Origin of the sequence: Flavobacterium antarcticum DSM 19726 (assembly GCF_000419685.1) — a bacterium.
GTDB lineage: Bacteria > Bacteroidota > Bacteroidia > Flavobacteriales > Flavobacteriaceae > Flavobacterium > Flavobacterium antarcticum.
Window position 1 is genome coordinate 1 of sequence record NZ_ATTM01000007.1, and the last position, 198,768, is coordinate 198,768.

Consider the following 198,768-nt stretch of genomic DNA (forward strand, 5'->3'; position numbering starts at 1 on the left):
GGTAATGTCTTAAATGTTTTTACAACAGACCATGGTGAATCTGCTGGTGCACTACATTCTACACGTACATATACATCGTAAGAAGTATCGGGTATTAATGTATTGGGTACTGGTATATTGAAAGAAAATGGTGCTGCAGTTCCGTTTGTTCCTGAGAAAGTAGGTGTGCTATTTTCATCCGGTGCTCCTTGTCCTGTTGGTACAATATAAATATCAAATCCTACTCCTTCTGTCCCTGGTGCTTCCCAGTTAATGGTTCCGCCGGTAGTGGTAATAGAAGTGACTGTTACGTTGATTGGTGCAATGTTACATAATGGAGCGGTACAATTCACTACATTATTATAAATTGAGGTCCCTACTGTTTCATCTGCTCCAATTACTTTTGCAATAGTTTGTCCAAATTTATTGATAACTGTTACAATACATTGTTGGGGTTGTGTTCCTGGTACACTCCAGAAAATATCAAACGGAACGTTGGTACAAAGTGGCACTATTACATCCACTGGTCCTGCTCCTTGTTGAAACGTGTACGTACTTCCTATTGTTGCTACAATAATGCCGTTTTGACGCACTTGCATAAGTGCTCCATTCCATCCATTATTGGCACTGTCGGTCATTCTAAAGGTGTAGTCACATTTATCGGCTGGGGCACAAATTTGGGTGTTGAATAAGATCGGTCCTGACCAAGCACTAAATACCCCTGGAGAACATTCTGAACGTACCCAATATTGGTATGGAGTAGCTGGATCTAAATCGGTTGGTGTAAAAGTAGTTCCGGTAATTCCTATATACTGTCCAGCTCCTGATGGTACTGTACTTCCTTGAGATTGTACTGCTACTTGGTAAGAAGTTACAGTTCCTGTAGGTGCGGTCCATGAAAAATCAGCGCCATTTAAAGTGGTATTTGCTACCAATAAATCCGTTGGTTTTGAAGGACAGTTTTCACATTGAATTAACAAGTTATAGCCTACTGTTGGCGATTGTACGTTTGAAGATATTACGATGATGTACGTAACGCCTTCGGTAACTGCAAGGTTGATTACTCGAGTAGCATTGGTTGCATCTCCAGCGGCTCCTAAACAAGGGCCTGTAAGTCCTGCACAACTTGCGTAAATGAACATCGAAGAGCGTGTTTGTGCCGAGTTTAATGTAAAACTTACCGGGCAACTCGCTGTAGCGGTATAGCTATAGAAAACATCGTTACCCGATTGGTAGTTTACACTTCCTGAAATACAAGAAGCTACTTGAGGTCCTGCTAATAAGTTTCCGAAATTTCCCGTATTATCAACAGTTTGATAAGGCAAACTCGAAATAAGTATAGGATCTGAACAGGCTGTTCCAATGGCTAGGGTCGTAAAGTTAAAAGGCCCTACCCATTCACTGAAGTTTCCGCCTCCACAATTGGTTCGTACGTAATATTTATAATTGGTGTTTGGTGACAAGTTTTCCGCTGGAAACGTAGGTCCTACGCTTGAATTGGTTGGAGTACCTGTGGCTGGGGTACTAGAAGTTAAGATTTCCAAGTCATATCCTGTGGCTCCAGTGACTGCAGGCCAAAATAAATTAGCCGTTGTAGCGGCAATCGTATTGGCACTTAAGTTAGAAGGCGTCAAACATTTTTGAACCACGTTGATATCATCCACTAACCAGCGGTCTCCATCTACACCTGCCGTTGGTTGGGTATACACTCTTACAAATGCGATAAAGGTATTGGTTCCTATTGAGGCTGTAGGAAAATCTACGACTTTCTCCTCTACCACATTATGTACTGCGTTTAATTCAAATTCGGTCCATTGCTTCAAAACAGTGTACGAAGACAAAGCCGATTGAGACGCTCCAGAGTAAATCCGAATCTGATACAAGGTTTGTTGATTCCCTGGCAATGTTTGCTGGGTCAGAAATCGCAACTGACCGTTTGTAGGTATCAATGTCGCTGGACTGATCAACCAGTCCTCCGAAGTATTGCCCATACCAATATTTTGTCTATTGATATAAGCCGACTTCGTGCCATTGATAACAACACTTGGAACGTCCGTTATAGCCCAGCTTACACTGGTGCCTACTCCATTGTCCGTAACAAGCCAACCTGTGGGGAAACCACCGGCAACTGTCGTACTCTCAAAGTTCTCAGGGAACTGTGAATACCCGACGAAAGAGTATAAAATCGCGAGTAATAATAAGGTAATTTTCTTCATGAAATGAAAAATTTATAGGTTTTTAATAGTAATTCCAATTAAATATGGAAAGTCAAATTTAACAAATTTTAAGACTATTTCACGCAAATACTTATATTTAACTAATTAGTTCGCAAATGTTATATTCAATAACGAGACATAGTAAACTTAAGTAGTTGTTCAAAATTCAATCGGTATCTCATCAATTATTTATTTAGGGAGTTTTAGTATCTTTGACTTTTTAAAATAAAAAATGATTCAACAAAGTCTAAAAAAAATATATTTTGCCTCTGATCAACATTTTGGCGCACCAACTTCCGAATTAAGTTTTCCAAGAGAACAAAAATTCGTTCGATGGCTCGACGAAATAAAGCACGATGCAGAAGCGATCTTCCTATTAGGCGATTTATTTGATTTTTGGTTTGAATACAAAACGGTTGTTCCCAAAGGTTTTGTCAGAGTTTTAGGAAAATTAGCAGAAATCAGAGACAGCGGAATTCCCATCTACTTTTTTGTAGGAAACCACGATTTATGGATGGCCGATTATTTTGAAAAAGAACTCAACATACCCACGTACCACGACAATAAAGAATTTACATTTGGAAATAAAACCTTTTTAATTGGCCACGGAGACGGAAAAGGTCCTGGCGATAAAGGGTATAAAAGAATGAAAAAAGTATTTACTGCTCCATTTTCAAAGTGGCTTTACAGATGGGTACACCCCGATATTGGAATGAAATTAGCCCAATATTTATCAGTAAAAAACAAACTGATTTCAGGAGACGAAGATGTAGTTTATTTAGGCGAAGACAAAGAATGGTTAGTTTTATACGCTAAGAAAAAACTCGAAACCAAACATTACAACTACTTCATTTTTGGCCACCGCCATCTTCCGATGCAAATCGAAGTGGGACCTAATTCGTACTATGTAAATCTGGGCGATTGGATTGGATATTTTACGTACGGTGTTTTTGATGGTGAAAAATTCGAACTGAAAGAATTCAAAAATTAATTTCTACCCCTACCGAGAATGTAATTTTGTAATTTCATCTTGAAAATAGTGCCATTTACCAAATCGTGAATGCCTTCTAACTCATCAATAGACACAGCTAAATCAATCTGTTTTGCAGGCGTTTGAAGTAAAAACCTGCTGCATGTTGCTTTCGCTTTACAATCGGAACAACAACTTGTTCGTGATTTACTTTCAACTATTAATGCCGAAAATTGTTCCAGTTCCGATAATGTTAAATGAAAACCAGATTCTTTAAATACCAACTGCACTTTCTCAGAAGTTACCTCTTCTTTTTGATTCCAATAAAAGGCCATACCAAAATCGTTGCCGTAAATCTGCCTCATTATTCCCATAAATAAATCTTTGAGAACAAATATAACTTTATTATTTATAATAATTCTAAATAATAAAGTTAAACTTACTTTTATTGCAGGTCTTTTAAATTCAACTGCAACGAAGTTTTACCATTCCATTCATTTTCACTCAGCGAATACACAATGTCAATAGGTTTTCGGTTCTTAACTAAGTCGAATTTAGTGCCTAAACCAAATCCAATTGCGGCAAATCCCTCTGAATTATTTTGTTTCAAAAACAATTTCAAATGTTCGTCATTTCCACCCATCGGTTTTGCGTAACCTGTATCAAAAACACTTTTAGAAACGAAAACCGGCGTCATATTTTCAGGACCAAAAGGCTCAAATTGCTTTAAAATCCGAATCATTTTTTCATCGATAGCAGCCAAATCTAACTCCATGTCAATTAAAATTTGGGGTTCGCGTTGTTCTTCTGAAATGGTATTTTTGACTTGATTTTCAAAGGCAATTTTAAACATTTCATAATTTTCTTCTTGCAAAGTCATTCCTGCTGCATACATGTGTCCACCAAATTGCTCCAAATGTTCAGCACAGGCTTCCAACGCATTGTAAACATCAAAACCAAGTACCGATCGAGCGGAGGCCGCTAATTTATTACCACTTTTCGTAAACACTAAAGTGGGTCTATAATAATGCTCTATCAACCGAGAAGCCACAATACCAATAACACCTTTGTGCCAATCTTCCTGATAAACAACAGTTGAAAAACGGTCTGTTTCCTGATTTGAAATAATTTGGTTTAACGCTTCTACAGTAATCTGTTTATCCAATTCTTTTCGTTCTGAATTGTACATTTCAATTTCTCGTGCAAATTCTATTGCTTGTTCAAAATCAAATTCCGACAATAATTGTACGGCATAATTTCCATGTTTTATTCTTCCTGCGGCATTAATTCTTGGCGCAATAATGAATACCACATCGGTAATCGTCAATTCTTCTTTTTTAACTTGATGAATTAACGCTTTAATTCCAGGTCGTGGATTTGAATTTATTACTTCCAATCCAAATTTCGCCAAAATCCTGTTTTCACCAGTCATTGGAACTATATCAGCTGCAATTGCAGTTGCAACTAAATCTAAATATTTTACCAGATCCTCTGTGCTTTGTCCTCGACTCAGTCCCAGCGCTTGAATTAATTTAAATCCAATTCCGCAACCGCATAATTCATCGTAAGGATAATCACAATCTACCCGTTTAGGATCAAGAACTGCAACCGCATCTGGAATTAAATCGCCTGGACGGTGGTGGTCACAAATAATAAAGTCGATATTTTTTTCTTTGGCATAAGCCACATGATCCACTGATTTAATTCCGCAATCAAGTGCAATGATTAGTGAAATCTCATTGTCGTCTGCATAATCAATTCCCATAAAGGAAATACCGTAACCTTCTGCATATCGGTCCGGAATATAAGTAGTAACATTGGGATAAATTGTTTTCAAATAAGATGCAACTAACGAAACGGCGGTCGTGCCATCCACATCATAATCGCCGAAAACCATGATGTTTTCACCAGAAAGAATCGCTTTCTCAATTCTAGCCGTAGCTTTGTCCATATCTTTCATTAGATACGGATCATGTAAATCGGTTAGTGAAGGACGAAAAAAAAGTCGGGCATCTTCAAAAGTAGTAATGCCGCGAGAAACAAGTAATTCAGCAATTAAAGGCGAAATACTTAAGGATTCAACAAGAGTCGAAATTTTCTCAGGAGTCGGTTTTGGTTTATAGTTCCAGCGCATTTTGGCAGATAATTTAATGAATCGAATAATATTCTAAATGTACTTAAAATACAAAAGCAAAAATAGAAAAGAAATATAATTTAGAGAAATCAGATTGAACACGTGAAAAAATGGCTCTTAAATATTTTGACTAGCAATAAAACGCAACAATTAGTCCACACGAAGGATTATAATTTTGTCCAAAAAAGAAATAGTACACCGATTACACGAATATTCACAGATTAAAAAATTCGTCTAAGTTGTGTAAAACCTCTAATTCAATAACAATTTCTTCAATTTCAAAAACAAAAAAACCGCTAATCTTTCGAAAAGCGGTTTTGAGGTACTGACCTAAATTCAGCATTAATCTATTGTAAGTTCATTTCCTTTTTTATCAAAGAAATGGTATTCTAAAAACGTGTAAGCGTCTCTTGGTATTATTTTGATCCATTTTTTGTGTTCAAAAAACCATTTTGAACGCATCGAAGGGAATCCTTTTGCAAGATATGCAGCAACAAACGGGTGAACGTTTAAGACTACTTTCTTGTGCTTTTTCAACATTAGTTCTAAATCAGAAGCGATCTTGTCGATAATCAAAATTGGTGCTTCAATCTCGCCCGAATCACGATCTGGACTTTCTTCACTTGTTTTAATGTTCACTTCTGGACGAACACGCTGTCTTGTAATTTGCACCAAGCCAAATTTACTTGGAGGCAAAATTTTGTGTTTCGCCTTATCATCGCTCATTTCTTCACGTAGAAAATCGTATAAAACTTTACGGTTTTCAGGATCAGACATGTCGATAAAATCGATTACGATAATTCCGCCCATATCACGCAAACGCAATTGACGCGCAACTTCTGCTGCTGCAATCATGTTTACTTCAAGTGCCGTATCTTCCTGGTTGGTTGCTTTATTCGAACGGTTTCCGCTATTCACGTCTATAACGTGCAAAGCTTCAGTGTGTTCGATAATTAAATAAGCCCCTTTACTCATGGAAACGGTCTTGCCGAATGAGGTTTTGATCTGTCTTTCTATATTGTACTTTTCAAAAATCGGAGTATCCTTCGATTGATAATGCTTAACGATAGATTGTTTTGAAGGAGCAATTTCCTGCAAATAATCCTTTGTTTGGTAAAACAACTCTTCGTCATCTATGTGTATTCCACTAAAAGTGTCATTGAATACGTCTCTTAATATTGAGGAAGCTCGGTTGAGTTCACCTAATACTTTTGAGGGATGATGAGCAGTTGGTAATTTTTTACACATTCCCGACCATCTGTCGAGTAATGTTGTCAAGTCCTTTTCTATTTCTGTGACTTTTTTGCCTTCGGCTACTGTTCGCACAATAACGCCGAAACCTTTAGGCTTGATGGATTGTAATAATCGCTTAAGACGCTCTTTCTCTTCTTTTGATTCTATTTTTTGCGAAATAGAAACGCGGTCAGAAAAAGGAACGAGAACAATAAATCGTCCGGCCAACGAAAGTTCTGAACTGATTCGTGGACCTTTTGTCGATATAGGTTCTTTTACGATTTGTACTAAGATGGATTGATTGGCACTTATTACATCCGTAACAACGCCGTTTTTATCAATCTCTTTCTCAAACTGAAAATTTTTCAGAGAGAACTCTTTTAATTTACCTGTAGTAACAAGTTTAATGAATTTCAGTTGGGAAGCTAAATTCGGACCTAAATCGTGGTAATGTAAAAAGGCATCTTTTTCGAAGCCAACATTTACAAAAGCCGCGTTCAATCCAGCAACTGGTTTTCTGATTTTAGCGATAAAAATATCGCCTACCTGAAAGTTGCTTTTTTCTTCTTCCTTGTGTAATTCAATTAGTTTTCCATCTTTTAATAAGGCAAAATCTACAGCGTCAGAACTTGATCGAATGATTAATTCTTTATTCACCTTGTAAATTTTTATCCAAACGTAATAGGTGAAAGGTCAGAAGGCTTACGGTTCAAAGTTAAACCTTGAAACCAAAACCCTGCAACCTGAACTTTTCGTAAGGATGGATTAAACAATAATTAACAGGTTTGTGTACCCGGGGAAAAGAGTATTCAGTGTTAAGTTAGGAAGTGTTCAGTTGCTGACCACTAAAAAACTGATTACTGATTACTGAATTCAATTTCAATGAACGTTAAAAAGAAAAAAGTAGTTTAAAACTACTTTTTCTTCTTGTGACGGTTAGCTCTCGCTCGTTTTTTACGTTTGTGAGTTGCTACCTTATGTCTTTTTCTTTTTTTACCACTTGGCATAATGGGTTGATTTTTTGATTAATAAATTATTTATTTTGCTTCGTTATTCAATTTTACACCTTCTACAAACACTTTTGCAGGTTTGAAAGCGGGAATATTATGGGCAGGAATTTTAATAGTAGTGTTTTTAGAAATATTACGTCCTGTTTTTTCTGCTCTAGTTTTGATGATAAAACTACCAAAACCTCTTAAATAAACGTTGTCACCTGTTTCCAATGAATTTTTTACTTCATCCATAAACGTTTCAACAGTTGCTTGAACATCTCCTTTTTCCAGACCTAATCTTTCTGAAATTTTCGCTACGATATCTGCTTTCGTCATTTTCTTTTCAATTTATATTGATGTACTATTTTTTTGAGAGTGCAAATATATGAATTAATTAAACAATATATCATCCTAATTCATTAAAATTTAATCACATAAACGACTATTTTTGTACTCTCAAATTTTATAATGATTTTTTCTAAACAATTAATTAAGTGGTATTTACAACACAAACGCAATTTGCCTTGGCGCGAAACTCAAAACCCATACCTGATTTGGCTCTCTGAAATTATGCTGCAGCAAACGCGAGTTGCACAAGGTTTGCCCTTTTATGAAGCATTTGTTTCCGCTTTTCCAACGGTGTTTGATTTAGCAAATGCTTCGGAAGAACAAGTGCTAAAACTATGGCAAGGATTGGGGTATTATTCCAGAGCTCGAAATTTACATTACACGGCAAAATTTGTTGCGAATGATTTAAAAGGCAAGTTCCCAAACAATTACAAACAATTGCTAGAACTAAAAGGCGTTGGTGATTATACCGCTGCCGCAATTGCTTCTTTTTCGTTTGACGAAGTCGTTCCTGTTGTTGATGGAAACGTTTTTCGGGTTTTGTCACGCGTTTTCCAAGTTGAAACCGACATTTCAAATGCTTCCGCGAAAAAAGAATTTCAAGAATTAGCGCTAGAACTAATGCCAAAAAATAATCCTGCGGTATTCAACCAAGCGATTATGGAATTTGGCGCTTTGCAATGTGTTCCAAAAAATCCCAATTGCGAAATCTGCATTTTTAACGACAGTTGTTTGGCATTAAGAAACAATAAAATCACGGCACTTCCTGTAAAAACAAAGAAAACAAAAGTGACCAATCGGTATCTAAACTACTTGATTTTTGAAGACGAAGTGAAAAATACCCTGATTCAGAAGCGTTCTGCAAAAGGGATTTGGCACAATTTATATGAATTTCCGTTGATTGAAACAGCCAATGATGTGGGTTTAGAGGAAATAATCCAACTTTCATCAGAAGAATTTTCTGACAAATATGCAGTAATTAGCATCGAAAATTTGTCGTCAGTACCTGTAAAACATAAATTATCACATCAAAATTTATCCATTCAGTTTTGGAAAATTTCCATAAAAGACCTTTTAGACAGCGGATTGCCGTTTTCAGAAGTTAAAAAACGCCCATTCCCAATTGTTATTTACAATTTTATTGAAAAGGAATTATTGGACTAATCCAAAATTTACTATATTTGGATATACAAACAGGAACAATAAGATGAACGGAACAGTAAATAAAGTAATTTTAGTAGGCCACTTAGGCGATGAAATAAAAATGCACTATTTTGATGGAGGAAATTGTATCGGTCGCTTTCCTTTAGCAACAAACGAAACTTACATTAATAAAAGTACAGGAGAGAAAATAAATTCTACGGAATGGCACAATCTTGTTGTCCGAAATAAAGCGGCTGAAATTTGCGAAAAATACCTTTCAAAAGGAGACAAAGTATATATTGAGGGAAGAATCAAGTCACGCCAATGGCAAGACGACAGTGGTTCTCAAAAATATACAACTGAAATTCAGGTAACAGAATTTACATTTTTAACTTTGAAAAAAGATTCTGACGACAGTCGATCTCAGTTGAACAAACCGAAATTTGAAGACGATGATTTGCCTAAAAACGACTTGCCGTACTAATGTTTAACCAATTTTAACGCTTTTGGACCCAGAACCCCCCAGTTTACAATTTATAGAAACGCTAGACCTTACAGTAATAATTGGATTCGCCCTAATTATTGTATTATTATTTTTTGCCGCATTAATTTCAGGAGCCGAAGTAGCGTTCTTTTCGCTTTCAGCAGAGGACTTGGATGAATCTGCATCAAAAAGTCCTCGAAAAACAAGAATTATTTCGCATTTATTGGAACGTCCTAAAAAATTGTTAGCGACTTTGTTAGTCGCCAATAATGTGATCAACATTGCAATCGTAGTTCTGTTTGTCACGATAAGTCGCAACTTTTTTCTTTCTATACCTTATTATGGATTGCGGTTGTTGACAAAAATTGTTTTGATAACTTTTGTCATCTTGTTCTTTGGCGAAGTTTTGCCTAAAATTTTTGCAAGTCGGAACAATATTAAATTTGCAAAAATCACCGTTTACTTTATCGCTTTTTTGGAAAAAATACTTTCGCCCATCAGCATTCCGATGCGATCATTGACGATTTATTTGCAGGAAAAACTTGGTAAAGAAAAATCGAATTTCTCTGTTGACCAACTTTCTCAAGCCTTAGAACTGACTGCTTCGGATGAAAACTCGTCGGATGAACAGAAGATTTTAGAGGGAATTGTCTCTTTTGGAAATACGGAAACCAAACAAGTAATGAGTCCGCGAATTGATATTTTTGCTATAGAAAATGATGAGTCTTTCTCGGAAGTTTTGAAAAAAGTATTGGAAAAAGGGTATTCTCGAATTCCAGTTTACAAAGATAATATTGACCATATTGAAGGCGTTTTGTTTGTCAAGGATTTAATTCCGCACATTGACGCGGAGGATTTCGATTGGTTGACACTTTTACGCGAACCCTTCTTTGTTCCTGAAAATAAAAAATTAGACAATTTACTGAAAGATTTTCAACGCATGAAAAGCCATCTTGCCGTTGTAGTTGACGAATACGGTGGTACTTCAGGACTGGTTTCTCTGGAAGACATTATCGAAGAAATTGTAGGCGATATCAGCGACGAATTTGACGATGAAGACATTAATTATTCGCAAATTGACGAACGCAACTTTCTTTTTGAAGGGAAAATTTATCTAAAGGATTTCTACCGAATTATTGACGTAGACGAAGCTGTTTTTGAAGAACGAAAGGGAGAAGCGGAAACGTTAGCCGGACTTTTGCTTGAAATTTTAGGCAATTTCCCAAAAAAGGGCCAACAAGTTCAATTCGAGAAATGTACTTTTACGGTTGAATTGGTCGACAAGAAAAGGATTAAGCAAATAAAAGTTACTTTAAACTCCTAATTATAGGATCTCTTTAGATGCATATTCTCGTATTATTTACTGTAAATTTGTGTCGGAATTCGCTTTGCGGCAACCTCATATAAAACGAAACAGCATGAATAAGAAAAATTGGTTTGTATATTTTTTGGCAATTGGATTATTTATAGTTTCAAGCTGTAAAGACGATGTTTTACCTAAACCAACTTCTAGTTTGCGACTGGATTATCCCGAAGCAACTTACAAAACGTTTGAAGACGCTTCGTGTCCGTTTACATTTGAAGTGAACAGTGATGGGAAAGTGATTCAAGAAAAAAACTGCAACTTGACCATTCAATACCCAAAAATGAAAGCGACGATTTATCTCACATTTCAACCCATAAACAACAACATCAATTTGCTTTTAAGAGACGCTCAAACGCTGACTTACAAACATGTAGTAAAAGCAGATGACATTGTAGAACAACCTTTTATAAATAAAAAAGATGGTGTTTACGGAATGTACTATGCGGTTAATGGTAATGCAGCTACGAATGCTCAATTTTATTTGACTGACAGTACAAGTTACTTTGTAGATTGTTCCGTTTACTTCTATGCAAAACCTAACTTTGATTCGATCATGCCTGCTGCAAGTTATTTAAGAAATGATTTACAGAATATGATGGAAAGCTTCCGTTGGAAGAAATAATTCTTCCTCTTTATTCTTAAAACCTCTTTATTGTAAAATTCATGATACAAAAACTTCTATTTTTTTAGTTCTATCATTAAGTATTTATGCTCAAACCAATTCTGCTAAAGTAAATTATTCATTAAAAATTGGTTAAGACGAAGGTTTTCCAAATGCGGAAGCTGTAAAAGATTATTATGCAATGGCTCAAAAAGGTGCTGAATTTGTGCATTTTGATTTAGAAGCTAACAAAGTGGTTTCCTATTCTGAGATGAAAGAACAATTAGCAATAAATGATTCAAGTGGATTACGCAAAGAAGCTAAAGTCACAGGAATGAGTGATAAAGATGCGAATAAAGCAGGTTTAAAAATGTATTTTTGGTGTAAAGGTGAAAATGTTAAAAACATGACATTTGATTTACAAAAATCTAATTAACTCAAAAAAATAGAGAGGCTGCCTCAAATTTATTTTTGAAACAGCCCCATTTAAAAATCATATTATGAAAAGAAAAGTAATCTTTATTTTTACGCTCTTAATCGTATGTTTATCATTTGCTCAACAGAAAAATGTAAATGTTCAATATGTTGTAAAAATAGATAATGAAAAGGAATTATTTAATAGTAATCCTAGTCTAAGACAAATGTTTGATAATGCTCGAATGGGGTCTAATAATTTGCAATTTAATTTAATTATTAATAATTCAGGCTCAAAATTCTACGAAAATTCTATATTGTCAATTTCTGAAAACAATATAAAGAATGCAACTCTTTTTACTGGGTATTCGGGTATAACGTATCAATTTGAAAATAATATTTTTCAAGAAATGAACTACATAGAAAAGGGTACTTTGATAAAAGAGCCGCTAAAAGATAATTGGGAATTACAAAATGAAACGAAGATGATTGATAATTATTTATGTTATAAAGCAACTAATGTAAATCGAATAGACAATGGGTCTGGAAAGATATTTAATCATCCTGTTATTGCATGGTATTGTCCAGAACTTCCATACAGATATGGACCAAATGGGTATAGTAACTTGCCGGGTTTAATATTAGAACTACAAGTTAGAAATGTGATTTTTGGTGCAAAAAAAATAGATTTGAATTCAAATATTAATTTTGATTTATCATTTCTACAAAATGTAAAAACCATTTCCTTAGAAGCTTACAATAAACAACTTGAGCAAAACGCAGAAAATTTTAAAGGTTGATTTATCCTAAAGTTTATTGTCTAAATGATTAATTTTATTGTTCATTAAAATTTCATGCCCAAATCCCGACTACTTTTCCTCCTACTTTCCATCTCCGTCTTTTCCCAAAAAACCATAACAGGAGTAGTTTCTGATTCCTTAAATCAACCTTTAGAATCCGCTAATTTAATTGCAAAACCTTTGCAAGAAAAAGCAGGAATTAAGTTTGCCATGGCTGATACTAAAGGACGTTTTCGATCAGAACTCGATAATAATGTAAAATATGGAATCGTCGTTTCCTATATTGGTTATACCGAAGAAGTTTTGATTTAATTAAACAAGAATTAAGAAAATGTATAGTTTTTCTATACCAATTAGTACAGAAAAATGATACATTTTCATAAATAACAATTTTAAATTTTGCTAACAGAAATTAATGCTACAATTTTATAAAAGGTTTAATGCATTAACCAAAAATAATTTATAAATTTAATAGTTAAACAAAACGAAAAAAGTTATTTTTAGTGCTATCGCAATGATAGCATTTGTAGGAAGTAGTATGGCGAATAACGCCGCGGTTAAAGAAGAAAAAATTAAATTGGAAGAAATTGCAACGGATTGTAAAAAGTATGCAGCAGCAGCTGTTAAAGTTGAAACAATAGCGGCTGAGCAACCGATGACACAATCAGAATTTGCAGCAGCTTACGCTTCATACTATAATTTTTGCGTTGATGCTAATTACTCAGGCTCTGTTCCATTGCTTCCTGTTTTAATAAAAAAATAGTACTATTCTAGCCTAAAATTCTTTTTTAGGCTTTTTTCTTTAAAATTTTCAAATATGAAAAAGTTGTTTTGCTTGGTTTTATTTCTGGGTTGGATTACATTTATAAATGCACAAAAAAAAGTTGGAATAGAATGTTATTATAAGATAATAGTTCAAGAATTCACAGTCGATGAGTTGAATAAAATAACCAACGACCAGAATATAAAAGATAATATTATAAATCGTATAGCAGATGCAAAAAAAAGAGAATTTGTATTAAAGGGAAACTTAGACAATGCTTTTTTCTATGAAAAAGAGCGGATGAAAAGCGATGAGATTAATTATAAGCGTCAATCAGCTGTTACTGATAATTATTATTATCGTTTGGCTGGAAAGGACGTTGTTATGGCGACATTTTTGGGTCAACAATTATATGTTAAACTGGATGTAAATAAGTACAATTGGAAAATTAGTGCTGAGACCAAATTAATAGATGGTTACTTGTGTTACAAAGCTACTGGAATTCATGTAGTTGACGATTTTAGGGGAAAAAAGAATTATAACTTAGTAGCGTGGTTCTGTCCAGAATTACCTTATAACTACGGTCCAGCTGGATTTTTCGGTTTACCAGGTTTAATTTTTGAGACACTTTATGAAAATGCAAAAGAGAAGTATGTTTTACAGTCCATAAAGTTTTACGATGATTTGACAATAGAATCGGTGGGAAGTAATAAACTTATTGACGAAAAGGAGTTTACAAATATATTTAATAAGATGATGGAAGATATGGGCAATTAAATAATTTTCGAGATTAAATTAAATTGAGGTGTTCAAATAAATTCTTAACTTATAAAAAAAAATGGAGATATTTACTGGACAAAATATATTTAAATTTGCTAAAAAATTTAAAACAGAAAAAGATTGTTTATCCTATTTAGTCGACAAAAAATGGTCAAATGGATTTAGTTGTAAAAAGCGTAATCATTCTAAATTTACAATAGGAAAGAAAATTACGCACGAGATTGTAATCGCTTTCATCACGTTGAAAGTCCAACAGCAAACACTTTGTTTCATAGAGTTCGTTTTGGTTTAAAAATGCTTTTTTTATTGCTTTTGACATGAGTACATCTACCAAAGGTCTATCAGCAAGCTAGATGGCGAAACGACTTAAAATAAGCAGAACTACTTCTTGGACTTTTATGCATAAAATCCGCATTGCAAGGAAAAGTTCTGAATCGCAACCACTTGTAAATCCGTTTCAAGTTAATGAATTTGTTTTGGGTGGTAAAGAAGATTTGAAACAAGTCTTGATATACAAGACTTGTTTAATTTAAAAGCATATGAAAAATACAATTATTATTTTACTGCTACTTACTAATTGTATTAGCTACTGCCAGATTTTAGACGGAAGCATTCAATACGGCATAATTATTACTGATGATCCCGATTTTGATAAAGGACCTGGAGAGGAGTTTTTAAAAGTAGCAAAAGAATCAACACATTATTTGTCATGTACTTTGATATTCAATGAGCAACAATCCGTCTTTTTTATTGATGAAATGATGGATATAAATCAAAGTAATATTTCTATGGCTATTGCTTTTAGTGGAGTTTCAGGAAAGTATTATAATATTAAAAAGACATCTTTACTTTTAAGGGAGTTTGAAGAGGAAGGATTTGGGAAAATCATTCTTCAATCTCAATATAATTATAATTGGGAGCTACTAAACGAAAGTAAAAAAATTGATGGATTAACTTGTTTCAAAGCATCAAGAATAATGACAATTGATAATGGGGATGCAGGTGTTTTTAATAGAACAATAACCGCTTGGTATTGTCCTTCAATACCAGTGCCTTATGGACCTGCAGGAGAAGGAGGCTTGCCAGGATTGATATTGGAATTACATAATAGAAACGTGATTTTAGGTGTTAGAAAAATAGATCTAAATCCAAATAAAAAAAATGTAATTACTTTGCCTACTAAAGGCAAATGGCTGTCAGAAAAAGAATATTCTAAAATGCTTGACGACATCATTAATGAAGATTAAATGTGAAATTGATAATCTAAAGATATTTTTTATTAAAAAATTTGCTAAATGCCCAAATCCCTACTATTTTTCCTCCTCATTTCCTTCTCCGTCTTTTCCCAAAAAACCATAACAGGAGTAGTTTCTGATTCCTTAAACCAACCCTTAGAATCCGCAAATTTAATTGCAAAACCGCTTCAAGAAAAAGCAGGAATTAAGTTTGCCATGGCTGATAATAAAGGCCGTTTTCGTTTAGAATTAGACAGTCATGTAAAGTACGAAATTGTAGTTTCTTACATCGGTTATACCCAAGAAGTGCTAATCGTTGAGCCAAATTCAACAATAACTACACACAACTTTAAACTAAAAGCTACTGGTGAAAACCTAAAAGAAATCATCATCAAGCACGAATTCAAACCCATCATTATCAAGAAAGATACGATGACATTTGACGTCGCCAGTTTTGCCAACGGAAACGAACGTAAAATGAAGGAAATCCTCGAAAAACTTCCCGGAGTCGAAGTCGATAAAAATGGCGGTGTTACCGTTCAAGGAAAAAAAGTAACCAAACTTTTAGTAGAAGGAAAGTCATTTTTTGGAGGCGGAACAAAACTTGCCGTGGAAAATATTCCAGCCAATGCTTTAGATAAAATTGAAGTGATAGACCACTTTAATGAAGTTGGTTTTATGAAAGAGGTTTCGGATTCTGAAGATTTGGCAATGAATGTAAAACTCAAGGAAGATAAAAAGAAATTTGTTTTTGGCGATGTAGAAGCCGGTGCCGAAGTAGGAAACGGCGATAATAGTTTTTATTTGGCTCATGCAGCCTTGTTTTATTACAGTCCAAAAGGAAATGTGAGTTTCATTGGCGATAGCAATAATGTAGGGCGAAGTACTTTTACCTATCAAGATTTGATGCGTTTTGATGGTGGTGCAAGTAGCTTTTTAACCGGCAGAAAATCACTTACAAATCTGTATTCGTTTACCAATGATAACACTGATGTGGTAGAAAATAAGTCGCATTTTGGCGCACTAAATTTTAGTTATACGGCTTCGCCAAAGTTGGAAATTTCGGGTTTTGCCATATTCAGTAAAGTGATTATGAATCAAAAACTGGAAAGCAACATCCAATATTTGCAAAATGAATCATTGACTTTTGAAAAAAGAAAACAATCCGATGAAAATAAAACCTTTTTAGGAATTGGAAATGTAAAGTTGGATTATTCGCCTAATAAAAAAGAAAAAATCTATTACAACGGACAATTTCAGTCGAGTAATAACGATGGAATTAATTTGCTGAAATCAGCAACTAATTTAAATTCCAGCACTTTTGAGACTTTGCAAAAGGCCGATAATACCTCAGTGAAGCAATATGTAGAATGGCATAAAAGCATCAATCAAAACCACACGACCACTTTAGTAATCAATCAAGCTTTTGAAGAAACCACACCACAAAATACGTGGTTTACAGACCAATCTTTTTTACCGGGATTGATTCCGCTACAAGACGATTCGACTTATACGATTAACCAAATTAATAAAACCAAAAACAACAGCATCGATGCTTTGTTCAAGCATTATTGGATTATCAATAACTTCAATCATTTGTATACCAATGTGGGAAATAATTATGGGAAATCGCAATACATCACGTCCGAAAAGCAACTTTTAACCAACGGAACGGTGAATGATTTTGCTTCTGCAGGTTTTGGAAACGACGTCAATTATCAACTAAACGACGCTTATATTGGGTTGGAATATAAATTCAAAATAGGCATTTGGACCAATAAACCCGGAATTTATTTTCATTGGTATGATTTAAAAACGCAACAATTTGATTCAGATTATCAGTTGTCTAAAACTTTATTTCAACCCCAATTTACGAGCGAACTGGAATTTAATAAATCAGAAAGTTTAGAATTTAATTACAAGTTAGAAAACGATTTTCCCGATGTCAATTTGTTAGCCAATAATTTCCGATTGCAGAGTTACAATTCGGTTTACAAAGGAAATGCGTTGTTGCGAAACGAACGATTTCACAATGCTTCCTTGAATTACAGAAAAATGAATATGTACCGCGGCATCACTTGGTATACAAGAGCAAGTTTCAATAAAAAAGCAAGAACAATACGAAACGATGTTGTTTTGCAAGGCATCAATCAATTCAGCACGCCTATAATTACAGATAATCCAGAAACAAATTGGAATTTTTATGGGTCTTTTGAAAAGAAAATTTACCACTTTAAAGCAGGAATTAATACCTCCTTCGGCTGGTTTACGTATACACAAACGGTAAACGACATCAGTACCCAAAACGACCGTAACCGCCAAAACATCGGCGTTACTTTAAGAACCGCAAATAGAAAGTGGCCTGATTTAGAAGTAGGTTACACGAAGGGATTTAGTGCTTTTAATGGCTTAACTTCTTCCCATTATAAAACAGATGCTTTTAATGCAAGTGGTTCGGTTGAGTTTTTGAAGAACTTTGTATATAAATTCAGTTATGAAAATTTAAAAAACACGGACGATCGCAACCAAACTAATTTCTACGAAATTGCCAATACTTCGCTTCGCTATCAAGAAAAAAACAATCCTTTTGGTTTTGAAATTTCGGCAAATAATTTATTTGACAATCGAACTAAAAATAGTTTCTCCTTCTCTGATTATTCCATTTCAAATTACTCAAGATTTGTAATGCCTCGAGTAATTTTGCTTTCTGTGAGTTATAAACTTTAAGAAGTTTCTTAAAAACAATGCTGTTTAAATTGTAAAATGGAATTATTTTGCGTTTACGAGGTTTGTAAATTGGTCCGACTATTATAGGATCAATTGGTTTATTTCGAATTATTTTTATCTAAATCTATCTAGCAATTATTGATTTAAAAATAATCCTACAATTCTAGATGCAAATTAGAAATTCATTTAAAACCGTATGTTTTACTTTACCGCACGAATTACTTTGTAGATTGTTCCGTTCCCTTCTATGCAAAACCTAACTTTGATTCGATCATGCCTGCTGCAAGTTATTTAAGAAATGATTTACAGAATATGATGGAAAGTTTTCGTTGGAAGAAATAATCAACTCGGGAATTTTCTCAAGTCACCACTAAAACTAATCTTTCTTCATCGCATGATAAAAAGCGGCACGACTCAACGGTTCATATTCTTCCGTTTCACCAAGCATAACTAATTTATCGCTGTCGTTTTTTCGGAAACTGTAGTTGGCCAGATTTCCCGTTCGTGTACAAACGGCATGGACTTTCGTCACATATTCAGCAGTTGCCATCAAAGCCGGCATTGGACCAAACGGATTTCCTTTAAAATCCATGTCTAAACCAGCAACAATCACACGAATTCCAGAATTAGCAAGATCGTTACAAATGGCGACAATTTCATCATCAAAAAATTGGGCTTCATCAATTCCAACTACATCGCATCCTTGTGCCAGAATACGAATATTTGCCGCAGCAGGAACGGGTGTGGAACGAATTTCATTGCTGTCGTGCGAAACTACCATTTCATCGTGGTATCTCGTATCGACGGCAGGTTTGAAAATTTCTACTTTTTGCTTGGCAAATTGAGCACGACGAAGTCGACGGATCAGTTCCTCGGTTTTGCCCGAAAACATCGAACCGCAGATTACTTCAATCCAGCCAAATTGTTCTTTATGATTTACTGTATTTTCGAGAAACATTTTGTATTTTTCTAACTTAAAAGGGATTCGTTTTTTTTCTTCGCAGGGAAGTTAAACCGACATATATTTTTTACTTTTACATCGACGTTGTCAAAAGTAGAAAAATTTTCTTTAATCCAAGTTTAAGAACCTTGATTTGGGAAAATAAAACTTTTTACTGTAGAAAAAAATTAACTTGAAGTTGCCTTATCCACTATAATTTTACCACTATGAAAAGAAAGTTAGAAGCAGAACTGATCAGTATTGCACATCGGATTTTGAAATTGAAAAACAAATCGGAATTGGCACAACTGCAACAAGAAACGTTGAAGTTGTACGAGAAGATTTCGGTATTGCGTTTTGTGGAAGAGAATTTTAGTGAAGTAAAACCAACAATTGGTTACGCAAGTGCTGAAAAAGAGGTAGAAGCAATTTTTGATGCAGAAGAAAATGCGGAAGTAACGGAGAAAGAAGTGGTCGCTGAAATTAATACTGCTACAAAACCTTGGACTAAAGTTGAATCAGAAGAAGATGAAGCTGAAGCAAAAGAGTATCAAGAGGGACAACAGGAAGCTGAAGTTCAAGAAGAAGCCGAAGTAGATGATTTTCCGGCGGAAGATAATGTGGAAGAAGCGACTTCAGAAAAGGAGCACGAAACGGAAGTTGAAAATCCGGATGAAGAAGAATCTGTTGTGGACGAAGAAGAATTCGTAGACGAAGAGCCGGAATTGATTGAAGATGTTCACGACGAAGAAGTTGAAGATGCAGAAGTTGCAGCAGAAGCAGAAATTGAATTTGCACCTCTTTTTGAAATTTCAAAAGAAGAGCAACCTGAACTAATTTTGCCAAAGCAAATCACGTTAGAAGATTTTTTAAGTGAAGGACATGTGGAGCCTATTTTTGTCAGAGCGGAACAATCGTACTCAAACGAAACGACTACAACACAAACGAATCCCGAAGACCATAAAGATACCGTGACTAAAGTGGAAGTGGTGGAAACCAAGAAAACGCAATTTGTTATTGATCACCACGAACCCAAAAGCGTTTCATTGAACGATAGTTTGTCAAAAACAATCAACATTGGTTTGAACGACCGAATTGGTTTTGAAAAACACCTTTTTGGCGGAAGTAGCGAAGATTTGAATCGGGTACTTTCTCAGTTGAGTACGTTTGCCAACTTTTCAGAAGCGGAAGAATTCATTCAAGATATGGTCAAACCGGATTATAACAATTGGGCAGGAAAAGACGAATATGCATTACGTTTTATGGAATTAATTGAAAAAAAGTTTTCGTAAATGGGTAAATTATTCATCGTTCCCACGCCAATAGGAAATTTAGAAGACATGACGTTCAGAGCGATTCGTGTCCTCAAAGAAGCCGATTTAATTTTGGCGGAAGACACAAGAACCAGTGGAAAATTGCTCAAGCATTATGAGATTGGCACACACATGTACAGCCATCACATGCACAACGAACACAAAACCATTGACGGTTTAATCACGCGATTGAAAGCGGGAGAAACGATCGCGCTAATTTCTGATGCAGGAACGCCTGCGATTTCTGATCCTGGATTTTTATTGACCCGAGCTTGTGTAGAACAAGGAGTTGAAGTGGAATGTTTGCCTGGTGCGACCGCATTTGTTCCCGCTTTAGTAAACAGCGGATTGCCAAATGACCGTTTTACATTTGAAGGATTTCTGCCGGAAAAGAAAGGACGCCAAACCCGATATTTGATTTTAGCAGAAGAAGTTCGGACAATGATTATTTATGTTTCGCCTCACAAATTATTGAAAACATTAGCGGAATTCATTACTTATTTTGGCGAAGACCGAACAATTTGTGTTTCTAGAGAATTATCAAAACTCCATGAAGAAAATGTTCGCGGAACGGTTCGCGAAGTGTTGACTCATTTTGAAGCAAAAGCTCCGAAAGGGGAAATTGTGGTTGTGGTTGGCGGGAAAATGGGGAAATAGATTGTTTTAAATTCAATTTTTCGTAAAAAATATAACGATATGAATGCAGATGTGAGATGGAAACAACGCTTTGAAAACTTTCAAAAAGCATTTCAAAAACTTGTTGAAGCAGTTGCTTATATAAAGAATAACGATTCAAAAACAGAAATTGTTTTAGACGAAATTATCAAAGAAGGACTAATTCAGCGTTTTGAATATACACACGAATTAGCGTGGAACGTGATGAAAGATTACGCTACATATCAGGGAAACACAACAGTTGGTGGCAGTCGTGATGCGACGAGAGAAGCATTTCAATTGCAATTAATGTCAGATGGAGCGGTTTGGATGGACATGATTGGAAGTCGAAACAAAACTTCACATACGTACAACGAAGCAACGGCAGACGAAATTTACTTAAAAATCCTCAATGATTATTTTCCTGCATTTTTAGAATTTAAAAAAAATATGGAGCAAAAAATGAGCATTGATTAAGAAAATATTATTTAATGAAAAATTCAGGTCTTTCTAAAGACATATTTGAAAAGATGAACGCCGTTTTTAGAAATTATAAAGAGATTAATTCTGTTATACTTTATGGTTCAAGAGCCATGGGAAATTTTAAGCCTGCCTCGGATATTGATATCTCAATAGTTGGCAAAAGAATTGATTTGACGTTGCAAAATAAAATTGAATTTGCTTTAGATGATTTGATGTTGCCTTATAAATTTGACATTTCGATTTATAATGATATAACCAATCAAGAATTTATTGAACATATTGACAGAGTAGGAATTGAAATATATAAAATGGAAGCTATCACAAATGAGCATTTACGCTAAACACTATTCCAGAAATTGAATTCGACAAAATATTTATTTGTACTACTAACTCTTGTGTTGTTTTCCTGTAGTTCAGACGATTATATTCCAGCCGAAACTCCCATAAAATTAGAAGCAGGAATTGTCATTACTTTTGACGATGACTATGTAGACGAATGGTTTGCCGTAAATTCGATTTTAGATCCTTACGATTGGAAAGCCACTTTCTTTGTGACGAAATTTAATCAGTTGTCACAACTGAAAATCCAGAAGTTGAAAGAGTTGAAGAATTTTGGACACGAAATTGGTGGACACGGATTGAATCACCTTAAAGCGACGACTTTCATTGCTGAAAATGGAACCGATCCCTATCTTTCGCAAGAGATTTATCCGATGGTAAGCTTGATGAGTGAAAATAATTTAGAACCCACTTCTTTTGCTTATCCTTTTGGTGCACGAACTGTTGAAACAGACGCGCTTTTGCTGAATGAATTTCAGATATTAAGAGGTACCTGTTACGGAAATCAAAATCCAACAGCTCAAAATTGTTACTACACTAACAACCGCGTAGTTTTGGGTTTAGGGATTGATAAAAATTATGCACATTTTAGTATTTCGTATTTTTTGTCGATTTTAGAGTATGCAAAAAAGAATAACAAAATTGTAGTATTTTACGCACACAAACCCGTGCTTCATTTTCAAAATAATTACGAAACAGAATATGAAACGCTGATTGAAATTTGCAAATATGTTCAGAATAACAACATGAAGTTTTATAGAATATCAGATTTGAAAAATATAGAGGATGCTATTTAGTTTGTCCTTAATTAAAAAATAAAAATTATGAGCACAACAAAATCACACACAAAATGGTTAGGTGGATTGGCTTTTGCAAGTACAAATCCAGGAGGCGTAGTAAGAATTGACGCTTCAGTTGAACAAGGTGGTTCTGATTCAGGATTGCGTCCAAAATCAATGATGCTGAATTCGCTTGCAGGTTGTTCTGCAATGGATATTGCAAATTTAGTTGGAAAAATGCGTGCTGAAATCGATACGTTTACAATTGACGTGGAAGGCGATTTGACGGATGAGGAGGTGCAAACTTTTCACACGTTCAGAGTAACTTATAATTTTTTTGGTGCCAATTTGGACGAAGCTAAATTAGAGAAAATCGTTCACATGTCAACCGATAAATATTGTGGCGTGATGGCTATGTTTCGACACTTTGCTAAAATTGAAATTAAGATAAATTACTTGGCTTCTTAAACGAATATCTATTCGTTTACAAACAAGATAAAAGTTGTATTCTTTACAAATACTAAAAACAGAAAAAGGAGTGAAAACCAAATGGCCTTCACTCCTTTTTTATGTTGCACTTCGTTTTAAACCGAGTTGCATTTTCTCAGCTACGTTCTATGATCGTTTTCACATCGTTCGTACACGCTTGCGAGAATTTGTGATCAACTGTAGCTTTCTTAAAAATAAAACAACCTTCAAGCTAAAATTCATGTAACAGAATCATGCCGACAGTTTCAGCAGTTACAGGAGATTTAGCAAAAGCAAAGAGCATTAAACCGTCAACGCTTCAATGCTCTATTTTTAAATCTAGTCTAAAAAATTTTATAATTTAAGGAACTTTTCAACTTGAATATTCTGTCCGTTATCAACTTTAAGAAAGTACATTCCTTTTGATAAAGTACTCACATCAATTGCAGTCCCTTCTGCTTCTCTAACTATTCTACCATTTTGATCAAGAACACTTAAACCTTGAATTTCATCTGAAGACGAAATATATAAGATATTTTCAACAGGATTTGGATATAACTTCACTAAAGCGGACTTACTATTATTATTGGATCCTAAATAAGTAGTCATTTCTTGTGGTTTAAAAGGACGTCGAGTTCCATAACTCAATCCCAACCATTGATTATTAGACAAGGTTACTTGAGAAAGTGTCGTTTTATTCGCCCAATCTGATAAATTTGTCCCTTGAAAAATATTCCACGTACCTGTTTCTGTGTTAGCACCAAATGTAATTGCGGAAATCTCTGAGTTACTCATTGAAAATGAAAATGTACTGATATAGGATTGTACTGCAGTCAAAATAGCTTCACCTGACAAGGTACCATCGTATTGCAAGCCAACTGCAAACGAATTTGCAACTCCGTTTGTATCTGTTCCAAAGTCTACAACAACGACACTTTTGTTCACTCCAGTTCCTTGCCAAGAAGTGACATTTGCATTTGTAAACCATTGCGAACTGTATGCTGCAATGGGATTTACTGGCGCTTGCGTTGATGGATTACCAAATCCGTACGAAGCTCCGTACCATTGGCCATTTTCTAAATCAGACGACATCCATCCTGCTGGATCAAATTCGCCAGGACCGAAAGACGAGGTCCACAAACTCCACCAATCATCACCCGATTCTTCTAAGTGTGAATTAAAAGAAATCAAATCTAAAAACCCACCTCCTAATTCAAAGTTAAAAGCGGGTTCTGCATCAGCGACCATCTGCAGCATTTCTCCCCCACTAATCTCGTCTGTTGGATTAAAGCGTATTCCCCAAGCATAGGATCTATCTGCAGTACCGTCTTTGAAATCAACAACTAAGTAAGCTGTTTCCGTTCCTTCGCCAATAAAATATTTAACGTCCGACGCTGAAAATTGCGCAAAAAGAACTTGCGTAAATAAAAACAAGAATAATAAAGTAATTCTCTTCATGGTATAAAAAATTAAAAAGTTTCAAAATGGACTACTTTCTAAAAATTAGCAATACGAAGACAAGACTCATGCAAACAAATCAGTTGCATCAGAAGATTTCCGTAAACCTTTTTTCCCGAAAGTTTCGTTATTAATTTGATATGGTAGGTCTCCTGGCTCACATCTTATAATCGCTCCTTCCCATTCGCTGTTCCGAACAGTGGTTGTGCAGTTGATTACAAGTTTTGTAGTTTACAGTTGCGGGTACAGCTCAAGTTTAAATTAAAAATCGCACTTGATTCCCTGTTATTGAACATAGTTCAACCATAACGCGGCAAAAGTACAGTTATTAAACAATAAATTCCTCATTTAACCGCTAGAAATTGGGTAAGTCGAACATTTTAATTACAATAGAAGCTTCTGCTTGTTGTTAATTTCCAATTTAGTAAACAGTTCAAAAGCTTGTAAAACCAACACTATTAAAAAATAAACACACTGTTTCTTAAAGTTTTTAACATAACGTGTTGGTTGTATGATATTAAAGATTACATTTGTGGCATTATTAATTATTTTTATTATTACAATGCGTACAGGTACAGTTAAATTTTTCAATGAGTCTAAAGGTTACGGATTCATTACAGACGAAGAAACAGGAAAAGACATTTTCGTTCATGCATCAGGAATTAGAGCGGAAGAACTTCGCGAAGGTGACAGAGTATCTTACGAAGAAGAAGAAGGAAGAAAAGGTAAAGTAGCTGCTCAAGTAGTAGCTCTTGAAGACTAAAAATATATAGATTATTTTTATTACCTCGAAGGAGTAAAAAGCGTTTCAGAAATGAAACGCTTTTTTTTTGTGTTTATAGAAAGGAACTTCTTTTTAAAATTCTTTATTACTTTCTTAAATTGCTATCTTAAGACTTGAAATTTCAAATCCTAGTTAAAAGCAAACATATTAAACTACAGGACATTTTATTCTTTGTTTAATACTCTTTTATCTTGATATTCATTCAGTTTTCTCTTTCTACGCAATACTTCTCTTAGCGAAAAGCACAAAAAAAAAGCACCAGTATTGAAACTGATGCTTTTGAAATGATAATACGTTTATTATTATTTTTTCTTTCCTTTTGCAGGAGTTGCTTTTGCTGCTTTTGCTGCTTCTTGAGCTGCTTTCATCGCTGCACGAGAAATTCTTACTTGCGCAACAACAGTGTTGTCTGGGTGTAATAGTTTGTAATTATCAGCAACTAATTTAGTAACGTATAATTTATTACCCATTTGCATTTCAGAAATGTTCGCTTCAATAAAATCTGGAAGATCTTTTGGCAAAGCTTTTACTTTTAAACGACGTTGGTTCAAACGTAAAACACCACCTAAAAGTACTCCTGGAGAAACACCTGTAATTTTCACAGGAACTTCCATAGTTACTTCTTTGTCATCGTGTAATTCGAAGAAATCTAAGTGTAAGATTTTATCTGATACTGGGTGAACTTGAATGTCTTGTAAGATTGCATTAAATTTCTTTGTTCCCAATTCAATCGCTACAGTATGTGCGTTTGGAGTGTAAACCAAGTTTTTAAATGCTTTCTCTTCTGCTGAAAAGTGCACTGGTTGATTTCCTCCGTATAAAACGCAAGGAACCATTCCAGCATTACGTAAGGCTTTAGTAGCTACTTTGCCCACGCTTTCTCTTTCTGATCCGTTGATTGTAATCGACTTCATTGTAAATATATATAATTAATTAAAAAATTCTATTTTGAGCTTTTAGCAGTTGATTTACATCAAAAACTTTCCGCTGATGGAGTTATTGTGTTGCACCATCAACATTACTTCTGCAAATAATGGTGCACAACTTACTACTCTAATTTTATTCGACGCTTTCTTTAAAGGAATAGAATCGGTAACAATTAACTCTTTTAATTGTGAGTTTTCAATTTTTTCGTAAGCATCTCCTGATAAAATCGCATGGGTACAAATCGCGCGAACGCTCAAAGCTCCTTTTTCCATCATCAGGTCAGCGGCTTTCGCCAAAGTGCCTCCCGTATCAATCATGTCGTCTACTAAGACTACATTTCTACCTTTTACCTCACCAATCAATTCCATGGTTCCAATAACATTTGCCGCCTTGCGTTGTTTGTAGCAAATTACCACATCTGATTCTAAGAACTTAGAATACGCATACGCTCTTTTAGAACCTCCCATATCCGGTGATGCAATAGTCAAATTTTCTAAATTTAAACTTTTCACATACGGCAAGAAAATGGTAGAAGCAAACAAGTGATCTACTGGTTTTTCAAAAAATCCTTGAATCTGATCTGCATGTAAATCCATGGTCATAATTCGAGTCGCACCTGCAGATTCTAATAGTTTTGCAACTAATTTTGCTCCAATCGGAACTCTCGGTTTGTCCTTACGGTCTTGGCGAGCCCATCCAAAATAAGGAATTACAGCGGTAATATGTCTAGCCGAAGCTCTTTTAGCAGCATCAATCATCAGCAAAAGCTCCATTAAATTGTCGCTACTTGGAAAAGTAGAACAAACTAGAAAGACCCTTAAGCCACGGATTGATTCTTCAAAAGACGGCTGAAACTCACCATCACTGTATTTTGAAACCGTTACTTTACCTAGCGCGACACCGTATTTCTCGGCAATTTGTTCGGCTAAGTGTACGCTTTGTGAACAAGCAAATATCTTTGCATCTGGTTCTTGGTACAGCATTTTAATTAGTTGTTTTGTAGTTAGTTAGTGTTGTGTCGTTTTAACGAGGTGCAAATTTAGGAATAAAAATGAACTTGTACCCGAAATTTTTCTAGTATTTTTTTAGAATATGTAAATTTATTATTTACATTTGCACCGTGCGAAACAAACGAATACTTTTATTTGTTTCATTGCATAGAAGCTGTAGCTTCTTCGACTACTAAGCCCGGTTGGCGGAATTGGTAGACGCGCTAGACTCAAACTCTAGTATCTTTGATGTGCCGGTTCGATTCCGGCACCGGGTACAAAAACCGTAATTATTGATTTTCAATATATTACGGTTTTTTTTATTGCCAAATTTCAAAAAGTTCGGATTCTTTAGACCATTATCCGCTTCGAAAATTTGAAATTCATTTCTCTGTTTTCATCCTCATTGAGTTCTTTTACTTTTCCTCTACTCCATCTTTTTTCGCTACAGTTTTTTCAACAGTTTATGATTCTCATCGCTATTTTCTTTTTTAGTAAATTTACCGCATGAAGTTTCCTCCAAAATTAACGGACAAATTAACCCGAAGAACGGAACATAATGCATTGCGGCAATTGGGAACTAGCAATAATCTTGTTGATTTCGCTTCGAATGATTATTTGGGTTTCGCCCAATCAAAAGCGTTATTCACCGAAGTACATAACTATTTATTAGACCAAAATCTATTTCAAAATGGAGCTACAGGTTCGCGACTATTGACAGGAAACCACGCTTTGTACACCTCAACTGAAAATCAAATCGCTGCATTTCATGATAGTGAAGCTGCTTTATTATTCAATTCCGGTTACGATGCGAATATTGGTTTTTTTAGTGCAGTTCCACAAAAAGGTGATTTTATTTTGTACGATGAATTAATTCATGCTTCTATTCGAGATGGCGTCCAACTTTCAAATGCTACTGCTTACAAGTTCAAACACAACGACGACGAGGACTTAGAACGTTTGATTTTAAAAACTAAAACCGACTCAAATACTATCATTTATGTAGTCACCGAATCTGTTTTTTCAATGGATGGAGACACACCACCGTTAACCGAAATAGCAAACATTTGTCAAAAATACGCTGCTTATCTTATTGTTGATGAAGCCCACGCTTTAGGTGTTTTTGGAAATCAAGGTAAAGGAATGATACAAATGCAAGCTTTACAACAACAGGTTTTTGCTAGAATTATAACTTTCGGAAAAGGACTCGGCTGTCATGGCGCTGTAATTCTTGGAAGTACTATTTTAAAGTCGTACTTAGTTAATTTTGCAAGAAGTCTTATTTATACCACAGGACTTCCTCCTCACTCTGTTGCAACGATTCAAATAGCCTACCGTCATTTGGCACAAAATAATGAAGCCAGACAACAACTGCGGCAAAACATCAATACATTCAACCAGCAAAAACAATTGATGGGATTAAAACCTCTTTTCGTGAGAAGCAAATCCGCCATTCAATGTGCCGTAATTCCTGGAAATGAGAAAGTGAAAAATATTGCCAATCAATTGCAGCAAAAAGGTTTTAATGTAAAAGCCATTTTATCTCCCACAGTTCCCGAAGGTCAAGAACGATTGCGAATTTGTTTGCACAGTTTTAATTCCGAAGCAGAAATTGTAGCAGTACTGAATGCCTTATCACATCTTTTATTTTGATACATTTGTTTCCTTTTTCATTCTGATAAGGATAATTCTGCACTCTATTTATGATTTCCACAGCAATGTAATGCGTTAAAATCACAAATTAAAAACACGAAGCATCAGTTTATGAAAACTTTCCGAACTTTGTTCTAAATCAATTTCAATAAAAGTTGATAGTGAATCGCGTCCCTACGTATATCAATATACTTTCAGGAACAGGCAATTAACAAGTTGCAACAATTAGAAAATAAACTAAAAATGAAAATATTCGTAACCGGAATTTCTACTGATGTAGGTAAAACCGTCGTTTCAGCAATTATTACACAAGCTTTGGAAGCCGACTATTGGAAACCGATTCAAGCGGGTGATTTAGAACATTCGGATACACATAAAATTAAGGCTTACATTTCTAATTCAAAAACCCACTTCTTCGAAAACAGTTACGCTTTGCATACTCCGGCAAGTCCAAATTTAGCTGCGAAATTAGATGGAATAACTATTGATTTAAATCAAATTGTTGAGCCGAAAACTACGAATCATTTGGTTATTGAAGGCGCTGGTGGCTTATTTGTTCCGCTTAACGATGTGGATACAATTGCAGATTTAATTCGCTCAGATTACAAAGTTATTGTCGTTTCTCGGCATTATTTAGGAAGCATCAATCATACCTTATTGACTATTGAAGCCTTGAAAAACAGAAATATTGCGGTTGCGGGAATTATTTTCAACGGAGAAAAAAACGAAGCCACAGAATCTATTATTCTACATAAAACAGGTGTAAAATTCGTAGGTCGTTTAGGACCAGAACCGTATATTGACACGAATGTAATCAATGAATATGCCGATTTGTGGCGCGAAAAACTACAAAACTTGTAACACATTCGCATTAATTATTTTAAAAAGCACAAAATGAATCTTATCGAAAAAGACCGTAAATATCTTTGGCATCCTTATACCCAACATAAAACGGCTGCAACCCCAATCGCAATTGTCAAAGGAAAAGACGCTTTATTGTGGGATGAAAACGGCAAAGAATACATTGATGCAATCGCATCGTGGTGGGTCAATCCATTTGGTCATTCCAATACCTTTGTTGCCGATGCGATTTATAAGCAATTAACGACTTTAGAGCACGTTTTATTTGGAGGATTTACGCACGAACCCGCCGTTCAGGTAGCTGAAAAGTTACTACCGATGTTACCTTCGAATCAACAAAAACTATTTTTCTCTGACAATGGTTCGACTTCAGTAGAAGTTGCGATAAAAGTGGCCTTACAATATTTCTATAATAAAGGTGAAAAACGTACCACGATTATTGCTTTTGAAGATGCGTTTCACGGCGACACATTTGCCGCAATGGCTGCTAGTGGGATTTCATTTTACACCCAAGCTTTTCAGGGAATGTTTATTGACGTTGTCCGAATTCCCGTTCCAACACCCGGAAACGAACAAGCCAGTTTTGATGCATTGGAAGACGTAATTCAAATTAATTCTTGTGCAGGATTCATCTTCGAACCGCTCGTTCAAGGTGCTGCCGGAATGGTGATGTACAATCCTGAAGCACTTGACGAACTAATTGAAATTTGCAAAAAACACAAAGTTCTCACCATTGCTGATGAAGTAATGACGGGTTTTGGCAAGACCGGAAAAAACTTTGCTTGTGATTATTTGAAGCAACAACCGGACATGATGTGTTTGTCAAAAGCTTTAACTGCCGGAACAATCCCCATGGCTTTGACAACCTTCACACAGGAATTATTTGACGCTTTTTACGACGATGATATAAATAAAGCGTTGTTTCACGGACATACATTTACAGCAAATCCAACGGGTTGTGCGGCCGCTTTGGCAAGCATGAGTTTACTTGAAAAACCAGAAATGCAGGCGAATATCAAACGGATTACTACAGAGCATTTGGCTTTTCAAAAACGAGTGCAGAACCACCCGAAAGTAAAAACAACTCGCGTTTTAGGAGTAATTTTCGCATTGGAAATTAAAAGCGATTCGACCGAAAGTTATTACGGAAGCATGCGAAACAAACTCTATAATTTCTTCATTGACAAAGGCGTTATTTTAAGACCCGTGGGAAATATTGTCTACATTTTACCTCCGTACATCATAACGGACGAACAATTGCAAAAAGTCTACACGATTATTGAGGAAGCCATAGAAATAGTTTAATTTTGGAGCTATTTCCGGCTATCCGCTTCAATCTTTTGTTTTTTAAAGAAAAAAACAAAAGGATTTTCACTGCTATCCGGGCTATTAGTTTCAGAATCACCACACCATTTATATTTTGCAAGAACCCATTGCTATAACAGCACTTTCAACGCTTTCTCCTTTAGGTACAAATCCTGAAGAAATTTGGCAGAATTATTTGCGACCTGATCATTTTTTAGAACTAAAGTTATTTGGAACTGAACTAGAATTCATCGCACCGTTATCACTAGAATCAAAGAAATTAGTAAGTCAAATTGCCAAAAGTGATTCCAAATATAAATCTTTAGATCCTTCTGTCTTGATGGCTATTTGGACTTCACGAAAAGCAGTTGAGCAAGCAAATTGGAATGAAAAATCTGATTTTGGAATCAATATTGGTTCGTCACGTGGAGCAACGACTTTATTTGAGCAACATTTTGAACAATTTTTGCAAACAGGAAAAGCACACACTTTAGCTTCACCATCTACAACTTTAGGAAATATTTCCTCTTGGGTTGCACATGATCTGCAGTCCGATGGACCAGAATTATCGCATTCCATAACTTGTTCTACGGGTTTGCATGCCGTACTAAATGGCGTTGCTTGGTTAAGAGCCGGAATGGCAGATGCTTTTTTGGTTGGAGGAAGTGAAGCACCTTTGACTCCATTTACAATTGCCCAAATGAAGGCAATGAAAATCTATGCTGCAAATACGGAATTGGATTTTCCTTGTCGTTCGATGGATCTAGCCAAAACACGGAACACGATGGTGCTTGGTGAAGGGGCTGCATCCATTTGTTTAGAATTGGGTGAACGATCGAATGCATTGGCCTACATCACAGGAATTGGTTATGCCACTGAAATCTTAAAACACAGTGTATCGGTTTCTGCTGAAGCAGAATGTTTTAAAAAGTCGATGAAAATGGCCTTGCAAAATATTTCACTTGATGAGGTAGATGTAATTGTGATGCATGCTCCAGGAACTATAAAAGGCGACTCGTCAGAATACAAAGCAATCCAGCATGTCTTTGGCGAAAGCCTTCCACTTTTAACAACAAATAAGTGGAAAACGGGTCATACTTTTGCCACTTCAGGACTTTTGAGTATGGAGTTAGCCGTGTTGATGTTGCAACATAATTATTTTATTGATGTTCCTTTTTGTACACCTCAACTACAATCGAAAGATATAAAAAAGATTTTAATCAATTCGGTTGGTTTTGGTGGAAATGCCGTCAGTATTTTGTTGCAGTTATAGTAGTTGAGAAATTCTCTGGCTCTAAACCAATTAATCGGATTTCGAAAAAGCGTTCTGAGCTATTTATTTCATAAAAATAACATAACGAAATTCTTTTCTATTTCGTAAAGCTAATAGACCTTTTGTGTGACTACTCCTCCGTTATTCAATTTTACTTTTACAATTAAAGTCTGATCTGCATAAACGAGGTGACTGGCGTCAAAAGTATTTGTGTTGCAATTTGTTTTCTCAAAAACAAGTCGGCCGGTGATGTCGTAAACCGATACGGTGTTGATGATTTCAAAAGGCGAATTTACATGCAAGACTACTTGGTTCTTACGAATAACTACTCCTTTTATTTGCTCGTTGAATGTTGGATTATCTAAGGTTTCTTGCGGCATGTACCTCAACACAAATCGGGTGTTGAATGTTCCCGGTATAGTCGCAAAAGTATAATCAGACGCTTTCAAATCGTGAATCACATTCAGCACATTGTCTTGCAAATAAATGTCTTGGCCGTTAAGCAATCCGTCTACTTGGTCGATACTGATGATTAAGTTTCCTGTTAGGGATGTACTATAACCTAGGGGAACGGTATCTGTATTTACAAATGGCAAGCTACGTCCTTGAATGACAAGATTTTTGTTATCTAAAATAGAATAGAACGTTACGAAGTTACCTCCAAAAGTTTCTCCGTCGTAACGGATGTCAAAATCATTTGTGGCATTTTCAATATAACCAACTAAGATTTGATTAAAGCCTTTTTCTTGACCCTTGAGATTTAACCAGATTCTGTGTTTGCCAATCATTTCCCAGTTATCAACTGGTTGTGTAGCGACTGGCCGGAAAAACTGATTGTTATTGTTAGTACTTCCTGTCAACGCATCAACTCGCATAGCGTTGTTGAATAGAACTGTTTTAGTATCGTCGTCGTTAGTTCCTCGTACAAAAAAAGCTTGACCTGCTGCAATGTATCCTGAAGGTTGCACATAATTATTTCCGAGTTCAGGAACTGAAGTAGCGGGATTTGATGTAGCTGTAGCAACACCACCTGAACTATTCCAAGAGGCATAATCATTGGGAGTATAACTTAAAGTACTTCCACCAACAGCGGTATTGTGTGTCCAAAAATATAAAGTTCCTGCTACCACATTATTTCCACCTGGATTTGTATTCATATTCTCGTCTAAAAACTTATGAGCACTAATGGCTGAAGGATATGGATTCCCTATTAAGTTCCATTTATAATGTGCTTCGGTAAGACTACTTGATCCTTTCAGTTTCATTCGTACAATTCCATTATTATTTTTGCCGAGAAAATTTGCAGCGTAAATTCCCTCAGTTCCTGTGATATCGTAGTTTTGTGGAGCCCTAACAATATAACCACGGCCGGGAATCATTGCAGCAGTACCTTGATGATTTATCTGCCATTGTTGTAAGTCTTCATTCCATCGGTAATATTTATCTGCGAGCGTTAAGGGCGATAAGTTGTTTAAAGTAAATTCTCCCGGTTGTGCAACGCCATCACCGTCTTCAAATACAGGCGAACTCCAATAACTAAAATCGTAGCGTAACATGGGTTTAGCTAGTCGTTCCATTTTAACTTTACCCACATTTAAATTACCCGTTTTATTATCAACATCCATAATCTGAATTAAGCTACCGCAGTCTTTTATATAGATTCCATTTAAAGCATCCGTATCTACAGTGCTTACTTTATTTGCAACTCTAAGTGTTTTGTTGCTTCCAATTTCTAATAAACTTGAAATTACCTCTAAATTATTTGCCACTTTAATGACATCAGCTCCTAGAAGTTTAGTTCCAGTTCCAGAAATTTTTAGATTTCCATATTCGTTAGTTGATGTGAGAGGAGTTATTGTTTGGTTCCCTAAACGCGAATATTCAACAGTACTGTTGTTTTCAAGAATTATTGTTTCAATATTGTCTCTTACTGAAGTATTTGAAGCTCCACTGAATCCATCGGTATCGCTTGTTCTGAAGGTACCGCCATTTTCCACCCTTATCATTTGCGTTCCTAATGGTCCAATGATTGAATCATCATTAATTGTGAAAATACCATTATTTTTTATTACGAAGCTTCCATTATTATTTAAAGTAATATTTCCCCCTGAATTTGCAATATTACTTCCTGTTACTTCAATGTTTTGATATACTTTCGATCTGATTGTTTGTTTTGTTATGGAAGAATTTGAATACTCAACTATCCCACTTCCATTCAAAGTATAAATACCACGCATGTTTGGCTGAGTTCCTGTTGTCCTTAAAATTAATCGGCCACTATCCATGAGAAAACCAGTACTGTTTCCCGTTGTTGATGCAAGGTTTCCACCCGCGTCAACGGTTGTGTTTTCAATTATTTGAACTAAACCATAAGTATCAACATTTACAGTCCCAGTATTTTTTATCCCTCCTCCACTGAATGTAATATTTTTGTAATCGAAATTTGTAACCACTTGATTGCCATTTCGACCAAATACTACTGTAGAATTATTACCGAGCGTTGGTAATATGTTTGGTATAGCAGTATTCCCACCTGTAAAACCTTCTGCGTCTTGAGTAATAAAATTGCCATTTATTATAATAGACCCACCTCCAGTAATGCTGTTTTCACCATTATTATCAAACGTTGCCGCATCATCAATAGTCATGATTCCTCCTAATGAAAGATTATTTGAAGTAGGATTCAATGCGTATCTAGAATTTCCGTTAATATTAATGTTGCCAGAAACCGTCATGCTTTCTTGACGATTGGAAACTATTACAGAATTGTTGAAAGTTAAACCAGCAGGGCTTCCAAATGTACTCATTGGAAATGGCGTCATTGTACTTGCATTGAATGTGTAATTTACGCCGGATTCATAAGTTTTTGTTCCCGTAACTGTAATAGCGGAAACTAAACCACCTGTATTTGCAGTAATTAAATTAGATCCTGTTCTTGTTGCAAAAAGTGCAGTTCCCGAAATTGAAAAAGTGCTTAATTCTAAAGTTCCAATGTTTTCAAATGTCCCGCCATTTAAAGTTATATTACTCGTTAATGTTGCTGTACATAAAGTTGAAATTATAGTTCCACTAGGATTTGTCAATGTTAAAATCCCAGTCGACCCGCCAAGCTCTGCAAGTCCAGCAAATGTTCCGTTACCTATTTGCCATAAACCAACGTCCGCTGTCTGCCTGATCATTGATCCATTTCCAATTGCGACTATTCCGTTCCTAAACGTTTTTTTACTTACTCCTCCCCAATTTACAGTTGTGCCGTTGAGTTCGAGTTTGCCATTTATTACAGTTGGGTTTGAGCCACCAAAATTTCCACTACCAATTTTGGTGATTTTAAAAACAGGAATTACTGAAGCTGAAACTCCGGGAAAGTAGGTCTTCCCATCTCCTTCAGGGATTGGTCCTGTTGTATTCCATTCGAAAACGGCTTTGTCATTCCAAATAATTTGAGCCGAATTTGCATAGCCAAAAGCTCCGTAACCACTTCCAATAGTCGCTGATCCATCACCAATAATAATTTTTCCTAGTACATTAAGTGACGCAGAGCCTAAAAATTTTATTCGATCTGAATAGGAGAAACTTAACCCACTATTTATTACTTGTAAAACAGCGCCAGATTGGATATCGACATCTATTCCTAATCCGTTATTAATATTGAGAATTCCTGCATTAGTATCTACGATTAATTTTCCGCCATTTTTAATGATCAATTGATCCACTGTTATATCTGAACTTAACGTTATTGTATGTCCATTTATAATTTCAATCGTACTTGCCAGTTCTGATGGAGTAACTGTGGCATTTATCCACGTACTTCCATCATCAGATGATTCCCAACTAGATGTTGCAGACCAATTTCCTGAAGTTTTACTTCTAAAATATGCGTAAGCAGGACTTGGCAAAAATGCATTGTCTTTTCCTGCCGCAAAATATTGTGTTCCATTTAATGAAGCTGTTGTAGTGCTTGTACTAGAAGTAAAAAGTATGGGATTAGTTCCTGAGGCGATAGCAGAAACTTCTGTCCAAGATGTCCCGTTGTAAAATCCTATTTTTGGATTTGTAGCGCCATTGAAATCATTATTTTCGTCACCTACATTATATTGTACAGCAACTTTTAAATTACTGCCGCCAGTTTCATTTTCAGAAACAAACCATTTTCTTTTCACCGTTTTTAAATTAAAAAAACCGTTCGAAATTGATTCATCAACAATACGAACACCATAAACATCTGGAATTCCTGCACTTTCAAATAGTATTGGATTATACGACGAATTTCCTACAGGGAAAGTTACAGACGTAATATTATTGACGGGGCGTTTTAGTTGTCCCGTTCCGTTTGTAACTATAAAATTGATATTAGTAAAATTAGAAAACAAGCCAGAGACGGTCAAATTACTGTTTCCTAGAATAATTTTTCCAGCATTTAAATCTAAAGTTTTATTGACGATAACCGTACTTGCTGGTTGCAATGACAAACCAGATATATTGTTAAGTGTTAAGTAGTCAAACGTTGTGGGACCAGTTATAGTTTGAGGAATAGTACTGGTGAAAAATACAGCACGATCGTTTGGATAAAAACTTCCTGAACTATTCCAATTTCCACCGATTTCTAGGTCACTACCTTCCATATTACCAAGTGAAAAATTTCCGTTATTTATGAGATTTCCACCAATGCTAAGTTTGCTCGATTTGTTGCCATAATCTCCATAGCCCATGTACAGGGAACAACCAAGATCAATTATAAGATTTTTTTCAATTTGTAATGGTGCAGCAAATGCGCTAGAACCTGTATTTGGATAATCTAATGTAGTATTATTTGATAGCTGGATGGAACTTGGATAGCCAGCACCTGAAGTAGAACTCCACTCTAAACCTCTTCCGTAATAACCTCCTACGGAATAAACTAGTATAGAATTGGGACCATAATTAGGTGCGTTATAAAAGAAACCATTTGCATTTATTTGACATCGTCCATTAATAGTCAATGTTGCACTGCTAAGTTTTATTCCTGAAACAGTTTGAAATGTACCATCAACGATTTTTGAAACGCCGATGTCAATTCCACCTGGACCTGCAACGTCTACATTTAAGGGGCGTCGACCGATATCCATCGGCCAATAAGAATGGCCGCTATCTATTGGACCATAAACACTAGTAGAATTATTAAAGATAAGTGTCCCGTCATCATAGGTCCATAAACCACTTCCACTACCGAAACCTCCTTGGTTAATTTGGAAAGATCCCTTTATTGTCGTAGTACCATTATTAATATAGTTAACTTTAGTTGCTAAAGTTCCTCCAAAATTAACCGTTGTGGTTGTGCCTGAGTATCTTGTTGCATAGAAATCATTATCCATCAAAACGACATTTCCATCTGCAATTATCACATTATCACTAGAAGTTGGAACTACTCCTCCACCCCAAATTGTAGCGTTGGACCAATCTCCAGAACTTATAGATGTAATAGTAGTAAAAGTGACTTTGTCACTATTTTTAGTAAAAATACCGCATGTATTTATAGTAGGAATTCTAGAATCTAAAGTAACACTCCAACCGTTAAATCTCAATAGTAAAGCAAAAAGAAGACATAATATAGTTTTATTTTTTTTTATCAAGAGTAACGTAGAATTTACAGTTACTGAATTTAAAAGAGTCCTGCAATAGAGCAAATTACCTGATAGAATGGATACAATTGAAATACACAAAAAAAGCCTTTGAAATAAATTGTCAAAGAATATATTTATTGTCGGAACTGCAAGAAAATAGTAGGTATTTTTGTTCATGGCTTTTATAGTAAGTTTGAAATAAACTAATTAGAGATAACAAATTTAGCAGAAAACCAATATACTTTAACATTATTATAAATTTTTATTTTAAAACTTATAAATACCGATGAAATACACTAAACTCTATTTAAAATACATATTTTTAACTATAATTCAACATAAAATAACCTAGTTTCCGATAAATTACTTTAGTATTAATCCTAGTGCTCAAGAATTTTTACAGTAATAATAAAGTAATTTAAAGCTGGTTATAGAAAGTTTCTAAATTTTAAAACGTCGGAACGAAGTAATGAAATCATCGCTTTTGGGATTAACCCATTTGACCCAAAACAATCAAAATTACCGAACCTAAAGCCAGAATTAAACCAAGGTAATTCACTCTAGAAAGAGTTTCTTTAAATGCGATTACACCAATTAAACTTCCCAAAATAATCACTCCCATATTCATTCCCGCAAATACTGTTGAAGGACTTTCAGCAAACGATTTATGTGCTTTTAGATAAAACAAGATATTCCCAAAATTAAATAAACCCACTAAAAAACCAAAGAGTAAATTTTTAAGTTGAAACGATTTTTTTTTATGATACCAGTTGTATCCAATAACAAATGCCATTACAAGAAAAGCAATTGCGAAAATAAAAAAGAGGGAAGTTGTATAGGGAATTTGCGTGTAAACAGCGATTTCTTTGAATAAAATATCTATAATTCCAAAACCTAAAAAGACTAGGGCGGGATATTTCCAACTTGAATTAGAAGTCGTACTTGGTTTGGAAAGGATAAAAAAAAGTGATAGAAATCCAACACCAATTCCAATTATTTTATAGGTGGTGAACACTTCTCCAAAAATAAGCCAGGCAGCTAAAATGGGAATTATAAGTGACAATCGTTGAGCTGCATCTGTTTTTACAATTCCAATATTTGCAATAGATGCAATCAAAAACAAGAACACAACGGGAAGTAAGATTCCTAGACTACCGTATACTAAAAATGGCGCTGAAGAATCAATCGTACTTAAATTTGGCTTGAAAAAAACTGCAGAAAGAAGTAACGCAACTAAGTAATTCGTCCCTACAACTTGAATGCTATTGATTTCATACCGACGGCTTATTTTGAAAATAACTCCAACGGAAACGCTACAAATAATACTGAATAGTAAATACCACATTGATTTTAATTTGCTAGCAAAATTAAGCTTTAAAGCGGAAACAGTTGACTAATTACAGTATAAAGTAATGGTTTTTCAGTACTAGATAATTTTAAAAAAATTATACTATAAAATCAAATGACGTTAATAAAAGTAATATGCCAGATAATCTTACATTTCTCCAAGAAATTCAATTTAAAAAAAGAAAAGTATAAATCTATAAAGATTAATAGCTACACCTTCGTACGCTACCCTCTTTTTTCTAAAAAAAATCGTTGCATCAACGCTCTGGATTCCTCCGCTAAAATGCCGGAAACCACTGTCGTTTTTGGATGCAGTTGAGTTCCCATCGTTCGATAACCTCGTTTTTCGTCAGAAGCACCAAAAACGATTTTGGTTATTTGGCTCCAGTATAAAGCACCAGCACACATTTGACAAGGTTCAAGTGTAACATATAAAGTACAGTTTTTTAGGTATTTTCCTCCTAAAGCGTTTGCAGCGGAAGTAATGGCTTGCATTTCGGCATGAGCGGTCACATCGTTCAGCAATTCAGTTAAATTATGCGTTCGGGCAATAATCGTATTATCGACAACAATTAGGGCTCCAACGGGAATTTCGCCACGGTCAAAAGCTATTTCAGCTTCTTGCAAAGCCCGTTTCATAAAATATTCGTCGTTGAAGATGTTTTCCATAAAGGCAAAAATAGAAAACAATATTGTAAATTTGGTTTTTATTCCAACTATGAAATCTACGTTACTTTCACAAATCAATTCTCCGGCCGATTTACGCCAAATTCCAGAAAAGGATTTACCCCAACTTGCCCAAGAATTACGCGACTTTATTATTGATATCGTCTCTGTAAAAGAAGGTCATTTAGGAGCGAGTTTAGGAGTCGTGGAATTGACAATTGCCTTGCATTATGTGTTTAACACGCCTGAAGATTTACTTGTTTGGGACGTGGGACACCAAGCCTACGGACACAAAATTTTAACAGGAAGAAAAGATAATTTTGAAACGAATCGTCAGCTTGGAGGAATTTCTGGTTTTCCAAAAAGAAGTGAAAGTGATTTTGATACCTTTGGCGTAGGCCATTCTTCTACTGCAATTTCAGCCGCTTTGGGAATGGCAATTGCTTCTCATTTGAAAGGAGAAACACACAAAAACCACATTGCCGTAATTGGCGACGCTTCAATTGCATCCGGAATGGCGTTCGAGGGACTGAATCACGCTGGAGTTACAGATGCCAATTTACTGGTAATCTTAAACGACAACGCCATCGGAATTGATCCAAGTGTTGGTGCTTTAAAAAATTACTTAACCGCCGTCAAATCGGGAAAGAATCCAAAGCAAAACAACATGATCAAGTCGTTAAACTTTGATTATTCTGGACCTATTGATGGACACGATATTTTTGCCGTAATCAAAGAACTCAAAAGACTTAAAACCACATCAGGACCAAAATTCCTGCACCTCATTACAACCAAAGGGAAAGGTTTAAAGCAAGCCGAAGCCGACCAAGTAAAATATCATGCCCCAGGAAAATTCGACAAAATAACGGGAGAAGTTATCCTAAAATCGGAAGCACATTTACCGCCAAAATTTCAAGATGTTTTTGGATTAACGCTTTTAGATTTAGCTCGAAAGAATGAAAAAATCATCGGAATCACTCCGGCAATGCCTTCGGGAAGTTCGCTGAAATTCATGATGGATGCATTCCCAAAAAGAGCCTTTGACGTTGGAATTGCCGAACAACATGCGGTAACACTTTCTGCAGGAATGGCTACTCAAGGAATGGTTGTTTATTGCAACATTTATTCGTCGTTTATGCAACGAGCTTACGATCAGATCATTCACGATGTGGCCTTGCAAAACTTACCCGTTATTTTCTGCCTCGATCGAGCAGGATTAGTTGGTGAAGATGGCGCCACTCATCACGGCGTTTTTGATTTAGCTTACCTTCGTTGCATTCCTAATATGCTGATTTATGCACCACGAACAGAATTAGAATTACAAAACATCCTGTATACAGCTCAACTTGGATTGCCACATCCTATTGCCATTCGGTATCCAAGAGGTCGTGGAATTACTGTGGATTGGCAAAAAAATCATTTAGGAAGTTACGAAGAAATCCAAATTGGAAAAGGCTTTCAATTGCAAAAAGGAACTTCATTTGCTGTAATTTCAACAGGAACGATAGGCAATAATGTTAGTGATGCCTTGAATTTGCGTGCCAAAGACATTTTCATTTCACACTATCATTTTCCTTGGGTCAAGCCTATGGATGAAGAATTACTACATCACATATTCAAACAATATTCCACCATTCTTTCCGTTGAAGATGGTACTGTAAAAGGAGGTTTTGGAAGCGGTATTGCAGAATTTGCTTCAAAACACAACTACAAAAATGATCTACAGATTTTAGGAATTCCGGATACATTTATTGAACACGGAACTGTGCACGAGCTACAAGAGATTTGTAAAATCGATGCTAAAAGTTTGCAAATTGTTTTTGAAAGCCTTTGAAATTGCCGACTTTTGCAAATTGTTGTCCCGAATTAAACTATTTTCTATGCGATTAGTAAGCTTAACCTTTGGGTTATTTCTTTTGTTTTCAGTTCCCACATTTTCACAAACAGGTGATACCATTACTACTAAAAAAGTGGACTCCATTAAAGTAGTTCCGTCAAATTGGAAAAAGGAAAACATCGTAGGATTTGATTTAAACGAAATTGCTTTCGTCAACTGGAATGCCGGAGGAAACAGTTCAATTTCAGGGTTATTAAAAGGAACATTCACAAGAAATTATGCGGTAAGTAACCAGAAATGGTTGAATGAGTTGGTGATTCGCTACGGAATCAGCAAGCAAGACGGAATAGAACTTCGTAAAACCGATGACGCGTTGCAATTTAACTCGACTTTTGGTTACAGAAAAGACACAACATCCAACTGGTATCACAGTGCGAAATTTAATTTCCGAACACAATTTACAGATGGATATTCCTACCCAAACAAAGACATTTCAATATCGCAAGCGTTTGCACCCGCATACACTTTTCTAGGAGTTGGAGCGGAATACAACGATAAGAAAAAGACACTTCAACTGTATCTTTCTCCGATGACGATGAAAAACACACTTGTCTTAAATCAACGATTGGCTAACCAAGGTGCTTTTGGGGTTACAAAAGCGATTTATGATCCCGTTACGAAAGAATTGATTCGGAAAGGAGAACAGTCCCGAACAGAACTAGGAGTTCTAGTCACTGCAGGATTTAAACAAGAAGTATTTAAAAATGTAAAACTCGACAACCGATTGAGTTTGTACAGCGACTACATTAATAAATTTGGAAATATTGATGTCGACTGGCAAATGCAGTGGGATTTTATTGTGAATAAATACGTTAGAGCCAACATCAACACGCACTTAATCTACGACGACGACATCAAAGCTAAAGAAGAAGTGGATGGGAAACAAGTGACTTTAGGTCCAAAAATTCAGTTGAAACAGATGTTAGGAGTTGGAGTGACTTATAGTTTTTAGATTAGAATTATTCTTTTATTTTATACAGATTGCACAAATTTTCACAGATTAAATTTATTAAAGAAGCAGTTAACGTTTGTTCAAAATCTGCGTTCCTGATAATTTTTATAAAAGCAAAGGAACTAAAACTCCTTCTTTAGCTACACCTTTTTACGTCCATTGATCATTTCAAACAATTCCAAAGCATTTCCGTCAGTTAATAGTGAAACATAATGGCAAATATGAAGCAAGCGTCCGTACAATGTTTCTTTTTCCTGCTGAAATTTTTCAGGTAACATTTTTAAAATCAACTGATCATAATTAGACAGCGTTCCTTCGTATTGGTTATTAACCGCCGTAATAAATTTGTCTAGCAAGGTTTGTAGAATTTCATAGCCCACAATTTCCTTTTCAATCACTTCCCGACTTTGGTAAATATTTTGCACACTCAAGTTGATAATGTCTTTCATCTGAGCTTGGTATTTACTTTTGTCCGTCAATGCATGGTGGAATTCGCCTTTCAGAATGGCTTCTTCATTTTCAATAAAAATTGCAACCACATCTTCAATTAAAGTCCCAATCGCAACGGCTCTTAAATAACTGATTCGGTCTTCTTTACTCGTTAACTGATTGAATTTGGGAGTGTCAATTCGGTCTTTTACTAATTTTATCAAGTATTCTAACGCATAATCTTCAGAAACCAAACCGAGGTTGATGCCGTCTTCAAAATCAATGATCGTGTAGCAAATATCATCGGCAGCTTCCACTAAAAAAGCAAGTGGATGACGGTGGTAATGTACTTCATTTGCATCTGATTTTTGGATTAATCCCAAATCAGTAGCGACTTCTTGAAAGAACAATTTGTCTTGCTGAAAATAGCCGTATTTCTTATCTGAGATTTGTTTGGTTGGCTTTTTTGGCAAAGATTCCTTCGGGTATTTCATAAAAGCCCCTAAAGTGGCATACGCCAAACGAATTCCGCCTTCAATACCTTCTCTTGATGTACTTAGTACCGAAAAACCGTTTGCATTTCCCTCAAAATCAATTAAATCCTGCCATTCTTTTGGCGAAAGCTGCTTTTGAAAACAAGCACCTTTTCCTATTTTGAAATATTCGCCGATTGCCTTTTCACCAGAATGTCCAAAGGGTGGATTTCCGATATCGTGTGCCAATGAAGCAGCGGCGACAATTGCCCCAAAATCATTCGCTTGATAACCGTGAATTTCTTGTAAATACGGATATTTTTCGAGTATTTTCTTTCCAACTAATCGGCCAATAGAACGTCCAACTACTGAAACTTCTAAACTATGCGTCAGGCGAGTATGCACAAAATCAGTCTTTGACAAGGGAATTACCTGGGTTTTATCTTGTAAACTGCGAAATGCTGCCGAGAAAATAATCCGATCAAAATCGACTTCAAAAACAAGTCGGGTTTCGTCTTGTTCTTTGCGCAAGCGTTTATTTTTATCGCCTTGGCGTTTAAGCGATAACAGTTGTTCCCAGTGCATCATTTTGATATAGTATTGATTTGATCTGTTTTATGATTTTAAAAGTACTGATTCTCCAATTTTTATCGTTCGTTTATGAAACGTTATTTTGAATTTCAGCGTTTTTCAAAGATACATAAATAGGAAGGAGTCGGAAATTAATTTCGATAGAACTAACTGATTTTTTTCAAGTAAAAACTGATTTATCGCACTAATTTGAATACGAAAGTATTTAAAATTCTTTTTTTTGACCCAAATTTTACAATATCAACTTTAAATCTTGTGATGAATTATACAGTTAAAACGAATAAGTTTACAAAAATATAATTCACCGAATGGGCACAAAAAAACTAGTTAGTTTGATTTCTATCGTATTCGTAGCAATTGGTGTTGCTTACATTTCGTACGGAATATACCAAAAGCCAAAAGAAACAGGCACTGAATTTGTATCTGAAATTCCCGAATTGATTGTACAAACTTATGCAGTAAATGATAGTTTACAGGATCGTATTGTAAGCTACGGAATGGAATATTTGGGAACTCCGTATGTCGAAAGTGGCTGCAGTAAAGACGGATTTGATTGTTCGGGATTTGTCTATTTTGTATTTCAACACTTTAAAATCAATGTTCCTCGAAGTTCCGCATCCTTCGCTAATTTTGGCACGGAAATTCCACTCAACGAAGTCCAAAAAGGAGATTTGCTGCTGTTTTTAAGTCCAACCCGCGATGTCATTGGCCACATTGGAATCGTATCAAAAGCGAACGGAATTAAAAGCGATTTTATTCATGCATCTTCCGGTCGTGAAATGAAAGTAATCGTAACCAGTATGAAAAATAAGGGCTATACAAAACGATTTGTGAAAGCCGTTCGCGTTATAGGAAAATAAAAAATATTGCTTTTTGTCAAAATCCTATAGTATATTGCTTTTGTTCCAATTATTCCTTTTCATTGGCCAAGAAGAATAATCTTGATTTCTGGTTGTACTTATTGTAGCTTCTGTCGCTTGGATTTGTAATCACCGTTTTGATGTTTACTTCATCACCTAATTTAAAATTGGCGACGGTATAGTTATAGTCTAATAAATACGGCCCACAGAAAAAATTTCCATCTGCATCTTGCTCAATAATTCCTGTGTAAACGCCTTTTTCTTTCGTCATAATTTCTTTTTTTTTCAAATGTAAGAAGAATTTGGTTTGCCAATAGAATGATTGACAAAAATATGTTCCAAAAAAAATTTCCACTGCTTTCGTGATGGAAATTTTAAGTAAAGCAAAATCTAATCTTAGTTCAAAATAATCTTTTTAACCAATTCAGCTTTGGTATCGGTAATCACTTTTACAATCACAACTTGGTTGTTTACCGAAAGTGATTGAGTGGTAAATTCTTGTGCATTAACATTCTTTTTAGTAAAAATCTCGCGTCCTTGAAGGTCATAAATAATTACATTATCAATGGTTACATCTGTTGATTTTATATTGATTTGGTTATTCTTGTTGAATACTAGGATTGAATTTGCAGTAATTGTTGGCGTTTCTGTTCCTAGTGTATCGTCAGGATTTTGATACAAAATTTCGAATCGTTCGTTGAAAGTTCCCGTAGCCGTTGTAAAGCTGTAATCCATTTCTTTAAGATTAACGATCGCTCCGTTACTTTTATCTTTTAAGAAGATATCTTGTGCCACAAAAAATCCGTCAAAATCAGTCAGATTAATTTTAAATTGTCCACCAACGTTTGTCGTATATCCAAGTTGAATCACATCTGTATTTTCAAAATTCAAACTTTTACCTTGAATGGCTAAAGTAGATTGTCCTAGAATGGAATACATAGAAATTACATTTCCTCCAAAAGTTGCTCCATCGTAGCCATTGTCAAATCCATCCGTGGCACCCGAAACATATCCTACTAATAATTCAGAAAAAGCATTATTCTCGTTTGACACATTAATCCAAAATCTATTTCTATAAAGTGCTTGATCCACTTGTGTTGGCGTTGTTTTATAAAACTGTTTATTTTTTCCAATTACTCGCATTTTATTATTAAAAACTAAAGTATTAGATGAATTGGTTTTATTACGTTCTATAAAAAACCCTTGGCCTGAAGCAATATTTCCCGATGGTTTACTACCTCCCACTGCTGCAGGTTGAGTAGCCACACCACCTACAAAATTGTATGCAGCATAATCAGCAGGGCTGTATTGATAATTAGTGTTTGCGGTATTGTGTGTCCAAAAATATAATGTTCCTGTAATAATATCTTTATTGTCTTTAATAAATTCGTCAGCCGAAAGAGCACTTGCATAAGGATTTCCAACTAAATTATATGATCCTTCGTTTCCTGTATTAAAAGTAATGTTTCCATTATTGGGCTTTCCAATAAATCTTGTATTGATATCAACTGCCACTGAATTAATTTCAAAGTTTTGAGGTGCACGAACACAGTATCCGCGACCTATTTCCATAGGCACGTTTCCACCATATAAAATAGCCCAACTACTATTTGGGTTATATTGATAATATTTATCCGATAAAGTGTTTGGAGACAATTCGTTCAACTTCCAGTCCGCAACAGGCGAAGACCAATATGTAAAATCGTAACGACGAACGGGTTGTGTATGTCTTTTAACTTCGAAAGAATTTTCAGTCCCCGTATAAGAAGCATTTTCTTTTACTTGAACAAATGAACCGTTGTTTTCAATAATAATTTTGCCTGAACCTTCAACACTTACGTCACCAATTACCGTTAATGTTAAATCGCTCGGTACCATTATCGTTATACCATCTTTAACTATACACGTACAAATAGTCAAATCCTGCGTTAAAGTCAAATTGCTTTTTACAATGGCATCTGAATTTTCTGGAGCAGAATTGTTCTGCCACGTATTTCCAGCAAAATTATTTTCGGATTTTACAATATCAATTCTGAAATTCGCATCGCCAGAATCTTCAATTGTTCTAACTTCAATCTTAGTATTAGCATCAAAACAAAAAAGACCTAACTCATCTTTGTACGTATCGCTTCCTCCGTACCAGTTAGTATAATTACGCACTAAAACACCATCAATTATAACTTGTGTTTTATCATCATAATTCCTAACGGTCAATTTATAACTCCCAGATGGAAACCCTTGCCGTTTGTGTATTATTGTAAAATTATCATTAAGAACTGAACATCCTAACCAACCTTGTGAAGTACTTGGAGATAGATTTTTATCCCAGCCATTATTAGCTAAATCCTGCGTGTCCGCTCCAAGTGTGTTTTGTTTGTAATATCCTTTGTAGGAGGTTAAAGCAGGTGTCATACTTTTATCTGCAAAAGCATAAACATTCCAAATATTATTTCCAAAAACATTTGGATCTCCAGGCGTCCCAATGGAAATGGTTTTCGTAACAGCTGTTGAGAATCCGCCACATTGAATAACTTGAACCCAATATGTTGTAGTAACAGTTGGACTTACAATTATTGTAGCGTTATTTTCAGATCCTATAATGTTTGAACCAGGAACTCCAGTTCCCCAGCGGTAATTACCGTTAACTCCATTAGAACCTACAGCCGTCAAAGTTATCGCTTCTCCCGCAGCACAATTACTGTTAAGTCCTGAAATTGAAGTTGGCGCCGTAAGATCTGCAACTTTTGTATATTTAAAACTAACGCGTGAATTACCTGTATTTTCAATATATTCAAGTATAAATTTTTTATCATTTCCATCTATACAAATTGTTGACGAATTCGTTGTTGTGTATGATTGATCTGTCCAATTATTAATAATCCACGTTAATCCGCCATCAATACTTAAACGGTATCCATCGTCTCCGCCAACTGTAAAAATATAATTACCCGAATCTAATTTTACATTTCTGCGGTATCTAATTGCAAAATTATTAATTTGTGGGTTACACAAATTGACGGTATTACCGCCCGGTGTTGAAGCTGCATTGTCACGATCAAAATTTAGATTATTTTCAGTGACATAACCTTTGTAACTAGTCGTAGGGAACGTATTTGCTGAATAAGAAAAGCTACTTGGCAAATCATAAGTATAACCTAACCATTTATCTGTTAAGTAAGAATTTTGGTCTCCTTGAGGGGTACAAACAGTTACGACTTTTCCACTAAAAGTTGGCCCTGATATATTATCAACAGCAAAATTATCATTTGTTCCATGCTTTATATGAAATGTACCGCCTGACCAAGAAACATTTTCGCGATTAAATGGATAAATCCGTATGTAAAAAGTTTGATTGGCTTGGACATTTAAACCAGTGAGATTGAGTTTTTTTTGTTTTGGGCTAGATGTAACATTACTTATCGTTTCAATAAAAGTACCATTGGAAGTGTCTGTAGAATATCTCACTTCAAAATTTCTTGGACCACCTGGCTGATTAGCATAAATAAATTTGAATTCACTCAAATCTATTTTAAAGCCATTTTTTGCTTTAATTGAAAACTCGATAAAATTATTGTAATCTGGTGTAGTTGCAGATGTATTATAATTTGTACCTCTAAATCCTGAAAATGGATTTGAACCATAGTTATCAGTCACAAAAAGACCCCCAACAGGATTAGAAGAAATTGAGCCGTCAGTCAGTATTAGTGTTGGATCAGGTTTTTTGTCAAATCCATTCCATCTTACTAAATCAACCTGTCCCATCACAATAACCGGCAACAAAACAACAAACAACACTAATAATCTTTTCATAATAAAGTAGTTTTGGGGTAAACGAGAAATAAAGAAAATAAAATTTCCTTATTACTAATTTTCAAAATTACAATCACTTACGAAGAACGAGCAAGAATGGTTGTAGGAATTTTACTATATTCGATGAACGGTTCGATTATCAGTTGAACGGCACTAATTGCGAAAACGTTGTAGTAGATTTAATGTGATTTTATGAAATAAAAGCGTACAGAAGTTGTTAAAAACAACTTCTTGCAACTTTAAATTATTTATTTTTATGACAAGAGGTGATTACGATAACGAACTTTCTTTTGGTAAAAAAGTACGGTTTTAAGTTTTCCTTATTTCATTTCCAACTCCTTAACCTTGGCATAAACCAAATCACTTTCAAAACCCTTACGCAACATAAAATCGCAGAATTTTTTCCGCTTAATGAGTTTGACTCGTTCCGTCATGTGTTCCCAGTGACGATCTGATAAAGTATCGAAATTAGTTAAGTATTCATCATAATCCAATTCCTTTAAGCCTTGTTTGATATTGAATTCCGAGATTTTTCGCATTTTGAGTTCGCGAACAATTCTGATTCTTCCCCAATATTTAATACGGTGTTTGCCACGTGCAAAACTACACGCAAAACGCGTTTCATTCAGAAAATCATGTTCAATGAGGTGAACCAATATTACATCAATTGCTTCGGGAATCATTCGCAAGGATTGTAATTTCGAAATTACCTCTTGATGGCAACGCTCTTGGTAAACACAGTAATTTTCTGCTTTTCGAGTGGCTTCGATTAACGTATGGGAAGAAGTACCGTGCATAAAAATTCACTTTTAAAGGAACTACAAAAGAAACAATTTAAATTGGAAACAGTTGTAAATTTCACTTAAAATTAAAGTGGCAAAACTCCTGTAAGCAATTCAAAACTTATTAAAACTTCTAAAAACGCTCTTTTATTATTTCTAATTCTTTTTCTTTTCAATTAAAATTTTTAAATCTTACTATGAAAACAGTGGCTTCGGTACTAAAAAAAATATCCCCAAAAAAGTTTTTAGCTCTTTTGAGGATAATTACATATTTTTTTAAAGTTTTCGAAAAAACTTATTGCCTTATTTTTTTATTATTTTTTTTGTGATAATTTCGTCACCGATAGCAATTTTAGCAACGTAAGTTCCTGCTGGAATAGCACTTAAGTTTGCAGCAGATTGATTACTATTTATAAATTTTTCGGATTGAATCAGTTTTCCTTCTAGACTATAAATATCAATCTTACCATTATGTTCTTTATCAAAAACAAAATTAACAGTGTCGCTCGTTGGATTTGGATACATCTTTAGCAAACTCATTTCACTTACAGTACTGCTTACAAAATCCGGTTTTTTACAATCTATCACTCTGAAGAATTGTGGCGGAGAAGAGGTCCAAACTGGCCCTGTTGAGATCGCGACAAAGTATATTTTCCCCGGAACAAAATTCATACTATTGACTAAATTATTTAACGTTACACTAGACGGAACTGTGCCAGAGGCGCTCACCCAATTGTTATATAAATCCTGAACAAAAGTCCAATTCACTAAATTAAATTCTGCAATTCGCAGATGATAACCACTCTCATTCATACTGCAACTTCCGTCGATAACTATTTTACTACGTAAGCAAAATTCATTAATTTGCATCGGACCATAAAATGACGACGCTCTTGCTAGAGAATGCACATCGTTAAACTTAAAGCATGCGGTTTGTTTGCCATCATCTTTGCAACTAATCAAAATGCTATCTGACACTTCTGGACAACCTGGTTTTGTTACATTCACTGTTAGTTTTCCATTTCCATAAACTGTAGTATTTAATATTTCTCCGCCATTTTGAATAACTTGTCCATCCAAAAACCATGTAATAACAGTTCCTTGCTGATCAAAGCCTTGGTCTAAAACATGAAATATTGGTTCTTCACCTTTACAAAGTATCATACCTATATTTACTTCAGTAGGACAACATTTTTTTGTAATAATTGAAATTTGGTCGCTTTGAGGTTTGCAACCAGGTAGCGAAACTTCAACCGAAATTACACCACTTATTGGATTCATTAGCAAAACAGTACCTCCATTTTGAACCACGTTTCCATTGTGATACCAAGTTATTATGAAATTACTGTTATCAAAACCTTGATTTGAAATTGTAATACTAGGAATTGCAGTATATTCTCCTTCACAGATAATTATATCCGGCCCAAGATTTACAGTTGGGATTTGATCAGTTACAGTAAATAAGTGGGTAAAGGTGCAGCCAGCGCTATTTGTAATGATAAGCGAATAATTACCAGGTTGCGAAGGGGTAAAACACTTTGCAGTGCTTAAACTTAAATTAGAAGTAGTGGAGCCCCAATTATACTGATAGCTATCGCACATTACTGGACTTGGAGCACATAACTCTTCCATTTTACTACATGAATAAATGATACTTGGCAAATTAAAATCGATAGTATCGCACAGCTTTCTCAAATCGAAACCATCCACTAAAATCCCCTGCGTATTTTGATTTGTAAACGGTTTAAATTTGATTAGTATTTTATTATACAAATTTGATTCGGCTGGCGTTATAGTAAAGCTAGTAGTTAGCTGGTTCCACGTTTTCAGTGTGTTGTTTGGTGAAGTATATACCAATTTACCATCACAATCATTATTATTAACCAAATAAACTTGCAGTATTTGCTTATCAACATTTATCGGGATAAACTGTATTTTTTGAGTAAGCGCGACCCAAAAACTTAAATCGTACTGACCTGAAATCAAAGGACTGCATAAAGAGCCTTTTATAATTTCAGGAGCAATATCTTGACCCATCGCACCACCTTGACCTGACCCAAAATAAACATATCGGTTGTTTCCATTTCGTTCGTCTAAATTTCCAAACCAATTAACAGGAACACCAACTAAACTGTTTGAAGATGCACGATCCATTAAATCGGCACGATTAGTTGGATAATATGAACAATCATCAGTCCAACCCGTTGCGCGATTCAACTGCGATCGATCAGTAGGAATCGTTCCAAGTTCAAAATCTCCATTTATTATTAAATTTTGCCCTGTTACTATGTTTAGCATGAGCAGTCCTATTATTAAGATAAAATTTTTCATAATACTTACTTTTTCTATTTCCCTTACTCTATAAGCTTTTCAGGTTCCGCTCTAATTAACTACTGTTTTCAAATTAAAATTCGAGGCAAAAAGGTTTCTTCATATTTTGATTATTAAGGTTTATACTTTTAAATCAATTTATATTTGAAATTGTTACCTATTAATTTTGATTTTTTTTAGAAAAGTAATTAGAGAAGAAAATATTTTTAATTAGAAAATAGTTTGGATGAAATTCTAATAATAAGCAAACTAACACGGCTTAAAAAGATTGAGTAGTAATATAATTTTGAAAAAAATTTAAATTCAGCAATATCGAAACAAAAAAAACAGCCACCTTTCGGCAGCTGTTTTCTCAATTAACTATATGTAACAAATTATAATCTTCTATTTACGAACCACACATTTCACAATCATCTGGAGCGGCACTTTTGGCCATTTCAATCATTGCTTTGTATTCGTCTGCAGTCATTTCAACTTGTGCTGCAACTACAGGAGCCACTTTCGCTTGCACTTGTGGAATCTCAATTGGTTGTACTTTCTTGTCGTTATTCAAAGTGAACTGAATAGCATCTACCGCCGATTTTGTTCGCAAATAATACATTCCGGTTTTCAATCCTGATTTCCAAGCATAGAAATGCATGGATGTCAATTTTGAATAGTTTGCATCTTGCATGAATAAATTCAACGACTGCGATTGGTCAATAAAGTAACCACGATGTCTTGACATATCAATAATGTCTTTCATCGAAAGTTCCCAAACGGTTTTGTACAATTCCTTCAAATCTTGAGGAATAACGTCAATATTCTGAACCGAACCGTTGTGACGCATGATTTCTTGTTTCAAATTATCATTCCACAAACCTAAATCCACTAAATCGTGTAATAAGTGTTTGTTTACCACAATAAATTCGCCTGAAAGTACTCGTCTTGTGTAAATATTAGAAGTGTAAGGTTCAAAAGCTTCGTTGTTTCCAAGAATTTGTGAAGTTGAAGCCGTTGGCATTGGCGCTACTAAAAGTGAATTTCTCACACCATGTTCCATTACTTCTTTTCTCAACGAACTCCAGTCCCAACGTCCTGATAAATCTTCGTCTTTCAATCCCCAAAGGTTGTATTGAAATTCTCCTTGTGAAATTGGCGAACCTTTAAAAGTAGAATACGGTCCTTCTTCTTTTGCCATTTCCATTGAAGCAGTTACTGCCGCAAAGTATAATGTTTCAAAAATTTCTTCGTTTAATTTCTTCGCTTCGTCACTTGTAAAAGGCAAACGCAACAAGATAAAAGCATCTGCTAAACCTTGCACACCTAATCCTACCGGACGGTGACGCATGTTAGAGTTCTCTGCTTCTTTTACTGGATAGTAATTTCTATCAATAACTTTATTCAAGTTACGCGTTACTCTTTTGGTTACGTCATGCAATAATTGGTGGTCAAACTTTCCGTTTTCCACAAACATTGGTAACGAAATCGAAGCCAAGTTACAAACAGCAACCTCATCAGCAGAAGTATATTCCATAATTTCAGTACACAAATTCGAGGAACGAATGGTACCTAAATTCTTCTGATTCGATTTACGGTTGGCGGCATCTTTATACAACATATAAGGCGTTCCCGTTTCAATTTGCGATTCTAGGATTTTCTCCCAAAGTTCACGCGCCTTGATTGTTTTTCTACCTTTTTTACGTTCTTCATAATCAACGTACATTTTCTCGAATTCTTCGCCATAAACGTCGTATAAACCTGGACATTCATTTGGACACATCAACGTCCAATAACTGTCTTCTTCTACTCGTTTCATGAACAAATCTGAAGTCCACATTGCGAAAAATAAATCTCTCGCACGCATTTCTTCTTTACCTGTATTTTTCTTTAAATCCAAGAAGTCAAAGATATCTGCATGCCAAGTTTCGATGTAAATCGCAAAACTTCCCTTACGTTTTCCACCACCTTGGTCTACATAACGAGCTGTATCGTTAAAAACACGTAGCATCGGAACAATTCCGTTTGAAGTTCCGTTAGTTCCACGAATGTACGATCCCGTTGCACGAACGTTGTGAATAGACAAACCAACACCTCCCGCAGATTGCGAAATTTTAGCTGTTTGCTTCAACGTATCGTAAATTCCATCAATACTGTCGTCTTGCATTGCCAAAAGGAAACAAGAAGACATTTGAGGTTTTGGAGTTCCCGCATTAAACAACGTTGGCGTTGCATGCGTGAAGAATTTTTTCGACATCAAGTCGTACGTTTCTAATACAGAATCCAAATCATCTAAGTGAATCCCTACCGAAACACGCATCAACATATGTTGAGGACGTTCTACAATTTTGCCGTTTATCTTTAGTAAATACGAACGTTCCAGTGTTTTAAAACCGAAGTAATCGTAGTTAAAATCTCTGTTGTAAATAATATGCGAATCTAAAAATTCCGCATTATCCATAATCACTTTGTGCACTTCTTCAGACAACAATGGTGCCTCTTGATTGGTCCTAGGATTGATGTAATGAAACATTTCATTCATCGTTTCCGAAAAGGATTTAGTGGTGTTTTTGTGCAAATTAGAAATCGCAATTCTTGCTGCTAATTGTGCATAATCTGGATGAGCAATCGTCATCGAAGCCGCAGTTTCTGCCGCTAAATTGTCCAATTCCGAAGTCGTAACCCCGTCGTAAAGCCCTTCAATAACACGCATGGCTACTTTTACGGCATCTACTAAATCATTTAAACCATAGCATAGTTTTTTAATTCTATCCGTGATTTTGTCAAACATAACCGGCTCTTTTCGCCCGTCTCTTTTTACTACGTACATAGTTTTTTTGTTTTTCAAATTAGAAAATCCCTTTCCTAATTTGGGTTATTTGTAATCATTGTTTTGCCACTAAGGCACAAAGTCGCAAAGTTTTTTTGGACTTATTTTTTGAAGCTATTTCCAGCTATCCGCTTCCATCTTTGTATTTATAAAGAAAAAACACAAAGGATTTCACTGCTATCTGGGTTAATCTAATTTTATGGCTTTGGCTTTTTTAGAATCTAACGTAATTTCAATTTTTAAAATCCGCGTAAATCAGTTAAATCCGCATCATCTGCGTTCAATTTACAATCACGCTCAGACATACAACTTACAACCTAGAACCTACAACTTCTTAAAAATCCGCGTCAAAACTAATTTTCTGTGCATCAGATGTTCCAGTTCCGCTGTTCATTACTCCAGCTTTCTGATATTCCGCTACTTTTTTCTCAAAGAAGTTTGTTTTCCCCTGTAAAGAAATCATGTCCATAAAGTCGAATGGATTTGGCGTGTTGTATTCACGGTCACAACCTAATTCAACTAAAAGTCTATCCGTTACAAACTCTAAATATTGCGTCATCAAATTAGCATTCATACCAATCAAACTTACAGGAAGCGATTCAGTAATAAATTCTCTTTCGATGTTTAAAGCATCAATAATAATCGTTCTAATTCTATCTTTTGGAACTTTGTTAATCAAATGATGTTGGTGCAAATGCACTGCAAAATCACAGTGCACACCTTCGTCGCGCGAAATCAATTCGTTTGAGAACGTCAATCCTGGCATCAATCCACGTTTCTTCAACCAGAAAATGGAGCAGAACGCACCTGAGAAGAAAATCCCTTCTACGGCTGCAAAAGCAATCAATCGTTCAGCAAAAGAATCCGAATCAATCCATTGAATAGCCCAATCTGCTTTCTTCTTGATTGCAGGAAAAACTTCTAATGCATTAAATAAATCTGCTTTCTCAGCTTCGTCTTTCACGTAAGTATCAATCAACAACGAATAGGTTTCGCTGTGAATGTTTTCCATCATGATTTGGAAACCATAAAAGAATTTAGCTTCCGCATATTGCACTTCGTTTACGAAGTTTTCAGCAAGGTTTTCGTTTACAATTCCGTCTGAAGCTGCAAAAAATGCTAAAATGTGTTTGATGAAATATCTTTCGTCGTTATTCAACTTATTATTCCAGTCGTTTAAATCTTGCGATAAATCAATTTCTTCTGCCGTCCAGAAACTCGCCTCCATTTTCTTATACCATTCCCAAATATCATGGTGTTTGATAGGGAAAATGACAAATCGATTTTTATTTTCTTGCAAAATTGGTTCTACTACTGACATATCCAACTGACTTTTATAAGGTTAAAAAATAACACCGTTTGCGATTGGTGTTCTACAAAGATTGCGATTTATTCGGGGAATAAAAAGCCAAACTTATCCACAATTTCTGATAGTTTTAAACAATGCAGGAACGACAAGGCTTAACGGGTTTTTAATTTTTAAACAATTGAATAGCAATATGTTAAAAACAAACTCAGCAAAGCAGTCGTCTTAAAATATAAGACAATTTAAGGTAATAAAAAAGTTAAAAATAAATTTATTTTGGAGATTTCTCTTTCTTTAAATCAGCAGCTACCTTTTCTAATTCAGCGTACCAATCTTCGCCAAATTTCCGAATCAAAGCTTCCTTAACGAATTTGTAAACCGGAACTACTAGTTCAGCTCCTAAACTACAAGCTGGATCACAAATATCCCACTTGTCGTAATTTACAGCGGCAAATTCTGAAAAATCTTTCACCCGAATTGGGTATAAATGACAGGAAACCGGTTTTTTCCAGTCTACTTCTCCCTGATTGTAAGCTTGCTCAATTCCACAAAGCGCGGTTTTGCCGTCAAAAATAACGTAAGCACAATCTTTACCGTCAATCAACGGCGTTTCTAAAGTTCCATCCGTACCCACAACCCAAGTTCCTTGCGCTTCAATTGCAGCAATTCCCTCCTTGCGTAAAAAAGGTTTTACTTTTGGATAAATCGATTCCATGATTTTTGTTTCCTCTTCGGTCAAAGGAGCTCCCGCATCGCCATCGACACAACAAGCACCTTTACACGCTGAAAGGTTGCACACAAAATCTTTCTCTAAAATGTCTTCCGACACGATGGTTTTTCCTAGTTGAAACATTTGGCAAAGATACACTTTGGATTTAAGATTGAAAGACAAAAAGATTGAAAGATTGAAAGAGGGAAGGACGAACTTTTAAGCAACATATAACCACAGCTAAATTACGAATAGAATTTGGCTTCTAAAAAAATTCGCAAATCACTGATTTTCAGCACTAAAAATTAACGCAAAATTAGCGTTCAACAGAAATATTTAAAATACTTTTGCACCCACAAAAATGAGCTGTTATGAATTTAGATTTTAGAGAGATTATCACTGTTGCAATGGTCCTTTTCGCCGTAATTGATATCATCGGAAGTATTCCTATTATTATAGATTTGCGCACTAAATTTGGACATGTAGAATCTGGAAAAGCGTCTATTGTTGCCGGAGCTATTATGATTACATTTCTATTTGTGGGAGAACAAATTTTGAGTCTTATAGGAATTGACGTCAATTCATTTGCCGTTGCCGGTGCTTTTGTACTGTTTTTCTTAGCATTAGAAATGATTCTAGGAATTAGACTCTACAAAGACGAAGAAGCCAATTCAGCTTCTATTGTACCACTCGCTTTTCCATTAATTGCAGGTGCAGGAACAATGACAACACTGCTTTCTTTGCGAGCTCAATACCAAGCTATTAATATTATCATTGCAATTGTTCTTAATATTATTTTGGTATATTTAGTACTAAAAGCATCTAAAAAGATTGAGAAGAAATTAGGTGCCAATGGCCTGAGTGTGATCCGAAAAATATTTGGTGTAATTTTACTTGCCATCGCTGTTAAATTATTTGCAAGTAATGTTAAAGCCTTGTTTATATAGGTTTATTTTTTTTACTTTCACACCCGTAAACTACTTCACATGAAAATTTTTACTACTATATTAATTGTTTGTGCCTTCGCTTTAATTATTTTTAATATTACTTTACTTGATTTTAATAATATTTTTAAAGGCGATAGTCTTGTAGGATTAATCGGAATTACAGCTTCTATTTGTGCAGTTTTGATTTTGCTAATCTTCAGAATGTCAAAAGCAATTCAAGACAAAACTCAAAACTAAAATTCCATGTTTGATGTTCTAATTATTGGAGGTGGCGTTTCCGGTATTTCGTGTGCTTTAATATTAGGTTCCGCGAAAAAGAAGCCTTTTGTTGCAGATAAAAAAATTGGCATCTTCACGCATCAGAAATCATCTAATCTCCAAGAAGCTTTATTCAATAACGCTTACGGAATTCCTGCAGGAACTTTAGGGTCGGATTTATTACCACAAAGCACCCAACAATTACAAGATCAATATCCGCATATTTCTCAAATTGAAAATGAAAAAGTTATTCGGATTGAAGGCTTCGCTGGTAATTTTACGGTTGTAACCAATAAAAATTCCTATTTGACCAAAGCCATCGTTGTCGCTGTTAATTCTTCTCAAACTTTTGCCATCGAAGGATTAATGCATTACGTTATTCCACATAAAAAATCGATTCCGGAGAAAAACAGATTTCAATTAGAAAACACCGATCACTTGGTTGCCGAAGGAATTTATGTTGCAGGAACATTAGCGGGATGGAGAAGCCAACTTGCCATTGCAGCGGGAAGTGGCGCTTCTGTGGCAACGGATATCCTCACACTTTGGAATGATGGAAATCAAACACACGCTCATGATAGCATTCGCTAAGTTGTAGTTTTACAAAACGGTTTCAAATTACAAAATCATTTTACTTTAGCAAAAGTTCCTTTCCTAAAGAGATTCGATTCAAAATTTTCATTAGATAAGGATCTAAAATCATTTACTTTTCTTCTTTCAAAACCTCCTTAACCATCGCATCGTAAGGCAAAAGTACTTCAAAGTAGTATTTTGAACCGTACAATTGTTGCGCAAATTCTGCTGCAATGTAACGTTGAATAAGTTGTTTATTCTGGTTAAATTTTTCAGACAATCCTAAATCGCCAAAATCGCTTTGAGAAAAATGTTTTTTGAATGCATTGAAATTGGTTTCAGAATATAAATTTTTTGCGGTAAATTCTTTAAAAGTCATACCGCTGTACTGTTTTCTGTTTTTATCCAATTGTTCAAAAACAAAATTCCCCACATAAGGTGACTGCATAAAATAAGCAATACCTTCGTCGCCATGTTCTACCTGCAAGGGTATAAATACATCAGGAACAATTCCACCACCGCCGTAAACAATTTTGCCTTTTGGCGTTTTAAACTGAATCGTATCCGCGATTTTAATGCTGTCTTTTGAATACAATTCGCCGTTTTCAAAGCGATGTCCAAATTCTTTATTGTAATCTTCACTTCCATTTTTATACGACTTTTGAATGGAGCGACCCGTTGGCGTATAATACCGAGCAATCGTCAAGCGAACTGCAGAACCATCGCCAAAATTCATCTCTCGTTGCACCAAGCCTTTTCCAAAAGAACGACGTCCCATAATAATTCCACGGTCGTTGTCTTGAATCGCACCGGCTAAAATTTCACTCGCAGAAGCTGAATTCTCATTAATCAACACAATTAATTTCCCTTTTTCAAAATCACCTTTGGCAGTTGCAAATGTTTTATCAACACGGCCTTTTCTGTTTTTAGTGAAGACAATTAGTTCGCCTTTGGGCAAAAATTCGTCGGCAATTTCAACTGCTTTTTCTAAATAGCCACCACCATTGTTGCGTAAATCCACGATGATCGTTTGTGCATTTTGCTTTTTCAACAATTGCAATTCCTTGTGAAATTCGTCGTACGTGGTTTCAGAAAAACGGTTGATTTTTATGTATCCCACTTTTTTGTCGACCATTAAACCAACGTCAACACTTTTTATAGGCACGACATCGCGAGTCACGGTAACATTAAGTTTTTTATTTGAAATTTTCCTAAAAATTGTCAATTCTACTTCCGATCCAATATCTCCTTTTAGTTTTGCAAACAAACTGTCTGTTGGTAATTTTCGGCCGAATAATTTGGTTTTATCGGCAAATAAAATCTTATCACCTGACTTTAATCCGGCTCGTTCCGAAGGACCATTTTCAACAACATTCACAACCGACAAGGTGTCTTTGTGCATGTAAAAATTAATTCCTATTCCTACGAAATCGCCTTTCATACTTTGCGTTACGCCTTCTAACTCCTCTTTTGCAATGTAAACAGAATGGGGATCAAGTTGTTCTAAAATATCATTAACCGCTAAATCCACGATCGAATCCGTATTGACAGCATCAACATATTCTGTGTCGATTAAGTTGATCAGTTGGTTCAGTTTGTTCGTTGGATTTTTAGCTGATGAAAAATTGGTAACAGGAAAATTTAGCATTGTTCCAAGTACAACACCAAAAGCCAAAGCGGCAAATAAATAAATAGGAACGTATTTTTGTTGTTTTTTCATTTGGATTTAATCCTCTAATTCGGGAATGTGAATCACTTCTACTCCGGCTTTGGCCAAAAATGCTAACCCTGAATCGTCGCGGTATCCTTTTAAATAAACAACGCGTTTGATTCCGGATTGATGAATTAATTTGCTGCAATCTTTACAGGGCGAAAGTGTAATGTATAAAGTAGCACCTTGACAAGACTGTGTGGAACCGGCCACTTTTAAAATTGCATTTGCTTCTGCATGCAAAACGTCCCATCGAGTGACGCCATTTTCATCTTCACAACAATTGTCAAATCCAGATGGCGTTCCGTTGTAACCGTCCGAAATGATCATTCGGTCTTTTACAATTATCGCACCCACTTTTCGACGTTCACAATAAGACAGCGAACCCCATTCTTTTGCAATCTTAAGGTAGGCTTTATCGTAACGCGTTAATTTCTCGGGATTCATCAATGGATTTTTAAAGTAAAATAGCTGTAAAAATAAGGAACAAATTTTCTATAATAATTATTTTTTCCAAATTTCACTTTCAATTAACATCGGTATAATCACACCTATAATAATTGAAGAAGCAATTAAAACCCAATTTCGTTTAGAATTTCTTACAAAAAACTGAATTAAGAATGATAAAATCAGTACTGTTCCGACCACTGCTAATTGTGCAAATTCAATTCCTAAGGCAAATTCTAATAAAGGCAAAAGCTTGTCACTTGGCGAACCTGCTAAGATGGAATTGAAATAATTAGAAAAGCCAAGCCCGTGAATAATCCCAAAAAATAAGGTGATGAAAGCGGGAACGGTTATGGTTGATTTTCCACTTCCTTTTCCGGCATTGAATAAATTGTAAACAGCGGTACATAAAATGGTTACTGGAATTAAAAATTCTACTAAATTGACATTAATTTTGACCATTTCAAAAACGGCTAATACTAACGCTAAAGTATGTCCTAATGTAAAAACCGAAACCAAAGTAAGAATCTTTTTCCAATCTTTAAAATGATACGGAATGACTAATGCGGCTAAAAAAAGAATGTGATCATAGGCTCTGAGATCTAAAACGTGCTTCCAACCTATTTGCACATACAGCATAAATTCTGACATAAAAGGAACTATTTAAAATGAAATTTGGGCAATTCAAACTTACAATTAATTTTTAAACAAGACGAAAAGGTACAGCATAAAAATAAAGAAGTTGCTTTTGTATAAAACTTTCAAAATTGAAGTCTATAAATTTCAAAATAGATATATATTTGCACAATAAATAAAAACCACCATTATGTCATTTGCAGAATTATTTGATAGCGGATTTAAGAACAGAAATAAGGGTCATTTTGCTTCTATTGTTAGAGTTGCAATGGAAAATGGACACTTGAGCGAAGAAGAGCGTTTGTTTTTAGACAAATTAGCTACGGAATTGGAAATTTCACAAGAAGAATATGCTGAAATTTTAGAAAATCCAATGAAATATCCGGTCAATCCTCCGTATTTGCACATTCACCGTTTAGAGCGTTTGTACGATTTATCGCGAATGGTTTATGCAGACCATATTTTAGGACCACGCCAAAAAGAAATTTTAGCACGTTTTGCTTTAGCACTTGGATTTACGCCAGGAAACGTGGACTATATCGTTGACAAATCATTGTCTTTATTGGTATTAAACGTCGACTTAGATACGTTTTTATTCGAAATGCAAAACATGAATAGATAAGAACATCTGTTTTAGATCATAAAAAAACCCATTTAAAATTAAATTTAAATGGGTTTTTTGCATCTATTTTCTATGCTCTTTGTACTCTACTTTTTACGCTTTCTCTAATATTTGCTCAACGTCGCTTTGTGCATAAATTCTTCCGCTTTTTCTACCATATTATAGCTTCCGCAGAAAAACGGCACACGTTGATGTAATTCTGTTGGCACAATTTCCATAATTCTATTTAAACCATCTGATGCTTTCCCTCCGGCTTGTTCCGCAATAAAAGCCATTGGATTACATTCATAAAGCAATCTTAACTTTCCTTTTGGTGCTTTTGAACTTGTTGGATAAATATAAATTCCACCTTTAATCATATTTCTGTGAATATCGGAAACTAAACTTCCAATGTAACGCGAAGTATAAGGTCGGTCTTCTTCTTCCGTCTGGCAATATTTGATGTAATCTTTTACTCCTTGTGGAAAATGCGTGTAATTTCCTTCATTTACACTGTAAATATTTCCATCTCTTTTGAATGTCATGTTTGGATGTGAAAGGTAAAAAGTTCCAATCGCAGGATTCAAAGTAAAACCATTAACGCCATGACCCGTTGTATAAACAATCATCGTAGACGTTCCGTAAATTACGTAACCAGCGGCAACTTGATTGATTCCAGGTTGTAAGAAATCTTCAAGCGTAACCGGCGACCCAATTGGCGTTACCCTTCTATAAACCGAAAAAATAGTTCCTACAGAAACATTCACATCAATATTTGAAGACCCATCTAACGGATCCATCAAAACCACATATTTGTTATTATGACTGTTGTCGCTTCCTTGAACGGTGATAAAATCATCGTTTTCTTCAGAAGCAATTCCGCATACAATTTCTCTGTTGATTAAATTTTGAATAAAAACCTCATTGGCGTATACATCCAGTTTTTGCTGGTCTTCACCTTGAATATTTTGTTCACCAGCGGCTCCAATAATGTCTACAAGTCCGGCTTTATTTACTTTATAATTTACGACTTTTGCCGCTAATCGAATCGAGTTGATGATTCGAGATAATTCTCCAGAAGAGTATTTAAAATCAGTTTGTTTTTCAATAATAAATTCCCCTAAAGTCTGGTTGCGTTTTTCCATGTCGAAATCGTTGTAGTTATATCTTGCAAATATCGTTTATTTTGTGAAAATTGAAGACTTTTTATTGGATAGTTTATCCGATTCGTATATTTGTGAAAACTTTAAAAAATGAACATCAGAAAAGGAAGAATTGAAGATATGCCTCGCGTTTTAGAATTAATTCAGGAATTAGCCGTTTTTGAAAAACAACCTGATGCCGTTCAAGTTACGGTTTCGGATTTAGAACGTGATGGATTTGGTTTACATCCTTTGTTCCAAATTTTAGTAGCAGAAGTAGACGGCGAAATCCCAGGAATTGCTTTATTTTACAATCGGTTTTCAACGTGGAAAGGGAAAACGATTCACTTGGAAGATTTGATCGTTTCTGAACAATCTCGAGGTTCTGGAATCGGAATGCAATTGTACCAAGCCGTGATGGAAGAAGCCAAAAAGCAAAATGTCCGTCGTGTAGAATGGAACGTTTTAGACTGGAACACGCCCGCCATTTCTTTTTACGAAAAAACTGGCGCTGTTGTCTTTAAAGATTGGCTTGTCGCACAAATGGACGAAAAAGGATTGAGTGCATTTTTAGAAAGAAAATAATTTAGAGGATTTTACACAGATTTTACCAATTATCGCAGATTTTCAATAAATTATTTGTTTTAATTCAGGTCAAAAAACAGTACTAATAATGAGGGTATTTAAGTTTGGTGGTGCTTCAATAAAAGATGCAAATGGCGTTCGAAATGTATACGACGTATTACAGAAAGTAGGTTACGACGACGTTTTGATCATCGTTTCCGCTATGGGAAAAACGACGAACGCGATTGAAGTTGTCATAAAAGATTACTTTGATCAAGCAAAATCGCTTCAAGCTTCCGTTCAAGAAGTCAAAAAATACCATTATGAAATCATTATGGATTTATTTGACACAGAAAACCATCCCGTTTTCAAACAGGTCAACCATTTATTTGGAGAATTAGATCATTTTTTGAATCACAATAAATCGCCCAATTATAGTTTTGTCTACGACCAAATGGTAAGTTATGGCGAATTGCTTTCGAGCACTATTTTGAGTCATTATTTCACAAGTCAAAACATTCAAAACAATTGGATTGACGTCCGAAATTTCATTAAAACCGACAGCAATTACCGTGATGCTAGTGTAAATTGGGAAGTAACTCAAAAAAACATCTCAAATGGCATTCAGAAAAAGGTGTTGAATATCACACAAGGATTTATTGGATCGGACGAAAATAATTTTACCACCACTTTAGGACGAGAAGGTTCAGATTATTCGGCAGCGATTTTTGCCTATTGTTTGAATGCAGAAAGCGTGACGATTTGGAAAGATGTTCCAGGAGTAATGAATGCCGATCCGAGGTATTTTGAAAATGCAACTTTACTGAATCATATTTCATACAGAGAAGCAATTGAGTTGGCTTTTTATGGCGCGACTGTTATTCACCCAAAAACTTTGCAACCTTTGCAAAGAAAGGAAATTCCACTTTTGGTAAAATCGTTTATCAATCCTGTTTTACCTGGTACGACCGTTTCAAAAGGAGCCGATTTAGAACCGCTACTTCCCTGTTTTATTGTAAAAAGAGATCAATTATTATTATCTCTTTCGTCCATCGATTTTTCTTTTATCATGGAAGAAAACATCAGCGAGATTTTTAAATTACTGCATGAATTTAAAATGAAAGTCAGTTTGATTCAAAATTCGGCCATCAGTTTTTCAGTTTGTATTGAAGATAAATACGGGAATTTTGATGCTTTGAAAGCAATTTTGTCTAAGAAATTTAAAGTTTCTTACAATGAGAATGTATCGTTATATACGATTCGGCATTTTGATGAAAAAGCAAAAACTGAAATTGAAAAAAACAAATCGGTTTTGTTGAAACAAATAAGTAGGGAAACACTTCAATTGGTTACGAAAGAAATGAATTCATAAATGCAACTTTCGTCCAATGCGGTAATCTAATCAAAACACACTACTTTTGAAGTCTTGGCGTTATACATTCTATGATCAAAAAAGTTTTTATTTGTTTGCTACTGATTTGTTTTTCAGGACTTCGTGCCCAAGAAATTCAGTCGCTGTATAAAACAAAGAAAACAACCGTTTCGCGCGACACCATTTATATCGATTCTGTCAGCATAAACCCTACTTTTTTTAAAATTTTGGACAGAAACAAGCAAGTTATTGATACCAGTTTCTACAAAATTAATTTTCAAAAATCCACATTAGTTTTCAATTCAAATTACATTTCAACAGATACTTTGACGATTCGTTATTTTGAATTGCCTAAATTTTTAACCCAAGAATACAGTATTTACGATAAAAAGCGAGTCGTTTCTAATGAAAATGGATCACTTTTTAAAGTGGATCAGGAAGACAAAAATAAGTTTGTTCCTTTTGACGGTTTGTCCACTTCTGGAAGTATCACACGTGGAATAACCGTTGGAAATAATCAAAACGCGGTTGTCAATTCAAGTTTAGATTTGCAAATTACAGGAAAGATTTCCGACAAAGTCAGTCTTCGGGCTTCCATTCAAGACACTAATATTCCGTTGCAAGAAGGAGGTTATTCGCAAAAATTAGATGAATTTGACCAAATATTTATTGAGCTTTTCGCCAAAAACTGGAGTGTTCGAGCTGGCGATTTATTCCTAGAAAACCGAACCTCTAAATTTTTAAATTTCAATAAGAAAGTTCAGGGAATTTCGACAAATTTTCAATTTGGAACTGAAGACTCTAAAACCAATATTTTTGCCGCAGCTGCTTTGGTTCGTGGTCAATATACCAAAAGTGTTTTTGTGGGTCAAGAAGGAAATCAAGGTCCTTACAAACTTCGAGGACCGAATAACGAATTGTATGTTTTAGTGATTTCAGGTTCTGAAAATGTTTACGTGAACGGTGTTTTGCTCAAACGAGGCGAAAGCAATGATTATACCATCGATTACAATGCGGGAGAAGTGACTTTTACTTCGCTTTTTCCGATTACTTCTGAAATGAGAATTAACATTGAATACCAATATTCAGATCGAAATTACACCCGATTCGTTACGTATGCAGGTGCAAACCATGAAACGGAGAAATGGAGTATTGGCGGTTATTTGTATTCTGAAAATGATGTGAAAAACCAACCGTTACAACAAAACCTTTCGGCGGAACAAGCACAAATTTTAGTCGGTGCTGGTGACAATCCGGATTTGATGACTGCTCCTTCGGCTTACATAGATTCCTATTCTGAAAATAAAATTTTGTATAAAAAATCAATTTTAAATGGCGTTGAAATTTTTGTGTTTTCAAACAACAAGGAAGACGAGTTGTACAATGTCAAATTCAGTTTGCTACCCGAAAATGAAGGAAATTACATTTTAACGAATGCTTCTGCTGTTGGAAAAATTTACGAATATGTCGCACCCATAAATGGAATTAAGCAAGGAAATTACGAACCGATTATTCGTTTAGTTTCGCCAACAAAAATTCAAATTGCAACTGTGATGGGAAAATTTAATCCTTCTGAAAAAACGAATGTCGACTTTGAAATAGGTTTAAGCAATAATGATTTAAATTTATTTTCTGGAAAAGATGATGGCGACAATCAAGGACTTGCAGGAAAAATCAACTTCAAACAACGCTTATTTTCAAAAAAGTGGAATGTAGATTTCTTCTCGAATTATCAATTTATACAGAAAGAATTTAGAACGATTGAACGCCTTTTTACAATTGAATTTGACCGAGATTGGAACTTAACGAATCCGATTGGGAATCAAAGTTTGCTGATTTCTGGACTTACTTTTCAATTGCCTGAAAAAGGAATTTTCACGTACCAATTTGAAAATCTAAATTTCAGCGAATCATTTTCTGGAAACCGACATGTTGTGGATGCTTTTTTCAATCTTAAAAATTGGAGCATTCAAAACAATGGAAGCTATCTCAAAAGTGATGGAACACTTTCTTCCTCTGAATTTTTAAGAAACAGCACCAAGGTAAAATACAATTGGGACAAAAACTGGATTGGAAGCTCGCTTCGGATCGAAAACAATCAGGAAAAATTAAAATCAACGAATTTACTTTCGGCTTTAAGCCAAAGATTTACAGAATATGGAGCATTTATAGGTCGAGGCGATTCGACGAAAGTCTATGCTGAAATTGGATACCGAAACCGCGTGAACGATAGTCTGCAAAATGGTCTTTTACAAAAGGTAAATACGTCTCATTCCTATTATTTAAAATCCAAATTAATTCAGAACGAAAAAACAGATTTAGCTGTTTACGTCAATTATAGAACTTTGTTTTTTGAAGATAAATCTAGAGAAACAGAACCTTCTCTAAATTCACGTGTTCTGTATAATACCCGTTTCTTTGATCAACTTATCCAACTTTCCACAGCTTATGAAAACACGTCGGGAACGATCGCGCAACAAGAATTTACGTATCTCGAAGTTGAACCGGGACAAGGTGTTTATACTTGGAACGACTATAATCAGAATGGAATTCAGGAATTAGAAGAGTTTGAAGTAGCTCCTTTTCCGGACCAAGCGAAATATCTTCGGGTATTTTTACCGAATCAAGTTTTCGCTCGAACGCATCAAAACAAATTTTCGCAATCCGTGACTTTAAATCCGATCCAGTGGCAAAATGAATCCGGTTTTAAAAAATTATTATCTTATTTCTATAATCAAACTTCGTACTTAACGGAACGAAAAATTGCACGAAACGGAAGTAATTTTGACTTAAATCCATTTTCCAATAGTGACCAAGATCTATTGGGACTGAATACTAATTTTAGAAACAGTTTGTTTTACAATCGCGGAAAGCAAAAGCATTCCTTTACTTATACTTATTTAAACAGTCGAACAAAAAACCTATTATCTGTTGGTTCTCAAGAGAATAAAAACAATTCACATCAGTTGCAGTATTTACATTTATATGCTAAAAGTTGGCTTTTAAGTGTATCAGGAAAAACCATATCTACTTCTTTAGAATCTGAAAATTATGCTTCGAAGAATTATAAAATTGATGGGTTCCAAATTGCTCCTAAATTGACCTATTTATTTTCTAAAAGCACGAGTTGGGATATTTTCTATGAATACCAAAAGAAAGACAATACCATTGGAACAGCCGCGTTTCTGCAACAAAACCGTTTTGGAAGTTCATTTACTTATTCTGGAAAAAAGCAATTTACGATGAATGGTGAAGTTTCTTTATTTCAAAATAAATTTAAAGGCAGTGAATTATCCCCAGTTGCTTATCAAATGCTAGAAGGTTTGCAAGTGGGAGAGAATTTGACGTGGCGATTGCTCGTTCAAAAGAATTTGACGCAGTTTCTAGACATAAATTTGAATTATCAAGGAAGAAAGAGCGAAACAAGTAAGGTGATTCATACTGGAAGTGTTCAATTGAGAGCTTATTTTTGATGTGTTGTCCGATGAAGTGAACTTAAAGTCCGTTGAAGTACCTTAACTGTTACAAAATCAACAATAAAGAGATATAATTTTTTTCTGATGAAAATTTTATATATTTTTACCAACTATGAAATTGAATTTTAAACGACTTATTTTTTTAATAGCGATTGCTACTTTTAATTTAAACGCTGCATTCGCCGTTGACTCAACTATAAATCCTCCGCCACCTAATGGACCAGGTGCTCCTGGTGGTGGCCCAGATACTCCACCTGGCTTGCCATTGGACTCAAATGTTCTTATATTCTTAAGCTTAGCAATCATTCTAGGATTCTATCTTATTTCAAAACGAAAAAAAACCATTAAGACATAAAAAAAGACTTACCCAAATGGATAAGTCTTTTTAATTTTATAGAAATTTCAAATTTTACAAGTCAAATTTTATTCCTTGTGCCAAAGGCAATTCATCTGAGTAGTTAACTGTATTTGTTTGTCTTCTCATATATACTTTCCAAGCATCAGAGCCAGATTCACGTCCACCACCTGTTTCTTTTTCACCACCAAAAGCACCACCAATTTCAGCACCAGAAGTTCCGATATTTACGTTAGCGATTCCACAATCTGAACCTGAGAAAGACAAGAATTTTTCTGCTTCTTTCAAGTTATTGGTCATAATTGCAGAGGATAAACCTTGTGCAACGCCATTTTGCAAATCAATTGCGTTCTCCACTTCACCACTGTATTTCATTAAATATAAAATAGGTGCAAAAGTTTCGTGTTGCACAATTGCGAAATGATTTTCAGCTTCAATAATTGCTGGTTTTACGTAACAACCACTTTCGAAACCTTCGCCAGAAAGTACGCCACCTTGCACTAACATTTTTCCGCCTTCCGCTTTTGCTTTTTCAATAGCAGCTAAATAAGTGTTTACAGAATCTTTGTCAATTAATGGTCCAATGTGATTTTTCTGATCTAAAGGATTTCCAATAGTCAATTGTCCGTAAGCGCCAACGATTGCATCTCTCACTTTATCGTAAACGGATTCGTGAATGATCAAACGTCTTGTAGAAGTACATCTTTGTCCAGCCGTTCCAACAGCACCAAAAACAGCACCTGGAACAACTACTTTTAAATCTGCAGTTGGCGTAATGATAATTGCGTTGTTTCCACCTAACTCTAATAATGATTTTCCGAAACGCTCTGCTACTGTAACTCCTACAATTCTACCCATTCTAGTAGAACCTGTAGCAGAAATTAAAGGAATTCGAGTGTCTTTAGTCATCATTTCTCCTACTTTATAATCACCGTTGATGATTGAAGAAATTCCTTCTGGTAAGTTATTTTCTTTTAAGATTCCCGCAATAATATTTTGACAAGCTACTGAACACAACGGTGCTTTTTCTGAAGCTTTCCAAACACAAACATCACCGCAAATCCATGCTAGTGTAGTATTCCAAGCCCAAACTGCCACTGGAAAGTTGAATGCAGAGATAATTCCTACCACTCCAAGCGAATGCCATTGTTCACGCATTACGTGACCTGGACGTTCTGATGGAATTGTTTGCCCGTTCAATTGACGAGATAATCCCACTGCGAAATCACAGATGTCAATCATTTCCTGTACTTCTCCGTAACCTTCTTGCAAAGATTTACCCATTTCATAAGAAACTAATTTTCCTAATGGTTCCTTTAATTCTCTTAATTTGTTTCCAAACTGACGTACAATTTCCCCTCTTTGTGGAGCTGGCATTGTTCTAAATGTTTTGAACGCTGATGTTGCCGCTTGCATTACTTTTTCGTAATCTGCAGCCGTAGTTGTTTTTACTTTTCCAATTAATTGACCGTCAACTGGAGAATAACTTTCAATCATTTCTCCGTTTGAAAACCATTCGTTTCCTGTTGATGTTCCTTGATTTTCAGCATTAATGCCTAATTTTTCTAAGGCTTCTTTCATGCCAAATTGATTTGCAATTGTTGTCATTTATAACGTATTTTCTGAAATTTGTACTATTTTATGCGAAGTTAGCGATTCTGATAGATATTCGCCAACATAAATATGTTTTTGGCAAAAGAGTTAACTGTAATTTATTTGATCTATTACAAAAGAAAAAGAAAGCTAAGGATTTTGGAACTGAATGACTTTCAAATCTATAAAAGTATCTGCTAGCGCTTTAAATAGTTTTAATAACTCCTTTAATCTCTCAATGTCTCTAATTTCGCCATCATCGTAAAAAGAGAGCTCATAATGATTTATGGGCAAATCCGCTTCCCATATTCCCTTTTTGATCGAAACTAAAATATGCAATTTTTTCTCTTTTTCAATCAAGCTTCTAATTGTTGAATTTTGAAGTATAGTTATCGCTTTTTGCCCATCGTTACTTTTGACAACAAACTTTTTATCAAAATCAGCTGTACCAATTTTAATATCTTGACTGCCAAAAAGTTTTTTTAATTTGTCGGCAAGATTGTTTTGAGTAATATCGAATGTGAAATTTTGAGTTGAATAATAAGGAAGTACTATTCTCGTCATATTCTTACTAAACTTTCCTGACCATAATCGATAATTATCAAAAATGATCTTTACCCCTTTATAATCTACTTCTGTTTTTGCAGAATGCCATGTGAACGCTTTTACAAACGTACCTTCTACTTCTTTTGAAAAGTTTTCCCACATACGACCTTACAAATTACCATTCACAAAAAAATTTATTTCTTATCTGAAAACTTAGGATCAGCTTCCATCACCGTTCCACAATTATCGCAAGTTCGTAATTCTTCTGAATTATAGAAATGTTTAAAGTGAGGCAAGAAATCTTCTTCAATGTCTTTCAATTCAAAATAGACTTCATATAATTTATGGTTGCAATTTTCGCAGAACCAAAGTAAGCCGTCTTTTAAGTTTTGACCTTCGCGTTTCTTTTCAATTACCAAACCAATTGAATTTTCAGTTCGTGCAGGAGAATGAGGCGTTTTTGCGGGATGCAAATACATATCACCGGCATTTAATTGCATAGCGACTTTCTTGCCTTCGTCTTGAACGTAAATAGTTATGGAACCTTCTATTTGATAAAACAATTCTTCGGTTTCATTGAAATGATAATCTTTTCGTGCATTTGGACCGGCAACAATCATTACAATGTAATCCTCAGAATCAATGTAGATGTTTTTATTTCCTACAGGAGGTTTTAATAGATGACGGTTTTCGTCGATCCATTTGGTCAAGTTGAAGGGTTTTGCAATAGCCATCTTTATTTTTTTTAGCTAATTTACGAAAATAAAAAAGGTTGGCATAAACCAACCTTTTAAATCTTATCTTATTTCATTTCCTTAATCAAGTAGATATACACTGGAAAGTGATCACTAAATCCCGGTTCACTTGGAGAATTCCGCAACGGATATCCTTTATACTGTCCTGAAGTCTGAATTAGAAATTGCTTGTTATAAATTCCTGCCTTCCAATATTGCCATCCTGAAAAATCATTTCTGATGTAGGGTTCGCTAACCATCATTTGGTCAAAAATATCACCCGAGTCTCTATAAAATAAAGTAGCGTTACCATCTTTGGCCATTTGCTCAAATGGGTTATAAATTCCACCCTTTTTAACTTCTGATTTTTTTAATTTGGCCCCAATTCCTTCCTTCACACTTTTATTATATGTTCCGTCGTTTAAATCTCCCATAGTAATGATCTTCGCATTTGGGTTGATTTTGAACAACGAGTCCATAATTTTTCTGTTCAATCTTCCTGCCGCTTCACGGTACGGACTGCTTCTTTTTTCACCGCCAGAACGAGACGGCCAGTGATTTACAATGAAATGAACTTCTTCACCATCTAATAAACCAGTCACTAATAATTGATCTCGTGTATACACTCTTTTACTAGTTGCGTCGTAATTTACATTTGGTTTATCAGCATCTTCCGCATCCTTTTCCTCTTTCTTTGCAGTATCTACTTCATTACGATATATATATAAAGGTACATTTATATAACTGGTTGGTTTAAAGAATTTTTTCTGATACAAAAAACCTACATCAATTCCACGCTTGTCTGGCGACTCAAAATGTACAATTCCGTAGTCTTTTGATGCAATTTGTGGATCTTTTACTAAATCTTCTAACACTCCTTTGTTTTCAACCTCACATACTCCTAATATGGTAGGCGATTCTTTTTGTTGGTCGTTTGTCCCGATACCAACGATTACTCGTGCTAGATTATGAATTTTTTGCTTATACTTTCTTGAAGTCCATCCGTTCTGTGGCAAATATTCCTCATCATAGTTTGCTTGATTTATGGTGTCAAACAAATTTTCAACGTTATAAAACGCTACCGTATGTATCTTAAATTTTTTCTCCTGAGCTTGAGAATTTAAAATTCCCGCTGCTAGAAATAAAAATAAAAAGACTGATTTTTTAAAATTCATAGATTTGTAATATTAATTTAATGTCAACTTTAACAGAAAGTTGGCTACAAAAGTAGTTATATTTAATTTAAAATGTAACTTTGTAGCCGTTAAGAAAACATTATTTTAACAAAACAGGATTAATTTAAATTTATTTATGAAAAAACTTGTAATTAGTATGTTTTTTGTGCTGCAAGTTGTTTTTGCTTGGTCACAAGACAAAACTTCGGGCGTCACTGGGACAGTTGTTGATTCAAAGACGCAAAGACCATTGGAAAATGTAGTGGCAACGATTCAAAACACAACATTTACCGCTTTGACGAATCAAAATGGTGTTTTTGTTTTTGAAAAAGTAGCAGTTGGCGAACAACTATTAGAAATTAGCAGTGCAGGCTATGCGAGACAATTGCTTTCGATTGCAGTAACTGAAGGAAGTGTACTGGACTTGGGTACCATTATGTTTGAAGAAGATATTACTTCTGAACAACAAATGAGCCTTATTACGATTACTGAGAACGATTTAGGCGATGACAACAGTGGTTCAGAAAGTACGGCTGGTTTGCTTCAAGCAACTCGTGACGTATTTCAGCAAGCAGCTGCTTTTAATTGGGGTCAAGCCCGATTCAGAATCAGAGGTTTAGATAATGAATACGGTAAAACGATGATTAATGGTATTTCTATGGACAAAGTTTCTGACGGTCGTCCACAATACGCAAACTGGGGAGGTCTTAACGACGCGACTAGAAATCAAGAATTTACAATGGGTTCTACTCCATCTGCCTACACTTTTGGTGGTGCTTTAGGAACGCAAGAAATCAACACTAGAGCTTCTATTTACCGTCCAGGTTCAAGAATATCTTTTTCTGGAACAAACACAAATTACAATTGGAGAACGATGGCTACTCATGCTTCTGGTATGGATAAAAATGGTTGGGCTTACGTAATTTCAGCTTCAAGACGTTGGGCAAAAGAAGGTTATTTTGAAGGAACAGATTATGCTGCAAATTCATTTTTTGCTTCCGTTGAAAAAAGAATCAACGACAACCACAGTTTAAATATTACTGCGATTTATGCACAAAACAGTCGAGGAAAAAATTCACCAAACAGTGATGAAATTAACGACTTAGCAGGTGTTAAATACAACTCATACTGGGGATGGCAAGATGGTAAAAAAAGAAACTCTAGAGACAAAGATGTTGAAGAGCCTTTATTCATCTTAAGTCACTACTGGAAAATTTCTGAGAAAACAAACTTAAATACAAACGTTGCTTACCAGTTTGGTTCCATCGGAAATAGTCGTTTTGATTATAATGGTGCTAGAAACCCGGATCCAACTTACTACAGAAATTTACCAAGTTACTTCTCTACATTCCATGATAATGCAAGTGGTGAATATTTAGGAAATACGCCCGAAAACATTCTTGCAGCAGAGAAAAACCGAACTGAGTTTTTAGCTAACAAACAAATTGACTGGGATGACATCTACCGATATAATTCAGAACAATTAGACGGACAGAGTTTGACTATTCTTTATGAAGACAGAACAGACGACAAACAATGGACTGCTAATACATTATTAGCTTCTCAATTGTCTGATAATATCGTTTTTAACGCTGGTGCAAACTACCGTAAATTACAGTCAGAAAATTACCAGCACGTTTTAGATTTATTAGGTGGTCAGTCTTATTTAGACATTGATACTTTTTTATTGCAAAAAGGTGGCGGAAGAGAACAATCTGATTTAGCTAATCCAGACCGTCAAGTTGGTGTTGGAGATAAATTTGGATACCGTTACATTCTTCATGCTGATGTTGTAGATGCATTTACACAATTTAAATTCAGTTACAACAAAGTTGATTTCTATTTAGCGCAATCTTTTTCAAGAAGTCAGTATCAAAGAGAAGGTTTGTACCAAAATGGAAACTATGCGGCAACTTCTAAAGGAAAAAGTGCTAAAGCTATTTTTGAAAACTTCGGTTTCAAAGGAGGTTTGACGTACAAAATCACAGGACGTCATTACTTAGATTTCAACGGAGCTTACATGACAAAAGCACCAACGATGAGAAACACATTTCCAAATGTCCGTTTAAACAGTAACATCGTTCCTGATTTAAAAAGCGAATCAATTGTAAGTGCTGACGCAAGTTATATCTTGAGAACACCAAAATTAAAAGCAAAAATTACCGGTTATTTTTCAAGAATTAGTGATTTAACTGATATCGCATTCTATTTTGCGGAAGGAATTGGAATCATTGACGAAACAACTAATGAATTAGTTAGTGGAAACGGAAATGCTTTCGTAGCAGAAATCGTAACTGGTTTAACCAAGCAAAATATGGGTGGAGAATTTGGAATTGAATACCAATTTACTTCAACTATCAAAGGTACCGCTTCTGCAGCTTACGGACAATATACGTATGCAAGCGACCCAAATGTAAAATTAAACGTAGATACTAATAGATCTGTAGTTAATTACGGTCGTGCTACGATGAAAGATTACAAACAACCAGGAATGCCTCAACAAGCATATGCAGTTGGAATAGAATACAGAGATCCTAAATACTGGTGGATTGGTGCTAACGCAAATTATCTTGCTGATAACTATTTAGATATTTCTCCCTTATTGAGAACAGACAACTTCTTTAAAAATTCAAATGACCCAGATGGTTTCCCATTTGCTGGAGCATCAGAAGAAGCAGGAAGAGAATTGTTGAAACAAGAGAAATTCGACCCCGTTACTTTGCTTAACTTAGTAGGTGGTAAATCTTGGAGAACAAGTAATAAAAACAGAAATACAATCGGATTCTTTGCAAGTATTAATAATGTATTAGATAAAACGTATAAAACAGGTGGTTTTGAACAAGCAAGAAATGCAAACTTCGAACAACTTGCGCAAGATATGGTAGGACCAGCTCGTTCATTTGGACCTAAATATTTCTACGGTTATGGAAGAACTTATTTCTTAAACCTGTACTATAACTTCTAATAAAATAAAAATTATCATATGAAAACAAATTTTTTAAAATCAATCTTTTTCGTAGCATTATCAGCAGCTCTTTTTACAAGTTGTGTAAATGACGACGATTATTCAGTTCCAAATTTGGAATGCAATGAGCCCGTAATAACTTCAACAATGAAGACGGTTCAACAAATCGTTACTCTAGCAACTCCAGTTGCAACCTTATATGAAGCAGATGACGCTATTGAAGGACATGTAGTTTCTAGTGATAAAGGCGGAAACTTTTACAAAGTAGTTTACATGAATTCTCTTGACGGAGAAATTGGATTTAGTGTAGCAATCAACCAAGCAAAAACTTTTACTGATTACGCAGTAGGAAGAAAAGTTTTTGTAAAATTGAAAGGTTTATACATTCAAAAGAGAAATGGTATTTTACAAATTGGAGCACTTTATAACGGTAACGTTGGACAAATTGCAACAACAGATTACAAAAAAGCAGTCGTAAGAGCATGTGAAATAGTATCTGAAGAGAATTTAGTAAAAGAAATTACTTTAGCTCAAATCAACGACACCAATCTTGGTAAATTAGTGGAATTAACGGACGTTCAGTTTGCAGATAGCGAATTAGGTCAAAACTATTACAACGCAACAAATGTGATAGGTGGAGAAACAAACCACATCATTACAAATGCAAGTGGAGCTACTTTAATTTTCAGAACAGGTCAATATGCAGAATATGCTGCAAAACCAGTTTCACCAAACAGCGGAAGAATCAGAGGTATCTTAACTAAATTTAATTCTGATTACCAGTTTGTAGCTCGTTATGCTTCTGACATTAGATTAACAGAGCCACGTATTGGTGGTGATCCAACTGATCCTACAGATCCAACTGACCCGACTGACCCTACAGATCCAACCGACCCTACAGATCCATCAAATGGTTCATTATTATTTGCAGGTGGAGATTTTGAAGATTATGCTGCATTCTTAGCTGGCGTAAACAGTTTTGGAGTTAAAGAATATGCAACTCAAAGTACAGGAACTGGAATTGAAGGTGGAAATTCACTAAAAATCAGCGGAACTCCAGCAGGTAATGATTACGTATTTACAGTTTCTGCTCCAGCAGGAATTCCTGCAAACGCTACAAAAATTACATTCTACGTTAGAGGTACTGGAGCGAAATCGTTATCTTTAAATGTGTACCGTTCTACAACTGGATACGATGTATTTAACCTTGGTGATTTAGCAACTACTGCAGTAACTTTACAAAAATCAACAGAAATACAAGCTTCTGGAAATGGTACAAATCAATACTTAGGAATTATTAATACCAATAACAACTGGGTTAAAGTGACTTTGAATATTGCTGATGTAGCAATCAACACTACAGCTGGAAATGATATTTTTGCTTTGAAAGTTGGAAAATCTGCAGCATATGAAATGCATTTAGATAATTTCTTCATCGAGTAATCATTCTCGAAAATATTAAGTAAAGAAAAGGCTATCATTAATTTGATAGCCTTTTTTTATGTTCATAAATAGTTATGTTTAATTTCACTCTTTCTCTGTTAACAGAGTGGCCAATTGTGAATCTCTCTTGTAAACATCATGATAGAAATTAACTTTACCATCTCTGTCTGTCCAAGCCGTAAAATAGCCAATGTAAACTGGAATTTCGTTCTTAATCGTATACCAAGTTTCTTCTCCTTTATTCATGGCTAAATCAATCTTTTCTGAATTCCATTTCGAATCATTTTCTAAAATTACTTGTGCCAATTCTTTCGGCTTCTCCACACGAATGCAACCGTGACTAAAAGCCCGACTGTCTCGCTGAAATAAACTTTTAGAAGGCGTATCGTGCAGGTAAATATTATTGCTATTTGGAAATAAAAACTTTACCAATCCCAGTGAATTACGAGCTCCTGGCTTTTGCCGTACCAAACCATTGTTCCACTCCATATTGTGATTTTCTAAATAATTGCTATTTTTCTCAATTCCAGGTAAAACTTCATTCTTAATGATACTTTGCGGAATATTCCAATACGGACTAAAAACAATGTACTTTATCTTACCACTAAAAATAACCGTCTGATGCATTGTAGTTCCTACAACTACGTTTGATTCTAAAGCCACTTTATCGTCTTTAATATAAATCAACTTATAAGCCGGAATATTCACCACCACATATTCTTTGTCTTTTGAAATATTGGGCGAAATCCATCGACAACGCTCCATATTGATCATAATCGTTTTAATCCGGTCTTCTACCGATACGTTCATCGCTCCAAGTGTTAATTTTCCAATCGCTTTGTCCACAACAAAACCATGTCTTTTCTGAAAATTTGAAATACCTTCAATAAGACTTTCGTCAAAAATGGCACTTCCTGAATCTTCTTTCAAATCGCCCGTAATAACCAATCTTTTCCGAATTTTCAAAATCAGTTCCGAACTATCTTTTACTTTCAATGTTTTAAATTTCTCCGGAATTTGAATCGAATCCCAACCGCCATTTTTAGCTAATTCCCGGTATTCTTCTAAAGCATTTTTTAGCAAGTAATATTGCTTGTTAAGCTGCGTTTCCTTGTTAACCAAACCAGGATTTGCCAATAAAGTGTCGAGGTACGAAACATAAGAAGTTCGTTCCCGCTTTAAAAACCAACCCATATCTTCTCTTTTTTTCTGATCGATTCCTGCTAAAACTTTGTCAGTGTAGAAAAAATAGTAAGAAGTCAATAGTAATTCACTACTTAAATTTGTCGCTGCACTTTCTTGAAGCTTTAGGTCAAACTCTTTTTTATAAGGAATAGCCTGCATGATTCCCTCTTCGGCAATAGAGTTAACACGGTTATAAAGCACATCAGCCGTTTCTTTTCTGCCTTTGCTGTCGTGCCAGAGATAGTTAAACGTATGATTTCTATAAACAGCTAAAACCTCTTCTTTATAAATTGCCAATTCAGGATACTTCTTGAAGAAAGGTTCAATTAAAGTACTGTCAAAAGGTTTTAATTCAGGATCAGGTTGGTCTAATTTCAACTCAAGTTCTGCTAAAACTTTTGGCTGCTTATTTTTACAATTCGTCAAAAACAGACAACTGCATAAAAGCGCACTAATAATGAATATGAAATGTATTTTGTTTCTCATTTTATCTTATTTTTCAGTTTATAAATTTACTACTTTTACAGAAGCACTTCTGAATATAAGTAAAATTATGAAACTTTCCTTCTTGTTATTTCCTGTATTATTTTTTACGAGTTTTGGTCAAGCCCAAAGTAATGCTGCTGAAAAAGAAATCATTTCAACCGTCGTTGATGCTTGGCACAAAGCCGCTGCAGAAGCTAACTTTGATGCGTACTTCGGATTGATGTCGGACGATGCCATTTTCATCGGAACAGATGCTACAGAAAATTGGAACAAAACAGAATTTAAAAAATATGCAAAACCTCATTTCGATAAAGGAAAAGCATGGAATTTTAATCCTTTACAACGAAACATCTATTTTTCTGCCGATAAAAAAACAGCGTGGTTTGATGAACTTCTAGATACACAAATGAAAATTTGCCGCGGTTCAGGTGTTTTAATTAAAGTAAAAAAGAAGTGGAAAATCGCACATTATGTTCTTTCTATCAGCATTCCCAATGAATTTTCTAATGAAGTCATCAAGTTGAAAGCTAATTCAGACAATCTCTTAATTAAAAAATTAAAAAAATAAATAGCATAATTACCTCTTTAATTTGTGTAATAGCTAGCTTCCCTATAAACTAGTTTACTAATAATCATTTCATAATTTTCGAACTATTTCGATACCATCTTGATATCCTTTCAAGATGGTTTCCGGCGTTGAACTTATTTAAATTTAATATAAATAGTTCAAAAATAACATTAATGCAAAATATTATAAATCCAAGGCTTTAATCACAACGTACATTAGTCTATAAAACAAAAAGTAACCTCGATAATATATAGATTATGAAAATCAATAAAAAAATCAAAATAGCAGTTGGAAGTGTTCTCGGAATTGTACTTCTATTGTCTATTGTTTTAGTGGTGCATATCGCAACGGTAAAGCCAACGGTATATGACAACGCAACCCTACAAATTAGTCGGATTAACTTCGAAGAGCCTATAGATAGCTTGATGGCAAAAGAAATCAACCGCGATTTAAAATCAATTACAGGTGTGAAAAATCCTTCCGTATTTGCTGATAAAAAAGTAGTGGTCTTTTACCACGACATGAATGTGGTAAATTCTGAGCAAGTCTACAACCAGTTTATGGCAAAAGGCAAATACAAAGCAGCACGTTTTGTAGTACCAAAAGAAATTGCTTCAAACGAAGTTTGTCCCGTGATGGACAAAAACAGTTTTAGCTACAAGTTTTCAAGAGGAATCCAACGAATTTTTAATTAACTATAAATACTTTTATTATGACTAAGTTTTCAAAAATCGCACTTTGTGCATTGATCATTGGTTCTAGTGCATTCTTCACTTCTTGTGACGATACCGAAGAAACCAAAGCGCCAGTAGAATTAACGCTTTACCAGAAATTAGGTGGAACTAAAATGGTAACTGACCCTAACGACTCCTCTAAAAAAATTGAGCAAGGACGTTTGAGCTTCCGTTCAGTAGTGGATACAACTATTGTTCTTATTGTTGCTGATATTGTTCAGGACAAACCAGGTAACTTTGGAGCGCATTTCGCACCATTGGCTAGCGAGGTTTTTGGACCTGACATGAATGCTACAAATGTGGCTCGATTGAGCAAAAACTTAACTGACATCTTTTCTGTTGCAACAGGTGGTGCTGCAACCAATACTTATTCGGGATTGGATATGGTTACAACGCACGATCCAGCGAAAAATCCAAGAATGGGTAAAAAAGTAAACGATGCAGAAATGACAAAATTCATTGGCTACGTTGGAATGGCTGCTGCTAAAAATGGCGTTACTGACCAAAAAATTATTGGTGAAGTAGTTGCAGTTTTAGAATCTTTAAGAGCTCCAATCGTTCAAGAATAACAAATACTACAAAATTAAAATGCCATTCAAATTTATTTCTGAATGGCATTTTTTTTATTCTTATTTTTTCGAAAGATGATTGAGCATATCCGTTGTCATTTTTTCTAAATCAAATTCATGACTCCAACCCCAATCTGCTCTTGCGGCAGAATCATCTATACTCGCTGGCCAACTATCCGCGATTTTCTGTCTGAAATCTGGAGCATACGTAATTTCAAATTCAGGAATATGTTTCTTGATTTCAGCAGCAATTACTTTAGGAGTAAAACTCATCGCAGCTAAATTATAAGACGAACGAATTTTGACATTTTCACTTGGCGCTTGCATGATCCCGATTGTGGCTTTAATTGCATCGTCCATATACATCATCGGCATTTTCGTTTCTTCCGATAAAAAACACTCGTATTTTTTGTCTTCCAAAGCTTTGTAATAAATATCAACAGCATAATCCGTTGTTCCACCACCTGGAGGCGAGGACCAACTAATCAAACCTGGATAACGAATACTTCTCACGTCAACACCATAAATATTATGGTAATATTCACACCATCTTTCACCAGACTGTTTACTGATTCCGTAAACGGTAGATGGTTCCATAATGGTGTATTGTGGCGTTTGCTCTTTTGGTGTCGTGGGTCCAAAAACAGCTATTGATGAAGGCCAAAATATCTTTTTTATTTTTCCAGCTTTTGCCAAATTTAAAACGTGAAATAAGCTGTTCATATTCAAATCCCAAGCAAATGCAGGATTTTTTTCAGCAGTTGCCGAAAGTAAAGCAGCCATTAAATACACCTCATCAATCTGGTGCTTTTCAATTAAACTTTCAATTTGGTTATAATCCAACGCGTTGACTACTTCAAAAGGACCTGAAGTGACAACATCCGTATTTAACTTTCTAATGTCTGAAGCGATTACATTTTCAGTACCGTAAGCTTGACGAAGTTTTTGCGTAAGCTCCGTCCCAATTTGACCACAAGCTCCAATAATTAATATTTTAGTTGACATAGTAGGTGTGTTAATTTTCTACGGCAAATATAACGTTTTCGCAAACAAAAATCTAAACCACAAATAGTTAATAATTCACAATATATAACCACTATTTGAGATAACCTCTTTAACTTTGTATTCTAAATTTTCCCGAATGAATTTCAAATTTATTGCCTTTTTATTATCCTCGTTTGTACTCTTTTCATGTCAAGATGAGGATGTTATTCGTGAAAAAGAACGACTGAAAAATATAGAGAAGTCAGAAGTGATTTTTGAAAAAATCGACAAAGCTTGGAGTTTTAATGTGAATTCTTCTACAACCGAAGTAGAATCTATTTTGAAAATTTGGCCCCAATGGAATGATTTTTCTAGAGAAATTGAAGAGAAACCGAAATCTTCGATCAACGCATTCCGTAAAAAAGCAATTGCACTTTCAAAGAAAGCCGAAAATTTGAATAATAATATTCCAGAACAATTCAATAATCCGCAGGTAAAAAGTAGGATTTCGATTATTGTTACGCAGTTGCATCAGTTGGATTTATACATAAATCTAGATAAAATTCCAGCGGATAAAGTCATTGCTATTATTCCAAATGTAAACAAAGGATTGCAATCTTTAGAAGCACAATTTCAAGAAATATTGCGCAAAGAAAAAATACCGATGGAACAAGGCGAAGCTGATATGATTAAAATGTTAGACACAACTCGCGCCATTCCTTCGTCCAAAATTATACTTCCAAAAAATTGAGTACCAAAATAACTTCCATACAAAACCGTTACGAGAAGTCGGCAAAAATCAATCAGATTGCTGAAAGTTTGACTGTTCCTGAACAAAAAATACATCTGAAAGGATTAATTGGTTCGTCGTTGTCTTTTGTCACGCAAGCCATTTTTTCGAAAACAGAAAATCCAATGTTGTTAATTTTAGACGACAAGGAAGCGTCGGCTTATTATCTGAATGATTTGGAACAGTTGATTAATGATCAAGATGTGCTTTTTTATCCCGGTTCGTATCGAAATCCGTATCAAATTGAAGATACAGATAATGCGAATATCTTACTTCGTGCGGAAGTATTGAACCGAATTAATTCACGTAAAAAACCTGCATTAATTGTTACTTATCCTGAAGCGCTTTTTGAAAAAGTTGTTACCAAAAAGGAATTGGATAAAAACACGTTGAAAGTTTCAGTTGGCGACCAAATTTCAATAGATTTCATCAACGAAGTTTTATTTGAATACGAATTCAAACGCGTTGATTTTATCACAGAACCTGGAGAATTTTCGGTTCGAGGTGGAATTATCGATGTTTTTTCTTTTTCAAATGATTATCCGTACCGAATAGAATTTTTTGGAAATGAAGTGGAAAGCATCCGAAGTTTTGATGTCGAAACCCAACTTTCCGTTGAAAAACAGAAGAAAATAAATATCATTCCAAACGTTGAAAATAAATTTTTTGCCGAAAACAGAGAAAGCTTTTTAGATTATATTAATCCAAAGACGAACATTTTCATTCACAATACCGATGGTTTATTTAGCAAATTAGACAAGATGTTTGAAAAAGCAGAAGTTGCTTTTGAAAAACTGAATAAAGAAATCAAGCATTCTGAACCAGAAATGCTTTATTTGAATCAAGCTTCTTTTATCAAAAAAGCGCTCGATTTCTCCATTGTAGAATTGGGCAGTAAAGCGATTTTCAGAACTAAAAAAACGTTTGAATTTCACATTCAACCGCAACCGTCGTTCAATAAACAGTTTGATTTACTATATCACAACCTCAACGAAAATCATTCAAACGGAATTAAAAATTATCTTTTAAGTTCAAATTTGCAACAGGCGAATCGCTTTCAGGATATTTTTGAAGCATTAAATGAAGACGAATTTAAAGATGCAACTAAAAGTTACGACAACATTGTTTTCCCTTTATATGAAGGATTTGTCGATGAAGAATTGCAAATTGCTTGTTATACCGATCATCAAATTTTTGAGCGTTATCATAAATTTCACATCAAAAATGGATATGCGAAAAAACAGACGATTACTTTAAAAGAACTCAATACGTTGTCCGTTGGTGATTATGTAACGCATATTGACCACGGAATTGGGAAGTTTGGTGGACTGCAAAAAATTCAAGTCGAAGGGAAAACGCAAGAAGCCATCAAATTGGTTTATGCCGATAACGATATTGTTTATGTGAGTATTCACTCATTGCACAAAATTTCAAAATTCAACGGAAAAGATGGAACGCCACCAAAAATATATAAATTAGGTTCGAATGCTTGGAAAGTTTTAAAGCAAAAAACCAAAGCTCGGGTAAAACATATTGCATTCAATTTAATTCAATTGTACGCGAAACGTCGATTGGAAAAAGGTTTTCAATACAGTCCCGACAGTTATTTGCAGAAGGAATTGGAAAGTTCGTTCATGTATGAGGACACTCCGGACCAAGGAAAAGCAACGCAAGATGTAAAAAACGACATGGAAAGCGACCGTCCAATGGACCGATTGGTATGTGGTGACGTAGGTTTTGGAAAAACAGAAGTCGCGATTCGTGCAGCTTTTAAAGCGGTTGATAATGGAAAACAAGTGGCAATTCTGGTTCCAACAACTATTTTAGCTTACCAACATTCACGCACATTTTCAGAACGATTGAAAGATATGCCGGTTACGGTTGGCTATTTAAATCGATTTAGAACGGCAAAAGAAAAAGCAGAAACGCTTAAAGATTTAGCCGAAGGAAGATTAGATATTGTAATTGGAACACATCAACTAGTCAATAAAAATGTAGTTTTCAAAAATCTAGGTTTGTTGATTGTAGATGAAGAACAGAAATTTGGTGTCAACGTAAAAGACAAATTAAAAACCATTTCGGCTAATATTGATACGTTGACTTTAACAGCAACTCCGATTCCGAGAACGCTGCAGTTTTCATTGATGGCGGCTCGAGATTTATCCGTAATCACTACTCCTCCACCGAATCGTTATCCGATTGAAACGCATGTGGTGGGATTTTCGGAAGAGATGATTCGAGATGCGGTTTCGTATGAAATTCAGCGAAATGGACAAGTTTATTTTGTCAATAACCGAATTGAAAATATTAAGGAAGTTGCTGGAATGATTCAACGATTGGTTCCTGGCGCTCGTGTGGGAATTGGTCACGGACAAATGGACGGAAAGAAATTAGAAGAATTGATGTTAGCTTTTATGAACGGCGATTTTGACGTTTTAGTTGCGACAACAATTATTGAAAGCGGATTGGATGTTCCGAATGCGAATACGATTTTTATCAACAACGCGAATAATTTTGGACTTTCTGATTTGCATCAAATGCGAGGTCGCGTCGGTCGAAGTAATAAAAAAGCGTTTTGTTATTTTATTTGTCCGCCGTATTCCGCAATGACGGATGAAGCGCGAAAACGAATTCAAGCTTTGGAACAATTCAGCGAGTTGGGAAGTGGTTTTAATATTGCCATGAAAGATTTGGAAATTCGCGGTGCTGGAGATTTATTGGGTGGTGAACAAAGCGGTTTCATTAACGAAATTGGTTTTGAAACCTACCAGAAAATCATGAACGAAGCCATTGAAGAATTAAAGGAAAACGAGTTTAAAGAACTTTATCCTATAGATGAAAATGCTCCTGCAAAACCATTTGTAAAAGACATTCAAATTGACACTGACTTTGAATTATTGTTTCCAGATGAATACATCAATAATATTTCAGAACGGTTGAATTTGTACAATGAATTGAGTTTGATTAAAGATGAAGAAGCCTTATTAGCTTTTGAAATTAAATTAGTCGACCGTTTTGGACCTTTACCTAAACAAGCGCTTTCTTTAATGAGTAGTCTTAAAATTAAGTGGATTGCAACGAAATTTGGAATTGAAAAACTCGTGATGAAACAGGGCAAAATGATTGCTTATTTTGTTTCTGATCAACAATCAGCATATTACCAGTCGGCTCAATTTACGAAGGTGTTGCAGTTTGTGCAAACCAACTCAAAATTAGCACGAATGAAAGAAAAAGAAACTCCAAAAGGATTGAAATTATTATTGACTTTTGATAATGTGAAGTCTGTGAGAAGAGCTTTGGAGTTGATGCAGATGTTATAAAAAAACGCCTCTTCTTAGAGGCGCTTTTCATTAACTATTATAGTTGTTTTAAATCCTTAATAACTTTAAAAGCAACATCCACTTTATCTTCACTGACAAAAATAGTGAACTCATACGAAGTAGAAATTACTTCATTAACGGTAATTCCTTCCCAAGCCAAGCGTTGGAAAATAAAATAATAAACGCCCGGAGTCGAAATATTATCTTTTGGAAGTTTAATGGTAATTGAAGCTAAATTACCGGTAGTATCAATTAATTTTTCACCGGCAAAATGCTTGTCGACCAAATGTGACATGCTTTCACTGATGACAATATTTGTCTCATTTACGCCGCGAGACGAAGTATAAAAAATATCCGAATGTTGGTTAATTTCCGTGATCAATTCAGCTTGACTGTCTAAAATTGTATCCGAAACCGCAAAATTATAATCTACTAAAGAAGAACGAACCGTGATTTCGCCAATGTTTTTCAACACCTTTGTAATCTTGTGATTTACTCTAAAATCTAAATCGTCCGATAGACGTTTAAGCGCCATTACTACGGCTCCTTGTTTTACGTCTTTGCCTAAATCAGTTTCAAGCTCAAGCATGATATTCCGTGCCAAAGAAGTTAGATTTATTATGCCTTGTGAAAGCGCACTCAGCAAAAACGGCTTGGTTTTAATGTAGTTTTCTACTACGGATGATACTGTTTTCATAAAAAGTTAGTTGTGTTCTGCAAATATAACAATAATCTACTTTTTGTTACAAATGTAACGGTAGAAAAATTATTTTAAAAGTGATAAAAAGCATCCTCAATATGCTCAATTATAAATTTTTGTGCACTATTCTTATGAATCGCGATAATATCAAAACGAATTGTCACGTCCAAATCCCTACTTATTACGTATTCATTAACGGCTTTCACTAACAACTGGATTTTCTTTGGCTTCACAAAATCTTGTGGCAAACCAAAGTCGACGCTACTTCGCGTTTTCACTTCAACTACGGCAAGTGTTTGGTCTTTCTGTGCAATTATATCTATTTCTGCTTTTTGAAAAGTAAAATTTCTATCTAGAATTTCATAACCGTTTTTCTGTAAAAATTCAGTTGCTAAATCCTCTCCTAACTTTCCTAATTCATTGTGTTCTGCCATAAATTAAATTTTCGAAAAGTGAGATTTAGTAAATATTCTATTCGAAAATAACTTTAGTTTCCTTTTCAGTAACTTCAAAAGTAATCGTTCCTCCTAAGATTAAAGCACGATTGTCTTTAATATGTCCTGCAGGAAAATTATAAGCGACAGGAATATGCAGCTCTTTTACCGTTTCTTGAATAATTTCCAATGCGTTTTTACCCCATGGAATGTCATTGTCGTTCATCGAAGTCATTCCGCCAACAATAATTCCCTTCAAATTTTTGAGTGAACCATTTCGTTTTAAATTCGTCATCATTCGGTCAATATGATACAAATATTCATCTAAATCTTCCAAAAAAAGAATTTTATCTTTTAAATCAACTTCGGAAACCGAACCTTGAATGCTGTATAAAACCGAAAGATTCCCACCCACTAATTCGCCTTTGGCTTGACCCAATTTATTAAATTCATGATGTGGAACGGAATAGGATAATTTTTCACCAAAAAGCACTTTGCGCAAGCTTTCCTTTGCAGCTGTTGTCGCCGATGGAGCAGAAATCGCCATCATGGCATGTAACGTTTGGAAACCCAACCGATTCATATGGCTGTGCAAAACCGTAACATCGCTAAAACCAATAATCCATTTTGGGTTTTTCTTAAAATTTGAAAAATCAAAGCGATCCACAATTTTTACGGTTCCATAACCGCCTTTTGCTGCCCAAATTGCTTTAACCGAAGGGTTGTCTAACATTTCTTGAAAATCTGTCGCTCTTTGCCAATCGGCTCCAGCTAATTGATTTTGATCCATACCAATTGTTTTCCCTAAAATGACTTTCAAACCCCAACTTTCGAGTAATTTAATTCCAGGTTGCAACGTGGAAGCATCAATCTTTCGAGCTGTCGCTAAAATGGCAACCGTATCGCCTTTTTTAAGATGTTGTGGCATAATTTTTTTAGTTTGAGAATATACAATCGAATTAAAAGAGAAGAACAAAAAAAGAAAAGAGAGTGTTTTTATAAACATGCTGTTTTTATTAAAATCAATCGTACGGTTTTTATAATACGAACGTAAATTTACTAAACGCTTTAATATTGAATTAGAAAAATAAGCTAAAAATTAGTCTCTTTTTATTTCATGACCTACGAAGTCTTCTAAAACCGCAAAGATTTCATCTATCGGAAGCGCTTCAAAATCAGGGTGTGTTTTTAAGAAATTGGCATTGAGATCAATTAAATTTTCTTCTAATTCAAAGAACGCCTCATTGTTTAGAGAATCTCTAACCGGATTTACGCCGTCAAATTTTCCTTTTAGAAATTTAGTCAATTTCACACTGCTCATTAATTTGACCTTTTTAGATTGCTGTTGAAAATATTCCAAATGTTTCTCGGCACCAATTAGCGCCAAACCTTCTTCAATCAATTCGTTCAGTTCTTTGTCCCAACCCGATTGGTGCACAAATTGCGCAAAACCACCTTGAGAATTATGGGTCCAGTAATAATCCAAATAGTAGCTCATAATCGCATCTTCATGAATCAACTCGTCAGCGATACCTTCCTCACGCATTAAATTAACAATCGAAATATTCGAGTGAATTACGTCTTGTAAATTTTCACTCTTCATCGCCGTTTCTGAAACTAATATTCTACCGAATTCCATCTGTTTTTAATTTTATGTGTTTGCAAATTTCACTAAAATAGTTCAGCATTCAATTGTTTATTTCGCATTACTTGTTTAAAAACAAAAAAGCTGCACCACGAATAGTACAGCTTTTTGCCAATTTATAAAAAATTTTAAAGTTTTAAAATTTTAAAGTTTTTCTCAAAATCATTAAACTTTACTTTGAAGAAATAGGTTCCAGAAGCAAATGCAGACATGTCCACACTTGATTCCAGCGTATCTACTTTTTGCGCAAAGAGTTTTCTGCCTTGAATATTAAACACTTCAATTTCTGTAATATTGGTATTTGCTTTCAACATAACACTACTGCTGGTTGGGTTCGGGTAATAACTAAAATCAAGGTAATCTTCTGTTTGAATCCCTAAACTTTGCTGACAACTTATTGTCGCTTTCCAACCCGCTGCTGTTACACCTTGATCCGAAATGAATTTAAACGTAAGTGATCCATCAGTCGCGGTAGAAGTTACTGTTCCAGGCGAACTTGTTCCTGTAAATCCAACTCCACCATTCAATTCGGGGAAAGAATCATCAGCTCCATTGTAAATGTATAAATAATCATAACCCGCCTCCAATGAAAACTGCGTAAAAGTTACCACCAATTTTTGATCAGGCACATTTGGCGTAATTGTTCTTGTAAACGATTCCCGATTCGCATAATTACCAACCGCTCCTCCTGTATCGTAAAAATTTAAACCTCCACAATAATTTCCAGAAGTGACAAAGATAAATTCTCTAATTTTTGGAGTTGTAGTGGTGCAAATAGGTCTAATCCGAACTTTGTAATAGGTATTAGGCAACAGTCCTGAAGCTTGATATGTAGTTTGTGTAACGGTGTTCCAAATTGGCAATGCTGAATAAGGCCTAACCGAAATTTCCCACGAATCAGCATTGTCAAAATCTTCCCAAGAAAGCGTTGCTGCTGTATCCGAAATGGCGTTCGCTTCAATATCAGTCACGGTATTGTTACAATTGGTACAATCAGTACTCAAACAAGTTTTAGAATTTACAGTGTTTGCAATTAAATTGGCAGGTTGCACTCCAAAACCATTGGCAAAACTGATACCTACTCCTTGAATCAAATGGCAATAACTCATAATCGTTCCCTTAACCGAAGTAGAAGGAATTGGTCCTATGGTGGTACAACCTGATTCTGGGTATCCTGCTTCCGCACCGCATCCATCAATAGGTGAATTATTGCCATTCCAGGCACAAGCATGTGTATGTGGTGAACCCATTAAATGTCCCAACTCATGCGTCATCACCTCAGTTGTCCAAGAATACGTCGGAACTGTAACTATCGAAATGCCATCCACATCAGAATAACCGTAATTGTAATTAGAACAAAGTCCGTTTAAGTAAGCAACACCGCCTAAACCTCCTGGATCAATTCCGATTAGCATACCAACATCGCTGCTAATAAATGGTCTGTTATTTGCAAAAGACTGCAAATAATCAAGAGAACTCGTTCCAACTCCTTCATAAACATCAGGGTTCGTCCAAATATAAACTGAATTTAACGATGTTGTAATTCCATCATTAGCATATAAAGTCTGTACATTATTAAAGATGGAAGTTGCCCAATTAGCAGTAGTTGCAGTACTACTGCTGTTACTTACAAAAAGATTATAATCAATTTCAAAGTAAAAGGTCACACATTTTACCGAAGTTGCGTCTCTATTTAATGTAGAAGTTGGTATTGGCGTATTGTCTTCTTTTAAATGGCATTGAAAATTATTTTGTTTTAAGAAATTAGCATCTGAATATACAATGTAATCGCTTTGGTTATTTGGTTTGTCAATTTTACCCACAACTACATTCCCCAATTCTTGGGAAGAAAATATTCCGTTGAATTCTCCGTTAAAAAAATTAAAAGCTGCAATTGAGGTCGGATTTCCTTTGATGATTCCGCGGTAATAAATACCCTTTTGAAAGGAAATATTAGTTGCTCTATCGGTATGGATTGAAAATCCATTGGAAAAAGGATTGACACGGTAAAGCAAAATTTTAAAATGCTGATTTTGGTACGGAATATCTAATTCTACAAAATCCGAAGGATTAGTGGTAATCTGACTCAAAGTGTTGAGATTGACTCTAGCCACTGTAGCATCCGTTACCGCTTGATCAATATCTCTTTTAGAAATAGAACTATCAGTCGTTAAAAGGTTTATCGCCGTGAATGCCGTGTGTTCCTGTTGCAGTTTTTGTACTTCTTGACCAATCTTATTTTGTGCAATTCCGTTCCCGAAACAAAATAAAGCGGTCATTATAAAAAGACTAATTTTAATGAATTTGTTAATATGTTGCATCTTACTTACTAAATTTGATTACAAATTAAGTGAAATCTAACGGGAATTAATAATTTTTAAACTTCATCAATTCATAAAATTTCAAACAAAACATATTATCAACCTAAAATTGGCTCATTTTTCAGCTAGTGCAACTAAATCAAAACAGCTGGTTTAGTCTTAGAATACTAAATTACATTAAAAAAAAGCCGCACTTCTAAAAATGCAGCTTTCTGTATAAAATTTGAAATTTTATTATTTTGCTTTCATTGGTGGCAAATCAAATGCTTTTGCATCGTGCTCAAAACCATTTCGGTGCGAACCGTCGCAGAATGGTTTATTCGCCGATAATCCACAACGACAAAGGCCTAAAGAAGTTCTTCCTTGCACGTTGTACGGCATTCCTTCTGCATCTACAATTTCGAAATCGCCTTCAATTTTAATAAAACCGTTTTTACTAATTATTAATTTTGTCTTACTCATAGTAGTTTTTTTTTGAACTCAAAGATTGCAAAATATATCTGAAATTCTAAATTGTAGCACTAGTTTAAATCAATTCTAATTTAATTCACAATTCTCGCGAAAAAGTTATTTTTTTATTCTTTTGAATAAGAAAGAAAGTGATTGCACTTCCAAAATATAGCATTACATCAATCCAATCAGCGGTATAGCGTGAGTTTACTTTTGGTAAATAATATTCAAAATAAACTGAATAATACGTCGCTAATAAAAGCACAAAAGGAAGTGGGAATTTAAAATATTTGTCTTTATTCAAACCACGAATCAAGAATGTCAGTGCTCCAAGTACAAGCGGCAAACAAAGCAAATCGTTAGCGTGATTATTTACAAATTTTGGCAACGGTAAATTCAGTCTTTGCATACTGTAAATAGACAAAGCGATTAACGCCATACCCATGTAAATTACTCTTTTAATCATTTAAAATTAAAGTTTGACATGCACTTTGGGAAATTAAATCTAACCTGCAACAGTCGATATTACGGCTGCGATAAGTCCGCCGATTACGATAGCAAAGAAAAACCAGATGTAGTAAAATAGTTTAAAAATCAAGCGAATTATGATGTTGGAATGTTTGGAACCTTTTCGTAAAAATGCTTCAATTGTACTTGGCTTTTCCGTCAATCGTTCTAGTTCTAATTTCTCTTCAGCGCGTTTTTCTCTTTCTAGTTTTCGCTTAAGAACTATGTTTAAAATTGCACCACAATTACTGCAATAATCAAGATTCAGATTAACAGTATTGCATTTTAAACATTTTATATACGTCTTACTCATGTGAACTTATTTTCGATTTACAACCAAATTCCTTTACGAATCTGATGATGAAATCAATATGGTGAAATGCGTAAAAAACTAAACAGCATTTGAATCGTCCTTGTTTTTTTGCTGGTTCATTTTTGTAACCAAAGCTTTTAATCGAGCTGCTTTTTCTTTCTTTTCTTGCGAAATCTTAGCATTCTTCCGATTGAGTAATTTGGTATGTAACGCTTTGTTCTTTGTGTTTTTTTCTGGACCTTTTGCCATAATTTATGTTGTATTAAACAAATATAGTTAAAGAGAACTGAAATAATATTTTAAATTAGCCATTCAATTAAAAATGAAAAAAATGAAAAAAAATTTACTTCTAATTCTTCTTTGTATCATTCCAAGTATTAGCGTCGCACAAACTTTTTCTTACGGAATTATGTTAGGAATAAATACTTCTGCAAGCGCTAGTAAAGATGGAGGGTCATTTCTAAATGACCGTAGTTCAACGTTTACTAATAGTGGAAATTACGCTAAACCTAGCTTTGGTGCTTATGCGGAATATAACTTTACCGAAAAATGGGGCGTAAAGACTGAAATCCTGTTCCACAATACTGTACTTCAGCCTACCGAAACAAGTGTTGGTCAACTGAAAATTAATATGATGGAATTAAGCCCTAATGTTAAGTTTGATTTTGGCAATGAATATAGAAAAGGCGCTTATCTAATTTTTGGTCCTAAAATAACTTTACTTAATAGTATTTCTTATGAAGGAAATGATATTGAAGACAATTTCAACAAAACACTAATAGGAATTCAGACTGGAATTGGCGGAAGAATGTTTCAATATGTTGACCTTCAATTCAAACTTAATTATGATTTCACACCTTTTTATGAAAATCCGATTACCAATAATAATGACTTTTTTCTTGGTGCCAATTTACATGCAGGAATAGATGTAGAACGATTATTAAATAAAAAATAATTACAATTACAATCCTAAAACTTATGAACTCTGACGGAGTTTGAAACTCCGTCAGAGTTGTAATTCCATTCATTTTTAAAAGCCAAAAAATTAAAAGAAGCCGAAAGATTTTAAAATATCCCGAAGCTTCAGGACGGATTAGAGCGAAAATCCTCCTGATTATTCATCAGGAGATGTGGAAGGAAGGCGGGAAAACGGATTAAAAAACGCCGAAAGACGTGCTCCAAAACCTTCACAATAAATATCTAACAATGTAGGTACTTCAACGGCAAAAGCGTATTTTTGCATTCTTTAAAAAACCGTTTTCGATGCTACAAAATCCTAAAAGATATACCATTACGGCAGCTTTGCCTTATACGAACGGACCGATTCACATTGGTCATTTAGCCGGCGTTTACGTTCCTGCCGACATTTATTCGCGCTATTTGCGTTTGCAACAAAAAGACGTTGCTTTTATTTGCGGAAGCGATGAACACGGTGTTGCGATTTCGATGAAAGCTAAAAAAGAAGGAATTACGCCACAGGAAGTGATTGATAAATACGATGCAATTATCCGAAAATCATTCGTTGATTTTGGAATTTCGTTTGATAATTATTCTCGAACTTCTGCAAAAATTCACCACGATACGGCTCAAGAATTTTTTAGAAAATTGTACGATAACGGCGATTTTATTGAAGAAGTTACCGAACAATTGTACGATGCAAAAGCCGACCAGTTTTTGGCTGACCGATTTGTTACGGGAACTTGTCCGAAATGTGGCAACGAAGAAGCGTATGGCGACCAATGCGAAAAATGTGGCTCGACATTAAATGCTACGGATTTAATTAATCCAAAATCGACTATAACTGGTGAAAAACCTATTATGAAGGAAACGAAACACTGGTTTTTACCTTTGAATCGTTACCAGGATTTCTTGACAAAATGGATTTTAGAAGGACATAAAAGCGACTGGAAACCTAATGTTTATGGACAAGTAAAATCATGGATTGACGGCGGCTTAGAACCTCGTGCGGTAACTCGCGATTTAGATTGGGGAATTGATGTTCCTGTTGACGGGGCCGAAGGAAAGAAATTATACGTTTGGTTCGACGCACCAATTGGCTACATTTCTTCGACAAAAGAATGGGCTTTGAGAGAAGGAATTGATTGGGAACCGTACTGGAAATCCGACGATACGAAGTTGGTTCATTTCATCGGAAAAGACAATATTGTGTTTCACTGTATTATTTTCCCAGCAATGTTGAAAGCAGAAGGAACTTACATTTTACCAGACAATGTTCCGGCGAATGAGTTTTTGAATTTGGAAGGAAATAAACTTTCGACCTCTAAAAACTGGGCAGTTTGGTTACACGAATATTTGGAAGATTTTCCAGACAAGCAAGATGTTTTGCGTTATTCATTGACTTCAAATGCACCAGAAACAAAAGATAACGACTTTACTTGGAAAGATTTTCAAGCAAGAAATAATAATGAATTAGTTGCGATTTTTGGAAATTTCATCAATCGCGTGACCGTTTTGACACATAAATATTACGAAGGTTATGTGCCAACTCCGAATGAATTTTCAGAAGTAGACCAAGCGACTTTAACTGAATTGAAAGCTTATCCAGCAGTTATTGCCAGTTCAATCGAACGTTACCGTTTTAGAGAAGCTTTGGGCGAAATGATGAATGCAGCTCGTTTAGGAAATAAATACTTGGCTGACGAAGAGCCGTGGAAAATGGTGAAAACCGATCCAGAACGTGTAAAAACGCAAATGTATGTTGCCTTGCAAATTGCAGCAGCATTAAGTGTTTTATCAGAACCGTTCTTGCCGTTTACTTCTTTCAAGTTGAAAAAGATGCTGAATAATACAGGCAAATTAGCTTGGAATAACGTGGCTGAATGGGATAATTTAATTCCTGACGGACATCAAATCAACGAGGCAGAACTGCTTTTTGCAAAAATAGAAGACGAAGAAATTCAAAAACAAATAGATAAATTGGAAGCTACAAAAACAGCCAACATTGCCGAAAATAAAAAAGCGGAACCACAAAAAGAGTTGATTCAGTTTGACGATTTTGCAAAAATGGATTTGCGTGTAGGAACGATTATTGAAGCAGAGAAGATGCCGAAAGCTAATAAACTTTTGGTTTTGAAAGTGGACACAGGAATTGACGTTCGCACCATCGTTTCTGGAATTGCCGAAAGTTTCAAACCCGAAGATATCATCGGAAAAAGAGTAATTGTTTTAGTGAATCTTGCTCCACGTGCTTTGCGAGGCGTTGAAAGTCAAGGAATGATTTTGATGACGAACAACGCAGAAGGTAAATTGGTTTTTGTAAATCCAGATACAGAAGGTGTTGGAAATGGGGAAACCATTAATTAAAAAAATAAAATATTTGCCACAGATTACTGGATTAAAAAGATTTAAAATCTGTCATAATCATTTTAATCTGTGGCAAAATTCAATCAATAACTTTCGCAGGTTTGATATATTAAAAGCAGCATGCAAAACGCAAGACCAAGGTTAGCCTTAGCGATTGGAATATTATGTATTTCTATTTTTCCAATTTTAGTAAAATTGGAATTGACGCCTGGACTTATCTCTGCTTTTTATCGAATGGCTTTTGCATTTGCAATTTTAGTTCCATTTGCGATTTTCTCTAGAAAATTTAAAATTCCTCCGACAAAATATCTACTATTGGCTTTGTTGTGCGGCGTTTTGTTTGGTTCAGATGTAGCAGTTTGGAACATCGCCATTCAAGAATCAAGTGCGACACAAGCCACACTATTAACCAACTTATCGCCGGTTTGGGTTGGCATTGGCTCTTTTCTTTTTTTAAATCCAAAACCTAAAACCAATTTCTGGATTGGAACATTAGTAGCTGTTTTTGGAATGGTTACATTTGTGGGATTTCACTTTATTGCTGCGTTAGACTTTGACCGCGCTTTTGTTTTCGCCATTTTATCCGGCGTTCTCTATGCGGGATATATGTTGACAAGCAAGAATATTTTAGAAAAAGTAGACGTTTTTTCATTCATGTTGCTGAGCTTATTTGCGTCTTCTGTTTATCTCGGAATTATTTGCTTTTGGGCAGGCGAACCGTTCACAGGATTCAGTTCAGAAGGTTGGGGAGTTTTGGTTATTCAAGCAGTAGTTTGTCAATTAGCCGCTTGGTTCCTGATAAGTTTTGCAACTAAACACATGAGAGCGACACGCGTTTCCTTAAGTTTATTAGGTCAAGCAGTTTTAACTTCTATTATTGCGTTTATATTCTTAGACGAATTGATGACGTTGCAAATGGTAATTGGAGGAATTATATTACTATTCGGAATTCGAATCACATTTATTGACAAGAGCTTATTGCTCAATAAAATTTTTAAATCACAACATAATTAGTACCATACAAAATGACTAAGAAAATAATTGCATTTGATGCAGACGACACACTTTGGCACAATGAACCTTATTTTGACGAAGCACAAGAACGTTTTTGTGCGCTATTTCAAGATTTCGCTTCAAGCCAAGAAATTTTAGGAATGATTTTAAATCATCAAGTGAAAAACTTACCACTTTATGGTTTTGGAATCAAAGCTTTCACGCTGTCAATGATTGAAACAGCTTTGAAGATTACGCAAAATAATATTACCGGAACTGGTATCGAAAAAATCATCGCTATCGGAAAAGACTTATTAGAAAAACCTGTCGAATTGTTGCCAAACGTAGAGGAAGTTTTGCAAGAATTACACGGAAAATATAAATTAGTAGTTGCCACGAAAGGTGATTTAAAAGACCAACACAGAAAGTTGCACGATTCAAAAATAGGTGGATATTTCCATCATATTGAAGTGCTGAGCGACAAGACGGAGTTGGATTATACAAAAATGCTAAACCGTTTGGAATGTGAGCCTGAAAATCTTGTAATGATTGGAAACTCATTAAAATCAGATGTTTTGCCTATTTTAAATCTTGGTGGTGTTGGAATTCACATCCCCTATCACACGACTTGGGAATACGAAAAAATCGATTTTGAAATTGAACACGAAAACTTTATAGCTTTGACCAATATCAAGGAAGTAATTGGAATTTTGTAACCCATTATTTTGTTGCATTTTAGGTATCATTTTTGAGCGATTCAGTATTATAAAAATTTAGCTATGAAAAAATTTCTATTTTTAATGCTTATTATTTCTGTTGTCGGAAACACATTCGCACAGACAATATTGAATCGCTTTCCCATTGAACTTAAAAAATCAAGTAGTTATTATCAGATTTTGAATGGCGAAAATCAGCAGAATGACTATTTTGCTTTTATCGCTGAAAAGCAAAAAATCACGGTTATAAAATACAATTCAGCGTTATTTTTTAGCGATAGTCTTTCTGTTCCAAGAACGGACAAAGACTTGGATTTCATGGCAGGAGTGACTTTTTCTGCAGATGGAAGTCCAAATTTATATTTATCCTCAAAAGATTACAAAACAATTAAATCAATTCATTTTGATTTTAGAAGTCACACTGTTTCTGATTTGAATTATAAAAACGAATTCAAGAACGAACGAGTAGTCGATTTGTTTTCTGCCAATAATTCACTGCAAATTATTTCGGCGTCTGATGATAATCAGCTGAAATTTACAGTTTTTTCAACAGAAGGAAAGAAAGAACAATTAGTATCGTTTACGCCAAATTCTATTTCTGATGAAAAATCCCGAGAAACTTCGTTTACTTCTCTCATCTTCGAAAATGGAATAGTTGCAGTTGACTCAAAATTGTTTACTCCACTGTATGTTGGCGTTTCAAAAGTAAAGCGTTATTTGAGCGAAAAGAAAGTGGCTCTATCTTTCGACGATAAACTGCAAACTACGGTTTTTGAAATTAATTTAGATGATTTTTCTGTGGTGAAAAATCAATTTCCGTACGAGAAATTTGAAAGTGATTCTAAATCCAATTCGTTTTTAAATCAAGGTGTTTTGTACCAATTAACGGCAAATTCAAAAGCACTTTCGTTAGCAGGATTTGATTTCGAAACTAAAGAGAAAATTGCTTCCTATCAAGCTGATTCAAAAAACGAGATTTATTTTAAAAATAGTCCGCTTTTGATTCAGTCTGACAATGGTAAATCGCGCGAACTGAAAAAGACTTCAAAGCTATTATCAAAAATTGACTTTGGAAATGTAGGTTTAAGCGTTTATTCAACTCCAAATTACAACTTATTCACTATTGGTGGCATTCGCGAAGTTGCTTCTGGAGGTCAAGTTGCTTTAGGAATTGGCGTCGTACTTGGCGGAATAATTGGTGGCGTAGTAGTTGATCCGAATATAATAATCGACAATAGAAATGCGCAATCCATCTTTTTTGAAAGTTATTTTGACAGCAATTTCAAGCATTCTAAAGCTCCATTTCGACCTTTGTATATTGATGCTTTGAGTGAATTTCTTAACAAAACGCAGCCTGCTGTTCAGAACATTTATCCTTTTAAAAACTATGTGATATTAAATTACTACGATAGCAATAAAACGGAATTTGTGATGCGGAAATTTGAAGATATTACTGAATAAATCTTGACTTGATGTTGCCAATCGCTTTCCACCCTATTTACAAACATCCACTTCCTGAAGGTCATCGTTTTCCAATGTTGAAATACGAGTTGTTACCTCAACAATTATTACACGAGGGAATTGTCACTGAAAAGGATTTTTTCGCACCTGACATTATCGATTTACAGTACGTTTTAGCGGTTCACGACAAAGCATACGTTGAAGATTTGCTCAATTTAACTTTAGACCCAAAAGCAGCACGTAAAATCGGTTTTCCTCTTTCGGCAGAATTAGTGGAACGCGAACTTCGCATCGCAAATGGAACTATTTTAGGTTGTGAAAAAGCATTTGAAACAGGAGTTGCTTTCAACATTGCTGGCGGAACGCATCATGCTTTTTCGAATCGTGGCGAAGCTTTTTGTATGCTAAACGACCAAGCGATTGCTGCGAAATATTTATTAAATAAAAAGTTAGCTTCTAAAATTCTCATTATTGATTTAGATGTGCATCAAGGAAATGGAACTGCAGAAATATTTCAAAATAATTCAAATGTTTTTACTTTTTCAGTCCACGGAAAAACTAATTATCCTTTTAAGAAAGAAATTTCCGATTTAGATATTGCACTTCCGGACGGAACTGCTGATGACGCATATTTGAAAATAATTAGTGCATTTGTTCCCAAATTAATAGAACAAGAAAAACCTGATTTTATCTTCTATTTGAGTGGTGTCGACATTTTAGAAACAGACAAATTAGGGAAATTAAGTTGTTCCGTGGATGGTTGTAAAAAACGAGATGAAATTGTTTTCTCGAATTGCAAGAAATTTGAAATTCCGTTTCAAGTAAGTATGGGCGGTGGGTATTCGCCAGAAATTAAAACAATTATTGACGCGCATGCAAATACGTATCGTGCGGCTTCTGAGTTGTATTTTTGATTTATGATTTAAGTTGTGTTCTGTTATCAAAACAGTAGATATTGGCATTTCAGAAAAAAGCTATTACGAGTCCCGACGTCTCGGGATTGATACGAATAGCTCGAATAGCTCCAAAAAAATTTAAGATTATTTTCCTAAACCTTGTCTCAAAATTTCCTTTATTCCTTCAATATGATCAGTGAATTCAGTGATCTGAGATAAAACTTGCGCCATATTATTCGCATCACCAAAAGCTTTGAGTTTATTGTTTTTGACGAAAGTAACCTTGATGCTTTCCCATCTGTCACGTTCCTCTTTCGTCAGTATTTTAGTCATTTCTTTATATTTCAAAAGATTGGCTTCGGCAGAACTTGTCAATGTTTGCGTTTCGTTTTGATAATGCGAAAGGAGAATAGTTTCAATCTCCGCATCGTTCATCACGGGAACAATTTTAGAAACCAACTTATTCATGTCACGATACGAACCTTGCAATCGAAACGGTGGCTCGACACGATAGGAATCCTCCATTGCAGCCGAGGAAATATAAGCACTGTTTGCTTTTAAAACTACATCGCGAACCTTAATTACTTTATCTAAAATCGCTAAATAAGCTTCAATATCTTGCTTGGAATGATTGCCTTTTAGTTCAAAACCTTCCTTCTTTCCTGACTTCGCCATTTCAATCAGCGGATATAAATCATCCGGCATTTTTGAAGCCAATTGCGTCAAAAGCGGATTTGAAGTCATTGAATTTTCAATCAAACTCAATTCAAAAAGTTCAGACGTATTTCCAATTACATCACCTAAATTATAGATATCAGCTCTGTTTGCTAACATATCTGGTATCTGGAATTTCTCCCCAGTTTCGGTATATGGATTTCCTGCCATAACCACACAAAATTTCTTTGATTTCATGTCGTACGTCTTTGGATTTCCGTTGTAAACGCCTTCTATCTTTCGCGTTCCATCAGCAAGAGAAATAAATTTCTGTAGAAATTCAGGATTACAATGTTGAATATCATCAATATAAAGCATTACATTATTTCCCATTTCCAAAGCTAGATTTAGCTTTTTCAACTCTTCTCTTGCAGCAGAATTTGTTGCTGATTCTGGGTCAACGGAAGTAATATCGTTACCAATTGCCGGTCCATTTATTTTCATAAAAACCAATCCCAATCGGTTGGCTAAATATTCCATCAACGTTGTTTTTCCGTAACCTGGAGGCGAGACCAAGAGTAACATTCCTGAACGGTCGGTTCGTCTGTCTTCTCCAGCACTTCCTAATTGCTTTGCCAAATTCTCTCCAAATAAAGGCAAATAAACTTGGTCAATCAATTTATTTCGAACGAAAGAAGTCAACACTTTTGGTTCAAATTCGTGTAGTCTCAAACTATCTTTTAATTGAATTGTCAATTGATGTCTTTCCGTTCTGAAATGCTCGAAAGCAGGAACGTCAATATTGAAGTAATTTTCTAAAGTTTCAACAAAATGGTGGTAATTAAATTGCATAACACCATCAGAAATTGTTGGATGCGATCCCGATAATCCCGTAATAATTGCATCTGCTTGAATGCTGATAATATTTTCTTTACTTTCATGTGGAAATAGCAACATCGCAACGACTTCAAACGCGTATTCAAAATCATTTGTATTTTTTGAATCCGACAAATAAGAAGAAACCCACTGCATTGCCAGCTGTAATTTGGCTTCAAACCCAGCTGCCTTTTCTATTCCTTGTTTGAATTTCAGATAAGTTTCTTTCGACTCAAGTGCTTTTTGAAATTCTTCAGCAAGTTGTTTTGCTTTTAAACTTGTGACAAAAGTATCGTCTTGTACTAATTCTTGGAACAAATATTTAGTTATTTTATGAGCGTCAAATTTCCACTTCTTAGTAAATTCTGACTTTTCTAAAAATGAAATAGCTTCTTTTTCAAGTTCTACTAAAATGTAATCGAACTCAGTGCTGTTTGGAAAAATATCTAAAACTTCGCCAGCTGATTTTATCTTTTGATTTAAGTGCTCGCGCTTTCCTTCTTCTAAATGATGCCAGAAAAATTGTGCGAACGCTCTACTTTTCGAATCAAAACGCAACATATCAAGTGCATTGTGTTTTTCTAATAACGTTTTTAAAATTAATAAAGCATCCGCATCATGAACTCCTTTAATATATCCTTCCGAATAATTCTTAGAAGTTTCGTCCGCAACTAAAGCTTGTAAATCCTCATAAGTCATTGCAGATAATTCCTCCGTAGAATGCGTTTTGAAGATTTTATATGATAAAAATGAACCACGATAAATAGCATCAGTTTCGGATACTAAATCTTGGTCCCAATATTTCTTGCCCGAATCTAAAACTTCGTTCTTCAACGGTTGATAGAAATCGGTTCCTGTTAAGTGGTAATTTAATTTTCCTTCTTTGAAAACGATTGTTAAGTCAAGTGCTTGGCGGTTTACGGCAAATTTATGTTTACCTAAACGAATTATGTTTTCGCCGTCTTCATACAATTCGTGTTTGTCTTTCAACTTTCGCAAAGCATCCTCTTTTGCCGATTTCAATTCGGTTTCGATCGATTCTGCTTTCCCAACATCTTCTAAATCTACAAGCTGTTTGACTAAATCGCGTAGTTTTGAAATCATTAAATCGGAAGCAAAATACCCGTTGATTTCTTCCATCGAATTAAAAGTCATCGCTTTATTTGCCACACTTTTCAAAATTCGTTTAGAAGCAGTTTCAACCGCAATCGCTTTCTTATTCCTGCTTTCAATCAAGCTGTTTTTCTTGGCTTCGAAAGCCGTATAAATCTCTTCTCGTTTTTCAATAATCAAAACGGTGAAATCCTCGTAATCGGCAAAACGCGCTTCTAGATCTTCGAGTTGCACTGACATTTTATTCAGCGATTCTGCAATTTTATCTGGCGTATTTGCACGGTCAATTGCATTGACAATACTTTGGTCAATCAACTTCATTTGCGCAGCAAAATCGGCTTTCGCCTCTTTTCCACCCAACGTATTCATCTTGTTTTTAATTTCTGCTTTCACTTTATTTAGTGTCGCAAAAATCAAAGAAATGTTGTTTATAATTTGTGTCGCATGCGAAGTATCTTCAATATTAAGATTTGAAACTATGTCAATCAACATTTCTAAATCAGTAGTAATCTGATTCACTTCCGCTTCTAACTTTTTACCTTCTGCAACTTTTGAAATGGCTTCAATTTCGCCTTGTTTTTCTTGAACTCGAACATGGTAAGGCTCGAGCGCTTTTTCGTCTAAAAGAAACGTTACGCAATACTGCGAAATACGTTCCGTTTGCTCAACGATTTCCTTTTCTAAATTTTCAATAAAAGTTTCATCGACATATCGAATTTCTTTCAAACTAATTACTTCTCCACGAAGCGTTCGCAGATTAGCAAGATTGCTTACAAAAACATCAATATTATCTAGCGGCGATGATTTAATTGTGCTGAAAAGTTTATAAGCTTTTTCCTGAGTTTGCGCAATAATTTCTTTCGCATGCAAACGCAATTGAACTACTTTTTCAAATTCATCAATCGCAGCATTGGCCGTATTTTTAATTTCTAAAAGCGGAATTTTCAACTCAAAGGTTTCCGTTCCGCCAATCCAATAATAACCGTCTAAAATATTTTGTGAAAGCTTTGACAAGTCGGCATATAAACCATCATAATCATCACTCTTGTTAAGAAGTGTAATTATTGAATTAGAATCAGCCATTGCTTTTACAATGTCTTTATTCCCAATTTTGTAAATAAAACTATCTTTAAATTCCGTTGGAATAATATCACCTTTAACAAATGGTGTTTGCCAAATCTGGATTACGTGATTTTTTGTTTGCTCGTTTTCCGATTTAAAATAGCACAATTCCCCATTTTTCAATATGGTAAAACCGTTGCAAATAATTGGTGTTTTGACTTCATGCGAAATCAAATTGTAAGAAATCAGAACGTACTGTCCATATTTACTTTCATAAAAAACATAGATAAAATCTTCTCCGTTTGGAGATGCAATGCGTTCTTGAAACAGTAGATTTTCTAAACTATTTTCGAAGATTTTATATTCTCCAGTTTGCAAATAGTAGCCATTAGAAAACATCAATCCATGATTATCCGGCAACAAAATCGCAGCATTTTTCACACTGTCAATTTTCTGAACTTCTTGTAATTTATGGTTGTAAATAAAATACCGCGCTTCTTCTTGAAATGGTTTTATTTGCAAAGCAATCAAGTTTCCAAGATCGGCGAATTTGTAAGTTCCATCATCTAAAGTTTGATCTGGAAACTCCACTTCTTCTTCGTAAATTCCTTTTCCAGAAGCAGTATTGTCTTCAATTTTGATGGTTAATGTACCACCCACGGTTTCTACGAAAACTTTATCTTGAATTGAAATATGTGGATGCTTTCCGTATTTCTGCATTTCTCTAGTGGTTTCTTGCCACAGGAAATCATGTTGTTTTGGAAATTTATATTCGTGGTCGCTTCTGTTGTCAATATATTCCAATTGACCTTCACGAATCAACCATTTAAAAGTTTTAATATCTGTTAGTCGGTCGCTTAACTGGAAAACCATGTGCAGGTAATTCCCAGAAATAAAGAATTTCTTGAACTCGGTGTCGCGGTAATATTTGTACAGATTTAAAAAGTCGAATAGAAAGGTTTCGTCGTTTATTAAATCTAAACTTTGAATTTGAAATTCACCATTTTCATACTTATAAATACTGAAAACGTCTTCGATTTTGATATCAGTTCGCAATCCGAAATAAACGTTATAACCTAAAATACATAAATCACCTATACTAACAATGTCGTTAGAAATACAATTGTTATCCGTAATGATGCGATTGTTTGCAATCAGTTTGGTTTCGATACTCCCGAAAACTGCTTTTCGCGCCTCATTAAGTAAATTTAATCGTTCAATTAAATCCTTTTTTTGAGCTTCTAAACGGCTTTGTATAATTTCGTAAGTTCCGCCTTCAAGTGCATTCATACTGTAAAGTGTAGGTGGTTATTTAAAAAAAGTCTGAATTTTCAAAATCAGACTTAAAAATTTCCTGCAAGAATTTATTCGACTCTTGCAGGATAAATTGAGAAGTGGTTATCCTAATTTTTTATTGGTTAAACCAAGATTCTTAGCCATCGACATTAAATTTGAAAACAATCCTTGCTCTTCATCGTCGCTACTTCTTCTTTGCAGTTCAAGTAGCAATCCTGAAACGGTTAGATTTTTTATGTCTTCAGAAGAGATTCCGTATTTATCAGCAAATCCTTTGATTTTTTCTAGCAAATTTCCGCCGTCTAAATTTCCGTCGCCAAGAATTGCTTCTTTAATTTCAGTGATATTTTCAGAACTATTTACCAATCTGTCGAATCCTTTGGCTCTTGTAATTTGACCCACGATTTGTTCAAAGAACATTGTTTCGCCACCGACGATATCAATTTTCGCAGCTTTCAATGCTTCGCCAATAACGCTTGCTTGTGCGTCTGCGATATCTTTTTGGATATTGATGTGTGCCAAATCAACTTGCAGTTCTTTATTCAAACGCAATTTGAACTCTTCGTGTTCTTTTCCTACACCGTCTAATTTCTTCATTGCATTTGCTTTTTCTTCGATTCCTTTTGCTTCTGCTAACGCTTTCTCCCGAATCACTTCAGCTTCTGCAAAGCCTAAATCTCTTGAAGATGTTGCTTTCGCTGTCATTCCTGATGCTTCAGCAATAGCCATTTTTTCAACAATCACAGCGTCTACAATTCCTTGACGCTCGTTTGCATCCGCTTTCGCATGCATTACTTGTGCTTCAGAAAGTCCAACAGTTGCATCTTCTTTTGCTTTGGCTTCTGCCAAAATTTTCCGCGCTTGTGCTTCTTTTTCGCTTGCCACTAAATGTGCTTCTGCATCAATATTGATTTCCTCTGCTTTTTGTTTTGCAGCATCTTTTTCAGATTCGGCCGCTCTTATTTTCTTAATATAAAGTTCCTCACTATCTCTTTCAGCCAAAGTAATCGCCACTTTTTTAGCTCTATCGGCTGTTTTGAAAGCTTCAATATCCTTCATGTTTTCCTGTTCTTGCACTACGCCTTTTTCAAGTACTACTCGATCACGGATGACATCTTGAATGTTTTTACGTTCAATTTCAACTGCTTTTTCTTTTTCAATTTGTGCCAAAGTCACTACTCTTTCGCGTTCTGTTTGCTCCAAAGCTCGGTCTTTTTCCACACGTTCTGTTTCCACAGCTTCCGTACGTTCTTTATTTTTTAACGCAACAATTACCAATCGGTCTTTGTTTTCTTCCGCAACAGCCACTTTTTCAGTTGTATTGATTCGAGCAGTTTCAGATTTCAAACGCTCTTCTTCAGAAACCTTCATGATTTCTGCTTCTTCACGCGACTTGATATTAGCGATTTCTCTTTTTTGTTGTTCTTCTTTTTCCGACAATTGACGGTCTAAAGCTAAAATTGCTTCTCTCGCTTCCACATCTTGCTTGCGAATCGTTTTTTCTTCGTCTCTGCGAATCAAATTCGATTTGATATTTTGAGCAGCAGTTAACTCTATAATTTTCTTGATCCCTTCAGAATCCAAGATATTATCTGCTTTTAAAAAGCTTAAAGGTGTTTGCTCTAAATCATCAATCGCACAATCGTCTAGAATATATCCGTTTAAATCAGTTCCAATAATTGAAATAATTTCAGCACGAAATTCACTTCGTGCTTCGTATAATTCGATGAAATCAAATTTCTTTCCAACGGTTTTCAACGCTTCAGAAAATTTAGCATCAAATAACGTTCGAAGTACTTCCATATCGGAAGCTCTTTCGCAACCAATAGTTTGTGCTACATTTATAATATCAGCGGTAGATTTATTGATTTTTATGAAAAAAGTAACTTTGATATCTGCTCGAATATTGTCTTTACAAATCAATCCATTTGCACCAGTTCGTTCTACATCTAATTTTTTTACGGAAATATCCATAATTTCCATTTTGTGCAAAACCGGTACTACAAGTCCTGCATTGTAAAAAACTTTTGTCCCTCCGGCACCGGTTCTTACAATTACTTTTCCTTGAATAATTTTTTTGTACATTGAAATTATCCAGACTAAAAGGCCGATAATGACAATAATGATCGCAATCATTGTAATAAGTAAAGAATCTCCTAACATGTTTTTGGTTTTTTAATTAAGTTGGAATAGGTTATAGAATATATGCTAAAATCAGTGCTAATAAAGGCATCAGCAAATCCATTATTTGAATTATTATTGCAATCATTATAAAATAATTTTAGAATTAGTAATCAAATTTTTCGACGAGATAGTATCTTTTGTCTTCACTTTCGGCTACAATTACTGCCTCTTGTCCAGCAATTAATTTTTCTTCTGTGTTGCTTCGTGCTGATAATCGAATTGGGTCTCCATTTACTGAAAGTTGAATTTGCCCTGTTCTTACATCATCTAATGAAGAGAAAATAACACATCTTCTTCCTAGAAAATCAATTTCTGGTTCACCTTTGTGGTTGACTTGTTTGTACAAATACGCAAGCGGTCTGCTGAATATTTTCACAATAAAAAGACTTAAGATTAAATTTGGAATCATTAATAAAACGCCAACCCAAGTACTTTCTATTCCCAGATAATACGTCACATTAATTCCTAAAAACCACATCGTAAAGAAAATGATAGTCAGAATAAACATCAGCGGCAGTTCATCAAAATTGAAGAATTCAAGAATTTTCATGAAACCATTTCCTTCTGCATGTACGTCCGTTCGGTCTGGCAAATCATGCGAATGACTGTCCAAATCCGTATCGATATCGGCTGAATCAAAGTCGATGCTGAATAAATCTGGGTCAAGTCCTGCAACGATTACCATAATCCAATACAACAACATGACGATTGACATAATGCTGAAAAAAGCATTAACAGGCGAAAACGATATTTCTATCAGCTCTTTCATTGTTGGTTTTTATTCGTTTGAGTTGTTGATTCCCATTTGCTCTTTCAATTTCTCTAATTCGCTAAGCGCTTTTGTTTGCTTAACGTTGATTGCTTTATCAATTTCATCATCAACCGATTTTGAGCTATTTGCAATTTCACCATAGGCTTCCGCCAAAGCTTCTTCTTGAGCCACTTTTTCTTTCATTCTTTCCAAAAGTGCAACTGTTCCATTACTGTCTAATTGCGCCATTTGTTTGTTGAGCGTTTTTGTCGCATCGGCAACTTTGACTCTTGAACGCAAGATTTTCAATTCATTTTCCCACTTTGAAATGTTCTGTTTAATAGTTTGCACATTGCTTTCCATCTGAGAAACATTGTGGTCAAACTTTTCTTTATCAGCAATCGCTCGAGTTTGTCCTGCGAAAGCTTCCTCTTTTTTGATTAAAGATTCAGTTGCTAAACGGTCAGCTTCTGAGGAATCTAAACCGCCTGATTGGGCTTTTTTCAAAATCAGCATTGCTTTTTCGTTATAGTCTTCTGCTTTATTAGCGTATTGTTCCACTTCGTTTTTTGAACGAATACTCATCGCTTTTACTTGTGCCAAAGCTTCGAGGCTTTTGTCCAAATCCTCTTTCATGTCTCGAATTCCCTGTTCGGTCATTTTGATTGGATCTTCCATTCCATCAATTGCAGAATGTACTTCCGCTTCACCTATCTTAAATAATCTCTTTAAAAATTTCATAATTATCTGTTTTTTGAAAAATTAATAATTTGCTCAGAATATTCACTAAGTAAAACACTCAACGAATTTAAAGTAGCACCAAATTCATTTTGACTCAAGCTTTCTACTTGCAAAGAATCTCGAAAAATCACTTTCCGACCTGTATCATCCAAAACAAATGCGCCGTGAATAATATCTCTGTTTTTCTGCAAAAGTGATTTATAGACTTGAAGTCCTTCTTCCTTAATTTCAAAAATGTACTGCTCAAAAATTACAATGGGTGGAGCAACACATATTATTAGGTGAAAAATTCCTTCCGACTCATTACTCACAATGAAGATTCCTTCTTTTTGGCTTTCATGTTTAATTTCCAATTGCAAATTTTGCAAGAAACCTCTAATAGTGCTGTAATAGTCTTTCATCTGATGTAGAATTATGAATTGCTAAAAATCGTCTTTTTTAAAAATACTAACAAGCTTTATTAAATTTATTTTCAATGCATTGTAAAAATAAATAAACCTATAAACTCAAATCGTTAGCATTAATTTGCTACTTTTACTAAATATATTAGTCAAATATACAATAATATTTTATAAATGCAAATAAAATTAGCAAATGCAACTGATTTTTGGAAAAAATATTAAAAAGATAAGAAGCGTTCATAGTCTGAGTCAGCAAGATTTTGCCGATATCTTTGATTTAAAACGTGGAACTCTAGGCGCTTACGAAGAAGGAAGAAGTAATCCTAAACTAGAAACAGTAATTAAAATTGCTAACCATTTTAGCATCGGCATTGAAGAGCTTCTAATTGGCGAATTGACTGTAAATAAACTTTTAAAGTTTAATGAACGACTAACTGTCGAAAATGACCCGTTTAAAACGATAGATTTTGAGGGAATTCCTTGCGTTTTGGCTGCAGCCAAATTGGATTTCATAAAGAGGTATTCAGTTGATCTTGATTTAAGTTCGTATCCACTGATCAAACTTCCGTTTATAAATGTGGAAAATCGTATTGCATTTTTGGTTGATGATTTAGCTATGACAGGTGGTGCTGTTGAATTATTTCCAAAAGATATTGTTATTGGAAAAAAAGTTGACATCAGTAAAATCGAAAATGGTAGTTTAGTTATTCTATTGACGAAAGATGAACTTTTACTGCGAAATTTTCAAAAAGAAGATGAAACTTGTACTTTAAAAGCAGACCATTATGGAGTTGCTGATATGTCACTTTCCACAAAAGATATTGTCAAAGTTTGGGAAGCTGAACATCTATTTCATTACACAATTCATTCTAAGGAAATTCCACTTGAAAACCGATTAACTTCAATCGAGCAGACTATAGCTTCTCTGAAAAACAAAAAAACCACCTAATTAAAAGGTGGTTTTAATACTGAACAAAAATCTATTTGGCATTTATAATGGAAAGTATTTCATCTCCATATTTCTCTACTTTCAATTCACCAAACCCTTTGATAAGCCTTAGATCTGTTGTTGTTTTTGCTTCGTTAATAATCGCATTCAGTAATTCTGAATTGTGGCAAATCGTATAACTTGGAATTTTAGAGTTTTGGGCTTTCGAAGCTCTCCATGCTTTTAAATGTGCATAAACTGCTTTTTGATTGGCATTCAAATCCACTTCGACAGTTTCATTTTTCTCCACAGCACTTTTATCTACAGTATTGTGTTTTGCTTTGTGATTATAATGAATCAAAACCGACCAATAACTGGCTTTCGATTCTACAAAATGAGTATCAGATTTTACAAAACCCACATTTTCAAGAAAATCATTTAAATGACTTTCGTCTTCGGTTAGCTGATTCACAGCCAACCGAATGATAAAATGACGCACTTTCATGATGCTACTTAGTGCCTAATAATTGGACATCGTTTGCAACTACTTCGGTCATGAAGCGTTTGGTTCCGTCTTTGTCGTCATAACTTCTGTGGGTTAATTTCCCGTCAATAGCTATTTCCCGTCCTTTAGTGACAAACTGCTCAATGATTTCTGCAATTTTTCCCCAGGCAACTACTCGATGCCATTCGGTTTGTTCCACACGTTCTCCTTTTTCATTTTTATAGGATTCACTTGTAGCAATGCTTACGGTTGCTAATTTTTTCCCTCCTTCGAAAGATTTCACTTCTGGGTCATTCCCTACTCTTCCGATCAACTGCACTCTGTTTCTTAATGTACTCATGGCTTATAAATTTAAATGTTTAAAAAAAATATTTTGTTGTTTCAAATCAACGGTACAAAGTTGCAACACGGCTCAAAAGTTATTCGGTTGTAAAACGTTTACTAGCGGTTGTAAATGCTTGTAAACGTTTGTAAGTGGAATTATTATATGTAAAATACTGTATGTCAACAAATAAGTCGACAGTTGATTTTTTTAAATTTTAGAAAGGGAATTGGTTACGAATACAACAGCGGTAATAAAACACTCGCCAAAATCAATAAAATTAATGACAATATTCCACCAATAATGAAGAAGTGTTTGAATTTATAAATTCCCATTCCGTAAATAATGGCATTTGTTTGATAACCCATTGGAGTGTAAAAACTAAAATTTGCACCAAACATTACCGCATATAAAAGTGGTTTAGGATTCAAATTCATTTTTACAGCAACAGCAATCACAATTGGAGCAATCACAATTGCAGTCGCGTTGTTACTAATAAAACCGCTCATCAGCATCGTGAATGCAAATACTATGGAAATCACAACGGGCGTTGGAACCGATTTTAAAACATCAAATAAGTAACCGGCAATATAATCGTCAGTTCCTGTATTTTTCATCGCAATTCCAAGCGGAATCATTCCCGCTAAAAGAAAAATTACTTGCCAATTGATTCCTGCATAAGCGTCTTTCAACTGAATACATCCCGTAAACAAACACAATCCAACACCAATTAAAGCACTTTTTAGAATTGAAAACGTATTCGAAGCAGATAAGACAATAACCAACAAAATAGCTCCAAATGAAATCAATTTCTTCCACAAAGGAATATTTGGCATCGTAATTACCGTGTTTGAAAACAGTAATTCGTTGTTTTTTGCCAGCTTCTGTATTTCCGTTAAATTTCCTGTCAGTAAAACCCGATTTCCCGGCGTCAGAAACTTTTTGCTGAAAAATTGCGAAAAGAAACTAGGCAATCTATTGAAACTCTTTTCGCTATTTATGCCTTTTACAAAAACATTTTCCGGCAATTGTTCGTCAAATTCACGAATAGACATATTGATAAAACGGGAATTAGGCAGGACAATTACTTCGTGAAATTCGTTTGAATACACGTCCTCCATCGCATTTTGATCCACTCCTAAAATATTGACTCCGAGACTTTCAGTTTTTGCAGTCAAATCTTCAATGGTCAAATCAAGCCATAAAATATCATTTTCTTGCAACACTTCTGTTTTCAAAGCAGACTTCAAATATTTTCGTCCTCTTTGAATTTTAATCAATTCAATATCGTTTTCACCCCAAATTTCAGTTTCATTAACTGCTTTTCCTATTAAAACAGAACCTTCATTTACCCGAACCGAAGTAATGTAACCGTATTTATGAGCCATTTCTTCTCCATCTTCCACTGCTTTTTTAGGTAAAATCTTTTTACTTAGAACATAAATAATGGGAATGGAAATCAATAAAAAAATAATTCCAGCTCCTGAGAATTCAAAAAATGAAAATTTTCCTACACCACTTTTCTCCGAAATTCCCGAAACAATTAAATTTGTACTTGTTCCCATTAATGTGCAACTTCCGCCTAAAATTCCCGCAAAAGAAACCGGTAATAAAACTTTAGATTTATCAATTTTCCCTAATTTATCTAACTCATTAAACAGTTTTATGAATATAATTACAACAGCGGTTGTTGCAATAAAAGAGGAAAAAAGTCCGACAAATAACATTAACAAAGGAAGAAAAACCCAAAATGGCCAACCTGCCATCGGAACAATTTTAGTCGCCATCCAAGATACGACACCGTTTTTCTCCAAACCGATTGCAATAATCATCAAACATAAAATCGTCAAAACGGAATTGTCAGAAAACCCAGAAACGGCTTGTTCAGGAGTTACAATCCCGAAAATGAGTAGACTGATAAGAATAAAAAAGGAAGTTTTATCCACCGTAAACTTCTCGCTTACAAATAAGCCAAAAGCAACAATTAAAATTCCGACTACAATTCCAATTTCTAGTGTCATTTTTGGCTTTTTAGGAACGCTAAAATTAGATAAAAGCTTTGGCAATGCCTTATATTATTTTAAAATTAAATTGTAGATAAAAATACAGTTCAAAAACCGTTTTTATTTTTTTGGAATGAAAATTAAAGCTTCTAAATTCTATTCAAAGAAATGCTACATTACTTATATTTGCAACAACAGCAGTCTGATCACTTTTTATCACAAGATTGTATCATTCATAAATAACAATAAATTTGGCACTTTCTCTCCAAGATATAATTCCACACTTAAACGCTGAAATTCACGGTAACATTTCAAGTAAAGAAATTGACTTAGTTTCTATTGACAGTCGTTCGATGCAAAATAATGAACACACCTTGTTTTTTGCACTAAGTGGTCCAAATTATGACGCTCATTCCTATATTTATGAACTAATTGAACGAGGTGTACGGAATTTTGTAGTGCACTATATTCCTGCTAATGTAGAGTTGAAAGCTAATTTTTTTGTCGTTTCAGATACAAAATTAGCTTTACAGAAATTCGCTGAATATTATAGAAATTTATTTAGTTTTCCCGTCATTGGAATTACAGGAAGTAACGGGAAAACGATCGTCAAAGAATGGCTGAATTTTCTTTTAAGTCCCGACTTTAACATTATCCGAAGTCCTAAAAGTTACAATTCGCAAATTGGCGTTCCGCTTTCCGTGATCGCTACGAATGAAATGCATAATTTAGGTATTTTCGAAGCCGGAATCTCAACCGTTGGAGAGATGAATGCGTTACAGAAAATCATCAAACCTACAATTGGCTTACTGACAAATATCGGTTCAGCTCACGACGAAGGCTTTGATAATATTGGTGAAAAAATAAAAGAAAAACTCCAACTTTTTAAAGATGTGGATGTTTTAATTTACCACAAAAACAGAACTATTGAGCAATTTTTGCCAAGTATTGGGATTCAAATTACTTCGTTAGGAACTAAAAGACGCACCTTCAACTGGAGTTTTAAAGACAAAGAGGCCGACGTTTTCATTTCTAAAAACAGTGTTTTAGACAAAACGCTTTTAAAAATTGATTACAAAAAGCAATCTTTTGAAGTCAAAGTTCCTTTTTTAGATGATGCTTCTGTAGAAAATGCCATTCAATGTTTGATGGTTTTACTTCATTTTGGTTACAACTTTGAAACGATAGAAAACCGAATGAATTTGCTTTATCCCGTTGAAATGCGTTTGAAAGTCAAAAACGGAATCAACAATACCACGATTATTGACGACAGTTACAGTTCTGATTTTCAATCCTTAAAAATAGCGTTGGACTTTTTAGAAAGTCAAAACCAACACAAGAAAAAAACACTCATTCTGTCTGATATTTTTCAAAGTGGTTTGAGCAACGAGGAATTGTATGCGAGAGTTTCCCAACTTGTCATTTCCAATAAAATCAATCGCGTGATTGGTATTGGTGAAACCATTTCGCAGTATAAAAGTAAATTTGTCAATTGCACGACCTTCAACAGTACCGCTGATTTTATTAGTGCTTTTGAAGATTTGACTTTTGAAAATGAAACTTTACTCGTGAAAGGTGCTCGTTCCTTTGAATTCGAAAAAATCGTGGTTTTACTAGAGGAGAAAACCCATGAAACCGTATTAGAAATCAACCTCAACGCGATCAGTCACAACTTAAGTTTTTACAAATCTAAACTGAAACCATCTACAAAATTAATGGTAATGGTCAAAGCGTTTGGTTATGGAAGTGGTGGTTTTGAAATCGCCAAATTACTTGAACATTTGCAAGTCGATTATTTAGGAGTTGCTTTCGCCGATGAAGGAATTTCCTTGAAAATTAGCGGAATTAAAACGCCAATTATGGTTTTAAATCCTGAAAACACGAGTTTTCGCGCCATTATTCAATTTCAGTTGGAACCTGAAATTTATTGCATGAAGGGATTGAATGCTTTTTTGAAAATCACCGAAGAAAAGAAATTAAAAAACTATCCGGTTCATATCAAAATTGACACAGGAATGCACCGATTGGGTTTTGAAGAAGAAGATTTGCCACTTCTTATTGAAACCTTAAAAAACACACCTTCCATTGAGGTGAAAAGTGTTTTGTCCCATTTGGCCACAAGTGATGATTTAGAAAATCACGATTTTGCAACGCAACAAATTGCACTATTCGAAAGACTATCGCGTCAAATCATGGATGAATTACAGATAAATCCAATTCGGCATATTTTAAATACGTCTGGGATTTCTAATTTTGGCGAAAGCCAATACGACATGGTTCGATTGGGAATTGGTCTTTATGGAATTTCGAACGACGAAAAAGAGCAGAAATATTTGGAAAATGTGGGGACTTTAAAATCGGTTATTTCACAAATTAGAACAATTGAGAAAAATGAAAGTGTCGGTTATGGTCGGAAATTTGTAGCGATTCAATCTATGAAAATTGCCACTATTCCGATAGGTTATGCAGATGGGATTTCACGACTTTGGGGAAATGAAATTGGGTATGTGATGATCAATAATCAAAAAGCGCCCATTTTGGGAAGCATTTGCATGGACATGTTGATGGTAGATTGCAGTGGAATTAATTGTACAGAAGGCGATAAAGTAATCGTTTTTGGAGAAAATCCATCTGTTAAAGAAATTGCCAAAAAAACACATACTATTCCGTATGAAATCCTTACAAGTATTTCGCAACGCGTCAAACGAATTTTTTATAGAGAATAATTAATTTAACAAATATTTATGTAAATTAGCATTTCATCTAAGTACAAAATTAACCAAAAAACAAAAAAATTATGGGATTCATCAGTGATTTTAAAGCCTTCTTAATGAAAGGCGAAATTGTAACTCTAGCGACTGCGGTAATTATCGGTGGAGCTTTTGGGAAAATTGTAACTTCGTTTACGAACGACGTTTTGATGCCGCCCATTGGTGTGCTTTTAGGAGGTGTAGACTTCAGCGATTTGAAAATTGTAATGCAAGAAGGAATTCCGGCGGTAATGAATGGTGAAACTGAAGTAGCTCCAGCAGTTGCTGAAGTGGCTATTTTATACGGTTCATTTATTCAAACTATCCTTGATTTTGTAATCATTGGATTCTGTATTTTCATGGTATTGAAAGCCTATGAAAGAACGAAAAAGAAAGAAGCAGAAGCTCCTGCAGCTCCAGTTGGACCAACTACTCAAGAGCAATTGCTAATGGAAATTCGCGACGAATTGAAAAGAAGACCATAAGTCACTCCGCTGCATTATATATTCTAACTAAACCGTTCTTGAAAAAGGACGGTTTTTCTTTTTTAAAATCTTTTGATTCTACTTTCACATCTGAATATTAATTACTTTTGCACTACATTTTAATAAACGCTATAATATGAAAATTGCAGTTGTTGGAGCAACCGGAATGGTTGGCGAAGTTATGCTTGAAGTCTTGGCAAAGAGAAATTTTCCGATTACGGAATTAATTCCTGTCGCTTCAGAAAAATCAGTTGGTAAAGAAATTGACTATAAAGGAACAAAATATAAAGTGGTGAGTTTACAAACTGCCGTAGATTTGAAACCACAAATTGCTTTATTTTCAGCAGGTGGTGAAACTTCATTAGAATGGGCTCCGAAATTTGCAGCCGCAGGAACAACCGTTATCGACAATTCTTCCGCTTGGCGAATGGATCCAAATACAAAATTAATCGTTCCTGAAATCAATGCCAATCAATTAACTAAACAGGACAAAATCATTGCGAACCCAAACTGTTCAACGATTCAAATGGTGTTAACTTTAGCTCCATTGCACAAAAAATACAAAATAAAACGTGTGGTGGTTTCCACGTATCAATCCATTACTGGAACTGGTGTAAAAGCAGTTCAGCAATTGGAAAATGAATATGCAGGAGTTAGTGGAGAAATGGCGTACAAATACCCAATTCACCGAAATGCAATTCCGCAATGCGACGTTTTTGAAGAAAATGATTACACGAAAGAAGAAATGAAATTGGTCAACGAACCAAAGAAAATCTTAAGCGACGATTCGATTAGAATTACAGCAACAGCCGTTCGTGTTCCAATCGTAGGTGGACATTCTGAAGCGGTAAATATTGAGTTTGAAAATGATTTTGATGTGAATGACATTCGTCGAATTTTACACGAAACTCCTGGAATTGTTGTGCAAGATAATACCGATACTTACACTTATCCGATGCCAAAATTCGCACAAGGAAAAGATGAAGTTTTTGTGGGAAGAATTCGACGCGACGAAAGCCAACCAAACACAGTAAACATGTGGATTGTAGCCGATAATTTAAGAAAAGGTGCTGCGACAAATACCGTTCAAATTGCAGAATATTTGGTAGAACATAATTTAGTTTAAAGGGTTTTTACACAGATTACACGAATTTTCACAGATTATAAATATCAGATTTATTTACTATTGAAATATAGCCCGCGGTTTCAACCGTGGGTTTTTTGTTGCTATTAAATCAACCATGGTTAAAACCATGGCCCATGTTGAGCAATTTTAATAAATAGATCCAAATATTGATTCGTACTAATTTGTGCAATTCGTGTAAAATTTCTAAATAAATCTATTTTAATCCTAAATTTCTTTTTGTCACAATGGTTAAAACCATGGCCCATGTTGAGCAATTTTATAGAATATAATTAAAAATTTAATTCGTGATAATTTGTGCAATCTGTGTGAAAATTCTAATTCCCATTTAGAACAACAATCTAATAAATTGTTAAACTCAACCCGATTTTTACTTTAAATACTACCTTTGCGGTTGATGAAGAAAAAATTTGCCATAGTAAACTTGTCGCTGATGATTTCAGTATTGTTCGCAATACTGTTTCAATCCTTGCACTCGTATGAGCATTTTTTAGGCGACGAAATTACAATTGTTCAGAAGGATTCTCAACAGCACGATTTACATCAAAACGACCACAACCACGAAAAATGCTTCGTTTGTGAATTCACTTTTAGTTCGTTTTTAAATAGTGAAAAACCAACTTTTACTTTCAATTTTGAAGTTGTAAAAGTTCCTTATCAATTCCCAACTCCCGAAAGCGCTCCCTATTTTTCAGGAAGTTCTTTTTCGCTTCGGGGTCCGCCAACTTGTATTGCATAAACCAGAAATTATTTAAATGTCTTTGAATTTTCAAAGGCAACTTTCTATTTATCAATACATCATCATCCATGAAAAAATATATTCTTATCCTAATTCTAGGGTTCTCGGCTATGGTTCAAGCCCAAAATAAAATCTCAGGAATCGTTACAGGCGCTCAAAATTCACCGCTACAAAACGTTTCCGTTTACGCTCCTGAAATTCACAAAAGCACCATTACGGACGCGAAAGGTTATTATGAAATCAACGCGATTCCTAATGGAAATTTAAAAATCAGTTTTTCATTTTTAGGTTTTATTGCGCAAAATAAATCGGTGGTGATCAACCAAGAATTAACCGACTTAAACATCGTTTTACAAGAAACCCATTTTGAAATGGACGAAGTAATTGTTTCTACGGGTTTCAGCAAATTGCAATCGCAAAACGTAATGAAAGTCGAACGTGAAACCGTTGCCTCTTTAAAACAAAAAGGAACCACAACACTTGTAGAAGGATTGGCGACGATTCCAGGTGTTTCGCAAGTTTCTACAGGAACTTCCATTGGCAAACCGGTTATTCGTGGTTTGACAGGAAATCGCGTTTTGGTTTATTCGCAAGGCGTAAGAATCGAAAACCAACAATTTGGTGACGAACATGGTTTGGGTTTAAACAGTTCCGGTGTGGAAAGTGTGGAAGTCATCAAAGGTCCTGCTTCACTCCTTTATGGTTCAGATGCAATGGGGGGCGTTTTATATTTTAATCCGGAAAAATTTGCCAATTCTAACACATTTAAAGGCGATTTTAGTCAGCGGTTATTTTCAAATACATTAGGAAGTAGTTCGTCGTTAGGATTGAAAACTTCAACAGAAAACTGGAAATTCTTAGTTCGCGGAACTTACGACACACATTCGGATTACAAAACTGGAGAAAATGAACGCGTAACCAACACCCGTTTCAACGAAAAAGATTTTAAAACCGCCGTAGGTTACAGCAATTCAGAATTTTCGAGTGTGCTTCGCTACAATTATAACGAACTTGATTTGGGAATTCCAGAAGAGGGCGTTGCTGAACAATCAGAAAGCAAAACTACTTTATTTCCAAGACAAGGTGTCTCTAATCATTTGTTGAGTTTAAATAATAATTTCTTCTTTAAAAATTCGAAATTAGAAGCGAATTTGGGTTATATCGCGAACGACAGAAGCGAATTTGAAGATTCAAACGACGCCGCTTTGCGAATGAAACTGAAAACATTCAACTATGATGTGAAATACCATTTGCCGGTTTATGGAAATTTAGAAACCATTATTGGAATGCAAGGAATGCACCAAACCAATGCGAATTTAGGTGAAGAATATTTGATTCCGGATGCGACTACAAATGATATTGGTTTTTTTGGAACTACAAATTATCAGTGGAAATCGAATGTCATTCAAGCGGGATTGCGTTATGATAATCGGAAAATAAATTCAGATGCTCAAGGGACTTTAGGCGAAGAAGGTTCGTTTGTGGCTCTAGACAAATCGTTCGACAGTTTTAATGCTTCGTTGGGTTATAAAACCGATTTGGCACAGAATCTAACAACCAGAATTAATTTAGCTTCCGGATTTAGAGCACCAAATTTAGCAGAATTGACTTCAAACGGCGTTCACGAAGGAACCAATCGGTATGAAATAGGAAATGCAGATTTAAGTACGGAACAAAACATTCAAGCTGATGTAAATTTGGAATACAGCAACAGCCATTTTGAATTTTTCGTGAATGGATTTTACAATCACATCAACAATTACATTTATACTTCACCAACAGGAGAAGTCCGCGATAGCAACGACGTTTTTGAATACATTCAAGACAATGCTAAATTGTACGGTGGTGAAATTGGCTTGCATTTTCATCCACATCCCTTGGATTGGTTGCATTTGGAATCCTCTTTTGAAACCGTTACTGGTAAGAAAGAAAACGGCGATTACTTGCCTTTAATTCCTGCAAAAAGTTGGAACAACACGATTCGAACGGAATTTAAAATTAAAAATTGGTTGAAAGATGGATTTGCTACTTTCAATGTTTCTAAAACCTTTGACCAAGAAAATGTAAGTGGATTTGAAACAAATTCAGACGGATACACGTTAGTAAATTTAGCTTTTGGAGGAACAATTCCATTTGGTAAAAATGCACTTGATGTAAATTTGAACGCGAATAACTTGTTTAACGAAACCTATATTTCCCATTTATCCCGATTAAAAACAGACGGAATTAGTAACATCGGACGAAATATCAGTTTAGGAATTGAATTTAAATTTTAAAAAAATAGTAGTAAAAAGGTCTGTTGCCACAAGAAAAGCAACAGATCTTTTTGTTTTGAATTACATAAATAGCAAATTTTAATACAAAGTATTAAAAATATTGTTAATTTTATGCTATTACTAATTCTTTAAACTATTTACTATGAACTCTAAATTTACTCTGATTACCCGAATTCTTCTCGGAATAATTTTGTTACTATCTGGACTCAACAAAATTTTAAAGATTATTCCAACACCTGCCGATAATCTCATTGAATCCTTTGGTGAGGTTGATTATATTTTTCCAATCGTTGCAGCATTAGAAATTAGTATTGCCATTCTTTTACTTTCAAAGAAATGGGTAGCATTTGCATTAATAGTATTAGTTCCGCTTTCATTGAACATTTTACTTTTTCATATTTACCTTAATTTTGAAGGAATTATTCCTGCCATTTTAGTCGCAGCCTTAAACGGCATTTTATTATACAAGCACCGACGACAATATGCACCACTTTTTGAGTGAAAAGATCTTTTGATTCGATATATTTGTAGGAATCAAAAAACTTTTTTCAATGAAAAAAACATTCATCACCATGGTTGTTTTAACCACAATTCTTTCGTGCAAAACCGAAGAGAAGAAGACCGCTATTACGGTAAACTATCCTAAAACTAAAATGGTAGATTCGGTAACCACTTATTTTGGCACCGAAATCAAAGATCCTTATCGATGGCTCGAAGACGACAAATCTGCTGAAACGGCCGCTTGGGTAAAAGCAGAAAATGAAGTTACATTCGATTATTTAGAAAAAATTCCATTTCGCAAAGCGTTGAAAGAGCGAATGGAAAAATTGTGGAATTACGAAAAAATTTCTGCTCCATTCAAAGAAGGTGATTTTACGTATTACTACAAAAATGATGGTTTGCAGAATCAATCTGTGATGTACCGAAAAGACAAAGACGGTAAAGAAGAAGTGTTTTTAGATCCCAACGGATTTTCATCAGATGCAACAACTTCATTAGCGAATGTTTCGTTCTCAAAGGACGGTTCGTTAGTTGCTTATTCTACATCAGCTGCAGGAAGCGACTGGAATACCATTACGATTTTAAATGCAGTTACCAAGGAGAAATTAGAAACAGAAATTTTAGATGTAAAGTTCAGCGGCATTTCTTGGTATAAAAATGAAGGTTTTTATTATTCAAGTTACGACAAGCCAAAAGGAAGTCAACTTTCTGCAAAAACGGACCAACATAAATTGTATTTCCACAAGTTAGGAACGGCTCAAAAAGACGATAAAGTTATTTTTGGATTGAACGAAAAACGCAGGTATGTAGGTGGTGGTGTTACAGATGATAATAAATATTTAGTGATTTCGGCTTCCACTTCTACTTCAGGAAATGAATTATACATTAAAGATTTAGAACAACCAAACAGCAAAATTGTAACGGTTGTAAATAATTTTGACAGCGACAACTCCATTATTGATAACGTAGGCTCAAAATTGTTCATCTCCACAAATAGGGGAGCTCCAAATCAGAAAGTAGTGACGGTTGACGCTTCAAATCCAACTCCAGCCAACTGGAAACCTTTTATTAATGAGACTAAAGATGTACTTTCTACCTCAACAGGTGGTGGTTCTATTTTTGCAAATTACATGAAAGATGCCGTTTCTTTTGTACAACAATACGATTATGATGGAAAGTTAATTCGTGAAATCAAGTTGCCAGGTGTAGGAACTGCAGGAGGTTTTAGTGGAAAGAAAGACGAAACTACATTGTATTATTCGTTTACCAATTACATCACGCCAGGAACGATTTATTCTTATGACTCAAAAACGGGAGTTTCAAAAGAATACCAGAAACCAAAAGTTGATTTTGCTTCTACAGAGTACGAAAGCAAACAAGTTTTTTACCCTTCAAAAGATGGAACGAAAATTCCGATGATCATTACCTATAAAAAAGGAACGGAATTGAACGGTAAAAACCCAACTGTTTTATATGGTTACGGTGGATTCAACATTAGTTTAACGCCGTCATTTAGCATTGCAAATGCAGTGTGGTTAGAACAAGGTGGTATTTATGCTGTTGCTAATTTAAGAGGTGGTGGCGAATATGGAAAAGAATGGCATGATGCGGGAACACAGTTGAAAAAGCAAAATGTTTTTGATGATTTTATTGCTGCTGCAGAATATTTAATTGCACAAAAATATACTTCGTCTGACTTCTTAGCGATTCGTGGTGGTTCAAACGGCGGACTTTTAGTAGGAGCTGTAATGACCCAACGACCAGAATTGATGAAAGTGGCGCTTCCGGCTGTTGGCGTTTTAGACATGCTGCGTTACCATACCTTTACAGCTGGGGCAGGTTGGGCTTACGATTACGGAACTGCGGAAGACAATAAGGAAATGTTTGATTATTTATTAAAATATTCGCCAGTTCACAACGTAAAAGCGGGTGTTAGTTATCCTGCAACTTTAGTGACTACAGGAGATCACGATGATCGAGTGGTTCCAGCACATAGTTTTAAATTTGCTGCTGAATTACAGGCGAAACAAACAGGAACTAATCCAGTTTTAATCCGAATTGAAACCAATGCAGGTCACGGAGCTGGAAAACCAGTTTCTAAAACCATTGAAGAAGCCGCTGACATTCAAGCGTTCAGTTTATACAATATGGGTTATACTGAGTTGCCAAATAAGAAATAGCTTTAACCACGAATTGCACTAATTTTCAGAAATGAATTGGCGTAATTGTTTACAAAAAAGCCTTTTAAAATATTTTATAGAAAAGCATTCGTTTCGGCGGATGCTTTTTTTTTGTTTTAGGACTACTTCAAATTTTCTATTATTCTAGCAATTTAAAACTTGCTGATCGAGACGCTTCTTATCATAATTAGAAGTTCCTTTTTCCCGGAACTGCTTTCTCAATTACTCTTTATCTCTTTTTCCTGATTCTCTTTGGAAACCTCTTTTTAACATTATTTACTAAAAAGCCGTAAACCTCAACATCCCTTTCAAAGTAGATTTACAAAGTAATAGTACAACGAATTCACATTTCAAAAATTTATGTTTTGACTAGTAATGCATTTACAGCAATACACTTATACATAAAATTAATGTCTAATTTTAATAATTACTCAAATGAAAAAGCTACTTTATTTTCTTCTTTCCGTTGTTTTATTAATTTCCATTTCTTCTTGTACGGCAGAAGAACTTCCCGAAACGACTAAAACTTTACAAGGTGATGCAGGTGATTCGAATAATTCAGGAGCAGGAGAGACTGATCCGCCAACAGTTATTCCACCAAAAAAATAGTTATAAAACCAAAAATAAAAATAAACTTTTTTCTTCTGGGTTTTATAACTTAGCTACTTTTATACTATAGCTATATTCGTGAAAAATTATATCAAAATATTTATCTTCTTAATCTTCTTTATTTTTAGTTGTTCTAGAAATAATTCAGATGACAAGCGGAATTATATGCCATCAAATTCTACTTTAAACGAAGAGTTACAAGTTTTAAAATCAAAACCTTATGATTCATTAGTTAGAAATGAATTTATTACACTTTCTGAAAAATATTTTTACTCCAATAACGATGACTATTATGTTATTTCTAAAATGTACGAAGAAAGAGCATTGACCGCAAACGACACTTTAGGTCTAGTCAATTCAAAAGCTAATTTAGGAGTTTACTATTTGAATAAGTTTGAAATTGACAGCTCTTACTTATTTTTCTCAAAGGCAGAAAAACTTTCATTGAAATTGAAAGAAAAACCATTTATGGTCTCCATTCTTTTAAATAAATCCAATCTTCTGTGGCTTAAAAAAAATTATTCGGAAGCAGAAGTAACAGCTTTCGAGGCACTAGATATAGCTCAAAACAAACAGTATTACGATTATGAATATACTTGCTATATTATTATTGCAAATACTCTTTTAGAACGCAATAAATATGAAAAAGCAATCGAATATTATAAAAAGGCTCTAGTTATTGCTCTAAACCAAGGACAGAATTTTGATCAATCGGCTCTTCCGCTATCATATAGTTACATTGCTAAAGTTTACCAAAAACAAAACAATCATCAACAAGCCATAGAATTCGCTAATAAAGGATTAGCATATAAGAACCTTCGAAGTGATAATATAAAAGTATATTGCTATTTAAAGAATGTTCTAGGAAAGGCTATTTACAAATCTCAAAAAAAAGAAGCCTTGTCGATTTATATCGAAACTTTAAAAATTGGCGACAGTCTTAATTTTGGTCCTATTCAAGTCGCGAGTCAGTTGCAATTGGGCGAATATTATCTTTATTACAAAGACACCTTGAACGCAAATACCTACTTACAGAAAGCTAAGGAGTTAGCTCATCAAAACAAACTTTTCGACGATGAACTTATTATTTTAAAACTTCTAGTAAAATCAAATCCACTACAAGGCAATTATTATTCAGACCGATATATTCATCTTAATGACAGTTTACAAAATGTAGAACGAGCTACTAGAGATAAATTTGCTCGAATAGAATTTGAAACCGATGAGATATCCAATCAAAGAAATCAAATTCAGATAGAATATAAAAAATTAAACACACAACTATTTTTAGTAATTGGATTTACACTTTTAACGTTTCTTTCCTTGTATTTTTGGTTTAAAAATAAAGCCAATAAGGCTAAAATTAAAGAACTTAAGTTAATTCAAGAAAAGCAAGAGCTGCAAAACAATGAACTGTTATTGATTCAAGAACAACAATCTAATGACGAAAAAATTTACCAATTATTGTTAAGTCAACAAGAAAAAATTGAAGAAGCAAAACAGATAGAGAAAAAAAGAATTTCCCGCGAACTTCATGACGGAATTATGGGTAAACTTTCTGGAATACGATTGAACCTTTACATACTCAAGAAAAAAACGGATCCTGAGACCATTGCAAAATGTTTAGAATTCGTAAAAGAGATGCAAGTCATTGAAAATGATTTGAGATTATTATCACACGATTTAAACAAAGAAACCATTTCAACGGCTAACGGAATTGAAAGCGAGATTGTAAATATATTCCATGAAATTAACAACCATCAAAGCATTAAATTTGATTTGCAAATAGACAAAGGAATTATTTGGGAAAATATAAATTACATGCTTAAACTTAATTTATACCGAATCATCCAAGAAGCTTTGCACAATATTGACAAGTATGCACAAGCCAAAAAAGTACAGATTTCCATTTCTCAAAAAAAAGATGCTCTATTGATTAGTATTAAAGATGATGGAATAGGTTTTGATTCGAAAATACAAAAAAAGGGTATTGGATTAAAAAATATGAGAGAACGTACAGAGGAATTAGGTGGAGAATTTATAGTTGAAACAGCACTAGAGGAAGGCACAATAATAAATTTGGTACTTCCCTGTTAGTAACCTACTTTTATGGAAATTTAAACCAACCAAAATGTCTAAATCTATTTTAATCGTTGACGACCACAAGGTTACAACACTTGGCTACAAGTCCATCTTAGAAAACAATGACCGAGATTTAACATTTATATTTACTACGATCACCTCACTCCAGCAAGCGTACGAGCTTATAACGGCTTCTACTAATCACAACACTTTTGATATTGTTTTTCTCGACAGAAGTATGCCTCCATTTGAAGAGAAAAAAATTGTACTCGGCGAAGATTTAATTCCCTTCATTCGTAAAAGCAATGAAAACGCTAAAGTGATAATACTAACTTCACTTACTGAGAAATTCAGTATCTATGATGTTATCTATAAAAACCGCCCAGACGGGATGATGATAAAAAGCGAAATTGACGACGAAAACTTGATAGAATGTGTCCAATCCATATTAAACAATCAAAGTTACCACAGTATTCTTGTACGAGAAGCTTTGAAAGAAGAGATCATTACTAAAGGCCACTTTGACACAATTGATCGGCAAATTATCACTTTACTTTCTCAAGGATTTCGCAACGCTACTATCGCTGACAAGCTCGGATTATCAGCCAGTGCTGTAGAAAAAAGAAAATCTAGAATAAAGGATTACCTCAATGTAACAGGAAATGACGAAGAAATAATTAAAGAAAGCCGAAGACTCGGATATATTTAAACATTTAACATCTTTTACGGCAAAGCCGTAACCAAGCCTTTTTTCATGATAGTATTTTTACAACATCAAATTACTCGAGAATTTTTTGATGTGAACAATTAAAAATATTTTAAACAAATTAAATTTTATTATCATGAAAAAATTATTATTTAGCCTAATGGCAATTGCATTTTTGAGTTTTACGGTTAATGCTCAAAAAGTTTCAAAGGAAGAGGCAAGAGTTTATGCTGCAAAAGTATTGCTAAATTTTAAAAGCACTTTGCACACTTCCTATAAAAACTCAGTAGATTTTGAAGATTTTGTGAAAATTGTTACTTATCCTAACAATTCCACAACTATGCCGAATGAAGGAAAAGAACTTCTAAAAGTAGCTTATGTACTTCTGTCAAACAATACATCTGATAAGGAAATAATCTCCACTTATTCAGGTAAGGAAGTTGCCAATGCATATAAATTTTTAAAAGCGCATCCCTCATTTGACGAAACTCAACTCTTTGGATTCAAAATTAAAGATGCAGCAATGACAGGAGGCAAAGGAGGCCCAAGTATACATAATGATGCTCACGTTTCTGATCGTGAAATAAATAGAGAGTATCCTTGTAAATGGTATCAAATTAAATGTCACCTAAATGAAATTGTAGGTGAAGCAGCAGCAGATATCATAATGACGGCATTAATAGCTCTTTTATTATAAACATAATTAACAGGGCTGTAAATTAAATTAATCAGCCCTGTTTCATAATCATTTATTGATTTTAAATTATTAGACATGAAAAATAAATTACTACTTTTAACAATTATTACAGTTCTACTAATTGGCTGTAAATCATCTTTAATTAATTACGCTCTAGAAAAAAAAGGAATTTATGACGACCATATAACAACAAAAACCTTTTCAGTAGCGAACAAACAAATCATTTTTTTACCGATGCAGCATGTCGGCAGAAAAGAATATTATGATGATGTAAAAAGAAAAATCGACTCTTTAAAAAGCAAAGATTATGTCTTCTTTTATGAAAAAATAATAGACGATACGAAAGATACTTTGGACTTATACAAATTCCGAAAAATCATTCATTTTGGAATTCCAAAAAACGGTTATGTCAACTTGTTAGATTCTCTATACAAAAGCGGTACAAAATTTAAGTACACATTAATAAATCAACCATCAATAGAAACGTTTGGTTTAACCAGTCAGAATAGCTTTAACATTGATATGACTATTGAAACAATCATAAACAATGTTGAAAAATCAAAAGATATAACATTAGAACAATGCGACTTTATTAACTCATATACCCAGAATTATAAGTGTACAAATAAGCTTTTAAATAAAGAGGAGTGGAAAAAATATTTAATTGATGATAGAAACGACTTCTTAGTCAACGAAGTCAAAAAAAGCAAGTTTAAAAAAATAGTAGTTATCTATGGCAAAGCACATCTAAATGGGTTTGAAAATCAAATTGCAAAATAATTATACCCATCTATAAAAAACGCAATTTACCAGTAAAACATTTATTCCCTTACTTATTTCCTCCTATGTTGCTAGTAATCGCTTTTACTGTAATGAAAATTAATAACACCTATAAATATTCGAATTATATTCTAGTTTTTTGAGTGACCTTAGAATAAACTGCCGTATTTGGAATCATAAGGGAACTAAGAAAACTAGTGAAAATCTAGAGTTTTTAATTCAGAATCCGTTTCAAAAAATTTAAAATGGATTCTGAATTAATTTATATTTGAGTAGGTTTCTTAATATGAATATTAGTTTAATATTACTGCCTACATAAAGTAATTTAATCCATACCTGCTATGAGAATATTTTCTGTTCTATTGTGTTTTTCTCTTTATAGTTGCAAATTAATGCTATTAACAAGTAAGACTAACTTTATCTCAGTATCGAACTAAATGAAACTAGAAATGGATTTGGCTTTAACTGTAAAAGATAGAATTGATGGCAAAGAAGAAAGTTTTTTATTTGATATTGGAGCTATTAATATGCTCTGGTGATCGATTGTATCGAGCCCCCACCTACATTAAAAAATAAAAGTAGCATTTTCAACGCGATTTATTAAAGCAAGGTACTTGTGAAGTGGTTGTTTGACTCAAAAAAACCAATTTCAGAGTCACATTGCAAACGCTCTATTGCGTTTTTTAAAAGGATAAAGGTAATAGATGCAATCGAGCATCAGAATAGAACATCAATATAATCGGATTCTCATTTATATTTAAAAAGATTCTCCTAAGGGTTTTTTGCTTTCAACTTATGCAAAACGACAACCCTTAAAGTTGTCGTTTTTTCATTCCTACAAATCCATTCTATTAACATTTTTTACGGCTAAACCGTAAATCCATACTCGAGTAGTACGGTAATTTTACCTCATAAAGCTAAACAGAAAAATCATGTTACGAATCATCCTTTATACTTCGCTTTTGCTTGTTACATCAATGGGTTTTGCGCAACCACGGCTTGAGATTGCATTAGACGTTCGTGGGACATTCTGTAAAGGTGGTTCAGGTCTTTGTAATCAGGATAGGAACCCAACAAAAGATTCAACGATGAAAATATACACTGCAACAAAATTAGATTACAACAGGATTAGTTTTGAAATCGAGCCAAATAAACTTTCCATTGAAGAACAAGTTATCTTTTTTGGTAAAGAATACCGAGAATTAAAACCCACGGACGAAATCATGTTTATACAAGAAAACGATTTCATCTTTGACTTAGACACCCTCATTTACCTCGACCTTGATTTAGCTTATGGACTCTTAAAAAAAGGAACTTACCCGATAAAAGTTGACAAAGACAAAGTGAAAGTAACCTTCACGCTTTCTTTTCACAGATAATACTGATAAAATAATCTCAAACCATAATGCTATGAAAACCTATCTCTACCTCAGTATAAGTTTGCTGTTTTTTACAAATACAACAGCTTTCCCAAGTAAAGAATTGAGTGACCCTAATGTGATTATGGAACAATTGATCTCTGAAATTAAAGATGTCCAGTTGAAGTATGACAAACTTATCAGCGACAAGGCGCTCCAAATACAAACACTCAATAAAGCGCTTCAAATAGCGATAAGTACCGAGCAAAAAGTAGATATATTAGTTCAAAAGGACCTCGTTAATAGAGAAATTTCAATTCTAAAAATGGATGTAACAAGTGAAATATCTAAGATAAGATATTTAAAAGGATTGCAGATCATAAAGATTCTCTATGAAAAAGTCCTCAGTTTAGACCATCATTTTGCGTCAGTACGAACGTTAAGTGAAATTAACAAAATGTCCAACCCAAATCAATATCCAGAATATGAGAAACTAAAAGAAATTGTCTCTGCTAAAAAAGACAAGAAAAGTGGTTTTGAGTTGACCTCGATTCTTGGAACAAACACAGTGGTGTCTCTAGTGCAGACATTTACTTCAATGCTTTCATCAAGCATGACAAAAGATGAAAAAGAAAAAGAACTGGCTAACGTAGAATGTATTTTAGATTTCACATTACGTATGCAAAATGACTTAAATACCATCTATTTTGAAACGGCCTTTTTACAAAAGAGTAATGCTAAAATGAAAGAAGATATTGAAACCTTGTTTAGGGATTATACAAAACCTATTGGATATATGGCAACACTCGAAAATTGCCGCTCCAATGATGACTGGGAAACCGTTACGCAAAAAATGGAAGAGTATTTAACGAAATTAAAAGCAGCCACAGGAAGTCCTCAATATAAAATGCAAGTTAATCTAGAATTTCCTATCGATCGATTGCTGCAGTTCATCACCCAATATAACAATTTTATAGATCAAGGTGGAAAGTTTTATGAGAAATTCAAAATCATCCTGAACAGCTATGAAAACGAAAAGAAATGTGAAACCAAATTACCTTTAGAATACAAAAAATTAAAAAGCGACATTGACGTTGCAATTGATAAATTTAACATCGCTTACAAACCAGTTGAGGTTAACGGAACCAAGATGAAGGAAATACTATACGGCTTAAATGAGTTTGATTAAATAATAAATAGTTTTTGTTAGTAGTTAAAAACGACCACCTAAGAAGTGGTCGTTTTTTTAATCAAAAATTTCTTTCCTTAACATTTTTTACGGCAAAGCCGTAATGCACCACTTTTGCAAAGTACTATTTTTACAACATCAAATAGAAAGTTTTTCTATTTAAAGAATTAAAACATGTTAAACATTTAGATCATGAAAAAAACTATAATTATCCTTTCCTTGATCACGTTACCTTTGTTAGGAATGGCACAATCAAAAATCTCAGCTGAAACCTCCTTTGGAAACTTCAACATTGGAAAAGATTACGGAGCAAATGTCGAAGTCGGCGTCACATATCATTTTTCAGAACAAACTGCATTAAAATTGTCTGGCTTAGGTGGACAATTAGAAAATCGTCCAACAAATATTGACTATCAAGTTCTAAAATTCGCGCTACACAGTGAACAGAAAATCATCTCTTCTAAACAGATCGAATTTTGCTTGTTATTTGGTATTAGTTATCTGTCGGTAGAAAACAATCTCCCTTTAGAGAAAAATGACTTTACAGGTATAGATCTAGGAACTACAATCAATATTTTTCCAAAAAGCAAATGGGGATTAGGTGTAAAAATTGTAAGCACATACGCTTACGACGCTCCTGGTGGAATTTTGCAAGCTAATGGATTTGTATCCTACCGTTTTTAAAAACCGATATCCACTTTAAATAAATAGTTTTTGTTAGTAGTGAAAAACGACAACTGTAAAAAGTTGTCGTTTTTTTATCGCTCTACTAACTACATTTAACGTTTTTTACGGCTTTGTCGTAATCTCCCTATCTACTTATCTGATAATTTTACAGCGCAACAAAAAAACCGACAACACATGTTCACTATTATTTTTTACCTAATCATTACGCTCCGATCAATTATTTGTTCCATCGAAGTAAAAATTGTAGAATGGCTGTTTAACTAGCAAAAAAAATAAGATATTTCCTCTAACAAGTGCAATTTATTTAAAGTTTAATTGAGTAAATACCCCACTCCAATCGACCCATAATAATAGCCTTTATTCACAATATTATCCGCTTCTTGAGTCGTATAATTAAAAGTGTAATGAAAATTCCAATTGTTTTTTCGGTATTTCAAGCCTGCTTCTCCTTCAAACCGAAAAGGAATTAAAGGAAATATTACCGGACTTTTATCTTGAAACAAACTTCCTTGAATCGTTGCATCGTAAATCTGATAATTCACTTTTGGACTGATGAAAAAATAAAATTCAGAAGATTCTCGGTACTTTTTATCATACCGAAGCGAAGCATCATATAAATTAGATTCAGAACTAGACAGCAGTTTCTTAAAGCCAATTCTTAATACAGGTCCAACAGTAATTTCATTCCAAATGGTTCCTACTTTCACTTCAGCTTGCGCCAAAATATCAATCGTGTTTTTAGGATTTAAAGTGATTACTTTTTTTCCGTAGAACGCTTCTGTTTGAACCAATAGTGCGTTGTGAATTTGGTATTGCCAACCTTCCACAGCATCGTATCCAAAAGTTTTGTGAAATTGCCATTGCAGTTGTTTTCCAAAGGCATTTGGACCCATAAAACCAACTTGCGCATTAAGTTTGAATACAGTTTCGTTCGTAAAAAACCGGTGCATTCCCGCTTCCGCAAATAAAACGCCAGCAAATGGTCGGTCGTTTACATAAAAGTCTTCCGCTCGAATCGTTTGTGGATTGTAGATGTATTGAGCAATTCGAAATTCAGTTATTTTCTTAACGACTTTTTCGCTCTTGGGAGCATTCAAATAGCGGTAATAAAGTTCGAATCCGTTCGTGTAATATTTATCATTGACCGTAGAAGTGTACAAATCATTGTCTAAAATCAGTCCAAATTCCGCCGCGTGATTTTGCGCAACAGTACTTAAACTGAATAGTAATAAAAGTACAAATACGCATTTTTTAACCATACATCAATAGTCTAATTTTCCCACGTAACGCATGTGCTTGACAATTCTCCCTTTTCTTCGTTCAATATAACTTGAAGAATTGCTGGCCTTAAATTTCCTTGGATTTGGTAAAATTGCGGCAATTCCAGCAGCTTCTCTTTTAGATAAATCTGCTGCGGATTTTCCGTACCAATGTTTTGATGCGGCTTCAACTCCGTAAACGCCAGTTCCCATTTCGATACTATTGAGGTAGACTTCCATAATGCGTTCCTTACCCCAAATAAATTCGATTAGTACTGTGAAATAAGCTTCGAGCCCTTTTCGCAAGTAACTTCTTCCTTGCCATAAGAACACATTTTTAGCGGTTTGTTGCGAAATGGTGCTTCCTCCTTTTAGTTTTTTTCCTTTTTCATTATTTTCCATCGCCTTTTGAATGGCGTTGAAATCAAATCCACTGTGGGTTAAAAAATTTCCGTCTTCGCTGGCAATAACTGCTTTTTGCATATTCACAGAAATCTCTTCAATAGGTACCCACTTGTGACTTGAAGTCATTTCTTGACCGTCCAACTTTTGGTCAATCGCTCGCGTAATCATTAAAGGCGTGAACGGAACGGGAACAAATTTGAAAATAATAACCGATAAAATAGACAATCCAAAAAACCAAAGCATTGCTTTCCAAAGGAAACGAAGTATTTTTTTAACCATGAAATTTTTATTTTTTATTTACCATTCAGATGAAACTCTTATATTTCGAAAACATAGCAAGAAGTTCACCTGCCTAATTCGTGTTTGTAAACATTATGAATACCAAAATTCGTGTTATTGGTGTAATTCGTGGCAAGAAAACTTGATACTCAAACCAAATCTGCTAATTCTTTTCCTACTAAACTACCAATGGCAATTCCCATTCCTCCCAATCGCACACCACAATAAATGTGATTGGACAATTGTTTTACAATTGGATTCTTGGTCTGCCCCATTCCCATTATTCCGCTCCAGCGGTGTTCAATTTCAAATTTGTGGTTTGGCAAAATTACTTCTTTTAACAATCGCTCCAACTCGTTTTGAATTAAATTTGTATTTCCAAAATCAGTTGTAGTTTCCCCTTTGAAATCCAAGTTTCGGCCTCCGCCAAATAAAATACGGTTATCAATATTTCTGAAATAATAATACCCTTTATCTAAATGAAAGGTTCCTTTTATTTTCAAATCAGAAATTGGTTTCGTAATTAAAACTTGAGCTCTCGCAGGTTGAACGTCTTCTATAAAAAGTGTTTTTGAAAATCCATTTGTAGCAAAAAGCAGTTTTTTCGTTGAAAATGAAAAATCTGCTAAATTTACTTTTACATCCAAATCATTCTCTTGATAATCCGTTACCGATTGATTATTTAAAATTAATATTCCTTCTGAATAGGCAATTTTTAATAACTGCTGCATCATTTTTCCCGTATCAATTTGCGCTTCAAACGGATTAAAAATAATTCGTTGATGAATCTTTTGAAAACCAAAAACATCTTTTTGCATTTTGAAAACTGGACTCTTAAACAATGGAAAAAGCAACTCATTGACGAAATCTAATTGCTCTAAACATTCATCAAACGTTTCCTTATCATTTTCTGTGAAAAGTTCGTAACCGCCATTTTGCTGGAAATCCATTGCTTCGTCGCCAATTCGGTTCCGCAACAATTGTAGACCTTCCCAACGTTTTGCAATCAATTTATAAACTTCGTCGGGAGCTTGTATTTTCAAATCGTCTACAATTTCTGACAAACTACCAAAACAAGCGAATCCGGCATTTTTAGTACTTGCTCCTTCGGGCAAACTTCCTATCTCAATGATCAGAATTTTACTTTCGGGAAAACGTGCTCGTAAATTTAGGGCGGCATGCAAGCCTACAATTCCACTTCCTACGATGGTAAAATCGACGTTTTGAAACCAACTTTTATATTCCCAATAGCTTAAATGCATTTGTGTTTTTATTTTGAATTAAAAGTAATCATTTTGAATCAGAATAATTTTATGTCTTTCGATTTTGATGAATAGCTTCTTGATTTATTGCCAAATTTTCTACGTGAGGAAGGTTTTTGCGTGAGGGATTGAGCAATTGTCTGAGCTCTTTATGGTCTCGTTTTTTGGGACGAGACCATAAAAGCGAGTGCGAAAGCCCGACCCTGATTTTTCATCAGGGTCACGCCCAAATTAAAATTTATGGAAAGTTGAAAGTTATAATTTCGCGTTAAACTTATACAATTTCAAGTAAACTACATCTGGTGACAAGACAAATTTGCAATATTATTAGTATTTTTGGGATTGCTAAAAATGTTCAAGAAATTGAACGCAACACACGTATTATGTATAAAAAAATCGTTCCATTATTAGTTTTAATGATGAGTTTAAATGCTTTTTCGCAACAAGTCATGACGCCCGAATTGCTTTTTAAATTAGGCCGCGTTTCTGCTTTGGGAATTACTAAAGACCAGAAAAGCATTATTTATAAAGTTACCCAAGTTTCAGTTGACGACAATAAATCGAGCAGTAAAGTTTATTTAATGCCTGTAGATGGTGGTAATGCAACTGAAATTACGGACTATTCAACTCTATTGAGCGATAAAAATAGTTCTAAAGACGGAAAGCTATTGTACAGCGAAGAAGTAAAAATTGCCAAAGTTTTAGGGAAAGATTTTTATCCAGAATTAGAAAAATCGGATGTTCAAATTTACGATGGTTTGGATTACAGACATTGGGACACTTGGAACGAAGGCAAACACAACCACGTTTTTTATAAAGAAAATGCTGCTGCAAAAGAAGGAATTGACATTATGGGAACGGAGCCGTTTGATAGTCCACAAAAACCTTTTGGTGGTGATGAAGATTACATTTGGTCGCCTGATGGAAGTAAAATCATTTACGTTTCTAAGAAAAAAGTGGGAACTGAATATGCTATTTCTACCAATACGGATTTGTACGAATATGATTTAGCTACGAAAAAAACTGCAAATTTAACTCCTGAAAATTTAGGCTACGATACCGCTCCACAATTTTCGCCAAACGGAGAGTTGACTTGGTTGCAAATGAAACGCGACGGTTATGAAGCCGATAAAAATGACATTGTTGTTTCTTTTAAAGGAATAAAAATGAACTTGACTGCGAATTGGGACGGAACAGTGGATAGTTTTTCCTGGAGTGCTGATGGAAAAAAAGTATATTTTTTAGCGCCTGTGGATGGAACAAAACAATTGTTTGAAGTAAATTTTCCGGGGATGACACGAATTGCGGTCCGAGTTGAGCAAATTACGAAAGGTGATTGGGACGTGAATCAATTGGTTGGAATTGTAAATAATGCAGCAATTGTTGCAAGAACGGACATGAATCACGCTTCTGAGCTTTTTTCGTACGATTTGAAGAAAAAGTCGTGGAAACAATTGACTAAAGTAAACGATGCAGCTTATGCTTCTATTTCTTTAAGCAAAACTGAACGACGCTATGTAACAACTACCGATGGTAAAAAAATGTTGGTTTGGGTAATTTTACCTCCAAATTTTGATGCTACTAAAAAATACCCAACGTTATTATATTGTCAAGGTGGACCACAATCTGCGTTGTCTCAATTTTATTCGTTCCGATGGAATTTCCAAGTAATGGCGGCTCAAGGTTATATTATTGTGGCACCAAACAGACGCGGAATGCCAGGTCACGGTGTCGAATGGAACGAGGCAATCAGTAAAGATTGGGGTGGTCAAGTGATGGACGATTATTTAAGTGCCATTGACGATGTTGCTAAAGAAAAATATGTAGATAAAGATCGTTTGGGTGCTGTTGGCGCGAGTTATGGTGGTTATTCTGTATTCTATTTAGCGGGAAATCATAACAATCGTTTCAAAACTTTTATCGCTCACGACGGCGTTTTCAATACGCAAAGTATGTTTGGAACTACCGAAGAAGTATTCTTTAACCGCTGGGATTTTGGTGGCGCTTATTGGGAAAAAGATAATAAAATTGCTCAAAAAGCATTCAACGAATTCAACCCTATTAATTACGTGGATAAATGGAATACACCGATCTTAATCATTCAAGGTGGAAAAGATTTCCGTGTGCCAATTGGTCAAAGTTTAGAAGCTTTTCAAGCAGCTCAACTTCGTGGAATTAAAAGTAAATTAATTTACTTTCCAGAAGAAAATCATTGGGTTTTGAAACCACAAAACGCGATTGTTTGGCAAAGAGAATTTTTTAAATGGTTGAAAGAAACGTTATAGAGGAAGTTTAAAAGGTTAGGCGGTTAAAAGTTTAAAAGTTCAGAGCTAAAACGTAATTAAACAGCAATCTTGTAAGAATATTTTACAAGTTCAAAGAGAAATAAAATTTGAAAACAGTTCACATATTTCCATTTCCGAAACAACAGATGACAATGTTACATCAGATAAGAAAAGTGCAGATAATAAGATGCTGTAATTCTAAATAATGAATAGAATTTGGCGGAAGCCTTAAAAAATTTAAAAAATAAAATACTATGTATACATTTTCAATTCGTCCGTATGTTTTAGCAGCGACTTTGTTTGCCGGAACCATTAGCGGATTTGCACAAGATAATTTAGTAAACGCTTTAAAAGTAAACGCTAGCGACAACAGTAAAGCGTCTTTTCAGTTTACAGAAGTGATCAACCTTCAAAATACTTCGGTTAAAAATCAAGGTTCATCAGGAACGTGTTGGAGTTATTCAGCAAATTCCTTTTTAGAATCAGAAATGGCTCGAATGGGAAAACAACCTGTTGAGATTTCGCAGATATTTTCAGCAAGAAATACGTACATCGAAAAAGGAAAAATGTATGTGAGAATGCATGGTGCTGTCACGTTAGGCGATGGTGGCGGATTGTACGACGTGATTAATATGTACAAAAAATACGGTGCGGTTCCACAATCGGTTTATACGGGATTGAATTATGGAACTCAAAAAAATAAATTTGCTGAAATGGGTCAGATTACCGAAAGCATTTTGCAAGCGGTAGTAAAAAATCCAAATGGTGAATTGACGCCAAATTGGGAAACCGCTTATGCCGCAGTGATTGATTCTTATTTAGGTCAAGTACCCGAATCATTTGATTATAACGGAAAAAAGTATACGCCACAAACTTTTGCAAAAGAAGTAATCGGAATTAATGCCGACGATTATATTCAGATTTCTTCATTTGACACGACTCCGTTTTATACAAGAGGAACGCTTTTAGTTCCGGATAACTGGTCGTTTGAGCAGGTTTATAATGTAAAGGCAAACGATTTGACTTCAATTGTGGACAATGCTTTGAAAAAAGGATATACGGTAGCTTGGGCTGGTGATGTGAGTGAAAAAACATTCAGTTGGAAAAATGGGGTAGCGTTTGTAAGCGATAAAAAGTTTGACGACATGACGGCTGACGAAAAAGCAGCTATTTTCAACGGACCAAAAAAAGAACCAGTTACAACCGATGAAATCCGTCAGAAAGCATTTGACAATTATACGACAACAGACGACCACGGAATGCACATTGTAGGACTTGCGAAAGACCAAAATGGAAAAGAGTATTATATTGTGAAAAATTCTTGGGGAGTAACGAATGATTACAAAGGATATTTGTTCATGACGAAAGAATACATCAAACTAAAATCAACGGCGATTATGGTTCATAAAGCTGCGGTTCCTAGTGAACTTGCTAAAAAAATGAGCATTTAATACTTCCGCTATTTATCACTAAATCCCGACCTAATCATCGGGATTTTTTTATGAAGCGTTTTTAACAATATATACGTACTTTACTTTTCAATACTTTTTATCTTTACGAAATGGCCGATAAAAAAAGTTACATTCCTGTAAAAGTTCTCCTCAGTTATCTTGCACTAATTGCATTGGTAGTAACGGTTGGCTGGATTTTATACACGGAGAATATTGTGTTTTCAAAAACGGGTGCAAACATTTCAACGGAAAATGACAAGGTATTAAAAGTGAGTAATTTGCTTTCAAATATTTACAAAAACGAAGGTTATGCCCGAATGACTTTACAATCGAATGACGAACTAGATTTAAGCAATTATACATTTCACACGGATTCTCTAAAATCTGAAATTGATGCTTTTAAAATGTACATTCAGAATCCAAAACAAATCACCTTACTGGACACGGTGAAATTACTTTTGAATAAAAAAGTCACCACGATAAAGGACTTAAAAAAAGTCAAAGAACAGGCTAATAATGAGGCGTCTGTTCAAAAAGCAATTGACAAAATCACACAAATGGAAGGTTCGCTGCGAAAACTCCGCCTGAATGATTTGGTTAAAAACCCCAATAATTTAGAAGAATACCAGCGAAGTGTTTTGCAAAAAATGGTGACGGTTCTAAATCAAAATATTCCAAATGACAGCACCAACACGCTTTCGCAAAAATCCCTTGATTCGATGTTGGTTGTTTCAAAAACAGCACTAAGCGACGTGGTTCGCACCAACGCCATTAAGAATAAATCACTTGAAATTCAAGAGCAAAAATTGCAGCAAAATGAAGTTTCTATTTCGGAACAACTCCGGAAAATATTGAATATTATTGAGCGAGAAATCATTCAAAGTACTACTGAAACGAATATTAAAAAGGAAGTCTCCTTACAAAAAACCAATAAAATAGTAACTTACGCCGCGATTGTAGGTTTTATTTTGACTGTCTTCTTCTCTGTATTGATCTTGAATGATTTCTCTAAAACCCAGTCGTATAAAAAGCAGTTAGAAGCGGCCAATCTAAAAGCACAAAAATTGCTGAAAGACCGTGAACAACTTATTTCAACGGTAAGTCACGATTTAAAAACGCCTTTAAGTACAATTGTTGGCTATTCTGAACTTTTAGGAAATTCTGAATTGACGGCAAAACAAAAACATTACAATAAAAACATCAAAGGTTCTTCAGAATACATTTCGAAATTAGTACAGGATTTGCTTGACTTCACGAAGATTGAAGCTGGGAAAATTGTAGTTGAAAACATCCCTTTTTCATTGCAAAACAGTATTGAAGAAGTGGCAAAAAGCATTCAAGCAGTTTATGTTCAAAAAGACATTTCACTGCAATTAGAAATTGAAACTGCATTGCAGAAAAACATTGTCACCGACCCTTTTCGTCTGCGTCAAATATTGAGTAATTTGATTGGAAACGCTTATAAATTTACTGAAAAAGGTACAATTACAGTTGAAGCAAAAATTGTTGAAAATCATATTTTAATTCATGTTTCCGACACGGGAATAGGAATCAAAGAAAGTAGCCAGGATTTGGTTTTTGAAGAATTTACGCAGGCAAATGATGGAATTGAAAAAGTGTTTGGCGGAACAGGATTAGGTCTGACAATTGCTAAAAAAATGGCAGAAGCCTTGAACGGAACTATTTCACTGAAAAGCAGTTATGGTCGTGGAAGTACGTTTACGATTCAGCTTACGTTAATTTGGGGCGCTTCCGAATTTGAATCCGAATTAAATATGAAATCGACTCCTTCCAATCAAACGTATCAAATAATTATTATTGACGACGATCCGAATTTATTAGCCCTGACAACAGAAGTGCTGAAGCAGAAAAATCATATTATTTATCCTTTCAATTCAGCAATTGATGCTTTAAAAGCAATTCCTACCCTTGATTTTGATTGCGTAATTACGGATATTCAAATGCCTGTTTTGGATGGATTTGGTTTTATAGAAGAACTTCAAAAAATGGAAGGTTTTAAGCAGCAACCCATTTTAGCAGTAACTGGTCGAGCTGATTTAGATTTAGAAATTTATGAAAAAGCAGGATTTTCATCTGTAGTCCAAAAACCATATTCGCCGATAAAATTGTTAGAACAGTTGAATCAATTATTTGTCAAAAATAGTGAGAACACGTTTAGTTATAGTGAAAATAATCCTTCTCAAAACGCATATTCATTGGTAAAATTAAAAGCTTTTTTGCCGGACGATGCGTTAGCAGTACAAGAGATTCTGAATTCATTTGTAAAAAATACGCACGAAAGTTTACTCGTATTGCGTCAAGGCATCAATGAGAAAAATTTAGAAGGCATTAAGGAAATTTCGCACCGCATGTATCCCATGTTTCAGCAACTAGAGGCGACCGAAATTGCTGCTTTGTTGCATAAATTGAGTAATGAAATACTAGCATTAGATGAAATTGAAACGATTAACGCAAAGTTGAACCAAAAAATAAATGCTCTTTTTGAGTTATTCAAAAAAGATTCAATACTCTAAATTGTAAAGTTTAAGCTTGTTATACAATGTTTTTCTGTTGATTTTTAGCAATTTAGCCGCTTCTGACTTATTATTTTGTGTTTGTTCCAAAGCTTGAATAATAGCTTCTTTCTCATTTTGCGAAAGCGAAAAAACAACTTCGTCTTTTTCAGGATGTACCAAAAAAAGTTCTGAAGGCAAAACAGCTCGTTCAATAAAATCACCTGATGTCAATAATGTGGAACGCTTGACTATGTTTTGCATTTCACGTAAATTTCCGGGCCAAGAATAATTTTGGAAAATTTGAATTACTTCGTCTGAAAAACCAATTACTTCGCGGTTTAATTGTTGATTGGCTTTCTCCAAAAAGAATTCGGCAAAAATCAACAAATCTCCTTTTCGTTCCTTTAAAGATGGTGAGGTAATTGAGAATTCGTTAATTCTATGGTATAAATCCTCCCTGAAATCGCCGTTTTTGACTGCTTCACGCAAATCTTCATTCGTCGCCGTAATAATCCTTATATCAACTGAAATTTCCTTGTTACTTCCAACGGGTTTAATTTTTCGTTCTTGAAGCGCTCTTAACAATTGCACTTGGTTTTCGTACGATAAATTTCCAATTTCATCTAGAAAAATAGTACCGCCATTTGCCGCTTCAAAATAACCGACTTTATCATTTAAAGCTCCTGTAAACGAACCTTTGATATGTCCGAAAAATTCGCTTGCCGCCAAATCTTTAGGAATTGTTCCGCAATCTACAGCGATAAACGGTTTTTTACTTCGCGTACTGTTTTTATGAATTTTTTGTGCAATCACTTCTTTTCCTGTGCCACTTTCACCAATAATTAAAACCGAAATATCCGTAGGACTAACTAATTTAATGTATTCTGCTAATTTTAAAGAAGCGGGTGAAATGCCTAAAACAAATTCGGAATTGGATTCTGCTGTAACTTTAGTCGTAATTTTAGCCTGCGTTTGTTTTGGTTCAGAAACAATTTCTGCATTTATCAAAGCATTTGCAACTACAATTAAAACCTCATCTGGATTAAACGGTTTTGAAATATAATCGGCAGCGCCATTTTTAATTGCTTTTACAGCCGTGTTTATGTCGCTATAACCCGTCATTAACACTACAGGAGTTACAGGAATTTCTTTTGTGAATTCTGACAACAAAGTCATTCCATCGGAATCAGGCAGTCGTAAATCGGTTAGAATTAAATCAAATGTAGTATTCGCAATTTTACCTTTGGCTTCAGCCGCAGAAAATGCGGTAGAAACTTCATAGTTGTTTTTAGTCAAAAACTTTTCGACTAATTTACAGAACGCAACATCATCTTCAATTACTAAAATCTTGGGCATGGCTAAAATCTTTCGTGCTAATATAAAGTTTAAAAAAAATGAATCGTCTTAAAAATATGCAAAAAAAAGAGGTTTGAACGAACAAACCTCTTTCTAACAAAAACAAAATATAAGTTACCCTAACTTATTTCTTAATCCAGTTGCCATCAGCATCTGCAAAAACAGCCGCTTTCTGGTCTCCCACTGAAATTTCTATTTTATATTCTTTCTTTTCGTTCACATACGCTTTTTCAATTGTTGCGTCTGGATACGATGTTTTTAGTGCGGTTTGTACAGCTTCTGGAAGTTGGTCCGCTGTAATTTCGGTATATTCTTCTTGAACGATTTTAACTGTTTCAAAATTTATTGGAGGTGCTGTGTTCGCGAATGAAGTTAAACTTCCCAATACGATTGCTGCTGATAGAATTAATTTTTTCATGATTCGGTAATTTTAATTAGTAATAGATTACCAACACATAAGAAATTACCGTACCAACAAATAATATTGAGTTAACTTATTGGAATACATGTTTTTACCTGTTGAACAAAAAATTACAACTGTGTATCCAATGTTGCATCACCTCAAAAATTGTATAATTAGTACACAGGCTTAAACAAAAAAAATGCCTTACACGACTGCAAGGCATTTTTTATAAATAAGTATATAATTAGTCTTTCTTCTCTTTCATTTTGAAAGTATCCATAAAGGCTGTGGTATAATTTCCTTCTACATAAGCCGGTTCCTCCATCAACTGACGGTGAAACGGAATTGTAGTTTTAATTCCTTCAATAACAAATTCATCTAAAGCACGTTTCATTTTGTTGATTGCTTCTTGTCTCGTTTGAGCAGTAGTAATCAACTTAGCAATCATTGAATCGTAATTTGGCGGAATTGAATATCCTGAATAAACGTGTGTATCTAAACGAACACCGTGACCTCCGGGAGTATGCAAATTCGTGATTTTTCCTGGAGATGGACGAAAATCGTTATAAGGATCTTCTGCATTGATACGACATTCAATCGCGTGTAATTGCGGAAAATAATTTTTTCCTGAAATTGGCACACCTGCTGCAACTAGAATTTGCTCACGAATTAAATCGTAATCAATTACTTGCTCTGTAATCGGGTGTTCCACCTGAATACGCGTGTTCATTTCCATAAAATAGAAATTTCTATGCTTATCCACCAAGAATTCAACAGTTCCAGCACCTTCATATTTAATATATTCGGCTGCTTTAACGGCTGCATCACCCATTTTTTGACGTAATTCATCCGTCATGAATGGTGAAGGTGTTTCTTCTGTTAATTTTTGGTGACGACGTTGAACTGAACAATCTCTTTCTGATAGGTGACAGGCTTTTCCGTAAGAATCACCTACTACTTGGATTTCAATATGACGTGGTTCTTCAATCAGCTTTTCCATGTACATTCCGTCGTTTCCAAAAGCAGCAGCTGCTTCTTGACGTGCACTTTCCCAAGCTTTGAATAAATCTTCTTCTTTCCAAACGGCACGCATTCCTTTTCCACCACCACCTGCGGTAGCTTTCATCATCACAGGGTATCCAACTTCTTTCGCCACTTTCACAGCATCTTCGTAAGAAGCTAAAATTCCTTCTGAACCTGGAACACAAGGTACTCCCGCTTCAATCATCGTTGCTTTTGCGGAAGCTTTATCACCCATACGGTTAATCATTTCAGGAGAAGCTCCAATGAATTTGATTCCGTGTTCTTGACAAATTTTAGAAAATTTAGCATTTTCAGACAAGAATCCGTATCCGGGATGAATGGCATCTGCGTTTGTAATTTCAGCAGCAGCAATGATATTGGACATTTTCAAGTAGGATAAATTACTTGGTGGTGGTCCGATACAAACCGCTTCATCTGCAAATTTTACGTGCAAACTTTCAGCATCTGCCGTAGAGTAAACCGCAACGGTTTTGATTCCCATTTCGCGACATGTTCTAATGATGCGAAGGGCAATCTCACCTCTATTGGCAATTAATATTTTTTTAAACATCTTGTTTTAATTATGAGTTATGAATTATGAGTTATGAATTATGAATTATTATTGGCAATAATTCATAATTCAAAATCTAAAATTCTTTAAGATGGGTCTACTAAAAATAAGGGTTGGTCAAATTCTACTGGTGACATATCGTCTACCAATATTTTCACGATTTTACCTGAAACTTCTGATTCGATTTCGTTGAATAATTTCATCGCTTCGATTACACAAAGTACGTCGCCTTTTCCGATAGAAGTTCCAACCTCAACAAACATAGGTTTGTCTGGAGATGGTTTTCTGTAAAAAGTTCCGATAATTGGAGATTTTACTGTGATGTATTTTGAAGATTCGTCTTCTTGAGCTGGAGCTGCTGGAGCTTGTGCAAGTGCTTGAACTGGAGCAGCAGCTTGTTGCATTGGCTGTGCCATTGGCGCTTGCTGAAGATAAGTGATTTCTGGTGAAGACTCTCCAAGTGTCGTTTTGATAGTAATTTTCACATTGTCAATTTCTAACTTTACTTCCGCAACACCCGTAGCTGCTACAAATTTAATTAGGTTTTGAATTTCTTTTAACTCCATAATTAGTATCTTTTAGTTATAGTTTGTTTGTTTTGTTAGTAAGCCCATTTTAAGTAAATGGAACCCCACGTAAATCCGCCGCCAAAAGCTGCAAAGATTAAATTATCTCCTTTTTTAAATTTTTTCTCGAAATCAAATAGCAATAAAGGTAAAGTTGCCGAAGTCGTATTACCGTATTTGTGAATATTAATCAATACTTTCTCTTCTTCTAATCCAATTCTATTTGCTGTTGCGTCAATGATTCTTTTATTCGCTTGATGCGCAATTAACCAATCTACGTCACTATTCGTAAGATTGTTTCTTTGCAAAATTTTCTCGCTTACATCAGCCATTCCTGTAACGGCATATTTGTAAACGTTTTTTCCATCTTGAAAAACGTAATGTTGGCGGTTTGCAACTGTTTCAGCCGAAGCAGGAAGTAAAGAACCTCCAGCATCAATTTTCAAAAAGTCACGTCCAATTCCATCGCTTCGCAAAAATTCATCTTGCATTCCTAACCCTTCATAATTAGGTTCAAATAGAACGGCACCTGCTCCATCTCCAAAGATGATACAAGTGGCACGGTCTGTATAATCAATAATTGACGACATTTTATCGGCACCAATTATTAAAACTTTTTTATATTTTCCTGATTTTATATATGCATCAGCGGTTGACATTGCATAAAGAAAACCTGAACAAGCGGCTTGCAAATCGTAAGCGAATGCATTCGTAGCGCCAATTTGCGTAGCAACGTAAACGGCAGTTGCGGCAACGGGCATATCAGGCGTTGTAGAAGCGACAATTACTAAATCGATTTCCAACGGATTGATATTTCCTTTTGCAATCAAGTCTTCAGCAGCTCTAATCGCAAGATAAGAAGTGCCTAAATTGTCGTCTTTTAAAATTCTTCTTTCCTTGATTCCTGTTCTTGAGGTAATCCACTCATCATTGGTATCTACCATAGTTTCCAATAATTTATTGGTCAACACGAAATCAGGAACATAGCCTCCGACAGCAGTAATTGCGGCTGTAATTGTACTCATAGGGTTGTAAGTTTATTNCCTGCCAAATTGAAACAGAAAAGTTGTTGAAATTACAAAAAAATTTCTAAACCTTAATATTTAACCAACAGTAATTAACACTAAATTTTAAACAACAAAAAAAACTCTCACATTGGAGAGTTTAGATTTTGCCTGCAAATGGGTATTATGCAAGTGCAACAGACTTGTCAATAACAACTTGTCCTCTGTAGTACATTTTACCTTCGTGCCAGTAAGCTCTGTGGTATAAATGCGCTTCTCCAGTGATTGGACATGTCGCAATTTGAGCTACTGTAGCTTTATAATGCGTTCTTCTCTTATCTCTTCTTGTTTTCGAGATTTTTCTTTTAGGATGTGCCATTTTACTATATTATTTATCCGTTAATAGTTGTTTTAATTTGTCCCAACGTGGGTCTATTTCATTTTCTTCTTCAACTTCTTCTTTTACTTCTGAAACTTTCAACTCGTTCAGCTTGTCTAAAGCGTCAGATTTTAAAGTTCCGTCCTTTACTCCAGGATGCACGCGTCTTAATGGAACCGACAATACAATCATTTCATAAATATACTGTGAAGTATCTATTTGATGTTCGCCATGAGGCAAAATCAACAATTCTTCGTTCTCATTATTAAACTCATCACCAAATTGAACTACGACTTTCAAATTTCCTTTGATGGGTAAGTCAAACATTTCGCCTGTTAAATCACAAGGAACATTTACAGTTCCTTTATGCTTAAAATGCAATTCCAGCATCAAACTTTTCTTTTCAAGAACTAATTCAACCTTAACATCAGCACTTTCAAACTCGTCGTATTCAAAGTGATCAAAGAACGTTTTATTAATTTGATACTCAAACTGGTGTTTTCCTAATTTTAATCCCACAAAAGGAATTAAATATTCATTTAACTTTTTCATCGTAACAACAATTTGTCCTTTTCCAGAATCCTAGAATCGGAGTGCAAAGATATAAATTTATCGCAAATTCAAAAGGGTTATAAACATTTTTTTGTTTATAAGTGTTTTTCCTTCGTTTTCAGTGGTCTTTTACTAATTTCAGCGTACTCATTTCGGGATTTGTATACGTCAATTGCCAGATAAACAGCTTCTTTAAACGAATTATAATTCGCCAAATCTTTTCCGGCGATATCATAAGCCGTTCCATGATCGGGTGAAGTTCTGATTTTATTTAAACCTGCCGTGTAATTTACGCCATTTCCGAACGACAACGTCTTGAACGGAATCAATCCTTGGTCGTGATAAGTGGCAATTACCGCATCGAATTTTTCATATTGATTATTGCCAAAAAAACCATCCGCAGGATACGGTCCAAAAACCATAATTCCTTCTTCGAACATTTTTTTAATAACCGGTCGAATTAATTTGTCGTCTTCTGAACCTATCACGCCGCCGTCTCCAGCATGCGGATTTAATCCTAAAACTGCAATTCTCGGTTTGTGAATGCTGAAATCTTGTGTCAAACATTCGTCAATCGTTTGGATTTTTTTTCGAATTAGAGCTTCTGTTAAATGAGTCGCAATTTCGTTTACCGGAATATGGTCCGTCAGTAATCCGACACGAAGCGAACCGCTTACCATTAACATCAATGCATTTCCTTCTAATTCTTGGTCTAAATAATCCGTATGTCCGGGAAATTTAAAATCTTCCGATTGAATGTTGTATTTATTTATGGGTGCTGTAACTAAAACATCAATTAAATCGTCTTTCAAGGCTTGTGTTGCCGCTGTAAATGATTTTATGGCATACTCGCCTACTATTTCGTTGTTTACACCGTATTCTAATTGTATTGGCTCCCGCCAAAGATTCAAAACGTTTATTTTTCCAATAACGATTTGGTCTAGTTTGTCAATTCCATGTAAAGGTGCGGTCGACTCAAAACTCTTACGCAAAAAGGAAAGTGTTTTTACATTTGCAAAAATAACAGGCGTACACATTTCAAGCATTCGAGCGTCTTCAAATGTTTTTAAAACTATTTCGCTTCCAATACCGTTTAGATCTCCAATTGAAATTCCAACGATTATATTTTCTGCTTTTTTCATTTACTTCAAGTTATTTATTGCTAATTTTGAGGTTACAAATTTAGTAAAATAAAACCACAAATGTTTACCGGAATTATAGAATCCCTTGGAACAGTAAAAGAAGTTCGACAAGATCAAGACAACCTTCACTTGACCATTTCTTCCACCATTACTCCTGAATTAAAAATCGACCAAAGTGTAGCTCATAACGGCGTTTGCTTAACCGTCGTGGCGATTGACAGCGACTCCTATACGGTTACTGCGATTCGTGAAACGATCGAAAAAACAAATCTTGGCGATTGGAAAATTGGTGATTCTGTCAATTTAGAACGCGCGATGAAATTAGGCGACCGACTTGACGGACATATTGTACAAGGTCACGTTGACCAAATTGGTTTTTGCGTAAGCGTAGAAAATGCGAACGGAAGTTGGTATTATACGTTTGAATACGATGAAAATTTAAATAATTTGACTATTGAAAAAGGTTCGATTACCGTAAATGGCGTGAGTTTGACTGTTGTCAATTCAAAGCAAAATCAATTTAGTGTGGCGATAATTCCTTATACTTACGAACATACCAATTTCAAGAATTTTGAAGTCGGAACGAAGATTAATTTGGAATTTGATGTAATTGGAAAATATGTTTCGAGGTTGCATGGTTTGAGAAAATAAAACACCTCCCAAAAAAAATTTAAATAAAGTAATTCACATCCTAAAAAGAAGTATTTTTACGAAAAATAAGTGTCAATACCATGAAAGAAAAAACAAGTTCAGAGAAAGAATCAAAGTTAAAAGCCTTACAGTTAACGCTTGACAAACTTGACAAAACCTACGGGAAAGGAACGGTGATGAAAATGGGCGACAAAGCCATTGAGGAAGTAGAAACTATTTCGTCAGGGTCTTTGGGAATCGATTTAGCATTAGGAGTGGGTGGTTATCCAAAAGGAAGAATCATCGAAATATACGGACCAGAATCTTCTGGAAAAACAACTTTGACGCTTCACGCTATTGCTGAAGCTCAAAAAGCAGGTGGAATTGCAGCATTTATCGATGCGGAACACGCTTTTGATAGAAATTATGCTGAAAAATTAGGCGTTGATATTGAAAACCTAATCATTTCACAACCGGATAATGGAGAACAAGCGTTGGAAATTGCAGAAAACTTGATTCGTTCAGGAGCGATTGACATTGTAGTTATTGACTCGGTTGCTGCATTGACACCAAAAAGTGAAATTGAAGGTGAAATGGGAGATTCTAAAATGGGTCTTCACGCAAGATTAATGTCGCAAGCTTTGAGAAAATTGACAGGAACAATTAGCAAAACAAATTGTACTGTTTTCTTCATCAATCAGTTGAGAGAGAAAATTGGAGTGATGTTTGGAAATCCTGAAACTACTACGGGAGGAAATGCATTGAAGTTTTACGCTTCGATTCGTCTAGACATTCGTCGTTCTTCGCAAATTAAAGATGGTGATAACGTTATTGGAAACAGAACCAAAGTAAAAGTGGTTAAAAATAAAGTGGCTCCACCATTTAAAGTAGCGGAATTTGACATCATGTATGGCGAAGGAGTTTCTAAAACCGGTGAGATTCTTGATTTAGCGGTTGAATTTGAAATCGTTAAAAAAGCAGGTTCATGGTTCAGTTACGGTGAAACAAAATTAGGGCAAGGCCGTGATGCTGTAAAAGCGTTAATTAAAGACAATCCTGAATTGGCAGACGAACTTGAGGTTAAAATCAAGGATAGAATCAAGGAAAACAATAAGTAATTTCGCAACAGCGAGAACTATTTCTTAAAAAAGACTGCTTCAATAATTTTGAAGCGGTCTTTTTTGTTTTTAAACGCAACCCATCCCCATTTTACTCATCTTACCACTAAATCAATATATTTTAAAAATGAAAAAATTAGCACTTTTACTTTTTGTATCTTTCATTGGAATTTCATGCTCAACAGACGACAACCTCAATGATTTCTATTACGACATTTTACCGGTCGAAAGTTATGAATTGCCTGCAATATTGGAATACCGCCAAGTATACACCTTTAAACTAACTTACAAAAGACCAACTGACTGCTATACAAATCCATCTTTGTATTTTGAAAGAAATGGAAAAACGAGAACCGTTGCAATTCAGTCTTTGGTAGCCAATAGAACAGATTGCGTAGCGGTTCCTGATGAACTTGCAAAAGAATTAAAATTTCAATTTGAAGTGACAAGTACTACTCCTTATGTATTCAAATTTTACAAAGGAAAAGATGCAAACGGAATGGAAATCTACGAAGAAGTAACCGTTCCTGTTAATAATTAAAAAACTAAAAACCTGTGGGTTTAGACCAACTCATCAATGCTTGTAAAAATAACGACGCCAAAGCTCAGGAACAAATATATCATTTATTTGCTCCAAAGTTTTTTGGCGTCTGCTTGAAGTATTCGGCTAATTATGCCGAAGCGGAAGACAACTTGCAGGATGGTTTTATAATTATATTTCAAAAAATAGAACAATTTCAGTTCAAAGGTTCGTTTGAAGGTTGGGCAAAACGGATCATGATTAATAATGCTTTGCAAAAATACCGAACGCAAGTTCGCTTTTTAGAAGTGGTATCAGACAACATTGCAGAAGACGAAATTCCTGAACTTGATGATGAAAGCGTTTCTTTAGACTATTTAATGCAAATTATCCAAGAGTTACCGGACCGTTACCGAATGGTTTTCAACTTGTACGTACTTGATGGTTATTCGCACAAGGAAGTTGCAGAAATGCTTAATATTACTACTGGAACAACCAAATCAAATTTGGCTCGAGCCCGAATGATTCTGAAAGAAAAAATTGACCTGCATACCGGAAAAAACACAATCCCTTCGACAAAATGAACGAGAAAAAAAACATAGACCGCTTATTTCAAGAACGTTTCAAGGATTTTGAATCCGTTCCAAATGACAAAATTTGGAACAACATTCACAAAGCTTTACACGAAAAGAAAAAGAAACGAATTATTCCACTTTGGTGGAAACTTTCGGGAATTGCCACGGGATTTATACTTGCGTTTTTAGCTTTCAATTCGATGAAAACGAGTTTAATTGATGAACCAGCAGTTGTAATCGCCCCAACAGAATTTGAAAATTTAGACGAAAATAATTCCAATAATGCTGTTGTAAATGAAACTAGAGTTGAAGTAGAAAAAAGTTCTTCAGTTGTAAAAGATGAAAATAACAGCAAGTCTAACGTTGTTATTTCAAATCGGAATTCACAAAGTAGAAGTAGTGTTGGGTACGCGCTTTCAACGAAAAAATACAAAAAAGAAATTGTTCAAAATACCACTGTTGCAAATAATCAGAGTTTAGCTCGAAATCAGAGTTTAGCTAAAAGCGAACTGGTTTCACAGGAAACTATGGTATTAAACGGTTCTTCTGAAAAGTCGGATCAAAAAAATGAATTAAATTCAAAAGTAGATAATTCAACTACCGGAAAAGTTGTTGCGTCAAATGGATTCAAATCTACTGCAACAAATCTGAATAAAAATAGTCTTTCATCACAAAAGGATTCCACTCAAATAGTGCTTGCAACTGAACCCAATCCGTTAGAAGAAATTTTCAAAAAGAAAAATGAAAAAGAAAATGCGGTTGCTTCTTCGAAATTAAACCGTTGGCAAGTCAGCACAAATTTAGCTCCCGTTTACTTAAACTCGGCTTCAAATGGTTCGCCAATTGAAAGTCAATTTGCGGAAAATAGTAAAACGTACGAAAATAATTTAAGCGTTGGCGTTGGCGTCCAATATGCCTTAAATAAAAAATTAGCGTTTCGAACTGGTGTAAATAAAGTTACTTTAGGCTATGCAACTAATGACATTGTGTTTTTTGGAGGACTAAATGCATCTGGATTTGGCACGCTAAGTGCTGACAATGCAACCGCAAATATTTCAGTACTTAGTGCAAATAATACGGCAGGTTTACGTCCTTATGACGAAAATTTAGAGAATTTAGAACGTGGTGTTTTGAATCAAACCATGGGTTATTATGAAGTCCCTTTAGAATTATCGTATGCCGTTTTAGATAGAAAATTTGGCATACAAGTCATTGGCGGTTTGAGTACTTTGTTTTTAAATGAAAACTCCGTTTCGGTAGCCTCTTCAAAAACTACAATGAGTTTAGGGAAAGCTACCAATTTGAGTGACATTCACTTTAGCAGTAATATTGGATTGGGTTTTAAATACGAATTTCTGAAAAATTTTGAGGCGCATTTTGAACCTACACTCAAGTATCAGTTCAATACTTTTAGTCGTGCTTCTGGAAATTTCAAGCCGTATTTTATTGGTTTATATACCGGAATTAATTTTAAATTTTAAAAAAAATTAAGCGTTAAATTTCAACAACTGATGATAAATCACAGTTCTTGTTTCGTCTCTTATTTCCTTTTTATCATTCATTCCTTTGCCTTCGGTTGGAATAGGTTTGTGAATTTTCACGCGCATGATTCCAGGTCCACCACTAAAAAAAGTGTAGGAGAATCGTTTTTTATTATCAGCAAATGTCAAAGGCACGATAGCAATTTGATGTTCAATTGCTAAACGAAACGCACCATCTTTAAATTCATCTAGAACAATTGTTTCGTCATTTGGAACACCACCTTCGGGAAAAATACAAATACTCAAACCGCTGTTTAATCTTTTCTGAGCTCTTTCAAAAACGGCCATTCTGCTTTTAGAATTAGCACGGTCCACTAAAATGCACGTTCTTTTGTAGAAATATCCGAACAAGGGAATTTTTGCCAATTCCACTTTTCCTACAAAGACAAACGGCTTTTTATTGACAGCCAACATCAACATAATATCGGTCATTGAAGTATGATTCGCGACAAACATATAACTTTTCTGTTTCTCTAATTTTGTTTCTTTTTCTACGGTATAATAAAAACCCGACGTAAATAAGGTAGATTTTGCCCAAATTCGTGCTAAAACAAAAAAGTACGGATACCATTTTTCTTTTAAACTCGCGACAAAAAGCAACGGAAACATTACAATAATGGGAAGTCCCATCATTAGGTAAAACCAAATCCGCCAAATAGTCCAAAAAATGATTTTAAGAAAACGCATTGTCCTGATGATTAATGAAAACTTTAAATACAAAAATTTTAAGTGGCTCAAATGTAAGAATTCAATCTTTACTTTTTACGAAAATCGGTACCTTTGCTAAAATTAAGTGGATTATGGCAAAAATTTTAACCGGGGTTCAAAGTACAGGAACGCCTCATTTAGGAAATCTTTTAGGTGCGATCATTCCTGCAATCGAATTATCGAACAAACCTGAGAACGAAACTTTTCTTTTTATTGCTGATTTACATTCCATCACGCAAATAAAAGAGGGACAAATATTAAGAGAAAACACATACAGTACTGCAGCAACTTGGCTTGCCTGTGGTGTTGATATTAATAAAGTAACTTTTTACCGTCAATCGGATGTTCCGCAAACGGCTGAGTTATCGTGGTATTTGTGTTGTTTTTTTCCGTTTCAACGTTTGACATTGGCACACTCTTTTAAAGATAAATCAGACAGATTAAGCGATGTAAACGCAGGATTATTTACCTATCCAATGCTGATGGCGGCTGATATTTTATTGTATGATGCTGAATTTGTTCCTGTTGGAAAAGACCAATTGCAGCATATTGAAATTACCCGCGATGTGGCTTCTCGTTTCAACAATCAAATGGGCGAAACTTTTGTTTTACCTGAATCTTATTTGCAAGAAGACACGAAATATGTTCCCGGAACTAACGGTGGGAAAATGAGTAAGTCAGCGAATAATATCATCAACATTTTCTTGGATGATAAAAAATTGCGCAAACAAGTAATGTCTATTGAAACCGACAGCACGCCTTTGGAAGAACCTAAAAACACGGAAACATGTAAGGTGTTTGCGATCTATAGATTATTGGCAACTGAAACACAAATCGCAGAATTAACGGAGAAATACAAGAATGTAAATAAAGATTTTGGTTGGGGTCATGCAAAACAAGCCTTGTTTGAACTGATTACAGAACGTTTTAAAACCGAACGCGAAAAATACAATTACTACATGTCACATACTTCGGAAATTGACGAAGCATTGGCTTTAGGTGCAGAAAAAGCAAAGGTTGTAGCAAATGGCGTTTTGAAAAGAGTTCGTGAAAAATTGGGTTACGAATAAATGCATTTTCATCTATAACACTAAGAATGTGGTTATTAAAATTTATTTAAGAAAATTTTAATAACCACATTCTGTTTAAGCCAAATCTATTGTATAATTTTATGGAACTTAATGCAAACAAATTCATATTATGAAAAAAATACACTTGTCCTCATTGGGACTTTTTACTTTAGCTCTTGCCACAATGACTTCTTGTAAAGATGAAAAAAAAATCGATACAACAGTTGAAACCACAATTGAAACGCCTGCAAAATCTGAAATTGCAGTGACTCCAATTGAAGATTCTAAAATGTTTCCAGGTGCCAAGTTAACGATTAGCTCACAAGTTGCTACTTCAGCTGACGCCGATTCTGTGAGTTTTAAAACAATGTACAAAGTGGCTAATTTTGAATTAACGATGCATACCGAAGGTCATAATGGTGAACACATGGCAAATTCCGGCCAAGGTCAACACATTCATTATATTTTGGACAACACGCCTTATGCAGCTTTGTACAAACCTGAAAACGAAGTGAAGTTGAAAAAAGGAAGCGAACATTATTTACTGTCTTTTTTATCGCGTTCTTATCATGAATCTTTGAAGGAAAAAGATGCATTCGTGTTGGAGCATTTCAAAATTAACGACAAAGGAGCTTATGAAAAATTAGCAACGCCAACTGCACCAATGTTGTTTTACAGCCGTCCAAAAGGCGAATATAAAGGTGCAGATACAAAAGCGATTTTATTGGACTTTTTTGTAGTCAACACCACATTAGCAAAAGACGGATATAAAGTACAAGCAAACGTAAACGGTCAGGATTTCATGTTAGACGAATGGAGACCTTACCAAATCACTGGACTTCCAATGGGTGAAAACGTAATTAAATTGACCCTTATGGATGCAAGTGGAAATGTCGTTTCTGGAGAAAATACTTCTGTAGAACGCAAAATTACGTTAATGGAATAAGTTTAATTTTTGGTTTAAATATTGAAAGCGATGCTATTAAGTTAGTGTCGCTTTTTTTGTCTAAATCGCCTCAAATAATTTCCCCGGCAAAGGTCTAATTACTCCTTTCAGTTCCATGTTTAATAACATTCCTGATAAAACGTAAATAGGAAAACCGCAATCTAAAGCAATCGTATCCATTAATTCTTTTCCTTTTTGCAAAAGATAATCGTAGACTATTTGTTCGTCAGGTTGTAAATCGACAAATAGTTGCTTTTGAACTCCTTTTGTCGATTCTTTAATGTCCCAATTTAGCATGTAAATTAAATCGGCGGCACTGGTTAACAAATTTGCCTTTTGGGTTTTAATCAGATTATTGCACCCCAAACTATACTTGTCTGTAATTCTTCCCGGAACTGCAAAAACATCGCGATTGTAATCATTTGCCAACATTGCAGTAATTAAGGAACCGCCTCTTTCGGCAGATTCAATGACGATTGTTGCTTCAGACATTCCCGCTACAATCCGATTTCTTTTGACGAAATTTTCTTTATCGGGATTGCTGTTGCTCCAAAACTCCGTCATAAAACCACCATTTTCTTCCATTTTTTTGCAATACTTTTTATGAGAAGCAGGATAAATTTGGTTCAAACCATGTGCTAAAACTCCAATTGTTTGTAAGCCGTGTTCCATTGCCGCTTGATGAGCCACAATGTCAACGCCGTAAGCGAATCCACTGACGATTATTGGATTCAAAGGAGCTATTTCTGCAATTAGATTTCTGCAAAATTCAGCGCCATGCGAAGTGACTTGACGCGTTCCTACAATGCTAATAATTCTTCGCTTTTGCAAGTCGATGTTTCCGGCTGAAAACAATAAAATAGGTGAGTCGAAACAGTGTTTGAGTTTTTCAGGATATAAAATATCTTTGTAATAAAGTACGTCAATATCGTTGTCTTGAATGTATTTCAATTCGGCTTCTGCTTTCGCAAAAACAGATTTGTCTTTGAGGTTTTTTACTAAAACGGAACCAATTCCATCAATTGAAGTCAACTTATTGGCTTTGGCTTCAAAAATAGCGGACGCACTTTCAAAGTGGTTGAGTAGTTTCTTGGCAACTACATCGCCCACCAATTCTACTTTTTGGAGGGCTAAAAGCGAAAATAATTCTTGTTCTGTCATGGCAAATAATTGAATATCAAATTAAAGCTATTTTTTTAAATTGTTAATAAAAATTGTTGATAAAATTTTGTTCTCATGCCTTAATATCTAACTTTGTTGCTATGAAGATGGAACATTATATCGCGCAACTTTTATACAGATACCAATGTGTGACTGTACCTGGATTCGGAGCTTTTTTGACCGAAATTCAGCCGGCTCAATTGGTGGAAAGCACGAATACGTTTTACCCGCCGAAAAAAGTGATTTCGTTTAATTCTAATTTGAAAAATAACGATGGACTTCTAGCGAATCACATTTCACAAGCTGAAATGATTGGTTATGAAATTGCTGTTCAAAATATTTCAAAAGAAGTTTCTCTTTGGAAAAATGCTTTATTGAACCAACAAAATATTATTTTGAATGCAGTGGGAACTTTGCACCTCAACACTTCAGGAACTTTAAGTTTTGAAGCGTCGAGCCAAGTTAATTTTAATACGGCGTCATTTGGTTTGAATAGTTTTGTTTCGCCATTGGTACAACGCGAAGTTCTTGAAAAAATGCCTGAAGCAGTTGTTTCTGAACCGATCGTTATGGTTACTGAACCGACAACTTCTTCTAGAAATTCATACTTAAAATATGCTGCTGTTTTCATTTTAGCATTATCGGTTGCCGGAAGTATTGGTTACAAAGTGTACGATACTAAAATGGACGAAGAAATGAGATTGGTGCAAACTGAAGTTCAAAAAGACGTTCAAAATAAAATACAAGAAGCAACTTTTTTCATCGAAAATCCGTTGCCAAATGTTACTTTAACGGTAAAAGAAGAAAAGAAAGCCTATCATATTGTAGCAGGCGCTTTTAGCAGTGAAACCAATGCGGCAAAACAGTTAAAAATACTTGAAGCAAAAGGTTTTAAAGGAAAAATATTAGAACGAAATAAATACGGCTTGGTTCCGGTACTTTACGGTAGCTACAGCACCTACGCTGAATCGCAAGTAGCCTTGAAAGAAATTCACAGAACAGACAATCGAGAAGCTTGGCTTTTGATTAAAGATTAATAAAAAATCCCGATGTTTCATCGGGATTTTTGTTTTTACGTTGCTATCTTTGCTAAAAAACTGATGACACCAAAATTTGCATCCGAATCTTTAGCGATTTTAACCGATTTAGTTTTGCCGAGCGAAACAAATCCTTTGAATAATTTATTTGGTGGTGAATTACTTGCCCGAATGGACCGTGCTGCAAGTATTGCTGCTCGACGACATTCGCGAAGAATTGTGGTTACGGCATCGGTAAATCACGTGGCTTTTAACCGTGCTATTCCTTTAGGAAGTGTGGTTACGGTTGAAGCAAAAGTTTCTCGGAGCTTTAAAAGTTCTATGGAAATTTACATTGACGTTTGGATTGAAGACCGTGAATCGGGTCATAAAAATAAAGCGAATGAAGCCATTTATACTTTTGTGGCTGTTGACGATACAGGAAGACCTGTGGAAGTAGCACAAGTAATCCCAGAAACTGAATTAGAAAAACAACGTTTCGAAGCGGCTTTACGAAGAAAACAATTGAGTTTAGTTTTAGCCGGAAAGATGAAACCATCAGAAGCAACGGAGCTAAAAGCTTTATTTATGGAATAAAAAAAACGGAGACTTTAGGGTCTCCGTTTTTAATTTATGAAAGTTGGAAATTTACTTCCCTATCTTCATCAACCAATTTTTCATCGAAACTTCACTTTCAATAATTTCTCGTAAATCAGTGATGGCTACTCGATCCTGCTTCATAGTATCACGGTGACGAATAGTAACCGTTTGATCTTCGATACTTTGATGATCTACAGTTATACAGAACGGCGTTCCCAAAGCATCTTGTCTTCGGTAACGTCTTCCAACCGCATCTTTTTCGTCGTAAGCTACGTTGAAATCCCATTTTAAATCTGCCATAATTTGTTTAGCGATATCGGGCAAACCATCTTTCTTTACCAATGGTAAAATGGCAGCTTTTGTAGGTGCTAAAACCGATGGTAATTTTAAAACCGTACGTGTTGAACCGTCTTCTAATTCTTCTTCTTTTAATGAAGTTGCAAAAACAGATAAGAACATTCGGTCTAAACCTACGGATGTTTCCACCACATAAGGCGTGTAATTTTTGTTTTCTTCCGTATCGAAATATTGTAATTTCTTGTTTGAAAATTCTTCGTGTGCTTTCAAATCGAAATCCGTTCTCGAGTGAATTCCTTCTAATTCTTTAAATCCGAATGGGAAATTAAATTCGATATCAGCGGCTGCATTGGCATAATGTGCTAGTTTATCGTGGTCGTGGAAGCGGTAGTTTTTCTCGCCTAAACCTAAAGACAAATGCCAATTTAGTCGGGTTGTTTTCCAGTATTCGTACCATTTCATTTCTTCGCCTGGTTTTACAAAAAATTGCATTTCCATTTGTTCAAATTCCCGCATACGGAAGATGAATTGTCGGGCAACGATTTCGTTACGGAACGCTTTTCCTGTTTGAGCAATTCCAAACGGGATTTTCATTCTGCCTGATTTCTGTACGTTTAAGAAATTAACAAAAATACCTTGAGCCGTTTCTGGACGAAGGTATAAATCCATCGCAGTATCAGCAGAAGCTCCTAATTTTGTACCAAACATCAAATTGAATTGCTTCACTTCGGTCCAGTTTTTAGAACCGGTTTCTGGGTCAGCGATTTCTAATTCTTCAATTAATGCTTTAACATCGGCAAGATCTCCGTCTCCAAGAGATTTCCCCATTCGTGCTAGAATACTGTTCTTTTTAGAAAGGTATTCCATCACACGAGGGTTGGTCGTTTCATATTCAGCTCTATTAAACGCTTCACCAAAACGAACACTTGCTTTTTCTATTTCTTTTTCGGCTTTCTGATTTAATTTTTCGGCATAATCCTCAATTAAAACGTCGGCACGGTATCTTTTTTTAGAATCTTTGTTGTCAATTAACGGGTCGTTAAAAGCATCAACGTGTCCAGATGCTTTCCAAGTCGTAGGATGCATCAAAATTGACGCGTCAAGACCTACGATGTTTTCGTGCATTTGCACCATCGATTTCCACCAGTATTCACGGATGTTTTTCTTTAATTCAACGCCATTTTGTGCGTAATCATAAACCGCACTTAAACCATCATAAATTTCGCTTGACGGAAAAATATATCCATACTCTTTTGCGTGCGAAACTACATTTTTGAATAAATCTTCTTGTTTTGCCATAGTGTTGCAAAAGTATAAAATTGATTGTACTATAGCGAATAATTAAGGTGAAAAACCACTTCTTTTGAAATCTAAGCATCTTTATTGCAAAAACTTCTTTCATACAAAAACCACCAAGTAAATTATAAGTTTAGATATAAATTAAACTGTTGTTGTGGAATGATTTTATTTTGTTTCTTCTTGAATATTTAGATTCCGTAGTTTTAACTGTGATTGTACCTGCATCAATTGCCACCTTGGCATGAAAAGTCACGTGTTCAAATGAGAAAAGCATTGGCATCCGATAAGTATGAAACAATGCGTCAGTAAACTCTTTAGGAGTAGTTTCAAACTAGATTTCATTTGTGATATTTGCTTTACAACGCATTTTGTCAGTTTACAAAACCGATCATAAAACTTAAATGCATGTGTGTTTTTTCATTAATTTAGTAAATCTTTCACAATAAGAATATTGCGTACTTAAATATTCTAATTTTAAAATTTATTTCACAAAAAAACCCAACTATTACTAGTTGAGTTTCTTCATTATTAATTGTGGAAATCTACTTAATTATAATTCTTTCCACTTGTGTTCTTTCACCATCAGACACTGCCATTAAATATACACCCGATTGAATTGTATTTAACTGCACATTTTCATTGAAATTACCTTTTACATTATAATTTTTGTTGAAAATAGTTCTACCACTCATGTCGTACACTTTCAAGGTAACTTTATCCGTAGTTGCATTATTGAATTTTACGTTAAAGTTTCCACTATTAGGATTTGGATACACCATTAAATCTGAGAACTCATTTTTCACCACTTCTAAAGGCGGCGTTGGACTACAGAAGTTAATTCCCCAACTGTTTAAAACTCCTCCATCACCGTTCGTTAGGTCGCTAACCGTTAATGTCCAAACTCCTTGTGAAGTTTGTCCGTTGAAACCTGCTAAGGGTTGAGCTGGAATTATAGTGCCGGAAATCGCAGGATTAGTACCGCAAAATATAGTTGTTCCTGCATCATCAAAAGTAGCAATGATGTTATCACGTGATCCACATTTATTTGAGAATAACTGAACTACGGTTCCATTTGGACTTGTTAAAGTAACTGTCAGGTCACTGATCCAAGTGTGTGAAATATCTAACTTCACCTTTACATCGTTTATTGTCACACTATCCAGTGCGTCAACAGTAATTGTGGAAGTTATCGTACTTGGCTGAAGTGAAATACCAATAGGAACATCTAAAGATTCAGCAAATCCACAGAAAGTAGTCGAGAAAGTTGAGGCGTTACTGAATGCAGCAGAACAACCCTCATTTTTAGGTTGGATACGCCAAAAATAAGATTGTAAACTTTCTAAGGTTGTTGAAATATAGGAGTTGGTAGCCACAGTTGCAGTTTCAACAATGGTGTCGAAATTTGCATCTGTAGCAATTTGAACGTCGTAATTTGTAGCTCCATTAGAAGCTGTCCAATTAAAAAGGACCTCGTTTGGTGTTACTACGGCTGCATTTGTTGGTGTCGTCAAGTTTACAGCGGTAAAAGCATTATCTAAAATGTTTGCATAGAAATTCAGCACTTTCGTTGTGCCACCTGAAACGGCTTGTACATTAATCGTATATAATTGCGGAATCACGTCCGTTGAAGAATTTAGCGTCATCAGTACATCCGTATCGCTTGTCGCAGAAGCCGGATTAAAGCTTACCGTAATTCCTGCAGGTAAATTTGCCGCTGTAAAAGTAGTAGTTCCGCTAAATCCTCCATAAGTTTCATATGATAAAGTATAATTTAATGAACCTCCTTTACACACTGATTTATTTTGTTCACCTTCTATTCTTAAAGCTGTTACTGAAAAAGTACTTGGTGCTTCCGTAATTGTGAAATTGGCGTTAGAAATATCAAAGAAGATATTATCATGACCTTGTACCATTATTCGGTTGGTCGTTCCAACAAGATTTGGAATCGTCACAATCTCAGAACCATCATTTGGCACTTGACTTGCTAATAAAATTGGAAAAGTACTTCCGTTATTGGTAGACATGTAAATATCTACAAATCTGGTATTTACTGGTGCAAGATCAGTAGAAGCTACGTCCCAAGTAATGATCTGATTCGAGCCACCTGGATACGAAATTGTCGCATTTTGTGAGGTTATAGAAAAAGGTCCTGCAACATCAGAAACTGTTACTTTCATCTCACCTGTTCCAGTTTGACCGCCTCCTGCGGCATTGTCACGAACCGTTAATGCAAAATTCATAACCCGTCCAACAGCTGGTAAAACTTCCCATGTTGTAGCTAATTGACCTGCTAAAATAGTTGCTTTTTTTGGAAAGAAACGAGAAGGACTTACTGTTCCTCTCTCTGATCGAAACAATGGTCCAGAAGTTTCAAACTGACCGGGTCCCGCTGAATTTGCTTGATTGGAAAGCTCAGGATCATTCTGTTCCCAAGTATAATTTAATGCATCTCCATCAGCATCTGTGGCGTTACCTGTCAATACAAAAGGAGTTGACTTTGGGATTACATAATTTTGAAGCGGACTTACCACAGGTGCTGTGTTGGTAAAAACGGTGATTTGAGCACAACTTGAACTTACACCACTTTTTATATTATTCGTAATGTCGCGAATATTTACGTAATGAAAATAATCATCACTTTTATTCTGAACATTTGGCGCACAAATTCCTGCGTAACCCATAATTGTCGAAGCACTTCCAGGCTCTACCTCCGTCAAACCACTTCCTGAAAAACAACTGGAATTGGATTGGGTATGATAACCGCCAAATTGATGACCCATTTCATGTGCCACATAATCAATATCAAAAGCATCACCCGTTGGATTCGAACGACCTGTATAACCACGTCCCTTATGACTAGAACTGCTTGGTGAACTTGTTGTACTACATACACAACCAATGCATCCCGCATTTCCACCACCACTTGTGTTGAAATTGTGTCCAATATCATAATTCGCTAAACCAATAGCTGCATCGATCGTTTGAGCCGTTTTAGTATTGTACTCACCCGTCCATGGATCATTCGAAGCATTAAAATAAATAATTAAGTCATTATTAGCCACAAAAATCATTGTAATCGCTAAATCTCTTTCATAAACACCGTTTACACGCGTCATGGTAATTGCCATTCGCGCTTGGATATTCGCTTTTTTCTGTTGAACAGTTCCCGCTCCAGCAAAAAGAGCACCATATTCTCCCGTACAAGATAAAGCCAATCGATAGGTTCTTAATTTAGAATCATCCGTTGCATTTGCTCTACTTTCCTCTAGTATATTGCGTTCTAAACTTGGCAATGCAACATCTTCCGCAGTCAAACATTCAAAATCTTGTGCCGTTTCACTAAGTGCACTTCTTTCATAAACAATATAAGTTGCAAGATCTGAAGTATAAGGATCAATGTATATAGTGCTTTTACCAGGTGTAAAAGTAATATTGTGCAAACCAAATTGCGTAACAGAAAATCGTGCTACTGACCCCGGATTATCCACTCCTTGAGCAGCATACGATTTTATCATGGGGAATTTTCGAGCTAATTCTGCTTCCATAATTGGCGTTTCCATAACGTAAAAACGTTCTAAATATCCTTCCGCATTGGGCAAATAAATGAGTTGTGTAGAACGACCCGAAAAAGCACCACGAACGGGAGCTCCTTCCAACTGTTGTTTAAACTTCACTAAATCAAGTTGAAATAATTTATAAGTGGTAGGAAATGAACTACGATTAACTTTTTCTAACATTCCAACTCGGGATTCGTCTGATTTTGTCCAAGCATTCTGTCCAAAGCTTAGAGAGAACGTAAAAATCGCAATTAGTAATAATGTAATTTTTTTCATGAAAATATATTTAAAAGATAAAAATCAATGTGATAAGATGCCAAATATAAGAATAACTTCATGTTTAATAATTGAACAAGTCAAAAAATATGTTAAACTTTAAATTATATACGTTATGATTTCATTTATGGATTGTATCGCTTAAATTTGTCGCGAATAAAAGCGCAATTTTGAATATTTATCATTCTATACACGATTTCACGACTTCAAAGAAAACTATTTTTACTTTAGGTACTTTTGACGGGGTTCATGTGGGACATACGAAGATTATCGAACGTTTGTTGAAAGCGAGTTCGGAGGAAGAACAGAGTTTAATTCTTACTTTCTTCCCACATCCCAGAATGGTTTTGCAGAAAGAATCGGATATAAAGTTGCTCAATACTATTGCTGAACGAACGGCACTTCTAGAAAAAGCTGGCTTGCAAAACTTGATCATTCACCCTTTTGACCAAGCGTTCTCTAGATTAACTGCCGAAGAATTTGTTAAAAATATTCTAGTCGATATTTTTAATATCAAAAAAATAATCATTGGTCACGACCACCGTTTCGGAAGAAACAGAACGGCTAATATTGATGATTTGATCTTGTACGGCAAAGAATACGGCTTTGAAGTAGAGCAAATTTCGGCGAAAGAAATTGACGAAGTTTCCATCAGTTCTACAAAAATCAGAAATGCTTTGAATGAAGGAAAAATTGCCTTGGCAAACGAATACTTAGGGTATCATTATTCTTTTTCAGGTACAGTTATTCACGGTAAAAAGCTCGGAAGAACGATTGGTTTTCCCACAGCAAATGTAAATATTGAAGAATCATACAAACTAATTCCTGCTATTGGTGTTTATGCTGTAAAATGTTTTATTGCAAATCAAGAAGTGAAGGGAATGCTAAACATTGGTACAAATCCCACTGTTGAAGGTCAAACGCTCTCTATTGAAGTGAATTTATTTGATTTTGATGCCGATTTATACGGTCAAACAATCACCGTTGAATTGATAAAACGCATTCGAGACGAACAAAAGTTTAATTCTGTGGATGATTTAAAGGCACAGTTAAATAAAGACCAACTTTTCGCCCGACAACTTTTTGAAAATGAATAAAAAATGCGACTTCAATTATTCAAACCCATTGACAACGCACCGTTAATTATTTTCCGAATCTTTTTCGGTTTACTTCTCGCGTTAGAAAGTTTTGGAGCCATTGCAACTGGTTGGGTAAAGCGCGTTTTTATTGATCCTGAATTTACTTTTTCACATATTGGTTTAGAATGGCTGCAACCTTTGCCTGGAGCTGGTATGTATTATTACTATGCTTTGATGGGAGTTTTGGGTATTGGTATCATGTTGGGTTTTAAATACCGATTTAGTATAATTGCATTTACAATCTTGTGGTCCGGTGTTTATTTTATGCAAAAATCTTCCTATAATAACCACTATTATTTGTTGCTATTAGTGAGTTTAATTATGATTGTTCTTCCCGCAAATCAATATGCTTCGCTTGACGCGAGAAATAATCCTGACTTGAAACGGCTTTCAATGCCGCAATGGTGTTCTTGGGTCATGATTGCACAAGTAGCCATTATGTATTTTTTTGCAACGGTTGCTAAATTCTATCCGGGTTGGTTAGACGGTAGTTTTCCTAAGTTATTATTTATTAGTAGTCCCTTCAAAATTTTAGAACCAATACTCAGCCATACTATATTTCACCTGTTCATCGCTTACTCGGGAATTCTGTTTGACCTCTTGATTATTCCTTTATTTCTATACCGGAAGACACGAACAGTTGCCTTTTTTGCAGCTTTATTTTTTCATATTTTCAATGCTGTGTTTTTACAAATTGGTATTTTCCCCTTCTTCGCTTTATCCTTTATTGTGTTTTGTTATCCACCTGATTTTATTAGAAAGATCTTTTTTAAAGCAAAGCCACGACTTGAATCCTTCGAGATTTCTTACGCGACTAAACCACTTTTAATTTGGTTTTTTATACCTTATTTTATCATTCAATTAGCGCTACCTGTTCGGCATTGGTTTATTCCGCACGACGTTTTATGGACGGAAGAAGGCCATCGTCTGAGTTGGCGAATGATGCTTCGCAGCCGACATGCAGTTACCGATTTTAGAATAATGGATCGTACAACAAATACGCAAATTCCCTACAATTACAAGGATCGATTGACGCATAAACAAAAATATTTTGTAGCAGCAAATCCGGATGGAATTTGGCAAATGACACAAATTATTAAAAACGAATTTGCAAAAAACAATCAAGAAGTTGATATTTACGTTGATTCGAAAGTTTCTATAAATGGAGGTCCGTACTATTTGTTTATAGATCCTACTGTTAATTTTACTACTGCGAAATGGAACTATTTTGGCCACGACGATTGGATTCTAGTGCCAAACCTTTACAAATAATGGCACTCTCTTTAAAAATTTCATGTAACAAAAGCGTTGAATTTTTCTTAAAATTATATTAAATCATTTTTAGTATTTCTCCGATCAAGACTTAATTTTTGTATTTTTAAGACAATAATTTATTTTAAAACAAAAAACCATGAAACTGAAACGCGAACTCATCAATGGATTTATCATATACCTCGGTATTGCCATTTACTTTCTAGTGATTGAATATTCAGGATTAGCCGACGAGTTTTATCTAAGAATTTTAAATATCGTAATTATTGGCTTCGGAATAAACTTAACAATTAAGCAAAATCACCAAGACGGAATCACTGGGTATTTTACCAATTTGATTTCAGGAATTATTACTTCAATGGTTGGAGCTATTCTAAGCGTCGGAAGTTTGCTCTTTTATATTCAATATAAAGGTGGAGAGGAATATTTAGCAAAGTTATCTAAAGGATTTTTATTTGGTGGTGGCGATTTAAATATTTCTTACTATTGCATTGGGTTGTTATTTGAATCCATGGCATCTTCCATAATTATCACCTTCATATTAATGCAGTTATGGAAAAATAAAGTAGAGACGATCAATCAGGTCGATTAAACTTCTCAAACTAGATAAATGAAGCGCTTGTTTTTGTAAAACTACAAATTTAGGCGCTTTTTTCGTTTATCAAAAAATTGCTTTTTACTTAAAAGGGAAATCGCTACTTTTGGAACATTATAAAATTTTAAGATGAGTACTACTAGAAATAACTGGACGAAAGAAGAAATAATAGCGATTTATAATAAGCCGATGATGGACTTATTATTTGAAGCTGCAACTGTTCACCGTCAATTTCACGACCCTAACGTGGTTCAAGTTTCCACTTTATTATCCATAAAAACTGGAGGTTGTCCAGAAGATTGTGGCTATTGTCCACAAGCCGCTCGTTACCACACGAAAGTAGAAGGCAACGATTTGATGACCGTTTCTCAAGTAAAAGCACAAGCTTTACGAGCTAAAGAAGGTGGTTCATCTCGTGTTTGTATGGGTGCTGCTTGGAGAAATGTAAAAGATGGCGAAGAATTTGACCAAGTATTAGAAATGGTTCGTACCATTAATAAGCTGGACATGGAAGTATGTTGTACTTTAGGTATGATTACGGAGAATCAAGCAAAACGTTTAGCAGAAGCGGGATTATACGCTTACAATCACAATTTAGATACGTCAGAAGAATATTATAAAGAAGTCATTTCAACACGTGGTTACGAAGACCGTTTGCAAACGATTGAAAATGTTCGGAAAACAAATGTAACCGTTTGTAGCGGCGGAATTATCGGAATGGGCGAAAGTATTGAAGACCGTGCAGGAATGCTGGTTGCTTTATCTACTCTGAATCCACAACCGGAATCTGTGCCAATAAACGCTTTAGTTGCCGTTGAAGGAACACCAATGGAACAAGAATTACCTGTTGAAATTTGGGAAATGATCCGAATGGTTGCTACTACTAGAATCATAATGCCACAAACGCAAGTCCGACTTTCTGCAGGACGGATGAATATGAACCGTGAAGGTCAAGCAATGTGCTTTTTGGCTGGAGCCAATTCAATTTTTGCCGGAGACAAATTACTTACAACACCAAATCCCGATGTTAATGAAGACATGAAAATGTTTGAAAAATTAGGCTTAAATCCACAAAAACCGTTTACGAAAGTTTCACAACCAAAAACGGTTGAAGCAGCAGATTCTGAATTTGCTCCTTTAGGCGAAAAACCAAAATGGACTCGTCCAGGACATAAAATTGAACGCAATTTAGAAGCTTCAGGAAAAGGTAAATAATAGTTTAAGAAATATTATTTTTTAAGAACTCTCAATTTTATTGGGAGTTTTTTATTTTATACTCCAAAAAAGAAGCAGGTTTGATTCTAAATAAGGTAAATTATGACAAATGTCATAGCACTTATAGCACAAGTGCTTTACATTTGGCCAATATCTAAAATTCTGTAAAACATGAAAGACACAACACTTTTTACATTGGACAACGGCACATTTATAATGGTCTTCGTTTTTGGTTTGGTAATCATTGGACTTATTGCCGCCGTTTTTATCATGATGAATTCAGATAAAAAAAAGAAATAATTTTTTAAATTATTATATTCTACAGAAACTCGCGGTAATTGATCGGGAGTTTTTTTATAGATACTAAAAAATATATCGTTCTAAATCATTCATATTGTGCATTGTATTAAAATTTTATGTACTTTTATCGTAAGATAATCGCCACGAAATTGATTTAAAAATCATTTTCAAATTTAATTTTAAAAGCCGTACAAATGATTAATTCCCTATTTAATCTATTCTTTCCACCTGCTTGTTTGGGCTGCGAAAAATTTTTATTAGCTAATGAAGCTGTAATTTGTACCCAATGTCGGCATGATCTTCCACTGACAAACCAACATTTAAATCTAGAAAATGAAGCGATGACCAAATTTTACGGTCGGCTTCCGATTGAACATGTTTCGTCGTTGATGTATTTTCACAAAAAGGGAATCGCTCAAGAACTGATTCATAATTTAAAATACCGTGGCCATCAAGAAGTGGGTACTTTGATTGGAAATTGGTACGGAACAGAACTTCAAAACTGCGAAACTTTGCGATCAATCGACGCCATTATTCCAATTCCGTTACATAAAAGAAAATTTAAAAAACGCGGATACAATCAAGTAACAACTTTTGGAGAGGCACTTTCAAAACAATTAAATTGTCCTTTTGACAACAGTATTTTAAAAAGACTTCAACACAGTAAAACCCAAACTTTTAAAAACTTGATGGGTCGAAATGAAATTAAATCACATACTTTTCAATCCTATTTCACCACCGAACACCACAACAAGCATTTCTTATTAATCGATGATGTAATGACTACTGGTGCAACTCTTGAAGCAGCCGGAAAAGCACTTTTAGAAATTCCAGGTATTAAAATTAGTATTGTTTGTATGGCGATGTCGCAAAGTTGATTCTATTAAAAAAAACTTATTTGCATTGTTATTATTTCTACATTTACTTTTAACTAAAAATCAAGTTATGAAAAAAGGCCTTTTGTTTTTAGTCATTGCAATAGCATGTCAGAGTTGTTTTTCATATAAAGCGGTTGAAAATAATTCCAGTCAATATGAAGTTGGAAAGTCGTACAGAATTAAACAAGGTAAAAAAGAAGACATCATAACCATTACCAGTAAAACCGATAGTACACTTGCCGTTTGGAGTAAGTTTGAAACCAAAACAATTGCAATCGATAAAATTTCAAAATCGGAAAGAAAGAAGTTTTCAATTGTGAAGACGCTGCTTTTACCGTTAACTATTATAGCTTCTGTAGTTCTATTATTTGTAATTGCTCATTAATTTTAAAATAGCGCAATTTCTTATAATTAACGTATTCAAAAACAAAATTAAAACTCACAACTTTACTTAAAAACATTTCATTCACACTAATTATAATTGTTATTTTGTGACTTACAAATTTCACTTTTTTATGTTGAAAATCGCATCACGTTATTTATTGGTTCTATTGGCAATTCTACTCATTGGTTGCGCAAAAAGAGGAAACATTACCGGAGGTTTTAAAGATACCTTGGCACCGATTTTACGCGAAAGTGTCCCTAAAAAATACAAAACTAATTTTACAGGAAACGAGATCAAATTGTATTTCGATGAATATGTAAAATTGAAAGACGTCAACAAGCAATTAATCGTTTCTCCGCCAATGAATACGGCACCTGTTATCACGCCAACGAGTGCGAGTAAATATATTTCCATTAAAATAAAAGACACTTTAAAACCGGATACAACGTACAGTTTAAATTTTGGACAAAGTATTCAGGACAATAATGAAGGCAATGTCTTTCCCCAGTTTAAATACGTTTTTTCAACCGGAAGTTACATCGATTCACTATCCGTTTCGGGAACGATTCAAGATGCATTAGAAGCCAAAAGCGATAATTTTGTTACCGTGATGCTGTATGAAATCAATGAAAAATACAACGACTCAACCGTTTATAAAGAAAAACCAAGATATGTTACCAACACATTAGACAGTGCAACGACTTTCAAAATTGAAAATATAAAAGCCGGAACATACCAATTGATTGCTTTAAAAGACAATAATAACAACTTTATCTACAATCCCGGAAAAGACAAAATCGCTTTTTACAAAGAACCCATAGTTATTGGTGCTGAAAATGAATCTTATAATTTGAAATTGTTTCAGGAGGTTTTAAATTTCAAAACGTTCAAACCTGCTCAAGTTTCTGGAAATAGAGCGACTTTGGGTTATACGGGTGATGCTGAAAAAATGAATATTACTTTAAAAAACGGGAATGAAATTTTAAAAACAGTGGTAACTAAACTGCCGCAAAAAGACTCCGTTCAGATCTGGTTTCCAGTTGTAAAAGCCGATTCCTTACAACTATTATTGGATCGAGGCGATTATTCAAAAGACTATTATTTCAAAATTAAAGAACAAAAGAATGATTCGTTAAGCTTTACGCCAAAACCTTCTGGAACGATTCATTTTAGAGAGCATTTTGAATTGACGAGTTTTATACCTTTGACTAAATTTGACAAAACTAAAATGACTTTGGTCAACAAAGATTCTGTTGCAGTCGACTTCACAACGGAGTACGACGAGTTCAATCAAAAACTAAAATTTAATTTTACGAAGGAACCGGAACAAAAGTACAAAATCACGCTACTACCAGGAGCTTTAACTGATTTCTACGAAAGGTCGAATGATACTTTACAATACAAATTAAACACGAAAGGAACGAGCGATTACGGAAATCTGACGATGAAATTAGAAAACCTAAAGCGCTTTCCTGTGATTGTACAACTTACTGATGCCAAAGGAAAAGTAATCGACTCTGAGTATTTAGAAAGCGAACCTGTTGCAAGGTTCAATTTGATTCAACCGGGAACTTTTATCGTTCGAATTATTTACGATACCAACGGAAATAAAAAATGGGATGCAGGTAGTTATTGGGACAAAATGCAAAGCGAAGAAGTCATTTATTTCCCTGACGAAATAGACGTTCGCGCCAATTGGGATGTTGATCAACCTTTTATTTTAGCGCCTTAAACGAGTTTAAATGCATCCGCATCGTTCAGAAATCCAAATTTCTTACGATTTCGGTCTTGTGTTTCCTTGTCTAATGTCACGATATAAACTTCATCACATTGTTGCGGTTCTACAGTGAAATTCCCTAAACAATCCACGATTTGAGAATCACCCGAATAGCTGTTTTTATTTTCATCTTTCCCTATGCGATTTAGTCCGATTGTATAACTCATATTCTCAATCGCTCGTGCTTGTAGCAAAGAATTCCAAGCATTTGCTCTGGCTTTTGGCCAATTTGCGACATAAATCAACAAATCATAATTGTCCGTGTTGCGAGAATAAACGGGGAATCGCAAATCGTAACAAATGAGCGGACAGATTTTCCAACCTTTATACTCTACAATCAATTTGTCAGTTCCTGCCGTAAACTCATTGTCTTCACCGGACAAACTGAACAAGTGACGCTTGTTGTAATATTCCATTTTGCCATCAGGAAAAACGAATACGAGTCGGTTGTAATAATTTGCGTTTTCTTTAATGATTAAACTTCCTGTAATCGCACAATTTTTGGCTTTCGCCAAATGTTGCAACCAAGCCACGGTTTCGCCTTCCATAGTTTCCGCAACTGCTTTTGGATGCATCGTAAAACCAGTAGAAAACATTTCGGGCAATACAATCAAATCCACCTCTTCCATGAAACCCGTAATCTTTTGTACCAAATGACTGCGGTTTTCTACGGCATTTTCCCACACTAAACTGGTTTGAATCAAAGCTACTTTCATATGTAGATATTTATTGTTTTTTATCGGTCATATGTAATTCGCATATCTTAATTGGTTTTGCCACCAATTTTAGGTAATGCTCATTTCATAGTTGAATTTTTATTAAAGATAATCAATCTACAATCGGCATAAAAATGAATTGGCTATCTTGTCCAAAATTTAAGAATATGAAAAATATCTTTTTATTGATTACGCTGTTAAGTCTTCAATTTACAGTCGCTCAAGAAAAATCAGGGGCGGCACAATTCTGGGAAAACCTAAAAAAACATTGTGGGAAATCGTATGAAGGAACTTTGACTAGTGCTCCTGCAAACGATGATTTCGCAGGGAAAAAATTAGTAATGCACGTTCGCGCTTGTGACGATAATACTATTAGAATTCCGTTTTTTGTAGGAGATGATAAGTCGAGAACATGGGTTTTGATGTATGAAAATGATAGAATCCAACTAAAACACGATCACCGACACAAAGACGGAAGCGAAGATAAAATAACCATGTACGGCGGAACGACTACGAATTCCGGTTTGTCAAATTTGCAAATGTTTCCAGCAGACCAACAAACTTCTGACTTGATTGCTTATGCTTCCAATAACGTTTGGTGGATCACTTTAGATGAAAAATCGTATTCATATAATTTACGTCGAACCGGTTCTGATAAAGTATTTACGGTGACTTTTGATTTAACGAAAGTAATTCCAAACCCTTCAGCTCCTTGGGGAACGAAAGAGTAGATTTGTTTTTCTATTTGGAACAAAGATTTAAGAAATTCGAGAAATTTTAAAAATTATTCTAATTTCTTAAATCTGTGTCTCTTTTTTTATTTTACCTCGATTTCATCAATAAAAATATAAGCGTTTCCTTCATAACCTTGATGCCATTCTGGTAAGATTCCGTAATTGGTTGCTTTTACTTTTACGTATCTCGCTTTGATTGCATTCTTTGCTTTGAAGTCGAAGTTCTTGATTTTATTATCGGTTTCTTTGGGATCCACATCGTTCTGAACACTTCCTACAAACGTGAAATTTACATTGTCATTTGAAGTATAATAATCGACTTTAGTTGGCATTAAAATCCACGAACGCGAATCTTGTAAATAATTTGAACTGAAATTTTGAATTGATTTTGCTTCTTTCAAATCTACGATAGCTTCAAAATCTTGTCCTTGAAAACCTTGCCACTCGCCTTTTCTCCAGTTCGTAGTTCCATAAATTCCATCGATTAAACCTTCTGCTCCACCGGCATGATATTGTGGGTCGTATTTTGATTTGATGTCAATTGTGTAATTGTTTGGTTTTTTGAAGAATTCAGCTGAAACAGCATTGCTACCTTTTCCATCTCTTTTCACGTAAGCTTGAATTTTTTCAGATTGTGAAATTTCTAATGGATTTGTATATTTCATCCAAGCTGGTTTTCCTGGACTTGCACTTTGAAACATATAAAAAATCTCATCTTTTGGATTTTGCGAAGTAATCTCAATCTTCAATTTATCTTTAAATGATTTACTGTCCGCTTGAATTACTGGCACAGTAACGATATCAGTATATTTAAAAAAATTACTACTCCTTATAGCTTCATTATAAAAACTTCCAATGTTTTTTAATTCTTCTTTAGTGGAAGTTTTAGTAATCTCACTAATTTTCTCATTGTCTAAATTGAATTTTATTTTGTCAAAATAAGGTTGAGTAGAATCCCAACTAGCTTTCCCTGGAGTTACCGAATAAATCCCCATAGAACTCAAAACATACCAAGCACTCATTTGTCCACAATCTTCGTTTCCAATTAAACCGTCTGGAGTATTGGTGTAGAAATTATCTAAAATGTACTTTACTTTCTCGTTCGTTTTTTCGGGTTTGCCAATATAATTGTACAAATATGCCATGTGATGACTTGGCTCGTTTCCATGAGCATATTGTCCAATTAAACCTGTAACATCGACTTGCTGACGACCCGTAGTTTTACTTTCAGCGTTAAACATTTCATCAAGTTTCGCTTCGAATTTTGCATTTCCACCATACGCTTCAATCATTCCTGGAATATCTTGAGGAACGAAGAATGTATATTGCCATGCATTTCCTTCTGTATAATTATTGTTCACTTCTCTCGGGTCGAATGGTTTGTCCCAACCGCTATTTTTCTTTGGACGAATAAAACCTGATTCTGAATCGAACAGATTTTTCCAACTTTGAGAACGTTTCATGAAGTAATCGTAATCTTCATTTTTGTTTAAAAGCATCGCCATTTGAGCAATACACCAATCGTCATACGCATATTCCACCGTTTTTGAAACACTTTCATGTTCGTCATCAATCGAAATAAATCCGTTTTTCTTGTAAGCATCTAAACCTAAATGGTCTAACATTGCAGAATGTTTTGAAGCTTCAAATGCTTTTTCATAATCAAAACCTTTAATTCCTTTTGCCATTGCATCTGCCATAACTGAAACCGAATGATAACCAATCATGCAATCCGTCTCGTTGGAAGCCAATTCCCAAACCGGTAACCTCCCGCCTTGTTCGTACTGTTTTAGAAAAGTGTTGATGAAATCTGACGTTCGTTTCTTGTCAATCAAAGTGTACAACGGATGAGCCGCTCTAAACGTGTCCCAGAGCGAGAAAACAGAATAGTACTCAAATCCTTCGGCAGTATGAATTTTATTGTCTCTACCAAGATATTTGCCATCTAAATCTTGTGCAATGTTAGGTTGCATCATTGTATGGTATAATGCCGTGTAAAAAATAGCCAATTTATCTTTATCATTAGAAGTAACCTCAATTTTAGTAAGTTCTTTGTTCCAAAGTGCTTCGGTTTCTTTTTTTACTTTTTCAAAATCCCAATGATTGATTTCTGACATATTCAGCTTTGCTCCTTCGGTTGATGTTGGCGAAAGCGCTACTTTTATCTTAACCGTTTCTCCTTTTTTGACTTGCGTCGAAAAACTTAATGCTAATAAAGTTCCAGCGAACAATTTGTCTGTTACTGTTGCAGGTGAAACTGCATTGTTATTTACCGAAGTAATTTTCATCGGCTTGCTGAATTCAATTCGTGCAAAGACAAACTGATTGGTTGCCCAAGCTTCACTGTTTCGCATGATTTCAATCGTTTTGTCGTCGATGATTCGAACTTCGCCCATCAACAATTTATCTCGGTGATTTAAGTCCAAAATAATATTTGCTTGACCACTTTCATTGAATTTATATTCGTGAAAACCAACGCGTGTTGAAGTCGTTAATCGAACATCAATGTTATGCTTATCTAACTTGACACTGTAAAATCCGGCAGATGCTTTTTCGTTTTTGTGTGAAAATTTCGAAGAATAAATTTTATTGTCAAAACTTGTTTCGCCCATTGTTGGCATCAACATAATGTCGCCAAAATCGGAAACTCCTGTCCCATTTAAATGCGTGTGCGAAAATCCATAAATCACATCATCTGAATAATGATAGCCGGAACAACCGTCCCAACTTCCATCAATTCGCGTATCTGGAGAAAGTTGGACCATTCCAAAAGGTATTGTAGCTCCTGGAAAAGTATGTCCGTGTCCGCCGGTTCCGATGAAAGGATTTACGTGTTGTTGAAAGTCTTGCGCAAAAGCAAAAGTTGAAATTAGAAGTAGTAAACTGTAATATCTCATTAGTTGTGTGTTGGATTTTCAAAGATAGTAAAAGTTGTAAGTAACTCCGACAGAGTTTTAAACTCTGTCGGAGTTGAGCGAATGAAAAAATTCTTTCTGAAAATCCTGAAAAGCAATGAAGTTTGGAATATTTAAAGGAAATTAAAGCGTGTTTAATTTGGATGAAATTGATATTTTCACTTCTATTGAATTTGTTATTGTGATTGAAATTGATATTTTCTATTTACCGAGATTCGCGTTAGGGATAGTAACGGGAAATCCTTTTGTGGAATGCAATGGAACAAAAGATTATCTCACTTTATTTTTATTTTATTGGAGTTCGATGAATTTCATTTGAAGTGAATAGCCCGACCCTTGTGGTAACGCCCAAAAAAAAACGCAGCTGATAAATCAACTGCGTTTCTAATTTTATAAATAGGTTAGAAAAACTATCAAACCCACTTTATCCAGATTCCGCATCAAGTGCGGAATTGGTGTTATTTTACGCTTGCAACTAAATACTCGCGGTTCATACGTGCGATGCTTTCAAGAGAAATTCCTTTTGGACATTCTACTTCACAAGCTCCAGTGTTGGTACAGTTACCAAAACCTTCTTCGTCCATCTGACGTACCATATTCAAAACACGGTCGTGTGCTTCTACTTTTCCTTGCGGTAAAAGTGCGAATTGCGATACTTTTGCAGAAACGAATAACATTGCTGAAGCGTTTTTACAAGAAGCTACACAAGCTCCACATCCGATGCAACTTGCAACGTCAAACGCAGTATCTGCATCGTGTTTAGGAATTGGAATCGCATTTGCATCTTGCGTATTTCCTGAAGTACCTACAGAAATAAATCCTCCCGCATGCTGGATACGGTCAAAAGAACTTCTGTCTACCACTAAATCTCTAATTACTGGAAACGCTTTAGCACGGAACGGCTCGATAAAAATCGTGTCGCCATCCTTAAACATTCTCATGTGTAATTGACAAGTAGTTACTCCTCTATCTGGTCCGTGAGCTTCTCCGTTAATGAAAAGTGAACACATTCCGCAAATTCCTTCGCGACAATCGTGGTCAAAAGCAACTGGTTCGTCTCCTTTGTTTATTAATCCGTCGTTTAAAATGTCAAGCATTTCAAGAAAAGACATATCTCCGTCAATTCCATCGATTGGGTACTCAACGATTTTTCCTTCTGATTTGGCGTTTTTTTGACGCCATATTTTTAATGTAAGTTTCATCTCTTTTAAGTTTAAAAGTCATAAAGTCGAATGTCGAAAGTCTTTAAATTAAGACTTGTGGCTTTGGACTTCGGATTTATTTCTATTTGTAACTACGTTGTACCAATTTGATATTGTCAAAAACTAACTCTTCTTTGTGTAGCACCGCTTCGCTAGGTTTTCCTTTGTATTCCCAAGCTGCCACGTATGCAAAGTTCTCGTCGTCACGAAGTGCTTCTCCTTCTGGAGTTTGGTATTCTTCACGGAAGTGACCTCCACAAGATTCATTACGGTGTAATGCATCTGTTGCGAAAAGTTCTCCTAATTCCAAGAAATCGGCAACACGCATGGCTTTTGCCAATTCTTCGTTGAAACTGTCCATTGTTCCAGGAACACGAACTTCTCTATGGAATTCTTCGCGTAAAGCTGCAATTTCGCTAATCGCTTCAGTTAAACCTTGTGCATTACGAGCCATTCCAACTTTGTCCCACATAATTTTTCCTAATTTCTTGTGGAAATAGTCAACTGAATGTGAACCGTTGTTGTTAATGAATTTCTCTAACTGCTGACGAACGTTATTTTCTGCCGCTTCAAATTCTGGTGTATCCGTTGGGATTTTACCTAATTTGATATCCGGTGCTAAATAATTTCCAATTGTATACGGAAGTACAAAATATCCGTCTGCCAAACCTTGCATCAAAGCCGAAGCTCCTAAACGATTCGCCCCGTGGTCAGAGAAATTAGATTCTCCAATTGAGAAACAACCTGGAATGGTAGTCATCAAATTGTAATCAACCCAAGTTCCACCCATTGTGTAGTGAACTGCTGGATAAATCATCATTGGTGTTTTGTATGGATTCTCATCAATGATTTTCTCATACATCTGGAACAAGTTACCGTATTTATTAGCTACTACTTCAGTACCTAATTCGATAATTTTAGCCGCATCAGCCGTTTCATGTAAACCTTTGATGTACGCTTGCTCATTTCCGTATCGTTGAATTGCTGTAGCAAAATCAAGATAAACCGCTTGACCTGTTTTGTTCACTCCAAATCCTGCATCACAACGCTCTTTTGCAGCACGAGAAGCAACGTCACGAGGAACTAAGTTTCCAAAAGCTGGATATCTTCTTTCCAAGTAATAATCTCTTTCTGCTTCAGATAAATCCGTTGGTTTTTTCTTACCCTCACGAATTGCTGCTGCGTCTTCTAATGTTTTTGGAACCCAAATACGTCCATCATTTCTCAAAGATTCCGACATCAAAGTCAATTTTGACTGGTGATCTCCAGAAACTGGAATACATGTTGGGTGAATTTGTGTGTAACAAGGATTTGCAAAATATGCACCTCTCTTGTGTATTTTCCACGCTGCTGTAGCGTTACTTCCCATCGCATTTGTAGAAAGGAAGAAAACGTTTCCGTATCCACCAGAACCTACCACAACTGCGTGAGCTGAATGTCTTTCTATTTCTCCTGTAACCAAGTTACGAGCGATAATTCCTCTAGCTTTTCCGTTTACGATAACTAAATCTAGCATTTCGTGACGGTTGTACATTTTAATTTTTCCACGACCGATTTGACGGTTCATTGCAGAATATGCTCCTAAAAGTAATTGCTGTCCTGTTTGTCCTTTTGCATAAAAAGTACGTGAAACTAATGCTCCACCAAAAGAACGGTTGTCCAATAAACCACCATATTCACGTGCCAATGGAACTCCTTGAGCCACACATTGGTCAATGATATTAGTAGAAACTTCAGCTAAACGATATACGTTTGCTTCTCTTGAACGGTAATCTCCCCCTTTAACCGTGTCATAAAACAAACGGAAAGTTGAATCACCATCTCCTTGGTAATTTTTTGCAGCATTAATACCTCCTTGAGCAGCGATCGAGTGTGCTCTACGAGGTGAATCCTGAAAACAAAATGCTTTAACGTTATAACCCAATTCGGCTAGAGTTGCAGCGGCAGAACCTCCTGCAAGACCTGTTCCCACAACGATTATATCTAAATTTCTTTTGTTTGCCGGATTAACTAAATTAATATGGTCTTTATAATCGGTCCATTTGTCCGCGATTGGGCCATTTGGTATTTTTGAATCTAAACTCATGATTTTATAGGTATATTATTTAGCAAAAAAGTGAATGTAAACTGGAATCGTAGCGAATAATAGTGGAACTAAAATCGCGAAACCTTTCCCGAATACTCTAATGAAGCCATTGTATTTTGGATGATTTACTCCTAATGATTGGAATGCGCTTGCAAAACCATGTAGTAAGTGAAATGCTAAAACGAACATAGCAAGAACGTACATAATTGTAGCAATCAAACCATATTTTGCATCTTGAAAATAGTCAAAAGTAATTTTGTGTAAATCTTTGTAACCGTCTTTCAATTTTACATTTGCTGCAGCGTCAAAGAATTCAGTACGATTTTTAATAAGAACCGCCTTCTGTTCTACTTGTATTTTAGGTAAATAACCGCCGTCCGTTGTCAAGTAAAACTCTTGTTTTTGACCCGCAATGTCAATTGTTGTAGTTTGCAACGGCATGTTTTCGTCAAAATGCATTACAGCCCAAAAGTTAACCATGTGTGTAATGATGAAAATCAAAATTAACGATCCTAAAATCGCCATGTTTCTTGAAGCCCAGTGACTGTTTGCACTTGGATTTTCTTTTGCATAACCAATTGGCCTTGCTTTTCTGTTTTGAATAGTCAGTAAAATACCGTCGATTGCGTGAAACACAATAGAAATGTAAGTCACATAAGATAATAATTTAACTGCCGGATTGGTAGTCATAAATACCGCATACTGGTTGAATTGTAATGCGTCTCCAAATATTAGTTGCAAGTTTCCAGCCAAGTGTCCAGCTAAAAACAAGCATAAAAATAAACCTGTAAGAGCCATCCAGTACTTCTTAGCAAGTGACGACTTTAATAATGCAGATTTTGCCATAATTTATAATTGAGTGTTTTAAAATCACACAAAAATACTGCTAATTCAGAAATACTACAACCTTTGAACCTCTATTTATAACGATTTTAAAGTGTTTAATTCACGACAACATTCTTAAATTGACTAGAATTTATAATGTCTTTTTAAAAATGCTTGTAAAAAACCGATAAATATTCAACATCTGAGTCTACCTTAAAGGATTGCATCAATACGTTTTAGTCATGTTTTCATCGGTAACTAAAATGAAGTCTGCTTTGTTTACAGATTCCTTTTCCAGCCTCTTAAGTTGACTTTGCTCCACGGTAGAAATAGTTACTACTCGAAGTTCAGGCTTATATTTTCTTAAATACCAGTTAATTCCATCAAAATTATCCGAATGAAAACTTCCATTATAATGAATAAAAACAGAATCTGATTGTAGGTTTTTCACAATAAAATAAGCCATAGTCGCATCTTTACTTGCTTGCGCTTTTGGCATATTTGGACTCGTGTGTTCGCCCATCATCGTCATCATTTCTTTATAGCCAGGCAAATCCTTGTCATAAGGAATCGGTTGTGGGGCAATCCAAGATTTTTCTTCTTCTGTCAAAGATTCTAAACTTTCAAATCCCTTTTTATGAACCATGGATGCGTAACGTCGTGGAACATTGGTTGCGATGAATTTAATTTTCTTGGCTTTCGCCAAATCTACTAAAGGTTTATAGTCGGTTTTATAATTAGGCCACAATCGAGCAGAAGAATCTAATTGCTTCTGAGTTATTTTTCCAGACAAATACTCATTTAATTGCATTTGGTTATCCGCTTCAATCATTTCGGCTCCTAAGACAATTGCTTTTTTAGCAGCAATTTCTTTTGTCAATTCTAATTCCAACCAATGACAAATGGGATTGTCGTGAAATTCTCCAAAGAAAACAACTTCGGCTTTCAAACCTGCTTTTACCACTTTTTCAAAAGAAACCTTTCTTCCCTTCTTGTCAAAAAGTTGATAAGCTTTTTTATGTTGAGCGTTTAAAATCGTGCAAGTTGCCAATAGAAATAAGACGATACCGTTTTTCATTGTATAAAATTTGTCTAAATATAACAATATTCTCAAATTTTATAGCGGTCTTAACTTCAATTGAACCTATTATTATTAAATTTGAATTTCTTAAAACTTCTTCATTTACGAAGTTTTTTTTCACAACAAAATAAAATCTTTCACACATGAAATACCATCAAATAGACCGACCGCTTTTTATCAAAAATCGCAAGAAATTTACGGCAGCTATGAAACCGAATAGTGTAGCCGTTTTCAACTCAAATGATATTTACCCCGTTTCAGCAGATAGTACGTTGCCTTTTGCACAACACCGCGATATATTTTATCTAAGTGGTGTGGACCAAGAAGAAAGTATTTTATTGCTTTTCCCGGACGCTCCTTATGAGAGTTTGAGAGAAATTCTATTTTTGAAAGAAACGAACGATCACATTGCGGTTTGGGAAGGCGAAAAACTGACTAAAGAACGTGCTTTTGAAGTATCAGGAGTGAAAACAGTGATTTGGTTGCAAGATTTTCACAAGACTTTGAAGGAAGTAATGGCGTATTCAGATACGATATACATTAATACGAACGAACATTATCGCGCAAGTGTGGATACGCAAACCCGTGAAGACCGTTTTATAAAATGGTGGAAAGAAAACTATCCAGCTCATAAAGTAGAAAAATCAAACCCAATATTACAACGCTTGCGTTCTGTAAAGGAGCAAGAGGAATTAGATTTAATTCAACACGCTTGTAATATTACCGAAAAAGGTTTTCGTCGTGTTTTGAATTTTGTAAAACCAGATGTAACAGAGTATGAAATTGAAGCAGAATTTATCCACGAATTCATCAGAAATCGTTCAAAAGGTTTTGCTTACACGCCAATTATTGCTTCAGGAAATAATGCGAATGTTTTGCATTACATCGAAAACAACCAACCTTGTAAAGCAGGTGATTTAATCTTGTTTGACGTTGCTGCAGAATATGCTAATTATTCAAGCGATATGTCGCGTACAATTCCTGTTTCAGGAAAATACACAGACCGACAAAAAGCAGTTTACAATGCTGTTTTGAGAGTAAAAAATGAAGCTACAAAATTATTAGTTCCAGGTGCATTTTGGAAACAATACCATGAGGAAGTGGGTAAAATTATGACTTCAGAATTACTAGGTTTAGGTCTTTTAGACAAAGCCGATGTGCAAAACGAAAATCCAGAATGGCCGGCTTATAAAAAATATTTCATGCATGGAACTTCACACCACATGGGATTGGACACGCACGATTATGGTTTGCTTTACGAACCTATGAAAGCGAATATGGTTTTCACTGTTGAACCAGGAATTTATATTCCAGCAGAAGGTTTTGGTATCCGATTAGAAGATAATGTCGTGATTCAAGAAAGCGGTGAACCGTTTAATATGATGGCGAATATTCCTATTGAAGTCGAGGAAATTGAGTCGCTTATGAATGCGTAAAGTTGTAGGTTCTAGGTTGTAAGTTATAGGTTAAAACGGTTTACGAAAGTGAGCCGTTTTTTTTTGTATTTATCAATCTTTATCAACATCGTTTTAAACCACGAAAAGTAAACCGTAATTTTGAAAAGAATTCTATCAAATCTTTTGCATTGAAAACAATCCACTTCAAGAATACCAAAATATCCTTTGCAGATGAAGGCAAAGGAACAGCACTCATATTTCTGCACGGTTTTTTGGAAAACAAAAAAATGTGGAACGCGTTGGTTCCGGAGTTTTCAAAGAAATACCGAGTAATTACGATTGATTTATTAGGTCATGGTAAATCGGAATCTTTGGGATATGTGCATTCCATGGAAGATAATGCGGATATCGTTCATACTGTTTTAGCTGAACTTCGTTTGCGAAAAGCCATTTTTGTAGGACATTCTATGGGAGGTTATGTGGCTTTGGCTTTCGCCGAATTGTATCCAGAATTCATGAAAGGACTTGTGCTACTCAACTCCACATCGCGAGCTGATAGTGACGAACGAAAAGCCAATCGAGACCGAGCGATTCTAGCCGTAAAACAAAATTACAATACATTCGTTAGACTTTCTATTGCCAATTTATTCAGCGAAAACAACCGTGAACGACTTGCTGATGAAATTGAATATGTAAAAGAAGAGGCCTTAAAAACGCCCCTTCAAGGAATTGTTGCTTCACTAGAAGGTATGAAAATTCGCAAAGACCGTGAAGTCTTACTGCACTTTTCCGCTTATCCAATTTTGCTCATTTTAGGTAAAAAGGACCCAGTTTTGAATTACATCGAAAGTCTCGACCAGATAGAAGGTACAAAAGTAGAACTCGTAACCTTTCCCGACGGACACATGAGTACGATTGAAAATCAGGAAGAATTAACTGTTGTTTTGAGTGGTTTTTTTAAGAAAGTTTAATTAATTTTTTCCGAAAATGGAATGTCAACATTCAAGATTTCTTTTAATAATATCACCAATTCATTCAAATAACTTTCTAAAACAGCGGCATCAACTACGCTACAAACTTCCTTCCCTTCCTTAAATTTGAACGGCAAAAAGCCATTTCTTAAATTTTTAAAAGAGATAATGCCAACTTCCATCGGCTTGCCTTTAGCTTCATTTTCAAACATGAAAGCGTAGGCCAAAATCTGAATAATCTTATCGTTCTTAATTTCTGTAACCAAGTGATCCCAGGTTTTCAATGTAACAGAAGGAGCTTCTACTTTACCCGTTTTATAATCTATGATTCTAATTTTTTCGTTTCGTTCTTCAATTCGATCTACCGAACCACCAATTAAAACGGGAAAAGGCAATTCAGGATGCTCAAAAACACGCTCATATCGTTTTTCTAAGGAGATAATTTTCACTTCATCGCCCGCTTGCAACTCTTTCAATTCCATGGTTAAAAAGTTGAAAATATTTCGCTTCGCTACTTCAAATACCAATAAATTTCGCCCTTTTTGAATGTCTCCTTCTTTATAAATCAGTTTAAATTGATTCAAAACTTCCTTTTCAATTCTAGGGAAAAGTGCTTTGATGTCTTCAACGATAAGTAAATGACCCACGAAAGGTTTGTACATTTCAAAAAGCGTTTCGTGGATAATGGTTCCCAAAGTATTCACGGCAATATTCTCCTCTACTTCGTCCACTTGATTGATGCGGATGATTTTTTGAAAATAAAATTGAATCGGATTACGAATGTAACTTGTCAATGCAGACGGTGAAAATCCCTTCTTTGCTATTTCCGCAAGTCGTGACATTACGCTTTCTGATTTTTCAACAACAATAGGTTCATACGCTTTTTGCGGCACTTCTGAATTGTAAATTTCTTGCGTAAGTTCGTGAGCGTCTTGTTTTTCAATTTCAATTTGCGTGATGAATCTACTTCTTTCGCCTCCGTCTAGACCTTCACTTTCGGTGTTGTAAAGCAAATAAATGTTTTTAGCACGTTGCAAAAGATGGTAAAAGTGAAAAGTATAAATGGCATCTTTTTCTTTGAAAGTGGGCAATCCCAATTCCCTTTTCACATCATAAGGAATAAACGAATTGGAAGCTTTTCCGGCCGGAAATTTACCTTCATTCATTGATGTTATAATCACGTTTTCAAAATCTAAAACGCGACTTTCTAAAACTCCCATTAATTGCAAACCACTTAATGGTTCTCCCTCAAAAGAAACTTCAGCAACATCAATAACTTGTTTGTAAATCGCAAATAGTGTGTTTAAATCATCTATTTCGTCGTGGTTCGTGTAGTACGTAATCAGTTTATTGATGACTTTAAAAATACTGTACACAAACGCATTCGTAATTTTTTCTTCTTGTGAATCCTTTCCTAAATTCTCTTTAATCAACATTAAAATCGAAGATAAATTCTCCAGAATTCCAAGCGGTTTTTGATTCCATTGTTGGAATAAAAGGTCAAATAATGGATTGCTTTCGCCTTGTAATTCAAGAACTCTCTTGTGCGTTATAAATGTGTAATTATTTTGATTTATAATCTTGGCCAAAGCCAAAGTATTGCTGTACGGTTCCACCAAAGGATGCGTCAATATGTCCATAAAATCTTTGTAATAAAATACATAAGATTTTGGATTTCGCTTGATCGCATGGGTGTGTAATTTGAAAAGTTTCGCTAGTAACAATTGAGCTGGATTATTCTTAGCCGAATATCCCATGGTTATATTTAGTGAGGGAACACTTTGCGGAAGCGAATGTAAAATTGGCAACAGCAAACTTTCTTCACCTAAAACAACAGCAGTTTTATGAATACTCTCTGGCGTTTCTTCCATTATTTTCTCAACGATCTTACCTGCAATTTTGGCTTGACCAATGGTTTTTGGCGTTCCAATAATTTGAATTTTCTTGGCTAACGAATAATCATTTGCAATCCATTCAAAAGGATTTGTTTTATAATGGTGCCACTCTTTCTTAAAACGACGGAGAAACAATCCTGCGTCATGCTGGTAATCATTCATGAAAACTTGATCAATATCCCAAACAATTTCAGCTTGGTCCCGTTCTAAAAGATGTTGAACAATTTTTTCTTCAGTAGCATTCAAGGCATTGAATCCTGCAAAAAGGTATTTTTTATTTGAAATAGATTTTGAAAATGAATCTAAATTCTGAACCGCTTCTCGGTAAATTAAACCTTGATAGCCAATTCCTTTTTTCAATAAGAAAGCATACAATTCCGAATAATATTTGGGTAAAAGTGCCCAAAACTTCAGATACTTCTCAATCATGGAAGTTCTTTTGTCCACATCAAGTGACCAGTGTTTGATATCTTCAATGTCTTTTAGATAAGAAAAAACATGATTAGGCTTCAGCAGATAACGATCGATTTCATTAAAATCTTGCAAAAGAATTTTTGCCCAATTGGCAAATGATTCAAAATCATCGTGCTGTTTTTCATCTTGCGGCAACGATCTGTAAACGGTATAGAATTCAAATAGTAATTCTACAGTATCGATAGAACGAATTTGAGCTAATTGTTGCACAAATTCTTCTATGCTTATAATTTCAGGTGCAAAGATTGTTTGCTCAGCATTATTCTTTAATTCATCTAGCAAAAAAACTTTCGCTCTTTTGTTAGGTAAAACAACAATTAAATCTTGCGTTTTTACAGCCGAATCATTTAGAATTTTCCGGGCTAGTTGGCTTAAAAATGATGTATTATCCATGAGATAAATATAAAAAAAACGCCCCGATAAATCGAGGCGTTTCTTAAATATTTAAAAGGAACTTATTATTTTACTAATAAAACTTCAACTCTTCTGTTGTTTGCTTTTCCTTTTGCAGTTTTGTTTGTGTCAATTGGTTTTTGCTCACCATATCCTGATGAAGTCAAACGAGAAGACTCAATACCATTTTCAATTAAGTAACCTTTTACAGCTCCAGCTCTATCTTCTGATAAAGTTTGGTTCATTGCATCTTTACCATCACTGTCAGTATGACCTTCAATGCTGAATTTAGATCCAGGGAATTCTTTCAAGATTGCAGTAATAGATTGTAATACTGGGTAAGTTTCTTGTTTGAAAGAAGATTTTCCACTGTTAAATAAAATTGTTTTAGCGTAAGCGTTCAATTTAATTACTTGCTCTTGAGTCATTTCTGGACAACCCATGTTAGCAACTGTTCCTTTAACTGTTGGACATTTGTCATCTTTGTCTAATACTCCGTCTCCGTCAGTATCAGGCCATGGACAACCACCATTTTCTTTAGGACCAGCAACTGTAGGACATTTATCATCTTTATCAGCGATTCCATCTCCGTCAGCATCTGGACAACCTTTTAATGCTTTCAAACCAGCAACATCTGGACAAGCATCTTCGCTATCTTGTACTCCGTCTCCGTCAGTATCAGGACAACCATTGAATTCAGCTAAACCAAATACATCTGGACAAGCATCATCTTTGTCTAAAATTTTGTCTCCGTCAGTATCAGGACAACCGTTTAATTCTTTTGGACCAGCAACATCTGGACATGCATCATCTTTGTCATAAACTCCGTCACCATCTGTGTCTTTTCCTCCAAATTTGAAAGTCAAACCAGCAAAGTGCTGAAAATGATCAGGAATCGCATCTCCGAAACCATGTTTGTAAGTAGATTGTAATGCAAGACCAACTGTTTCAGTAAACCAAAAAGTTAATCCTAAACCACCATTTACAGTACCTGTATCGTAGTCACCCATCCAAGTGTAACCTCCACCGATGTGAACCGAAGGATCAATTACTTTAGATCTGATTGCATTCATAAAGCTGTAACGGATGATACCGTCTGCTCCATAATAAGTCAAATCTCCAGGATTTGATACAACATAACCTGTACCACCTATTTCTCTTGTTGTTAATTTTGTAATTTTGTTAATAGAACCCGTAACTCCAAATGAGAAATTATCTCCAACTGCTCTACTTAAGTTTAAATAAGAAACTGAAGGCAAAATATTCCAGCTTTCTTTAATTTTGAATGGCTGATTGAATTTGTCTGCGAAGTCATCGCTCGCTCCCGCACGAGTGTCTACTGCGTTAACACCAAAGGTGATAGCCCAGGGATTATTACTGTCTTGAGCTTGGGCGTTCAATCCCATAGCAAGTAAAACAGCAACAAGAATTTTGTTAAGATGTTTCATAATTGATTAATTTAGTTACAAAAGTTATAGGACAAAAGTAATGTGAAAGTTTGTAAGAACAAAAGAAAGTGTTAATAAAATAATATATATTTATTATAAGATTTCTATGTCGTCAAAACACCAAGACTTTTACCAACCTCAATGAATGCATTTATCGCATGATCCAAGTGCTCTTTAGTATGTCCTGCTGACAACTGAACACGTATTCTCGCTTTGTCTTTAGGCACTACTGGAAAGAAGAATCCAATTACATAAATTCCTTTTTTTAGTAATTCATCGGCCATTACTTGCGATAATTTGGCATCATACAGCATTACTGGAACAATTGCAGAATCACCTTGAACGATATCGAAGCCTGCTTTTGTCATTCCTTCTTTGAAATAATTGGTATTCCACTCTAATTTATCTCTTAAAGTTGTATCATTTGCTAACAATTCAAAAACTTTGATTGAAGCACCAACAATTGCAGGAGCCAATGAATTTGAAAATAAATACGGACGTGAACGCTGACGCAAAATTTCGATGATTTCTTTTTTCGCCGTTGTATAACCTCCCATTGCTCCACCTAATCCTTTTCCTAGAGTTCCTGTGATAATATCCACGCGACCCATGACTCCTTTAGCTTCCAATGTTCCTTTTCCTGTTGCACCAATAAAACCTGCAGCATGGCATTCGTCTACCATTACCATAGCGTCGTATTTATCAGCTAAATCGCAAATTTTATCTAATGAAGCTACGATTCCGTCCATTGAGAAAACGCCATCTGTAACAATTAGTTTAAAACGAGTTCCTTTTTCAGTAGCGGCAATTAATTGTGCTTCCAAATCTACCATGTCGTTATTTTGGTAACGGTATCTTGCTGCTTTACACAAACGAACTCCGTCAATAATTGAAGCGTGATTTAAACTATCTGATATAATACAATCTTCTTCTCCTAATAATGGTTCGAAAACTCCACCATTTGCGTCAAAAGCGGCTGCATATAAAATCGTATCTTCAGTTCCGTAGAATTTAGCAATTTTTTGCTCTAATGTCTTGTGAATATCTTGTGTTCCGCAAATAAAACGAACAGATGACATTCCGAAACCGTGTGAATCTAAAGTATCCTTCGCTGCTTGAACCACTTCAGGATGTGAAGAAAGTCCGAGGTAATTATTAGAACAAAAATTTAAAACGGTTTCACCTGTAGAAATCGTAATTTCCGCTCCTTGAGGTGAAGTAATAATTCTTTCTTTTTTGAAAATGCCATTATCCTCAATAGCTTTCAACTCTTCTTGCAAGTGCTGCTGAATTTTTCCGTACATAGTTTGTGTGTTTATTTTTTACAAATTTACAATTTCAATTTCGTTGCCAATGTATATGATGGACTTTTTAATCACTTTATAACCCATTTGCTCAATCGCGTCTTGATAAGTTTGCAATTGTTGATAGTATTTAGGCTCATGTTTCCCGGTTTTATAATCTAACAAATACATTTCGTCATTATTTTTTAAAACCATTCTATCCGGTTTTACTAAACGTCCTTGCTTTTGAATGATAGTTTGCTCGTTAAAAACCGTATTATTTTCGTCGAAAAATATTCCTAAATCATCGTGGTTAACGATATCCCGAATGGTTTTTTCTACAATTTGTTTTTGGGTACTTGCAATTAATCCGTTTTCCAGAGCTGTTTGCAAAGCCAAATCAATATCTGATTTTGTGTGAACATACGACAAAACTTCGTGAATCACATTTCCGTAGGTAATTGCGTCTTGTTGCGAAGTTCCCCACATTAACGATTCACGTTGTGCGATTTTGATATTTTCAATTGGCAATACTTCTGCAACTCGTGTTATTTTCTTTGGCGAAATTGTCGCTTTCTTTTCAGCTGAATATTTCTGCGCAACGCCAAACTCATATTCTAACTTTCCCTCTTCAAAGATATGAATGCTGTCCAAATATTTCAGCAAATAAGAGGAAGTTGTATTTGGCCACTCGCCTTTTGAATTCAAAACCTCATATTGCGAAATAATGTACAATTGTTCTTCCGGACGCGTCAAGGCAACATACAAAACATTAATGTTATCTAATAATTGTTCTTGTGCTTTCTGGTTAAAAACAGTTTTTGCAGCTTCACCAAATCCTTCAACTGCTTTATTATTATCGATTAATACTTTTGGCAAGTCGAAAGTTTGCGTTTCATTATTTACCCATAATTTGTCTTTTCGTTGTCTGCTGTAATTTTCGTCGGCAAAGGGAAAAATCACAATTGGAAATTCGAGTCCTTTAGATTTATGAATTGAAATAATCCGAACTGCGTTATTGCCTTCCGGCGAAGGAATGCTGAAACTCGTTTTTTTCTTGTCCCAATATTCTAGAAAGTCAGCCACTCCTGCTTGGTTTTTAATATCACGTTCTAAAACAATATCTAGGAAATATTGCAAATAAGCGTTATTCTTTGACACTGGAATACATTTCGAAATCAATAGTTCAACAGTTTCATACAGTGCTTTTTTCCGAATGTTTTGGAAAGACAATTTCATTTCGAAGATTTCCAACCATTCTTCCAATTCCTTTTCAGAAGTGAAACTCATTCCTTTTGCAATAAAATCGTGAATTTTAGCAGGTGGCAAATTGTAAAAACCTACATAATATAGAAAATTTGCTTTCGCTTCAAGGTCGTTTGCGTTTTTTAGATAATTCAACGCGTGAATTAAAAACTGAACTTCGGTCGCATTTGCAATTAATAGCGTTTCTGAAGATTGAATTGGAATTTTATTTTCTGTCAAATAATTGGCAACAGCCACGCCGTCTTTATTATGACGAACGACAACCGCAATATCGCTATAGGAATAGCCTTGCTGCGTTACTTTCAAAATTATATCTAACGTTTTAATCACATATAATTCGTCTTGCGTCACTTCATCTTCCTCTTCTGATTTCTCTTTTTTCGGTAAAAATGACACATTTACATAACCACCAATTTTATCTTTAACATTCTGCCGACTGTGATTTTCGTACAAATCTTTGTAATCTTTGTGTTCAAATTCGCCTGAAATGTATTTGAAAAAATCATTATTGAACTCAATAATTTGAGAGTAACTGCGGAAATTATCTTCTAAATGAACGACCGTTTTATCGGGATTTCCAAAAGGATTTGCATCTTTACTCAATTCTATAAACTGTTCTGCTTTTCCACCTCGCCAACGGTAAATGGATTGTTTTGGGTCTCCCACAATCATTAGTGAACCTCGTTCTCCTTGCAAATCTTCGCTCACTAAAGCGTTGTCAATTAACGGAATTAGGTTTTGAAACTGCATTTCTGAAGTATCTTGAAATTCGTCAATAAAGAAATGTTTGTAGCGTTCGCCCATTCGTTCGTATATAAATGGAGCAGGTTGCTTTTGAATTTCTTTGTGAATAATGGCATTAAATTCAGCAATAGAAAGTATGTTTTGTTCCTTTTGAATATCTGCTAATTTACTGCTCAACGTATTCAACAGCGAAAGTGGCGTTATGTTCTTTAGAAATGCTTTGTAAAAATCGTGTTGGGCAAATTGTTCATAAATAATTTGCAGTTGCGATAGCATTTGCGGAATTAAGTTTTCAATAATCGCTCTGTCTTTTGCGGTTTTATTAATGGCGATATCTTCAAATTCGTAGTATCTTTTATTTAAAGGATTAAAGTTTTTTTCCGAAATTCCTGTGATGTGATTGGGAAAAGTTCCTCTTGAAAACGATTTTAAATCAACTCCGTTTTTATCCAAAGTCTCTAAAATATCCGAAGCACGTTTTGCGTTTTCTTCGATAATCATTTTGCACGTTTCCTTTAATTTCTGTTTGATTTCCATAAAATCAGGAATCGACTTCCCGTGGAAATGTACTATTTCTTCCCGGTTGTTTTCGTTGAGAATTAATCTTCCCGTGTCCATAATTTCGCGTGAAATATCCCAACTTTTATCGTCGTCGGTTTTTTCCATAGTGAAATCGATGAGGAGTTTGGTCAGCATTTCATCAGTTCCTGCTTCGGCAATTATCGCGTCAACAGCTTCGGTTAGTAGATTCTCCGTATCAAGCGAAACTTCAAATGTCATAGGAAGGTCAAGGTCATGAGCGAATGTTCGGATGACTTTGTGGGTAAATTTATCAATTGTGGAAATATCAAATGCGGCATAATTGTGAATAATATGCTTGATGATTTCTTTTGATTTTGCTGTAATTTGAGAAGCGTCGAGTTCGGTTTCTTCAATTAAAACGTCCATTAATTGCATGGCTTTCGCCGAAGGTTGGTCTTTTATGAATTCGGAAAGACTTCCTACGATTCGGCTTTTCATTTCGTGAACGGCTTTGTTGGTAAAAGTGATGGCGAGAATGGAACGATACGCATCATTTTTTTTTGCCGTCAAGATGATTTTTAGGTATTCCTTTACAAGATTAAAGGTTTTTCCTGAACCTGCAGAAGCGTCGTAAATGGAGAAAGCATGTTTTTGCATGGTTGATAATTTGTCTAAAAATAGTGCTTTTTTTTGGAGATTGGACAGGAATATTAAAATCCTTTTTTACCACAAATTTCACAAATTAGCACAAATTAAATGGTTGATTCAATAGGTATAAATTATGGTTGATGGGTTTTTTACACGAATTGCACAAATTTCCACAGATTAAAAATTTTTAATTATAAGTAGTTTTTGTGTGAATCCTTAAATCACTAGCCGTGGTAGTAGCGGAAATCCCGAATCAGTCGGGACGGAATCAAAAAAGTCAATCTTTCCTGACCAAAAAGAGCGACCGGAGGACCCCGAAGCTTCGGGGCCTTTTTGGTCTTTGGAAAAATAGTTTTTTTGAGAGTCCCGAAGTTTCGGGATTGAAGTGGATGACGCGAAATAGCTTCTGAAACTTTAAATTGCCATTTTTTAAAGAAACTATAACAGTTGTGGTCTTTTAATTTTGACATTAATTCCTTATTTTTGGTTACAATTTTTATAAATCAATACTAAAACATAAATATTATGGCATTTGAATTACCAAAATTACCTTATGCATACGATGCATTAGAACCACATATTGATGCAAGAACGATGGAAATTCACCATACGAAACATCACAATGCATATACAACAAATTTAAATGCGGCTATTGAAGGTACGGATTTAGAGGGTTTAACGATTGAGAATATCTTGATTAACTTGGACAAAAAAAATGCTGCAGTTAGAAATAACGGTGGTGGATTTTACAATCATAATTTGTTTTGGACGGTTATGTCGCCTGATGGTGGCGGTGAACCTAAAGGTGAATTGATGGCTGCGATTGAATCTTCTTTTGGAAGTTTTGACGAGTTTAAAACTAAATTTGCAAAAGCGGGTGCGACTCAATTTGGTTCAGGTTGGGCTTGGCTTTGCGTGAAAAAAGACGGTAAACTTGAGGTTTGTGGAACGCCAAATCAAGATAATCCATTGATGCCAGACGTAGGTTGTGGTGGAACGCCAATTTTAGGAATGGACGTTTGGGAACACGCTTATTACTTAAATTACCAAAACCGTCGTCCGGATTATATTGAAGCTTTCTTTAAAGTGGTAAATTGGACGGAAGTTGCAAGACGTTTTGCAGTAGAAAAATAAAAATTTTAATCGTTTGAAATTTGGAGAAGCAGAGGACTTAGGTTTTCTGCTTTTTTTATGATTTTTACACTCAAGATAGATCTGAGTATACAAATTCACACAGATTTCTTTAGAAGATTATTGTGAATTCTAACCTTTTGTTTCTGCATAGAAATCACTTTCGGATTTGACTTCCTCACCGTTATACACTAATTTCCAACCCATGGATTTGGTAACGATAAGCATATTAGAAAGCTCACTTACCAATCTGTTTTTTGCATTAGACTTTAAAGAAGATTTATCAATTTTTTTAGCGAGGTTTTCACGAACTGTTTTATTGATTTTATTGTAATCTTCAGCATTAAAATCATTTAATTTGGTCGATTGCATGTCGTAATATTTGTAATCGGGATAGATTTTAATTTCTTCTTTTGGAATGAATTTAATTGTAAGTGTCTTATTTGGCGCGTCAATATCATAGGTGATTTTGCTTAAATCAAAAGAAACTGTTACTTCAGCATTTACTACAACCAATGCTTTTTTCTCAAAAGATAAAATATCGAGTAAGTACTTCTTTTGGTCTTTGTAGGTAATCACTTCTGAAAAATGTCCTTCAGTTACTACTAGTTTCCCAACGTTTTTAATTTGTTGCTCAATTAGATTTGTGTCGTATTCGATCGACGAAGTGCTATTTGATTTCGTTGCTAATTGATAAATCAAGTAAACGATTATCGCTAATAATAACACAAGAATCCATCTGCGTGACTCGGATAAAAATCGAATTACGTTATTGAAAAATCCGGGTTTATTTTGGTTGGTATTAGTTTCGGTCATAACACTAAAATTTCATACGAAGATAAGAAACCTTAAACAGCATTTATTATGTGTTTTGATGAATTAGTGTAAAGATATAATTATCCTTTCAAACAAAAATTGAAGTTGATTTTTGCGATTGCAATAACTAATGAAACTTATTCCAACAACTTTTTATTCACGCGACTTGCAGCAATATAAGAAGCCACGAATCCTAAAATGGTAACGGTTGCCAAAACAATGAAGACATTTTGAATGGTGAATTTCACAGGATAAGCCAACGTTTCGGTTATCATAATGAATTTAAAATAATCTTGTGCCAAGACGATTGTAATTCCTAAAAAAAGTCCAATCAAAGCTCCAATAAAACACAAAAGCGTTCCTTGAAAGAGAAATATGTTTTTCAAATTCTTGATTTCGGCACCTAAATTATAAAGGGTTTTTAAGTTTCCTTTTTTCTCCAAAATCATCATTATTAAAGCACCAATCAGGTTGAAAAGTACTACAATAATTACTAATGTGAAAATTAAATAAACAGCGATATTCTCTGTATTCAGCATTTTATAAAGTGAATCGTTGAGTTGAGCTCTGTTTTTTACAATTACTTTATCTTTAAAAATTGTGTTTAATTCCTGCACTACTTTCGCTTCATCCGCATTCAGTTTGAGTTTGAATTCAATTGATGAAAGTTGGTTTTGCTTTAGAAACAACATTTCTTGCGCAAGCGGTAAATCGCAAAAGATATATTTCAAGTCGATGTCTTCGCTGATGGCGTACATTCCAATTGGCACTAAAGTTTGGGTCAAAAAAGCATCTTCGGGGCTGTTGATGTCTCCTTTTCCTGCTTTGGGAACAAATACTTGCAACGCATTGTTGAAGTCCATTAAACCCATCGAGAGTTTCTGTGAAATTCCGTAACCTACAACAACTTGTAAGGTTCCTGGTTCAAGCCATTGTCCGCCGTAAAGTCCGGCTTCAACTGTACTAACTTTTGTAAAAAGTGTATCAACACCTTTTAAATTGGCAACTTGTTGTTTTCCGTTGAATGTAAAAAGTAAACGTTCTTCAACCGTTTTACTATAAAAAGCGACGTCTTTTAATTTATCTAATTCTTGAGCTTCATTGGAATTGAAAGCGAAGAATTTTCCCGTCTTTGGGATAATTTTTAAATCTGGGTCAATCGTATTTGTAAACGAAAGACTAAAATCAATCAGTCCGCTAAAAACGGAAAGCACTACAAACAAAGCCATCGAACCAGCGATAATACCAATACTAGCAATCCAGTTGATGGTATTAATGGCGGTATTTTTACTGTTACTTTTTAGGTAACGTTTGGCGATGTAGAGTGAAAAATTCAAATTAGTATTTTCTTCGTTTCTCTAATAAATCACGGTTTTCAATTGGATTTTCTTCTCCTTTTAAAGCATTGTCAATTTTCTCAATGTAGTCTAATGAATCATCGATGAAAAATGTCAAGTTAGGTACTTTTCTCAATTGCAGTTTTACACGTTGCGATAAATCATGCTTAATTAATGAAGTATTTGTTTTAATTGCTGCTAAAGTTTCAGCTGCTTTTTCTTGTGGAAAAATACTCAAATGCACCGTTGCCACAGATAAATCCGTAGTAACAACTACTTTTGATACCGAAATAATCAGATTAGAAATTCCGTTTTTTCGCACTTCACCTTGTAGAATATCTACTAAATCTTTCTGGATTACTCCACCTATTTTTTTCTGTCTGTTCGTTTCCATTTTGCAAAAATACGATTTTAACTGTTATGTCTTAAAGCAGAAGTTGGTAACTGTATAATAATTTGTTTGACGTAGTTTAGTTTTGTTTAACGTTAGAAATTAAAATCCAACTTTAAAATATGTAAATTTGCACTTAAATAAAATCAGTATGAGTAAAATCCGCATTACTAAACAGTTTACTTTTGAAACCGGCCACGCGTTATATGGCTATGATGGAAAGTGTAAAAATGTGCACGGACACAGTTATAAATTGTCAGTTACCGTTATTGGTTCGCCAATTTCGGATGTGAATAATGTAAAGTACGGAATGGTGATTGATTTTACTGATTTAAAGAAAATCGTAAAAGAAGAGGTCGTAGAACAATTTGATCACGCTACTGTTTTCAATCAAAACACACCTCATATTGAATTGGCTAAAGAATTAATCAGCCGCGATCATCACGTTATTTTAGTTGATTATCAACCTACAAGCGAGAATATGGTTATTGATTTTGCTGATAGAATTTCAAAAAGATTGCCCTCAAATATTGCTTTGTTTTCTTTGAAATTGCAAGAAACAGAATCTTCTTTTGCAGAATGGTTTGCTAGTGATAATGTATAAAATACCTTAACTTATAAAACTGTTGGAATTTGCATTAGTATTTAAGCATAATTAAAATCATTTTATAGTATAATTTTTAGGCAATAAAATTCCCGCGCTTTTACAATATTGCTCTATTGGTTCTAACCAATATTTAGCCCTAATCTCGTTGAGTTCTTCTGGATTTATCACATCTATGCATTGAAATGTCTTAAAATCTTCAGATACTGTACTTGTCCCTAATAAAGATTTTTTATGGTCTTCGTACCAAGAAGTATAATGGTCCATGGCTTTTGAATAATAATCAGCAGATAAATTACCTGTTTCAACTTGTTTCCAAAGTAAATCCATAAACAATTTGGCGTCTTCTTTCTTTGCAAAACCAGCAATCGCATGATTGATCAACATAGCGATACTTTGGTCGCTAAATCTTCTGCATTTGTAACGACTTGGAAACTTATCGTTTTGCAATAAATCCAGCATATAATAACTGTTACCTATATTCAGGTATTTATACAAAATAGTAAGAGTCGAATCAGGTATTTCTCTAGTAGGCAAAATTTCAAACCTGATTTTTTGAAAATTCAATTCATTTTGCAACAGTATTTCGTAATTAGCGTCCTCAATTCTATCAATATTTTTGATGAATTCCTTCCTTAGTTTACGGGCTTCAAATTTATTACTGGTAAACATTGTATTCAAAAATATTCCATAACGAGTCTTCGAATTTTCATATTTAGTAATAAAGCCAAAATCGTATTCAGTTTTTAAAGGTAAATCTTTAAATTCCTCATCGGTCTCAATTTGATAGCCATTTTTAAATGCTTCACGAAAATAGTGCTTAGCCTCGGGAATATTATTGTTTTCGAAATAGTAAAAAGAAATACTTAAAATGTCATTTGGTAATGGTTTTGCAAACTTTAAGGCGTTTAATCTATACTTCAATATTGAATCCGTTTCTTTAAAAGTTTTGGACTTATTTATAGTAGCATAGTACGTTTTATAATCTGATTGAGCAGCTATGTTTATAGTAATTGTTAGTAGTACCGTTAGTAAACCAAAGTCTTTAAATTTGCTCATTCGTCTTATAATTATTTAAAAAAGGAAAGATTTTTTATTAGTTCGTGTTTCAAGATCTCAAATATAATAATTTCTAAACGGTGAAGTGGGAGTCTTCTCGCAATAACCTTAAAAACCACTTAAAAAATATAAACAAAAAGGCCCCTAACTTTGTTATAGGTTATGTAAAACAATAGCGCGGATTTGCAATCCGTACCCACAACCACCTAAAATCAGTCCACAAAATTGCACAAGCTCTAGCCAAGTCTTCGACATTCCCTAACCTCGAAACATACCTTACAATTAATTACAATCTCACTTGATTCCCTTAGAAATCCATTTAAATAGCTTCGTTGTTAATTAACTTATCTTCTAAACTAATTTATAGTACTTCGCTAATGATTTGTGTGCCTTCGCTACTCCTTTGTTAGTCTTCGCTACTCCTTTGTGTGTCTTCGCTGCCAATTTGTTAGTCTTCGCTACTCCTTTGTGTGCCTTCGCTACTCATTTGTATGTCTTCGCTACCCATTTGTGTGTCTTCGCTACTCATTAGTGTGTCTTCGCCCAAAGTACAACGACCTTATAAAAACCAAAAATCCCCGAAACTTTCACTTCGGGGATTCTCATTTATAATAACTTTTAATAAGACTTCTATTTCTTAATAATCAAGAATTCACTTCTTCTGTTTTCCGCATGTTCTTCTTCAGTGCACGCTTCTTTACAGTCAATTTTTGGTTCGCTTTCGCCGTATCCTTTTCCTGTAATACGAGTTGAAGAAACACCTTTAGAGATCACATACTGCACGGTTGATTTGGCTCTTCGGTCAGATAAATCCAAGTTGTATTTATCGCTACCTCGGTTATCCGTATGGGCTTTTACCATAATCACTAGGTTTTCATTGTGCTTCATTACTTGAACCAGTTTGTCCAATTCAAAAGCGCCTTCCGGTGTGATGTTTGATTTATTGAATTCAAAGTTGATTTCTTTCAAAATCACTTCTTTCTCCGTCACAATCACATCAATAGGATTCAATGATGCATTTACTTTTAATTTTCCACCATTTGTAGCCGCTATTGAGAACACACCACTTTCGTAGCCGTCTTTAGCCGCTTGAATGGAATAGGCGGTGTTACAATCTACAGGATACATGATTTCTCCGCTTGCTGTAGTAGTTTGTGTCTCCAATACGTTTTTCTTTGCATCTAAAATAGATACTCTTGCGTTTGATAAGAGTACGCCTGTTTTTGCATCCGTTACTACAATCAGTGCTTCTACACCACAAATTGGATTCGCCCAATAGATGTTGTCCGCTCCTGTTCGATTACTTGAAAAGAATCCTGCGTTTTTAGTGGTATTAAAACTAAATGCGAAGTCATCTTTCTCACTGTTTACCGGTTTCCCAAGGTTTTCAATTTGGTTGTTGGTTTTCAAATCAACCATGTAAACGTCTAATCCTCCAAGACCAATATGTCCGTTTGAGGAGAAATACAATACATTATCGTCCGTGATTTGTGGAAACTGCTCTTTTCCTTCAGTATTGATTTTAGTTCCCATATTCTCTGGTGTACCGTAACTTCCGTCTGCATTGATCGCTACTTTCCAAATATCTGTAAGTCCTACTGAACCTTCCATGTTTGAACTGAAGTACAATGTTTTTCCGTCTTTGCTTAAGCTCGGGCTGCTGTTTGAATGGTNTTTACTGTTNAANGGTAATGACTTGATGTTTCCCCACGTGTTTCCTTCTTTTGTGGCTTTNTAAAGGTACACTTGACCGAATTTTGTATTCAGCTTTTTGTCTTTCTCAAATTCCTTTTCTCCATGGGAGTCTCTTGAGAAGTACATCGTNTTTCCATCGGCACTAATGGTTACCGGTCCGTCGTGCCATCTTGTGTTTAGTTCTGCTACTTCTTCGGGTTTTGTGAAGGTTTTATCCTCGTTCATCGTCGATTTGTAGATGTCTAAATACGGCTCNTCGTTCCATCCGTCGGTACGTTTGCTTTTGTTTCTTGAAGAAGTNAANTANANNGTNTTGTCATTGGTCAATACTGCNCCAAAATCTGATCCGGTGCTGTTNATCTCTAATGCTTTTACGTTGAATGTTTTTACTTTGTTCAACAATTTTGGCAAATAGCCTGGGTTTTGGTTGAAGTCTTTAGCTCTGTGATCGCTTGGTGCTTTCTTGGCAAAGACGGCCATTTGCTTGTTTGATTCTTCGTATTTACCTAGTGCTTTTAGCATTTGTGAATAACGGAAATAGGTTTCGGCTTCTTGGGGTGTCTCAACNACTTTGGCATACCACTTGGCTGCTTCTTCGGGGTTGTACATGTTGTAATAGGCGTCGGCCAATTGTTTGTAAACATAGGTGTCTTGTTGGCCTTTGTCTACTAACTTTAGGTATTCCTTTGTCGCTTCNACNTACTCAAATTGTTGGAAGAGTTTGTCGGCGCTTTCGGTCTTTTTATTTTGTGCGGTTAAGGTTGTAGTGCTTACTAACACACAGCTTAATAGAATATAGAGTCTTTTCATTATGTGAGTGCTTTTATGTTAGAAAAATCGTGGTGAACGGGATACTTTTTTCGCAAAATTTACATCAAACA

The 198,768-nt window shown here is 35.0% G+C and carries 166 protein-coding genes, 1 tRNA gene, 2 pseudogenes and 1 riboswitch; of the genes and pseudogenes, 90 read left to right on the top strand and 79 right to left on the bottom strand.

All coding sequences use genetic code 11. From position 1 onward, the window contains the following. Positions 1 to 2,195: fibronectin type III domain-containing protein (locus tag YWA_RS15095; RefSeq protein WP_022827859.1), on the bottom strand; the 2,195-nt coding region annotated here is incomplete at its 3' end. 232 nt (positions 2,196 to 2,427) lie between these two features. On the opposite strand from YWA_RS15095, the gene YWA_RS0112350 reads away from it, so the two are divergent. Further along, positions 2,428 to 3,186 (top strand): UDP-2,3-diacylglucosamine diphosphatase, encoded by a 759-nt coding sequence (locus tag YWA_RS0112350; RefSeq protein ID WP_022828824.1) that lies wholly within the window; start codon positions 2,428 to 2,430, stop codon positions 3,184 to 3,186. On the opposite strand, the gene YWA_RS0112355 is transcribed toward YWA_RS0112350, so the two are convergent. The 4 genes from YWA_RS0112355 to YWA_RS0112375 all read right to left on the bottom strand — a co-directional run bounded on the left by YWA_RS0112355 (position 3,183) and on the right by YWA_RS0112375 (position 7,860). Continuing rightward, a complete protein-coding gene (locus tag YWA_RS0112355) occupies positions 3,183 to 3,539 on the bottom strand; it encodes a hypothetical protein (RefSeq protein ID WP_022828825.1) in 357 nt (118 codons plus the stop codon). The two genes, YWA_RS0112350 and YWA_RS0112355, sit on opposite strands and share 4 nt — an antisense overlap. Before the next feature lie 71 nt (positions 3,540 to 3,610). Further along, the gene (gene recJ / locus YWA_RS0112360; RefSeq protein ID WP_022828826.1) at positions 3,611 to 5,299 is read right to left on the bottom strand and encodes a single-stranded-DNA-specific exonuclease RecJ; all 1,689 of its coding nucleotides are present in this window, start codon (positions 5,297 to 5,299) and stop codon (positions 3,611 to 3,613) included. Between the two features lie 342 nt (positions 5,300 to 5,641). Continuing rightward, complete coding sequence (locus YWA_RS0112370; protein ID WP_022828828.1) at positions 5,642 to 7,189, bottom strand: Rne/Rng family ribonuclease; 1,548 nt, start codon at positions 7,187 to 7,189, stop codon at positions 5,642 to 5,644. A gap of 380 nt (positions 7,190 to 7,569) precedes the next feature. Further along, the gene (locus YWA_RS0112375) at positions 7,570 to 7,860 is read right to left on the bottom strand and encodes an HU family DNA-binding protein (protein ID WP_022828829.1); all 291 of its coding nucleotides are present in this window, start codon (positions 7,858 to 7,860) and stop codon (positions 7,570 to 7,572) included. A 132-nt stretch (positions 7,861 to 7,992) separates the two neighbouring features. Between YWA_RS0112375 and mutY the strand changes: the two genes are divergently transcribed. The 13 genes and pseudogenes from mutY to YWA_RS15820 all read left to right on the top strand — a co-directional run. Next, a complete protein-coding gene (gene mutY, locus YWA_RS0112380; RefSeq protein ID WP_022828830.1) occupies positions 7,993 to 9,036 on the top strand; it encodes an A/G-specific adenine glycosylase in 1,044 nt (347 codons plus the stop codon). A 43-nt stretch (positions 9,037 to 9,079) separates the two neighbouring features. Continuing rightward, a complete protein-coding gene (locus YWA_RS0112385) occupies positions 9,080 to 9,499 on the top strand; it encodes a single-stranded DNA-binding protein (RefSeq protein WP_022828831.1) in 420 nt (139 codons plus the stop codon). 22 nt (positions 9,500 to 9,521) lie between these two features. Continuing rightward, positions 9,522 to 10,823 (top strand): gliding motility-associated protein GldE, encoded by a 1,302-nt coding sequence (locus YWA_RS0112390; protein ID WP_022828832.1) that lies wholly within the window; start codon positions 9,522 to 9,524, stop codon positions 10,821 to 10,823. A gap of 94 nt (positions 10,824 to 10,917) precedes the next feature. Then, a complete protein-coding gene (gene gldD, locus YWA_RS0112395) occupies positions 10,918 to 11,487 on the top strand; it encodes a gliding motility lipoprotein GldD (RefSeq protein ID WP_022828833.1) in 570 nt (189 codons plus the stop codon). Positions 11,488 to 11,668: 181 nt separating this feature from the next. Then, complete coding sequence (locus YWA_RS0112400; RefSeq protein WP_022828834.1) at positions 11,669 to 11,902, top strand: hypothetical protein; 234 nt, start codon at positions 11,669 to 11,671, stop codon at positions 11,900 to 11,902. Between the two features lie 64 nt (positions 11,903 to 11,966). After that, positions 11,967 to 12,680: a GLPGLI family protein gene (locus YWA_RS15440; protein WP_022828835.1), complete on the top strand. Its 714-nt coding sequence runs from the start codon at positions 11,967 to 11,969 to the stop codon at positions 12,678 to 12,680. Positions 12,681 to 12,734: 54 nt separating this feature from the next. Next, positions 12,735 to 12,992, top strand: a complete 258-nt coding sequence (locus tag YWA_RS0112410) for a carboxypeptidase-like regulatory domain-containing protein (protein ID WP_022828836.1) — start codon at positions 12,735 to 12,737, stop codon at positions 12,990 to 12,992. Positions 12,993 to 13,194: 202 nt separating this feature from the next. Further along, entirely contained in the window at positions 13,195 to 13,443 is a 249-nt protein-coding gene (locus YWA_RS0112415) for a hypothetical protein (RefSeq protein ID WP_157505351.1), read from the top strand. Positions 13,444 to 13,497: 54 nt separating this feature from the next. Continuing rightward, the gene (locus tag YWA_RS0112420; RefSeq protein WP_022828838.1) at positions 13,498 to 14,220 is read left to right on the top strand and encodes a GLPGLI family protein; all 723 of its coding nucleotides are present in this window, start codon (positions 13,498 to 13,500) and stop codon (positions 14,218 to 14,220) included. Between the two features lie 61 nt (positions 14,221 to 14,281). Beyond that, a pseudogene (locus YWA_RS15815) lies at positions 14,282 to 14,726 on the top strand (IS1595 family transposase); the annotation flags it as partial. A 36-nt stretch (positions 14,727 to 14,762) separates the two neighbouring features. After that, a complete protein-coding gene (locus tag YWA_RS15455; RefSeq protein ID WP_022828839.1) occupies positions 14,763 to 15,470 on the top strand; it encodes a GLPGLI family protein in 708 nt (235 codons plus the stop codon). A 48-nt stretch (positions 15,471 to 15,518) separates the two neighbouring features. Continuing rightward, a complete protein-coding gene (locus YWA_RS0112440; protein ID WP_022828840.1) occupies positions 15,519 to 18,185 on the top strand; it encodes a TonB-dependent receptor in 2,667 nt (888 codons plus the stop codon). Between the two features lie 213 nt (positions 18,186 to 18,398). Beyond that, positions 18,399 to 18,527, top strand: a pseudogene (locus YWA_RS15820) (gliding motility lipoprotein GldD); the annotation flags it as partial. A gap of 34 nt (positions 18,528 to 18,561) precedes the next feature. On the opposite strand, the gene YWA_RS0112445 reads toward YWA_RS15820, so the two are convergent. Continuing rightward, the gene (locus YWA_RS0112445) at positions 18,562 to 19,143 is read right to left on the bottom strand and encodes a thymidine kinase (RefSeq protein WP_022828841.1); all 582 of its coding nucleotides are present in this window, start codon (positions 19,141 to 19,143) and stop codon (positions 18,562 to 18,564) included. A gap of 209 nt (positions 19,144 to 19,352) precedes the next feature. Between YWA_RS0112445 and YWA_RS0112450 the strand changes: the two genes are divergently transcribed. The 6 genes from YWA_RS0112450 to YWA_RS0112475 are packed head-to-tail and all read left to right on the top strand — an operon-like array spanning position 19,353 to position 23,161. Continuing rightward, positions 19,353 to 20,417 (top strand): hypothetical protein, encoded by a 1,065-nt coding sequence (locus YWA_RS0112450; RefSeq protein WP_022828842.1) that lies wholly within the window; start codon positions 19,353 to 19,355, stop codon positions 20,415 to 20,417. Beyond that, entirely contained in the window at positions 20,418 to 21,095 is a 678-nt protein-coding gene (rsmI, locus tag YWA_RS0112455) for a 16S rRNA (cytidine(1402)-2'-O)-methyltransferase (protein WP_022828843.1), read from the top strand. Between the two features lie 39 nt (positions 21,096 to 21,134). Then, positions 21,135 to 21,569, top strand: a complete 435-nt coding sequence (locus YWA_RS0112460; RefSeq protein WP_022828844.1) for a nucleotidyltransferase substrate binding protein — start codon at positions 21,135 to 21,137, stop codon at positions 21,567 to 21,569. Positions 21,570 to 21,583: 14 nt separating this feature from the next. Then, on the top strand, positions 21,584 to 21,916 hold the full coding sequence (locus YWA_RS15115) for a nucleotidyltransferase domain-containing protein (RefSeq protein WP_022828845.1): 333 nt from the start codon (positions 21,584 to 21,586) through the stop codon (positions 21,914 to 21,916). A 15-nt stretch (positions 21,917 to 21,931) separates the two neighbouring features. Continuing rightward, a complete protein-coding gene (locus YWA_RS0112470) occupies positions 21,932 to 22,711 on the top strand; it encodes a polysaccharide deacetylase family protein (protein WP_022828846.1) in 780 nt (259 codons plus the stop codon). Between the two features lie 27 nt (positions 22,712 to 22,738). Beyond that, positions 22,739 to 23,161, top strand: a complete 423-nt coding sequence (locus YWA_RS0112475; RefSeq protein WP_022828847.1) for an OsmC family protein — start codon at positions 22,739 to 22,741, stop codon at positions 23,159 to 23,161. 354 nt (positions 23,162 to 23,515) lie between these two features. On the opposite strand, the gene YWA_RS0112480 is transcribed toward YWA_RS0112475, so the two are convergent. After that, positions 23,516 to 24,619 (bottom strand): T9SS type A sorting domain-containing protein, encoded by a 1,104-nt coding sequence (locus YWA_RS0112480; RefSeq protein WP_022828848.1) that lies wholly within the window; start codon positions 24,617 to 24,619, stop codon positions 23,516 to 23,518. A gap of 125 nt (positions 24,620 to 24,744) precedes the next feature. After that, positions 24,745 to 24,942: riboswitch (cobalamin riboswitch) on the bottom strand. 239 nt (positions 24,943 to 25,181) lie between these two features. Between YWA_RS0112480 and YWA_RS0112485 the strand changes: the two genes are divergently transcribed. After that, on the top strand, positions 25,182 to 25,382 hold the full coding sequence (locus tag YWA_RS0112485) for a cold-shock protein (protein WP_026704702.1): 201 nt from the start codon (positions 25,182 to 25,184) through the stop codon (positions 25,380 to 25,382). A 323-nt stretch (positions 25,383 to 25,705) separates the two neighbouring features. Here the strand turns inward: YWA_RS0112485 and YWA_RS0112490 are convergent, their stop codons facing one another. Both YWA_RS0112490 and YWA_RS0112495 read right to left on the bottom strand, forming a co-directional pair. Continuing rightward, positions 25,706 to 26,317 carry a 50S ribosomal protein L25/general stress protein Ctc gene (locus YWA_RS0112490; RefSeq protein ID WP_022828850.1) on the bottom strand — a complete coding sequence of 204 codons (612 nt, stop codon included), beginning with the start codon at positions 26,315 to 26,317 and terminating at the stop codon, positions 25,706 to 25,708. A gap of 54 nt (positions 26,318 to 26,371) precedes the next feature. Then, a complete protein-coding gene (locus YWA_RS0112495) occupies positions 26,372 to 27,313 on the bottom strand; it encodes a ribose-phosphate pyrophosphokinase (protein WP_022828851.1) in 942 nt (313 codons plus the stop codon). A 203-nt stretch (positions 27,314 to 27,516) separates the two neighbouring features. Here YWA_RS0112495 and YWA_RS0112500 point away from each other — a divergent pair. The 5 genes from YWA_RS0112500 to YWA_RS0112520 all read left to right on the top strand — a co-directional run bounded on the left by YWA_RS0112500 (position 27,517) and on the right by YWA_RS0112520 (position 32,411). Continuing rightward, positions 27,517 to 27,597: transfer RNA gene (locus tag YWA_RS0112500), tRNA-Leu, on the top strand. A gap of 229 nt (positions 27,598 to 27,826) precedes the next feature. Further along, positions 27,827 to 28,972, top strand: coding sequence for an aminotransferase class I/II-fold pyridoxal phosphate-dependent enzyme (locus tag YWA_RS0112505; protein WP_022828852.1), 1,146 nt, complete (start codon positions 27,827 to 27,829; stop codon positions 28,970 to 28,972). A gap of 243 nt (positions 28,973 to 29,215) precedes the next feature. Then, on the top strand, positions 29,216 to 29,833 hold the full coding sequence (bioD, locus tag YWA_RS0112510) for a dethiobiotin synthase (protein ID WP_022828853.1): 618 nt from the start codon (positions 29,216 to 29,218) through the stop codon (positions 29,831 to 29,833). A 33-nt stretch (positions 29,834 to 29,866) separates the two neighbouring features. Continuing rightward, positions 29,867 to 31,138: an adenosylmethionine--8-amino-7-oxononanoate transaminase gene (gene bioA / locus YWA_RS0112515; RefSeq protein ID WP_022828854.1), complete on the top strand. Its 1,272-nt coding sequence runs from the start codon at positions 29,867 to 29,869 to the stop codon at positions 31,136 to 31,138. A gap of 115 nt (positions 31,139 to 31,253) precedes the next feature. Next, complete coding sequence (locus YWA_RS0112520) at positions 31,254 to 32,411, top strand: beta-ketoacyl synthase N-terminal-like domain-containing protein (protein ID WP_022828855.1); 1,158 nt, start codon at positions 31,254 to 31,256, stop codon at positions 32,409 to 32,411. Between the two features lie 110 nt (positions 32,412 to 32,521). Here YWA_RS0112520 and YWA_RS0112525 read toward each other — a convergent pair whose 3' ends face one another. The 3 genes from YWA_RS0112525 to YWA_RS0112535 form a co-directional block, all read right to left on the bottom strand. After that, complete coding sequence (locus tag YWA_RS0112525) at positions 32,522 to 37,972, bottom strand: T9SS sorting signal type C domain-containing protein (RefSeq protein WP_026718791.1); 5,451 nt, start codon at positions 37,970 to 37,972, stop codon at positions 32,522 to 32,524. A 529-nt stretch (positions 37,973 to 38,501) separates the two neighbouring features. Continuing rightward, entirely contained in the window at positions 38,502 to 39,356 is an 855-nt protein-coding gene (locus YWA_RS0112530; protein WP_022828856.1) for a DMT family transporter, read from the bottom strand. A gap of 227 nt (positions 39,357 to 39,583) precedes the next feature. Next, positions 39,584 to 40,027 (bottom strand): nucleoside deaminase, encoded by a 444-nt coding sequence (locus tag YWA_RS0112535; protein ID WP_022828857.1) that lies wholly within the window; start codon positions 40,025 to 40,027, stop codon positions 39,584 to 39,586. 49 nt (positions 40,028 to 40,076) lie between these two features. Here YWA_RS0112535 and YWA_RS0112540 point away from each other — a divergent pair, with 49 nt between their 5' ends. Both YWA_RS0112540 and YWA_RS0112545 read left to right on the top strand, forming a co-directional pair. Beyond that, positions 40,077 to 41,858, top strand: coding sequence for a 1-deoxy-D-xylulose-5-phosphate synthase (locus tag YWA_RS0112540; protein WP_022828858.1), 1,782 nt, complete (start codon positions 40,077 to 40,079; stop codon positions 41,856 to 41,858). 46 nt (positions 41,859 to 41,904) lie between these two features. Then, positions 41,905 to 42,873 (top strand): DUF3078 domain-containing protein, encoded by a 969-nt coding sequence (locus YWA_RS0112545; protein WP_026718792.1) that lies wholly within the window; start codon positions 41,905 to 41,907, stop codon positions 42,871 to 42,873. 140 nt (positions 42,874 to 43,013) lie between these two features. On the opposite strand, the gene YWA_RS0112550 is transcribed toward YWA_RS0112545, so the two are convergent. Continuing rightward, positions 43,014 to 44,360, bottom strand: a complete 1,347-nt coding sequence (locus YWA_RS0112550) for a deoxyguanosinetriphosphate triphosphohydrolase (protein WP_026718793.1) — start codon at positions 44,358 to 44,360, stop codon at positions 43,014 to 43,016. A gap of 314 nt (positions 44,361 to 44,674) precedes the next feature. On the opposite strand from YWA_RS0112550, the gene YWA_RS15120 reads away from it, so the two are divergent. Further along, positions 44,675 to 45,226, top strand: a complete 552-nt coding sequence (locus tag YWA_RS15120) for a C40 family peptidase (RefSeq protein ID WP_022828861.1) — start codon at positions 44,675 to 44,677, stop codon at positions 45,224 to 45,226. 49 nt (positions 45,227 to 45,275) lie between these two features. On the opposite strand, the gene YWA_RS0112560 is transcribed toward YWA_RS15120, so the two are convergent. The 7 genes from YWA_RS0112560 to YWA_RS0112595 form a co-directional block, all read right to left on the bottom strand. Next, complete coding sequence (locus tag YWA_RS0112560; RefSeq protein ID WP_026718794.1) at positions 45,276 to 45,497, bottom strand: hypothetical protein; 222 nt, start codon at positions 45,495 to 45,497, stop codon at positions 45,276 to 45,278. 125 nt (positions 45,498 to 45,622) lie between these two features. Beyond that, on the bottom strand, positions 45,623 to 49,036 hold the full coding sequence (locus YWA_RS0112565; protein ID WP_022828863.1) for a PA14 domain-containing protein: 3,414 nt from the start codon (positions 49,034 to 49,036) through the stop codon (positions 45,623 to 45,625). A 320-nt stretch (positions 49,037 to 49,356) separates the two neighbouring features. Beyond that, positions 49,357 to 49,833 carry a regulatory protein RecX gene (locus YWA_RS0112570; protein WP_022828864.1) on the bottom strand — a complete coding sequence of 159 codons (477 nt, stop codon included), beginning with the start codon at positions 49,831 to 49,833 and terminating at the stop codon, positions 49,357 to 49,359. A 288-nt stretch (positions 49,834 to 50,121) separates the two neighbouring features. Then, complete coding sequence (locus YWA_RS0112580; protein ID WP_022828866.1) at positions 50,122 to 52,116, bottom strand: T9SS type A sorting domain-containing protein; 1,995 nt, start codon at positions 52,114 to 52,116, stop codon at positions 50,122 to 50,124. A 421-nt stretch (positions 52,117 to 52,537) separates the two neighbouring features. Next, positions 52,538 to 54,958, bottom strand: a complete 2,421-nt coding sequence (locus YWA_RS0112585; RefSeq protein WP_022828867.1) for a ribonucleoside-diphosphate reductase subunit alpha — start codon at positions 54,956 to 54,958, stop codon at positions 52,538 to 52,540. Positions 54,959 to 55,292: 334 nt separating this feature from the next. Then, on the bottom strand, positions 55,293 to 56,279 hold the full coding sequence (locus tag YWA_RS0112590; protein ID WP_022828868.1) for a ribonucleotide-diphosphate reductase subunit beta: 987 nt from the start codon (positions 56,277 to 56,279) through the stop codon (positions 55,293 to 55,295). Between the two features lie 256 nt (positions 56,280 to 56,535). Further along, the gene (locus tag YWA_RS0112595) at positions 56,536 to 57,117 is read right to left on the bottom strand and encodes a DUF3109 family protein (protein WP_022828869.1); all 582 of its coding nucleotides are present in this window, start codon (positions 57,115 to 57,117) and stop codon (positions 56,536 to 56,538) included. 227 nt (positions 57,118 to 57,344) lie between these two features. Here YWA_RS0112595 and YWA_RS0112600 point away from each other — a divergent pair, with 227 nt between their 5' ends. The 3 genes from YWA_RS0112600 to YWA_RS0112610 are packed head-to-tail and all read left to right on the top strand — an operon-like array spanning position 57,345 to position 58,769. After that, positions 57,345 to 57,920: a MarC family protein gene (locus tag YWA_RS0112600; protein WP_022828870.1), complete on the top strand. Its 576-nt coding sequence runs from the start codon at positions 57,345 to 57,347 to the stop codon at positions 57,918 to 57,920. A 39-nt stretch (positions 57,921 to 57,959) separates the two neighbouring features. Next, a complete protein-coding gene (locus tag YWA_RS0112605) occupies positions 57,960 to 58,157 on the top strand; it encodes a hypothetical protein (protein ID WP_022828871.1) in 198 nt (65 codons plus the stop codon). A 6-nt stretch (positions 58,158 to 58,163) separates the two neighbouring features. Then, positions 58,164 to 58,769: an FAD-dependent oxidoreductase gene (locus tag YWA_RS0112610; protein ID WP_022828872.1), complete on the top strand. Its 606-nt coding sequence runs from the start codon at positions 58,164 to 58,166 to the stop codon at positions 58,767 to 58,769. A 112-nt stretch (positions 58,770 to 58,881) separates the two neighbouring features. Here the strand turns inward: YWA_RS0112610 and YWA_RS0112615 are convergent, their stop codons facing one another. Genes YWA_RS0112615 through YWA_RS0112625 form a run of 3 tightly spaced genes read right to left on the bottom strand, consistent with a single transcriptional unit; the run spans position 58,882 to position 61,560 of the window. Then, entirely contained in the window at positions 58,882 to 60,471 is a 1,590-nt protein-coding gene (locus tag YWA_RS0112615; protein ID WP_022828873.1) for a S41 family peptidase, read from the bottom strand. A gap of 6 nt (positions 60,472 to 60,477) precedes the next feature. Then, positions 60,478 to 60,909 (bottom strand): deoxycytidylate deaminase, encoded by a 432-nt coding sequence (locus YWA_RS0112620; RefSeq protein ID WP_022828874.1) that lies wholly within the window; start codon positions 60,907 to 60,909, stop codon positions 60,478 to 60,480. Positions 60,910 to 60,966: 57 nt separating this feature from the next. After that, complete coding sequence (locus YWA_RS0112625) at positions 60,967 to 61,560, bottom strand: HupE/UreJ family protein (protein WP_022828875.1); 594 nt, start codon at positions 61,558 to 61,560, stop codon at positions 60,967 to 60,969. Between the two features lie 175 nt (positions 61,561 to 61,735). On the opposite strand from YWA_RS0112625, the gene YWA_RS0112630 reads away from it, so the two are divergent. Further along, on the top strand, positions 61,736 to 62,167 hold the full coding sequence (locus YWA_RS0112630; protein WP_022828876.1) for a tellurite resistance TerB family protein: 432 nt from the start codon (positions 61,736 to 61,738) through the stop codon (positions 62,165 to 62,167). A 104-nt stretch (positions 62,168 to 62,271) separates the two neighbouring features. Here the strand turns inward: YWA_RS0112630 and fbp are convergent, their stop codons facing one another. After that, positions 62,272 to 63,291, bottom strand: coding sequence for a class 1 fructose-bisphosphatase (gene fbp, locus YWA_RS0112635; RefSeq protein ID WP_022828877.1), 1,020 nt, complete (start codon positions 63,289 to 63,291; stop codon positions 62,272 to 62,274). A 108-nt stretch (positions 63,292 to 63,399) separates the two neighbouring features. Here fbp and YWA_RS0112640 point away from each other — a divergent pair, with 108 nt between their 5' ends. From YWA_RS0112640 to YWA_RS0112650, 3 genes are all read left to right on the top strand, one after another. Next, positions 63,400 to 63,873 (top strand): GNAT family N-acetyltransferase, encoded by a 474-nt coding sequence (locus YWA_RS0112640; protein WP_022828878.1) that lies wholly within the window; start codon positions 63,400 to 63,402, stop codon positions 63,871 to 63,873. Between the two features lie 88 nt (positions 63,874 to 63,961). After that, entirely contained in the window at positions 63,962 to 65,224 is a 1,263-nt protein-coding gene (locus YWA_RS0112645; RefSeq protein WP_022828879.1) for an aspartate kinase, read from the top strand. Between the two features lie 71 nt (positions 65,225 to 65,295). After that, positions 65,296 to 68,697 (top strand): hypothetical protein, encoded by a 3,402-nt coding sequence (locus tag YWA_RS0112650; protein WP_022828880.1) that lies wholly within the window; start codon positions 65,296 to 65,298, stop codon positions 68,695 to 68,697. A gap of 96 nt (positions 68,698 to 68,793) precedes the next feature. Here the strand turns inward: YWA_RS0112650 and YWA_RS0112655 are convergent, their stop codons facing one another. From YWA_RS0112655 to YWA_RS0112680, 5 genes are all read right to left on the bottom strand, one after another. Continuing rightward, positions 68,794 to 69,006 (bottom strand): hypothetical protein, encoded by a 213-nt coding sequence (locus YWA_RS0112655; protein WP_022828881.1) that lies wholly within the window; start codon positions 69,004 to 69,006, stop codon positions 68,794 to 68,796. A 103-nt stretch (positions 69,007 to 69,109) separates the two neighbouring features. Beyond that, positions 69,110 to 70,663, bottom strand: a complete 1,554-nt coding sequence (amaB, locus tag YWA_RS0112660; RefSeq protein ID WP_022828882.1) for an L-piperidine-6-carboxylate dehydrogenase — start codon at positions 70,661 to 70,663, stop codon at positions 69,110 to 69,112. A 135-nt stretch (positions 70,664 to 70,798) separates the two neighbouring features. Further along, positions 70,799 to 71,356 carry a DUF3137 domain-containing protein gene (locus YWA_RS0112670; protein ID WP_022828884.1) on the bottom strand — a complete coding sequence of 186 codons (558 nt, stop codon included), beginning with the start codon at positions 71,354 to 71,356 and terminating at the stop codon, positions 70,799 to 70,801. 32 nt (positions 71,357 to 71,388) lie between these two features. Next, a complete protein-coding gene (locus YWA_RS0112675; protein ID WP_022828885.1) occupies positions 71,389 to 71,928 on the bottom strand; it encodes a 3-hydroxyanthranilate 3,4-dioxygenase in 540 nt (179 codons plus the stop codon). 68 nt (positions 71,929 to 71,996) lie between these two features. Then, positions 71,997 to 73,103: an endonuclease/exonuclease/phosphatase family protein gene (locus YWA_RS0112680; protein WP_022828886.1), complete on the bottom strand. Its 1,107-nt coding sequence runs from the start codon at positions 73,101 to 73,103 to the stop codon at positions 71,997 to 71,999. 136 nt (positions 73,104 to 73,239) lie between these two features. Here YWA_RS0112680 and YWA_RS0112685 point away from each other — a divergent pair, with 136 nt between their 5' ends. After that, entirely contained in the window at positions 73,240 to 76,068 is a 2,829-nt protein-coding gene (locus tag YWA_RS0112685) for a carboxypeptidase-like regulatory domain-containing protein (RefSeq protein ID WP_022828887.1), read from the top strand. An 18-nt stretch (positions 76,069 to 76,086) separates the two neighbouring features. Then, positions 76,087 to 77,511 carry a DUF5689 domain-containing protein gene (locus YWA_RS15460; RefSeq protein ID WP_022828888.1) on the top strand — a complete coding sequence of 475 codons (1,425 nt, stop codon included), beginning with the start codon at positions 76,087 to 76,089 and terminating at the stop codon, positions 77,509 to 77,511. 84 nt (positions 77,512 to 77,595) lie between these two features. Here YWA_RS15460 and YWA_RS0112695 read toward each other — a convergent pair whose 3' ends face one another. Further along, positions 77,596 to 79,182 carry a L,D-transpeptidase family protein gene (locus YWA_RS0112695; protein ID WP_022828889.1) on the bottom strand — a complete coding sequence of 529 codons (1,587 nt, stop codon included), beginning with the start codon at positions 79,180 to 79,182 and terminating at the stop codon, positions 77,596 to 77,598. Between the two features lie 67 nt (positions 79,183 to 79,249). Here YWA_RS0112695 and YWA_RS0112700 point away from each other — a divergent pair, with 67 nt between their 5' ends. The 3 genes from YWA_RS0112700 to YWA_RS0112710 all read left to right on the top strand — a co-directional run bounded on the left by YWA_RS0112700 (position 79,250) and on the right by YWA_RS0112710 (position 81,053). After that, positions 79,250 to 79,750 carry a nuclear transport factor 2 family protein gene (locus tag YWA_RS0112700; protein WP_026718795.1) on the top strand — a complete coding sequence of 167 codons (501 nt, stop codon included), beginning with the start codon at positions 79,250 to 79,252 and terminating at the stop codon, positions 79,748 to 79,750. Positions 79,751 to 80,007: 257 nt separating this feature from the next. Next, positions 80,008 to 80,445: a hypothetical protein gene (locus tag YWA_RS0112705; protein ID WP_022828891.1), complete on the top strand. Its 438-nt coding sequence runs from the start codon at positions 80,008 to 80,010 to the stop codon at positions 80,443 to 80,445. 17 nt (positions 80,446 to 80,462) lie between these two features. Next, positions 80,463 to 81,053: a globin family protein gene (locus tag YWA_RS0112710; RefSeq protein ID WP_022828892.1), complete on the top strand. Its 591-nt coding sequence runs from the start codon at positions 80,463 to 80,465 to the stop codon at positions 81,051 to 81,053. A 60-nt stretch (positions 81,054 to 81,113) separates the two neighbouring features. On the opposite strand, the gene YWA_RS0112715 is transcribed toward YWA_RS0112710, so the two are convergent. Next, positions 81,114 to 82,058, bottom strand: coding sequence for an L-threonine 3-dehydrogenase (locus YWA_RS0112715; RefSeq protein WP_022828893.1), 945 nt, complete (start codon positions 82,056 to 82,058; stop codon positions 81,114 to 81,116). Between the two features lie 136 nt (positions 82,059 to 82,194). Between YWA_RS0112715 and YWA_RS0112720 the strand changes: the two genes are divergently transcribed. After that, on the top strand, positions 82,195 to 82,788 hold the full coding sequence (locus tag YWA_RS0112720) for a hypothetical protein (protein WP_022828894.1): 594 nt from the start codon (positions 82,195 to 82,197) through the stop codon (positions 82,786 to 82,788). A gap of 47 nt (positions 82,789 to 82,835) precedes the next feature. Then, positions 82,836 to 86,147, top strand: a complete 3,312-nt coding sequence (mfd, locus tag YWA_RS0112725) for a transcription-repair coupling factor (RefSeq protein WP_245557718.1) — start codon at positions 82,836 to 82,838, stop codon at positions 86,145 to 86,147. A gap of 37 nt (positions 86,148 to 86,184) precedes the next feature. Here the strand turns inward: mfd and YWA_RS0112730 are convergent, their stop codons facing one another. The 9 genes from YWA_RS0112730 to YWA_RS15775 all read right to left on the bottom strand — a co-directional run bounded on the left by YWA_RS0112730 (position 86,185) and on the right by YWA_RS15775 (position 92,766). Next, the gene (locus YWA_RS0112730) at positions 86,185 to 86,844 is read right to left on the bottom strand and encodes an aspartate kinase 2 (protein WP_022828896.1); all 660 of its coding nucleotides are present in this window, start codon (positions 86,842 to 86,844) and stop codon (positions 86,185 to 86,187) included. Between the two features lie 74 nt (positions 86,845 to 86,918). After that, a complete protein-coding gene (locus YWA_RS0112735; protein ID WP_022828897.1) occupies positions 86,919 to 87,281 on the bottom strand; it encodes a YraN family protein in 363 nt (120 codons plus the stop codon). A gap of 37 nt (positions 87,282 to 87,318) precedes the next feature. After that, positions 87,319 to 88,209, bottom strand: coding sequence for a S66 peptidase family protein (locus YWA_RS0112740; protein ID WP_245557717.1), 891 nt, complete (start codon positions 88,207 to 88,209; stop codon positions 87,319 to 87,321). 171 nt (positions 88,210 to 88,380) lie between these two features. Continuing rightward, positions 88,381 to 88,920, bottom strand: a complete 540-nt coding sequence (locus YWA_RS0112745; RefSeq protein ID WP_022828899.1) for a DMP19 family protein — start codon at positions 88,918 to 88,920, stop codon at positions 88,381 to 88,383. Positions 88,921 to 89,054: 134 nt separating this feature from the next. After that, entirely contained in the window at positions 89,055 to 91,205 is a 2,151-nt protein-coding gene (locus tag YWA_RS0112750; RefSeq protein WP_169627260.1) for a M12 family metallo-peptidase, read from the bottom strand. Between the two features lie 276 nt (positions 91,206 to 91,481). Beyond that, the gene (locus YWA_RS0112755) at positions 91,482 to 91,709 is read right to left on the bottom strand and encodes a CDGSH iron-sulfur domain-containing protein (protein WP_022828901.1); all 228 of its coding nucleotides are present in this window, start codon (positions 91,707 to 91,709) and stop codon (positions 91,482 to 91,484) included. An 85-nt stretch (positions 91,710 to 91,794) separates the two neighbouring features. Then, positions 91,795 to 92,163: a hypothetical protein gene (locus YWA_RS0112760; RefSeq protein ID WP_022828902.1), complete on the bottom strand. Its 369-nt coding sequence runs from the start codon at positions 92,161 to 92,163 to the stop codon at positions 91,795 to 91,797. 39 nt (positions 92,164 to 92,202) lie between these two features. After that, the gene (locus YWA_RS0112765) at positions 92,203 to 92,517 is read right to left on the bottom strand and encodes a hypothetical protein (RefSeq protein WP_022828903.1); all 315 of its coding nucleotides are present in this window, start codon (positions 92,515 to 92,517) and stop codon (positions 92,203 to 92,205) included. A 78-nt stretch (positions 92,518 to 92,595) separates the two neighbouring features. After that, positions 92,596 to 92,766, bottom strand: coding sequence for a hypothetical protein (locus tag YWA_RS15775; RefSeq protein ID WP_022828904.1), 171 nt, complete (start codon positions 92,764 to 92,766; stop codon positions 92,596 to 92,598). A gap of 82 nt (positions 92,767 to 92,848) precedes the next feature. Between YWA_RS15775 and YWA_RS0112775 the strand changes: the two genes are divergently transcribed. Continuing rightward, complete coding sequence (locus YWA_RS0112775) at positions 92,849 to 93,472, top strand: outer membrane beta-barrel protein (RefSeq protein ID WP_169627261.1); 624 nt, start codon at positions 92,849 to 92,851, stop codon at positions 93,470 to 93,472. A gap of 159 nt (positions 93,473 to 93,631) precedes the next feature. Here the strand turns inward: YWA_RS0112775 and YWA_RS15860 are convergent, their stop codons facing one another. Next, positions 93,632 to 93,760: a hypothetical protein gene (locus tag YWA_RS15860; protein ID WP_022828906.1), complete on the bottom strand. Its 129-nt coding sequence runs from the start codon at positions 93,758 to 93,760 to the stop codon at positions 93,632 to 93,634. Positions 93,761 to 93,780: 20 nt separating this feature from the next. Here YWA_RS15860 and metG point away from each other — a divergent pair, with 20 nt between their 5' ends. From metG to YWA_RS0112810, 5 genes are all read left to right on the top strand, one after another. Next, complete coding sequence (gene metG / locus YWA_RS0112785) at positions 93,781 to 95,841, top strand: methionine--tRNA ligase (RefSeq protein ID WP_022828907.1); 2,061 nt, start codon at positions 93,781 to 93,783, stop codon at positions 95,839 to 95,841. 120 nt (positions 95,842 to 95,961) lie between these two features. Further along, complete coding sequence (locus tag YWA_RS0112795) at positions 95,962 to 96,855, top strand: DMT family transporter (protein WP_022828909.1); 894 nt, start codon at positions 95,962 to 95,964, stop codon at positions 96,853 to 96,855. 11 nt (positions 96,856 to 96,866) lie between these two features. After that, positions 96,867 to 97,550, top strand: a complete 684-nt coding sequence (locus YWA_RS0112800; protein ID WP_022828910.1) for an HAD family hydrolase — start codon at positions 96,867 to 96,869, stop codon at positions 97,548 to 97,550. A 63-nt stretch (positions 97,551 to 97,613) separates the two neighbouring features. Continuing rightward, positions 97,614 to 99,011, top strand: a complete 1,398-nt coding sequence (locus YWA_RS0112805) for a hypothetical protein (protein ID WP_022828911.1) — start codon at positions 97,614 to 97,616, stop codon at positions 99,009 to 99,011. 11 nt (positions 99,012 to 99,022) lie between these two features. Further along, positions 99,023 to 99,925 (top strand): histone deacetylase family protein, encoded by a 903-nt coding sequence (locus YWA_RS0112810; RefSeq protein ID WP_022828912.1) that lies wholly within the window; start codon positions 99,023 to 99,025, stop codon positions 99,923 to 99,925. A gap of 126 nt (positions 99,926 to 100,051) precedes the next feature. Here YWA_RS0112810 and YWA_RS0112815 read toward each other — a convergent pair whose 3' ends face one another. From YWA_RS0112815 to YWA_RS0112835, 5 genes are all read right to left on the bottom strand, one after another. Continuing rightward, positions 100,052 to 104,902: a DNA repair ATPase gene (locus YWA_RS0112815; protein WP_022828913.1), complete on the bottom strand. Its 4,851-nt coding sequence runs from the start codon at positions 104,900 to 104,902 to the stop codon at positions 100,052 to 100,054. Positions 104,903 to 105,010: 108 nt separating this feature from the next. After that, positions 105,011 to 107,044, bottom strand: a complete 2,034-nt coding sequence (locus tag YWA_RS0112820; protein ID WP_394330493.1) for a flotillin family protein — start codon at positions 107,042 to 107,044, stop codon at positions 105,011 to 105,013. 151 nt (positions 107,045 to 107,195) lie between these two features. After that, positions 107,196 to 107,861, bottom strand: coding sequence for an OB-fold-containig protein (locus YWA_RS0112825; protein ID WP_157505355.1), 666 nt, complete (start codon positions 107,859 to 107,861; stop codon positions 107,196 to 107,198). Positions 107,862 to 107,870: 9 nt separating this feature from the next. Continuing rightward, positions 107,871 to 108,584, bottom strand: coding sequence for a PspA/IM30 family protein (locus YWA_RS0112830; protein WP_022828916.1), 714 nt, complete (start codon positions 108,582 to 108,584; stop codon positions 107,871 to 107,873). Positions 108,585 to 108,586: 2 nt separating this feature from the next. Next, a complete protein-coding gene (locus YWA_RS0112835; RefSeq protein WP_022828917.1) occupies positions 108,587 to 108,985 on the bottom strand; it encodes a type III secretion system chaperone family protein in 399 nt (132 codons plus the stop codon). A gap of 193 nt (positions 108,986 to 109,178) precedes the next feature. On the opposite strand from YWA_RS0112835, the gene YWA_RS0112840 reads away from it, so the two are divergent. Then, positions 109,179 to 109,934 carry a helix-turn-helix transcriptional regulator gene (locus YWA_RS0112840; protein ID WP_022828918.1) on the top strand — a complete coding sequence of 252 codons (756 nt, stop codon included), beginning with the start codon at positions 109,179 to 109,181 and terminating at the stop codon, positions 109,932 to 109,934. A 31-nt stretch (positions 109,935 to 109,965) separates the two neighbouring features. Here YWA_RS0112840 and YWA_RS15465 read toward each other — a convergent pair whose 3' ends face one another. The 3 genes from YWA_RS15465 to YWA_RS0112855 form a co-directional block, all read right to left on the bottom strand. Next, a complete protein-coding gene (locus YWA_RS15465; RefSeq protein WP_022828919.1) occupies positions 109,966 to 110,418 on the bottom strand; it encodes an HRDC domain-containing protein in 453 nt (150 codons plus the stop codon). Between the two features lie 4 nt (positions 110,419 to 110,422). Next, positions 110,423 to 110,758, bottom strand: coding sequence for a single-stranded DNA-binding protein (locus YWA_RS0112850; RefSeq protein WP_022828920.1), 336 nt, complete (start codon positions 110,756 to 110,758; stop codon positions 110,423 to 110,425). 215 nt (positions 110,759 to 110,973) lie between these two features. Further along, entirely contained in the window at positions 110,974 to 112,761 is a 1,788-nt protein-coding gene (locus tag YWA_RS0112855) for an SLC13 family permease (protein WP_022828921.1), read from the bottom strand. Between the two features lie 233 nt (positions 112,762 to 112,994). Here YWA_RS0112855 and YWA_RS0112860 point away from each other — a divergent pair, with 233 nt between their 5' ends. The 15 genes from YWA_RS0112860 to YWA_RS0112940 all read left to right on the top strand — a co-directional run bounded on the left by YWA_RS0112860 (position 112,995) and on the right by YWA_RS0112940 (position 130,923). Next, the gene (locus tag YWA_RS0112860) at positions 112,995 to 115,469 is read left to right on the top strand and encodes a bifunctional UDP-N-acetylmuramoyl-tripeptide:D-alanyl-D-alanine ligase/alanine racemase (protein WP_022828922.1); all 2,475 of its coding nucleotides are present in this window, start codon (positions 112,995 to 112,997) and stop codon (positions 115,467 to 115,469) included. A 71-nt stretch (positions 115,470 to 115,540) separates the two neighbouring features. After that, positions 115,541 to 115,978: a large-conductance mechanosensitive channel protein MscL gene (gene mscL, locus YWA_RS0112865; RefSeq protein ID WP_022828923.1), complete on the top strand. Its 438-nt coding sequence runs from the start codon at positions 115,541 to 115,543 to the stop codon at positions 115,976 to 115,978. Between the two features lie 136 nt (positions 115,979 to 116,114). After that, entirely contained in the window at positions 116,115 to 117,104 is a 990-nt protein-coding gene (locus YWA_RS0112870; RefSeq protein WP_022828924.1) for an aspartate-semialdehyde dehydrogenase, read from the top strand. A gap of 451 nt (positions 117,105 to 117,555) precedes the next feature. Next, entirely contained in the window at positions 117,556 to 117,861 is a 306-nt protein-coding gene (locus YWA_RS0112880) for a hypothetical protein (RefSeq protein ID WP_169627262.1), read from the top strand. Between the two features lie 68 nt (positions 117,862 to 117,929). Then, on the top strand, positions 117,930 to 120,137 hold the full coding sequence (locus tag YWA_RS0112885) for a TonB-dependent receptor (RefSeq protein ID WP_022828927.1): 2,208 nt from the start codon (positions 117,930 to 117,932) through the stop codon (positions 120,135 to 120,137). Positions 120,138 to 120,279: 142 nt separating this feature from the next. Further along, a complete protein-coding gene (locus YWA_RS0112890; RefSeq protein ID WP_022828928.1) occupies positions 120,280 to 120,639 on the top strand; it encodes a DoxX family membrane protein in 360 nt (119 codons plus the stop codon). Between the two features lie 49 nt (positions 120,640 to 120,688). Then, positions 120,689 to 122,818 carry a prolyl oligopeptidase family serine peptidase gene (locus tag YWA_RS0112895; RefSeq protein WP_022828929.1) on the top strand — a complete coding sequence of 710 codons (2,130 nt, stop codon included), beginning with the start codon at positions 120,689 to 120,691 and terminating at the stop codon, positions 122,816 to 122,818. Between the two features lie 435 nt (positions 122,819 to 123,253). After that, entirely contained in the window at positions 123,254 to 123,427 is a 174-nt protein-coding gene (locus tag YWA_RS15700) for a hypothetical protein (protein WP_022828930.1), read from the top strand. Between the two features lie 384 nt (positions 123,428 to 123,811). After that, the gene (locus YWA_RS0112905; RefSeq protein ID WP_169627263.1) at positions 123,812 to 125,524 is read left to right on the top strand and encodes a tetratricopeptide repeat-containing sensor histidine kinase; all 1,713 of its coding nucleotides are present in this window, start codon (positions 123,812 to 123,814) and stop codon (positions 125,522 to 125,524) included. A 34-nt stretch (positions 125,525 to 125,558) separates the two neighbouring features. Then, complete coding sequence (locus YWA_RS0112910) at positions 125,559 to 126,218, top strand: DNA-binding response regulator (protein WP_022828932.1); 660 nt, start codon at positions 125,559 to 125,561, stop codon at positions 126,216 to 126,218. 133 nt (positions 126,219 to 126,351) lie between these two features. After that, entirely contained in the window at positions 126,352 to 126,912 is a 561-nt protein-coding gene (locus YWA_RS0112915; RefSeq protein WP_022828933.1) for a hypothetical protein, read from the top strand. 75 nt (positions 126,913 to 126,987) lie between these two features. Then, the gene (locus tag YWA_RS0112920; RefSeq protein WP_022828934.1) at positions 126,988 to 127,692 is read left to right on the top strand and encodes a TraB/GumN family protein; all 705 of its coding nucleotides are present in this window, start codon (positions 126,988 to 126,990) and stop codon (positions 127,690 to 127,692) included. A gap of 932 nt (positions 127,693 to 128,624) precedes the next feature. Beyond that, positions 128,625 to 129,071: a hypothetical protein gene (locus YWA_RS0112930; RefSeq protein ID WP_022828936.1), complete on the top strand. Its 447-nt coding sequence runs from the start codon at positions 128,625 to 128,627 to the stop codon at positions 129,069 to 129,071. 31 nt (positions 129,072 to 129,102) lie between these two features. Next, entirely contained in the window at positions 129,103 to 130,239 is a 1,137-nt protein-coding gene (locus YWA_RS0112935; protein WP_157505357.1) for a hypothetical protein, read from the top strand. Positions 130,240 to 130,431: 192 nt separating this feature from the next. Further along, complete coding sequence (locus tag YWA_RS0112940) at positions 130,432 to 130,923, top strand: hypothetical protein (protein ID WP_022828938.1); 492 nt, start codon at positions 130,432 to 130,434, stop codon at positions 130,921 to 130,923. Positions 130,924 to 131,237: 314 nt separating this feature from the next. Here the strand turns inward: YWA_RS0112940 and YWA_RS0112945 are convergent, their stop codons facing one another. From YWA_RS0112945 to YWA_RS0112955, 3 genes are all read right to left on the bottom strand, one after another. Then, on the bottom strand, positions 131,238 to 132,185 hold the full coding sequence (locus YWA_RS0112945) for a lipid A deacylase LpxR family protein (protein ID WP_022828939.1): 948 nt from the start codon (positions 132,183 to 132,185) through the stop codon (positions 131,238 to 131,240). Positions 132,186 to 132,188: 3 nt separating this feature from the next. After that, on the bottom strand, positions 132,189 to 132,869 hold the full coding sequence (gene mtgA / locus YWA_RS0112950; RefSeq protein ID WP_022828940.1) for a monofunctional biosynthetic peptidoglycan transglycosylase: 681 nt from the start codon (positions 132,867 to 132,869) through the stop codon (positions 132,189 to 132,191). A gap of 149 nt (positions 132,870 to 133,018) precedes the next feature. Beyond that, positions 133,019 to 134,131, bottom strand: a complete 1,113-nt coding sequence (locus YWA_RS0112955; RefSeq protein WP_022828941.1) for an NAD(P)/FAD-dependent oxidoreductase — start codon at positions 134,129 to 134,131, stop codon at positions 133,019 to 133,021. Between the two features lie 383 nt (positions 134,132 to 134,514). Here YWA_RS0112955 and YWA_RS0112965 point away from each other — a divergent pair, with 383 nt between their 5' ends. From YWA_RS0112965 to YWA_RS0112975, 3 genes are all read left to right on the top strand, one after another. Then, positions 134,515 to 136,416, top strand: a complete 1,902-nt coding sequence (locus YWA_RS0112965) for a S9 family peptidase (protein ID WP_040472215.1) — start codon at positions 134,515 to 134,517, stop codon at positions 136,414 to 136,416. Between the two features lie 254 nt (positions 136,417 to 136,670). Next, a complete protein-coding gene (locus YWA_RS0112970; RefSeq protein WP_022828943.1) occupies positions 136,671 to 137,867 on the top strand; it encodes a C1 family peptidase in 1,197 nt (398 codons plus the stop codon). Between the two features lie 110 nt (positions 137,868 to 137,977). Beyond that, complete coding sequence (locus YWA_RS0112975; protein ID WP_022828944.1) at positions 137,978 to 140,401, top strand: hybrid sensor histidine kinase/response regulator; 2,424 nt, start codon at positions 137,978 to 137,980, stop codon at positions 140,399 to 140,401. Here YWA_RS0112975 and YWA_RS0112980 read toward each other — a convergent pair. The 8 genes from YWA_RS0112980 to pdxA form a co-directional block, all read right to left on the bottom strand. After that, positions 140,390 to 141,739: a sigma-54-dependent transcriptional regulator gene (locus tag YWA_RS0112980; RefSeq protein ID WP_022828945.1), complete on the bottom strand. Its 1,350-nt coding sequence runs from the start codon at positions 141,737 to 141,739 to the stop codon at positions 140,390 to 140,392. The two genes, YWA_RS0112975 and YWA_RS0112980, sit on opposite strands and share 12 nt — an antisense overlap. 124 nt (positions 141,740 to 141,863) lie before the next feature. After that, on the bottom strand, positions 141,864 to 142,157 hold the full coding sequence (locus YWA_RS0112985; protein WP_022828946.1) for a PepSY-like domain-containing protein: 294 nt from the start codon (positions 142,155 to 142,157) through the stop codon (positions 141,864 to 141,866). Positions 142,158 to 142,386: 229 nt separating this feature from the next. Beyond that, entirely contained in the window at positions 142,387 to 143,736 is a 1,350-nt protein-coding gene (gene accC / locus YWA_RS0112990; RefSeq protein WP_022828947.1) for an acetyl-CoA carboxylase biotin carboxylase subunit, read from the bottom strand. A gap of 86 nt (positions 143,737 to 143,822) precedes the next feature. Then, entirely contained in the window at positions 143,823 to 144,302 is a 480-nt protein-coding gene (gene accB / locus YWA_RS0112995) for an acetyl-CoA carboxylase biotin carboxyl carrier protein (protein WP_022828948.1), read from the bottom strand. A 35-nt stretch (positions 144,303 to 144,337) separates the two neighbouring features. Beyond that, positions 144,338 to 145,327 (bottom strand): beta-ketoacyl-ACP synthase III, encoded by a 990-nt coding sequence (locus YWA_RS0113000; protein ID WP_022828949.1) that lies wholly within the window; start codon positions 145,325 to 145,327, stop codon positions 144,338 to 144,340. Positions 145,328 to 145,490: 163 nt separating this feature from the next. Beyond that, the gene (rpmF, locus tag YWA_RS0113005) at positions 145,491 to 145,685 is read right to left on the bottom strand and encodes a 50S ribosomal protein L32 (RefSeq protein WP_022828950.1); all 195 of its coding nucleotides are present in this window, start codon (positions 145,683 to 145,685) and stop codon (positions 145,491 to 145,493) included. 9 nt (positions 145,686 to 145,694) lie between these two features. Beyond that, positions 145,695 to 146,237: a YceD family protein gene (locus tag YWA_RS0113010; RefSeq protein WP_022828951.1), complete on the bottom strand. Its 543-nt coding sequence runs from the start codon at positions 146,235 to 146,237 to the stop codon at positions 145,695 to 145,697. A 95-nt stretch (positions 146,238 to 146,332) separates the two neighbouring features. Further along, positions 146,333 to 147,379 carry a 4-hydroxythreonine-4-phosphate dehydrogenase PdxA gene (pdxA, locus tag YWA_RS0113015; RefSeq protein ID WP_022828952.1) on the bottom strand — a complete coding sequence of 349 codons (1,047 nt, stop codon included), beginning with the start codon at positions 147,377 to 147,379 and terminating at the stop codon, positions 146,333 to 146,335. A 60-nt stretch (positions 147,380 to 147,439) separates the two neighbouring features. On the opposite strand from pdxA, the gene YWA_RS0113020 reads away from it, so the two are divergent. The 5 genes from YWA_RS0113020 (at position 147,440) to YWA_RS0113040 (ending at position 151,703) form a co-directional block, all read left to right on the top strand. After that, a complete protein-coding gene (locus YWA_RS0113020; RefSeq protein WP_022828953.1) occupies positions 147,440 to 148,030 on the top strand; it encodes a riboflavin synthase in 591 nt (196 codons plus the stop codon). 80 nt (positions 148,031 to 148,110) lie between these two features. Further along, positions 148,111 to 149,127 (top strand): recombinase RecA, encoded by a 1,017-nt coding sequence (recA, locus tag YWA_RS0113025; protein ID WP_022828954.1) that lies wholly within the window; start codon positions 148,111 to 148,113, stop codon positions 149,125 to 149,127. A gap of 127 nt (positions 149,128 to 149,254) precedes the next feature. Further along, positions 149,255 to 149,668 carry a hypothetical protein gene (locus tag YWA_RS15470; protein ID WP_022828955.1) on the top strand — a complete coding sequence of 138 codons (414 nt, stop codon included), beginning with the start codon at positions 149,255 to 149,257 and terminating at the stop codon, positions 149,666 to 149,668. Positions 149,669 to 149,682: 14 nt separating this feature from the next. Continuing rightward, complete coding sequence (locus YWA_RS0113035) at positions 149,683 to 150,231, top strand: RNA polymerase sigma factor (protein ID WP_022828956.1); 549 nt, start codon at positions 149,683 to 149,685, stop codon at positions 150,229 to 150,231. After that, positions 150,228 to 151,703, top strand: a complete 1,476-nt coding sequence (locus YWA_RS0113040) for an outer membrane beta-barrel protein (RefSeq protein WP_022828957.1) — start codon at positions 150,228 to 150,230, stop codon at positions 151,701 to 151,703. The genes YWA_RS0113035 and YWA_RS0113040 overlap by 4 nt, the downstream gene beginning before the upstream one ends. Positions 151,704 to 151,709: 6 nt before the next feature. Here the strand turns inward: YWA_RS0113040 and YWA_RS0113045 are convergent, their stop codons facing one another. Continuing rightward, positions 151,710 to 152,450, bottom strand: a complete 741-nt coding sequence (locus YWA_RS0113045; protein ID WP_022828958.1) for a lysophospholipid acyltransferase family protein — start codon at positions 152,448 to 152,450, stop codon at positions 151,710 to 151,712. Positions 152,451 to 152,563: 113 nt separating this feature from the next. Here YWA_RS0113045 and trpS point away from each other — a divergent pair, with 113 nt between their 5' ends. Both trpS and YWA_RS0113055 read left to right on the top strand, forming a co-directional pair. Next, on the top strand, positions 152,564 to 153,541 hold the full coding sequence (gene trpS / locus YWA_RS0113050; protein WP_026718799.1) for a tryptophan--tRNA ligase: 978 nt from the start codon (positions 152,564 to 152,566) through the stop codon (positions 153,539 to 153,541). A 130-nt stretch (positions 153,542 to 153,671) separates the two neighbouring features. Next, on the top strand, positions 153,672 to 154,487 hold the full coding sequence (locus tag YWA_RS0113055; RefSeq protein ID WP_022828960.1) for a hypothetical protein: 816 nt from the start codon (positions 153,672 to 153,674) through the stop codon (positions 154,485 to 154,487). A 60-nt stretch (positions 154,488 to 154,547) separates the two neighbouring features. On the opposite strand, the gene dprA is transcribed toward YWA_RS0113055, so the two are convergent. Beyond that, positions 154,548 to 155,648, bottom strand: a complete 1,101-nt coding sequence (gene dprA, locus YWA_RS0113060; protein ID WP_022828961.1) for a DNA-processing protein DprA — start codon at positions 155,646 to 155,648, stop codon at positions 154,548 to 154,550. A 101-nt stretch (positions 155,649 to 155,749) separates the two neighbouring features. On the opposite strand from dprA, the gene YWA_RS0113065 reads away from it, so the two are divergent. Together YWA_RS0113065 and YWA_RS0113070 are read left to right on the top strand one after the other, a co-directional pair. Beyond that, entirely contained in the window at positions 155,750 to 156,685 is a 936-nt protein-coding gene (locus tag YWA_RS0113065) for an HU domain-containing protein (RefSeq protein WP_022828962.1), read from the top strand. A gap of 63 nt (positions 156,686 to 156,748) precedes the next feature. Continuing rightward, positions 156,749 to 157,261 (top strand): acyl-CoA thioesterase, encoded by a 513-nt coding sequence (locus YWA_RS0113070; protein WP_026718801.1) that lies wholly within the window; start codon positions 156,749 to 156,751, stop codon positions 157,259 to 157,261. A gap of 51 nt (positions 157,262 to 157,312) precedes the next feature. Here YWA_RS0113070 and YWA_RS0113075 read toward each other — a convergent pair whose 3' ends face one another. Further along, positions 157,313 to 158,860, bottom strand: a complete 1,548-nt coding sequence (locus tag YWA_RS0113075) for a glycine--tRNA ligase (protein WP_022828964.1) — start codon at positions 158,858 to 158,860, stop codon at positions 157,313 to 157,315. 542 nt (positions 158,861 to 159,402) lie between these two features. Then, a complete protein-coding gene (locus tag YWA_RS15140) occupies positions 159,403 to 162,693 on the bottom strand; it encodes a reprolysin-like metallopeptidase (RefSeq protein WP_022828966.1) in 3,291 nt (1,096 codons plus the stop codon). Between the two features lie 170 nt (positions 162,694 to 162,863). On the opposite strand from YWA_RS15140, the gene YWA_RS0113090 reads away from it, so the two are divergent. From YWA_RS0113090 to YWA_RS0113125, 8 genes are all read left to right on the top strand, one after another. Further along, entirely contained in the window at positions 162,864 to 163,790 is a 927-nt protein-coding gene (locus tag YWA_RS0113090; RefSeq protein ID WP_022828967.1) for a bifunctional riboflavin kinase/FAD synthetase, read from the top strand. A 3-nt stretch (positions 163,791 to 163,793) separates the two neighbouring features. Beyond that, positions 163,794 to 165,104, top strand: a complete 1,311-nt coding sequence (locus YWA_RS0113095) for an HTTM domain-containing protein (RefSeq protein ID WP_022828968.1) — start codon at positions 163,794 to 163,796, stop codon at positions 165,102 to 165,104. A gap of 139 nt (positions 165,105 to 165,243) precedes the next feature. Then, entirely contained in the window at positions 165,244 to 165,696 is a 453-nt protein-coding gene (locus tag YWA_RS0113100; RefSeq protein ID WP_022828969.1) for a hypothetical protein, read from the top strand. A 132-nt stretch (positions 165,697 to 165,828) separates the two neighbouring features. Next, a complete protein-coding gene (bioB, locus tag YWA_RS0113105) occupies positions 165,829 to 166,914 on the top strand; it encodes a biotin synthase BioB (RefSeq protein ID WP_022828970.1) in 1,086 nt (361 codons plus the stop codon). A gap of 171 nt (positions 166,915 to 167,085) precedes the next feature. Further along, positions 167,086 to 167,214 carry a hypothetical protein gene (locus YWA_RS15865; RefSeq protein WP_022828971.1) on the top strand — a complete coding sequence of 43 codons (129 nt, stop codon included), beginning with the start codon at positions 167,086 to 167,088 and terminating at the stop codon, positions 167,212 to 167,214. Between the two features lie 194 nt (positions 167,215 to 167,408). After that, positions 167,409 to 168,092: a ComF family protein gene (locus tag YWA_RS0113115; protein WP_022828972.1), complete on the top strand. Its 684-nt coding sequence runs from the start codon at positions 167,409 to 167,411 to the stop codon at positions 168,090 to 168,092. Between the two features lie 67 nt (positions 168,093 to 168,159). Then, complete coding sequence (locus YWA_RS0113120) at positions 168,160 to 168,477, top strand: hypothetical protein (protein WP_022828973.1); 318 nt, start codon at positions 168,160 to 168,162, stop codon at positions 168,475 to 168,477. Positions 168,478 to 168,607: 130 nt separating this feature from the next. After that, complete coding sequence (locus YWA_RS0113125; RefSeq protein WP_022828974.1) at positions 168,608 to 170,209, top strand: Ig-like domain-containing protein; 1,602 nt, start codon at positions 168,608 to 168,610, stop codon at positions 170,207 to 170,209. On the opposite strand, the gene YWA_RS0113130 is transcribed toward YWA_RS0113125, so the two are convergent. After that, entirely contained in the window at positions 170,206 to 170,970 is a 765-nt protein-coding gene (locus YWA_RS0113130; protein WP_022828975.1) for an amidohydrolase, read from the bottom strand. The genes YWA_RS0113125 and YWA_RS0113130 overlap by 4 nt on opposite strands. A gap of 167 nt (positions 170,971 to 171,137) precedes the next feature. On the opposite strand from YWA_RS0113130, the gene YWA_RS0113135 reads away from it, so the two are divergent. Further along, positions 171,138 to 171,701 carry a hypothetical protein gene (locus YWA_RS0113135; RefSeq protein ID WP_026718802.1) on the top strand — a complete coding sequence of 188 codons (564 nt, stop codon included), beginning with the start codon at positions 171,138 to 171,140 and terminating at the stop codon, positions 171,699 to 171,701. Positions 171,702 to 171,787: 86 nt separating this feature from the next. Here YWA_RS0113135 and YWA_RS0113140 read toward each other — a convergent pair whose 3' ends face one another. The 5 genes from YWA_RS0113140 to YWA_RS0113165 all read right to left on the bottom strand — a co-directional run bounded on the left by YWA_RS0113140 (position 171,788) and on the right by YWA_RS0113165 (position 179,810). Further along, positions 171,788 to 174,601, bottom strand: coding sequence for a GH92 family glycosyl hydrolase (locus tag YWA_RS0113140; RefSeq protein WP_022828977.1), 2,814 nt, complete (start codon positions 174,599 to 174,601; stop codon positions 171,788 to 171,790). 476 nt (positions 174,602 to 175,077) lie between these two features. Beyond that, positions 175,078 to 175,821, bottom strand: coding sequence for a succinate dehydrogenase/fumarate reductase iron-sulfur subunit (locus YWA_RS0113150; RefSeq protein WP_022828979.1), 744 nt, complete (start codon positions 175,819 to 175,821; stop codon positions 175,078 to 175,080). A gap of 82 nt (positions 175,822 to 175,903) precedes the next feature. Continuing rightward, positions 175,904 to 177,907 (bottom strand): fumarate reductase/succinate dehydrogenase flavoprotein subunit, encoded by a 2,004-nt coding sequence (locus YWA_RS0113155; protein ID WP_022828980.1) that lies wholly within the window; start codon positions 177,905 to 177,907, stop codon positions 175,904 to 175,906. Between the two features lie 15 nt (positions 177,908 to 177,922). Next, positions 177,923 to 178,753: a succinate dehydrogenase cytochrome b subunit gene (locus YWA_RS0113160; RefSeq protein ID WP_022828981.1), complete on the bottom strand. Its 831-nt coding sequence runs from the start codon at positions 178,751 to 178,753 to the stop codon at positions 177,923 to 177,925. Positions 178,754 to 178,958: 205 nt separating this feature from the next. Then, positions 178,959 to 179,810: a ChaN family lipoprotein gene (locus YWA_RS0113165; protein WP_022828982.1), complete on the bottom strand. Its 852-nt coding sequence runs from the start codon at positions 179,808 to 179,810 to the stop codon at positions 178,959 to 178,961. A 146-nt stretch (positions 179,811 to 179,956) separates the two neighbouring features. On the opposite strand from YWA_RS0113165, the gene YWA_RS0113170 reads away from it, so the two are divergent. Further along, positions 179,957 to 181,249 (top strand): aminopeptidase P family protein, encoded by a 1,293-nt coding sequence (locus YWA_RS0113170; RefSeq protein ID WP_022828983.1) that lies wholly within the window; start codon positions 179,957 to 179,959, stop codon positions 181,247 to 181,249. A gap of 149 nt (positions 181,250 to 181,398) precedes the next feature. Next, positions 181,399 to 182,181, top strand: a complete 783-nt coding sequence (locus YWA_RS0113175) for an alpha/beta fold hydrolase (RefSeq protein WP_022828984.1) — start codon at positions 181,399 to 181,401, stop codon at positions 182,179 to 182,181. On the opposite strand, the gene YWA_RS0113180 is transcribed toward YWA_RS0113175, so the two are convergent. The 4 genes from YWA_RS0113180 to YWA_RS0113195 form a co-directional block, all read right to left on the bottom strand. Then, positions 182,178 to 184,943, bottom strand: a complete 2,766-nt coding sequence (locus YWA_RS0113180; protein WP_022828985.1) for a PD-(D/E)XK nuclease family protein — start codon at positions 184,941 to 184,943, stop codon at positions 182,178 to 182,180. The genes YWA_RS0113175 and YWA_RS0113180 overlap by 4 nt on opposite strands. 65 nt (positions 184,944 to 185,008) lie before the next feature. Continuing rightward, the gene (locus YWA_RS0113185; RefSeq protein ID WP_022828986.1) at positions 185,009 to 186,391 is read right to left on the bottom strand and encodes an OmpA family protein; all 1,383 of its coding nucleotides are present in this window, start codon (positions 186,389 to 186,391) and stop codon (positions 185,009 to 185,011) included. A gap of 104 nt (positions 186,392 to 186,495) precedes the next feature. After that, positions 186,496 to 187,695: a glycine C-acetyltransferase gene (kbl, locus tag YWA_RS0113190; protein ID WP_022828987.1), complete on the bottom strand. Its 1,200-nt coding sequence runs from the start codon at positions 187,693 to 187,695 to the stop codon at positions 186,496 to 186,498. Between the two features lie 18 nt (positions 187,696 to 187,713). Further along, positions 187,714 to 190,863 carry a UvrD-helicase domain-containing protein gene (locus YWA_RS0113195; RefSeq protein ID WP_022828988.1) on the bottom strand — a complete coding sequence of 1,050 codons (3,150 nt, stop codon included), beginning with the start codon at positions 190,861 to 190,863 and terminating at the stop codon, positions 187,714 to 187,716. A gap of 516 nt (positions 190,864 to 191,379) precedes the next feature. On the opposite strand from YWA_RS0113195, the gene YWA_RS0113205 reads away from it, so the two are divergent. Beyond that, complete coding sequence (locus YWA_RS0113205; protein WP_022828990.1) at positions 191,380 to 191,988, top strand: superoxide dismutase; 609 nt, start codon at positions 191,380 to 191,382, stop codon at positions 191,986 to 191,988. Between the two features lie 129 nt (positions 191,989 to 192,117). Here YWA_RS0113205 and YWA_RS0113210 read toward each other — a convergent pair whose 3' ends face one another. The 3 genes from YWA_RS0113210 to rbfA all read right to left on the bottom strand — a co-directional run bounded on the left by YWA_RS0113210 (position 192,118) and on the right by rbfA (position 194,532). Further along, complete coding sequence (locus YWA_RS0113210; protein WP_022828991.1) at positions 192,118 to 192,801, bottom strand: DUF4230 domain-containing protein; 684 nt, start codon at positions 192,799 to 192,801, stop codon at positions 192,118 to 192,120. A 137-nt stretch (positions 192,802 to 192,938) separates the two neighbouring features. Then, positions 192,939 to 194,138, bottom strand: a complete 1,200-nt coding sequence (locus tag YWA_RS0113215; RefSeq protein WP_022828992.1) for an ABC transporter permease — start codon at positions 194,136 to 194,138, stop codon at positions 192,939 to 192,941. Between the two features lies 1 nt (position 194,139). Next, entirely contained in the window at positions 194,140 to 194,532 is a 393-nt protein-coding gene (rbfA, locus tag YWA_RS0113220) for a 30S ribosome-binding factor RbfA (RefSeq protein WP_022828993.1), read from the bottom strand. Positions 194,533 to 194,680: 148 nt separating this feature from the next. Here rbfA and YWA_RS0113225 point away from each other — a divergent pair, with 148 nt between their 5' ends. After that, the gene (locus YWA_RS0113225) at positions 194,681 to 195,133 is read left to right on the top strand and encodes a 6-pyruvoyl trahydropterin synthase family protein (RefSeq protein WP_022828994.1); all 453 of its coding nucleotides are present in this window, start codon (positions 194,681 to 194,683) and stop codon (positions 195,131 to 195,133) included. 57 nt (positions 195,134 to 195,190) lie between these two features. Here YWA_RS0113225 and YWA_RS0113230 read toward each other — a convergent pair whose 3' ends face one another. Next, positions 195,191 to 196,192 carry a hypothetical protein gene (locus YWA_RS0113230; protein WP_022828995.1) on the bottom strand — a complete coding sequence of 334 codons (1,002 nt, stop codon included), beginning with the start codon at positions 196,190 to 196,192 and terminating at the stop codon, positions 195,191 to 195,193. Positions 196,193 to 196,822: 630 nt separating this feature from the next. Then, entirely contained in the window at positions 196,823 to 198,697 is a 1,875-nt protein-coding gene (locus YWA_RS0113235; protein WP_022828996.1) for an OmpA family protein, read from the bottom strand. Between the last annotated feature and the right edge of the window lie 71 nt (positions 198,698 to 198,768).

Excerpts from the sequence above, each read along its gene's own strand:
- YWA_RS0112840 (WP_022828918.1), top strand. The coding sequence starts at position 109,179 with ATGCAACTGATTTTTGGAAAAAATATTAAAAAGATAAGAAGCGTTCAT.
- YWA_RS0112670 (WP_022828884.1), bottom strand. The coding sequence starts at position 71,356 with ATGTGGGAAAACTTTTCAAAAGAAGTAGAAGGTACGTTTGTAAAAGCG.
- YWA_RS0112910 (WP_022828932.1), top strand. The coding sequence starts at position 125,559 with ATGTCTAAATCTATTTTAATCGTTGACGACCACAAGGTTACAACACTT.
- dprA (WP_022828961.1), bottom strand. The coding sequence starts at position 155,648 with ATGACAGAACAAGAATTATTTTCGCTTTTAGCCCTCCAAAAAGTAGAA.
- YWA_RS0112615 (WP_022828873.1), bottom strand. The coding sequence starts at position 60,471 with ATGAAAAAACAACAAAAATACGTTCCTATTTATTTATTTGCCGCTTTG.
- YWA_RS15440 (WP_022828835.1), top strand. The coding sequence starts at position 11,967 with ATGAAAAGAAAAGTAATCTTTATTTTTACGCTCTTAATCGTATGTTTA.
- accC (WP_022828947.1), bottom strand. The coding sequence starts at position 143,736 with ATGTTTAAAAAAATATTAATTGCCAATAGAGGTGAGATTGCCCTTCGC.
- YWA_RS0112985 (WP_022828946.1), bottom strand. The coding sequence starts at position 142,157 with ATGAAAAAATTAATTCTATCAGCAGCAATCGTATTGGGAAGTTTAACT.
- YWA_RS0113100 (WP_022828969.1), top strand. The coding sequence starts at position 165,244 with ATGAAACTGAAACGCGAACTCATCAATGGATTTATCATATACCTCGGT.
- YWA_RS0113070 (WP_026718801.1), top strand. The coding sequence starts at position 156,749 with ATGACACCAAAATTTGCATCCGAATCTTTAGCGATTTTAACCGATTTA.
- YWA_RS0113020 (WP_022828953.1), top strand. The coding sequence starts at position 147,440 with ATGTTTACCGGAATTATAGAATCCCTTGGAACAGTAAAAGAAGTTCGA.
- YWA_RS0113210 (WP_022828991.1), bottom strand. The coding sequence starts at position 192,801 with ATGACCGAAACTAATACCAACCAAAATAAACCCGGATTTTTCAATAAC.
- YWA_RS0112375 (WP_022828829.1), bottom strand. The coding sequence starts at position 7,860 with ATGACGAAAGCAGATATCGTAGCGAAAATTTCAGAAAGATTAGGTCTG.
- YWA_RS0112855 (WP_022828921.1), bottom strand. The coding sequence starts at position 112,761 with ATGACACTAGAAATTGGAATTGTAGTCGGAATTTTAATTGTTGCTTTT.
- YWA_RS0112980 (WP_022828945.1), bottom strand. The coding sequence starts at position 141,739 with ATGCCCAAGATTTTAGTAATTGAAGATGATGTTGCGTTCTGTAAATTA.
- YWA_RS0112545 (WP_026718792.1), top strand. The coding sequence starts at position 41,905 with ATGCGATTAGTAAGCTTAACCTTTGGGTTATTTCTTTTGTTTTCAGTT.
- YWA_RS0113225 (WP_022828994.1), top strand. The coding sequence starts at position 194,681 with ATGAGTAAAATCCGCATTACTAAACAGTTTACTTTTGAAACCGGCCAC.
- YWA_RS0113055 (WP_022828960.1), top strand. The coding sequence starts at position 153,672 with ATGAAAAAAATACACTTGTCCTCATTGGGACTTTTTACTTTAGCTCTT.
- YWA_RS0112610 (WP_022828872.1), top strand. The coding sequence starts at position 58,164 with ATGTTTGATGTTCTAATTATTGGAGGTGGCGTTTCCGGTATTTCGTGT.
- YWA_RS0112480 (WP_022828848.1), bottom strand. The coding sequence starts at position 24,619 with ATGAAGAGAATTACTTTATTATTCTTGTTTTTATTTACGCAAGTTCTT.
- YWA_RS0113140 (WP_022828977.1), bottom strand. The coding sequence starts at position 174,601 with ATGAGATATTACAGTTTACTACTTCTAATTTCAACTTTTGCTTTTGCG.
- YWA_RS0112585 (WP_022828867.1), bottom strand. The coding sequence starts at position 54,958 with ATGTACGTAGTAAAAAGAGACGGGCGAAAAGAGCCGGTTATGTTTGAC.
- YWA_RS0112420 (WP_022828838.1), top strand. The coding sequence starts at position 13,498 with ATGAAAAAGTTGTTTTGCTTGGTTTTATTTCTGGGTTGGATTACATTT.
- metG (WP_022828907.1), top strand. The coding sequence starts at position 93,781 with ATGCTACAAAATCCTAAAAGATATACCATTACGGCAGCTTTGCCTTAT.
- YWA_RS0113155 (WP_022828980.1), bottom strand. The coding sequence starts at position 177,907 with ATGAGTTTAGATTCAAAAATACCAAATGGCCCAATCGCGGACAAATGG.
- YWA_RS0113000 (WP_022828949.1), bottom strand. The coding sequence starts at position 145,327 with ATGAGTACAATTACAGCCGCAATTACTGCTGTCGGAGGCTATGTTCCT.
- mtgA (WP_022828940.1), bottom strand. The coding sequence starts at position 132,869 with ATGGTTAAAAAAATACTTCGTTTCCTTTGGAAAGCAATGCTTTGGTTT.
- YWA_RS0112495 (WP_022828851.1), bottom strand. The coding sequence starts at position 27,313 with ATGCTGTACCAAGAACCAGATGCAAAGATATTTGCTTGTTCACAAAGC.
- YWA_RS0113170 (WP_022828983.1), top strand. The coding sequence starts at position 179,957 with ATGAAATACCATCAAATAGACCGACCGCTTTTTATCAAAAATCGCAAG.
- trpS (WP_026718799.1), top strand. The coding sequence starts at position 152,564 with ATGGCAAAAATTTTAACCGGGGTTCAAAGTACAGGAACGCCTCATTTA.
- YWA_RS0112400 (WP_022828834.1), top strand. The coding sequence starts at position 11,669 with ATGGCTCAAAAAGGTGCTGAATTTGTGCATTTTGATTTAGAAGCTAAC.
- YWA_RS0112835 (WP_022828917.1), bottom strand. The coding sequence starts at position 108,985 with ATGAAAGACTATTACAGCACTATTAGAGGTTTCTTGCAAAATTTGCAA.
- fbp (WP_022828877.1), bottom strand. The coding sequence starts at position 63,291 with ATGGAAAAACGCAACCAGACTTTAGGGGAATTTATTATTGAAAAACAA.
- YWA_RS0113180 (WP_022828985.1), bottom strand. The coding sequence starts at position 184,943 with ATGGATAATACATCATTTTTAAGCCAACTAGCCCGGAAAATTCTAAAT.
- amaB (WP_022828882.1), bottom strand. The coding sequence starts at position 70,663 with ATGACAACAATTGCAAATCAATTTGGCATGAAAGAAGCCTTAGAAAAA.
- YWA_RS0113185 (WP_022828986.1), bottom strand. The coding sequence starts at position 186,391 with ATGAAACATCTTAACAAAATTCTTGTTGCTGTTTTACTTGCTATGGGA.
- bioB (WP_022828970.1), top strand. The coding sequence starts at position 165,829 with ATGAGTACTACTAGAAATAACTGGACGAAAGAAGAAATAATAGCGATT.
- YWA_RS0112740 (WP_245557717.1), bottom strand. The coding sequence starts at position 88,209 with ATGCCACAACATCTTAAAAAAGGCGATACGGTTGCCATTTTAGCGACA.
- YWA_RS0112895 (WP_022828929.1), top strand. The coding sequence starts at position 120,689 with ATGAAAAAAACATTCATCACCATGGTTGTTTTAACCACAATTCTTTCG.
- YWA_RS0112630 (WP_022828876.1), top strand. The coding sequence starts at position 61,736 with ATGTCATTTGCAGAATTATTTGATAGCGGATTTAAGAACAGAAATAAG.
- YWA_RS0113075 (WP_022828964.1), bottom strand. The coding sequence starts at position 158,860 with ATGGCAAAACAAGAAGATTTATTCAAAAATGTAGTTTCGCACGCAAAA.
- YWA_RS0112680 (WP_022828886.1), bottom strand. The coding sequence starts at position 73,103 with ATGAATTTTAAAAAATCAGTCTTTTTATTTTTATTTCTAGCAGCGGGA.
- YWA_RS0112800 (WP_022828910.1), top strand. The coding sequence starts at position 96,867 with ATGACTAAGAAAATAATTGCATTTGATGCAGACGACACACTTTGGCAC.
- YWA_RS0112530 (WP_022828856.1), bottom strand. The coding sequence starts at position 39,356 with ATGTGGTATTTACTATTCAGTATTATTTGTAGCGTTTCCGTTGGAGTT.
- YWA_RS15865 (WP_022828971.1), top strand. The coding sequence starts at position 167,086 with ATGAAAGACACAACACTTTTTACATTGGACAACGGCACATTTATAATG.
- YWA_RS15465 (WP_022828919.1), bottom strand. The coding sequence starts at position 110,418 with ATGAAAGTGCGTCATTTTATCATTCGGTTGGCTGTGAATCAGCTAACC.
- YWA_RS15470 (WP_022828955.1), top strand. The coding sequence starts at position 149,255 with ATGAAAAAATTAGCACTTTTACTTTTTGTATCTTTCATTGGAATTTCA.
- recA (WP_022828954.1), top strand. The coding sequence starts at position 148,111 with ATGAAAGAAAAAACAAGTTCAGAGAAAGAATCAAAGTTAAAAGCCTTA.
- YWA_RS0112415 (WP_157505351.1), top strand. The coding sequence starts at position 13,195 with ATGATAGCATTTGTAGGAAGTAGTATGGCGAATAACGCCGCGGTTAAA.
- YWA_RS0112645 (WP_022828879.1), top strand. The coding sequence starts at position 63,962 with ATGAGGGTATTTAAGTTTGGTGGTGCTTCAATAAAAGATGCAAATGGC.
- YWA_RS0113125 (WP_022828974.1), top strand. The coding sequence starts at position 168,608 with ATGTTGAAAATCGCATCACGTTATTTATTGGTTCTATTGGCAATTCTA.
- YWA_RS0112460 (WP_022828844.1), top strand. The coding sequence starts at position 21,135 with ATGAATGCAGATGTGAGATGGAAACAACGCTTTGAAAACTTTCAAAAA.
- YWA_RS0112755 (WP_022828901.1), bottom strand. The coding sequence starts at position 91,709 with ATGAGTAAGACAAAATTAATAATTAGTAAAAACGGTTTTATTAAAATT.
- YWA_RS0112935 (WP_157505357.1), top strand. The coding sequence starts at position 129,103 with ATGAAAACCTATCTCTACCTCAGTATAAGTTTGCTGTTTTTTACAAAT.
- YWA_RS0113160 (WP_022828981.1), bottom strand. The coding sequence starts at position 178,753 with ATGGCAAAATCTGCATTATTAAAGTCGTCACTTGCTAAGAAGTACTGG.
- YWA_RS15700 (WP_022828930.1), top strand. The coding sequence starts at position 123,254 with ATGAAAAAGCTACTTTATTTTCTTCTTTCCGTTGTTTTATTAATTTCC.
- YWA_RS0112930 (WP_022828936.1), top strand. The coding sequence starts at position 128,625 with ATGTTACGAATCATCCTTTATACTTCGCTTTTGCTTGTTACATCAATG.
- YWA_RS0113045 (WP_022828958.1), bottom strand. The coding sequence starts at position 152,450 with ATGCGTTTTCTTAAAATCATTTTTTGGACTATTTGGCGGATTTGGTTT.
- YWA_RS0113095 (WP_022828968.1), top strand. The coding sequence starts at position 163,794 with ATGCGACTTCAATTATTCAAACCCATTGACAACGCACCGTTAATTATT.
- YWA_RS0112675 (WP_022828885.1), bottom strand. The coding sequence starts at position 71,928 with ATGGCTATTGCAAAACCCTTCAACTTGACCAAATGGATCGACGAAAAC.
- YWA_RS0113165 (WP_022828982.1), bottom strand. The coding sequence starts at position 179,810 with ATGAAAAACGGTATCGTCTTATTTCTATTGGCAACTTGCACGATTTTA.
- mutY (WP_022828830.1), top strand. The coding sequence starts at position 7,993 with ATGATTTTTTCTAAACAATTAATTAAGTGGTATTTACAACACAAACGC.
- YWA_RS0112765 (WP_022828903.1), bottom strand. The coding sequence starts at position 92,517 with ATGAGTAAGACGTATATAAAATGTTTAAAATGCAATACTGTTAATCTG.
- bioA (WP_022828854.1), top strand. The coding sequence starts at position 29,867 with ATGAATCTTATCGAAAAAGACCGTAAATATCTTTGGCATCCTTATACC.
- YWA_RS0112850 (WP_022828920.1), bottom strand. The coding sequence starts at position 110,758 with ATGAGTACATTAAGAAACAGAGTGCAGTTGATCGGAAGAGTAGGGAAT.
- YWA_RS0112565 (WP_022828863.1), bottom strand. The coding sequence starts at position 49,036 with ATGAAAAGATTATTAGTGTTGTTTGTTGTTTTGTTGCCGGTTATTGTG.
- YWA_RS0112625 (WP_022828875.1), bottom strand. The coding sequence starts at position 61,560 with ATGTCAGAATTTATGCTGTATGTGCAAATAGGTTGGAAGCACGTTTTA.
- YWA_RS0112970 (WP_022828943.1), top strand. The coding sequence starts at position 136,671 with ATGTATACATTTTCAATTCGTCCGTATGTTTTAGCAGCGACTTTGTTT.
- YWA_RS0113010 (WP_022828951.1), bottom strand. The coding sequence starts at position 146,237 with ATGAAAAAGTTAAATGAATATTTAATTCCTTTTGTGGGATTAAAATTA.
- YWA_RS0112655 (WP_022828881.1), bottom strand. The coding sequence starts at position 69,006 with ATGATTGCTAAGCTTAAGAATATAAGAACATTTGAGTCCAATGGCAAG.
- YWA_RS0112760 (WP_022828902.1), bottom strand. The coding sequence starts at position 92,163 with ATGATTAAAAGAGTAATTTACATGGGTATGGCGTTAATCGCTTTGTCT.
- YWA_RS0112745 (WP_022828899.1), bottom strand. The coding sequence starts at position 88,920 with ATGGAATTCGGTAGAATATTAGTTTCAGAAACGGCGATGAAGAGTGAA.
- kbl (WP_022828987.1), bottom strand. The coding sequence starts at position 187,695 with ATGTACGGAAAAATTCAGCAGCACTTGCAAGAAGAGTTGAAAGCTATT.
- YWA_RS0112965 (WP_040472215.1), top strand. The coding sequence starts at position 134,515 with ATGTATAAAAAAATCGTTCCATTATTAGTTTTAATGATGAGTTTAAAT.
- YWA_RS0112590 (WP_022828868.1), bottom strand. The coding sequence starts at position 56,279 with ATGTCAGTAGTAGAACCAATTTTGCAAGAAAATAAAAATCGATTTGTC.
- YWA_RS0112620 (WP_022828874.1), bottom strand. The coding sequence starts at position 60,909 with ATGAATCCCGAGAAATTAACGCGTTACGATAAAGCCTACCTTAAGATT.
- YWA_RS0113120 (WP_022828973.1), top strand. The coding sequence starts at position 168,160 with ATGAAAAAAGGCCTTTTGTTTTTAGTCATTGCAATAGCATGTCAGAGT.
- YWA_RS0112475 (WP_022828847.1), top strand. The coding sequence starts at position 22,739 with ATGAGCACAACAAAATCACACACAAAATGGTTAGGTGGATTGGCTTTT.
- YWA_RS0112605 (WP_022828871.1), top strand. The coding sequence starts at position 57,960 with ATGAAAATTTTTACTACTATATTAATTGTTTGTGCCTTCGCTTTAATT.
- YWA_RS0112685 (WP_022828887.1), top strand. The coding sequence starts at position 73,240 with ATGAAAAAACTTGTAATTAGTATGTTTTTTGTGCTGCAAGTTGTTTTT.
- rbfA (WP_022828993.1), bottom strand. The coding sequence starts at position 194,532 with ATGGAAACGAACAGACAGAAAAAAATAGGTGGAGTAATCCAGAAAGAT.
- YWA_RS0112815 (WP_022828913.1), bottom strand. The coding sequence starts at position 104,902 with ATGAATGCACTTGAAGGCGGAACTTACGAAATTATACAAAGCCGTTTA.
- YWA_RS0112355 (WP_022828825.1), bottom strand. The coding sequence starts at position 3,539 with ATGGGAATAATGAGGCAGATTTACGGCAACGATTTTGGTATGGCCTTT.
- YWA_RS0112550 (WP_026718793.1), bottom strand. The coding sequence starts at position 44,360 with ATGCACTGGGAACAACTGTTATCGCTTAAACGCCAAGGCGATAAAAAT.
- YWA_RS15140 (WP_022828966.1), bottom strand. The coding sequence starts at position 162,693 with ATGAAAAAAATTACATTATTACTAATTGCGATTTTTACGTTCTCTCTA.
- YWA_RS0112505 (WP_022828852.1), top strand. The coding sequence starts at position 27,827 with ATGAAGTTTCCTCCAAAATTAACGGACAAATTAACCCGAAGAACGGAA.
- YWA_RS0112715 (WP_022828893.1), bottom strand. The coding sequence starts at position 82,058 with ATGTCAACTAAAATATTAATTATTGGAGCTTGTGGTCAAATTGGGACG.
- YWA_RS0112975 (WP_022828944.1), top strand. The coding sequence starts at position 137,978 with ATGGCCGATAAAAAAAGTTACATTCCTGTAAAAGTTCTCCTCAGTTAT.
- YWA_RS0112580 (WP_022828866.1), bottom strand. The coding sequence starts at position 52,116 with ATGCTAAACATAGTAACAGGGCAAAATTTAATAATAAATGGAGATTTT.
- recJ (WP_022828826.1), bottom strand. The coding sequence starts at position 5,299 with ATGCGCTGGAACTATAAACCAAAACCGACTCCTGAGAAAATTTCGACT.
- YWA_RS0112705 (WP_022828891.1), top strand. The coding sequence starts at position 80,008 with ATGAAAATCAATAAAAAAATCAAAATAGCAGTTGGAAGTGTTCTCGGA.
- YWA_RS0112915 (WP_022828933.1), top strand. The coding sequence starts at position 126,352 with ATGAAAAAATTATTATTTAGCCTAATGGCAATTGCATTTTTGAGTTTT.
- YWA_RS0112385 (WP_022828831.1), top strand. The coding sequence starts at position 9,080 with ATGAACGGAACAGTAAATAAAGTAATTTTAGTAGGCCACTTAGGCGAT.
- YWA_RS0112955 (WP_022828941.1), bottom strand. The coding sequence starts at position 134,131 with ATGCATTTAAGCTATTGGGAATATAAAAGTTGGTTTCAAAACGTCGAT.
- YWA_RS0113150 (WP_022828979.1), bottom strand. The coding sequence starts at position 175,821 with ATGAAACTTACATTAAAAATATGGCGTCAAAAAAACGCCAAATCAGAA.
- YWA_RS0112445 (WP_022828841.1), bottom strand. The coding sequence starts at position 19,143 with ATGTTTCTCGAAAATACAGTAAATCATAAAGAACAATTTGGCTGGATT.
- YWA_RS0112795 (WP_022828909.1), top strand. The coding sequence starts at position 95,962 with ATGCAAAACGCAAGACCAAGGTTAGCCTTAGCGATTGGAATATTATGT.
- YWA_RS0112570 (WP_022828864.1), bottom strand. The coding sequence starts at position 49,833 with ATGCACGGTACTTCTTCCCATACGTTAATCGAAGCCACTCGAAAAGCA.
- YWA_RS0112775 (WP_169627261.1), top strand. The coding sequence starts at position 92,849 with ATGAAAAAAAATTTACTTCTAATTCTTCTTTGTATCATTCCAAGTATT.
- YWA_RS15860 (WP_022828906.1), bottom strand. The coding sequence starts at position 93,760 with ATGCAAAAATACGCTTTTGCCGTTGAAGTACCTACATTGTTAGATATT.
- YWA_RS0112810 (WP_022828912.1), top strand. The coding sequence starts at position 99,023 with ATGTTGCCAATCGCTTTCCACCCTATTTACAAACATCCACTTCCTGAA.
- gldD (WP_022828833.1), top strand. The coding sequence starts at position 10,918 with ATGAATAAGAAAAATTGGTTTGTATATTTTTTGGCAATTGGATTATTT.
- YWA_RS0113205 (WP_022828990.1), top strand. The coding sequence starts at position 191,380 with ATGGCATTTGAATTACCAAAATTACCTTATGCATACGATGCATTAGAA.
- YWA_RS0112410 (WP_022828836.1), top strand. The coding sequence starts at position 12,735 with ATGCCCAAATCCCGACTACTTTTCCTCCTACTTTCCATCTCCGTCTTT.
- YWA_RS0112890 (WP_022828928.1), top strand. The coding sequence starts at position 120,280 with ATGAACTCTAAATTTACTCTGATTACCCGAATTCTTCTCGGAATAATT.
- mscL (WP_022828923.1), top strand. The coding sequence starts at position 115,541 with ATGGGATTCATCAGTGATTTTAAAGCCTTCTTAATGAAAGGCGAAATT.
- YWA_RS0112640 (WP_022828878.1), top strand. The coding sequence starts at position 63,400 with ATGAACATCAGAAAAGGAAGAATTGAAGATATGCCTCGCGTTTTAGAA.
- YWA_RS0113135 (WP_026718802.1), top strand. The coding sequence starts at position 171,138 with ATGAAAAATATCTTTTTATTGATTACGCTGTTAAGTCTTCAATTTACA.
- accB (WP_022828948.1), bottom strand. The coding sequence starts at position 144,302 with ATGGAGTTAAAAGAAATTCAAAACCTAATTAAATTTGTAGCAGCTACG.
- YWA_RS0112940 (WP_022828938.1), top strand. The coding sequence starts at position 130,432 with ATGAAAAAAACTATAATTATCCTTTCCTTGATCACGTTACCTTTGTTA.
- YWA_RS0113065 (WP_022828962.1), top strand. The coding sequence starts at position 155,750 with ATGAAGATGGAACATTATATCGCGCAACTTTTATACAGATACCAATGT.
- YWA_RS0112450 (WP_022828842.1), top strand. The coding sequence starts at position 19,353 with ATGAAAAGAAAGTTAGAAGCAGAACTGATCAGTATTGCACATCGGATT.
- YWA_RS0112820 (WP_394330493.1), bottom strand. The coding sequence starts at position 107,044 with ATGATTGCGATCATTATTGTCATTATCGGCCTTTTAGTCTGGATAATT.
- YWA_RS0112825 (WP_157505355.1), bottom strand. The coding sequence starts at position 107,861 with ATGAAAGAGCTGATAGAAATATCGTTTTCGCCTGTTAATGCTTTTTTC.
- YWA_RS0112350 (WP_022828824.1), top strand. The coding sequence starts at position 2,428 with ATGATTCAACAAAGTCTAAAAAAAATATATTTTGCCTCTGATCAACAT.
- YWA_RS0112805 (WP_022828911.1), top strand. The coding sequence starts at position 97,614 with ATGAAAAAATTTCTATTTTTAATGCTTATTATTTCTGTTGTCGGAAAC.
- YWA_RS0112485 (WP_026704702.1), top strand. The coding sequence starts at position 25,182 with ATGCGTACAGGTACAGTTAAATTTTTCAATGAGTCTAAAGGTTACGGA.
- YWA_RS0112560 (WP_026718794.1), bottom strand. The coding sequence starts at position 45,497 with ATGACGAAAGAAAAAGGCGTTTACACAGGAATTATTGAGCAAGATGCA.
- YWA_RS15775 (WP_022828904.1), bottom strand. The coding sequence starts at position 92,766 with ATGGCAAAAGGTCCAGAAAAAAACACAAAGAACAAAGCGTTACATACC.
- YWA_RS0113195 (WP_022828988.1), bottom strand. The coding sequence starts at position 190,863 with ATGCAAAAACATGCTTTCTCCATTTACGACGCTTCTGCAGGTTCAGGA.
- YWA_RS0112830 (WP_022828916.1), bottom strand. The coding sequence starts at position 108,584 with ATGAAATTTTTAAAGAGATTATTTAAGATAGGTGAAGCGGAAGTACAT.
- YWA_RS0112440 (WP_022828840.1), top strand. The coding sequence starts at position 15,519 with ATGCCCAAATCCCTACTATTTTTCCTCCTCATTTCCTTCTCCGTCTTT.
- rpmF (WP_022828950.1), bottom strand. The coding sequence starts at position 145,685 with ATGGCACATCCTAAAAGAAAAATCTCGAAAACAAGAAGAGATAAGAGA.
- YWA_RS0112945 (WP_022828939.1), bottom strand. The coding sequence starts at position 132,185 with ATGGTTAAAAAATGCGTATTTGTACTTTTATTACTATTCAGTTTAAGT.
- rsmI (WP_022828843.1), top strand. The coding sequence starts at position 20,418 with ATGGGTAAATTATTCATCGTTCCCACGCCAATAGGAAATTTAGAAGAC.
- YWA_RS0112730 (WP_022828896.1), bottom strand. The coding sequence starts at position 86,844 with ATGAAAACAGTATCATCCGTAGTAGAAAACTACATTAAAACCAAGCCG.
- YWA_RS0113230 (WP_022828995.1), bottom strand. The coding sequence starts at position 196,192 with ATGAGCAAATTTAAAGACTTTGGTTTACTAACGGTACTACTAACAATT.
- YWA_RS0112720 (WP_022828894.1), top strand. The coding sequence starts at position 82,195 with ATGAATTTCAAATTTATTGCCTTTTTATTATCCTCGTTTGTACTCTTT.
- YWA_RS0112535 (WP_022828857.1), bottom strand. The coding sequence starts at position 40,027 with ATGGAAAACATCTTCAACGACGAATATTTTATGAAACGGGCTTTGCAA.
- YWA_RS0112880 (WP_169627262.1), top strand. The coding sequence starts at position 117,556 with ATGATTTCAGTATTGTTCGCAATACTGTTTCAATCCTTGCACTCGTAT.
- YWA_RS0112885 (WP_022828927.1), top strand. The coding sequence starts at position 117,930 with ATGAAAAAATATATTCTTATCCTAATTCTAGGGTTCTCGGCTATGGTT.
- YWA_RS0112490 (WP_022828850.1), bottom strand. The coding sequence starts at position 26,317 with ATGAAGTCGATTACAATCAACGGATCAGAAAGAGAAAGCGTGGGCAAA.
- YWA_RS0112700 (WP_026718795.1), top strand. The coding sequence starts at position 79,250 with ATGAAACTTTCCTTCTTGTTATTTCCTGTATTATTTTTTACGAGTTTT.
- pdxA (WP_022828952.1), bottom strand. The coding sequence starts at position 147,379 with ATGAAAAAAGCAGAAAATATAATCGTTGGAATTTCAATTGGAGATCTA.
- YWA_RS0113130 (WP_022828975.1), bottom strand. The coding sequence starts at position 170,970 with ATGAAAGTAGCTTTGATTCAAACCAGTTTAGTGTGGGAAAATGCCGTA.
- YWA_RS15115 (WP_022828845.1), top strand. The coding sequence starts at position 21,584 with ATGAAAAATTCAGGTCTTTCTAAAGACATATTTGAAAAGATGAACGCC.
- YWA_RS0112650 (WP_022828880.1), top strand. The coding sequence starts at position 65,296 with ATGATCAAAAAAGTTTTTATTTGTTTGCTACTGATTTGTTTTTCAGGA.
- bioD (WP_022828853.1), top strand. The coding sequence starts at position 29,216 with ATGAAAATATTCGTAACCGGAATTTCTACTGATGTAGGTAAAACCGTC.
- YWA_RS0112695 (WP_022828889.1), bottom strand. The coding sequence starts at position 79,182 with ATGAGAAACAAAATACATTTCATATTCATTATTAGTGCGCTTTTATGC.
- YWA_RS0112750 (WP_169627260.1), bottom strand. The coding sequence starts at position 91,205 with ATGACCGCTTTATTTTGTTTCGGGAACGGAATTGCACAAAATAAGATT.
- YWA_RS0112540 (WP_022828858.1), top strand. The coding sequence starts at position 40,077 with ATGAAATCTACGTTACTTTCACAAATCAATTCTCCGGCCGATTTACGC.
- YWA_RS15455 (WP_022828839.1), top strand. The coding sequence starts at position 14,763 with ATGAAAAATACAATTATTATTTTACTGCTACTTACTAATTGTATTAGC.
- YWA_RS0112920 (WP_022828934.1), top strand. The coding sequence starts at position 126,988 with ATGAAAAATAAATTACTACTTTTAACAATTATTACAGTTCTACTAATT.
- YWA_RS0112710 (WP_022828892.1), top strand. The coding sequence starts at position 80,463 with ATGACTAAGTTTTCAAAAATCGCACTTTGTGCATTGATCATTGGTTCT.
- YWA_RS0113040 (WP_022828957.1), top strand. The coding sequence starts at position 150,228 with ATGAACGAGAAAAAAAACATAGACCGCTTATTTCAAGAACGTTTCAAG.
- YWA_RS0113115 (WP_022828972.1), top strand. The coding sequence starts at position 167,409 with ATGATTAATTCCCTATTTAATCTATTCTTTCCACCTGCTTGTTTGGGC.
- YWA_RS0112600 (WP_022828870.1), top strand. The coding sequence starts at position 57,345 with ATGAATTTAGATTTTAGAGAGATTATCACTGTTGCAATGGTCCTTTTC.
- YWA_RS15120 (WP_022828861.1), top strand. The coding sequence starts at position 44,675 with ATGGGCACAAAAAAACTAGTTAGTTTGATTTCTATCGTATTCGTAGCA.
- YWA_RS15460 (WP_022828888.1), top strand. The coding sequence starts at position 76,087 with ATGAAAACAAATTTTTTAAAATCAATCTTTTTCGTAGCATTATCAGCA.
- YWA_RS0112735 (WP_022828897.1), bottom strand. The coding sequence starts at position 87,281 with ATGGCAGAACACAATGAATTAGGAAAGTTAGGAGAGGATTTAGCAACT.
- YWA_RS0112595 (WP_022828869.1), bottom strand. The coding sequence starts at position 57,117 with ATGTTTCAACTAGGAAAAACCATCGTGTCGGAAGACATTTTAGAGAAA.
- YWA_RS0112870 (WP_022828924.1), top strand. The coding sequence starts at position 116,115 with ATGAAAATTGCAGTTGTTGGAGCAACCGGAATGGTTGGCGAAGTTATG.